General features: G+C 50.3%; 199 protein-coding genes, 16 tRNA genes, 5 rRNA genes and 1 pseudogene (2 of these 221 only partly in view). 54 read left to right on the forward strand and 167 right to left on the reverse strand.

All coding sequences use genetic code 11. The annotated features are described in order from the left end of the window. Positions 1-717 carry the 3' portion of a LacI family DNA-binding transcriptional regulator gene (locus NST26_RS27040; protein WP_340980876.1) on the forward strand. The gene continues 309 nt to the left of window position 1, outside the view, so the window shows 717 of its 1,026 coding nt (coding positions 310-1,026); its start codon lies off the left edge, out of view; it ends in the stop codon at positions 715-717. A 241-nt stretch (positions 718-958) separates the two neighbouring features. Here NST26_RS27040 and NST26_RS27045 read toward each other — a convergent pair whose 3' ends face one another. Continuing rightward, complete coding sequence (locus NST26_RS27045) at positions 959-1,969, reverse strand: ketoacyl-ACP synthase III (RefSeq protein WP_340980269.1); 1,011 nt, start codon at positions 1,967-1,969, stop codon at positions 959-961. Positions 1,970-2,173: 204 nt separating this feature from the next. Here NST26_RS27045 and NST26_RS27050 point away from each other — a divergent pair, with 204 nt between their 5' ends. From NST26_RS27050 to NST26_RS27065, 4 genes are all read left to right on the forward strand, one after another. Beyond that, positions 2,174-2,743 carry a TetR/AcrR family transcriptional regulator gene (locus NST26_RS27050; RefSeq protein WP_340980270.1) on the forward strand — a complete coding sequence of 190 codons (570 nt, stop codon included), beginning with the start codon at positions 2,174-2,176 and terminating at the stop codon, positions 2,741-2,743. Between the two features lie 12 nt (positions 2,744-2,755). Next, entirely contained in the window at positions 2,756-3,265 is a 510-nt protein-coding gene (locus NST26_RS27055; protein WP_340980271.1) for a flavodoxin family protein, read from the forward strand. Beyond that, complete coding sequence (locus NST26_RS27060; RefSeq protein ID WP_340958309.1) at positions 3,262-3,900, forward strand: hypothetical protein; 639 nt, start codon at positions 3,262-3,264, stop codon at positions 3,898-3,900. Before NST26_RS27055 ends, NST26_RS27060 begins: the two co-directional genes overlap by 4 nt. Positions 3,901-4,239: 339 nt before the next feature. Next, a complete protein-coding gene (locus NST26_RS27065) occupies positions 4,240-4,659 on the forward strand; it encodes a hypothetical protein (protein ID WP_340980272.1) in 420 nt (139 codons plus the stop codon). A gap of 339 nt (positions 4,660-4,998) precedes the next feature. Here the strand turns inward: NST26_RS27065 and NST26_RS27070 are convergent, their stop codons facing one another. From NST26_RS27070 to NST26_RS27100, 7 genes are all read right to left on the reverse strand, one after another. Then, a complete protein-coding gene (locus NST26_RS27070) occupies positions 4,999-6,342 on the reverse strand; it encodes a glycoside hydrolase family 28 protein (RefSeq protein WP_340980273.1) in 1,344 nt (447 codons plus the stop codon). Between the two features lie 101 nt (positions 6,343-6,443). Further along, positions 6,444-7,553 (reverse strand): glycoside hydrolase family 88/105 protein, encoded by a 1,110-nt coding sequence (locus NST26_RS27075; protein WP_340980274.1) that lies wholly within the window; start codon positions 7,551-7,553, stop codon positions 6,444-6,446. 103 nt (positions 7,554-7,656) lie between these two features. Further along, positions 7,657-8,532: a carbohydrate ABC transporter permease gene (locus NST26_RS27080; RefSeq protein ID WP_036732546.1), complete on the reverse strand. Its 876-nt coding sequence runs from the start codon at positions 8,530-8,532 to the stop codon at positions 7,657-7,659. 21 nt (positions 8,533-8,553) lie between these two features. Next, positions 8,554-9,522, reverse strand: coding sequence for an ABC transporter permease (locus tag NST26_RS27085; RefSeq protein ID WP_036732542.1), 969 nt, complete (start codon positions 9,520-9,522; stop codon positions 8,554-8,556). Between the two features lie 116 nt (positions 9,523-9,638). Continuing rightward, complete coding sequence (locus NST26_RS27090; protein WP_036732540.1) at positions 9,639-11,198, reverse strand: extracellular solute-binding protein; 1,560 nt, start codon at positions 11,196-11,198, stop codon at positions 9,639-9,641. A gap of 752 nt (positions 11,199-11,950) precedes the next feature. Beyond that, positions 11,951-12,955 carry an NADP-dependent oxidoreductase gene (locus NST26_RS27095; protein WP_340958306.1) on the reverse strand — a complete coding sequence of 335 codons (1,005 nt, stop codon included), beginning with the start codon at positions 12,953-12,955 and terminating at the stop codon, positions 11,951-11,953. A gap of 21 nt (positions 12,956-12,976) precedes the next feature. Beyond that, positions 12,977-13,312 (reverse strand): ArsR/SmtB family transcription factor, encoded by a 336-nt coding sequence (locus NST26_RS27100; protein ID WP_340958305.1) that lies wholly within the window; start codon positions 13,310-13,312, stop codon positions 12,977-12,979. 467 nt (positions 13,313-13,779) lie between these two features. Between NST26_RS27100 and NST26_RS27105 the strand changes: the two genes are divergently transcribed. Both NST26_RS27105 and NST26_RS27110 read left to right on the forward strand, forming a co-directional pair. Then, complete coding sequence (locus NST26_RS27105; protein ID WP_340958303.1) at positions 13,780-13,959, forward strand: CopG family transcriptional regulator; 180 nt, start codon at positions 13,780-13,782, stop codon at positions 13,957-13,959. Positions 13,960-14,100: 141 nt separating this feature from the next. Then, positions 14,101-14,373 carry a DUF6809 family protein gene (locus tag NST26_RS27110; protein ID WP_340958301.1) on the forward strand — a complete coding sequence of 91 codons (273 nt, stop codon included), beginning with the start codon at positions 14,101-14,103 and terminating at the stop codon, positions 14,371-14,373. 194 nt (positions 14,374-14,567) lie between these two features. Here the strand turns inward: NST26_RS27110 and NST26_RS27115 are convergent, their stop codons facing one another. The 6 genes from NST26_RS27115 to NST26_RS27140 all read right to left on the reverse strand — a co-directional run bounded on the left by NST26_RS27115 (position 14,568) and on the right by NST26_RS27140 (position 19,867). Next, on the reverse strand, positions 14,568-14,834 hold the full coding sequence (locus NST26_RS27115) for a Txe/YoeB family addiction module toxin (protein ID WP_340958299.1): 267 nt from the start codon (positions 14,832-14,834) through the stop codon (positions 14,568-14,570). Beyond that, complete coding sequence (locus NST26_RS27120) at positions 14,827-15,105, reverse strand: type II toxin-antitoxin system RelB/DinJ family antitoxin (RefSeq protein ID WP_340958298.1); 279 nt, start codon at positions 15,103-15,105, stop codon at positions 14,827-14,829. Before NST26_RS27120 ends, NST26_RS27115 begins: the two co-directional genes overlap by 8 nt. A gap of 470 nt (positions 15,106-15,575) precedes the next feature. Continuing rightward, entirely contained in the window at positions 15,576-16,895 is a 1,320-nt protein-coding gene (locus tag NST26_RS27125; RefSeq protein ID WP_340958297.1) for a helix-turn-helix domain-containing protein, read from the reverse strand. 435 nt (positions 16,896-17,330) lie between these two features. After that, positions 17,331-17,777 carry a GNAT family N-acetyltransferase gene (locus NST26_RS27130; RefSeq protein ID WP_340980275.1) on the reverse strand — a complete coding sequence of 149 codons (447 nt, stop codon included), beginning with the start codon at positions 17,775-17,777 and terminating at the stop codon, positions 17,331-17,333. 31 nt (positions 17,778-17,808) lie between these two features. Continuing rightward, the gene (locus tag NST26_RS27135) at positions 17,809-18,270 is read right to left on the reverse strand and encodes a GNAT family N-acetyltransferase (RefSeq protein ID WP_340980276.1); all 462 of its coding nucleotides are present in this window, start codon (positions 18,268-18,270) and stop codon (positions 17,809-17,811) included. A gap of 67 nt (positions 18,271-18,337) precedes the next feature. Continuing rightward, entirely contained in the window at positions 18,338-19,867 is a 1,530-nt protein-coding gene (locus tag NST26_RS27140) for an extracellular solute-binding protein (protein WP_340980277.1), read from the reverse strand. Between the two features lie 185 nt (positions 19,868-20,052). On the opposite strand from NST26_RS27140, the gene NST26_RS27145 reads away from it, so the two are divergent. Continuing rightward, positions 20,053-22,392, forward strand: coding sequence for an AraC family transcriptional regulator (locus tag NST26_RS27145; RefSeq protein WP_340980278.1), 2,340 nt, complete (start codon positions 20,053-20,055; stop codon positions 22,390-22,392). Here NST26_RS27145 and NST26_RS27150 read toward each other — a convergent pair. The 3 genes from NST26_RS27150 to NST26_RS27160 all read right to left on the reverse strand — a co-directional run bounded on the left by NST26_RS27150 (position 22,367) and on the right by NST26_RS27160 (position 25,818). Next, positions 22,367-23,131, reverse strand: coding sequence for a hypothetical protein (locus tag NST26_RS27150; RefSeq protein ID WP_340980279.1), 765 nt, complete (start codon positions 23,129-23,131; stop codon positions 22,367-22,369). The two genes, NST26_RS27145 and NST26_RS27150, sit on opposite strands and share 26 nt — an antisense overlap. Before the next feature lie 161 nt (positions 23,132-23,292). Beyond that, positions 23,293-25,122 carry an APC family permease gene (locus tag NST26_RS27155; RefSeq protein WP_036732625.1) on the reverse strand — a complete coding sequence of 610 codons (1,830 nt, stop codon included), beginning with the start codon at positions 25,120-25,122 and terminating at the stop codon, positions 23,293-23,295. Between the two features lie 279 nt (positions 25,123-25,401). Then, positions 25,402-25,818, reverse strand: a complete 417-nt coding sequence (locus tag NST26_RS27160) for a MarR family winged helix-turn-helix transcriptional regulator (RefSeq protein WP_340980280.1) — start codon at positions 25,816-25,818, stop codon at positions 25,402-25,404. Positions 25,819-25,962: 144 nt separating this feature from the next. On the opposite strand from NST26_RS27160, the gene NST26_RS27165 reads away from it, so the two are divergent. Beyond that, on the forward strand, positions 25,963-26,436 hold the full coding sequence (locus NST26_RS27165) for a DUF2798 domain-containing protein (protein ID WP_340980281.1): 474 nt from the start codon (positions 25,963-25,965) through the stop codon (positions 26,434-26,436). Positions 26,437-26,591: 155 nt separating this feature from the next. On the opposite strand, the gene NST26_RS27170 is transcribed toward NST26_RS27165, so the two are convergent. From NST26_RS27170 to NST26_RS27185, 4 genes are read right to left on the reverse strand one after another with little or no spacing between them, the layout of a single operon-like run. Next, the gene (locus tag NST26_RS27170; protein ID WP_340980282.1) at positions 26,592-28,046 is read right to left on the reverse strand and encodes a glycoside hydrolase family 32 protein; all 1,455 of its coding nucleotides are present in this window, start codon (positions 28,044-28,046) and stop codon (positions 26,592-26,594) included. Between the two features lie 56 nt (positions 28,047-28,102). Further along, entirely contained in the window at positions 28,103-29,722 is a 1,620-nt protein-coding gene (locus tag NST26_RS27175) for an extracellular solute-binding protein (RefSeq protein ID WP_036732511.1), read from the reverse strand. A gap of 18 nt (positions 29,723-29,740) precedes the next feature. Next, positions 29,741-30,622, reverse strand: a complete 882-nt coding sequence (locus tag NST26_RS27180; protein ID WP_036732509.1) for a carbohydrate ABC transporter permease — start codon at positions 30,620-30,622, stop codon at positions 29,741-29,743. Between the two features lie 12 nt (positions 30,623-30,634). Further along, entirely contained in the window at positions 30,635-31,573 is a 939-nt protein-coding gene (locus NST26_RS27185) for an ABC transporter permease (RefSeq protein ID WP_076085341.1), read from the reverse strand. Positions 31,574-32,027: 454 nt separating this feature from the next. On the opposite strand from NST26_RS27185, the gene NST26_RS27190 reads away from it, so the two are divergent. The 3 genes from NST26_RS27190 (at position 32,028) to NST26_RS27200 (ending at position 34,882) form a co-directional block, all read left to right on the forward strand. Further along, complete coding sequence (locus NST26_RS27190) at positions 32,028-33,068, forward strand: LacI family DNA-binding transcriptional regulator (RefSeq protein WP_340980283.1); 1,041 nt, start codon at positions 32,028-32,030, stop codon at positions 33,066-33,068. Between the two features lie 33 nt (positions 33,069-33,101). After that, complete coding sequence (locus tag NST26_RS27195) at positions 33,102-34,070, forward strand: carbohydrate kinase family protein (RefSeq protein ID WP_340980284.1); 969 nt, start codon at positions 33,102-33,104, stop codon at positions 34,068-34,070. Positions 34,071-34,183: 113 nt separating this feature from the next. Beyond that, positions 34,184-34,882 (forward strand): DUF6710 family protein, encoded by a 699-nt coding sequence (locus NST26_RS27200; protein WP_051478692.1) that lies wholly within the window; start codon positions 34,184-34,186, stop codon positions 34,880-34,882. A gap of 74 nt (positions 34,883-34,956) precedes the next feature. On the opposite strand, the gene NST26_RS27205 is transcribed toward NST26_RS27200, so the two are convergent. Beyond that, entirely contained in the window at positions 34,957-35,928 is a 972-nt protein-coding gene (locus NST26_RS27205) for a LacI family DNA-binding transcriptional regulator (RefSeq protein WP_340980286.1), read from the reverse strand. 139 nt (positions 35,929-36,067) lie between these two features. Between NST26_RS27205 and NST26_RS27210 the strand changes: the two genes are divergently transcribed. The 4 genes from NST26_RS27210 to NST26_RS27225 all read left to right on the forward strand — a co-directional run bounded on the left by NST26_RS27210 (position 36,068) and on the right by NST26_RS27225 (position 41,563). Next, positions 36,068-37,489 (forward strand): glycoside hydrolase family 1 protein, encoded by a 1,422-nt coding sequence (locus NST26_RS27210; RefSeq protein WP_339251059.1) that lies wholly within the window; start codon positions 36,068-36,070, stop codon positions 37,487-37,489. A 472-nt stretch (positions 37,490-37,961) separates the two neighbouring features. Continuing rightward, entirely contained in the window at positions 37,962-39,434 is a 1,473-nt protein-coding gene (locus NST26_RS27215; protein ID WP_340980287.1) for a hypothetical protein, read from the forward strand. 15 nt (positions 39,435-39,449) lie between these two features. Then, on the forward strand, positions 39,450-40,136 hold the full coding sequence (locus NST26_RS27220) for a response regulator transcription factor (RefSeq protein WP_340980288.1): 687 nt from the start codon (positions 39,450-39,452) through the stop codon (positions 40,134-40,136). A gap of 2 nt (positions 40,137-40,138) precedes the next feature. After that, complete coding sequence (locus NST26_RS27225; protein WP_340980289.1) at positions 40,139-41,563, forward strand: sensor histidine kinase; 1,425 nt, start codon at positions 40,139-40,141, stop codon at positions 41,561-41,563. A gap of 20 nt (positions 41,564-41,583) precedes the next feature. On the opposite strand, the gene NST26_RS27230 is transcribed toward NST26_RS27225, so the two are convergent. The 15 genes from NST26_RS27230 to NST26_RS27300 all read right to left on the reverse strand — a co-directional run bounded on the left by NST26_RS27230 (position 41,584) and on the right by NST26_RS27300 (position 58,336). Beyond that, positions 41,584-42,057, reverse strand: coding sequence for an OsmC family protein (locus NST26_RS27230; RefSeq protein WP_036732503.1), 474 nt, complete (start codon positions 42,055-42,057; stop codon positions 41,584-41,586). A gap of 54 nt (positions 42,058-42,111) precedes the next feature. After that, positions 42,112-42,696, reverse strand: coding sequence for a DUF421 domain-containing protein (locus NST26_RS27235; protein ID WP_036732502.1), 585 nt, complete (start codon positions 42,694-42,696; stop codon positions 42,112-42,114). A 64-nt stretch (positions 42,697-42,760) separates the two neighbouring features. Then, complete coding sequence (locus tag NST26_RS27240; RefSeq protein ID WP_036732501.1) at positions 42,761-43,558, reverse strand: dihydrodipicolinate synthase family protein; 798 nt, start codon at positions 43,556-43,558, stop codon at positions 42,761-42,763. Positions 43,559-43,666: 108 nt separating this feature from the next. Continuing rightward, entirely contained in the window at positions 43,667-44,758 is a 1,092-nt protein-coding gene (locus NST26_RS27245) for a hypothetical protein (protein WP_340958278.1), read from the reverse strand. Positions 44,759-44,861: 103 nt separating this feature from the next. Further along, on the reverse strand, positions 44,862-46,214 hold the full coding sequence (locus tag NST26_RS27250; protein ID WP_340958276.1) for a HAMP domain-containing sensor histidine kinase: 1,353 nt from the start codon (positions 46,212-46,214) through the stop codon (positions 44,862-44,864). 2 nt (positions 46,215-46,216) lie between these two features. After that, entirely contained in the window at positions 46,217-46,876 is a 660-nt protein-coding gene (locus NST26_RS27255) for a response regulator transcription factor (RefSeq protein WP_209879156.1), read from the reverse strand. A gap of 198 nt (positions 46,877-47,074) precedes the next feature. Beyond that, complete coding sequence (locus tag NST26_RS27260) at positions 47,075-48,172, reverse strand: hypothetical protein (protein WP_209879159.1); 1,098 nt, start codon at positions 48,170-48,172, stop codon at positions 47,075-47,077. 495 nt (positions 48,173-48,667) lie between these two features. Further along, positions 48,668-49,966: a group II intron reverse transcriptase/maturase gene (ltrA, locus tag NST26_RS27265; RefSeq protein ID WP_340950427.1), complete on the reverse strand. Its 1,299-nt coding sequence runs from the start codon at positions 49,964-49,966 to the stop codon at positions 48,668-48,670. A 665-nt stretch (positions 49,967-50,631) separates the two neighbouring features. Then, positions 50,632-50,748, reverse strand: a 5S ribosomal RNA gene (rrf, locus tag NST26_RS27270). 146 nt (positions 50,749-50,894) lie between these two features. Next, positions 50,895-53,818: ribosomal RNA gene (locus NST26_RS27275) — 23S ribosomal RNA — on the reverse strand. Positions 53,819-54,097: 279 nt separating this feature from the next. Next, positions 54,098-55,658 (reverse strand): 16S ribosomal RNA (locus NST26_RS27280). Together the 16S, 23S and 5S rRNA genes form the textbook arrangement of a ribosomal RNA operon. 195 nt (positions 55,659-55,853) lie before the next feature. Beyond that, positions 55,854-56,738 carry a hypothetical protein gene (locus tag NST26_RS27285; RefSeq protein ID WP_340980290.1) on the reverse strand — a complete coding sequence of 295 codons (885 nt, stop codon included), beginning with the start codon at positions 56,736-56,738 and terminating at the stop codon, positions 55,854-55,856. Between the two features lie 156 nt (positions 56,739-56,894). Further along, positions 56,895-57,446, reverse strand: coding sequence for a dioxygenase family protein (locus tag NST26_RS27290; protein WP_340980291.1), 552 nt, complete (start codon positions 57,444-57,446; stop codon positions 56,895-56,897). Continuing rightward, positions 57,443-57,670, reverse strand: coding sequence for a dioxygenase family protein (locus tag NST26_RS27295; RefSeq protein WP_340980292.1), 228 nt, complete (start codon positions 57,668-57,670; stop codon positions 57,443-57,445). The genes NST26_RS27290 and NST26_RS27295 overlap by 4 nt, the downstream gene beginning before the upstream one ends. Positions 57,671-57,676: 6 nt before the next feature. After that, positions 57,677-58,336, reverse strand: coding sequence for an alpha/beta hydrolase (locus NST26_RS27300; protein WP_340958352.1), 660 nt, complete (start codon positions 58,334-58,336; stop codon positions 57,677-57,679). A 159-nt stretch (positions 58,337-58,495) separates the two neighbouring features. Here NST26_RS27300 and NST26_RS27305 point away from each other — a divergent pair, with 159 nt between their 5' ends. Beyond that, on the forward strand, positions 58,496-59,047 hold the full coding sequence (locus NST26_RS27305) for a helix-turn-helix domain-containing protein (protein WP_340958351.1): 552 nt from the start codon (positions 58,496-58,498) through the stop codon (positions 59,045-59,047). A gap of 50 nt (positions 59,048-59,097) precedes the next feature. Here NST26_RS27305 and NST26_RS27310 read toward each other — a convergent pair whose 3' ends face one another. The 3 genes from NST26_RS27310 to NST26_RS27320 form a co-directional block, all read right to left on the reverse strand. Then, positions 59,098-59,826 carry a Type 1 glutamine amidotransferase-like domain-containing protein gene (locus tag NST26_RS27310; RefSeq protein ID WP_340980293.1) on the reverse strand — a complete coding sequence of 243 codons (729 nt, stop codon included), beginning with the start codon at positions 59,824-59,826 and terminating at the stop codon, positions 59,098-59,100. Between the two features lie 105 nt (positions 59,827-59,931). After that, a complete protein-coding gene (locus tag NST26_RS27315; protein ID WP_340980294.1) occupies positions 59,932-60,738 on the reverse strand; it encodes a TrmH family RNA methyltransferase in 807 nt (268 codons plus the stop codon). 31 nt (positions 60,739-60,769) lie between these two features. Next, positions 60,770-61,429, reverse strand: a complete 660-nt coding sequence (locus NST26_RS27320; protein WP_036700269.1) for a potassium channel family protein — start codon at positions 61,427-61,429, stop codon at positions 60,770-60,772. A 194-nt stretch (positions 61,430-61,623) separates the two neighbouring features. On the opposite strand from NST26_RS27320, the gene NST26_RS27325 reads away from it, so the two are divergent. Then, positions 61,624-61,860, forward strand: a complete 237-nt coding sequence (locus NST26_RS27325) for a small acid-soluble spore protein SspI (protein WP_036700271.1) — start codon at positions 61,624-61,626, stop codon at positions 61,858-61,860. 123 nt (positions 61,861-61,983) lie between these two features. Here the strand turns inward: NST26_RS27325 and NST26_RS27330 are convergent, their stop codons facing one another. The 10 genes from NST26_RS27330 to NST26_RS27375 form a co-directional block, all read right to left on the reverse strand. Continuing rightward, a complete protein-coding gene (locus NST26_RS27330; protein ID WP_340751756.1) occupies positions 61,984-63,570 on the reverse strand; it encodes a peptide chain release factor 3 in 1,587 nt (528 codons plus the stop codon). Between the two features lie 342 nt (positions 63,571-63,912). Beyond that, on the reverse strand, positions 63,913-65,463 hold the full coding sequence (zwf, locus tag NST26_RS27335; protein ID WP_340980295.1) for a glucose-6-phosphate dehydrogenase: 1,551 nt from the start codon (positions 65,461-65,463) through the stop codon (positions 63,913-63,915). 209 nt (positions 65,464-65,672) lie between these two features. Next, positions 65,673-66,476: a hypothetical protein gene (locus NST26_RS27340; protein WP_340980296.1), complete on the reverse strand. Its 804-nt coding sequence runs from the start codon at positions 66,474-66,476 to the stop codon at positions 65,673-65,675. Positions 66,477-66,622: 146 nt separating this feature from the next. Continuing rightward, positions 66,623-67,282, reverse strand: coding sequence for a response regulator (locus NST26_RS27345; RefSeq protein WP_036731152.1), 660 nt, complete (start codon positions 67,280-67,282; stop codon positions 66,623-66,625). A 15-nt stretch (positions 67,283-67,297) separates the two neighbouring features. Next, positions 67,298-68,332 carry a sensor histidine kinase gene (locus tag NST26_RS27350; RefSeq protein ID WP_036731150.1) on the reverse strand — a complete coding sequence of 345 codons (1,035 nt, stop codon included), beginning with the start codon at positions 68,330-68,332 and terminating at the stop codon, positions 67,298-67,300. Between the two features lie 39 nt (positions 68,333-68,371). Further along, positions 68,372-69,019 carry a cell wall-active antibiotics response protein LiaF gene (gene liaF / locus NST26_RS27355; RefSeq protein ID WP_209878920.1) on the reverse strand — a complete coding sequence of 216 codons (648 nt, stop codon included), beginning with the start codon at positions 69,017-69,019 and terminating at the stop codon, positions 68,372-68,374. A gap of 183 nt (positions 69,020-69,202) precedes the next feature. After that, positions 69,203-69,910 (reverse strand): PspA/IM30 family protein, encoded by a 708-nt coding sequence (locus NST26_RS27360; RefSeq protein WP_036731144.1) that lies wholly within the window; start codon positions 69,908-69,910, stop codon positions 69,203-69,205. A 3-nt stretch (positions 69,911-69,913) separates the two neighbouring features. Further along, a complete protein-coding gene (locus NST26_RS27365; protein WP_340980297.1) occupies positions 69,914-70,393 on the reverse strand; it encodes a PspC domain-containing protein in 480 nt (159 codons plus the stop codon). A gap of 4 nt (positions 70,394-70,397) precedes the next feature. Then, the gene (locus NST26_RS27370; protein ID WP_340938118.1) at positions 70,398-71,078 is read right to left on the reverse strand and encodes a PspA/IM30 family protein; all 681 of its coding nucleotides are present in this window, start codon (positions 71,076-71,078) and stop codon (positions 70,398-70,400) included. A gap of 47 nt (positions 71,079-71,125) precedes the next feature. After that, positions 71,126-71,428 carry a LiaF transmembrane domain-containing protein gene (locus NST26_RS27375; protein WP_036731138.1) on the reverse strand — a complete coding sequence of 101 codons (303 nt, stop codon included), beginning with the start codon at positions 71,426-71,428 and terminating at the stop codon, positions 71,126-71,128. Positions 71,429-71,617: 189 nt separating this feature from the next. Here NST26_RS27375 and NST26_RS27380 point away from each other — a divergent pair, with 189 nt between their 5' ends. From NST26_RS27380 to NST26_RS27400, 5 genes are all read left to right on the forward strand, one after another. Further along, complete coding sequence (locus tag NST26_RS27380; RefSeq protein WP_155991662.1) at positions 71,618-71,737, forward strand: S-layer homology domain-containing protein; 120 nt, start codon at positions 71,618-71,620, stop codon at positions 71,735-71,737. 144 nt (positions 71,738-71,881) lie between these two features. Then, the gene (locus NST26_RS27385) at positions 71,882-72,568 is read left to right on the forward strand and encodes a response regulator transcription factor (protein WP_340980299.1); all 687 of its coding nucleotides are present in this window, start codon (positions 71,882-71,884) and stop codon (positions 72,566-72,568) included. Next, positions 72,565-73,599, forward strand: coding sequence for a sensor histidine kinase (locus NST26_RS27390; RefSeq protein WP_340980300.1), 1,035 nt, complete (start codon positions 72,565-72,567; stop codon positions 73,597-73,599). The genes NST26_RS27385 and NST26_RS27390 overlap by 4 nt, the downstream gene beginning before the upstream one ends. A gap of 96 nt (positions 73,600-73,695) precedes the next feature. Next, entirely contained in the window at positions 73,696-74,394 is a 699-nt protein-coding gene (locus NST26_RS27395; protein WP_036731130.1) for an ABC transporter ATP-binding protein, read from the forward strand. Beyond that, positions 74,391-76,895 carry an ABC transporter permease gene (locus NST26_RS27400; RefSeq protein WP_340980301.1) on the forward strand — a complete coding sequence of 835 codons (2,505 nt, stop codon included), beginning with the start codon at positions 74,391-74,393 and terminating at the stop codon, positions 76,893-76,895. The genes NST26_RS27395 and NST26_RS27400 overlap by 4 nt, the downstream gene beginning before the upstream one ends. Positions 76,896-77,012: 117 nt before the next feature. On the opposite strand, the gene NST26_RS27405 is transcribed toward NST26_RS27400, so the two are convergent. From NST26_RS27405 to NST26_RS27435, 7 genes are all read right to left on the reverse strand, one after another. Then, entirely contained in the window at positions 77,013-77,966 is a 954-nt protein-coding gene (locus tag NST26_RS27405; protein ID WP_340958363.1) for an EamA family transporter, read from the reverse strand. A 129-nt stretch (positions 77,967-78,095) separates the two neighbouring features. Then, positions 78,096-78,551, reverse strand: coding sequence for a hypothetical protein (locus tag NST26_RS27410; RefSeq protein WP_340958337.1), 456 nt, complete (start codon positions 78,549-78,551; stop codon positions 78,096-78,098). Between the two features lie 48 nt (positions 78,552-78,599). Further along, positions 78,600-81,029, reverse strand: coding sequence for an ABC transporter permease (locus NST26_RS27415; RefSeq protein WP_340958335.1), 2,430 nt, complete (start codon positions 81,027-81,029; stop codon positions 78,600-78,602). Then, positions 81,026-81,700: an ABC transporter ATP-binding protein gene (locus NST26_RS27420; RefSeq protein ID WP_036731124.1), complete on the reverse strand. Its 675-nt coding sequence runs from the start codon at positions 81,698-81,700 to the stop codon at positions 81,026-81,028. Before NST26_RS27420 ends, NST26_RS27415 begins: the two co-directional genes overlap by 4 nt. Before the next feature lie 89 nt (positions 81,701-81,789). Beyond that, the gene (locus tag NST26_RS27425; RefSeq protein WP_340958333.1) at positions 81,790-82,926 is read right to left on the reverse strand and encodes a HAMP domain-containing sensor histidine kinase; all 1,137 of its coding nucleotides are present in this window, start codon (positions 82,924-82,926) and stop codon (positions 81,790-81,792) included. Positions 82,927-82,964: 38 nt separating this feature from the next. After that, entirely contained in the window at positions 82,965-83,639 is a 675-nt protein-coding gene (locus NST26_RS27430) for a response regulator transcription factor (protein WP_036731187.1), read from the reverse strand. Positions 83,640-83,642: 3 nt separating this feature from the next. Continuing rightward, the gene (locus NST26_RS27435) at positions 83,643-84,221 is read right to left on the reverse strand and encodes a GbsR/MarR family transcriptional regulator (RefSeq protein ID WP_340958330.1); all 579 of its coding nucleotides are present in this window, start codon (positions 84,219-84,221) and stop codon (positions 83,643-83,645) included. A gap of 223 nt (positions 84,222-84,444) precedes the next feature. Between NST26_RS27435 and NST26_RS27440 the strand changes: the two genes are divergently transcribed. The 6 genes from NST26_RS27440 to NST26_RS27465 are packed head-to-tail and all read left to right on the forward strand — an operon-like array spanning position 84,445 to position 89,808. Beyond that, a complete protein-coding gene (locus tag NST26_RS27440) occupies positions 84,445-85,326 on the forward strand; it encodes a carbohydrate ABC transporter permease (protein WP_076081990.1) in 882 nt (293 codons plus the stop codon). Positions 85,327-85,362: 36 nt separating this feature from the next. Next, positions 85,363-86,205, forward strand: coding sequence for a carbohydrate ABC transporter permease (locus NST26_RS27445; RefSeq protein WP_340958328.1), 843 nt, complete (start codon positions 85,363-85,365; stop codon positions 86,203-86,205). Between the two features lie 34 nt (positions 86,206-86,239). Next, positions 86,240-87,655 carry an ABC transporter substrate-binding protein gene (locus NST26_RS27450; RefSeq protein WP_340958327.1) on the forward strand — a complete coding sequence of 472 codons (1,416 nt, stop codon included), beginning with the start codon at positions 86,240-86,242 and terminating at the stop codon, positions 87,653-87,655. A gap of 40 nt (positions 87,656-87,695) precedes the next feature. After that, complete coding sequence (locus NST26_RS27455; RefSeq protein WP_340958324.1) at positions 87,696-88,502, forward strand: HAD family hydrolase; 807 nt, start codon at positions 87,696-87,698, stop codon at positions 88,500-88,502. Then, positions 88,499-88,840, forward strand: coding sequence for a DMT family transporter (locus tag NST26_RS27460; RefSeq protein ID WP_340980303.1), 342 nt, complete (start codon positions 88,499-88,501; stop codon positions 88,838-88,840). The genes NST26_RS27455 and NST26_RS27460 overlap by 4 nt, the downstream gene beginning before the upstream one ends. Before the next feature lie 41 nt (positions 88,841-88,881). After that, positions 88,882-89,808, forward strand: coding sequence for a metallophosphoesterase family protein (locus NST26_RS27465; protein WP_340980304.1), 927 nt, complete (start codon positions 88,882-88,884; stop codon positions 89,806-89,808). 135 nt (positions 89,809-89,943) lie between these two features. On the opposite strand, the gene NST26_RS27470 is transcribed toward NST26_RS27465, so the two are convergent. The 16 genes from NST26_RS27470 to NST26_RS27545 form a co-directional block, all read right to left on the reverse strand. After that, entirely contained in the window at positions 89,944-90,792 is an 849-nt protein-coding gene (locus NST26_RS27470) for a MetQ/NlpA family ABC transporter substrate-binding protein (RefSeq protein ID WP_051478475.1), read from the reverse strand. Positions 90,793-90,826: 34 nt separating this feature from the next. Beyond that, positions 90,827-91,489 (reverse strand): methionine ABC transporter permease, encoded by a 663-nt coding sequence (locus tag NST26_RS27475; protein WP_036731110.1) that lies wholly within the window; start codon positions 91,487-91,489, stop codon positions 90,827-90,829. Next, a complete protein-coding gene (locus tag NST26_RS27480) occupies positions 91,482-92,243 on the reverse strand; it encodes a methionine ABC transporter ATP-binding protein (RefSeq protein ID WP_081751369.1) in 762 nt (253 codons plus the stop codon). The genes NST26_RS27475 and NST26_RS27480 overlap by 8 nt, the downstream gene beginning before the upstream one ends. Before the next feature lie 305 nt (positions 92,244-92,548). After that, positions 92,549-93,511 carry a carbohydrate ABC transporter permease gene (locus NST26_RS27485; protein ID WP_036731108.1) on the reverse strand — a complete coding sequence of 321 codons (963 nt, stop codon included), beginning with the start codon at positions 93,509-93,511 and terminating at the stop codon, positions 92,549-92,551. After that, complete coding sequence (locus NST26_RS27490; protein ID WP_036731106.1) at positions 93,511-94,485, reverse strand: ABC transporter permease; 975 nt, start codon at positions 94,483-94,485, stop codon at positions 93,511-93,513. Before NST26_RS27490 ends, NST26_RS27485 begins: the two co-directional genes overlap by 1 nt. Before the next feature lie 90 nt (positions 94,486-94,575). Then, the gene (locus NST26_RS27495) at positions 94,576-96,276 is read right to left on the reverse strand and encodes a sugar ABC transporter substrate-binding protein (protein ID WP_340958319.1); all 1,701 of its coding nucleotides are present in this window, start codon (positions 96,274-96,276) and stop codon (positions 94,576-94,578) included. Positions 96,277-96,388: 112 nt separating this feature from the next. Then, positions 96,389-97,936 (reverse strand): response regulator, encoded by a 1,548-nt coding sequence (locus tag NST26_RS27500; RefSeq protein WP_340958317.1) that lies wholly within the window; start codon positions 97,934-97,936, stop codon positions 96,389-96,391. Between the two features lie 3 nt (positions 97,937-97,939). Continuing rightward, positions 97,940-99,763, reverse strand: coding sequence for a sensor histidine kinase (locus NST26_RS27505; protein WP_340958316.1), 1,824 nt, complete (start codon positions 99,761-99,763; stop codon positions 97,940-97,942). Positions 99,764-99,926: 163 nt separating this feature from the next. Next, positions 99,927-101,474: a response regulator transcription factor gene (locus NST26_RS27510; RefSeq protein WP_340958315.1), complete on the reverse strand. Its 1,548-nt coding sequence runs from the start codon at positions 101,472-101,474 to the stop codon at positions 99,927-99,929. Between the two features lie 206 nt (positions 101,475-101,680). Continuing rightward, on the reverse strand, positions 101,681-102,022 hold the full coding sequence (locus NST26_RS27515) for a hypothetical protein (RefSeq protein WP_340980306.1): 342 nt from the start codon (positions 102,020-102,022) through the stop codon (positions 101,681-101,683). A gap of 187 nt (positions 102,023-102,209) precedes the next feature. Further along, positions 102,210-103,607 carry an ADP-ribosylglycohydrolase family protein gene (locus tag NST26_RS27520; RefSeq protein WP_340950374.1) on the reverse strand — a complete coding sequence of 466 codons (1,398 nt, stop codon included), beginning with the start codon at positions 103,605-103,607 and terminating at the stop codon, positions 102,210-102,212. A gap of 3 nt (positions 103,608-103,610) precedes the next feature. Then, positions 103,611-104,567: a nucleoside hydrolase gene (locus tag NST26_RS27525; RefSeq protein WP_340950373.1), complete on the reverse strand. Its 957-nt coding sequence runs from the start codon at positions 104,565-104,567 to the stop codon at positions 103,611-103,613. 257 nt (positions 104,568-104,824) lie between these two features. Beyond that, a complete protein-coding gene (locus tag NST26_RS27530) occupies positions 104,825-105,763 on the reverse strand; it encodes an ABC transporter permease (protein ID WP_209878968.1) in 939 nt (312 codons plus the stop codon). Next, positions 105,760-106,806, reverse strand: a complete 1,047-nt coding sequence (locus NST26_RS27535; RefSeq protein ID WP_036731087.1) for an ABC transporter permease — start codon at positions 106,804-106,806, stop codon at positions 105,760-105,762. The genes NST26_RS27530 and NST26_RS27535 overlap by 4 nt, the downstream gene beginning before the upstream one ends. Further along, a complete protein-coding gene (locus NST26_RS27540) occupies positions 106,799-108,361 on the reverse strand; it encodes an ABC transporter ATP-binding protein (RefSeq protein WP_340950370.1) in 1,563 nt (520 codons plus the stop codon). Before NST26_RS27540 ends, NST26_RS27535 begins: the two co-directional genes overlap by 8 nt. Before the next feature lie 40 nt (positions 108,362-108,401). After that, a complete protein-coding gene (locus NST26_RS27545; RefSeq protein WP_340950369.1) occupies positions 108,402-109,541 on the reverse strand; it encodes a BMP family ABC transporter substrate-binding protein in 1,140 nt (379 codons plus the stop codon). A 326-nt stretch (positions 109,542-109,867) separates the two neighbouring features. Between NST26_RS27545 and NST26_RS27550 the strand changes: the two genes are divergently transcribed. From NST26_RS27550 to NST26_RS27560, 3 genes are all read left to right on the forward strand, one after another. Next, on the forward strand, positions 109,868-110,623 hold the full coding sequence (locus tag NST26_RS27550; protein WP_076085625.1) for an AraC family transcriptional regulator: 756 nt from the start codon (positions 109,868-109,870) through the stop codon (positions 110,621-110,623). Positions 110,624-110,823: 200 nt separating this feature from the next. Further along, complete coding sequence (locus NST26_RS27555) at positions 110,824-113,064, forward strand: helix-turn-helix domain-containing protein (protein ID WP_340950366.1); 2,241 nt, start codon at positions 110,824-110,826, stop codon at positions 113,062-113,064. 185 nt (positions 113,065-113,249) lie between these two features. Further along, a complete protein-coding gene (locus tag NST26_RS27560; RefSeq protein WP_076085619.1) occupies positions 113,250-113,639 on the forward strand; it encodes a hypothetical protein in 390 nt (129 codons plus the stop codon). Between the two features lie 510 nt (positions 113,640-114,149). Here NST26_RS27560 and NST26_RS27565 read toward each other — a convergent pair. From NST26_RS27565 to NST26_RS27575, 3 genes are all read right to left on the reverse strand, one after another. Beyond that, positions 114,150-115,745, reverse strand: coding sequence for an extracellular solute-binding protein (locus NST26_RS27565; RefSeq protein ID WP_340980307.1), 1,596 nt, complete (start codon positions 115,743-115,745; stop codon positions 114,150-114,152). A gap of 148 nt (positions 115,746-115,893) precedes the next feature. After that, positions 115,894-116,787 carry a carbohydrate ABC transporter permease gene (locus tag NST26_RS27570; RefSeq protein WP_036700398.1) on the reverse strand — a complete coding sequence of 298 codons (894 nt, stop codon included), beginning with the start codon at positions 116,785-116,787 and terminating at the stop codon, positions 115,894-115,896. 36 nt (positions 116,788-116,823) lie between these two features. After that, entirely contained in the window at positions 116,824-117,690 is an 867-nt protein-coding gene (locus NST26_RS27575; protein WP_235192047.1) for an ABC transporter permease, read from the reverse strand. Positions 117,691-118,259: 569 nt separating this feature from the next. Between NST26_RS27575 and NST26_RS27580 the strand changes: the two genes are divergently transcribed. Continuing rightward, complete coding sequence (locus tag NST26_RS27580; protein WP_340980308.1) at positions 118,260-119,141, forward strand: helix-turn-helix transcriptional regulator; 882 nt, start codon at positions 118,260-118,262, stop codon at positions 119,139-119,141. A 50-nt stretch (positions 119,142-119,191) separates the two neighbouring features. On the opposite strand, the gene NST26_RS27585 is transcribed toward NST26_RS27580, so the two are convergent. Together NST26_RS27585 and NST26_RS27590 are read right to left on the reverse strand one after the other, a co-directional pair. Beyond that, a complete protein-coding gene (locus tag NST26_RS27585; RefSeq protein ID WP_340980309.1) occupies positions 119,192-122,257 on the reverse strand; it encodes a glycoside hydrolase family 2 TIM barrel-domain containing protein in 3,066 nt (1,021 codons plus the stop codon). Between the two features lie 108 nt (positions 122,258-122,365). Continuing rightward, positions 122,366-122,761 (reverse strand): MerR family transcriptional regulator, encoded by a 396-nt coding sequence (locus NST26_RS27590; RefSeq protein ID WP_083685759.1) that lies wholly within the window; start codon positions 122,759-122,761, stop codon positions 122,366-122,368. A gap of 154 nt (positions 122,762-122,915) precedes the next feature. Here NST26_RS27590 and NST26_RS27595 point away from each other — a divergent pair, with 154 nt between their 5' ends. Continuing rightward, positions 122,916-123,836 carry an aldo/keto reductase gene (locus NST26_RS27595; RefSeq protein ID WP_340980310.1) on the forward strand — a complete coding sequence of 307 codons (921 nt, stop codon included), beginning with the start codon at positions 122,916-122,918 and terminating at the stop codon, positions 123,834-123,836. 286 nt (positions 123,837-124,122) lie between these two features. Here the strand turns inward: NST26_RS27595 and NST26_RS27600 are convergent, their stop codons facing one another. Then, positions 124,123-124,500 (reverse strand): hypothetical protein, encoded by a 378-nt coding sequence (locus NST26_RS27600; protein ID WP_340980311.1) that lies wholly within the window; start codon positions 124,498-124,500, stop codon positions 124,123-124,125. A gap of 664 nt (positions 124,501-125,164) precedes the next feature. Between NST26_RS27600 and NST26_RS27605 the strand changes: the two genes are divergently transcribed. The 5 genes from NST26_RS27605 (at position 125,165) to NST26_RS27625 (ending at position 128,585) form a co-directional block, all read left to right on the forward strand. Continuing rightward, the gene (locus NST26_RS27605; RefSeq protein ID WP_339251156.1) at positions 125,165-125,434 is read left to right on the forward strand and encodes a hypothetical protein; all 270 of its coding nucleotides are present in this window, start codon (positions 125,165-125,167) and stop codon (positions 125,432-125,434) included. A 116-nt stretch (positions 125,435-125,550) separates the two neighbouring features. After that, positions 125,551-125,811 carry a hypothetical protein gene (locus NST26_RS27610; RefSeq protein WP_339251158.1) on the forward strand — a complete coding sequence of 87 codons (261 nt, stop codon included), beginning with the start codon at positions 125,551-125,553 and terminating at the stop codon, positions 125,809-125,811. Positions 125,812-126,504: 693 nt separating this feature from the next. Continuing rightward, positions 126,505-127,050, forward strand: coding sequence for an RNA polymerase sigma factor (locus NST26_RS27615; RefSeq protein ID WP_339251160.1), 546 nt, complete (start codon positions 126,505-126,507; stop codon positions 127,048-127,050). 205 nt (positions 127,051-127,255) lie between these two features. After that, a complete protein-coding gene (locus NST26_RS27620; protein WP_340980313.1) occupies positions 127,256-127,636 on the forward strand; it encodes a hypothetical protein in 381 nt (126 codons plus the stop codon). A gap of 181 nt (positions 127,637-127,817) precedes the next feature. After that, complete coding sequence (locus tag NST26_RS27625) at positions 127,818-128,585, forward strand: sigma-70 family RNA polymerase sigma factor (RefSeq protein WP_340980315.1); 768 nt, start codon at positions 127,818-127,820, stop codon at positions 128,583-128,585. Between the two features lie 55 nt (positions 128,586-128,640). On the opposite strand, the gene NST26_RS27630 is transcribed toward NST26_RS27625, so the two are convergent. From NST26_RS27630 to NST26_RS27755, 26 genes are all read right to left on the reverse strand, one after another. Then, positions 128,641-128,916 (reverse strand): hypothetical protein, encoded by a 276-nt coding sequence (locus tag NST26_RS27630; protein ID WP_339251166.1) that lies wholly within the window; start codon positions 128,914-128,916, stop codon positions 128,641-128,643. Between the two features lie 13 nt (positions 128,917-128,929). After that, a complete protein-coding gene (locus NST26_RS27635; protein ID WP_340980316.1) occupies positions 128,930-129,709 on the reverse strand; it encodes a peptidoglycan recognition protein family protein in 780 nt (259 codons plus the stop codon). Next, positions 129,696-130,043 carry a hypothetical protein gene (locus tag NST26_RS27640; RefSeq protein ID WP_339251170.1) on the reverse strand — a complete coding sequence of 116 codons (348 nt, stop codon included), beginning with the start codon at positions 130,041-130,043 and terminating at the stop codon, positions 129,696-129,698. Before NST26_RS27640 ends, NST26_RS27635 begins: the two co-directional genes overlap by 14 nt. A 216-nt stretch (positions 130,044-130,259) precedes the next feature. Beyond that, a complete protein-coding gene (locus NST26_RS27645; RefSeq protein WP_339251172.1) occupies positions 130,260-130,685 on the reverse strand; it encodes a hypothetical protein in 426 nt (141 codons plus the stop codon). Positions 130,686-131,174: 489 nt separating this feature from the next. After that, positions 131,175-131,960 carry a hypothetical protein gene (locus NST26_RS27650; protein WP_339251174.1) on the reverse strand — a complete coding sequence of 262 codons (786 nt, stop codon included), beginning with the start codon at positions 131,958-131,960 and terminating at the stop codon, positions 131,175-131,177. A gap of 12 nt (positions 131,961-131,972) precedes the next feature. Further along, positions 131,973-133,007 (reverse strand): hypothetical protein, encoded by a 1,035-nt coding sequence (locus tag NST26_RS27655; RefSeq protein ID WP_340980317.1) that lies wholly within the window; start codon positions 133,005-133,007, stop codon positions 131,973-131,975. 13 nt (positions 133,008-133,020) lie between these two features. Continuing rightward, positions 133,021-134,013, reverse strand: a complete 993-nt coding sequence (locus tag NST26_RS27660) for a hypothetical protein (protein ID WP_340980319.1) — start codon at positions 134,011-134,013, stop codon at positions 133,021-133,023. Then, entirely contained in the window at positions 134,003-134,323 is a 321-nt protein-coding gene (locus NST26_RS27665; RefSeq protein ID WP_339251180.1) for a hypothetical protein, read from the reverse strand. The genes NST26_RS27660 and NST26_RS27665 overlap by 11 nt, the downstream gene beginning before the upstream one ends. A gap of 8 nt (positions 134,324-134,331) precedes the next feature. Next, on the reverse strand, positions 134,332-134,721 hold the full coding sequence (locus NST26_RS27670; protein WP_340980320.1) for a hypothetical protein: 390 nt from the start codon (positions 134,719-134,721) through the stop codon (positions 134,332-134,334). Positions 134,722-135,152: 431 nt separating this feature from the next. Further along, entirely contained in the window at positions 135,153-135,965 is an 813-nt protein-coding gene (locus NST26_RS27675) for a hypothetical protein (protein WP_340980321.1), read from the reverse strand. A gap of 16 nt (positions 135,966-135,981) precedes the next feature. Continuing rightward, entirely contained in the window at positions 135,982-136,953 is a 972-nt protein-coding gene (locus tag NST26_RS27680; RefSeq protein ID WP_340980322.1) for a hypothetical protein, read from the reverse strand. A gap of 12 nt (positions 136,954-136,965) precedes the next feature. Beyond that, a complete protein-coding gene (locus tag NST26_RS27685; RefSeq protein ID WP_340980323.1) occupies positions 136,966-137,661 on the reverse strand; it encodes a hypothetical protein in 696 nt (231 codons plus the stop codon). A 43-nt stretch (positions 137,662-137,704) separates the two neighbouring features. Beyond that, entirely contained in the window at positions 137,705-138,838 is a 1,134-nt protein-coding gene (locus NST26_RS27690; RefSeq protein ID WP_340980324.1) for a hypothetical protein, read from the reverse strand. A 13-nt stretch (positions 138,839-138,851) separates the two neighbouring features. Continuing rightward, a complete protein-coding gene (locus NST26_RS27695) occupies positions 138,852-143,390 on the reverse strand; it encodes a hypothetical protein (RefSeq protein ID WP_340980325.1) in 4,539 nt (1,512 codons plus the stop codon). A 12-nt stretch (positions 143,391-143,402) separates the two neighbouring features. Then, on the reverse strand, positions 143,403-147,590 hold the full coding sequence (locus tag NST26_RS27700; protein ID WP_340980326.1) for a hypothetical protein: 4,188 nt from the start codon (positions 147,588-147,590) through the stop codon (positions 143,403-143,405). 91 nt (positions 147,591-147,681) lie between these two features. After that, positions 147,682-148,761 carry a hypothetical protein gene (locus tag NST26_RS27705; RefSeq protein WP_339251196.1) on the reverse strand — a complete coding sequence of 360 codons (1,080 nt, stop codon included), beginning with the start codon at positions 148,759-148,761 and terminating at the stop codon, positions 147,682-147,684. A gap of 69 nt (positions 148,762-148,830) precedes the next feature. Beyond that, positions 148,831-150,681, reverse strand: coding sequence for a hypothetical protein (locus NST26_RS27710; protein WP_340980327.1), 1,851 nt, complete (start codon positions 150,679-150,681; stop codon positions 148,831-148,833). Positions 150,682-150,696: 15 nt separating this feature from the next. Then, positions 150,697-151,110, reverse strand: a complete 414-nt coding sequence (locus NST26_RS27715) for a hypothetical protein (protein ID WP_340980328.1) — start codon at positions 151,108-151,110, stop codon at positions 150,697-150,699. A gap of 16 nt (positions 151,111-151,126) precedes the next feature. After that, a complete protein-coding gene (locus NST26_RS27720) occupies positions 151,127-151,546 on the reverse strand; it encodes a hypothetical protein (RefSeq protein ID WP_339251202.1) in 420 nt (139 codons plus the stop codon). Continuing rightward, positions 151,546-154,644, reverse strand: a complete 3,099-nt coding sequence (locus NST26_RS27725) for a M23 family metallopeptidase (RefSeq protein ID WP_340980329.1) — start codon at positions 154,642-154,644, stop codon at positions 151,546-151,548. Before NST26_RS27725 ends, NST26_RS27720 begins: the two co-directional genes overlap by 1 nt. A 15-nt stretch (positions 154,645-154,659) precedes the next feature. Then, the gene (locus NST26_RS27730) at positions 154,660-156,072 is read right to left on the reverse strand and encodes a hypothetical protein (RefSeq protein WP_340980330.1); all 1,413 of its coding nucleotides are present in this window, start codon (positions 156,070-156,072) and stop codon (positions 154,660-154,662) included. Between the two features lie 52 nt (positions 156,073-156,124). Then, positions 156,125-156,766, reverse strand: a complete 642-nt coding sequence (locus NST26_RS27735; RefSeq protein WP_340980332.1) for an S-layer homology domain-containing protein — start codon at positions 156,764-156,766, stop codon at positions 156,125-156,127. An 11-nt stretch (positions 156,767-156,777) separates the two neighbouring features. Next, entirely contained in the window at positions 156,778-158,895 is a 2,118-nt protein-coding gene (locus NST26_RS27740) for a hypothetical protein (RefSeq protein WP_340980333.1), read from the reverse strand. An 86-nt stretch (positions 158,896-158,981) separates the two neighbouring features. Continuing rightward, entirely contained in the window at positions 158,982-161,183 is a 2,202-nt protein-coding gene (locus tag NST26_RS27745; protein WP_340980334.1) for a hypothetical protein, read from the reverse strand. Between the two features lie 403 nt (positions 161,184-161,586). Next, positions 161,587-162,048 carry a hypothetical protein gene (locus NST26_RS27750; protein ID WP_340980335.1) on the reverse strand — a complete coding sequence of 154 codons (462 nt, stop codon included), beginning with the start codon at positions 162,046-162,048 and terminating at the stop codon, positions 161,587-161,589. Between the two features lie 88 nt (positions 162,049-162,136). Then, the gene (locus tag NST26_RS27755; protein ID WP_339251213.1) at positions 162,137-162,973 is read right to left on the reverse strand and encodes a hypothetical protein; all 837 of its coding nucleotides are present in this window, start codon (positions 162,971-162,973) and stop codon (positions 162,137-162,139) included. 456 nt (positions 162,974-163,429) lie between these two features. Here NST26_RS27755 and NST26_RS27760 point away from each other — a divergent pair, with 456 nt between their 5' ends. The 4 genes from NST26_RS27760 (at position 163,430) to NST26_RS27775 (ending at position 166,636) form a co-directional block, all read left to right on the forward strand. Next, on the forward strand, positions 163,430-164,038 hold the full coding sequence (locus NST26_RS27760; protein ID WP_339251215.1) for a hypothetical protein: 609 nt from the start codon (positions 163,430-163,432) through the stop codon (positions 164,036-164,038). Further along, positions 164,031-164,279, forward strand: coding sequence for a hypothetical protein (locus tag NST26_RS27765; RefSeq protein ID WP_340980337.1), 249 nt, complete (start codon positions 164,031-164,033; stop codon positions 164,277-164,279). Before NST26_RS27760 ends, NST26_RS27765 begins: the two co-directional genes overlap by 8 nt. 280 nt (positions 164,280-164,559) lie before the next feature. After that, the gene (locus tag NST26_RS27770) at positions 164,560-165,480 is read left to right on the forward strand and encodes an aldo/keto reductase (protein ID WP_339251154.1); all 921 of its coding nucleotides are present in this window, start codon (positions 164,560-164,562) and stop codon (positions 165,478-165,480) included. Positions 165,481-165,655: 175 nt separating this feature from the next. Beyond that, a complete protein-coding gene (locus tag NST26_RS27775) occupies positions 165,656-166,636 on the forward strand; it encodes a serine hydrolase domain-containing protein (protein WP_036731063.1) in 981 nt (326 codons plus the stop codon). Between the two features lie 145 nt (positions 166,637-166,781). On the opposite strand, the gene NST26_RS27780 is transcribed toward NST26_RS27775, so the two are convergent. Further along, the gene (locus NST26_RS27780) at positions 166,782-167,741 is read right to left on the reverse strand and encodes a carotenoid biosynthesis protein (RefSeq protein ID WP_340980339.1); all 960 of its coding nucleotides are present in this window, start codon (positions 167,739-167,741) and stop codon (positions 166,782-166,784) included. 165 nt (positions 167,742-167,906) lie between these two features. On the opposite strand from NST26_RS27780, the gene NST26_RS27785 reads away from it, so the two are divergent. Continuing rightward, a complete protein-coding gene (locus tag NST26_RS27785; protein ID WP_340980340.1) occupies positions 167,907-168,308 on the forward strand; it encodes a TetR/AcrR family transcriptional regulator in 402 nt (133 codons plus the stop codon). 429 nt (positions 168,309-168,737) lie between these two features. Here the strand turns inward: NST26_RS27785 and NST26_RS27790 are convergent. Together NST26_RS27790 and NST26_RS27795 are read right to left on the reverse strand one after the other, a co-directional pair. Then, positions 168,738-168,932 (reverse strand): annotated as a pseudogene (locus NST26_RS27790) (thiamine pyrophosphate-binding protein); the annotation flags it as partial. A 237-nt stretch (positions 168,933-169,169) separates the two neighbouring features. Continuing rightward, on the reverse strand, positions 169,170-169,646 hold the full coding sequence (locus NST26_RS27795) for a MarR family transcriptional regulator (protein ID WP_076085593.1): 477 nt from the start codon (positions 169,644-169,646) through the stop codon (positions 169,170-169,172). Positions 169,647-169,881: 235 nt separating this feature from the next. Between NST26_RS27795 and NST26_RS27800 the strand changes: the two genes are divergently transcribed. Both NST26_RS27800 and NST26_RS27805 read left to right on the forward strand, forming a co-directional pair. After that, positions 169,882-170,337 carry a RidA family protein gene (locus NST26_RS27800; RefSeq protein WP_340980341.1) on the forward strand — a complete coding sequence of 152 codons (456 nt, stop codon included), beginning with the start codon at positions 169,882-169,884 and terminating at the stop codon, positions 170,335-170,337. 24 nt (positions 170,338-170,361) lie between these two features. Next, positions 170,362-171,858: a monooxygenase gene (locus tag NST26_RS27805; protein ID WP_340980342.1), complete on the forward strand. Its 1,497-nt coding sequence runs from the start codon at positions 170,362-170,364 to the stop codon at positions 171,856-171,858. A 195-nt stretch (positions 171,859-172,053) separates the two neighbouring features. Here NST26_RS27805 and NST26_RS27810 read toward each other — a convergent pair. From NST26_RS27810 to NST26_RS27900, 19 genes are all read right to left on the reverse strand, one after another. Beyond that, a tRNA-Leu gene (locus NST26_RS27810) sits at positions 172,054-172,132 on the reverse strand. A 31-nt stretch (positions 172,133-172,163) separates the two neighbouring features. Continuing rightward, positions 172,164-172,237: transfer RNA gene (locus tag NST26_RS27815), tRNA-Cys, on the reverse strand. Positions 172,238-172,245: 8 nt separating this feature from the next. Then, positions 172,246-172,320: transfer RNA gene (locus NST26_RS27820), tRNA-Gly, on the reverse strand. Positions 172,321-172,326: 6 nt separating this feature from the next. After that, positions 172,327-172,401 (reverse strand) — tRNA-Gln (locus NST26_RS27825). 20 nt (positions 172,402-172,421) lie between these two features. Beyond that, positions 172,422-172,497 (reverse strand) — tRNA-His (locus NST26_RS27830). A 48-nt stretch (positions 172,498-172,545) separates the two neighbouring features. Further along, positions 172,546-172,621, reverse strand: a tRNA-His gene (locus tag NST26_RS27835). Positions 172,622-172,648: 27 nt separating this feature from the next. Beyond that, positions 172,649-172,722: transfer RNA gene (locus NST26_RS27840), tRNA-Trp, on the reverse strand. Positions 172,723-172,728: 6 nt separating this feature from the next. Continuing rightward, positions 172,729-172,814, reverse strand: a tRNA-Tyr gene (locus NST26_RS27845). Between the two features lie 6 nt (positions 172,815-172,820). Then, positions 172,821-172,896: transfer RNA gene (locus NST26_RS27850), tRNA-Thr, on the reverse strand. Positions 172,897-172,911: 15 nt separating this feature from the next. Next, positions 172,912-172,987: transfer RNA gene (locus NST26_RS27855), tRNA-Phe, on the reverse strand. 21 nt (positions 172,988-173,008) lie between these two features. Further along, positions 173,009-173,086: transfer RNA gene (locus tag NST26_RS27860), tRNA-Asp, on the reverse strand. A gap of 4 nt (positions 173,087-173,090) precedes the next feature. Next, positions 173,091-173,167: transfer RNA gene (locus NST26_RS27865), tRNA-Met, on the reverse strand. A 32-nt stretch (positions 173,168-173,199) separates the two neighbouring features. Next, positions 173,200-173,275 (reverse strand) — tRNA-Val (locus tag NST26_RS27870). A gap of 20 nt (positions 173,276-173,295) precedes the next feature. Continuing rightward, positions 173,296-173,370, reverse strand: a tRNA-Glu gene (locus NST26_RS27875). 37 nt (positions 173,371-173,407) lie between these two features. Beyond that, positions 173,408-173,497 (reverse strand) — tRNA-Ser (locus NST26_RS27880). 3 nt (positions 173,498-173,500) lie between these two features. Continuing rightward, a tRNA-Asn gene (locus NST26_RS27885) sits at positions 173,501-173,576 on the reverse strand. Between the two features lie 62 nt (positions 173,577-173,638). Continuing rightward, positions 173,639-176,565 (reverse strand): 23S ribosomal RNA (locus tag NST26_RS27890). 278 nt (positions 176,566-176,843) lie between these two features. Then, positions 176,844-178,404: ribosomal RNA gene (locus NST26_RS27895) — 16S ribosomal RNA — on the reverse strand. A gap of 434 nt (positions 178,405-178,838) precedes the next feature. Next, positions 178,839-179,714 (reverse strand): nucleotidyltransferase-like protein, encoded by an 876-nt coding sequence (locus NST26_RS27900; protein ID WP_340980343.1) that lies wholly within the window; start codon positions 179,712-179,714, stop codon positions 178,839-178,841. Between the two features lie 128 nt (positions 179,715-179,842). Here NST26_RS27900 and NST26_RS27905 point away from each other — a divergent pair, with 128 nt between their 5' ends. Beyond that, positions 179,843-180,208, forward strand: coding sequence for a DUF2614 family zinc ribbon-containing protein (locus NST26_RS27905; protein ID WP_036726202.1), 366 nt, complete (start codon positions 179,843-179,845; stop codon positions 180,206-180,208). A 105-nt stretch (positions 180,209-180,313) separates the two neighbouring features. On the opposite strand, the gene NST26_RS27910 is transcribed toward NST26_RS27905, so the two are convergent. The 21 genes from NST26_RS27910 to NST26_RS28010 form a co-directional block, all read right to left on the reverse strand. Further along, complete coding sequence (locus NST26_RS27910; RefSeq protein WP_340980344.1) at positions 180,314-182,035, reverse strand: glycosyl hydrolase family 18 protein; 1,722 nt, start codon at positions 182,033-182,035, stop codon at positions 180,314-180,316. Positions 182,036-182,228: 193 nt separating this feature from the next. After that, positions 182,229-182,660, reverse strand: a complete 432-nt coding sequence (perR, locus tag NST26_RS27915; RefSeq protein WP_209880018.1) for a peroxide-responsive transcriptional repressor PerR — start codon at positions 182,658-182,660, stop codon at positions 182,229-182,231. Positions 182,661-182,784: 124 nt separating this feature from the next. Further along, a complete protein-coding gene (locus NST26_RS27920) occupies positions 182,785-184,713 on the reverse strand; it encodes a DUF4097 family beta strand repeat-containing protein (protein ID WP_340980346.1) in 1,929 nt (642 codons plus the stop codon). A 37-nt stretch (positions 184,714-184,750) separates the two neighbouring features. Beyond that, on the reverse strand, positions 184,751-185,224 hold the full coding sequence (locus tag NST26_RS27925) for a GNAT family N-acetyltransferase (RefSeq protein ID WP_036726204.1): 474 nt from the start codon (positions 185,222-185,224) through the stop codon (positions 184,751-184,753). An 84-nt stretch (positions 185,225-185,308) separates the two neighbouring features. Further along, on the reverse strand, positions 185,309-186,754 hold the full coding sequence (gene gatB, locus NST26_RS27930) for an Asp-tRNA(Asn)/Glu-tRNA(Gln) amidotransferase subunit GatB (protein WP_036726206.1): 1,446 nt from the start codon (positions 186,752-186,754) through the stop codon (positions 185,309-185,311). 39 nt (positions 186,755-186,793) lie between these two features. Further along, positions 186,794-188,251, reverse strand: coding sequence for an Asp-tRNA(Asn)/Glu-tRNA(Gln) amidotransferase subunit GatA (gene gatA, locus NST26_RS27935; RefSeq protein ID WP_340980348.1), 1,458 nt, complete (start codon positions 188,249-188,251; stop codon positions 186,794-186,796). Between the two features lie 25 nt (positions 188,252-188,276). After that, on the reverse strand, positions 188,277-188,564 hold the full coding sequence (gene gatC / locus NST26_RS27940) for an Asp-tRNA(Asn)/Glu-tRNA(Gln) amidotransferase subunit GatC (protein ID WP_076080520.1): 288 nt from the start codon (positions 188,562-188,564) through the stop codon (positions 188,277-188,279). 174 nt (positions 188,565-188,738) lie between these two features. Then, positions 188,739-190,232, reverse strand: a complete 1,494-nt coding sequence (gene araA / locus NST26_RS27945; protein WP_340980349.1) for an L-arabinose isomerase — start codon at positions 190,230-190,232, stop codon at positions 188,739-188,741. Between the two features lie 19 nt (positions 190,233-190,251). Further along, a complete protein-coding gene (locus NST26_RS27950) occupies positions 190,252-191,301 on the reverse strand; it encodes a DUF4432 family protein (protein ID WP_340980350.1) in 1,050 nt (349 codons plus the stop codon). 33 nt (positions 191,302-191,334) lie between these two features. Then, positions 191,335-192,213 (reverse strand): class II fructose-bisphosphate aldolase, encoded by an 879-nt coding sequence (locus tag NST26_RS27955; protein ID WP_339251247.1) that lies wholly within the window; start codon positions 192,211-192,213, stop codon positions 191,335-191,337. Positions 192,214-192,226: 13 nt separating this feature from the next. After that, positions 192,227-193,744, reverse strand: a complete 1,518-nt coding sequence (locus NST26_RS27960) for an FGGY-family carbohydrate kinase (RefSeq protein ID WP_340980351.1) — start codon at positions 193,742-193,744, stop codon at positions 192,227-192,229. Between the two features lie 9 nt (positions 193,745-193,753). Continuing rightward, a complete protein-coding gene (locus NST26_RS27965; RefSeq protein ID WP_340980353.1) occupies positions 193,754-195,823 on the reverse strand; it encodes a TIM-barrel domain-containing protein in 2,070 nt (689 codons plus the stop codon). Between the two features lie 39 nt (positions 195,824-195,862). Then, positions 195,863-196,744 (reverse strand): carbohydrate ABC transporter permease, encoded by an 882-nt coding sequence (locus tag NST26_RS27970; RefSeq protein WP_340957976.1) that lies wholly within the window; start codon positions 196,742-196,744, stop codon positions 195,863-195,865. 14 nt (positions 196,745-196,758) lie between these two features. Next, a complete protein-coding gene (locus NST26_RS27975; RefSeq protein WP_340980354.1) occupies positions 196,759-197,667 on the reverse strand; it encodes an ABC transporter permease in 909 nt (302 codons plus the stop codon). A gap of 18 nt (positions 197,668-197,685) precedes the next feature. After that, the gene (locus tag NST26_RS27980) at positions 197,686-199,308 is read right to left on the reverse strand and encodes an extracellular solute-binding protein (RefSeq protein WP_340980355.1); all 1,623 of its coding nucleotides are present in this window, start codon (positions 199,306-199,308) and stop codon (positions 197,686-197,688) included. Positions 199,309-199,349: 41 nt separating this feature from the next. Beyond that, positions 199,350-202,595 (reverse strand): DUF6259 domain-containing protein, encoded by a 3,246-nt coding sequence (locus NST26_RS27985; protein WP_340980356.1) that lies wholly within the window; start codon positions 202,593-202,595, stop codon positions 199,350-199,352. Positions 202,596-202,598: 3 nt separating this feature from the next. Then, positions 202,599-204,050: a family 43 glycosylhydrolase gene (locus NST26_RS27990; RefSeq protein ID WP_340980357.1), complete on the reverse strand. Its 1,452-nt coding sequence runs from the start codon at positions 204,048-204,050 to the stop codon at positions 202,599-202,601. A gap of 9 nt (positions 204,051-204,059) precedes the next feature. Continuing rightward, positions 204,060-205,703, reverse strand: a complete 1,644-nt coding sequence (locus NST26_RS27995) for an extracellular solute-binding protein (protein WP_340980358.1) — start codon at positions 205,701-205,703, stop codon at positions 204,060-204,062. Positions 205,704-205,801: 98 nt separating this feature from the next. Continuing rightward, positions 205,802-207,472 carry a response regulator gene (locus tag NST26_RS28000; RefSeq protein ID WP_340980359.1) on the reverse strand — a complete coding sequence of 557 codons (1,671 nt, stop codon included), beginning with the start codon at positions 207,470-207,472 and terminating at the stop codon, positions 205,802-205,804. Continuing rightward, positions 207,469-209,223: a sensor histidine kinase gene (locus NST26_RS28005; RefSeq protein WP_340980360.1), complete on the reverse strand. Its 1,755-nt coding sequence runs from the start codon at positions 209,221-209,223 to the stop codon at positions 207,469-207,471. Before NST26_RS28005 ends, NST26_RS28000 begins: the two co-directional genes overlap by 4 nt. A 93-nt stretch (positions 209,224-209,316) precedes the next feature. Then, positions 209,317-210,276, reverse strand: coding sequence for an acetylxylan esterase (locus NST26_RS28010; protein WP_340980361.1), 960 nt, complete (start codon positions 210,274-210,276; stop codon positions 209,317-209,319). A 103-nt stretch (positions 210,277-210,379) separates the two neighbouring features. Here NST26_RS28010 and NST26_RS28015 point away from each other — a divergent pair, with 103 nt between their 5' ends. Further along, positions 210,380-211,243 carry a PocR ligand-binding domain-containing protein gene (locus tag NST26_RS28015; protein WP_340980363.1) on the forward strand — a complete coding sequence of 288 codons (864 nt, stop codon included), beginning with the start codon at positions 210,380-210,382 and terminating at the stop codon, positions 211,241-211,243. Positions 211,244-211,482: 239 nt separating this feature from the next. Here the strand turns inward: NST26_RS28015 and NST26_RS28020 are convergent, their stop codons facing one another. The 11 genes from NST26_RS28020 to NST26_RS28070 form a co-directional block, all read right to left on the reverse strand. Then, positions 211,483-211,866, reverse strand: coding sequence for a hypothetical protein (locus NST26_RS28020; RefSeq protein ID WP_036726210.1), 384 nt, complete (start codon positions 211,864-211,866; stop codon positions 211,483-211,485). Positions 211,867-212,024: 158 nt separating this feature from the next. Further along, on the reverse strand, positions 212,025-212,798 hold the full coding sequence (locus NST26_RS28025; protein ID WP_209879996.1) for an ABC transporter permease subunit: 774 nt from the start codon (positions 212,796-212,798) through the stop codon (positions 212,025-212,027). Further along, a complete protein-coding gene (locus tag NST26_RS28030; protein WP_340957967.1) occupies positions 212,795-213,709 on the reverse strand; it encodes an ABC transporter ATP-binding protein in 915 nt (304 codons plus the stop codon). The genes NST26_RS28025 and NST26_RS28030 overlap by 4 nt, the downstream gene beginning before the upstream one ends. Continuing rightward, positions 213,709-213,900 (reverse strand): PLD nuclease N-terminal domain-containing protein, encoded by a 192-nt coding sequence (locus NST26_RS28035; RefSeq protein WP_036726214.1) that lies wholly within the window; start codon positions 213,898-213,900, stop codon positions 213,709-213,711. The genes NST26_RS28030 and NST26_RS28035 overlap by 1 nt, the downstream gene beginning before the upstream one ends. A gap of 40 nt (positions 213,901-213,940) precedes the next feature. Then, positions 213,941-214,168 carry a hypothetical protein gene (locus NST26_RS28040; protein ID WP_036726215.1) on the reverse strand — a complete coding sequence of 76 codons (228 nt, stop codon included), beginning with the start codon at positions 214,166-214,168 and terminating at the stop codon, positions 213,941-213,943. 2 nt (positions 214,169-214,170) lie between these two features. Further along, positions 214,171-214,491, reverse strand: coding sequence for a YxlC family protein (locus NST26_RS28045; RefSeq protein ID WP_036726216.1), 321 nt, complete (start codon positions 214,489-214,491; stop codon positions 214,171-214,173). Continuing rightward, positions 214,481-215,023, reverse strand: coding sequence for an RNA polymerase sigma factor SigY (gene sigY / locus NST26_RS28050; protein WP_036726217.1), 543 nt, complete (start codon positions 215,021-215,023; stop codon positions 214,481-214,483). Before sigY ends, NST26_RS28045 begins: the two co-directional genes overlap by 11 nt. A gap of 58 nt (positions 215,024-215,081) precedes the next feature. Further along, positions 215,082-215,288, reverse strand: a complete 207-nt coding sequence (locus NST26_RS28055) for a hypothetical protein (protein ID WP_036726218.1) — start codon at positions 215,286-215,288, stop codon at positions 215,082-215,084. A gap of 217 nt (positions 215,289-215,505) precedes the next feature. Then, positions 215,506-216,135 (reverse strand): MBL fold metallo-hydrolase, encoded by a 630-nt coding sequence (locus tag NST26_RS28060; protein ID WP_340957965.1) that lies wholly within the window; start codon positions 216,133-216,135, stop codon positions 215,506-215,508. Between the two features lie 5 nt (positions 216,136-216,140). Beyond that, positions 216,141-216,707: a thioredoxin family protein gene (locus NST26_RS28065; RefSeq protein ID WP_036726219.1), complete on the reverse strand. Its 567-nt coding sequence runs from the start codon at positions 216,705-216,707 to the stop codon at positions 216,141-216,143. Further along, the gene (locus NST26_RS28070; RefSeq protein ID WP_036726220.1) at positions 216,704-217,318 is read right to left on the reverse strand and encodes a DedA family protein; all 615 of its coding nucleotides are present in this window, start codon (positions 217,316-217,318) and stop codon (positions 216,704-216,706) included. The genes NST26_RS28065 and NST26_RS28070 overlap by 4 nt, the downstream gene beginning before the upstream one ends. A 175-nt stretch (positions 217,319-217,493) precedes the next feature. On the opposite strand from NST26_RS28070, the gene NST26_RS28075 reads away from it, so the two are divergent. Both NST26_RS28075 and NST26_RS28080 read left to right on the forward strand, forming a co-directional pair. Further along, positions 217,494-217,847 (forward strand): autorepressor SdpR family transcription factor, encoded by a 354-nt coding sequence (locus NST26_RS28075; RefSeq protein WP_340958229.1) that lies wholly within the window; start codon positions 217,494-217,496, stop codon positions 217,845-217,847. A 36-nt stretch (positions 217,848-217,883) separates the two neighbouring features. After that, the gene (locus NST26_RS28080; RefSeq protein ID WP_340957964.1) at positions 217,884-218,537 is read left to right on the forward strand and encodes an SdpI family protein; all 654 of its coding nucleotides are present in this window, start codon (positions 217,884-217,886) and stop codon (positions 218,535-218,537) included. Positions 218,538-218,666: 129 nt separating this feature from the next. Here the strand turns inward: NST26_RS28080 and NST26_RS28085 are convergent, their stop codons facing one another. From NST26_RS28085 to tnpA, 5 genes are all read right to left on the reverse strand, one after another. Continuing rightward, positions 218,667-221,174, reverse strand: coding sequence for an O-antigen ligase family protein (locus NST26_RS28085; protein ID WP_340957962.1), 2,508 nt, complete (start codon positions 221,172-221,174; stop codon positions 218,667-218,669). Positions 221,175-221,652: 478 nt separating this feature from the next. Next, positions 221,653-222,834, reverse strand: coding sequence for a class I SAM-dependent methyltransferase (locus tag NST26_RS28090; protein ID WP_340957961.1), 1,182 nt, complete (start codon positions 222,832-222,834; stop codon positions 221,653-221,655). Positions 222,835-222,891: 57 nt separating this feature from the next. Beyond that, the gene (locus NST26_RS28095) at positions 222,892-223,554 is read right to left on the reverse strand and encodes a DUF6483 family protein (protein ID WP_340957960.1); all 663 of its coding nucleotides are present in this window, start codon (positions 223,552-223,554) and stop codon (positions 222,892-222,894) included. Positions 223,555-223,723: 169 nt separating this feature from the next. Next, positions 223,724-224,797, reverse strand: coding sequence for an IS200/IS605 family element RNA-guided endonuclease TnpB (gene tnpB / locus NST26_RS28100; protein ID WP_340957959.1), 1,074 nt, complete (start codon positions 224,795-224,797; stop codon positions 223,724-223,726). A 6-nt stretch (positions 224,798-224,803) separates the two neighbouring features. Then, a complete protein-coding gene (gene tnpA, locus NST26_RS28105; RefSeq protein ID WP_339251289.1) occupies positions 224,804-225,205 on the reverse strand; it encodes an IS200/IS605 family transposase in 402 nt (133 codons plus the stop codon). A gap of 308 nt (positions 225,206-225,513) precedes the next feature. Between tnpA and NST26_RS28110 the strand changes: the two genes are divergently transcribed. Then, positions 225,514-226,071, forward strand: a complete 558-nt coding sequence (locus NST26_RS28110) for an ArsR/SmtB family transcription factor (RefSeq protein ID WP_209876830.1) — start codon at positions 225,514-225,516, stop codon at positions 226,069-226,071. A 3-nt stretch (positions 226,072-226,074) separates the two neighbouring features. After that, entirely contained in the window at positions 226,075-227,379 is a 1,305-nt protein-coding gene (locus NST26_RS28115) for an MFS transporter (RefSeq protein ID WP_339251293.1), read from the forward strand. 98 nt (positions 227,380-227,477) lie between these two features. On the opposite strand, the gene NST26_RS28120 is transcribed toward NST26_RS28115, so the two are convergent. Next, positions 227,478-228,263, reverse strand: a complete 786-nt coding sequence (locus NST26_RS28120) for an alpha/beta fold hydrolase (RefSeq protein WP_036730285.1) — start codon at positions 228,261-228,263, stop codon at positions 227,478-227,480. Positions 228,264-228,330: 67 nt separating this feature from the next. Further along, a complete protein-coding gene (gene yyaC / locus NST26_RS28125; RefSeq protein ID WP_036730287.1) occupies positions 228,331-228,858 on the reverse strand; it encodes a spore protease YyaC in 528 nt (175 codons plus the stop codon). A gap of 162 nt (positions 228,859-229,020) precedes the next feature. On the opposite strand from yyaC, the gene NST26_RS28130 reads away from it, so the two are divergent. Continuing rightward, the gene (locus NST26_RS28130) at positions 229,021-229,245 is read left to right on the forward strand and encodes a DUF1128 domain-containing protein (protein WP_036730289.1); all 225 of its coding nucleotides are present in this window, start codon (positions 229,021-229,023) and stop codon (positions 229,243-229,245) included. Positions 229,246-229,363: 118 nt separating this feature from the next. On the opposite strand, the gene NST26_RS28135 is transcribed toward NST26_RS28130, so the two are convergent. Continuing rightward, the gene (locus NST26_RS28135; RefSeq protein WP_209876824.1) at positions 229,364-230,083 is read right to left on the reverse strand and encodes a pirin family protein; all 720 of its coding nucleotides are present in this window, start codon (positions 230,081-230,083) and stop codon (positions 229,364-229,366) included. A gap of 323 nt (positions 230,084-230,406) precedes the next feature. Between NST26_RS28135 and NST26_RS28140 the strand changes: the two genes are divergently transcribed. Next, a protein-coding gene (locus NST26_RS28140) for a YtxH domain-containing protein (protein WP_209876822.1) crosses the window boundary here: on the forward strand, positions 230,407-230,686 show its 5' portion. 245 nt of this gene lie beyond the right edge of the window; 280 of the gene's 525 nt are visible here — the first part of the coding sequence; it begins with the start codon at positions 230,407-230,409; its stop codon lies beyond the right edge, outside the window.

Raw genomic sequence — 230,686 nt, forward strand, 5'->3', positions numbered from 1 at the left:
TTCATTAACAGCGGCGATTACTACTCGCGTTGCCTGCATTTCCATGTGGACGGCTGTGTCATTATCTCGGGAGAACAGATGGAGCCTGCGATACAGGAACTCGACCAGAGCCATATTCCCTGCATCGGCGTTGACCTGGAGCTGACCGGCAGGAAATCCGGCTATGTCATGTCAGACAATTACCAGATTGCTTCCAAAGTGGTGGAGCATTTCTACCTGCTCGGACACCGGGAGCTTGGTTTCATAGGCAGCAGAGCGGATTCGGATATCTCCAACCGGCGCGAAGCAGGGTATGTCAGAGCCATTGCCGGCTTCGGCCTGGTCATGAATCCTAAGTGGTTCGTGCATGGTGATGATTTCTTCGAGCCCAGCGGGTATGCAGCAATGAACTCGTTAATTGCATCAGGAGATTTGCCAAAAGCGGTCTTCGCCGCCTCCGATCTCCTCGCCCTCGGTGCAATCCGCGCCTTGAAGGAGCAGGGTCTGCGTGTTCCTGAGGATGTAGCCATCATCGGCTGTGACGATATCGAGGCCTGCCAGTATACCAGCCCTACGCTGACTACCATCCGCCAGAACAAAGAACGCCTGGGTGTGCTCGCCGCCCATATGCTGTTCGATCTCATCAATAACCAGTCTGAGGGTGGCTCGTTTGTGGTTGAACCGGCGCTGATCGTCCGTGAATCCTGCGGCAGCGGGCTGAAACACTTGAACCGCTGAACGCCTAAACCACCGGATCGCCGTAACGCTGAACTTCTGCCTCTCCCGGATTTGCCCTGCGATCCCTCCCCTCCAGCTCAGAACTTCGCTTGGCTGCATGATGCACCCACCCGAAAACGCTTTCGATACTATAATCGCTCATTTAACGGGCTGCTTCAAGGCACCGTTTTTCTGGTTTTGGGGACCATTTTTCGGCTTGGCCCCCACATTGGCCTGTCCTTGCTTCTTTAGCCTGAACCCATCACAGCGAGGTAGGCTCAGCTACCTGAGGGTCCAGCGACAGTCTGACCAATTGACCCGCATGACTAAGCCCCGCACCGAATCCGTACAACAGCACCTGGTGACCGCTGCGCACCTTCCCTTCGCGGATACCCAGATCCAGCGCAAGCGGAATACTGGCAGCCGAGGTATTACCGAAGGCTTCAAGACTGTACAGTGCCTGCTCCAGAGGATAGTTCAGCCGTTCACAGATGGGTTCAATCATCCGCAGATTAGCGCTGTGCGGGATGAACCAGTCTACTCCCGCAATATCTGCTCCGGCGTTCTTCAGCACCTGCTGTACTCCCTGCGGAACCGTACGGACCGCCCACTTGAATACTTCCCGGCCATTTTGCACCAGCAGCCCTGTCCCGGAGAGCTCCACTCCGTTCACCTTCTCCGACAGCCCTGTGCGATAGACATGCTGCGCTCCGCTTCCGTCACTGCCGAGATGGTATCCCATGAAGTCGTCCTGCGCCCCGCCGCTCTCGACCAGCACAGCCCCTGCACCATCCCCGAACAGAATACAGGTACTGCGGTCCGTATAATCTGTGATCTTGGACAGCGTATCGGCACCAATGACCAGCACCTTATGATGCAGTCCCGAGGACACCAGCGCGTGAGCCGTATGCAGAGCATATACGAATCCGGCGCAGGCGGTACTCAGATCCATCGCTCCCGCAGTCAGCGGAATGCCAAGGGTATTCTGGACAATGGACGCTACAGATGGAAAAGAGAAGTCAGGCGTGCTGGTCGCCACAAGCACCATATCGACATCCTGCATGCTTTTGCCATAACGCTTCATCATATCCCGGACGGCAGCAGCACACAGATCACTGGTATATTCATCCTCGCGGCTGATCCTGCGCTCCCGGATCCCCGTCCGCTGCACAATCCACTCATCATTGGTATCCACCATCTGCTCCAGGTCCTGATTCGTAAGTCTCCGGGCCGGCACGTAAGATCCGATCGCTGTTATTTTTGCACCTGTCATTAGATCCACCTCAGCTTTTGATTTTATTAGTATCTGATATTAGTACTTGGTACTAATTATAACCTGCTCCAAACTATTTTGCAAAATGTATACCCGGAAATGCCGAGCGGCAATCACATCTTAACATTGTAAAGATCACAAACACATGCTACAATCTTTACAATGTTAAGATGACAAGCAAGTATGAAAGGAAGAATGCATACCTTGAAAGATAAACCTTACCACCGCGGCAATTTACGCAACCAGCTGATCGAAGCCGGCATCAAGCTGATTAACTTGGACGGCATGAATAGCTTTTCCCTGCGCAAAGTAGCCGCCGAATGTGCAGTCAGCCATACCGCCCCCTACAGCCATTTTAAAAATATAGATGAACTGGTAGCCGCCATGGGGGAGCATGTCACGAGCCAGTTTATGGACACTCTGCATGCCTCGGTTCAAGGCCAGGAGGGGAACCCTGATACGATTATTCTGCTGGGGCAGGCCTATATTGATTTTTTCATAGAGCATCCACAGTATTTCCAGTTTCTGTTCTACCATTCAGGCATCGTCATTGATCTGGACAGCTACGATTCTGACAGCTACCCGCCATTTGCCCTGTTCCGGACAACGGTCTATGAAGTGTTCCGCAGCAGCGGGCTGCCGGAGCCGGAATTCACCAAGCACTTAGTTACACTCTGGTCCATGGTGCATGGAATTACAGCTTTGCTTACCAATAACGGAGTGCGGTATTCGGGCAACTGGCGCGATCTGCTGGAGCTTAAATCTATCTTTTAGGGAGATGAAGTCTTGAGAACGATCATACACGATCTGCAGGAGCAAGAATTCGCGGGCTGGCTGGGGGATACGGCGCAAGAGGAAGTAACAGTCATCTCGGATAGCGGTGCGATCCGTTCGTGCATGGGCTGCTTCGGCTGCTGGACCCGGACTCCCGGGACATGCGTCATTAAGAGAGATGGCTACGACAATCTGGGGGAGTTGTTCTCCCGCAGCGATGAGCTCATGATCATCAGTAAATGTATGTACGGCAGCTATAGCCCCTTTGTGCTGAATGTGCTGAACCGGAGCCTCTCCTACATGCTGCCCTATTTTGTCACCACACACGGGGAGACACATCACCGGCCCCGCTATAAGCACCAGTTCACATTATCCGTACATTTCTATGGCAATGACCTTACGGAGGGTGAGCAGCATACGGCCCGAATGCTGGTCGCGGCAAACGGCCTGAATCTGTATTCGTCAGAGAACAACGTCTATTTCCACACCAGCCCGCAGCACATTAAGGAGGCCCTCCAATGAACATCGCGCTGATTAACGGCAGCCCCAAGCCAAACGGCAGCAACTCGGGCATACTGCTGTCCATGCTCGAGCCGCTGATTGCGGACGGGAACGAACTGCACCCCTATACGCCGAATAAAAGACCGCTCACTCCTGAAGAGTACAGCGAGCTATGCCGCATGGATGTGCTGGTTCTGGCCTTCCCGTTGTATTATGACGGAATTCCGTCACACTTGTTCCAGCTGCTGGTTACCCTGGAAGGATATTTGAAGACCGAGCGCGAACGGGAGATTTACGTCTATGCGCTGATTAACAACGGCTTCTACGAGGGACAGCAGAACCACATTGCGGTGGAGATCCTTAAGAATTGGTGCGCGCGCGCCGGTGTTCACTTCGGGCAAGCCATAGGCCAAGGCGCCGGGGAAATGCTAGGCTCCCTGGATAAGGTGCCTCTGGGCCGGGGGCCGCTGAAGAATCTGGGCCGTGCCATGCATAGCCTGGCCGAGAGCATCCAGTCCAGAAGCGCCGGGGAATCCCTGCTCTTCAGCCCGAACTTCCCCCGCTTTGCCTGGAAATTCTATTCCACCCGTTCCTTCTGGCACCGCACAGCCAGGGAGAACGGACTGAAGCCGAAGGATCTGCGGCGGCGGATGTAACGAATACTGTAACTAATTGCATACTGGCGGTGGGGGCTGCCGTACCCGATTACGATACGAGTGGAGGACTTAATTTAGGACTTAATTGCACTCCGTACATCTAAATCACCTGATATTCCTCCGATGATATGTTTAGTTGTATTTCGTACACCTAAATTCCACCAATACCGGACTTATCCCTCATTCGGGCAGATTTAGTTGTACAAACTACTGTTAGAAGCGGATACACCTCCTTTTCACTGTTTTTAAATGTATGGAATACAGCTATCTCCTCTATTTTTTTAAATAAATCATAGTATAGAGTACCTGTTACATAGTCTGCTGAGAAAGGGGATGCCTATGCACAGGATAGGAAAGTTATTGTTAGCACTTGTTCTTATAGTGATGATCACCGGGTGTAGTAGGCTTAGCTCCATGCCTTTACCCGAAATGAGCGCTACTTTGGATACTGGTGAAGTTGTTCCTGTGGAGATTAGTACGTATAGTTGGGGTGCTAAAGAGTTATACGGAGGTCCATGGGAAGCTATGGAGGAGAAAGATCCCGAGATCATTCCTGGCGGATCTACAATTAATATACAATTTGACTCTACACCTGATTCCATACTAATAAGAGAACACTTTAGTAAATACAAGTTCAAAGATATAACCGATTCTAACCAATTTAATATCCCGGATGATAAAGGGACCTACATTTATGGAGTAATGGCTACTTGGAAGAAAGGTTCCGCGATTTATGCCTTAAAAATTCAAGTTGAATAAAAAGCACTTAAGTTTTGAACTTGAAGCTTCACCGTCACTGCGGTGAACATTTGGACTTCCGGCCGCTGTTGTCCCCAGATTTCTTGATTAATATCGCTGTTCGCGAGTGAAATCCGGTGACAAAGGCGGTCGCTACCGCTCCTACAGTTCCAAATTTCCCCTCCGCTTCTTTTGCTTTTTGTTTATTTCTTTAGTGCTTTTTAATATGAATAGTACAACTTTTATTATCCCCAAAGAGCCCGGACCCCCTAACAGGACCAGGCTCTTTGGCATACCGCTATCTTGCTGAATTTAGAGTATTTCATCTCCAGTAATTCGCGGCCCATTGGCGTTACATTCTCACTTCACCGGCAACTCCACACCAGCCTCCTCCACCAGCTTCTCCGGCTTGACCGTGTTCCTGGAGCGGCAGTTCAGAAATTCCACTTCTTCCCCATTCTCAACATAAAAGGCCGGGCCGTCATGGTTCTCAATTGTGACCTGCTGGAACTGCACCTCGCGGACATTGCCGAGGAAGAAGCCCCGGCGCTGCATGTCCTGAAGTCCTGCCATCATATCCGGCTGGCCGGGCACCGCGTGCTCCGCCATCGAGATATCGATGTTGGTGAAGGTGATTTCCGAGACGGCCTGCTCCGCCAGCCCGTACAGGAATCCCGCCGCCGCATGGACATTGCGGGCTGTAATATTGGCATAATGAATCCGCCGGAACTGCGGGGTCTCCTCCGTCACCGGATACGGGTTCTTGTCCCAGACGTATTTCTCCTTGCCCCGGGGTCCGCAGAAATAATAGAGATTCAGCGTGAAGGGACAGATCACATCCTCCATCACAATGTTGCTGATCCGGATATCCTCAATAATCCCGCCCCGTCCCCGCCGGGACTTCATGCGGATGCCGCGGTCCGTCTGCTTAAATACACAATTGCTGATCGTCACATTGCGGATATCGCCGCTCATCTCACTGCCCAGCACCACCGCGCCGTGGCCGTGGACCATCACGCAGTTCGTAATCGTGATATTCTCGCAGGGAATCCGCTCCCGGGTATCCTCGGTGCCTGCCTTAATGGCAATACAGTCATCGCCGACATCGATATGGCAGTTGCTGATACGCACATCGCGGCAGGATTCGGGATTGATTCCATCGGTATTCGGGGAATCTGCCGGATTCAGAATCGACAGATTATCGATCATCACATTGCTGCAATTAATCGGATTCACCGTCCAGCTTGGGGAATTTACCAGCGTCAGATCGCGGAGCGTCACCCGGTTGCAATCGTCGAAACCAATCAGTCTTGGACGGGGATACTCCAGCTCTTCCGGGCGGCTTCGGTGCTTCTCCCACCAAGGTTCTCCATTCCCGTCAATGGTTCCGCTCCCGGTAATAGAGACATTAGTCAGGCCCACTCCGTAGATGCAGGCTGCATGAACCTCCTGCTCCACCCCTTCCCACCGTGATTCCACGGCAGGATAATCCGCCGGATCGGTACTGAAGGACAATACCGCACCGGGGCTGACATGCAGCTCAATATTGCTGTATAGACGGATTGCGCCGGTCAGGAAGGTACCGGCCGGAATATATACCGTTCCGCCACCGGCACTGCGTGCTGCTGCAACCGCGTCCGCAATCGCTTGCGTTGCTGGTACTCCGCTGTCCCGCTGCGCTCCGTAGTCTATTATGTTATACACGGTCCGCCTCCATTCTTGTCATCCGCTGCCGGGCTGATCCAGGCAGCTTCCGGCTCTATTGTGCCTGTGTCTGAACCGGCAGCCCTCTAACTCCACTCCGCTTATGCCGGATACAAACCCTGCATCTCCACACAGGCCATCACCAGCGCTCCCACGCCGTGCAGATCATTGCTGACCTTCGGACGGGTTACATAGTTACGGTAATCTCCCGCCGAGGTCCCGATGCAGATATCCGGCAGCAGCAGCCGGCCCTGCTCATCCCACTGGAGCACCTGAATTAAGCCTTCGTAGCCTTTACGCGCGGCTTCCGCCGCTTCATCCGCAACTTCAGCCGGAAGGATACCCAGCTTCACTGCTCTGGCAATCGTGTAGACGAACAGACAGGAGCCGGAGGTCTCCAGCCAATTATCAGGTTCATGTCCCTTATCCACCACCTGATACCACAGGCCGCTCTGCGGGTCCTGATAACGGATCAACGCCTGTACGAATCCGCTTAGCTCGGCTGCAAGCTCGGCCCGTCCAGGATCAGTCTCCGGCAGTTCATCCATGAACTGTGAGACGGCAAGCCCGTACCAGCCAAGCGAGCGGCTCCAGAATTCCGGCGAGCAGCCGGTGGCGGGATTCGACCATGGCATGCGGCGGCTCTCATCCCAGGCATGGTAGAGCAGGCCGGTCTCCTCGTCCTTCATGTATTTGCGCATCAGGCGCTCCTGGTGCAGCACCTCGGCCCGCAAGGCATCGTCTCTATAAGTATTCGCGTATTTCAGCGAGAACACCCCGGCCATGTACAGCCCGTCCAGCCACATCTGGTGCGGATATTTGTCCTTATGCCAGTACCCGCCCTCGGAGGTCCGGTTCAGCGTCAGCAGCAGATGGCGGAGCTTGAACGCAGCCTCCCGGTATTTCCGCTTACTGGTCCGTTCATACAGTGTGAAGAGCAGCAGCCCCGCCTGCACGGCATCCAGCTCATCCCGGGCAAAGTCGAAATTCCCCTGTTCATCCACCAGATCATCCACATACTGCTGGATATAATGGATGTAGCGGTCCTCCCGGAGTGTCTTCCACAGCAGCTCCATTCCGCACAGGAAAACGCCCTGATGATAATGCCAGCGGTGCGCAGGCGGGAGTTCTCCCGCCTGATACGTATCCATTAATGAATCACAGGCCTTTTGTGCCCATTCAATCGGTGTTTGCGGCAGACTGCCTATCATCGTAATCCCCCTTCAATTGGTCAGAATATCCGGCGGCCCCTCTATCTCAACGACCCTCCTTCCATCCTTCATCCTTCAGCCGTCAGTCATCAGCCGTCAGTCATCAGCCCTTCATCGAGCCCAGCATCGCACCCTTGGCAAAATGCTTCTGCAGGAACGGATACACCATCAGAATCGGCAGCGTAGCGACCACGATAACCGCCATCTTGATCGTCTGATCCGGCGGCGGAACCGTGCCGTCCAGTGTCGCACTATGATCCATCCCGCTGGCCAGCACGACAATCTGCCGCAGCAGGACCTGAATCGGCCATTTGGCGCTGTTATCAAGATAGAGAATGGCGCTCATATAAGTGTTCCAGTACGTCACAGCGTAGAACAGAGAGATCGTGGCAATCGCTGGCAGCGACAGGGGCAGCACGATTTTGAACAGAATCCCGAAGTCATTGCAGCCGTCAATCTTGGCCGATTCCTCCAGCCCCTCCGGAATGTTCTGAAAAAAGTTCTTGAGTATAATCATATTGAACGCACTGATCGCGGAAGGAAGAATCAGCGCCGCATACGAGTCAATCAGCCCCAGCTCCTTCACCACGAGGAACGTAGGAATCATCCCCCCGTGGAACAGCATCGTGAACACCACCAGGAAGTTGAACACCCGGCGGCCGTCCAGATCCTTGCGGGAGAGACCGTAGGCCATCAGCGCCGTGATGAACATACTGAACAGCGTGCCTATCAGCGTGACTCCAATCGATACCCCTAGGGCTCTGAAGATCGTATTCGTGGAGAAAATAAATTTGTACGCCTCTAAGCTCCATACCTTCGGAATCAGTACAAACTTGTTGGCAGCCAGCTCAGCACTGGTTGTGAAGGAGCCTGCTACAACGTGGATGAACGGCAGCACCGTTACCAGCGCGATAAGGGCAAGCAGTATAAAGTTGACGGCAGAGAATAGTCTGCCGCTGAACGTGCGGTCTTCTACCATTTGAATTCCTCCTGCGGCATTTTAATATACGCCTTCTTCTCCTATTTTCTTGGACACCTTATTGACGGTCATGACCATGATCAGGCCCACAATCGACTTGAAGAAGCCGATGGCTGTACTGTAGCTGAACTGCCCTTGCCGCAGACCGGCGGTGTAGACATACGTATCGATAATTTCCGCAACCTCGCGGTTCATGGAGTTGAGCAGCAGGTAGACATGCTCGAAGCCCAGGTCGAGAACGGAACCGATTTTCAGAATAAACAGGGTGATAATCACTCCCCGGATGGCCGGAAGCGTAATATGCCAGACCTGTCTGAGCCGTCCGGCTCCGTCCATGCGCGAAGCTTCATAGAGCCCCGGATCAATAGCCGCAATGGAAGCCAGATAGATAATCGTGCCCCAGCCTGCTTCCCGCCAGATGACCTGAAGGATATACATCGGCCGGAACCAGCCTGGACTCAGCAGGAAATTGATCTTGGCGAATCCGAAGTAAGCGAGCAGCTCGTTGATAATCCCCCCGTCCATCGTCACCATGACGAAGGAGATTGAGACGACGATAACCCAAGACATGAAGTGCGGCAGATACACCAGGGTCTGGAAGAATCTTTTGAAGAAGGTGCCTCTGAGTTCATTAAGCATCAGGGCCAGAATAATCGGAATCGGAAAATAAATCAGAATATTCATCCCGAACAGAATCAGCGTATTGGCTAATATGTTCAAGAAATCAGGCTCGGTGAACAGCCGGCTGAAATGCTTCATGCCCACCCATTCGCTCCCGGTAATCCCTTGGTAAGGCTTGTAATCCTGGAAGGAAATAATCAGTCCGTACATCGGCAAGTATTTGAAGATAATGAAATACAGCACGCCGGGGATGAGCATGACATAGAGCAATTTGTTGCGCCACAGCCGCTTCTTCAGCTCACTGCTGCTCTTGTATTTCTTCGGCTGCGGTTCGGGAACTACGCGGGGCGGGGCGGTTACTTCCTGCATGATTCTCTTCCTTTCTCTGTAAATTATTCTATAGTAGAAAAAAAGGCTGCCGGAGCGCTAACCCGGGGCAGCCCTCTTCCTGTGTTCAGTCCGCTGTTATCGCGGCTGCGCTCTGTTTATTTTTTGTACGCGGCATTATATTCTTCGATGATCTTCGCCCCGCCCCGGCTCTTCCAGTTCTCGACTTCCTTCTCGAAGCCGGCCTTATCAAGCTGACCATACATGTACTTGTAAGTCGCATCCGCAATAATCTGCTGCAGCTCTACGCCCTTGGACGTATAGGTTGCCGAGTCGAGCGCCGCCGTAGGATCTGCGACCCCGTACTTCACGTTCTCCAGCACCAGCTCCTCTGCATGAATCCGGCCCGGCAGCACGTTTAAGCTCTGGTACATACCGTTCGTTTCGTATTCGCCGATGACGCTGTCCTTGAAGCCTTTGACCTCACGCTCGATCAGCTCTTTATTGTCGGTCGCTTTGGCTTTGCCGTCCACCACGGTATAGTGTGTGCCTTCAATGCCCCAGTACATCAGGTTCGATACTTCAGGAGTCATCATGTAGTCGAAGAACTTCAGAATCTTCTTCAGCTCCGCTTCATCCTTCACCGCCGATTTCGGGAACAGCACGACGTTGTTATAGCCGGGAATCATCCACTGGGCGAACTTGCCGTCAGGTCCAGCCACCATACTATGCGTATCCAGCACGGCATCCGGCACGTTCTTGATCAGGTCCTTGTTCAGGGAATCAATATCCTGCATCGAGCCGCCGATATAGAGCCCAGCTTTGCCGCTGGTGAACATATTGACCGCATCCGTCTTGCTGGTTGCTGCGAAGTCCTGATTCATGTAACCGCCTTCACGCAGCTTTTTGAAGAAATCCATAGTATCGATATATTGCGGAAAAGTGAACTCTGGCGCAAGCTGACCGTCCTTCTCCGCCCAGTTGTTCGGGGTGCCGAACCAGGAGGAGACGGTTTTGAACGCACCATACACTAGCTCGTTGCGGTCAACTACGCCGATGGTATCCTTTTTCCCGTTACCGTCCGGGTCCTGCTCGGTGAAGGCCTTGGCCATCGCGAACAATTCCTCTGTGTTGGCCGGCGCTTTCAGTCCCAGCTTATCCGCCCAGTCCTTGCGGTAGATGATGCCCTGGCGGGCCAGCGGGCGGCCGATATACAGGGTATACAGCTTACCGTCTACCTTGGTGTTATTCAGGATCTCCGGCTTCAGCTTGTTCAGGTTAGGGAATTCGCTGAGCAGCGGCCCGATCTCCCAGAACTGCCCGTCCTTGATCGCTTCCTTCATCTGCAGGAAGGTCGTCTGGTTCTTCAGGTACGTCACCTGCGGCAGGGAGCCGGTGGCGAACGAGGAGTTCAGCTTCTCCTCATACGTATCGGCCGGGAAGAACTGGTAGGTCAGCTTCGTATTCGTCAATTTCTCCACTTCATTCTTGATCGTATCCGGTGGAGTATCTGTCGTATTCAGCGGCAGCATAATCTTGATCTCTGTCGGCTTCTCCGGCTCTGCGGCCGGGTCCGTGGTTGCGGTTGTGTTGGTCCCGGTGCTGGCGCCCGGGTCTTTCGTGGCTGCCGCCTCTTTGTTGTTGTTACCGCCGCAAGCGGACAACATGCTGAGTGTCAGCAGCGAGCTCAGGAGCAGGGTGAAGGATTTTTTCGTCATTCCTCTTTGACCTCCGTTTAACTTGTATTGGTTACAAGCCTCACATTACGCTCTGCGCTGGATTACGAAAACAATCATTTGCTCATAAAGGTGCGCAGCGGCGGGAGGTGTGGGTTAATGATTATCGTGTGATGGGGGGATAGGCATTGTGGGAAACCAATTTGGGGCGGCGGGCGGGACTGAGGGGCGGCGGCGGGCGGTGAGACAAGAGGAGCGGCGGCGGGCGGGACTGCGTGAGCTTTGGACTTCCGGCCGCTGTTAGGTTTGGATTTCCTGATTCGGACCGCTAATTGCGGTAGAAATCCAAACCTAAAGGCGGACGCTACCGCTCCTACAGTTCCAAACCTCCCTCCGTCCCTTTCTGCCGCTCCAGTTAGGGGGCTTTCAAGGCCTATCCTTGAAAGGGGGGCAAAGGGAATAGCCCCGCCGCTTCGCGCGGCGGGGCCTTGGAAGGTTACCTACTCCTGCAGGTAGCAAGTGGAAAAATGCATCTTAATTAGGCTCATTTCCGAGAAAAGGCGGAAGCAGGTGGAAAAAAGGCATCTAATTTTGTTAGTTTTGCATACTGCGGCCGAATTGGGCGAATTTAAGTGTTGTTTTTCCAATTGTTATTTTAGCAGCGTTTATTTGTTCATCAACAAGTGGAACAATTCCAACTATCTCGGGCCGCATGATCCGAGTACGTACCGATCAAGAGATTTTGAACAAGCTTGATGCTTGCACCGAAAAGCTCCAAACGACCCGTTCCAATGTTATTCGCATTTTACTCTCAAAATAATCTTCCCCTTAGCCCGGCCGGATTCGGAATACTGCATCGCCTGCTGGGCTTCATCCAAAGGAAAAACCCGGTCAATAACAGGCTTGATTGCGCCCGATTCCAGATATGCAGTGATGATGTCCAGTTGCCTGCCGCTTGGCTTCATGAACAGGAAGCTGTATTTGACATTGTACTGTTTCTCCAGCTTGGTTAGCTTACGGGTAACAAGCCGGAGAGCCGTTGTTTTCAGAAAACCAGCACCATACTCTGCACCAAAACGGGCGTTGGGCAGACCCGATACGGATACGACCTGCCCTCCCGGTCTGACGATGCGGAATGCTCGCTCCAGCGCCTCACCACCGAGAGTATCGTATACTCCATCATAATTGTGCAGCACCTGATCGAACTGCTCTGTTTTATAGTTGATGACCTGATCGGCCCCAAGGGATTTAACGAGTTCAGTTCCAGCTTCACTGGCAGTGGTTGCAACGTAAATCCCCATCACTTTGGCAAGCTGGATGGCAAAGGTGCCTACTCCGCCCGCTCCTGCCTGAATCAATACCTTTTGCCCAGCCGTTAGCTGAAGAATATCATGTAGTGCCTGATAAGAGGTCAGCCCAACAAGCGGGATCGAAGCTGCTTCTTCAAAAGTAAGGTTGCGGGGCTTCAGCGCGATATCATCCTCATGAACGACAATATACTCCGCGAAGGTGCCAATTTTGCTTTTTCTGGGCCGGCCGTAGATTTCATCCCCTACCCTGAATTTCTTCACCTTGTCCCCCACCTGGGTAATGACACCTGAGAAATCATTGCCCAGAATAAGCGGCATCTCATATTTCAAAAGCATCCGTAATTTGCCATCCCGGATTTTAAAATCAATCGGATTAATACTGGCCGCACGGATTTCCGCAAGCACCTCATGCTCGCCGGCTTCAGGCATTGGGCGGTCCGCTAAACGAAGCGGGGTTTTTCCGTATTTTTCGATAACCATTGCTTTCATGATGGACCCTCCAGCTTTTGTCTAATAGAACCGTTCAATGAACTCATCGACATGAGTGACTACATTCCTCAGCGTCCCGAGGTTGGTTCTGACGTCCATGTAATAAAAGTTCTTGGCCCCTTCCTCCCTGACCCTAATAATCCCTGCCTCTCTGAGAATTCTAAGATGATGCGACACCGCCGGGCGCGACAGATGGGTTAGCTCCGTAATCTCGCCTACACGCAGGCCGTTTGTACATGTCGTCTCCATAAGTGCCGTAATAATCGACTGGCGTGTATCATTCCCAATGGCAGACAAGATCTGCTGGCATGTTTTAAAATCTTCTCTAATCCTTCGGACCGCTTGCTGCTTATCCATGTTACTCCCCCTCAATCCGCTTCCCCGTTCAAAAAAACGAACCTTTTGCTGATGAGTATGCCACACCCGGTTACACGCTGCAATATTGGGAAAGAAAATCGAGATCACAAGGATATATTTTACATTTCGCTTAATCTTTCAAGTGAAGAATTTTTGTAATGCAAAATAAAGGAAACCTCGAACATCTTTCGTCCAAGGTTCCCCGTTGTATCTCCTGTGCTTCTTACTATTCGCATTGAAATGATTTATAGATTTACAGACTGATGAAAAAATCGATTTTCAAGCAGCTGCATTCAAAAAAATCCAACTACTTCAGTCTCTAAAACACCTGTGCTTGTATAGTTCTATAGTTTCATCGTAGTTATCCGCATTCTTTGTATGAAAAAGCAAGGTAACCATGCAGGATCTCATTGACTTTTTGTCCAGGCAATAATATATTATTGTCAGGGCAAAAAAGGGGTGATGAAATGTCCGCTAAGAAGATGGGGCGTCCTCTATCTGACAATCCCAAAAGCAAAAAGATTGAGATACGTGTTGATCAAGAGATTCTGAGCAAGCTAGATGCTTGCACCGAAAAACTACAAACGACCCGTTCCGATGTGATTCGCAAGGGAATTGAAAAGGTGTTTGACGAGCTCCAAAAATAAAGAAGGAAGCAGCGTAAATCCCGCAAAGAACACCGCTACTTCCTACCCACACATCCGCTTGGATAAGCAGACTGCATAAATATCCTACCATGTGCAGGAATCTCATTCAAGCGATGCGATGAACATAATGGGAGGACGAACATGAAAACAATTTTGGAAGCCTTGTACCACGGGAAGCTTCAACCCGATATGAACATTGTGCCATCACATCCAGAGTATCGTTCTGCATGCAGACAGGTAACAGCAGAGACACAGCAATGGCCCGAACGGTTGGGCGAGGAAGTGTTTAGAGAGCTGGAGGAATATTTGGACTTGTGCGACAGCGTGAACAGTATACGTGTGGAAGCTGCCTTTATTGAAGGGTTCAAGTTAGGAGCAAACCTACTGATTGAAACGATGAGTAGTCTACCATAAGCTGTTGAGAATATATTCGGATTAGTCCCATATCTAAGCCCCACCGCTGAAGCGGCGGGGCCTCCTTATACATTAACAGCTCCATTCTGGAAATGAGGATATTTCTGCGAATCGTTCAGGGTGTGTGCTTGAAGTCTACTGGGAGTGGGCGACGACGGTGATTAGATGCTTAGATTCAAGCCACAGTACAACATTTACTTATCACCATAATGAGTTCGAAAAGCATAAAACTCAATCACTCCACTTTGGATACGATATACTAAGCGGTTGGTGTCATCAATGCGACGGCTCCAATAACCAGAGAAATCGCCACGCAGGGCCTCCGGCTTTCCGATCCCCTCGTAGCCGTTTCGTTCAATATCTTTTATGAGCTGATTGATCCTTCTCAGTGTTTTTCTATCCTTGGTTTGCCAATATAAATAATCTTCCCAGGCATTGTTTGTAAAAATAAGTCTACTCATCAGCCATATTCTCTAATTCGTTCATTGTTTGAGTCACAGTCTTTCCTTGCTCCATCTGTTGAATGGATTGCTTTAACCATTTGATGTTGGATGGATTATAGAAAGGATCAGTCTGAGTTGTGATTTCAAAAGGAATTCCACCTTGACGTAGTGACTGTCTAACAAAGATATTTATCGCCGTTGTCATGTTTAATCCCAAATCTGAAAAAAGCAATTCCGCTTCTTTTTTTAGGTCTTCATCAATCCGAATATTGATATTGGTTTGAGCCATTCTCAACACCTCTTTCATAAGTATTGTTTACATCGTATTATATTTTACTCACAAGGTAAATACAATGTGCGCATATTTAAATTTCGGGGAACAGAGACAACTCTCCGATTCCCCTTAAGGTGAATACTCCCTTATAATTAAATATGAAAACAAAGAAGGAGTCATTGTAGTGAAACAACGGCTCCTTCTTTATTAATTGCTATATATAGATAAACTTGATGGAACATCAGTATCAGCCGGGTTTTCATCTGTTTCATTTGAGAGTAACGCACTGAGATACAATTTATCTAATTTTGGTTCCTATGCTTTTTTAGAAAAACTAAAGGATATTTCTGCAAATCGTTCAGGTGTGTGCTTGAAGTCTACTGGGAGTGGGCAGCGACGGTGATTGGATGATTGAATGAAGCTCAGCGGGTACAGGGGGCAATAAGTTCGATGGAGGATTGTAGGAGAAATAGATTGTTCAACTGTTAACCTGTACTGCTTCTGGATTGCTTAAGGATGTTGGTGAGAACGCCCAGAATCTTATGCTTCTCATCATTGATCAACTGATACTGCTGAACCGACTTCGTTAGAAATTCTAGGCCGCTGTGATATTCTCCTCTGTCTAGTAGGTACTTAGCCAGTTCCAGCAGTAAATTAGCTTGACGGTCTAGAACTAATTTACGCGAATATCTCACCTGGACCAGATCAATAACACTCTTCTCTAGGTCCTGCTTAAATTGTTGTAAGATAGCGTTGATATTAAAGTTGTATTTATTAGCAGCCTTAAGCATATACAACAACCCAGTAATTCTCTCCTCTTGATGTGCGTTAAGGTAGGCAGAATACTGCTCAATTACAGTGGAATCTCCACTTACCAGCTTTGTCAAAAGAATATTATCTTTGGACCACTCCATGAACAAACTTTTCCAACGCTCGACCTCATCTCCTTGCTCTCTAACCCAGCTCAAATCAGCATAACTTCTTATAAAACCCAAAGCTCCCTCATAATCACCCAGCTCATCGCAGACATTTCCGCGCAGCAAATTACTGTACGCAATGTAAAAGAACAGCGGTCTGCCGGGAAGCATGACCGGTTCCGATGCTCTGTGTTCGTCCCGGACCTTCAGGTCATATTGAATTCTGGCCTTATGGCCCATCTTAGCGGCGTATTCCTCAACCTTGTCCCAGCGCTGTAGGGAGCGGTATGTATTGGCAAGCTCTTTGAGTGCATCAAGCTGATCAACTTCATCTAACCGTTCGACAAAAGGCTCGAACCGGTTCGCAGCCCACAGGTTCCGGTTCTGGTCATCGCTGAGCGCAATGGTAAACAGCCTGAACTGGCATAGGGCTAGCCGTTCCGAATGCTGATAACGTTCAGATTCGGCGACGATCTCATAGATTGCGGCGGCGGCATCCCTTTTCCCGGCCATGAAGAGTTCTTCTGCACTATCAAACAACAGGGGAGCGTACATCAGATTGTCCATAATATGGCGGGCCATTCGCTCAATACTCTCCAGCATGTTCAGTTCGGCACAGCGAAGCAGCAGCGGTCCAATCCTCCGCCAGTCGGAAGAGCCGCCAAAAATATAGTCATTGATGTACAAGTCGTAAAAATATCCTTCTTCCCGTCCCATGGCCTGAGTAATCCGATCCAGCTGCTGCATCGCAATAGGCCGGTGCCCGCGAAGAATATTGCTGAGTGTTCCGGAATGAAGCTGAGAACGCTTGGCAAATTGGGTAATCGTCAAACCAGTCCTCCGCAAATATTCCTCCAGTTCCGATAATACCGTAGTCGTTGCCTGCAAGTCCTAACCACCTTTCCTCTTCAATTTGTGATTTATAGAATAATATCCCTTTTATATTACACAAAATATATCAACGGAAGATTCATTAATCAAGTGTTTATTTATGTATTTTTCCTATATTTTAAAAATTTGGAATTTCGATTACCATTCAAATGTGGTACCACATTTTTCTCCTTCCACCTGCATGATGGCTGAGTCTGGACCAGCATTCGGCCTACATCCACCAGCCCATTGTGTTCGGTTTTCCGCATACATCAATGCTCCTCACCATTCTCCTTCAGCCACACTCATTCCAAGCTTATCATTGAAGCCGAGACAGCTTATTTGTCCTCAGTAAAATGCAAAATACCTGCGAGTTCCAATGAGGAACTGCAGGTATTTGCCTAATTCTTTTCTTATAGCGACTGGTACCCGGCTGAACAATTGTGGAGAACCTCACATCGTATAAGCCAATATAATATCCCCGTTGTCCTCTAACTCCCCAGTCTCGGTGAATCCCACATCCTTATAGAGCTTATTGGCCGTTAGATTATGCGGAATATGCGATACCCTAATCTGTGTGCAGTCCTCGCGGCTGCTCAGCATCTTAATGACCTCTTTAATTGCTGCTTTCCCGTATCCTTTACCCTGAAATCTCCCGTCAATCATAAATCTCAGAATCCAATAGTAACCGTCTGTATATCTTTCATTATCAAAAAGGATAAATCCAACCATCCTTCCTTCAGCAAAAATACCGTAGGGTACCGATGTAGGCTCATTTACCGCATGCACAAGTGAATCTGCATTACTTGCAACCAAGTCCAACTGCTCCGTGCTCACGCTCAATTGAGTACATTCGTGTTCCAGCTCGGGGGTAATCTTATGTAATTTAACAATAGTCAAAGTGTTCACAACCTTCATTATGAATTGATCTTCAGTCAAGCTGAATGGTATAGATGATCTCCCCATCCTGGTTCAAGCGCTGCTCGCTGGTGAATCCTAATTCTTCATACAACTTCATTGCAACTGAATTTCTTTGTTCCACCGTTAAGGATATTAAGCTGCACTTCGGATGGATTTCTTTAATGAATTTAATGATTTCTACCATAGCTTGTTGCCCATAGCCTTTTCGTTGGTGCTTGTGGTCAATCTGAAACCCGCCAATCCAGTAATTATCTGAGCTTCCGGGAGTAAATGAAAGATAGAAGAATCCGATAATTTTTCCATCGATGGATAGAATATACGGATCTAACGCTTCATCCCACGGCTTGATATAGGCATATGCTAGGGACTCCATCACAGAAGGAACGAAGTTGCGCTGCTCCTCACCAACAGATATCTCTAGAGCTTCTTCCCAATTCTGGGCGTTCACAGGTTGGATAACGATTGGTTTCATGTTTTCTCCTTATATCAACAGTTGAGGTATAAATATCATCCTATCATAATATTGGTAAATTATCCTCTCACTCCTCCCCCTCCCGCGCCTTCCCCTCCGCCTCCCCGTACTCCTGAATAATCAGGCTGCCGCCGCTGGCGTGCCATTTCTCGACCTCCCCGGCGAAGCCGGCGGCGTCGATGTTGCCGAGAATATAATTGTAGGTGGCATCCACGATGATCGCGGACAGCTCGGCGTTCTTCTCGTCATAGGTCGGCGAGGTTAGCGACACGGTAGGGTCATCGACCAGAAACTGCTCGTTATCCCGGCTGAGCTGGTCGGCCAGGGCGGTAAGCTGCTCTTTTTGTGCGACCTCCTTGATATGGGTATTGCCTACATCGGCGATCATCAGGGAATTGAGCGGATTGACCTCATACACCCGAAGCTGGGATGTCTCTTCCGGAAGAATCACTTTGCCTTCCCCGTCCAGCTTATAGTGGCGGCCCTCGAAGCCGTAGGCCATCAGGTTGGCTACATCCTCATCCATCGTGCGGTCGAAGAATCCCAGCACCTGCTTCAGCTCCTGCTCGGTAGCAATAGCTTTACGTGAAAAGAGGTACAAGCCGTTGTACTTCGGTATGGACCATACCTTATATCCATCCGGCCCCTTAATGCGGTTAATCAGCGTCAGCTCTGCTTTGGGGTTGATCGCCTTGGCCTCAATGGAGAGCCGCTGCACATCCGTCATGCTCCCGATGAAGATCCCGGCCGTTCCCCGGATGAATTTGTCCCGCTGCACTTCCTTGCTGGTCAGGGCGAAATCCTGGTTAATGATCCCTTCCTTGTATAATTTGCGCATGAAGTTCATCGTGTCCATATATTCGGGCGTGGCGAATTCCGGGATGAACTGTCCATCTTCAATTTTCCAGTTATTCGGCGTACCGAAATAAGAGCTTAACGTCTTGAATACCCCGTACACCAGATCGTTGCGGTCCACCAGTCCTAGGGTGTCTGCCTTGCCGTTGCCGTCCGGGTCCTTCATGGTGAACTGCCTCATCACCTCATACAGCTCCTCCAGCGTTCCGGGCGGACTGAGGTGCAGCTTCTCCAGCCAGTCCTTGCGGATAATAATGCCCTGCCGGGAGGCTGGCCTTTCTGTATAAAGGCCATAGATGCCCCCATCCACCGAAGTCTGCTTAAGAATCGCCGCATTCAGCTGACTGAGATTCGGAAATTCCGCCAGATAGGGACCAATCTCCCAAAAGGCGCCGGAGCGGATCATATTCTTGACCGGATTATAATCGGTGAATTTCACGAATGTCACTTTGCCGAGTGAGCCGGTGGTCAGTGCGGTATTCATTTTGTCCGTGTAGACGCCCTCAGGTACCCAAGTAATATTGAGCTGAGTCCCGGTCAGTCTCTCAATCTCGGCAATCAGCTCCGCCGAAGGCGTCTGCGGAAAATGCAGCGGTGCCAGAATCGAGATCGGCGCCGGGGCATCCGCTGAATCGGAACGCTCAGACTCCCCCCCGCTGCAAGCGCTTAACGTAATGAACGATAAGAATAGGATGAAGCACCCTGCAAGAGCTTTCTTCCTGCCCGTTAACCGGTTGAACATTCCATAACCCCCTGAAGCGTAATATTTATCTGCCTTAGAAGCCTATCTATTGAATAATGTAGCTTATGTATGAATGATTAGAGAAAATGATTATTGCGGTACCAGATGATTATTGTTATTATCCTTCGTGATGCATACACTTAAGACAGTGATTTCCATATTTCATGCAAAGGTGCTGAACGCTGTTGAAACAGCTTAGCTTTCTCAGTAAATTAACTATGTTCGCGTTCGCCATCAGCATCCTGCCGGTGCTGTTCATTGGCTCGTTCTCCTATTTCACATCCTCCAGCGAAATTCAAAAAAATGTTAACGAAAGCAAAAAGGAACTCATTTTACAAATCACCTCAAATGTAGAGCATAAGCTGAATACTGTCAACCACACCTTGAACCAGGTCGTGAACTCTTCGGTGCTGAAGAAGGCGCTGAACAATCCGCTGAATGAAAACGATTTCATTTTATATAACGACATCCGCAATGAGATCCGTAATATGCAGTCCTTCGATACGCGGCTGGAAGATGTCATCCTGCTCAATCAGCGCCAGAACTGGATGATCAAGAACTCCGGGCTCTACCGGCTAAATGAATACCGCAATTACGAGCAGCTCACGAATCTGCTGAATGTGGAAGGCTCCTCCTCATGGGTGCTGAACCCCTCCTCCCTGTTCTACAGCGAAGAGAGCATTAACGTGACCGGCTGCAAGTACAGCATCAGTCTGATTAAGAAGCTGCCCACGACCAAGCTGCAGAAATACGGACTGGCTCTGGCCAATATTCCCGCCTGCAGTCTTCAGGACTTCATTAATCCCGATATGCAGCCGCTGGACAGTATTATGGTGCTGGATAAAAGCGGACGGATTCTGCTGCATCCGGACCGCAATCTGATCGGAGAGCCTGCCGCAGCGGCTGGATTCACGGGCTTCGAGCAGATCGCCGCTGCCGCCGAGCCATCGGGACAATTCAAGACCAAGCTTAATGAAGCCGATTACTCGATCACCTATATGCGTTCCCAGTTGAACGGCTGGATCTATCTGTCGGCCACCTCCATCAAGAGTCTGACCCGCGAATCCGGCAAAATCGGCACCTACACGGTATTCGTCTGCACGTTCATGCTGCTGTTGTCTGTGCTGCTGGCGTGGCTGGGCTCCCGGCGCATGTACACGCCTATCGAACGGCTGCTCACTCAGATTGGACTGCGCCGTCCCGGTTTGCGGGCAGGGCGTACGGATGAATTCCAGCTCATCGGCGAGCAGGTGCATTCCCTGTTCCAATCGAAGTCACAACTGGAGAAGGAGGTTAGCCAGCATCTCGGGCAGGTGCGGACCTTCTTTCTGATTCAGGCGTTCGGAGGCAATCTGAGAAGACGCGAGCTGATGGAGGAGCTGGAGCAATACGGGTACGGCAAGCAAGTCGAGGAGTGGAAGACGATGGCTGTCATTACGCTGAGCATCGACTTCTCCGAGGAGAACAGCTATGAGAAAAAGGATCTCAATCTGCTGTTATTCGCAGCGCATAATATGACTCAGGAGCTGGTCTCTGCGCAGCACAGGCTAACCCCTGTGTTGATGGGTCATGCGCTGGCGGTTGTCATCGGCAGTGAGGATGAGGGCACGGAAGCTTTTCACCGGATGCTCTATGCGCTTACGGAGAAGCTCCAGCAGGAGATTAACGAGGTCCTGAAGCTGCAGGTCAGCATTGGGCTGAGCCTGCCGTTTCATTCGTTTGACAAAATGTCCATTGCCTACAGGGAAAGTCTGGAAGCCCTGAAGCACCGGATTACCCTGGGCAAAGGCATCATCATCCAGTACGAGAACCTTAACTCCGGCAAACATTATCTCAATTTGAACTACCCGACCCACACGGAAAATGACCTGATGGATGCCATCAAGCTGGCTGACAGCGATAAGGCGAAGGAGCTGCTGCATAAGCTGTTTAAGTGTATTTTTGCGCTGGGACTCTCGCCGCAGGAATATCAGATTCCGCTGACCCGGCTGCTGAACAATACGCTCATTATGATGCAGGAATCGGGAATTACGCTGAATCAGATCTACCACGCGAGCGGTTCCCTGTTCGAGGAGCTGACCGATCTGCATATCGTGGCTGAGATTGAGGACTGGTTCTGGACCATTGTGATCCAGCCGGTCATCGTCATCTTCCACAGCAGGCAGAACGCCCAGTATCATAATATCTCCGAGAAGCTGATCGACATCGTCCAGCATGAGTATGACCAGGATTTGACGCTGGAGGAGTGTGCTTCCCGGCTGCATTATAACGCGAACTACATCAGCAGTGTATTCCGCAAGGAAACGCAGTATTATTTCAGTGATTACCTGATCATGTACCGGTTCAAAATGGCCAAAAAATGGCTGGAGGAGACCGATATGCCCGTGAAGGATATCGCCTCCCGCCTGAGATACAACAATTCACAGAACTTCATCCGTTCCTTCCGTAAGCAGGAGGGGATGACCCCCGGCCAATACCGTGACAGCTTCCATACAAAGCTTAGAGCCGTCCCGGACGATGAGTAGGCGCCGTGGCTTCAGGCGGGGCCTTGGGCCTCTGCAGCTTTCTTTTTCTGATAAACCATGTAAGAAGTAAGGCCAGAATAAGCAAGATCCCGCCTACAGTAATCGCAATATTCCTGATATCCGGTACATAGACTACCAGCCGAATAGGCTCGGAATCCGCAAGGGACACATGCCAGGTTAACGTGTTGCCGTCTTGCTCAGCCGCATTATTAGCCCCGTATAGATCATAGGGAATCGTTAATTTGAAATCCACGGAGAAGCTGCCCATCAGGAGCCGCACCAGGGACTTAGGAACATTCAAGCTGCCGATGCCGTCAATAATCTCATCGGAGTAGGCGTTCAGCTTAGGCTGGGCCACCACATCGTATTTGGTATACAGCCACCTGTCCGTCTGTCCCACTTCAGCCTCCACAATATCTATGCCGCTGCTGCTGTTCTTCAGTTCCTCCATTGAAGCATACGATTTATGAAATTGATATTCCGTTGATTTGCCGCTTGCCGTCTTCTTCAGCTCTATGCCTGCGGCCGCCAGCCGGGTGGTCAGAAGCTCCTCCACTTTGCCGCTGACCAGCTTCTCTGCCCGGGCATCCAGCATAAGACTGAAGGCCAGATCCAGTGAGCCGTCCTTCTTCACAGTCACATGGGCCGTGCCTTGCGCGCAGCCTGTAAGCAGCAGGACAAGCATAAGCATCATCAGTATTGCCTTAATTCGAGTCCCGTTCAACCTGCGTTTCTTCAACCTCTGTCCCTCCATCCGCTGACTGTTGCTACTAGCTTAACCGTACCTTGAAGAAGCGAATCTTCTCTTATGGAGTCAAGCTTAACACATCCCGGGGAGGTACAGAAAGCCCCCAGCCTGCGGATATCCGTAAGCTGGAGGCTTCCATGTGCATAATCCTGTTATTTTTTCAAATGATAAGGGACGGTAGTGATAATTACATTGCGCCGGTACAGCAGATGCGCGCGGATCAGCAGGCTGGACTGGTTATGCAGAATGTTATGCCAGCCCTTCTTCGGTATGAATTGAGGGACAATGACGGTCACCTGATAATTCGACTCGCTGGCCTTGCGCTGAACCGTATCAATGAACTTGGTCAATGGATGAATGATGCTGCGGTAAGGTGAATACAGCGTTACCAGCCGTACTTCAGGATGGAATTTCTTCCACTTCTCTTCGAAAATAGCGTCATCCTCCCGCTCGAACGGGATGTGGACGGCGATAATCTGCTGCGCACTCAGCGACTTGGCATACCGCAAGGAATTCTCCACCACATGGGTAATCCCTGCTACCGGCAGGATGATGATATTCCCTTCAATCGCAAGCGGCGGCTCCCCGCAGGTGGCTACCCGCAATTGATCGGCGACCGATTCATAATGCTTGTAGATGCGGTAGAAGAAAAGGATAATCAGCGGCAGAAAGACCAGGACCGGCCAGACCTGCGTGAATTTGGTCAGGAAGAACATCATCGTGACAATGAAGCTGATCAGCGCCCCGATTGCATTGATGATCAGCTTAGGCAGCCAGCCCTCTGGCTTGTGCCGGAGCCATTTGACGATCATGCCTGTCTGCGACAGGGTGAACGGGATGAAGACCCCGACTGCATACAGCGGAATGAGATGCTCCGTCCGCCCCTTAAAGGCAATGATCAGGATAATCGACAAGATGCCCAGGCTGAGAATTCCGTTCGAGTACCCCAGACGGTCTCCGCGCACAGTGAACATCCGGGGAATGAATTTATCCTTCGCCAGATTCACAGCCAGCAGCGGAAATGCGGAATATCCGGTGTTCGCCGCCAGAACCAGAATTAAGGCTGTCGTTCCCTGCACGACATAATACATGAAGTTGCGGCCAAAGACATGCTCGGCAATATCGGACACCACCGTAACCTGTTCACGCGGAGCAATGCCGTAATAATACGCCAGGAACACGATGCCTGAGAATAACAGCGCGAGCAGAATTCCCATCGCCGCTAAGGTTTTAGCTGCATTATTCGGTGCCGGTGCCTTGAAATTGGGGATCGCATTTGATATGGCCTCCACCCCAGTCAGCGCCGAGCTGCCTGAGGAGAACGCCCGCAGCAGCAGGAACAGGCTGATTCCGGCCACCGGTGTTCCCAGTGAGGTGTGAAGCTCCGCCGGTACTCTTCCGGTCAGCACATTGAACAGGCCCAGCCCGATCATAATGAACATCGCCAGTACGAACAGATAGACCGGGTACGCCAGGAAAGAGGCCGACTCGGTGACCCCGCGCAGATTCAGTGTCGTGATCAGCAGGACGAAGATGATGGCAATTATCACATTATAAGGATGCAGGCTCGGAAAAGCTGAAGTGATCGCATCCGTTCCCGCAGAGACACTGACCGCTACGGTAAGTATATAATCGACGAGCAAGGAGCCCCCTGCAATCAGACCCGGATATTTACCCAGATTCTCCTTGGATACAACATAAGCTCCGCCGCCCTGGGGATAGGCGAAGATGATCTGCCTATAGGAGAGTATCAGGGCCAGCAGAAGCACCAGTACCCCGCCTGCAATCGGAATGGAATACCAGAATGCGGCTGTACTAACCGTGATCAGCACCAGCAGAATCTGCTCCGGGCCATAGGCCACAGAGGACAAAGCATCTGAGGACAGTATGGCTAGGGCCTTGGTTTTGTTAAGCTTCTGTTCTCCCAGCTGATCGGACTTCAGCGGCCGTCCGATCAGGAACCTTTTTACCGAAGACATCATCATCACTCACCGACTTTTTTATTGTTATATTACCCCTGGTGCACGAATAAAATCTGGACCTTTAATTGGATACAGACACTATTCTTGCTGCCGTTCGATACTACATTAATTCTTTTATCACCATCTGTATATATGCAGATATCCTAGACAAACCCCAAACCATGAATAACAAATGATATTCGCCGAAAGACACAGCAAAAGGGATCAAGCAGGCTTTCCGCTCCGTCCCGTTTGCTTATTTCAGCTTTTTTTGCTATATTCAGCCATTTTCAGGATGTCTCACAGCCAGTCCTGTGTAAGCAGCGTCCGCAGCAGCTCCACCTGCTCCCTGCCGATCCGTGCCGTGATTTCGGCTTCAATATTTTGCTTGATCTCCAGCATACTCCGGCAAGCCGCTGTCCCCTTCGCAGTGAGCACGATAGGCTTGTCCCGGCTATTCCCTTCCTTAGCAGCAGTATCCACGTAACCTTCATCCAGCAGATTGTTGATCGTCTTTTGCGTCCCCTGGCGGGAAATGCTGATCAGCCTGCTGATCTCCGAAATGGACAGAACGCCGTGCTGCTCCAGCATCGCCAGAATATGCGTCTCTGTCTTATTCAGCGGCTCGCCGCTCATCTGGTTTACCTTGTCACGCAGAACCTTGTGCTTCTCGCTGATCATATCGACCAGATTCAACCCGCTCATATATTCCTTCATTTACAAGACCTCCATAGATAGAAATGCAGTTCCGTCTAACCGAGAACTACTGTCGCTCCAATTGTCAACCAAGTTGACAATGATCCATCCCACTGCTACTATAAGTGAAGTTTGACAAACTTACATTTAAGGGAGTTCGGAAACATGGGCAGTAACAAAAAGGAAGCTTTAATTTTCACCAGTATGATGTGTTTTTGCATGGTCGTCTTTATGTCTTTTTACAATGTGATTATAGCGAACGGATTCAACAACAGACTGCTCACGGATGTGGCTGTGGGCTTGCTCCCGGCACTTGCCGTTGCCCTGTTCTGCGATATTGTGGTGGTTGGCAGAATTGCCAAAGGGCTGGCCTTCAAAATAGTGAAGCCGTCCGCACCCCAGATCCGCAAAGTGCTGACGATCTCGTGCTTCATGGTCTGCGGCATGGTCATTCTCATGTCTCTATACGGCACACTAGCACACTTCGGATTCGGGGACAACTTCTTCCGTCATTACTTCTCCATCCTGGGGCTTAATTTCATCTGCGCCCTGCCGCTCCAGCTGCTGGTGGCCGGTCCGCTGACCCGCTTCCTGTTCAGCCGGATGTTTCCGGTCCGTACGGCAGCACCAGGAATCTAAGGCTGGCTGAAACCAGTCCGCCGCTTTTACTCGAATACGGGCATGGCCCCCAGCCATGGCTGCGGTGTTCCCGCCACACCAAAAAGGGTGTTCAGCAAGCCATGACCTCATGGCTGTGCGGAACACCCTTGTCCGGGATTCATTCTATTGATTATTTATTCCATGAAAGACAGGCTCCCGCCCTGGAGCCGTACACTGCCGCCCTTAGCATAGAAGCTTAGGCCCGAGCAGATGCCTCCAGGGAAGACCAGGCTGGTGATGGCGGCAAGGCCGTCATTGGCGAATACCTCCACCGAACAGGCATCCAGCAGGATATGCAGGCTCTTCAGGCTGCCGATTCCCCCGGTGCTCTGGAGATCGGGAAATATTTCCGAGAAGCCGGTCTCGCCGGACTGATCTCTGTGCAGGGTTAGAGTGTCTTCAGCAGCAGAGTAAATGAGTTCAGTATACTCAGTAGCTGTATGATGAATAATAAGACCGAATTCTTCCGCTTCATTGTCCGCAAGCGTAAGCCGCAGCTCCAGGGCTGAATCCTTGCACTTGATATCCTGGCGCTCGCCCGGTATCAGCAGCATCTCCGGCAATGCCGCAGACTCTGCCGCGAAGTAACGATCCAGCTCTGCTACCGGCTGCTGGCGGATCAACATCCGGCCGTCTGCCGCATCATGCAGCGTCAGTACCCGCGGAATCGTCATCGCTCCGCGCCAGCCCTGGCTTGGAACCTGATTGGCATACCGCCAGTTGCTCATCCAGCCGATGAAGATCCTCCGCCCGTCCGCAGCCGGAATGTCGGAGAAGCTGACCCCTGCGTAATTGTCTTTGCCATAATCCAGCCAGCGGATGTCGCTGTGCTCCGGTGTGAAGACGGAGCCGTCGAAGCCACCGACGAAATATTGCGTCCGCGAGCCAAATCTCGCCCCGCTGTTATCACCGATGCTGACCAGCAGCACCCACTTGCTGTCTCCTGTTCCTTCCACCGGGAGCTCGAAGAGATCCGGGCATTCCCATACTGCATCATGAGAGCCTGCACCCTCGCCGAATTCACTCTCCAGGCTCCACTCCCGCAGATTCGGGGAGGAGTAGAACGTGATTGTCTGATCGGTCGCCAGCACCATCATCCATTTCCCGTGAGCTTCAGACCAGAACACCTTCGGATCACGGAAATCGGCCTTGGAAGGATGCGTCAGCACCGGGTTGCCTGCATACTTGATCCAGGTCCGGCCATTGTCATGGCTGTAGGCCAGGCTCTGTCTTTGCACGGCAGGCGACGATTCCGTCGGCTCCTGATGACTGGTATAGATGGCAACGATACCCGGCTTCTCCGGGAACAGCCCGCTGGTATTATTCCAGTCAACGACTGCGCTGCCGGAGAACGCATAGCCGTGATCATCCGGGTACAGCGCAATGTCCAGCTCCTCCCAGTTAATCAGATCCTTACTGACGGCATGACCCCAGTGCATCGGCCCCCAGATGGAGGAATGCGGATGATACTGATAGAACAAATGATATTCCCCTTCGTAATAAACCAATCCATTTGGATCATTCAGCCAATGCTGCTCCGGCGTAAAATGCAGCGCCGGCCTGTGTTTGGTTCTCCCGATAATTTCCACTCCATTACCACCTTTATCTATTTATAAGTTCATCATGTTCCGCAGCTAGTGCAGTCTCAGCCTTTGTTCTTGAGATAGCTGTCATATCCTCTTTGCTTGATCTCCAGCCATTTGTCCAGCCCGAGTCTGGACAGCTCTGCCTGGTAATCCTTCCATTCCTCTTCCACTTTACCGGTCTTGGTCCATTCCGCGCGCTTGCGGTTCACATAAGCGAACAGGTCCGTCTCAATGGCGGTCAATTCCTTCTGATCCTCCAGGGAGTAGAAGACACGCGGGAAGTTGTTATCGGCCTTCATATAAGGCACCAGCTTCTCCTTCATGAGGTCCAGCCGCCAAGCGGCATCATCCGGCTTGGTAGTCACCTTACCGTAGTATTCATCGAGGATCGCCAGCGGACCGCCGATACTGGTTTTCTGGCGCAATTCAACCGGAGCCGCGCCTTCCAGCGGCAGATGCTTCAGCATTTTGGCCGATTCATCGTATTCAAAAATATTCTGCTGCGTCTCATCCCCGTACGTTCCCCAGTTATCCTCAACCGACTGCTGCGGCTCATAGAGCTGGTCAATCCACTTGGCGGTAAGCTCCAGATTCTTGTTTGAACCGGTAATAACCATCCGTCCACGGTCAAAACCGAAGTTGTTCGTACGGGCTACATTGACCTCTCCGTCCGGTCCGGCAAGCGGCTGCATCAGATCATATTTATCGTTGAACCCGGTAATATTGGCTTTATCCCACTGGAAATAGAGACCGTAGCGCCCGCTCTGCCCTTTGGCCAGATAGGTGTTGTAATCCTGTTCAAACGCCTCTTCGTCGATCAGATCCAGCTGGTACAGCTCGTTCAGATACTTAATGCCCTCTTTATATCCGTCCTGGCCTGCGGTGAAGACCACTTTGCCGTCATTGGTAACCACCGTGTGATCGCCGTTATCCCCGAGACCGAACGAGCCGAACAGGAAGTTCATATCCTCATTGCCGTTATTCAGCACAAAAGACAGCGGAATCTCATCCTTCTGGCCGTTCCCGTTCGGATCATCATTCTTGAAGGCAACCAGCACCTTCTTCAGCTCCTCCGTCGTAGTTGGCATAGCGAGTCCCAGCTTCTTCAGCCATTCCACATTGATCCACGGCATCCCGTTGACCGAATGAATGCTCTCCTTACCGGAGCCCAGCTCTTCAATCCATGGAAAAGCATAGATATGCCCGTCCTGCGCAGTCATCATCGATTTGTACTCCGGCGCGGCGGCCAGCACCTTCTGCAGATTCGGCATGTATTTCTCGATCAGCTCCTCCAGCGGCACAATCGTTCCGTCCTTGCCCAGGGTCAGCAGATCATAATCCGAATACGCGGCATCGATGATTGCATCCGGCAGGTCGCCGCTGGCTACAGCCAGATTTCTTTTCTCAATAAAAGCGTCGTTCGTGTAGTTGGTGAAATCGATGTGGACCCCGGACTTCTCCTCCAGCCGCTTGTAGATCAGCTTCTCGTTCGGATCGGCAGGCGCCAGCGCTGAGCTCTGGGACATGAAGTGCAGCGATACCTTCTCTTTAAGAGGCAGCGTCACATTCTCCAGCTTGTAATCCTCCGAAGCCGAGGAATTGCCGCCCCCTCCGCCGCAGCCCGCAAGCACGGAAGCCGAGAGTGCCAGCACAGACAAGGTTTGCAATGTTTTTTTCATATGAGATTCCCCCTAATATTATTTAATGGAGCCGACCATGGCGCCCTTCTCGAAGTATTTCTGGAAGAACGGATACATCACGATAAGCGGCAGACTGGAGATAACAATGGCAGAATATTTGATCATTTCGGACAATTTCTTAAGCTCCGCCTGGGCCAGTGCATCGGCAATCATGCCGGGCTGCACCTGATTCTGAATCAGGATCGAACGCAGCACCAGCTGCAGCGGGAACAGCCGGGAATCGTCCAGATAAATCATGGCATCGAAATAAGAGTTCCACTGCCCCACGAAGGCATATAAAGCCAGCACGAAGATAATCGGTTTGGACAGCGGCAATACAATCCGGAAGAAAATGCCCAGATCAGACGCCCCGTCGATACTCGCCGCCTGAAACAGCTCCTTGGGCAGACCCTGGAAATAGGTCTTCGCCAGAATAATATTGAACACGCTGATCGCCCCCGGCAGGATCACCGCCCACACCGTATTCAGCATCCCCAGATCCTTCACGACCAGATAGGTCGGAATCAGACCGCCGCCGAAGAACATCGTAATCAGGAAGAAGATCATTACCGGCCGCTTCCCGGCCAGTCCCTCAATGGACAGCGGATACGCCGCGAAGACGGAGAAGAATACCGTAGCCAGCGCGAAGGCGGCAGAGTAGAACAAAGCGTTGAAGAAGCCGCGGATCATCGCGTCGTTGCTGAGAATTTTGACGTAGCCTGTAATGGTCCAGTCCGACGGCGCAATGGCCAGCCCCTTGGTAATGAGCACATTCGGTGTTAAGAAGGAGGCCAGCACGACATACACCAGCGGAAACAGAATGACCAGGATGAACAGACCAAGCAATATATACGTGATAACAACCAGAATCCGGTCCTTCCCGGAATATTGAATATCCATACTTACCTCCTTTTAATACAGCCCTTCCCCTTCGTTCAGCCGCTTGACGACCGTATTGACGAAGACCAGCAGGATTACGTTAATGACGGAATTGAATAATCCGATCGCGGTGGAATAGGCATAATCGCCGGCCTGCAGACCCACCTTGTAGACATAGGTCGCAATGATCTCCGAGGTCGGGGTATTGAGCGCCGTCTGCATCAGGAAGGCCTTCTCATAGCCGATGGACATGATGCCGCCTGCAGCAAGGATGAACAGCACGGCCATCACCGGCCTCAGCGCAGGCAGATCGATATGGCGGATGCGCTTCAGCAGGGAGGCGCCGTCAATCGTCGCCGCATCATGAAGCTGCGGATCTACACCGGCCAGCGTGGCTACATAGATAATCGAGGACCAGCCTGCCGTCTGCCAGATGCCTGACAGAATATATACGGTACGGAAGTAAGCGGGATCACTCATGAAGGACACCGGCTTACCTGTAAAAGTAGTAATGAGCGCGTTCACCACACCTGTCGGCGACAGAAAGACGAACAGCATCCCTGCGACAACCACAACCGAGATAAAGTTAGGTGCATACACAATCAGCTGGATGTTCTTCTTCAGCTTCGCGCTGCGGATCAGATTCAGCATAAGCGCCAGCACAATCGGCACCGGAAAACCCAGAATCAGCCCGTAGGCGCTTAATTTAAGCGTATTCATTAGAATATCGTAGAAATTCGGCGAGGAGAGGAACCGCTCGAAATGCTCGAAGCCCACCCATGCGCTGCCCAGGATGCCTCTGCGCGGGCTGAAATCCTTGAAGGCAATAATAGCGCCGTACATTGGAACGTATTTGAATATAACGGTAAGAATTACGGCCGGAGCCAAGAATAAATACAGGATATAATTCCGGCGCAGATAGCTTAGAATTGATTTACGTGATTTGAGTTCAGTACCCCTTTGTTGAACCATCGGATTTGCCAATTTTCCCCCTCCTTACAGTGCGGCTGTGCTAATGCTGCTGTGCAACAGGGCCGCTGCTAGCTTGCCATTCACATGGCATAGGTCCGCCCGGATCTGTCTATCCTCCTGACGGTTAGGTTACCCACCTCCGGTCTAACTATGTAATTTACATTTAACAAAATGAATAGGTTTTCAAATTTACATTTGAACATGTTTTGCCTTTACAATTTATCAGAGATTGTGATTATAAGTCAATACATTTTGCACAAAAAATAATTAAAACCGTGCATTATACAGTGCAAATGTAACATTAACATAGATATTAGTATTTATCGGTGCCTTTAATTTTTGAATTGTAAAATCAATTTGTGCATTTGTAAAATTACGTTGTCAATATTGAGTAAATGCTATATATTAGGTAGCAGAGGTTACTAATACGGGGAAACAAAGGTGGAACACAGTGATGAAGAAAGCAAAGGTCACCATTCAAGACATTGCAGATGCGCTAGGCATCTCCAGAAATACGGCCTCCAAAGCCCTGAACGGTGCAGAGAGCATTCCTCCCGAGACCCGGGAGAAGGTCATCAACAAGGCCATCGAGCTCAAATATAAACAATTCTCCTATCTGGAAGCAGCAGGCAGCGCCTCTGAGAATCAGGGCAATATCGCCCTTTTGACCAGCAATCTCCCCAACAGCTCCCACTTCGGTTCCCAGCTGCTCAGCGGACTGGAGAAGCGTATCAGTACCGAAGGCTATACCTTGTCCATTTATTTTGTCCGGGAGAACGATATTAACGGTATGACTCTGCCCGGCAATTTCGAGCCTGCGAATGTGGACGGCATCATTTGTATTGAAATGTTCAGTAAAGAATACAGCGGGCTGGTTACCGAGCTCGGCATACCAACAATCTTCATTGACTGCGCGTCCGATATTATTTATCCGGAGCTGAAGGCAGATCTGATGCTCATGGAGAATGAGCACAGTGTATGTTCCATGACCCGCAAGCTGATGGATCAGGGAGTGCAGAGCTTCGGTTTTGTAGGCGATTACAACCACTGCCGCAGCTTCAATGAACGCTGGATCGGCTTCAATCGGGCACTCTCTGCGGCCGGTATCCCGCTCAATCCCGAATTATGCATTGTGGGTCAGGACCGGGACTACATGCTGGAGGCGGACTGGATGGATCAGCAGCTGGACGCCCTTGACGAGTGGCCCTCCGCCTTCATCTGCGCCAATGACTTCATCGCAATCCGTGTCATGAAGTCACTTAAGAACAGAGGAATCAAGGTGCCGGAGCAGGTTGCGGTCTGCGGCTTCGACGATGCCTCGGAATCCCGGATCATCGAGCCCCATCTGACAACGGTACATATTTACAGCGGTCATATGGGGATTGTCTCTGCCGAAATGCTGCTCTCCCGGATCAAGGACCCTGCCAAGCCCTATCAGGTGACACATGTCGCTACAGACGTTGTATTCAGAGACTCTACCCCCGCTCTTAGCTAATACCAACCCATTCTGCCTGGAGGTTATTTCACAATGAAACTACATGGTTCAGTCCTTTGTGCGGGCGAGCTGCTCATTGATTTCTTTTGCACCGATGTTGACGTCAGCCTGACTGCAGGGCGGCATTTCTCCAAGCAGGCCGGCGGAGCGCCAGCGAACGTAAGTGCAGCCATTGCCCGGCTCGGCGGCCACTCCGCCTTCCTCGGCAAAGTCGGAGCCGATCCCTTCGGCTTCTTCCTGAAGCAGACGCTGGAAGAACAGAACGTGGATACCTCGATGCTGCTGCTTGATCCCGCAAGCCCGACCACACTGGCTTTCGTCTCGCGCTCAGCGAACGGGGAACGCGATTTCGTGTTCCACCGCGGGGCAGACCGGCTGCTCAGGCTGGAAGAGCTTGACCGGGCAGCCGTCCGTGAGGCGGCCATGCTTCATTTCGGCTCGGCGACAGCGCTGCTGGCTGATCCCTTCCGCGAGGTCTATATGACGCTCATGGATGAAGCGAAGGCGAACGGACAGTTCGTCTCCTTCGATCCCAACTACCGGGGCGACCTGTGGACCGGGCGGCAGGAGGAATTCATCACGCTGTCCAGAGCCGGTATCTCCAAGGCCGATCTGGTAAAGGTCAGCGACGAGGAGCTGCAGCTGATTACAAGCGAAGCGGACCGTAATGCCGCCCTTGATATGCTGCATGAGTGGGGAGCCGGAGCAGTAGCCGTTACTTTGGGCAAAGACGGCACCCTCATCTCCTCCCCGGACTCCCGGCTGCTGATTCCGAGCATCACCGTGAAGTCCATCGATTCCACCGGTGCCGGCGATGCCTTCATCGGAGCGCTGCTCTGCCGGATCAGCCAGCTGGCCCATCCGGCAGACTTCACCCGCAGCGCGGAGCTGCAGCAAGAATTCGTCACCTTCGCCAACCGGGTGGGGGCGATGGTCTGCACCAAGGTCGGGGCGATTGCCGCGCTGCCGACACTGGACGAGGTCCAGGAATTTGCCGAGTAAGCTGCGGAGCTGCTGTTAAACCAATCTTTACCTGCTGTTTTCATCACAGACAGGGGAGCATGGCACGTAATATGATAAGCACATTATCATATGGTTGAAGGAGCAGCTTTTGCATGACGATGAAACAAGAATTCGATAATCTGATGGCGTTTGCCAAGGATTTAATCAATGAGAATCTCGGCTTTTATTATGATATCAATTATGGTTATTTCCAGCCCGAGACCCATCCGATTGTGGACTTCATCCGGCTGATAGGCAGACGTATTCAGAGCCAGCTCATGCTGATGCCCGCGCTCTACGGGGAGGTCGACCAGATGGAGCGGATGTTCTCGGACAACCTGTTCTTTGATGAATGGGCCGAGGTGACGCTGGATGGACGGAGCTTCCACTTCCTGATGCGGCAGATTGACAACAGCAGCAGAATCATCAACCTGGCACGTGACCTGGTCTTCCCCTCCCCCTGGATTCCCCGCAAGCTGCGCGACAGTCTGATCCGCATCGGTGAAGGTACCCTGAACGGAAGCTGGCGGCAGGATAAGGATCATCAGGTTACCCTCTGGCTCCCTCTTGGCATCTCCTTCGTGGAAGGCTCAGGACATCATTCCATAACGGCGGGGATCGCCAAGGGTGAAGGGGAGCTCTACCCCACCTCGGTGTATGACATCAGCCTCATCTATGATCACGTGTATACCGACGGCAGGTATTACTATAGAACGCATGACCATTCGATTATCTCCGAGGTTCATTTCGTGGAATGCGCCGCTATCTTTGAGATCGGCCGGATCATGGCGGCGCAGAAGATTATTTTCTGAAGGACGACAAACCATAATTTCCCAAACAGCAAAGAAGCCGCGAACCCGCCCAAATCGGACGGTTCACGGCTTCTTTAAGTAGTCGCTCTCGGCACGAGCTGGAACCCCAGCGGCTCCTGCTCCGCCTCTTCCCCCTTCAGCTTGCCGAGAATCAGATGCAGCGCATTCTGCGCCTGTGCGCCAATCGGATTATTAATTGAGGTGATCCCCAGCGTATGGGCCAGCTCCGTGTTGTCGAAGCCGACAATCGCCAGTTCCTCCGGTACCTTCACCTTAAGTCTGCGGGCTTCGCTCAGCACCCCTGCCGCTACCATATCATTGGCGCAGAGGATGGCATTCGGAGGCCCGCCAGGAATCAGCAGCAGCCTGCGGATCAGCTCCTCACCCTGCCGGATGGAAAAGATCCCTGTCTGCGACCATTCCTGGTTCACCTCCAGATGATATTTGCGGGCAGCATCCTGGTACGCCTGTATCCGCCCGGAGGTATTCATACTAGCCGGCCTGCCCCAAGCATTGGCAATCCGCGTATAACCCCGTCCGATCACATGCTCAAGTCCCAGCATGTACCCGTCATATTGATTCATGGCGACACTCTGAATCTCGGGAAGCTCCATCCGCTGCCAGGAGACAATCGGCCCGTATTTGCAATAGGAGCCCAGGAGCGCTTGATCGTTAACGCAGGTGCTGATGACCAGCGCATCGACTCTTTTGCGCCGCATATCCTCGAAGGCTTGCAGCTCTTTGGCCGGATCACCCCCGGAGGTATAGATAATCGTCTGATATCCGTGCCGGCTCGCAGTCTCCACGAAGCTGTTCAGAAAAGGCAGCATTACCTCGTTAATCCCCTCCGTTACCATCCCGATCTGCATCGTCTCTCCTGTGGATAAGGAGATGGCATTGCCATTGGGCACATAGTCCAGCTCTTCCATGATCTTCAGGATGATCTCCCGCGTTGCCTGGCTCACATGGGGAGAACGATTCAGCACCCTCGATACTGTAGCTTTGGAGAATCCCGACAGTTTAGCGATTTGATCCAGATTCGACATGATGGCTCTCCTTACATAATTTTTCATCTTTATAATAATACTTGACATGTAACGCGTTACAACATTTAGCATTGAATTATAGGACCTATGAACAGCTTACCATATCTGAATCCATAACTAATAGAAGGCGGGATTATCTATGAACACTCCATTTCCTGAAGGCTTCCTGTGGGGCGGCGCAGTCGCTGCGAACCAATTGGAAGGCGCATACAACGAAGACGGCAAAGGCCTGTCCACTCAAGACGTAGCTCCGCAAGGAATCAGGGGCCCTATCACCGAGGTGCCTACCGAGGATAATATGAAGCTGGTCGGCATCGACTTTTACCACCGGTACAAAGAAGATGTTAAGCTTTTTGCCGAAATGGGCTTCAAGGTCTTCCGTACCTCCATCGCCTGGTCGCGAATCTTCCCGAACGGCGACGAGCTGGAGCCTAATGAGCAAGGTCTGCAATTCTATGATGACCTGTTCGATGAATGTCACAAATACGGCATTGAGCCGCTGGTGACCCTCTCCCACTACGAAACTCCGCTGCACTTGTCCAAGCAGTATGACGGCTGGGTGAACCGGCAACTAGTCGGCTTCTATGAACGGTATGCCAGAACGGTATTCACCCGCTACAAGGATAAAGTGAAGTACTGGCTGACCTTCAACGAGATCAACTCCATCCTGCACGAGCCATTCATGAGCGGCGGGATCTATACACCGAAGGACAAGCTGAGCAAGCAGGATCTGTACCAGGCCATTCATCACGAGCTGGTCGCAAGTGCTACAGCGGTCAAAATCGGACATGAGATCAATCCGCAGGCTCAGATCGGCTGTATGATCCTAAGCATGCCCACATATCCGCTCACGCCTAACCCGGACGATGTCATTGCGGCAATGAAGTCAGAGCATATGAATTACTTCTTCGGAGATGTGCATGCGAGAGGCGTGTACCCTGGCTATATGAAACGTTACTTCAGAGAGCACGGCATTGAGATTCACATGGAGCCTGGAGATGCGGACATTCTCAAGCATACCGTTGACTTTATCTCGTTCAGCTATTATGTGAGCATCTGTGAGACCGGAGACAGCAGCAAACGTACCCAGGAAGGCAACCTGATCGGGGGCGCACCTAATCCATATCTGAAGGCTTCCGAATGGGGCTGGCAGATTGACCCGCAGGGTCTGCGCTATGTGCTGAATATGTTCTATGACCGTTACCAGAAGCCGCTATTTATTGTGGAAAATGGACTCGGAGCCAAGGATGAGCTGATCACCGGCGAAGACGGCGTGCCAACCGTCAATGACGACTACCGGATTGAGTACCTGAATGACCATCTGGTGCAGGTGGGCGAAGCCATCGAGGACGGCGTTGAAGTCATGGGCTACACCTCTTGGGGCTGTATTGACCTGGTCAGTGCGTCAACCGCTGAACTAAGTAAACGCTACGGCTTCATCTATGTAGACCGCCACGACGACAATACCGGAACCCTGGAGCGCTACCGCAAGAAATCCTTCCACTGGTATAAGGATGTTATTGCTACCAATGGACAGAGCCTGCGGCGCTCAGGCCAATAGAATAGCCAGACAATACAGGTTGTCCCGAAAAGCCATAAAAGGCTGAATGGGACAGCCTTTTTATATTAAATTGTAGGAATGGTAGCGACAGCGGCCCATTCCGCCGTTCTTTGCCTGCCCTCCTCCCCCCAATAACTGAAGATATCAATTTCAGTTGAATAAGCCATTAACAAAAAGCTGGGAAGGAGCGGAGGGGAAATTTGGAACTGTAGGAGCGATAGCGACCGCCTTTGTATACGGATTTCAACCGCAAACAGCGGCTTGAATCAAGAAATCTGTATACAACAGCGGCCGAAAGTCCAAATGTTCACCGCAGCGACAAGTTTAAGCTTTGCGTTACCGTTACTGCCATTCCATCTCATATTCCATCTCATATTAATATCTTCAGTCAGCTCCTTTACCATTTTGAAACTAATTGCCCGAAAGGTTAGGATATACTAGCCACAGATGAATCCTAAGGAGCGTAACTGCAATGAACAAATATACCTTCGGCCTCAGCAGCCTCTTATTCTTAAGCCTGATCGCCTCCGGCTGTGGCACCATGAAGACACCGAGCGATCTGCTTCAAGCCCCGGCACAGGGGAATAGCGACGGCAATCTTACCGGAATCGTCAAATCCTTTCTACCGGCCAACGCGCATTTAACGGTTCCCATCCACTCGGAATCCGGCAGTGCGATTCAATTACAGGATCTGGACAAGGACGGGCAGGAGGAGCTTCTGGCCTTCTACAAGACAGACAAAACCGATTACGAGATCAATACTCTCCTCCTCTCACAGCAGAACGGCAAGTGGACCAAGCTGGCTAACCTTACCGGGGTAGGCAGCGAATTGAATGAAGTGTCCTTCACAGATGTTACCGGTGACGGAGCGGAGGAGCTGCTGCTCGGATACGGCGGCGGGGAGGGCTTAAGCAAAGAGCTGGCGGTCTACAGCCTAAGCGGCGGCAAGCTGACCGAGCTGCTTAAGCAGCCTTACGACCAGCTGGTCCTTGGCGACCTGACCGGAAGCGGGCATACCGATATTGCCTTGCTTCAGAGTACCTACACCACAGATAACATCCGTGAGACCCATCTCCTGTTGCTCCGGCTCAAGGACGGTACACTACAGACCTTATCCGACCAGAAGCTGGACGGTAATGTGATCGAAGCCCAGTTCGGCAAGGCGTCCCCTACCCGGAACGCAATTGTCATCGATGCCGCCATTGGCGCACATGCTTCCTATACTTCACTTCTAACTTGGGAAAAAGACAGGTTTACTGATATACTGGCAACAGATGATTATCAGCGTACTGCGCTCGCTGCAAGCAAGGATCTGGTGCTGTCTCCGCCAGCCGTCTCTCCTGACCTGCTTGGCAGCAGCAGTATTGCAATTAAGGACTACCCGCAGTCCAGCCTGGATGTGAATAATGACGGGATCTTGGAATTCGGCTTCCTGGTGCCGCCAGCCGGTACGGAGAGCATGGCTCCCTTGGCGACCCCATTCATCACCAAATATTATCAGTGGGACGGACAGACCGGCCTGACCTTCGTGCAGGAGCAGTTCGACCGCTGGGGCTTCAACTTCCATATTCCCAAGTCCTGGGCGGGCCAGACCCTGCTGGAGGTTCCGGAAGAATCACCCCAGCCCTGGGAGAAGCTCCAGTTCAGCTACAAGAATACCGGGTCTGCTGTGAAGGCTCCGCTGCTGGAGCTTCGCCTGCTGACGAAGAAGGCCTGGGCTGCCGCAGAGGTCCAGCTGAAGGCTGAGAATAGAGAGTATAAGCTGCTGTATGAGCAGGGGAACTCTAACAATGACACGGAGCCTACCCTATTCGTTGCCGTAATGCCCGCAGCGGATGCCGCCGGCAAGCTGCAGGGGGCCGATCTGCAAAATTATAATCAGCTGAAGCTGACACTGGATGAAGTCGTTCAGCTGGCCGGCACACCCCAGAAGCTCCGGCAATAAGAAGGAGAGCTGTTCATGAAAGTGCTGATACTGGAAGATGAGAAGCCTATCCGTGATCTGCTGTGTATCAACCTTAAGCGGGCAGGCTTCGAGATCGCGGAGGCTTCTACCGGTGAAGAGGCGCTGCACATTGCAAGAGAGCAGAGAGATTTTGACATCGCGATTCTCGACCTGATGCTGCCCGGACTCAGCGGGTTTGAGGTGTGCACCCTTCTGCGGACACACTTCCCCCGGCTGGGAATCATTATGCTCACCGCCAAAAGCCAGGAAATCGACAAGGTCATGGGCCTGGAATCCGGCGCAGATGACTATGTGGTCAAGCCCTTCAGTCCGGTAGAGCTGGTCGCCCGGGTGCGCTCTCTCTACCGCAGAATGTATCCGGGAGAAGCGCTGCCGCAGGAGAATCTCATCGAGCTTCCGCCTTTTACCCTAATGCTGGATGAACGGAAATTATTGAAGGACGGGCAGGATATCCCGCTGACCCCAACCGAGTTTATGATCGTTAAGCTGCTGATGGAACAGCCGAACAAGGCCATGAACCGGGATGATATTCTGACAGCCGTATGGGGGCAGTACTTCATGGGGGATCTTAAAATTGTAGATGTGAATATCAGCCGAATCCGCCAGAAGATCGGACAGGAGTCCTCCGGGCCGCAGTTCCTCGAGACCGTGTGGGGATTCGGATATATTTGGAGGGGCTAATTGTGCTGAAGGGAATCAGGTCCAGACTTATCGTCTATATTACCCTTGTGCTGCTCCTGATCGTGCTGCTGCTGGAGGGAGTGTTCATCGCTGCTGTCCACTATTATTATCTGGGCAGTGCGATGGAGACATTGAATACAAGGGCCACGACTTCAGCGACCTTTTTCAATAAGTATCTGGAGAGTTATAGCTTGAATGAGCGGGCGCGTTATATTCTGGAGAATCTCTCCCCTGAGGAGAGCAGTAAGGTGGAAGTGCTGAGTCCAGCTGGCCACGTGGTCATTAATTCCTTCGGCTTCTCCAGTACAGAGCAGGTGAGTACCCCTGATGTGAGAGCAGCTCTGACCAGCGGCAAAGGAAGCTTTCAGAGCATCAAGCCAGTGAACGGGGAACGAATTATGGCAGTCTCTATCGCGCTGAAGGAGTCGGGGAGCACAATCGGCTTGCTGCGGTACTCGGTCTCGGCAGAGCCTTTATATCATGTTATTATCCGGATCGCACTCAATGCAGCCGTCATCGGACTACTCGTCATTGGATTCGGCTTCATGCTCAGCCTGATTATCGCCAAACGGATCGTAGGGCCGATCCAGCAGCTGACCGGGGTCGCCAAGGAAATGGCCACCGGTAATTTTGCCGTCCGGGCAGCGAGGCGCTATGACGATGAAGTCGGCACCCTTGCGGTAACGCTGAATTATATGTCGGAGGAAATTCTCAAGAGCGAGAAGCTCAAATATGATTTCATCTCCTCCGTCACCCATGAACTGCGGACCCCGCTTACCTCCATCAAAGGCTGGGGGGAAACGCTGCTGGTCGGTGATTTATCAGATAGGCAGGAGATCCTGCAGGGGCTTGAGGTCATGACCGGGGAGACAGACCGGCTGATCGGCCTGGTGGAGGATCTGCTCGACTTCTCCAAATTTCAGGCCGGAGAGATCCGCATTGTGCGCCAGCCGTATGATCTCAGAGGCCTGCTGGAGGATCTGCTGCTGCAATTCAGATACCGGGGGCAGACGAAGCAGATCCGCCTCTATGCCGACCTTCCCGATCAGCCGCTGCCGGTGGACGGTGATTTTAACCGGTTGAAGCAGGTGTTTGTCAATTTGCTGGATAATGCGTTCAAGTTCACCCCTGCGGAGGGTGAGATCCGCCTTACCGCAGTGCTCGAAGGCGAACGGATAATCGTCACCGTGGCTGACAACGGCGAAGGCATCGAGGCCGCGGATCTGACGCAGCTTGGCACCAAATTCTTCAAAGGCCGCTCCCGTCAGTCCGGCAGCGGCCTGGGCCTTGCCATCTGCAAAGAAATTATCGAGCTGCATGACGGGCGTCTGCGGATCGAGAGTGAGTTCACCAAAGGAACCTCGGTAATTGTTGAGCTGCCGCGCTACGAGGTGGAGCAGCATTTTGCATCACCAGTGCAGCTCTAGCTCTGTATCCCCCTGTGCTTCTATAACTCTACCCGGGCTTGTCCGCTCCCGTGCGCGATTTCCACAACTGGCTTAGTCTCTATAGAGACGTTACCGGCCACGGCTCTGGAGATCATACAGGAGGCTTCAGCCTTATGTGCCAGCCGCTCTGCCATCTTCAGCTGCGCCGGTGTCGCACCAGCCTGGAGCACAATGCTAGGCTTGTGCACGATCTTTTCGTACGTGAACACATTATTCGTGACATCTACTGTCGCTTCAGACGCCAGGGTCAGCTCCTCTGGAACAATCTCCGAACGCTCCAGCATTGCGGCCAGAGTAATCAGGTAACAGGTCGCTGCTGCACCCAGCAGCATCTCATCCGGGTTCGTGCCGGTTCCCGGCCCGCCCATCTCCTGCGGAATCGATATAACCGTCCGCAGTCCGCCCGCATCAATATGCCCTTCGCTGTTCCGCCCTCCATTCCATACCGCCTTCAGGTGAAAAGGATGCTTCATCTCACTCCGTCCTTTCTTTTCTGCTTAGCTGATTTTACAGCCATCTCTACACTTCTACTGCAACTTAATCTCGTCAAAAAGCCCCGTCTGCCGATCAGGCTGATCCAGGTATTCAGTCTCATTCGCTGGACAGCTTCCGCCCAGGTACGTAGCAAAAAGCGCCTCTACCTGGGCCATAGTGACCGGCTTTGCGGAATCCTGTAATTCATATCCGAGCTGGCCGTTAGGCTCAATCGTCGCCGTTTTGACATCGCTAAGCCTGGAGATACCCTGTCCCCGCAGGCTCATCTCCAGCTCATCGACGGTTAATCTAAGCTTCCTCAGATTCTTAGGCTGAAGCTGTCCCTCCGCAATAACAATAACCGCAGGCCCCTTAATTAGCCGCTCAAAAGCATTCCACCGTACCTGCAGCCATTCCACTATAATTAACACTATGATGAATACGGCTGCTGCAACTATAGTAATCAGAATACTATGATCGGCGATCGGCTGCACAATAATCGTCCCAATTGAGATCATGGCGATCGTCGTAGGAATCGTCATCTGCGAGATCGATTTGCGGCCGGCTAGCCGCAGCACCAGCATCCCGACAATGATCAGCACCAGCGCCTTCCAGATTTCGCTCCAGATTTCATTCATCGCTCCGTCTCCTTTTGACAGTAGATAGGCTAGCTTTTGTCTTACAGGAGGCGAATATGCATATCTAGAGAATCGGAGCCCGGCACACACCCGCCGGAATCCCCAACCGGTTGTAATGCTGCTTGATGTTGACAAGCGCATGCCCGCTGAACACCTGCGCCACTATGTCCTCCAAAGGTCCAGCCTCCACCTGCTCCTTCCGCAGCAGACGCTCCACCGCGCTCTTGATCTCCAAGGGGTATAGATTCCCCGCCACACTGGAGAGGCCATTGCAAGGGCCTGAGGCGAAATTCTCCACAAGCCTCATATCCCCTGCTGCAAAAAGAATGAACCCCTCCGGATACTCCACTCCCATATGCCGCTGCAAATCGCCTGTTTCCTTGTAGCCGACAATATTCGGATGGCGCAGGATTAACGTGTACAGCGACTCCGGGGTCAGATCAAATCCGGTCCGGCCGGGATTATTATACAACGCTACGGGCTTGCTCGTATGACTAAGCAGTTCCTCCACATAAGCAACCGCCTGTTGCTGCGTAGGCCGGATATACGGGGGAAATCCGATCAGCAGCACATCCATCACTGATGTCTCCACCTCCTGCACCAGCCGGACAGCATCACGGGTTCTTATCGCGGACACGCCGAAGATCAGCTCCATCCCCGGAGAACGCTTTTGATTGAAATATTCAATAATTTCTAATCTTTCCTCAATACTCAGCGAATGCTGCTCGCCAGTACTTCCTGAGATCAGCAGGGATTCGATGCCGTTTTGCTGCTGGTAAGCCACGATAGGCGCAAATCCGTCTGTATTCAGACCCTCATCCCCATGAAAAGGCGTTGGAATCGCCACATTTAATCTTTTCATCCCCTCACCCCTTCCTTTCTTCTCTCTAATGTAACAAAAAATCCCGATGAATCAAGAGAGACTTGATCATCAGGATAAATTCAGTTCTATAGCAACACGGCTTCCCGCTTACTTAGCCTTACCGGCAGGCTCATAGATCAGACAACGCAGCTGTTTACCCGGATAGCGGAATTCCGCATTATATTTGCTGCCGTCTTCCAGCAACACATCCACGGCCACCATCCCGCGTTTATTGTTTACCTCAGTGCCTGTCAGATACGCCTTCACTATCTTTCTTTTCTCTCCCTGCTTGTCCTTTACAATCCGGGTAGCTTCCTTTACCCAGCTGTCATCCTTCTTCATGGCAGCCGCAGCTGCCGCGTCGATAGGGGTTCTTTTCATCACAGAGTTAAAAGCTGTCGTATCAACCACCACCCCGGTGTCAGGATCGATCTGCACACTATATTGCCAGTATTCCTGACCTTGTCCAAGCAGAGTAAGCGACTTATATGGTTCAGAGTGAACCGACCAAAATGAAGGTATGCCATAACCCGGTTCCACCAGCATAACATTTGTTTTCAGCTTGGAGACATCGGCATCGAACAGCTTGCGCACACTTTCAGCCGCCCGTGCCTGTACTTCAGCCTTGCTGAATTTCTGCGGTACGGCAACGGCCGGAGCAGTGATATTACGTTTGGATGCCACAAGATTAAGCCGGTAGGACCAGTCAATCATTTGCAACAGCTCTTCATCCGTCCAGGTGCGCTCCGGTTGATAATACGTATTGGTCTTTATATCGAAATACACTTCTCCCTGCCCCGCCTGTAGCGGCAATGGCTTCTGTGGCCGCACACCATCATAGACATATTGATCTTCCAGCACCCGCCTGCGGTTGATCTCCGCTTCGGTCATTTCCCGGCCTGAAGTGTTCGGATCGCCCGGTAGCTCCATATAGTCGTAGATTTGCTGGATCTGCTCCTCAGTCATCTGCTTCAGCAGCAGATCATCATTCACGGTAGATACCGGCACGGGTGCCTCCACCTTCAGCACAGGAACAACGCTTCCTGCCGGACTTGCCTTAGCACTGACCGGAGTTGCCGTACTGTACTTTGCGATGACTGCTGAGTTCGCCAGACTGGGGACAAGGAGTCCGCTGAATGCAAACATACCGCCTGAGCATAGGACAACTGCCATAGTAACAGACCACTTTTTCTTGTTCAATTGTATTACCTCCATCGGGATTCAGGATATTAACTCTATCCATAGCTTAATCCCGGGATATTATAGAGTAGAGGAGCAGTTGTTATGGAGTTGTAAAATAGCTTCACAAAGTGGATCTTAAAAAAAGCCGGATGCTCGTCCCCTCACCAGGAGCAGATAGCAGCTCAATTCTGGCCTGATGCGCTTCGGCAATCTGGCGGCATAGAGAGAGACCCAGACCTGCATGGCCATAGGCCCGCGAACGTGAAGAATCTGCACGGTAGAAAGGCTCAAATGCCCGCCTGCTCTGCTCTTCTGTCATTCCGCTCCCGCTGTCCTGTACTTCAAGCACCCCTTCTCCGTCCTGCTGATAGGCCAGCAAGCGGATTGTGCTGCCTGGCGGGGACGCAGGAATGGCATTCTCAATCAGATTCACCAGAAAAGCTGCCAGCAGATCCGCATCTCCCCATACGGCAGGAATGGTGCTATCCAGCTCCAGCCGTAATCCGTTATCTGTTACCCTCTGCTGCTCGGTCTGGGCCACTGTGTCGAACAGCGAAGCCACATCTACCTCTGCCAACACCAGCGGCTGATGCCGCAGAACGGACAGATCCAACAGCTTGAAGGCCAGATTCTTCAACCTCACCGTCTCGCTGAGAATATAGCGCCCCGCTTTGACCTGATCCTCCTGATCTATGTTAGCCGTGGTCAGCAGCTCCGCAAATCCCTGCATACTGGTTAGCGGTGTCCGCAGCTCATGAGCTAGATTATCGACCATCCGCTGTTTATCCTCAGCCATGCCTGCGAGATCGCTCATCCGCTGCTCTATCACAGTAGCCATCTTGTTAAAGTTGAAGGCCAGCTCTCCGAATTCATCCCTGCTGTTCAGCTCCACACGATTGGAATAGTCGCCTTCGGCAATCGTCTTTGTCGTCTCCGACAACAGCTTGAGTGGCTTAGTCAGATGCCGGATCAAAAGGTAGAGCAGTACCACAAGAAGCGGCCCTACAATCCAGTTAATCATCACAAAAAAACGGTTAAGCTCCTCCTGCTGAGCGTACAGCCCGCTGATATCGCGCTTGTATACCAGTTCCAAATGCTGATAGGGAGCCGGGAGCGACATCGCTAACGTCATGATATGCTCCTCCTGCACAGCGCGCTGCTCTTTCTCACCAGGATAGAGCAGCAGTCCATCATCCCGCAGCTCCAGCTCTATCCCCTGCTTACGGTAGTGTTCTCCATAGGACTTAGCCACACTGACCAGCAGTGCCGGGGTAAGAGAGACGCCTCTTGCCCGAATGGAATCCAGATTCTCATAGATATTATTCGTAATTAGCAGCTGTTCGCTGGCCGCACGTTTGCTCTCACTGGCCATGTTCAGCTGCCAGCTTTTTTTCATTACCATCACGACACTTACATCAAGTGCCGCTATAAACAGCACCAGGACAGCAAGGAGAATCTTATGCCAGAACCGCATGGCTAGACCTGAACTTCCAGCCGGTAGCCCAGCTTGAACACGGTTTTAATCCGTTCTTCCCAGCCCAGCTTTTTGCGCAGCTGCCTTATATGTACATCCACGGTACGGGTATCACCCGCATAATCATAACCCCATGCCAGTTCCAGCAGCTTCTCTCTGGAAAGAGCAATATTCCGGTTACGGATCAGCACTTCAAGCAGTTCGAATTCTCTGGCCGTCAGATCCACCAGCAGCTGATCCACCCACACCTGACGCTCCGTGAACCGGACTTCAACCCTATCGCATACAAAAGCAGAGGCGGCCTGTTCATTCCTCCGCAGCACGACATTAATCCGGGCCAGCAGCTCCAGAATCTCAAAAGGCTTAATAATATAATCATCCGCACCCAGCTCGAAGCCCCTGATCCGGTCAGAGAGTGCACCCCGGGCCGTAATCAGAATCACCGGAATCCGTAGTGGCGCAATCTGCTCCATCACCCCGAACCCGTCCAGTCCGGGAAGCATGACATCCAGCAAGATTAGATCCGCACGCTCCTTCTCCAGCATGTCCGCTACCTCCGAGCCGCTATAGGCTTTGGCATACGTATGTCCCACCAGCTTAAGATTCATCGTTATTAAATCATTAATCGCCTGTTCATCCTCAACAACAAGTATATGAGCCATCTGTCGAATATCCTCCTAACTCTGTAGCCACAGAATACCCTTTCATAGGTAACCTAATCTTAATCATACCAGATTCCAAAGCATCCATAACCTATAAGCCGAACCTGACCTTACACAACCGCCTGCCAAAAAATCCTGACAAATCAAGAACTGCTTGATCGTCAGGACTAGTTTGTTCATTGAACATAAGCTTCCCGCTTATTTCCCCTTATCGGCAGGCTCATAAATGAGGCAACGCAAAATCATACTCGGATAGCGAAATTCCGCATTATATTTGCTGCCGTCTTCTAATAACACATCTACCGCAACCATTCCGCGCTTATTGTTCACCACGGTATCAGTCAGATATGCCTTTGCGATTTTCCTTTGCTCACCTTGCTTATCCTTAACAATCCGTATAGCTTCCTTGATCCAGCTAGGATCCTTTTGGACTGATTTAGCCGCAGCCTCATCAATAGGCGTTCTTATCGCTGCCAAATTAACTGCTGTCGTATCCACTACCACTCCGGTTTCTGTATCGATAATCACATGGTAATTCCATACCTCCTGTCCTTGTCCCCGCATGGTCCGCTCCTTGTAGGGAGAAAAATACACCCACCATTGGGAAGGAAAGCCATATTCCGCTTTTCTCAGATTAGTTGCCATTTGCATCTTAGACACATCGGCATCGTAGAGCTTACGCACACTTTCAACCGCACGCATGATGAATTTAGATTCGCTGTACTTTTGAGGAAGAACAGGTTTTTCCGGAAAGCGTAGAGAGGCTGCAGACGCCTGGCGATAGTTCCAGTCTATAAGCTGCAGCAGTTCTTCATCGGTCCAAGTTCTATCTGGAACGTAGAGCGTATTGGTCTTTAGATCCAGATATAAATCTCCTTGTCCCGCCTCGAAGGGCAGGGGCTTCTGAGGCCGAAGGCCATCATACTCATACTGATCTTCCAGCACCCATTGACGCTTAGTTCGAAGGTTAAGCTCAGATTCGGTTTGATCCTGGCCGCCAACTACCGTGGGCTCAGGTGCTTTACTCAGAGAATCATAAATTTGCTCCATTAGCTCCTTGTTCATATTCTTCCGCAGGTAATCATCGACAGTAGATACTGGCACAGGTGCCGCTACTTTCAATACAGGAACTGTACTCTCCGGCAGTGTCAGTCTGAGATCATTCTGTGCTGCTGCGCTGCCTTTGGTGACAACAGCAGAGTTCACTAAGTTTGGGACGACAACAGCACTGATGGCGAATAACCCTCCTGCACATAACAGGACTGCTATAGAAGCAGACCACTTCTTCTTATTCAACGGGATAACCTCCACAGGAGTATAGTATTTTCTCTACCATTACCCTACTCTCAACATGTTATAAAGTAGAGTGACAGTTGTTATGGAGTTGTAAAAAGAGACCCTCGCCCGGAATAGAACAAACTCACCCTGCGGGTGAAAAATGCTGGTACCTCAACGCCTTCTGGTAGAATACATCCAGCCCATAGGCTATTTTCTCTCTCATCGGCCGCTTGTAAGGAGCAGCAATATTGCACTTTTTACAAGAATTCTTTAAAAAAGTTACGGGCTACGCTACATTGTTGCATTATTTGCACAAATTTCGGTGGTTAGAGCAAGTTAGCGCTGAATTTGTTGCATTTCGTGCAGGATTTCAGCATAGACCGCTTCTACGGGGCAGCATTGTTGGTCGAGTAGGCGGGGCCTTTCCTTCGTGGATTGTGCCCCTACCCCTCACAGATCCGTACGTGCGCAATTTACGCATACGGCTCTTCACCCCATCGTTCACAATTGGCCTTAATCGTAGATATTGACGTAGATCCGCGGCTTAGGTAGCCTGAATTCGTTTAGCACTTCGTAGAACCTCTCCCAGGTGAAACTCCTGCGCTGACTTCTGCGGTTTAGCCATGTATAGATCAAGTCGAGCGTTTGCATGTAATAGGTTTTTATTTTCTCCGAGTTATCCGTGATTCCATAGTATCGGTAGTGTCCCGACAGTTTGGACCGGATGACGCCTAGGAAATCCTCCTGCTTCATGTGGCGATTCCACCTGACCCAGCTCTTCATGGCTCTGACCTTCTGTCTGAATTTCTTCCCACTCGTTTTACGCTTTACCCGGAAGGTTCCTTTTCGGCTCTTGGCGCAGTAGTGCGTGAAGCCTAGGAAATCGAATGTTTTCGGTTTCCCTTCGCCCTTCCTCCGTGATTCTGCTTCCGCAAAACGACCGAACGCGATGATTTTCGTCTTCTCTTCCGCAATGCTTAACCCGAATTTCTCCAGCCGGAGCACAAGTGCGGTATAGAAGCGTTCTGCATCTTCTTTGTACTGGAAGCAGCATACAAAATCATCGGCGAAGCGCACCATTTCGGCTTGCCCCCCGCACTGCTTCCTCACCGTCACGGTAAACCATAGGTCAAGGACATAGTGCAGGTAGACGTTGGCTAGCAGGGGCGACACCACCGAACCTTGGGGAGTTCCTTCCTCCGTCGGTTCAAAGTGTCCATCCTCCTGAATACCTGCTTTCAGCATCCGTCTCACCAGCCGGTGGATGTTTGGATCTCCGATTCGCAGTTCGAGGAATTTCATCAGCCATTCGTGATTTACATGGTTGAAGAAGCCGGAGATGTCTGCATCGACGACATAGCTGGTTTTTCCCTGCTCGATGACCCGGTTTAGATGTTTCAGCGCACTGTGCATGTTTCGGTTCGGGCGAAATCCATACGAGAAATCCATGAAGTCTTGTTCATAAATGGCTTCCAGTACTCTTTTCAGCGCATGTTGCACCAGTTTGTCTTCATACGCAGGAATTCCTAGGGGCCGCATGTTTTTCCCGTCCTTTGGGATGTACACTCTTCTCGCGGGCTGAGGTCTGTAGCTTCTTCGCTTTAACCGGTCCACCAGGTGTGTTACATTCGCTTCCACGTTGGCTTCGTACGTCTCTTTGGTCGATCCATCGACTCCGGTTGCCTTTCCCGGTTTCATCTCTTTGTGACTTCTCTTTAATGCTTCTGTGTCAATGAGATGTCCGATGGAGTTGAACCGTAACTTCGGATCTGCTTTGGCCATTTCTGCTATTCTTGTTAATTTCGTTTCCATTTTTTTCCCACCTCTGTGTGTGGCCAATGTGTCCTTACCAAGATTGATGGGGTGTCGCCTGCCTTTCCTCCGCCCCCATTACAGGGGTTTCACAGGTTTATGCGGCAATCCGACTCCCTGAACGCCGTTTGACATTCTTACGTGTTACGGCTTGTTTGCCATACTCCTGCAAAGGTTCCTAAATAGTACTTCTCTCGCAGAAGAGCGTCAGGGTCTCCCGAGTTGCTGAGTAACCATGGGTATACATGCCTGGCTCTTCGACCCCGGGGAAGCTCCTCCATCCTCGCCTTTTTTTTTTTTTTTTTCGGCTGGAGTCATGTTGTCTTCCGGGAAAGTGAGCCCGTCGACCTTCCCGTTTGCTGCATTTCGAGGCTCCATCACTTTCAGGCCTGCATCCTAACTGTCTACGCTTAAACGGCAGGGTTACCCTTGCCGCTCCAAGACTCGCTATTGGTGGCGTGGCTTTCGCCTTTCCAAGCAGGGGTTCCACCTGCTAAGTTACTCAACCTAGGCTCGGTCGCTCCACTTCTTGCAGGATTTCTTTATAAATGTTACTGGCTGTGAAGCATGGGACCCATCCCTCGGCGCAGCAGCACCTATTGTGTTCAGATTTCCTAAAAAAAAACAAAAAGACCACTGTCGATTTCTCAACAGTGGTCATGTGTGCTTGGCAACGTCCTACTCTCCCAGGACCCTTCGGTCCAAGTACCATCGGCGCTGGAGGGCTTAACGGTCGTGTTCGGGATGGGTACGTGTGGAACCCCTCCGCTATCGCCACCAAACGGGCATTTGAATATCAAATGCTATTATTCAGGTCTCAGCATCGCCAAATGCTGAAAACAAATCTTCTTTACAGAGCTACTTGAGCTCCATAAATTACAATTTGATTCCTGAAAACTGAACCCGAAACGAATCTGCGAATTATTTTTTGGATAAGCCCTCGACCGATTAGTATTGGTCAGCTCCATGCATTGCTGCACTTCCACCTCCAACCTATCTACCTCGTCGTCTTCAAGGGGTCTTACTAATTGGGAAATCTCATCTTGAGGGGGCTTCACGCTTAGATGCTTTCAGCGCTTATCCCGTCCGTACGTAGCTACTCAGCCATGCTCCTGGCGGAACAACTGATGCACCAGCGGTACGTCCATCCCGGTCCTCTCGTACTAAGGACAGCTCCTCTCAAATTTCCTGCGCCCACGACAGATAGGGACCGAACTGTCTCACGACGTTCTGAACCCAGCTCGCGTACCGCTTTAATGGGCGAACAGCCCAACCCTTGGGACCTACTTCAGCCCCAGGATGCGATGAGCCGACATCGAGGTGCCAAACCTCCCCGTCGATGTGGACTCTTGGGGGAGATAAGCCTGTTATCCCCAGGGTAGCTTTTATCCGTTGAGCGATGGCCCTTCCATGCGGTACCACCGGATCACTAAGTCCGACTTTCGTCCCTGCTCGACTTGTAGGTCTCGCAGTCAAGCTCCCTTATGCCTTTGCACTCTGCGAATGATTTCCAACCATTCTGAGGGAACCTTTGAACGCCTCCGTTACTCTTTAGGAGGCGACCGCCCCAGTCAAACTGCCCGCCTGACACGGTCCCCGTACCCGATAAGGGCACTAGGTTAGAACCTAGATACGATCAGGGTGGTATCCCAACGGCGCCTCCGCAGAAGCTTGCGCTCCTGCCTCACCGGCTCCCACCTATCCTGTACAGATCGTACCCAAATTCAATATCAAGCTGCAGTAAAGCTCCATGGGGTCTTTCCGTCTTGTCGCGGGTAACCTGCATCTTCACAGGTATTAAAATTTCACCGGATCTCTCGTTGAGACAGCGCCCAAGTCGTTACGCCATTCGTGCGGGTCAGAATTTACCTGACAAGGAATTTCGCTACCTTAGGACCGTTATAGTTACGGCCGCCGTTTACTGGGGCTTCGGTTCACAGCTTCGGATTGCTCCTAACCGCTCCCCTTAACCTTCCAGCACCGGGCAGGCGTCAGCCCGTATACTTCGCCTTACGGCTTCGCACAGACCTGTGTTTTTGCTAAACAGTCGCTTGGGCCTTTTCACTGCGGCCCCCTCGGGCTATTCACCCTACCGAGGCACCCCTTCTCCCGAAGTTACGGGGTCATTTTGCCGAGTTCCTTAACGAGAGTTCTTCCGCGCGCCTTAGAATTCTCTTCTCGCCTACCTGTGTCGGTTTGCGGTACGGGCACCTTCTCCTGACTAGAGGCTTTTCTTGGCAGTGTGAGATCATGACCTTCGCTACTATAATTTTCGCTCCCCATCACAGCCCAGCCTTAATGATGTGCGGATTTGCCTGCACACCAGCCTCACTGCTTAGACGGACATCCATCAGTCCGCGTCACTACCCCTGCGTCACCCCATCGCTCATAGCGGATTACGGTGGTACAGTAATTTCAAACTGTTGTCCTTCGACTACGCCTGTCGGCCTCGCCTTAGGTCCCGACTTACCCTGAGCGGACGAGCCTTCCTCAGGAAACCTTGGGCTTTCGGCGGATCAGATTCTCACTGATCTTTTCGTTACTCATACCGGCATTCTCACTTGTATGCTGTCCAGCGCTCCTTACGGTACACCTTCAACCTACATACAACGCTCCCCTACCCCAGATGCAAAGCATCTAGCCATAGCTTCGGTGGTGTGTTTAGCCCCGTTACATTTTCGGCGCAGAGTCACTCGACCAGTGAGCTATTACGCACTCTTTCAATGGTGGCTGCTTCTAAGCCAACATCCTGGTTGTCTGTGCAACTCCACATCCTTTCCCACTTAACACACACTTGGGGACCTTAGCTGATGGTCTGGGCTGTTTCCCTTTTGACAATGGATCTTAGCACTCACTGTCTGACTCCCGGCAAGAAGTAAATGGCATTCGGAGTTTGACTGAGCTTGGTAACCCTTGCGGGCCCCGCACCCAATCAGTGCTCTACCTCCACCACTCCATTCACCGAGGCTAGCCCTAAAGCTATTTCGGGGAGAACCAGCTATCTCCGAGTTCGATTGGAATTTCTCCGCTACCCCCACCTCATCCCCGCATTTTTCAACATGCGTGGGTTCGGGCCTCCAGTGCGTGTTACCGCACCTTCACCCTGGACAGGGGTAGATCACACGGTTTCGGGTCTACGTCCACATACTAAATCGCCCTATTCAGACTCGCTTTCGCTGCGGCTCCGGCTTCTCACCTTAACCTTGCATGTTAAACGTAACTCGCCGGTTCATTCTACAAAAGGCACGCCATCACCCATAAAGAGGGCTCTGACTTTTTGTAAGCACACGGTTTCAGGTTCTATTTCACTCCCCTTCCGGGGTGCTTTTCACCTTTCCCTCACGGTACTGTTTCACTATCGGTCGCCAGGTAGTATTTAGCCTTAGCAGATGGTCCTGCTGGATTCATACGGGGTTTCACGTGCCCCGCACTACTCGGGATCCGTCTCGGAGAGAACACAGTTTGGGCTACAGGGCTTTTACCTCTATCGCGGGCCTTTCCAGACCTCTTCACCTACCATATTCCTTTGTAACTCCATGTGAGACGTCCCACAACCCCAAGAGGCAAGCCCCTTGGTTTAGGCTGTTCCGCGTTCGCTCGCCGCTACTGACGGAATCACTATTGTTTTCTCTTCCTCAGGGTACTTAGATGTTTCAGTTCCCCTGGTCTGCCTCTGCGTATCCTATGTATTCAGATACGAGTAACTGCGAATTACCACAGCTGGGTTTCCCCATTCGGACACCCCCGGATCAAAGCTTGCTTACAGCTCCCCGAGGCAGTTTCGTTGTTCGCCACGTCCTTCGTCGGCTCCTGGCGCCTAGGCATCCTCCGTGTGCTCTTAGTAGCTTAACCAATGTGTTTCCCCTAAGGAAAATCACGGTAGCAACTAATAACTATTTCCACTTGCTTACACAAGTTTCAGCTAAAAGATGTTCTAAAACGCAAATTCGTTTCGGTATCCAGTTTTCAAGGATCAAGTTGCTGTTATTACGGGACAATCACGACTGTGATGTTCGGAATAACACACAATTGAGAGCTTAAACTCTCAAAACTGACCAACGAGTGAGTAACTAGCCGACCGGCTAGATTTAAGATTTGAATGTTTCCGTTGCAGGAAACGATTCTCCATAGAAAGGAGGTGATCCAGCCGCACCTTCCGATACGGCTACCTTGTTACGACTTCACCCCAATCATCTACCCCACCTTCGGCGGCTGGCTCCCTTGCGGGTTACCCCACCGACTTCGGGTGTTGTAAACTCTCGTGGTGTGACGGGCGGTGTGTACAAGACCCGGGAACGTATTCACCGCGGCATGCTGATCCGCGATTACTAGCAATTCCGACTTCATGCAGGCGAGTTGCAGCCTGCAATCCGAACTGAGACCGGCTTTGCTGGGATTGGCTCCACCTCGCGGCTTCGCTTCCCGTTGTACCGGCCATTGTAGTACGTGTGTAGCCCAGGTCATAAGGGGCATGATGATTTGACGTCATCCCCACCTTCCTCCGGTTTGTCACCGGCAGTCACTCTAGAGTGCCCAGCTCGACCTGCTGGCAACTAAAGTCAAGGGTTGCGCTCGTTGCGGGACTTAACCCAACATCTCACGACACGAGCTGACGACAACCATGCACCACCTGTCTCAACTTTCCCCGAAGGGCACCTGATGCATCTCTGCTTCGTTAGTTGGATGTCAAGACCTGGTAAGGTTCTTCGCGTTGCTTCGAATTAAACCACATACTCCACTGCTTGTGCGGGTCCCCGTCAATTCCTTTGAGTTTCAGTCTTGCGACCGTACTCCCCAGGCGGAGTGCTTACTGTGTTAACTTCGGCACCAAGGGTATCGAAACCCCTAACACCTAGCACTCATCGTTTACGGCGTGGACTACCAGGGTATCTAATCCTGTTTGCTCCCCACGCTTTCGCGCCTCAGCGTCAGTTACAGCCCAGAAAGTCGCCTTCGCCACTGGTGTTCCTCCACATATCTACGCATTTCACCGCTACACGTGGAATTCCACTTTCCTCTTCTGTACTCAAGTCACCCAGTTTCCAGTGCGACCTCAGGTTGAGCCCAAGGTTTAAACACCAGACTTAAATAACCGCCTGCGCGCGCTTTACGCCCAATAATTCCGGACAACGCTTGCCCCCTACGTATTACCGCGGCTGCTGGCACGTAGTTAGCCGGGGCTTTCTTCTCAGGTACCGTCACTCCGGCAGCAGTTACTCTACCGGACGTTCTTCCCTGGCAACAGAGCTTTACGATCCGAAAACCTTCATCACTCACGCGGCATTGCTCCGTCAGGCTTGCGCCCATTGCGGAAGATTCCCTACTGCTGCCTCCCGTAGGAGTCTGGGCCGTGTCTCAGTCCCAGTGTGGCCGTTCACCCTCTCAGGTCGGCTACGCATCGTCGCCTTGGTGGGCCGTTACCCCACCAACTAGCTAATGCGCCGCAGGCCCATCCCCAAGCAGCAGATTGCTCCGCCTTTCATTCTTCTCTCAGGAGAAAAAAGAAATTATCCGGTATTAGCTACCGTTTCCGGTAGTTATCCCAGGCTTGAGGGCAGGTTGCCTACGTGTTACTCACCCGTCCGCCGCTAAGTCTGAAAGGAAGCAAGCTTCCTCTCAAACTCCGCTCGACTTGCATGTATTAGGCATGCCGCCAGCGTTCGTCCTGAGCCAGGATCAAACTCTCCAAATTGGTATTTAGAAAGAGCGATTGCTCATTTTGAAACATCTGACGAGAATTTACATTCTCATTTTTGGATCTCACCGAAGTGATCTCCAGATACTCACTCGTTGTTCAGTTTTCAAAGATCAAGCTCGTTGTCAGTGTCGATTAGCTCGTCACCAGCAACTTTTATAATATAACATGGATCAGACAACTATGCAACTATTATTTCAAAAGTTCTTGCTGAAGCAATACCATCAGCTCTTCCGCAGTATCCCAAACCAGAGGACGTATCTCCTGAAGATGGATCCTTAATGTATCTGCCTCATCGCTTCTGACTGTCCAGATTACCGGAATGTTCAGCCCAAGCGCATAGCCCGCTGCCAGATACACCTCAGATGACTGGCCTGTGAGGTCCGCAATAACCAGCTTGCTGTCCGCCACAGGCTCCAGCGAATTCGCAGCTTCGTTCTTGCTGGCAAGCAAACGGGGAAAATAGCCCAACTGCTCGATTTTGGCCCACAGCTTGTCCTGCCACTCCGCCTGCAGCTTCTCATCATCCGGCAGAAGAACGGTGCATTGCTGTAAGGTCCGGCCTCCTGAGGCAGCCACTGCTTCCTCCCACCCCAGGGAGGTCAATGTGAAGTTCATACCTTCCCGGACTAACAGATTCTCACCTTGCAGCCTGTCAATAATATAGACCAGCTCCTGCAGATTGGGAGAGTATGTCAGATTGTAGCTGCGGGACAGGGGATGAATCACTACGGGCTCCCCGGGGCCACTACAATGCCTATATAGATACTGCAACAGCCGGCCTCCTTTATCCTCAGCCGTTACCGGAATGCCCGGGGCATTCACAATATCCTCCAGATCGCCGAACGCAAGGATCACCTTCTCGCCACAATCCGTCTTTTCGCGGATATAACCTGAGATCAGATGCAGCATGTCCCGCTTCTGCTGGAACGAGAGCGCAAGAATTGATTCATAGCTGTCTCTAAGCAGGCCGTAGCTTCCGCCAGGAGAGCAGGAGCAGTCGATATACTGATCGTACTCACCGTCTGCTGTAATGCGGACAATCTGATCGCAGAATGCACAATGTTTCTTTTGCATAATTATCACCTCTTCAGAATAGCAGTCCCCCTACCTTACCAAGAATGTATTGAAAAGTGGACCGGAAATTCCTTCCTCCCCGACAGCTTGACATGCCCGATTTCGGAATTATGCCAAGGAGATTGCCGAAGCGGAGCATGCGGAGTTCACCACCTTTTAATTAAACTGCCAGCAGCTCAAGCTTAGATTGCCATACTGATAACTCCGGTGAAGCAGCTGCGCATTACGCCCCGGGTCTCCCGCTCCCATAGCGATGAGCAGCGGAATAAAGTGCTCACTCGTCGGGACCGCCATCTCCGCATAAGGAGCAAGCTCCTCGTATTGAAACAGCGCTTCTGTATCCCACGCTTCTACCTTCTCCTGAATCCAGCGATCGAACTGCTCGGCCCATCCGTTGATCTCATCCGAACTCCAGTTCAATCTCCGCAGATTATGAACGGTTCCCCCGCTGGCGATAATCAGCACATCCTGTTCACGCAGCTCCGCCAGCGCCTTGCCTATCTCATACTGCTGCGCATTAGGCAAGTCACGATTCACAGACATCGCCACAACCGGAATATCCGCTTCCGGGTAGAGGAGCTTCAGCACAGCCCATGCGCCGTGGTCGAGCCCTCTTTGTTCATCCCTGACATTCTTCACACCGCCCGCGGTCAAAAGCTTCTGAATCTGCTCCACGAGAGCCGGATCACCATGTGCGGGATACGTCATCTGGTACAGCTCATCCTGGAATCGAATCCGCCAAAGTCATAAATGGTATCATACGTTGCCGCCGCGCCCACTGACTGCACGGGTTCCTCCCAATGCGCTGAGAAGAGAACGATAGCTTTCGGTTTGGGCATATGGTCCTTGAACTCTTTTAACAGCTTGGTGTAGGCATTATCTTCAAGAACGATAGATGGAGCTCCGTGTGCAAAAAAATAGGAAGGCATCATAGTCAATCACTCCTTATTAGTGGTTAATGCGGCATCCTGCTTGAGCCATTGCAAGAAATCACGCTGGTTCTCTTCAGTTACGCCGTGGTCAGACGGATAGAGTCTGAAGTTCAACCGTTCGGTTTGCCCCTTCAGATAGGCGGCAGTCTCATGTCCAATGCTCACCGGGAACACCGAATCGTATTCACCATGTGAAGCGAAGACAGACACGTTCTTAAGGCTATGGAGCTTATACTCCATTTTCACAAATTCAGGAATATATCCATTCAGTGCTACAATCCCCTTCAGCTGATCCCCCATCGTAAGCGCAAGCGTCATAGACAGAATGGCCCCTTGGCTGAAGCCGAGCAAATAACGTTTGTCCGGATCGATCGGATACTGCTGCGCAGCATAGTGAATGAAGGTCTCAAGATCGCTGACAGCTTGGTCAAACATCTCGCGGATAGGGTTGCCCAGGCTTTTCAAATCATAATATTGATACCCCATACCCAGTGGCAGATTCCCGCGAACCCCGATAATAATGAACTCCTTAGCCAGCGGGGCCACCAGACCGAACATATTGCGCTCATCAGAGCCTTTGCCGTGAAAAGTAAAGATCACCGGGTATTTCCTGCCCTGCTCCAGCCCATCCGGTAAGTGAACATCATATGAATACTTAGGGTTCATCTTATTTCCCTCCATCCTGAAGATCACTTTTCAAATATTAGTTATAATAATATATTTTCTATATGAGTAATTTATCGCAATGCACATTGACTTGTCAACAATAAAATTGTTAATATGAAAATAAGTTTAGTATTACAAATATTATAGAGGTGTGAACCTATGGATATCGGCGCTACAATACGGGCAATTCGCAAGCGGAAAAATATCACCATCGCGCAAATCTGCGACACTACCGGCCTCTCCCAAGGCTTCATGAGCCAGGTCGAAACCAATAAGACCTCACCTTCCATCGCTACACTGGAGAATATCGCCCAGGCTCTGAAGGTTCCTCTTGCTTATTTGCTGCTAAAAAAAGAAGAACGCATGCAGATTGTCCGCAAGGATGAACGGAGAATCACCACCAGCGGCGCAGCTAAGCTAAAGGTTGAGCACCTCAGCTCCACCCAGAATGTACGCATGTCGATCGTCGAGTTCCCTCCCGGTGCCATGATTGGGGATGCCCCCCATGCGCATGAAGGGCAGGAGGTCCATGTCGTCATTAAAGGAACCATCTATGCGCAGCAAGGGGAAGATGGAGCTGAATTTACTGAGGGTGATTCCTTTAGCTGGAATGCCTGCACCCCCCATTCCGTCAAAAATACGGGAGAGGACACCGCGATTGTGCTAATCTCCATCTACACTGAAAGCGAAAACGGACAGGATGTCCTCTGAACAATCAAAAGCCCGTACTCTGGCCTGATAGGCGGAGTGCGGGCTTTTAATCACATATTCACTATCTCATTATATTCAGCATGCTTCTCAATCTCCGTCACGATCATCTGCTGATTGATCTCTTGTATCTTATAGGCCTTGGCCTGTTCTCTGGAGGAGATCACTTTATACCCATCATCTTTATAAATAATGGCGCAGTGATTCTCAATGGCTATGCCTGTTGTATCCATTCCCTTAACCATTTCCAAGAAATCTGCCTCGCGGTTGTCTTCATTATAATGAGGACAGTGAATCCCTGGTAAGATCCCCATCGCCTTCAATTTGATATAGATCCATTTCCCTTCATTATCGAACGCCTCTGAGTCACTATGACCGTATTCGTACCAGCAGATCGAACCCGCACTCATCCCTGACAACACAACCCCCGAGTCGTACGCTTGCTTCAGCAAAATATCCACACCATGCTCCAGCCAAATGTCCAGCATCTTCCGCGTATTGCCGCCCCCCACATAGATTAAATCGGCGGATAAGATCATGTCTTCTATCTCTTCTGGTGCATATGTATTCTTCGTCAGTAGTAAATGCTGGACCTCACACCCTAAGCGGTCACCGTACACTAATTGAAAAGAGTCACAATACCCTTCCGCATCCATGCTGGCTGTAGGAATGAACAGCGCTTTGGGATTCCTTTTGTTCGTTAGATCTACAATCGTTTGATCGATTGCCAAAGTCTCCAATTTGCTAATCTCTCCTCCGCCAATCGCCACAATAATCCCCATCTTCATCACTCCTATTTATAATATTGAAGCAAAAAAAGAATACAAAAAAGTCCCGGATGCATTACGTCTTATTCAGACATACCGGGACTGACTTTGTTGTGAAAGTTATACAGGTTGGTTAAGATAATTCCCCCGCTGCCGCATCCCCTCAAACAGCAGGATCGTTGCGGCCATCGCGGCGTTCAGTGATTCGGCGCGGCCGGCCATCGGGATGAGGATGCTTTTGTCGACTAGCCGGGCTGTCTCGGGTGAGATGCCTTGGCCTTCGCTGCCGATCAGCAGCCACTGGCTGCCGTGGAAATCATGGGTGTAGCAGGAATCCTCCGCCGTCAGCGAGGTGCTGACCAGCAGCGCACCACGCTCCCGTGCCTGTGGCAGAATCGTGCCGAGCTCGCCCTCCACTACCGGGAGATGGAACATCGAGCCCATCGTGGACCGGATGGTCTTGGGATTGAAGAGGTCGGCGCAGCCCTGGCCGAGGATCACGCCGTCCGCGCCCGCCGCATCCGCGCTGCGGATGATAGTGCCTACATTACCGGGGTCCTGGACCCCGTCCAGCACCATAACCAGGCTGTCCGGCTTCGCCAGAATGGCCTCTATCCCCTTCTGCTCCTTCCGCACAATGGCGAACACCGGCTGCGGGGTGCCCGTGCTGCTGCACTTGGCAACCACCGCCGCCGACACGCCGATGACCTCCATGCCCTGTACGGCCTGAAGCAGCGGCTTCAGCTCAGACGGCATCCCTTTATCGAGGTCGTACGCTAGGCATTCCACATCCACTTCCGCCTGCAGCGCTTCCTGCACCAGATGAATGCCTTCCACGATATATTTGCCGGACCGGTCACGGTGCTTCTTCTCCTGCAATCCGGCCCATTCCTTCACCCGCGTGTTCTGCGGCGACATAATTTCCATAGGGTCCTACCTTTCTGTTGCTTACAGATTCCTATTGATAAGCCATTTCCAGCTTCGTCAGATTATCCTTCCGTCCGACAATGACAAGAACATCACCATCGGTCAGGCGGTCCTCCGCTCTGGGGGAGATATTCATTTCCTCGCCCTGACGGATCGCCATAACATTGCACCCATATTTGGCGCGTATGTCAAGCTCCTGCAGGTTCTTGCCCAGCATCGGTCCTGAGACCTTCATGTCGAGAATGCTGTACTCCGGTGACAGCTCGATGTAATCGAGGATGTTCGGAGAAGCGAGATGATGCGCCACCCGCATCCCCATGTCCCGCTCCGGGTAGATCACCTTATCTGCTCCGATTTTCCCCAGCACCTTGCCGTGCAGCTCACTTTTGGCTTTGGCGATAATGGCAGGTACGCCCAGATCCTTCAAAATCAGCGTTGTCAGAATGCTGGCCTGAATATCCTCCCCGATGGCGACCACCACCACATCGAAGTTACGGATGCCAAGCGCACGCAGCGCCTCTTCATCCGTGGAGTCTGCAGATACGGCATGGGTCACAATGTTGGAGATTTCCTGGGTGCGCTGTTCATCCGCATCAATGGCCAGCACCTCATAGCCCATCCCGCTGAGCGCTTTGGCCACACTTGAGCCGAAGCGGCCCATACCGATGATCGCATACTGTTTTTTTGCCATTAAGCCTTGTCCCTCCCGCCCATATAATACATCTCACACAGTATAGCATAAGCCGTTATAAACTTGAATGTTCAGCGCTCCCGCAGGGCACCTTATAAGAAGGCTGCTTACCTGACTAAGCCCCTGCTTTCGAAGTCAGTTTTGCGATGCTGATTCAGGAAGCAGATGCTCACAAAACTTTAAGGAGGCCGATTATGCCAGTCACCCTTGATTTGCGCCAGGCCATCATTCACAAGGTGCACGGCCAGTCCGAAGAAGGTCTGCGGGAGGTTATTGAGAATTCCGTGGACGGGCCGGAAGCCGCGCTTCCCGGACTGGGTGTCGTCTTTGAGATGATCTGGAAGGACCTCGACCCTGCGAAGCAGGACCGGGTTCTCTCTATGCTGCACAGACATCTGGACAAGCTTACCCCAGGGTCCATCACCTCCTAGAGGAGGCCCATCCCGTCAAAAACCTCCGCACCCCACCGTGCTGCTGCACAGGTGGAGCCGGAGGTTTTTTTATAGCCTAATCGTACATATGCTTAACTGCTCATCTTACTTCTATTACACCCATCAAGGTGCAGTCTCCAGGAACTTCGCGGTCGGATTCTTCTCCATCGCGGTCCGCATAGCGTATTCGTTCTCGAACAGCACTACGTAATTGCCCTTCTTGTCCGTAACCAGAGTGGAGTTGATCCGGAACTTGCTGGCATCCGGCTTGTTCTCATCCACAATCCAGCGTGCGAACTGGTAGCTCATGCGCTGAAGCTGCACATCCACGCCATACTCACCCTTCATGCGGTATTCGAACACCTCGAACTGCAGTTGTCCGACTACACCCAGCAGAATATCATCGAAGTTGACGGTACGGAACACCTGGATCATACCCTCTTCGGTCAGCTGGTCGATCCCCTTCTGGAATTGCTTCGACTTCAGTGCATTCTTGATGGTGACTTTGGAGAAAATCTCCGGCGAGAAGGTCGGCAGCTCATCGAATTCGATATCTCCGGCCTGACTTAGCGTGTCGCCAATCCGGAAGATGCCCGGGTCGAACAGACCGATAATATCCCCCGGATACGCCTCTTCAACAATGTCCCGGTCCTGGGCAAGGAACTGCTGCGGCTGGGATAGCTTGATGTCTTTGCCGGCACGTACATGCTTCACACTCATCCCGCGCTCGAACTTGCCGGACACGATACGCAGGAAAGCGATACGGTCACGGTGTGCAGGATTCATGTTCGCCTGAATTTTGAATACATAGCCGGTGAATTTCTCATTCGTCGGTTCTACAGAGCCCGCTGTACTGCGGCGTGGTTCAGGCTTCGGCGCAAGCTCCAGGAAATTATCCAGGAACGTCTGCACACCGAAGTTGTTGATAGCACTGCCGAAGAATACCGGAGTAATCTCTCCGCGCAGCACCTTCTCATAGTCAAAAGGATCGCCCGCTACATCCAGCAGCTCCAGATCCGCGCATAGCTGATCATGCAGGTACTCCCCCGCCATCTCACGGATAATCGGGTCGCGGTAGCTCTCCACCTTCTGTACTTTAATTACGGAATGGTCATCGCCCTGGAACAGCTCAACCTGATTCTTCATCCGGTCATAGACGCCGCACAGCTCACGCCCCATCCCAATCGGCCAGTTCATCGGCACCGAGCGGATGCCCAGCACATTCTCCAGCTCCTCCATCAGATCAAACGGGCTGCGGCCTTCGCGGTCCAGCTTATTAATGAAGGTGAAGATCGGAATGCCGCGCTTCGCGCAGACCTGGAACAGCTTGATGGTCTGTGTCTCCACACCCTTGGCTACGTCGATCAGCATGACCGCGCTATCAGCCGCAGTGAGCGTACGATAGGTGTCTTCACTGAAATCCTGGTGACCCGGAGTATCCAGAATGTTCACCCGGTGGTCCAGGTAATCAAACTGCATCACAGAGGACGTAACCGAGATTCCGCGCTGCTTCTCAATTTCCATCCAGTCACTGGTGGCGTGCTTGCTTGCCTTACGGGCTTTGACTGTACCTGCCAGACGGATGGCACCTCCGAAGAGCAGCAGTTTCTCTGTCAGTGTAGTTTTACCCGCATCCGGGTGGGAAATAATCGCAAAGGTTCTGCGTTTGTCGACTTCACTCTGAAGCTTATGGTCCGTTGCTTTATTCATTGCACATATCCCTTCATCTATAAATTCATGCTTACTTCTGCCTCTATTACCGGATCAATCAAATCGGTCTATTCATGGATTCAGATCCTTTCCTTAGAGAATCAACAGAGAATCAACGTCTATTTCTTGAACGTAACGTTTACCATGTATAGGATCATCTATAGCGCTAGGCTTAGAAATCTTTATGTTGAAAGCATCCTTCTCAGTATAGCAAAATCCGGCAGAGATTATCTACAAAAAAGCGCCTGTAGTGAAATATCTTGTAATATAAATTCACGATTCAGCAAAAAGATCCCCCCGCAACGAGATGCAGGAGGATCTGTAACAATTCTTCTTCAGGGACTAGCGGTTAACCTGCCAGACCACATTGTCTTCATCCTGGCCGTTGACCGGCCACCAGTGGAAGCCTTCTCCGGCAAGCAATTGGTCGGCTTCAACCGGACCCCAGGAGCCCGCAGGATAGGAAGCCAAGTCGTTGCTCTCTTCCTTCCACGCCTTGGCAATCCGGTCCACGAAGGACCAGGCCGAGGACACTTCATCCCAGCGGGTGAAGTAGGTGGAATCGCCGCGTGCAGCATCATGCAACAGACGCTCATACGCCTCCGGCGAGTTGATGCCGATCATGCAGCTCTGGCAGAAATCCATGGCCAGCGGCTGAATCTCGGATTCCGAGCCCGGCTTCTTCGCATTGATCTTCACATAGATGCCTTCCATCGGATTGACGCGGATGACGAGCAGGTTCGGCTCGAGCTTGTGCTTCTGGCCCAAGTAGACGTTGGTCGGCATTCCTTTGAATTCTACAACCACTTCGGTGGTCTTCACAGGCAGGCGTTTGCCGGTACGGATATAGAAAGGAACTCCAGCCCAGCGGAAGTTATCCACGAACACACGGGCTGCGAAATACGTCTCTGTATTCGATTCCGGGTCCACTTTGTCTTCCTGGCGGTAAGCCGGAAGCGTCTTGCCCTTGTAGAGACCTTGAGTGTATTGGCCGCGGACTACGTTCTCGCGAACTTCATCAGCGGTCGCGTAAGGACGCAGCGAACGTAGAACCTTCACCTTCTCATCACGGATATCTTCAGCCAGCAGACGGCTAGGCGGTTCCATAGCGATCATCGTCAGCAGCTGCAAAATATGGTTCTGGCCCATATCGCGCAGCGCCCCCGCATGATCGTAATACCCGCCGCGTTCTTCCACGCCCACCGTCTCGCCGAGTGTAATCTGAATATTGGCGATATGCTTGTTGTTCCACAATGGCTCAAAGAAGGCATTGGCGAACCGGATCACTTCAATATTCTGAACCATTTCCTTACCCAGGTAGTGGTCAATCCGGTAGATCTCCTCTTCCTTGAAGACTTGGCGGATCTGTTCGTTCAGTTCCTCAGCGGATTCGAGATTGTAGCCGAACGGCTTCTCGATGACCAGACGGTTCCAGCCTCTGGCCTGCAGCATCCCGCCTGCCTTGAGGTTGAAGGATACGCTGCCGAACAGCTCAGGCGCAAGCGCCAGATAGAACATGCGGTTGCCCGGAATATGGAATTTCTCTTCCAGACGCTCCGTCTGCTCATTCAGCTCACGGAAGCCGTCAATATTATTGATGTCGAGTGACTTGTATTCAAAATGCTGTACGAACTCGTTCCATTCCGCAACATCTCCTGCCTGATAACGGCAGAACTCGCGAATGGATTCCTTCACATCTTCCCGGAACTCATCCTGGGTACGGGGACGCCGAGCCACGCCAATGACCGCAAAATCTTGGGTCAGCTTGCCTTCACGGTACAAACTGTAAATCGCCGGGAAAAGCTTACGCCGGGCCAGATCTCCGGTTGCCCCGAAGATAAAGAATACAGCACCGGGTGTATGCAGTGCATCAAGGGTTTGATTTTCAGCCATGGCTCCTCATCTCTCTGTATGTAATATAGTTGACATTCATTCTCATCGCCTGGTATGAAACAACATACGACTATAGGCGTGATGTCATTTTATCATAATTGCACGGAGGATGCCATCACATTCCTGACAGTTTTTCTCGGGATTTCGCACTTTTCCATTACTCTTTCTTATGCCTTCACCGGATTACGCTTATATTAAGTCATTTAACTTCAGTATTCGATTGTAATTAATGGCATTCCAAGGGTTATCCGGTTCACGTCTGCATTGACGTTCTTGTGAACTGCCAGCTGGAGGGCCAGGCTGTGGTTACCGCTGCTGACTGTGCGCTGAAGACCCGGGACACTATACGAATGACTGGATGTAGAGATATCGGTGTAGCTCTCCTCTGCCTGAATACCGGGAAGCTCCGCAGCCATTAACTGCTCCGTAGCAAGGAGTGCTGCCTGCGTTCCGCCCTGCTCCTTCGCTGGTGCCTGCAGCGAAGCATTCCACTCCGCAGCAATTCCCGCCTGCAGCATCGCCTCTCCGGCGTCCGCCGCTGCGGCCGGCAGCTCCGGGGAGCCCAGAAGATCAGCCGTCTCCAGCGTAACAATACAGTAGCTGCGGCCGCCGCCAAGCTCACTCCAGAACAGGGACAGCTGTGTACCGCCACTGAGCTGCGCGGCAGAACGCCAGACCCGGTGCCCATCATCATCTGCGCTGCTAATTCCATCCAGTCCAAGCCTAGTGGCAAGGTGCTGTACAGCAACCTCATCAGTCTCTTCGCCGCTGTATTCCCCCTGCCATTTCAATACGAGCCGGAGCGGCGCGCCGGGAGCGGAGGCCTGTCCGCCCAGTGTGGTCAGCAGGGCAAGGGATTCCTGAAGCTCTCCGGCAGCTGCAGAAGCATCAGCACTCTGTACACCGCTTCTTCCTGCGGGTTCCACGCTTCGGAATCCGCTCAGGAGCATCAGCGCACATATCCCTGCCAGCACCAACACCAGTATCCCCTTACTCTGCCCTTTATTCCCCACTTCGCATCTCCCTCTCAACCGATCTAGTAATCTACTAGACAGGTTATCCAATTTCAGAGAAAGATATACGAACGCATGCAAAAACACTTCCAAGATCGTCCGGGCGGACTCACTTGAAAGTGCTGTGTAGCTTCAATAGACCGGTCTTACTCCGCCAGTCCATTCTTATATGCATAAATAGCCGCCTGAGTCCGGTCTTCAACCCCCAGCTTGGCAAGAACATTCGTGACATGGAATTTCACCGTCTTGATTCCAATAATTAATTGATCAGCAATATCCTGGTTGGATTTACCCTGAGCTAACAGCTTCAGTACTTCCATCTCGCGTTCGGTAAGCTCTTTGTAAGCCGGTGCCTCTCCTCTTGCATTGGAACGGAACCGGTTCATCATCTTGGATGCCACCTGCGACTCCAGCACGGACTGGCCTCTTGCGGCTGCCCGGATCGCATCTGCAACTTCGCTGGCCCGTGAGGTCTTGAGCAGGTAACTGAAGGCTCCCGCTTCAATCACCGGATACATCTTCTCATCATCCAAATAACTGGTCAACACAATCACCTTGCAATCCGGGTACAGCTTCAGCAGCTGTCTAGTCGTCTCGATTCCGTCCATGCCGTCCATCACCAGATCCATCAGCACCACATCCGGCGTATACTCCTGGGCCAGACGGATGCCCTCCTCGCCGCTTCCCGCTTCGCCGACGACTTCAATGCCATCCTCGGTGCCAAGCACCGCAGCAAGTCCGATCCGGACCATCTCATGATCGTCTACAAGCAGGACCTTGATTGCATTATCTTCTTCTATCTCCATCGTTACACCTGCCCCCTATTCATTGACTACCGGTACGGTAATATCAATCCGCATGCCTTTGCCGGGAGCAGTGATGAACTGGATCGAGCCCCCGATCTCTGTAATCCGCTCCTGCATATTCGACAGACCGTAAGAGGTCTGCTTGCTGTCATCCATCTCGAACCCGATTCCATCATCGCGCAGCGTGAGCCGGACGGTATCACCCCGGCGGTGCAGGCGGATCTCCATCTTCTCCGCTTTGGCATGGCGGAGCGTATTGGAGATAGCCTCCTGCACAATACGGAACAAATGATTCTCCACGCCCTTCAGCAGCTCTACTCCCTGATCCATCTCGAACAGAATATCAATCGGCACCTTGATCTTCAGTTCTTTAATCAGCTCCTGCAGACCTTCTTCCAGCCCCTTACCTTCCAGGTACACCGGTCTCAGGTGCAGCAGCAGCGCCCTCATCTCGGACTGGGCTACTGCAGACATCTCCTCGATCAGCGCGATTTGCCGCTGTGCCTTGTCGAAGTCCTTCTCCAGCGTCCGGCCTACTGCCGTTGCCGTCATCGAGATGGCGAACAGCTGCTGCGATACCGCATCATGCAGCTCCCGTGCCAGCCGCTGCCGTTCCTCGATGATTGCCGTGACCCGGGCCTGCTCGGCAAGCTTCGCGTTATTGGTGGAGAGCCGTTGCAGCGTATTCACCTGATTCTCCCACTTGCCGCTGATCCGCCCGAGCTGTTCCCCGAGCCGCCCCAGCTCATCGTTGCCCAGGTCCGGCATAGCCGGGGTAAGATTGCCTTTCTCCCAGGCGACCAGGGTAGCCCGCAGTAATTCCAGCTTGCGCTTGCTGCGGAAGCCCTGATAGAAGCCGTAACCGATTCCGAAAGCCATCGGCAACAGAATCAGCGTCAATCCTGTCCTTATGCCAATCCGCCAATCCTCGAACGGCCGTAGTAGCCCATATGTATACATAATATATGTAATAACGAGCAGCATGAACAAAGAGAACAGAGCTCCCTCACCCATACTGCGCGTTACCATATTACTGCTTTTTTTGTCCATGCCGGGAGCTCTCCCTTCTCTCTTGGCCCTAACATACTCTTAGGGGAAGCGTATGTCCAGATCCCCCATCAGATAAGAAATGTTAAACTTCACTTTATGCTCGCAGCTGTCATAGTTAGGTGACTTCCAGTTCAGCCGGTTCAGCATCCCCGTATCGCGGTTACTGCCGGACTCAATCGAGCCGAACAGTACGAATGCCTCAATCTCCACTCCGTAATCCTCAGACAGCAGAATGTCCACATCGCCAAAAATCCCCTGATACAGCATAATCGTCTCCTGCTCTTCCGCCATGGCCAGTGAAAGATCCACATCCACCTCGCCCAGCACATGCCAGGCGCTCAGACTGCGCATCACCCACGGCGAGAGATCCCAGTCGAATCTGGAAGAAAAGCTTTGCTTCTGCACAAACCCCGCCTTGCGCTGCATTCTTTTCGATTTGACAAAGAACATCCCCAGCGAAAGCAGGCAGATGCCAAGCACCAGCAGCAAATGATCCAGCAACAGCAGGACTGCTCCGACTCCCATTAGCTTATAACCTTGCTTGACCTTGCCCGACGTCGTCTGGTAGATTCCCAGCAGCAGGAACAGGAGTGCGACAATGGAGAAGAAGCCGATCCATTTGCCAAATATCATCAAGCAGCCTACACCAATCAATCCGATGGCAATCAAACGGTTCCGTTTATCCATTTCCGCACCTCCTTAAAGTTTTGCAAAGCAAAACTTACTTCGTAAGCCTTAGCTGAAGTATTGCGAAGCTACATCTTCAACATACTGCATCCGCTACAAAAGCCATACCGGTATGGAGAATCCATACCGTATGGCTTTACCTTGATCAGCATATCATATCCGGCTGCTCTTTAGGAACAGGGATTATTGTTCTTTTTTATTCAAAGGAGGGGCTGCAGGAGTTGAGTTCAGCTTGTTCTTGAGTGCGGCAAGCTGCTCCTCCACTTTCAGTTCCTTCTCAGGATCTACCGGCTTAGCATATGCGGTTGCCGAAGGGCTATACGGAGCGCGCATCACATCTGCTTCCGCTTCGAGCTGCATGATCTTTTCTTCCATGCGGTGGAAGCCAAGGGAGGCACTTCCGCTTTCGATGGAATGTACGCTGCTGATCTGGGACATTTGCTTCTTGGCCTTAGCCATCTGAGCGCGGGATACCAGTTCATTGCGTTTGTTGCGCATTTTGTAGAACTCATCCTTCATATCATGAAGCTGCTGCACCAGTTCCTTGGCCTGTACTTCAGCCTGTGCGTGAAGCTCGCCATACTCGGTAAACTTCTGGTCGAAGTAGATTTTCTCTTCCAGCAGCTTGCGGGTAACTTCCTCCTGCCCGTTCTTGAGCGCAAGCTCAGCCTGTGCAGCACGTTGTCCGGCTACCTTGGCAGCTTCGTCCACACGCTGTTTCATACGGCGTTCATTAGCCATCTGCTTCGCTACCGTTACTTCAGCCTCATGAATCTCAGCCTCCATATCGCGCAGATACTGATTAAGCATCACAATCGGGTCCTCTACCTTATCCAACATATCATTTACCGACGCCTTAGTCATATCTTTAATCCGTTTGAATACTCCCATAATTTACACTTCTCCCTTCTCGTATTTAGCAAGTTTTTGTTTGAGCTCTTCCACTTCTTTTTGCAGTGCCTTCTTCTCGATATCCTTCATCATGGCATCCAGGCCGGAATCAGGAGCCGCATGAGCGCCTGCCTTCTCATAACCGGGATTGTAGCCCGGCTGTCCGCCATAGGGGCCATATCTCTGAGGTCCTTGGTGAGGAGCCTCTGGTCCGCGGCCATATTCAGGTCCGCCGGAGTAGGGTCCGCCGTACGGGCCGCCCGGCCCACCAGGTCCGGGACCGAAGGGATTGTACTGGTTAGGCTCCTTGGCAATCACCATTGCTGCGATAAAGTATACGAGGATTGTAGCTCCACCGCTAAATGGAATACTGATCACCAGCAGAATCCGGAACAGTGTAGAGTCAATGCCGAGAGTCTCGGACAATCCGCCTGCCAGCCCAGTCATTACTTTGTCTCTTGTTGAACGATACAATCGGGTCATACTACTACTCCTTTCTGCCATCATTGTTCAGCTTCTCCTTTAGACGGGCCATTTCTCTTTCCAGTACGGTTGCCACGGTCTCTCCGGCCTGCACCGCATATTCCTGTCCCATCCGGCGCAAGTCGCTCAGGCTTTTGGCTTCTAGCTCCCAGTCGTTCATCTTGTCTTCCAGACGGCCGAACATTTTGGGAACATCTCCGCCGCCGCCATAAGCACCGGCTCTTTGATTCATGCGCTGCTGCAGCCGCAACGACTCCATCCGTGCTGCATAGAACTGGCGTTTGCTGTATACCGTCTGATACTCCATTTTGAGCTCGTTCAGCTGGGATTCCAGTTCGAAAAGTGATTGCTGGCTCGTCTCCAGCAGCCCGCTGTATTGCTCCAGCTTTTCCTCGTGGATAATTTTCTCCTGCAATGCCAGCTTGGCCAGATGATCTTCGCCTGCCTTGAGTGCGAGGAGCGCCTGCTCTTCACGTTTGTTCCTCATGGCGGTGGCCTGATTCACCTGCTGCTGCAATTGCTTCGTATGAGAAGCGTACTGCTGGTACAGCCGTTCGGCCTCCCCGATCTCTTCACGGGTTGAATGTAGAAATTGATCAATCAGCTTCACCGGATCTTGGCTCTGCTCCAGTCGTTCATTCAAGTTGGCTACGGTGATGTCCCTCATTCTGCGAAAAACACTCATGATTTCCTGCTCCCTCCCTGCTTCTTAATAAGTATGGACAGTGTGTATTAGTATGTTCTGCTTTGTTTGCCCCTGAGTACCGAGATGCCCCACACTACCAGAGCAATACCCAGCAGCGGACCGATAATCCAGGAAAGCTTGGAGATCAGGGACATGACACCGATGAACAGCACCACCCAGCCGATAATCTTGCGGCCGCTCTTAATTCCGTAGTATCCGAGCACAACCAGCACTGCCGGGAACAGGATACCGAAGATTCCTGAAATCAAGTGAGGCAGAATGCCAAGCAGCATTACCGCTCCGATTACAATCAGCGCAATCGCAAGTCCGTTACCTTTGTTTCTTTGCATTTGTTATCACCGCCTTTCGCTGCTCTCTTTCTTATACCCTTATTCTAGGGCAATCCCGCATCTTTCAAAACAGACTGTGGACGGTTTTATGTACTGGACCTTAGTCGGGGATGGTTGCAGGACTGGAAGCGGCTATACATCCTGAAATATATTCTATTGCTGCTTCCTGCAGATGCGGAGAAGTTCAGCATGCTGAAGAGAAAAAAAGGCTTCAGCGATGTAAGCAACAGCTCATGGATGTACAAATATGTAATGAAGATCGCTGCACTGGGGTTTGCTGAGGGAGATACAAGTAGTCCAAGGCTTTGAGAACAAGAAGTTCAAGGTGGATTTCTACCATGGAGATGCCTTTTTATTGTCCGACGAATCAAGACTGCACCGCCCCACTTGCAGGATATTCCAGGGTTGGCCATAATATTGGGAGAATGCCTGATTACTAAAGGAGTCATGCCCATGAAGACACTACTCATCGTTGAAGACGATCAAAGCTTGAACAAGGGGATAGCCCTGTCACTTGCCCATAATGAATTGCATATTGAACAAGCCTATTCACTGGCAATGGCTGATCAGATTATCTCCTCAACCCCAATCGATCTCATTCTGCTGGATGTGAACCTTCCGGACGGAAGCGGACTGGATTACTGCGAAAGAATCCGCGGAACCTCGCAGGTGCCGATTATCTTCCTGACGGCCAACGACATGGAGCCGGATATTGTAACCGGGTTTGCTCTGGGGGCTGATGATTATATCACCAAACCGTTCAGTCTGATGATTCTGCGGGCCAGGGTAATGGCCGTCCTGAGAAGAAGTGATGCGCTTACCAGTGAGAGGATCGTTGTAGGCCTGCTTGAATTTGATTTTGGCAAAATGGAGTACTTCAAGAACGGCCGGCCGCTGCTGCTGAGCAAATCCGAACAGAAACTGCTGCGCATACTGGTAACGAATAGGGGAAACATTCTGACCCGTGAGCAGCTGATCGACAAAACGTGGAGCCAGGAGGCGGTATTCGTTGATGAGAATGCACTAACGGTAGCCATCAAAAGATTGCGGGCCAAGATCGAAGAGGATCCCTCTTTGCCTCAATATATCAAAACTGTATATGGTTTAGGGTATACATGGACAGAAGGTCCTGTTCTATGAAGAGACAAGAACGGCTGCCGCTTAACCAATTGGTGAATCTGGCATTTGCTGCAGCTTTTATCATTCTGGTGCTGGTATATGTGACTTGTATTATATTACTGGAGATCACTGGTTCATCGCTGCTTGGACTCTCTCTTCTATTCATAATCTGCATGCTGATCCTTGGAGGTGCCTGGTCCCGGTCGCTCCGGAATATGGTTACTTCTTTCATGGGAAAGGTAGAGACATTGGTAGACAATGCTACTCACGGGCGTGAGCCCACCTATAATTATGAAGAAACCCTGCTCTCCTCCATAGAACATAAATTAATGCGGTACATAGAGATTGCAAGAGTGAACGGACAGAATCTGAAAACGGAAAAGAACAAAATTAAAGAACTGATCTCCGACATCTCCCACCAGACCAAAACACCCTTATCTAATATTATGATCTATAGCCAGTTGCTTGAGGAAAGTCTGGTGAATGATGAACATGCGCTTCAGCTTGCTGTACAAGTTAAAAAACAGTCGGAAAAACTCGACTGGCTGATCCAATCCCTGATCAAACTGTCCAGGCTGGAGACGGGCATGATCTCTTTGCGCATGCAGCCTTGTCCTGTGATGCGTGCGGTTTCTGAAGCAGTCTCCCAGATCCTCATCCAGGCAGAGAACAGCCGCATCACTATCAGTATAAACTGTGAACCTCACATCACAGCGTGCTACGACCCCAAATGGACAACGGAAGTGTTATTCAATCTGCTGGAGAATGCTGTGAAATATTCAGAACCAGGGGGCAGTATCCATATCACTGCGGAAGCAAATGAGATGTTTATACGCCTGGATATCGCAGATACCGGCCGTGGAATCTCCCAGGAAGAGCTGCCCCAAATCTTCAAGAGGTTCTACCGGGGAAAAAATGTGCGCGATTCAGAAGGTGTGGGAATTGGGCTATTCCTGGCCCGGGAGATCATCACCGCTCAAGGCGGACATATGAAAGCTGCTTCTGTGCCCGGACAAGGCACTGTGTTCTCGATCTTCCTGCCGCTATTCTGAATATGTCCATTCCGTCAGATTTCAGACACTCTCCTGTTAGATTTGTCTGATACCTTGTAGAGGTGGATACGAACATACGCACAGGAGGAATATAACATGTCTATTCTACGAATAGAGAATCTCAAGAAATATTATGGAAAAGGAGAGCATACGGTCAAAGCCCTGGATGACGTGTCTATAAATGTAGAAAAAGGGGAGTTCGTGGCAATCGTCGGGACGAGCGGTAGCGGAAAAAGCACGCTGCTTCACATGCTTGGCGGTCTGGACCGGGCTACAGAGGGTAAGGTTTATGTCAACGGGCATGATATTTTTCAGATGAGTGATGAAAAGCTGACCATCTTCAGACGCCGTTCTGTAGGATTTGTCTTCCAGAGTTATAACCTGGTGCCGATCCTGAGTGTGCTGGCAAATATCGTCCTGCCCATTGAGCTTGACGGCGGCCAGATTGACCAGGAATATCTGAACCTGATCATCACAAGTCTGGGGCTTCAGGAGAAAGTTGGTAACCTGCCTTCTGCGCTCTCCGGAGGCCAGCAGCAGCGTGTAGCTATCGCAAGAGCGCTTGCCACCAAACCTTCCATTATTCTGGCCGATGAGCCCACCGGCAATCTGGACAGCAGGACCAGCCAGGAGGTACTTATCCTGCTGAAACAGCTCAGTGTCAAATTCGACCAGACCATTGTAATGATCACACATAACGAGAGCATTGCACAGATGGCGGACCGGATCATCCGCATTGAGGACGGCAGGCTTGCCGTGGGATCGGCGCAGGCCCACGGGGAGAGCCGGTTATGATCGCGACGAATAACCGGAAGACCATATTAAATCTGGCGATGACTAGCCTGAGAGCCAACCGGCTGCGGAATCTGGCTGCCATCTGCGCCATTATACTGACTACACTGCTCATCACCTCCATTTTCACCATGGCTCTAAGCATTAACCAATCCATGCAATACGCACAGATGAAGACAGTCGGAAGTGACTTTCACGGAGGGTTTAAATATCTTAGCCCGGAACAAGTGGAGACGCTGCTGAAGCACCCTTCCATTAAACAATCCTCTCTCTCCCTTAATTCCGGCATATTGCATAATAAAGTGTTCGACCAGGACCGGGTTGAGGTGCTGCAGGTTGACCAGAATTACGCTGATCACGGCTTCATAGAATTTGTTGAAGGGGGATTGCCTGCCGGAGAGAATGAGGTTGCCCTGAATACCTGGGTTCTGGGCAAGCTAGGGGTGCAGCCGGAGCTCGGGAAGGAAATCACACTGCAGATCGATACCGGAGAACGGATCATTAACCGCAAATTCACCTTGTCGGGCTATTATGAAGCGGACAAGCAATTGGCGATGGCGGGTCTGGCTTTTGTCTCCAAGGCCTTTACCGATAAAAACCTCTCAGACATTGATCCCGTACAATCGAAGGAAAGCGGATCCTACGTAAACACCTCAGAACTGAGTGTCATGTTCAACAATTCATTTCATATTGAGAAAAAAATGAACAGGATTCTGGCTGATACGAGAATTACGGCTCCTATCGGGATCAATTGGGCCTACTCCAGCGTATCTTTGGCGGAAAATGTTGAGAATATCCTTCCATATGCCGCAGTTATCTTTATCATTATGCTTAGCGGCTACCTGCTTATTTACAATATTTTTTATATTTCGGTGGTCCAGGATGTGAAGTTCTACGGCCTGCTGAAAATGATTGGCACCACCCCGAGACAACTGAGGAGAATCATCGCTATTCAAGCCAGGCTGCTGTACCTCATTGCCCTGCCGTTCGGCCTTGGCTCCGGCTATATGACCGGCAGATGGGCTACACCTCTGACTACTTCGCTATCAGGGGAGGTTAAAGGAAATTCTCTATCATCCAGTCCATGGATATTTGCAGGGGCAGCCCTCTTCTCCTTCCTGACCGTGTGGATCGCAGCGCATAAGCCGGGCCGGCTGGCAGCGGACATCGCTCCGGTGGAAGCCGTTAAATTCTCAGGCGTTCAGAATAGCGGAAAAAGAACCCTCAAGCCATCCAGGCATGGAGCCAGACTATACCGGATGTCGTTCTCCAACCTGTTCCGGAGCAAGAAGAAGCTGAGCCTGATGCTATCCTCGCTCTTCTTAAGCATTCTGCTATTTAACACGATATTTACGGTGATCTCCTCTATGGATGTCAATAAATATCTCAGTGCATATATTCATGGAGATTATATGATTCACAACAAGGGAATTGTCCAGCAGGAGGGGGAACGCTCAGTCAATGAAACCGAGCTGTCCGAGGAACTGTGTGCGAAGCTGAAGCATCTGGACGGTGTGGAAAGTATCGATAAAGTATATTATACCCTCTTCTCTTATCCTCCGGATGATTCTGTCCGTGCTTCAGCCGAGTCTTCAGCCACTCCTTCTGCCCTTCCCGCCAAAGTTCACACCCAACTCTACGGGCTTGATTCCGGCTGGTACGATCTCGCTGATCAGGATATACTTGAAGGTCACTTTAACAAGGAACAATTCGATTCCGGAGATTACATACTGGTGGCGGAGACTCTTACAGGGCCAGGTGCTTATACAAGCTACTATCATCCCGGGGATACAATCAGCTATTCCGGATTGAAGAGGAGATACGAAGTGATGGCCGTGTTGAAATATAATGCTTTCTATGCAGCAACCAGTCAAACGTATTTCGGTAACGGCTACAATGCCTTTTTGCCTGCAGCCGAACTCCGGCAAGCCACTTTGGAGAGCGGGACTCCAGCAGACATCCTCTCGCTTACCCTGAATGCAGCCCCAGGCAAGCTTGACGAAACGGGGCAATTGATCAGGGAGGCTATCCGCCCGCTGGATGCTCTGCAGCTGAAATCAAGAGAAGATTACAGGGAGGAGTTAAGTGATAATATCCATATTTTTCAGATTATAGGGTATGGACTGAGTCTCGTAATTGCACTTATTGGCCTGCTTAATTACATTAATTCTGTCCTGACCGGAGTGATCGCACGCAGGCATGAATTTGCCGTTCTAGAGAGCATTGGAATGACCAAACAGCAGCTCAAGCGTATGCTCGTCTACGAAGGCATGTACACCGTGCTTCTCACTGCGCTGCTTACCTCTACTATAGGTGTGCTGCTGACTTACTGGACGGCAAGGGGTATTACCGCAGGGATGGCCTACATGGAATTCCGGATGATGTGGCTGCCGTTTATTCTGATCATCCCGATCCTGGCAGTCCTCTCTTATCTCATCACCTTAAGCGCCTATAAGCCGCTCGCCCGCAGCCCAATCGTCGAAAGGCTCCGTGAAATGGAATAAAGGCATGCTGAAACAGCCGGATGCTCTAATAGAGTACCGGCTGTTGCTGTTATAAGATATGAAATACAGTTTAATAATAGCGTACCTGAACAGTCAGCAGAATGTGGTTATTCGCTCTCAGTGTACCGACTGCTGCGGCGGTTGTATATCAAGCGCTGCTTGAGTAGCCGCCGGCTGTGGCTTACTTCGGAAAAGAGTCACCAAAACCACAGCCCCGATAATGATCACGGCAGCGATCAGGGTGTTCAAGGTAAGCTGTTCGCCTACCAGCAGCCAGCCAAGCAGCACAGCGACTACCGGATTAACGAAGGCATACGTGGAGACGAGGGTAGCGTCAGCATTCTTAAGCAGCCAGATATAAGCTGTATAGCCGACAATGGAGCCGAAAGTGATCAGGTAGGCCAGAGCCAGGTACGAGCGCATAGAAATGCCGGAGAGTTCAATCCTGGACCAGTCGCCGGTAAAATAAGAGAATATCACCAGCAGCGCGCCTCCCGTTAGCATCTGCGCAGCTGTCGACATCAAGGGTGAACCTGGCATGGTTGCGCTTCGGGAGTACATAGACCCTGCCGCCCAGCTTATGGAAGCTGCCAGCAAGGTAATAATGCCAATCATATCGGTAGCGGTACCGCCCTCTCCCTTCCCCGGCTGGAAGACCAGCACGGCGATGCCGAGCAGTCCAAGAACAATTCCTGCGATGACTCCGGTATTCGGCCGTTTGCCGCCGCGTCCAAGCCAGCCCATCAGCATCATCCAGACAGGCACCGCCGCTACGATGAGCGAAGCGATGGAGGAAGAGACTCTTTGCTCTGACCAGGCTACTACCCCGTTGCCCCCAAGCAGCAGCAAGGCGCCTACAATCGCGGAGGATCGCCATTCACGCCCGGCGGGACGCTTCGCTCCGCTTACTCTGGCAATGAGGTACAGGACCACACCTGCCGTGAAAAAGCGGACCCCTGCCATCAGAAAGGGCGGCATCGTCTCGATGGCAATCTTCATGCCGACATAGGTGCCTCCCCAAAATAAATAAACAAATAAGAGTGCTATTCCCACCACATATAACTGATTCATTTTCCCCTTATGCTTCAAGCCGCGTCATCCCTTTTCCCTAAAAACAGGTTTATGAGGGGTCTCCCGTTCTATCATTTATAAGAACATCCCCTGGGCAATATTATAGCATGATCCCTCCCCGTACATTGACTAATCGTTAGAGTATCTCAATGTTAGCGGCTGGTTCTCGTCAAGCCCTACTTTCTCAATATCTCCCTCTTCAATAGTATTATTAACAAAAAGTTTCCAGTGCTTCTCTTTATCATTTTTTATATCACCTACCTTAATTATTTGTCCATTCTGATTTTTTTCGATTAGCATCCCCTGTTCAGCATTGTCTGAAATGGCCTGAAGTGCTTTCCAGACTGTGGGGTTATCATCAATAATCTTAACGGTCTGAAGAAACAAAATATCATCTTCATTATAAATAACTACATTAACTTTTGTTTCCACATCTCCTTGACCTGTGTATTTTACGCCATGATACTCAGGAGAAATCCCATCCCCCTTTTTACTTCCGCATGCTGTTAACGATAATGCAATAACCATTACCACAACTAATATACTGTAAACGGGTTGTGTAGAATTCACTTTAGGTTGAAACACTATTATTTCCCCCTCCAAGATTATATTAAACTATTTGCTGTCCCTCGCTCATTCACTAAACCGGATTCGTTCCATCAAGCTCTCCTTGCTTAAGCGCCACTGCATGTAGAAGGTAGTCCCTATTTGAACTGTGAAATAGGCGAATAATAGGGTTAGCATGGCTGTCATTGGCAGTTGATATTGGACATAGGCGGCGGATTGCTTGAAAATTTCAACACTATAATATCCTACTGGTATACCCAGTGAAAAAGTGAATAACAGACTAATTAGAATAACCATTAAGCCTTCGCTGCCTAATTGTAAAATCAGCTGACTCCGTGACAATCCGATAGCTTCAATTAAGCTAATTTCCCGCTTTCTAGAATTCATACTCGTTAAATTGGAATTTATTAAATTAAATATGCTAATAATCATCAATGCTGAAATAAGACCATTAGCCGCCAACTGAAGCACTTTCTTCATCCCATTGAACTCTTGATATATTTCTTGAAAAGAAGTGAATGTTATTCTTCGATCGGCATTTGCAATCCCTTTGAGGGTTTGCTCTACCTTCCCTTGTTGGCCTTGATCGACTAAAACACTAATCTGCTTAATACGTTGATCTAAGTCCAATCGCTTAAACAGGTTCTGATGCGCAATAAGAGCTCCACCCTCTGAAGTACTACCTTTATACGTAACATAATTGGGCAATACACCGACAATAGTGAATACATGTTCTTTCTTTCCTTCTCCATACTTTGCCAATCGTATTTTATCACCCACTTTGTACCTTCCATCTTCCGCGACCGCAATGAGATTATCACCATTTCTCAGTTCTGTAAGCATAGAATCATCTTTCCCGAGCATCTTGAGTGTATTTTTCATTAAGGCATCATCGTAAGCATAAATATCCGTTCGAATTTCCGGGTTTTTCATACTCGCCATGTCCTTGAGATGAAGGTTTGCATCTTGTTTGTTATAGATCAAGACATCATACATTTCTGTTAATACTGTCTTGACACCAGTAATAGCATCTACTTGGTTTATAACTTTGTTATTTAACAGATCTAGGTTTACATCAGTTCCACGGTAAGCAGCAGTACTTAATTTATAATCACCAGGCACCATACTTCCAGCCATATTATTAATATTAATACTACTAAGAATACTCCAAGTGACCACAAAAATAAGTCCTGTCAGGGTAATCGATGTTATGGTAACCCAAGTGCGTTTACGGTATCGGATCATTTGTGCCAATACCAGAGCAAAACCGCTAATTGAGTTTTTGAATTTTTTTTTGGTCTTATGACTTCTCTTTCCCAAGTCTTCAGCGGGATTATAACGAATAGCTGCAATCTCCGTAATTTTTCCTACTTTTTTAGCAGGAATATAAACAGAAAATACAACGAGAATCAGACCTGTAATTAAAGCAATACAAGCAATGTTAGGAGACAGTTGAACATATAATTCGGAGCTACCACTAGCCATATTTCCTAAGAAGGGAATAAATGCTGCACTTCCCCCTACCCCCAGCAAAAGCCCCATAAAACTCCCAACCAGCGAAATCATAAGTCCTTCCGTAAGAATCATCTTTCGCAGTTGATTAGGAGTCATTCCTATTGCTTTCATCATCCCAAATAAACGGATCTGTTCTGATATATATATATTGAATATGTTATAAATAACCATGGCTGCACTAATTATAATTACAAACACAACAATGGTTACTTTCAGAATAGATAACGGATTCTGCTCATATGCGCCATTGTAACGTTCATTTATTTGTATTTGATCATCTTTTAGCTGAGAGCCCTCACCAATTTTGTGAGCCGTAGATGAAGCATTAAAGTCTGAATTCAAAAGAGCAAATAGAACAACATCCGGGTTAGGACTATATTGCCTGGAAAGGTTTTGAGAAATAAACATTAGACCAGCTCTAACCGTTTTACGTACGGCGATATCATCAATAATGCCAACTAGCTTAAATTTTTTTGTTATATGTTCTGTTTCCCCTGCATTCATAACTTGCAAATTCAATGGAATTACTACTCCTATGTTAGGAGAAAAGCCAAGTTCCTCAATTACCCATTTATCCAATACAATTTCGTCGTCAGTGACCGGAGCCCTCCCTTGCATTAATTGAATCAGTCCTTCATTAATTCCCTCTATATAACTTATAGCCATATTAATATTCAATTTTTCAAACGTGTCCGACTTAACATTTTTACTGATATAGGAAACATAGTGCTTTTTTATCTTCGGATTATTCTCAAGAGCTTGTTGCTGCTCCGGCAACAAATGCTCATACTGCACATGATAGGCACCTAGCTCATTAATCGCTTCACGCTTGCTCCTCTGGTCGTCAGAGTAAAAATAAGTCAGCACCACAAAAATTAAGGCTACGGCTAAAGCAACTGTACCTACAGTCAATAAGGTCCGGCTTTTGTGATGACGTAGATTTTTCAGGGATACATTGTGGACAGTAATCGTATTTTTCATCCTTCTACCTCTACTGCTATGGAACCGTCCACCACTCGAACAGTCCGACCTGCAAGCTTAGCCACTTCGTCATTATGCGTTACAACAATCAAAGTCTGGTTATATTTCTCTACGGATAAACGCAGCAAATCCAAAACGTTGTTGCTAGAACGGCTATCGAGATTTCCTGTGGGTTCATCTGCGAGCACAATAGCCGGTCTAGCTGCCAATGCACGGGCAATTGCCACCCTTTGCTGCTGGCCGCCAGACAATACTGTGGGCAGACTGGCCCGCTTTTCATAGATCCCCAAAGTATTTAAAATATCTTCAATATAGCTAACATCTGCTTTCTTCCCATCCAGCCCAATGGGTAAAATGATGTTCTCCCACACATTAAGTGAGGGTACCAAATTAAAAGCCTGAAACACAAATCCGATTTGGCGGCGGCGAAACACTGCTAGTTGACTCATTGGCAATGTATAAATGGAAGTCCCATTTATGATGACCTCACCGCTTGTAGGAGCATCCAACCCCCCAATGATGTGCATTAATGTACTTTTGCCTGCACCAGACTGTCCAACAATAGAGATAAACTCACCTTTCGCCACTGAGAAATCAACATTGTGGATTGCCTTCACTTGACCTTCTCCACTTCCATAATATTTACATAATTTCTTTCCTTCCAGAATCATATCGGCGCCTCCCTTTATACGTGGATACAAAAATATCCTCCCCTAAGTGGTTCTCTAGGAAAGGATATCCAATAGTTATCTATTATTTATCAACTTTGGTGCAGCAAAATCGAAACTTTCACACAGGCGCCACCTGACTTATTGTTCGTTAGCTGAATACTGCCCCCTTGCTTCTCAGCCAGTACCTTGCAAATATTCAACCCCATGCCATAATGGCTCTCCTCAGCTTCCGCCTTGCTTGTATAAAATGGCGTGGTAGCAAGCTTCAGATCCTGACTTGAGAACCCTTTGCCATCATCACTGACTGTAATTGAAAAGAACCCCTCATCCATTTCAAATCGTACAGAAATCGTCAGACTCGCATAACGAAGGGAATTGGCAATTAAGTTTTCGTATATCCTGGTAACCATTCCTGTATCAATGTTCAACGATTGTTCAGCGATTTGATTTTCAAATGATAATTCCAATGAATGTTCCCGTGCCAGAAATTCAGCCAAACTGCTTAGTTGTTTCAAAAAAACGGAAACCTCTACTTGGGTCCATGCTACCGAGATATCTTCGAGTTTTTGGGCCTCGCCCATAATTTGCACATAATTCTCCAGCCGTAATATATGTATACTCATAGTTGTTATCGTATCCAGCAGCTTCTCCTTGCTTATTTTACCTTCTGGAAGATATCTATTTAAAAAGTCAGTGTATCCGCGCAATACGGTCAGTGGTGTCCGCAAATCATGTGAAAAAGCGGCATTTAACTGTTTTCTGTCCTCTATAGAACGCCACATCTGACGGTTGTTATCCTCCAAAGCAGCTCTCATGCTCTCAAAAGACCTGCACAACTGCCCCATTTCATCTTCGCTATATTGCAGAATATGAAAATCCAAGTCATTATTGGATATTTTAGCAGAAGCTTCGCGCAAAATCCCAATCGGTTGTTTGAGCTTATGGTGGTAAAACAACAAAGAAGCCGCCAGGGTAGCTAGCCCAAAAAATATCAAAATGGACCAGGAGTCCAGAAAACTGCATAACTTAATAATCTGTTCATCTGTATAAGAATAATCTGTATTAAAATCCTTCATGTTATAGATAATGGCTGGGTTCTCAATGTCCGCTGAGGTGTAAGAGTCGTTATACTTCAGAAACATATTATTACGTATCTGGCCTGCCCCAGTAATAGTAATCACACTAAGGAGTCCGGCAATAAGTACAAATACAAGCATATAGATCATAAATGTCACCCTAATGGATAAGTTACGCCAACCTTTTATTACCCTACCCATTTATAGCCCACACCCCATACTGTTGAAATGTATATGTGATCACTAACCTCATTAAATTTAGACCGAATTCTTCTGATATGCTCTGCAACAACGATGCTATCCCCTTCATGATCCAGGCCCCAGACTTTTTCATAGATATGTTCTTTATCAAAGACTTGACCGCTGTTCATGGACAACAACTCAATAATACCAAATTCTTTCTTGGCAAAAGAAAGTGCGCGTCCTTTGTAATACACCCCTCTGGCGGAGTAGTCGATCACTAAATCATCTGAAAATCTGGTTTGTGTCTTAACAGATTGTCTTCGTTCACGGCGCAGATGTGCCTCCACCCTGGCTCCAAGCTCATCAATGCTGAACGGCTTCACAATATAATCATCCCCACCCACTCGAAAGCCATTAATTTTATCTGACTCTTCCACTTGCGCAGTCAGGAATATAATAGGGCAGGATACGAAATCCCGTATACGAGTGCACACCTCAAGACCATCAATCTCCGGCATATTAATATCCAGTATAATAATGTCTGGATTATACACTACTTTGCGTAATGCCTCCCCGCCGCTCCGCGCGGTTAAGACCTTATAACCATTTATCTCAAAATAATCTTTCAGCAGATTAACTATATCCGCCTCATCATCAACAATAAGAATTTGATTATTCATAGCTCATACTCCGCCTTCCTCGCCGGTACTTCCCCGTTCCCCGCCGAATATCGCTCCTTCCGCAAGCCCCGACACGAACCGCTGCAGCCAGGCATAGTACTCGGCCGCGTGCTCCAGCTTCTCCAAATCTCTGAGGCAGGCCTGCCGCTCCTCTTCGGGTGTGTCTGGTGCATAGGCCAGTGCCTGGAGGCCCGGGACCCCGGCTCCCATGGCTTCCTGCATCACATCGATCTCCCGCTGAAGCTTCAGGGTGAAGAAGTTCCGGAAGGCCTCGAAGAAGTCTGTCTCCGCTGCGTACAGTTCCTTCCGCTCACGCTTCTCCGGAAGCTTCGTGACCATCCGGGAGGCGATCAGGGAGCGGACTCCGTAGCTCATATTGCTTTTACTCATATTCATGACCTGCTTCATTTCCTCCAGCGTCATCGGCTTGTCCTCGAAGAACATCACTCCGTACAGCTGGCCGAAGGAATAATTCGCTCCATATAAATCCATGGTCTGGGCTATGGCATCGATCACCGGGCCGAGCAGCTGCTCCCGGGGCGAACGGTGCGGATGTTCCTCGCCGAATGCGGCCTGCTTCATCAGGTGGCACCTCATTTTCACATAGAATCGTTCTCTCTACCTTACACAATACCGCAGCTTTACCGCAATCATCCTACAAATTTTACACAAAATCCGACCGGGTTTTACCCCCGCTTGACCACAAGCCTGCCTCATGAGTGTACAATTTTTTTTGAACAGAGGAGCTGTCCTCTGCATTATACCGCATCAACCAATATGAATGAAATGGAGAATATGGACGAAAATGACACGTTCAAAATTATTCAGCGGCTTGAAGCCCGTGCTGTTCACTCTGCCGGCCATGATTCCTTTCGCCGTATTCTGGCTCGCGCCGCTGCTGTATGTGCTGTATCTCAGCTTCACGGAATGGGATTTCATGAGCCCGGAGAAAACCTTTGTCGGCTGGCAGAATTATACCGATCTGCTCAGCAACCCCGCTTTTTACAAAGCGCTAAGGGTGACCGTTCTCTTCTGTCTCGGCAGTGTGCTGCCGGTGATCCTGCTGGGACTGGGTCTGGCCCTCCTCATGAACAGAAAGCTGAAGGGCTCAGCCCTCTATCAGATCCTGCTGTTCTCGCCTTGGGTGACGCCGACCGTCGCTGTGTCTATCGTCTGGTCCTGGATTTATCAGCCTGAAGCCGGGCTTGCCAATGCGGTGCTGAACTTCTTCGGCCTGGATTCCATCGGCTGGCTGCAGGACCCCAAATGGGCATTAACCGGCGTCCTGCTGGTCACGATCTGGAAGTCGGTCGGCTGGGCAATGATCTTCTATCTGGTGGCGCTGCGCAATGTACCTTCCGACCTGCTGGAAGCCGGGGAGCTGGACGGGGCAAGTCCGGTGCAGAAGTTCCTGCGGATTACATGGCCGCTGATCTCGCCGACTACTCTTTTCTTATTCGTGGTGCAGTTAGTCTCGGCACTTCAGGCCTATGACCAGATTAATGTCCTGACCCAGGGCGGCCCGTCCGGCTCCACCCGCACTCTGCTCTATCTGTATTATCAGTCCGCCTTCGAATCGTTCCAGATCGGAGAGGCTTCTTCCGTAGCTGTCGTTCTGGTCTTGATCTGCATGCTGCTGTCGGTCCTCTCTTTCGGAATCAGCAAGCGGACCACTCATTATCAATAGAAGCTTTACTATCAGCCCTTAAGGAGGTCTCACCGCTTGCCTATATTCACAACTATCAGCAGGCTGGTCCGCCAGATTTTTTTCGCCGCGCTTGCTCTTCTGATGGCCTTCCCGTTCTATTGGATGGTTACGAGTGCCCTCAAGACCAATGATGAGATCTGGCGCTCCCCGCCCACACTCTGGCCTGAGGTGCCGCTGTGGGGCAACTTCGCCGCTGCCTGGAACGAGGCGCCGTTTGCCAGATATATGGGTAACAGTATCTTCGTCGCTGTCTCCATTGTCCTCCTGCAGACAATCAATTCCGGGATGATGGCTTATGCGCTGACGCATATGAAATTCCGCCTGAAGGGCGTTTTTGCCGGAGTGATTCTGTTCGGTTATATGGTTCCTGCAACGGCAGTCTACCTGCCCGGATACCTGGTCCTCTCCGAGTTACACTTGCTGAACTCCTATGCGGGCCTGATTCTCTCCAACTGTGTGAGTATCTTCTCGATCTTTCTGATCAGGCAGGCCTTCCTTCAAGTCTCGCATGAGCTGGTGGAGGCCGGTGAAGTGGACGGTGCCTCGCATATGCGGATTCTATGGACGATCCTTGTGCCGGTCACAAGATCCTCATTCGCCGTACTGGCGCTGATTACCTTCATTGACCAGTACAACAATTACTTCTGGCCGATGCTCATTACGAAGGACCCCAGCCTGCAGCTGGTCTCGGCCGGTCTGCGCAGCTTCTTCGTGGAAGGAGGTGCTTACGGACTGAAATGGCCGCTCATCATGGCCGCCAGTGCCTTCACGATTGCTCCGCTGCTGCTAGTCTTCCTGCTGGCGCAGAAAACGATAATGCAAAGTGTCAACATGACCGCAGGCTCAAGCAAAGGCTAAACCCTAAACTTCAATACCCAAGAGGAGAATGATGATGAACGTATCAAGTGGAAACAGCTTCGCCGTCCTTTTAAAGGACCGTACCGTTCCAGCGAGAAATTCTTCTATTTTCAAAAGGTTGTCTGCAGTATCCCTGATCGCCGGACTCTCCGTGCTCACCGCTTGCGGCGGAAATGCCGCTCCCAACAATGCAGTCACAGCGGACGGAGCAGCTGCCGCAGTCCCTGCTGCCAATGCCGCTCCGGCTGGAGGCGCACCGGTCACGATTGAATTCTGGTATGGGCTCGGCGGCAAGCTGGGTGAAAATATGGAATCGCTCATTCAGAAATTCAACGCCTCCCAGCAGGAGGTCATCGTCAAGGGAATCGTGCAGGGGGATTATACAGAGACCGAACAGAAGCTTCAGGCAGCGATTGCTGCCGGGCAGGTCCCGGCGGCGGTCCTCTCCTCCAATATCGATTGGGCGCGCAAGGGTTATTACGCCGCGATGGATGAGCTGATTGCCGGGCAGCCGGACTTCAATAAAGAGGATTTCGTCCAGACCTTCCTGAACCAGGGCCAGGTTGACGGCAAGCAGTATTTCCTCCCGATGTATGGATCGACCCAGGTGATGTACTACCGTAAGGATGCTTTTGCGAAGAGCGGCATAGACGCCAGCCAGATTAAGACCTGGGAAGACCTCGCTGCGGCCGCAAAAAAGATGACTGTCTCTGCAGGCGGCAAAACCACCTTCTACGGCTGGGAACCGATGTGGGGCTCCGGCAATATGATTGATGCCGCTCTCAGCAAAGGAGGCAGTATTCTTAGTGAGGACGGCACCAAGGTCACGATTGATTCCCCGGAGTGGATCGACGCCTGGGAGTTCTTCCGCAAAGCAATTCATGAGGACAAGACGATGCGCATTCATTCGGGCGGGCAAGGCTGGGAGTACTGGTACAAGACGATTGACGATGTGATGAAAGGCCAGGCGGCCGGATACACCGGCTCCAGCGGCGACCAGGGCGACCTCGATTTCAGCGTCGTCTCCGCTATGGAGCAACCGGGCTGGGCTGGAGCCGGCGAAGGCAAACCTGTCGCGGGGGCGAGTATGGCCGGTATTCCTGCCAAAGCCGGAGACGCCGAGAAGCAGGCAGCGATGAAATGGCTAACCTACTTCACAAGCTCCGAGAATACCGCGTTCTGGTCCATCAACACCGGCTATATTAGCGTCCGCCAGTCTGCGCTGGAAGATCCGGCATTCGTCGCCTTCAGTGAGAGCAATCCGCAGATCAAAATCCCGCTACAGCAGGCGGCTCATGCTTCCCCTCCGTTCCAGGACCCGACAGGCGGCAAAATTAATGATGCCTTGACCATCGCTGCGGATAAGGTGCAGATTGAGAATATCCCTGCAGCCGAGGCGCTGAAGGAAGCGCAGCAGACGGCTCAGGCGGCACTGGATAAACTGAAATAGAACGGCTGAACAAATTTCTATAAATGAAGGGGGACGCTGCGTGATTGAGCTTAACACTCCGCAAGGAAACTATCCCATATCGGCCATCCTGTTCGACAAGGATGGAACCTTACTACAGTTCGTATCCCTCTGGGGAAGCTGGGGTGAGTGCTTCCTGGACCAGTTCACCTGGAAGCTTGAGCAGCGCGGACTAAGCTTCCCTGAGCAGCACCGGGCCTCCCTGCTGGGAACGGTTCATGATGCCGCAGGGAAGATCACCGATTACGACCGCAACGGTCCGCTCGCCATGGGCACGATGAGCGATCTGTACGCCATTGCGTCCTGGCAGGGTTATTCTCTCGGCCTATCCTGGGCCGAAGCGGTAGAACTGGTGGACTCCTGCCGGAATGCAGCGGATGCGATGCTGGAGCAGAGCCGTCCGGTCCGTCCGCTTCCCGGGCTGGTGCCCTTTCTGGACGCGTGCGCAGCCCAGGGTATGCCTATGGCCGTAGTGACTGCCGACGAAACGGCGGCAGCCGAGAGTCATCTGCGCTGGCTGGGCATCCACCAGTATTTCACCGCCGTGATCGGCACAGATCAGGTGGAGCGGGGCAAGCCCTTCCCCGACATGGCGCTGCTTGCCTGCGGGCGGCTGGGGGTATCTCCGGCTCAAGCCGCCGTGATCGGCGATACGAACGGAGATATGCGGATGGCGAAGGCAGCGGGCGCTGCGGCAGCCATTGGGATTGCTGGCGGAATTACCGCCGGGCTGGCGGCAGACACGCGGGCTGCCGGGACTCTTTTGCCGGATGCAGATTGTATCGTGTCCTCTTATGCGGAGCTTGGCGTACGAAGGATGGTACGATGAAGGCCGAAGGGGCCTTGGCCTGGGTATTTCTTGCCTTAGCTATTGTCTTCGAGCTGTCCGGAACGGTCTCCATGAAGCTGTCGCATGGCCTCACCCGGCCTTGGCCCTCTGTGCTGATGTTCGTATTCTACGGAGTCAGCTTCACCTCACTGAGTGTCGCCCTCACCTCCATCAAGGTTGGAGTCGCTTATGCCGTATGGTCCGGGGCGGGTATCCTCCTGATTTCTCTGGCGGGGGCATTGTTGTTCGAAGAGAGGCTGACGGGCTCCTCCCTCCTATGGGTGACTGTGATTGTAGCCGGAATTATTGGTTTGAACATTAGTACCAAGGGGCATTAGCCTAACGAATAAAAAATATTTCAAGGAGGCTTCGCTTGCCTATGAATACATTTGCCACACCCGGCGTTACTGAACCGCTGTTGACGTTCCAGATTATTACCGACACCCATGTCACGGCCGATCCCGAGCATGAGTACAATCAGAACTTCGGACGGGCGCTTGAGGATATAGCGGGACATGCTCAAGGCAGCAGCGGAATCATGCACATTGGAGATATAACAGACAATGGCTTCCCGGAGGAGTATGAGGAGGTCCAGCGTATTCTTGAGCTGCATCAGGCGTCCTTGCCGCAGCTTCATTACACCTTGGGCAACCATGATGTCGGCCTCGGGCATTGGGAATCCCGCCTTGCGATGTATACTTCCCGTATGGGGATGCCGGGCCCCTATCATGACCACTGGATCTCAGGGTATCATTTCATCTTTCTCGGCACAGAGGAAGGGCTGCCTACGTTCTGCAGTCTATCCGCTGAACAGCTGCAGTGGCTGGACCGCAAGCTTGGTGAACACGCACCGGACAAACCGAAGCCTAACGGGCAACTGCAGCCTGACCAGGAACAGATTTACCTGCCGGATCAGCCCGTCTTCCTCTTCCTGCACCAGCCGCTGAAGGATACGGTAGCCGGTTCACTGGAATCTCAGGAATGGTACGGGGTAACACAGGATCAGGAGCTGCGTACTATTCTGTCGCGGCACCCGCAGACCTTGCTGTTCACCGGACATACCCACTGGGAGCTGGAGGTCAGCAACACGATGTTTCCCGGCAACGGGCAGACGGCTACAATGTTCAATGCTGCTTCGGTGGCCTACCTCTGGACGGATGCAGATGAACACAAGAGCGGCAGCCAGGGTTATTATATAGAAGTCTATGCTGATAAAGTGCTTGTACGGGGACGGGACTTCACTACGGGAACCTGGATTGAAGCAGCGCAATATGAGGTGGCGTATCCCGTTAACGCTCTACGGTAATTCCGTTTGCGGAGCGTCCACCCAATTGCCCACGCTACTCCTACTTACAATAAAAAGCTGTCCCAATCAGCCAGTTCATGGCGTTTGGGACAGCTTATTCGTTTACTTCGGTATAGGATGTAACCCGTTTATCTTCTATTTAAAAGCAGGCAGCGCGATGTCCGCGTAATTATCCTCCAGGAACTTCTTCACTTCCGGGCCGCTGATCGCCTTCGCCAGCTTCTGGATGGCTTCGGAATCCTTGTTGTCCTCACGGGCAACAAGGGTGATGGTGAAGGCGGAATCTTCACGCTCGGTGATCAGCGCATCCTTCTTCGGAGTTAGCCCCAGCGGGCTCGCGTAGGCTGGCGTCATCGCTACCAGATCCGCATCATCCAGCATCCGGGCCAGCATCAGCAGATCGACCTCCTCGAACTTATAGTTCTTCGGATTGGCAGTAATGTCAGCTTGGGTAGCCTGAATTCCTACCCCATCCTTCAGCGTAATCAATCCGGCATCTGCGAACATTTGCAGGGAGCGTCCAATATTGGAAGGATCATTCGCCATCACGAGCGTTGCTCCCTCGGGCAGATCAGCAATATTCTTGAAGCGTTTGGAGTACCCGCCGTAGATGGCATCATATACAGGCTGAACCGGCACCAGCTTTGCCCCTTTGCTGGCATTGAACTGTTCCATGTACGGGACATGCTGGAAGAAGTTCGCATCCACCTCTTTATTCGCCAGTGCTTCGTTCGGCTGCACATTATCGGACAGCACGACAACCTCCATGTCCACGCCTTCTTCCTTCAGAATCGGCTTCACAATATCGAGGATATCCGTCATTGGCGGAATCAGCGAGGCTACTTTGATCTTCACAGGTCCGGTGCTGGTTGCCGCCGGTGTCTCTTCCGCTTCTTTGCTGTTGCCGCAGCCTGCAAGTGCAAGCGTCAATACAAGCAGTACCAGTGCAAACGTGGTGGTTATTCTTCTTCCTGTTCTCTTCATGATATCTCTCAAGCCCCCATTATTGTATAGTATTCTAGCGTTTGTCCAGCAGTCTGGCTATCGTGCTTCCCGTGAACTGGATGAGCTGCACCAGCACAATCATCACGAGAATGGCGTAGATCATCACCTCAGTCTCGAAGCGCTGATACCCGTAACGGATGGCGAAATCACCCACCCCGCCGCCGCCGACAACCCCCATTACGGTTGAAAAAGAAATGAAGCTGATCGTAGACGCCGTGAGTCCCAGCACAAGCCCTGAACGGGCCTCTACATACAGAAATTTGAAGATGATTCCCAGCTTGGATGCTCCCATCGACAATGCCGCTTCAATCGTTCCCCGCGGAACCTCCAGCAGTGATTGCTCTACCAGCCGTGAGTAATAAGCAATGGCAACGATCGACAGCGGCACCGTGGCCGCCAGTGTGCCAATCGACGTACCTACGACCAGCCGCGTGAACGGAATCAGCGCCACCACCAGCAGCAGGAACGGAAACGAACGGATGACATTGACGATGCTGTTCAGCACCAGGGACAGCCCTCTATTCTCATACAACTGGCCTTTGCGGCAAAAATACAGCAGTGTCCCCAGCGGAAGCCCCACCAGCAGCGCAGCGCCTATGGCAATGCCGACCATAACAAAGGTCTCGCCGATAGACTGCCACATCTGATCCTGGTATTTCAGCATACTCTCAAACATGGGATGCCCCCGTTCTGCCGGTGATTCTCTCCCGGAAGGAGCCTGAATGCGTTCCCGGCGGGAGGAAGCCGCCCTCGCCGCGGGAGAAGGAATCTACGATCCGTCCGCCCTCCATGACGGATACCTCGGAACAGATGCTCCGCACAACGTCCAGCTCATGGGTAACGATCACGATGGTTACGCCCAGGGAAGCATTGATATGGCGCAGCACCTCCAGAATATCCGCAGTGGTGCCCGGATCAAGCGCAGATGTCGGCTCATCGCACAGCAGCAGCTTCGGATTGTTCGCCAGCGCGCGGGCAATCGCTACCCGCTGGCGCTGTCCGCCGCTGAGCTGGGCCGGATATTGCCCGGCTTTGTCTGCAAGGCCTACGAATTGCAGACATTCCTCCACCCGCTTCATCCGCCCTGCACGCGGCACTCCGGCAAGCTCTAGAGAGATCGCCACATTCCGGCTGACAGTGGCATTGCCGATCAGGTTAAAATGCTGAAAGATCATACCGATTCTCTGCCGCTGCCGGCGCAGCTCCTTGTCCGGCAGCTCCGTAAGCCGCTGCCCGTCAACCGTAACCGTTCCTGCATCGGGCCGCTCCAGCAGATTGATCAGCCGCAGGAGCGTGGACTTCCCCGCCCCGCTGGCGCCAATAATACCGTGAATGGCACCCGCCTGTACTTCAAGTGATACCTGATCGACAGCCGTATAAGGGCCGTCCTTCAGAGTGAAGCTCTTGCTAACCTGACTCAGCGAAAGAATATGAAGCCCTCCCTTACAGACTGCCTGAACGTACTCTCTGAACCTCAGGACTTATTGTACTATAATTATTTAAAATCTGTTTCATTAAAAATCTCTTTAAATAATAAGGTATTTCTTCCGCTGTGTCATCATTTTTTTCAAAATGATTGCTAAGCCCTTGGAAGAGCAGAGCATTATAAGGATGCTCGCCGCTCTATGGGATTATTCAAGGGAAGCAGGATAGTAGCACAAAAACGGGTGCAGTCCCTGGTAGGACTGCACCCGTTTTGCTATTTTGCATACATCAGTCTATTCGCTCTGAACGCTTATTCTTTCACACTGCCGACATTAAGACCCACTACGAAATACTTCTGCATGAACGGATACACCAGCAGTATAGGTACGGAGGCGACCACTGTGATAGCTGCCCGGATCGAAATCGGCGTGACCATCGCCCGTGCTGAATTCTGATCCATCCCCACCCCGTTGGTTACGGTAGGGTTCCCGTTAGAGTTCATCGTTGAAGACAGCAGCTTCATCAGCTCATACTGCAGTGTACTCAGATGCTGCTTGGAGGAGGTGTAGATGAAAGCATCGAACCAGGCATTCCAGGCTCCGACCGCCACGAACAGCGCAATCGTCGCCAGCACCGGCTTACAGAGCGGGAAAACGACCCGCATGAAGATTTTGAAATCCCCGGCGCCGTCGATTCTGGCCGATTCCATCAGACTCTCCGGTATCGTACCGATGTAAGTGCGGATGACGATCATGTTGAACGCGCTGATCATCGATGGAATAACATAAACCCAGAAGCTGTTCAGCAGGCCCAGGTCCTTAATCAGGAAGTAGTTCGGGATCAGACCTGCGCTGAAATACATCGTCAGCACGAAGATTACAGTAATAAACTTACGGAAGACATACTCCCTGCGGCTTAAGGTATACGCCAGCATGGTGGTCAGAAAAATATTAAGCAATGTAGAAACCACTGTACGTGCCACTGAGATCAGGAAAGCATCAAAGATCGTTCCGGTAGCAAAAATCGCCTTGTAATTCTGAAAGGTCCACTGTCGTGGCCATAAGTAAATGCCGCCGCGGATCGTATCATTTCCTTCATTAAATGAAACAGCAATGGTATTGATGAATGGATATAAAGTCACAACCACCAGACAGACCATGAAGACCGTATTGAAGGAAGTGAACAAAAACGGTTCAAGTCTGCCGGTGCCTAGGTTTCTTTTCGCCGTAAAGCCTGCTTTATGCCCAGGGCTAATCTGCCGGTTATCCGCCATTATAACAACCTCTCTTCCCCAAGCCGCTTGGAAATCCCGTTAGCCATAAGCAGCAATGTCACGCTGACCACCGTTTTGAAAATCCCGCCAGCGGTTGCGAGTGAATAATTCCCTTGTGCAAGTCCATATTTAAGCACGAAAATATCTATCGTTTCGGCCCAGTCTACTACCAGTCCGTTGCCGAGCAGGTACTGCACTTCAAAGCCTGCTTCCAGCACATGTCCTATGGACATAATCATCAGAATAACAATGGTTGCCTTGATGCCAGGCAGGGTTACGTGCATCATTTTCTTGTAACGGTTCGCTCCGTCAATCTCGGCAGCCTCATACAGGGCAGGGTCAATGGAAGCGATGGCTGCCAGATAAATAATCGTATTCCAGCCTACTTCCTTCCACACATGTGAAGCCCCTACGATTCCCCAGAAATATTTGCCTTCACTGAGCCACAGAATCGGCTCTTTAATCAGATGCAGCTTCATCAGAACGATATTTACAATCCCGTCATTGATGGACAGCGAGGTGGCCACAATACCGGTAACGATAATCCATGACAGGAAATGGGGCAGATAGGAGATTGTCTGCACGGTTCTTTTCCAGAATACTTTCTTAATCTCGTTAAGCAGCAGCGCCAGCACGATGGCTGTAACGAAGCCGAGGATCAGATTGATAACCCCCATAGCCAGCGTATTGCGCAGGACACGAATGAAGTTATCATCGGTGAACAAAAACTTGAACTGCTTCAGTCCCACCCATTCCTGCTCACCGAAGGACTTGGCCGGTCTGTAGTTCTGGAAGGCCATGGTCCAGCCCCACACAGGAACGTAGGCAAAAAGGATAATGTAGAGCATTAAAGGCACAGACATCCAGATCAGCTGTTGTTGATTCTTAATTACGCGCCAGGTAATCGGCTGCTTTTTCCTCTTGTTCTTCTTCGGACGCCGGACGCCAGTATCTATTTCTAAGGTCTCATCCATATTCGTTGTCTCCTACTCCATCAAATTAATGTAAGGTGGAAGGCCGGTTGACGGCCTTCCACCTTCTAAAACCCGGTACCAGACCTTACATTATTTACTCCAGTTCTCAATTCTCCACTTAATTTGCTCATTGATCTTGTCTTCGTAAGCCTTCACATTGGCTTTCTCGATCTGTTCCGTATAATCGGTCCATACGGAATCGAATTCGGCCGGCTTGGCAAGAATGGCTTTCGGCAGGAACTTGGTCTGCAGCTCATTTAGCTTGGTACTGGCGATTTTGGCATCCGAGCCTTCAATCAGGTCGATGGACCAGGCAGGATAATACACAGGGTTTGGCGGCGGATCGCTGAAGAAGTCCACGTAGGAATTGAAGCCATAGGCATCCAGAACTTCCTTATCGTACGGCTTCAGGCCTGCTTTGTATTCTTCCGGCTGTGCAGCGGCATCCGTGGAGTTGCCGTCGCTGTAGCTTCCTTCGGTCTTAGGCAGATATTCGAACAATGATTTGGCCTTGTTGGCCAGCTGCCAGGTTGCATCGGCTGCATCATCACGCTGCTTCTGGGTTCTCATGAATCTGCCGTTCTCAACAATATAATCCTCGCCTTCTACACCCCAGGAGAACAGCTTCTGCCACTTCTCATCCATCAGGGTGTCGAGCAGCTTGATAATCTTCACCGGATCTTTGGCATTAATGCTGATGCCGAAGCCATTGTTAAGATTGAGCACCGCAAGATCGCGGTAGTGGTCTTTGGTCGACTCATCGTATACCAGCGGAAGACCTACATAAGTGCGTTCAATTTTATTCTGGGTCGTCAGTGAATCCTCAGCAGCGTTGAAGTTCCAGTGCTGGTCGAACATCCCCAGAACGGTTCCGCTGGATAGCTTTGCCATATACTGGTCGTAGTTCTGCACAAAGGTTTCTTTGTCGATAATGCCCTTCTCGTTCATCTCGTTCAGCTTCTGATAGTACTTCTTGGCATAATCCTTATTGGCAAATACCTCGGCCACGCCGTCCTTCACGACTACGCCGCCATCATTCGGATGTCCGATCAGATGTTGAGGTGCGTTGAACAAACCCCAGTTTTTCCAGTCATAGTTCAGAATTTCGAACCCGATGGTCGGGCTTCCGTCGATTTTGGGATACTTTGCTTTATATTGCTCAATCAGGTCAAAGTACTGATCCAGTGTCTTAACCTTCGGATAATTGAATTCCTTAAGCACTGCTTTTTGAATCCAGAAGGCCGGTCCTGAATACCATGAGCTGTTGACCTTACCGTTATATACACCGTAGTTAGGCAAAATATAAATATGTCCGTCATTCGGGTCCTTCATCATGTTCCAATATTCTGCATAATGCGCTTTCAAATTCGGCGCATGCTCTTCGATCAGGTCTTCAAGCGGGATATAAGCCCCTGCTGCTGTAAGCTTGGTGCTCCCGGTCATAAGGTCCGGATAATCCTGGCCTGCAATCATAACGCCCAGCTTCTGGTTAATATCGCCTGCCAGGAATTCCATATCGAAGCTGGCACCGGTCTCCTCTTTGATCTTCTTGTAGATCTTGTTGTCCGGTGTCGGCTGTTGCCCGGCTACCCCGATAAATGCGCTAACCTTGAACGGTTCAACCTTTCCTCCCGTGTTAGCTGAAGCAGAATCCGCTGTTGTTGTCGCCTTTGCTTTGTCAGTTGTAGCAGCATTCTTGTCGTTGCCCCCGCCGCAGCCTGACAGTGCGAAGCTTAGGGTTAATAGAGCAACCAGGGAATACTTAAACGTCACTTTCGACTTGCCCCCCATAAAGCACCTCCATAGTGTATTGTCTTTAATTTGTAAGCACTTACACAAGTAAATTATAGAGGTGAACTATCCGCTAAAATACGACCGAACTAAAGGTGTACCCCCGAAAATTTTAGAACTTGGCATGCCGGTACTCATTCGGGCCCATGTGCAGCTCCTTCTCGAACCGCTTCAGAAACTGTCCGTAATTGGCATAACCGACACGTTCGGCAATCTCTGAGAGCTTCAGCCTGCTCCCGCGCAGGAGCTCAGCCGCAGCCTGAATCCGCAGATGATGCAGCTGCTCATTGAAGGTCATCCCGTTCTTCTTAATCAATAATTGCCCCAGGTATACCGGATGCAGGAAGAAGATCTCGGCCAGCTTCTGAATGCTCAGGCTCTCCTGATAATGCTCCCCGATGTACTGGTTGATCTCCCGGACAATCCCATGCGACTTATAATTCTGCTCTTGCACCAGCAGATCTATGGCCTTCCCGCCGTAGGACAATAAGCGGCTGAGCAGCCCGCTCAGCGGGGTCATCGCCTGCTGAATCTCTGATACCTCAACACCCGAGGCCACTCCGCCCTCCTCGCCTGCGGCTTCTGCCCCGGGTGCGAGTGCGAATATCCGGTACATGAGGTGGATTACGAATTTGCGCACCACCTCCGGCGCCACCTGCTGTTCCCGGAAGCTGCGGGCCGCTGCCTCCAGTGCCTCGCGGTAGCCATCCGCGTCCAGGAGATTCACGCAGTCCAGCAGAGCATCCATCAGCCCGATATGGTCATAGTGATAACTGAAGGGCTGGTCCTGCACCGCGCTGTAAGCCAGCACCCCTGCCTGCTCCGGCTCGTAAAAGAAATGTAAAAGAGTCTCTTTGGCCCGGCCATAACTCCCCTCTATGGACACTAAGGAGTCTTCGGGGGTTCCCAGAGCGATGTGGATATTCTCTCCCCCGTACTCGCGCAGCAGGGTAACCAGCACTTCAGCTATTCCGGCAGCGTCCCCGCTGCCTTCCGTCATCCCGTACACGATCCCGAGCAATCCTGCTTCCAGATCGATCGTCACCACTGCCTGATATCCGGCCAGCAGGGAGACTGTGCGGCTCCGTACCTCTGTGTACAGCTCCGGGACCGTCCGGATCAGGCAGATGTTCCAGGAAGTGCTTTCCTTGAAGCCGGGCAGAGTCTCCAGCCATCCCATAAGCTCGGGTTCTCCCTTTTTGCCATATAACAGCCCCTTGATTAAGGTTGCCGCCTCTTCCCCGGAAGCGGTCTCATGGATTCTTCTGCGGTTCGCCTCCTGCTCCAACTCCAGGCGGATCTCCCGCAGCTCCTCGGTAGCCTCCTCCGGGAAAACCGGCTTCAGCAGATAATGATTGATTCCGTAGCTGATTGCCTTACGGGCATATTCAAACTCACTGTAGCCGCTCAGAATGACGAACTTCGTCGAATCCGTCCCCTCCTGCCGCCACTCCCCGATCATCTCCAGACCATTCATCAGCGGCATATGGATGTCGGTAATGACCAGATCCGGCTGAAGCTGCTTCATCATCTGCAGCCCCTCCCGGCCGTTGCCGCAGGTTCCGCACAGCTCGAAGCCCAGCTCCTGCCAATCGATCCACATCTCCATACCTTCCAGAGCGCTAGGCTCGTCATCAATTAATAGAACTTTGTATTTCATCGTCTATACCTCTCTTTCCAGGGAATAATTCTTCTCAAGCAGCTTCAGGGGAATGCCAAAGGTCACTACGGTTCCCTGATCCGGCGTACTGGATATCTCGAAGCGCACCTGATCTGCGTAATTCAGCTCCAGTCTGCGGTATACATTGCGAATCCCGATGTGGGTGCCCGAGTAATCCTCCTTGCGGACCGCGAACATCAGCTCCTTCAGCTTCTCCGGCTCCATGCCCTTACCATTGTCGGATACTGTAATCTGCAGCCTGTTATCCAGCACGAACGCAGCCACTTTGATTACGCCCAGCCCCTCAATCGTCTGCAGGCCATGCTTGCAGGAATTCTCGACCAGTGGCTGCATACTCAGCTTCGGTATTTTATAATCCAGGGACTGCTCATCGATCTCAAAGGTATAATCGAATTTATCCCTGAACCTGAATTTCTCAATCCTCAGATACATGTCGATAAATGCGATCTCCTCGCGCACCGGCACCAGATCCTCCTTCCAGCTCAATAGTCTGCGCAGCAGCTTCGACAAGCTTTTTATAATATCGGTGACATCGTTATATTTGTTCTTGGTGCAGACCACCAGTATCGCATTCAGCGTGTTGAACAGGAAGTGGGGGTTCATCTGGCTCTGCAGGAAATTCAGCTCCGCCCTGACGCGCTCCATCTCCAGGTTCTTGCTCTGGATCTCCAGCTTGTACACATCGTTGATCAGGGAGTGGATTCTGGAGGTCATCCGGTTAAAATTGTGGATTAGCCCGCCAATCTCATCCCGGCCCTCATCGATGGCGATCAGCTCGAACTTCTCGTTCGTCACCTTCTGCATATGCCGGGACAGGCGTTTCACCCGGTAGTTGTAGGAGCGCAGCATGATATATATGAATATGCTGGTCAAAAGAGTAAGCGTGGTGGCTAGGCCCGCTGCGTACAGCCGGATGTCGAGAACCGCCTGGGAGATCCGCTCCCCTTGCGTAATTCCGACAATCCGCCAGCCTTTGAGATAATTCGCCGTCCCTACAGCCATTACCCGCACCCCCTCGCTCTCGTCCTGGCTGTCCCCCCACTGATCGAATACCGGATAGGGATCATCCGTAATATGCTGATAGCCGCTGTCCGCTGACATCACGATCTTGTTCTCCCCATTGATCAGAAAGAGGCTCAGGTAATCCCGTTCCCGGACGATAATGTCATAGATCTCACTAAGGTCCAGATCGATCCGCAGCACCTTCTCATAGTTGTTCAGATTACGGTAATTGTCCATGGTCTCAATAATGCTGAGCGTCGGGGTGGATGAAGCCAGATTCTTGTTCTCCATGATCCGGTAAGCAGCAACATAGACCTGGGTAGTGGCCTTCTTGGCCTGCCGGTACCAGTCACTGAACCATACTTTATCGTTCATTACCTGATAATTCCCCCCGGATACAACCGTCTGGTTGTTCGTGAATATACTGATTCGTTCCAGCTGGTTATTGACAGGCATATAGCTGTTCATCCGGTCTCTCAATTGTTCGTTGAACATACTGTAGAATTCGATAGAGTCCGTATAGGTCCGGTCCAGCATCTCGTACAGATTCTTATCCGCAGCCAGCGTGTAGCCGACAGAGACTCCCCCTTCAATAAAATCATGAATGTCCTTCCGCGCCCGCTCCATGGAAATCTCCAGATTCTGCTGCTCCCGCGATTTGATGAGATCTGTAATCCGCTCCAGGAATACCAGATTCAGCACCATGATCGGCAGGAGCACACCCACAATGTAGATGAGATAGAACTTGTAGCTTAGCGGAATATCATTGACGATGGTGCCGAATTTAAACCGTTTTGTCGCCATCCCTCACACACACCCGGCTTTCTTAAGATTTCGGGGTCCCCGTAAAGTACCTGAGTAACCTTCGAAGCCAACGCCCCACTTTGTGGGGTTACTTTAGTTTTCGGGGTCCCCGCATAGTACCTGAGTAACCTTCGAAGCCAAAGCCCCACTTTGTGGGGTTGTATTAGAGCTGTTTATTGTTGTGGGCATTCTTGTACACTGATGGTGATGAACCCACCTTATTCTTGAACTTGTCGATGAAATAATCGGTATTGGAAAAGCCCACCTGCACCGCGATATCCGATATCTTGAGCTGGGTGCGCTTGAGCAGGCTTTTGGCCGCTTCGATCCGCTTCTCATTCAGATAATCGCTGAAGCTGCGCCCCGTCTCCTTGCGGAACAACTGGCCCAGATAGGCAGAATTCATGTGGAACTGCCTGGCGAGATCCTGGAGCTGCAGCTTGCTGCGGAATTCCAGATCTACATATTGAATAACATTATAGATGGTGTTCCCCTCGTTATGGGCCCGCAGCTCGGTGAGGTACGCTGCGGTCTCCAGGCAGAGCCGGTCCACATACAGGCTGAGCTTGTAATAGTCCCTGAGCCCGCCCATGTTGCCGTACTCCTTGTGCATCGCACACATGATCTGGTCGGGGTCTCCCTGCATCTCAGCAATACTCCGGCATAAGGTCATCTCCAGATGGGCTACCTCAGCCTGTGCAGCGTCAATACTCACCCTCTTAGCGGTCATGGCTGCGAAGGCTTCCCTGGCAGCAGCCCGGATTCTCTCAGGCACGCCTTCCTTCACCTCATCCAGCACACGCGTAAAGTGCCCGTCAGTGAAACCGGGAGACAAGCGGGCCGTACGCAGATCATTGTAGTAGAAAATTCCGCCCCGCTCCTTCCGGTATTTAAGCCCCCAGACCTCAAGCGTCTGGGTGTACAGCTCCTGGACCGCGCGCAGGCCTTGCCCCCGGCCGCTGATCATTACAGCCACCGGTACCCCCAGCTTCGCTGACTGCACCTTCTGCACCTGAGCAGCTGCTGCCTCCAGCGCTTCCGTGGACAGTCCGGCTGAGCGAATCAGAAGCCCGGCCCTTCCGGCCGGGTCCTGGAACACATAGCCCAGGTGATCCGGGAAGCCTTCGGTATCCCCTTCATTCAGGCTCACCGTACCTGAACCTGAAATGGCAGCAGCAAGAATGCATTGCAGCTCTGTATCAGGCTGAAGCCCCAGCAGACCGTAGGCGGCGTGTTCCAGCTCCTGACTCCAATCCCCCTGGACACAACGGCTGATCAGATTATGCACCAGAATATTATGCTTCTTCCGTTCCTCTAGTCTGGAAGCGGTTTCATAATGGATAATAGCTCGGATCTTCCCGAGCAGTTCCTCGATCTCCTCATCATCCACCGGCTTCAGCAGGTAGCCGTCCACCTTGTGGCGCAGCGCAGTCCGGGCATAGTTGAAATCGTCATATCCGCTCAGGATCACGAACCGGGGCGGCGGGTCTACCGTTTCCTTCACCGCCGCAATCAGCTCCAAGCCGCTCATCACCGGAAGATTGATATCCGTCAGCAGCAGATCCGGCCTGTGCTCCCGGATCAGCCGCAGGGCCTCCCCGGCACTAAGCGCTTCAGCGCATACCTCGAATCCGGCTTTCTCCCAGTTCACCATCGTCCGGAGTCCTTCCAGAACCCAGGGTTCATCGTCCACAATCATGACTTTCAGCATGAGCTCCGCTCCCCTCTCAATCATCTAAATTTGGTAAGTAATAGAATTACAAGTAATGCTAACATACAAGTTCAATCATGTGAATGTTAACTTAAGCGAGGCTTTCTTTAAACGAAACAGGGAAGTCCGCAGCCAGTATGATCTGGCTGTAGACTTCCCTGTTATCAACTTACCTTCTTAACGGCCTATTGTATTCGGTTTTTCACCTACATTCGGCAAACTTTCCTTCCCATACGAGAACAAAATGCCTGCGGCATCCCCATTGTGATCGGTTTTTCGACCACATTCGGCCCACACGCCTCTGCCGCACCGAATGTAGTCGGTTTTCCGACCATATCCAGCCCACACGCCTCTGCCGCACCGAATGTAGTCGGTTTTTCGACCATATCCGGCCCACACGCCTCTGCCGCACCGAATGTGGTCGGTTTTTCGACCATATCCGGCCCACACGCCTCTGCCGCACCGAATGTGGTCGGTTTTTCGACCATATCCGGCTGTTCGGTGAAATCAGAGAAGTCATTCCTATGACTGATCCAGAATATAGTCATCCTGCCGATGCTCCAAGACACTTACCCCCAACTTTATGCACAACTTATCCACATCGGACGCAAATCATAATTTCCTAATCAACAAAAAAAGCCGCCCAACCGCACCGGATGTTTTCACCTGAAAACATCCGGTGCGGGGCGACTTCATAAAAAGCGCTCAACTATAACTTTAGTATCTGTCTTAACCCTATTCCTCTTCTCCCAGCTCCGCCCGCAGCTTCAGGAACACCTGATAGCTCCGCTCCGCGACCTCAGAGATGGCGATCGGGTGGAAGCCCGGCAGATCCGCATACAGCAGATCGTTCAGCGGTGCGGTCCATTGGACCGGCAGCTTAGCAGCCCCCAGCTTCGCTCCCATAATGGAGCCGACGGTGGCCCCGTTGCAGTCGGTATCCATTCCGGCAGATACGGAGGTGACCACCGCTTTCTCGAAGTCATCGCCACCATAGATCAGCGATGCGGCCACAATGGCAGCGTTGTTGTTCGTATGCACCGGGTCGTAATGGCTGAACTCGTTCCAGAGGGTGCTGACCAGCTCACGCTCACTGCCTGCCTGCTGTGCAATTTCAACTCCCCGCAGCACATCCTTAGCCAGTCTGCTCGTCTGCGGAATCTCACTCAACCCGATCTGGACAATCTCCTGGTTGCTGAGGCCTGCGAACGCCGCTGAGATCATGGCTGCATTGAACATCTCGCCATAGATTCCGTTCTTCACATGCGAGAACGACGCATCCCGCCAGCCCAGCTCCGCTGCCAGCTCGGGATGTCCGGCCGCTCCATAAGCCAGGGCATCCGCGCGGATCGCCGCACCGATCCATTCCCGGTACGGATTCAGATGCATCCGTACCCGCTCCTGCCGCAGCGGCCAATCCGCCGGCTTCTCCCCGTGCAGATGGGAGGTCTCCTGAGCGAAGTTCATATAGGCCTGTGTCTCCGCCGTACAGACCTGACTGTAGGTCAGATGCCCGTGCCACAGCTTGCCGATATCCCAGGAATCCCAGTTCAACCCTTTTTGCTCCAGCAGCATCAGGCCAAGCACGGTATAACGAATATCGTCATCGCTCTCCATGTAGCTGATCTTCTCACGCGTGCTGGTGAATGACCAGTCGCTTAAGCCGAGGCCATATTCCTCGCGTGCCGTGGAGTGCTCAGGAGTATAACCTGTAATCGGCCAAGCATCCGCACCGCGGAACCACAGCTCGATATTCTCCCAGCCGGTCCGGCCATCCTTCCCGTACAGGTAATCCCAATATTCCAGCGGCTTGCCCAGTGCGCAGCCTACACTCCGACCGAGCCAGGCCCCGTAGAACCTGTCCCGCCACTGGTCCGGCGTCCAGTCCACCGCTAGCTTGCGCGGACCTTCCGGACGGAGCTGCCTGATCCCCGCCAGATCCGAAGGCTCCTTATAAGGAAAATCAGCGGATACAGGAAGTGCCATCAGCTCCCGGTATACCTCCATCAGCTTGTCCTCATCGCTCCCGGCCGCATCCAGCTTCTCCGCCAGACTGCCCGGCTGGCAGCCTTCCTCGATCCGCTGCTGCAGCTCGAACCTTACCGTCTCCTGCAGACGTTCCCAGCCCGCCATCCGTTAGGATTCTCCTGCCGGAGACCCCAGCTGCCGGTCTAACCGTTCCAACGAATCGAACAGCAGCTTGATGAAGGCTGCACGGTCCACACCAAGCAGTACCTCCGTATTCGCAGGCTGGTCCGGCTTCTTGCGGCGGTCGGCCACGGTCATGCCGCGGGTAAGCTTGCCTTCGGTCTCTACCGTTACATACAGGTGCTCGGATTCGAACAGCTCCGGGTGCAGCAGCCAGGCAATGGCGCAAGGGTCATGCAGCGCATTGCCGACAAAGCCCATTTTCTTCCCGTAGATCGAATAGAAATCCAGCAGCTCGCCGACCATGACGGACACGGGACCGCGCGTCTTCAGCTCCTGAATCTCCTCTTCGAAGATCGCCGCTTTATCTGTCACATCCAATCCGCTCATGACAATCGGAATGCCGGATTCGAAAACGATTCGCGCCGCCTCCGGGTCTACATAAATATTGAACTCCGCTGTCCGGGTCACGTTGCCGTAAGCAAGTCCGCCGCCCATTAGAGAGATCTTCTCGATCCGCTCCTTCACTTCCGGGTACGCCATAATCAGCAGGGCGATATTCGTCAGCGGGGCGGTAGGCACCAGAGTGATCTTCTCTTCCGAGGCGCGGATAATCTCCAGCATGAATTCTACTGCCCCCTGCTCTACGGGCTTGAACTTGCTCGCCGGCAGCGCCGGGCCATCCATGCCGGACTCCCCGTGGGCTTCCTCTCCGGTAACAAGCTTGCCCAGCAGCGGTGCCGCAGCGCCCTTGGCTACCGGAATATCTGCATTTACAAAGCTGAGAATCTTGAGCGCATTGTCGGTAATTTTATCCAGAATCTGGTTGCCGCCAACGGTCGTAATCCCCCGGATATCCAGCTCTCCCGGATGTGCCAGCGCAAGCAGAATGGCAATCGCGTCGTCATGCCCCGGATCGCAGTCAATAATGATAGGTGTTGGCATCGTTGTCGCTCCCTTGTATTAGTTGTGAGTGGCTAGATAAGACGCACTTAAGAGTTGAACTCCAAGCTTGGTCGTCACTGCGGTGAACATTTGGACTTCCGGCCGCTGTTGTCACCAGATTTCTTTGATTTTATCCCTCTTCGTCGAGGTTGAAATCCGGTGACAAAGGCGATCGCTAACGCTCCTACAGTTCCAAATTTCCCCTCCGCTTCTTTTTGCTTTTCGTTAATTTCTTTCGTGCGTCTTATCTACCTGGTTTATTTCGTAATAGTAGCCTTCAGCTTCTTATTCTTCTTCCGTGTCTCCGAGACCGCATAGATAATCAGACCGATCACCGTTGCCACATAAGGCAGCGTAGCGATCAGCTCCGCCGGAATCTTCAGCACCTGCAGGGCATTGGATAACGCGTCAGCTGCGCCGAAGAGCAGTGAGGTCAGCGCTGTGCCCACGGTGGTGCTCCGGCCCATGGATTCAGCAGCGATGGCAATCCAGCCCCGGCCGGCGATCATATCGCGGGTGAACAGCGACAGGTAGCCCATCGACATATAGGCTCCGCCCAGACTGGCGAAGAAGCCGCTGAGCAGCAGTGCGCTGTACTGAATGCGGACCACACTGACGCCCACTGACTGGGCCGCATGCGGATTCTCGCCTACAGAGCGGATACGCAGCCCCAGCGGTGTACGGTTGAGCAGATAATAGACTACGAGCACTGACAATATAGAGAAATACGTCAGAATGTGGTGCCCCGACAGAATCGGGCCCAGCACCGGAATATCCTGCAGGAGCGGAATATCTATACTAGGCAGCACTTTACTCGCCAGGGAGGTGGAAGAGCCTTTGTCACCGCTCAGCAGATACAGAATAAATACCGTACCGCCGGAAGCGAACATATTGATCGCCACCCCGCCGAGAATAATGTGGGTCTTGAACTTTAAGGTGAAAAAAGCCAGAATGCCCGCAATCAGCGTTCCCGACAGTACCGCCCCAAGCAATCCCACCCAGGCGCTCTGCGTATAGGCGCTCACAATAACCCCGGCCAGCGCCGAGACCAGCATGATCCCTTCCATCCCGATGTTGATGATTCCGGCACGGTTCGAGATCAGCGCCCCTAGTGCAGCGAACAGAATCGGCGTGGTTACACGCAGGACAGAGAAGGCAAAATCCGTCGTCAGAATGACATTCAGCAGACTGTTCATGCTTCCTTCGCCTCCTTCAGCAGCATGCGGTTCTTCCAGAACTTAAGGAACTGCTCAGCGGATATCAGCAGAATAATGACAGCCTGAATGATCGAGATCATCTCGGACGGAACATCGGAGAGGCGCGACATCATATCGGCGCCAATGCGGATATAGGCCAGGAAGAGCGCCGATACAATGACGGAGAACGGATTATTCTTGGCCAGCATGGCCACCAGAGCACCATCCATACCGTAGCCCGGCAAGGAGGTCCACTGGAACCGGCTGTACATCCCGAGCACTTCCACCGAGCCGCCCATACCGGCAATGAACCCGGCGATCAGATGGACCAGAATGATCACCTTTGCCGTCTTCATGCCTGAATAACGGGCGAAGTCCCGGTTGACCCCGGTCATCCGCAGCTCATAGCCCCATTTGGTCCGGTACAGGAACAGGTGAGCCAGCACAATAAGCACCAGCACAATAATAAGTCCGGTGTGAATCCGCGTCCCTGCAAACAGCTTGCTGAGCTGGGCCGTTTTCTCGAATTTAAAAGAAACGTTGGCAAAGGCCTTGGCATCCCGCAGATGATAGTTCAGCAGGTACAGCCCGACCCCAAACAGGATATTATTGAACATCAGCGAGGTTACCAGCTCATTGGCGTTCCACTTCGCTTTGAGAATACCGGGGATGGCTGAGAGCAGTGCCCCTACGATCGAGCCCGCAAGAATCGCCACTACCGGATGGAACCAGCTGTTCAGGCTGAGATGAATCGCCAGCGCAGTAGTCACGACACCGGAGAAATAGAAGATCCCCTCCGCTCCCAGGTTGAACATATTGGCCCGGAACAGCAGGGAGACCGCAAGGCCGGTGAACATCAGCGGAATCGCCATCTCAATGACATTGCCGATATGGCCCTTCGTGGACAATGGCTCCCAGAGGAAGATTCCGATCGTCTTCACCGGGTGATCACTGACCAGCGAGATAATCAGGAACGCGATAATAAGTGCAATGACGATGACCGCCGCTGTGCGGATCGCCTCGAAATATTTGACTTTAAACATGATATGCGGCCCTCCCGGTCTGCTCTTTGTCCTGCCGGTTAATTCCCAGCATGTAGAGCCCCAGCTCTTCCTCACCGACTGCTGACGGATTATCGAAATAGGCAACAATCTGGCCCTCATACATCACGAGAAGACTGTCGCTCAGCTCCAGAATTTCATTCAAATCCGCTGATACCAGCAGCGTGGCACAGTTCGCCGAGCGCAGCTCCAGCAGCTTCTGGTGAATGAACTGGGCAGCCCCGATATCAACGCCCCGGGTCGGCTGCTCGGCGATCAGCAGCTGCGGATTCGTGGAACATTCCCTGGCTACGACTACCTTCTGCATGTTACCGCCGGACAGCATGCCGATCGGCTGCTGCGGGCCGGAGCAGCGCACCTTGAATTCCTCCACCAGCGCAGAGGCCAGCGCAGCAATTCTTGACCCGTGCAGGAAAGGCCCTTTATTCATATCCTTCTGACGGTAGCGCGTGGAGATCAGATTGTCGGCAATGCTTGCATCTCCGGCAGAGCCCTGGCGCATCCGGTCCTCAGGGATATAGGATACCCCCAGGTTGCGGATGTCCAGAATATCCAGCTCACGAACATCCTTCCCCTTCACCTGTACCGACCCGCTGCCGCCAACCCCGCGCAGGCCGCCGGTCAGCGCCTCGATCAGCTGCGTCTGTCCGTTCCCTTCAACGCCGGCGATGCCGACAATCTGGCCTTCACGGACCGAGAAGCTGATCTCGGAGAGCAGCGCTTTGCCCTGGCTGTCTGAGACGCTCAGCCCTTCCACCGCAAGCACCGGCTTGCCGTAGGGAAGATCGCTTTTGTCATACTTCAGCACCACATCCCGCCCAACCATCAGCCGCGAGATCTCCTGCTCTGTTACTTCCTTAGTATCGAAGACGCCTTCACTCCGGCCGCCGCGCATGATGGTAATCCGGTCACAGATGGCTTTGACCTCCTTCAGCTTGTGCGAGATGAACACAATCGTGTGTCCCTGCTCCTTAAGCTGCTGCAGCTCATGGAACAGCTCCTCCGTCTCCTGCGGAGTCAGCACTGCCGTTGGCTCATCGAGAATGAGAATCTTGGCCCCGCGCACCAGCGCCTTCAGAATTTCCACCTTCTGCTTCATGCCGACACTTAGGTCCTCCACCTTCGCCTTGGCGTTCACTAATAGATTATATTTACGTGCAGTTGCTTCCGTCAGGCGCACGGCCTCTGCATAATTGAAGCCAACGCCCTTCTTCGGCTCCATACCGAGCACCATATTCTCCGCCACCGTAAAAGAAGGCACCAGCATGAAATGCTGATGCACCATACCAATGCCGCGGTCAATCGCGTCCTGCGGGGACTGCAGCTTCACTTGTTCTCCCCGGATATAGAGCCCGCCTTCGCTCGGGCTCTCCATTCCGAACATAATTTTCATCAGAGTCGATTTACCGGCTCCGTTCTCACCCGCAATCGCATGGATCTCGCCTTCGCGCAGAGAGAACTCAACGTCCTTGTTGGCAACCACACCGTTCGGATACACTTTGGTGATTCCCCGCATTTCCAGCAGAGCATTTGCCATGGGTCATCAACGCCTTTCAACCAAAGTTTTATTCATGTCCTTAAGGTTTAACGGCATTACGGATCGCTTCAACCTCAGAGGTCTCCATACCCATTGCGTTATCTACCTTAATTTCCTTATTGATCAGCTTCTGCTTCACTTCTTCAATCTTGGTCTGTAATTCCGCCGGGAATGCCGCCTTGTAGATCTCGTTCTCGGCAATGCCCACGCCGTCTTCAACGAAGCCAAGCACATCGCGTTTACCCATTTCAAGCGTGCCGTCCTGCAGTTTCTTCACTGCGCCAAGGATGGCCGAATCGATTTTTTTAATCGCAGAAGTAACGATCAGGTTGGCCTTCGCACTATCCGTATCCTTCAGCAGCATCGCCTGGTCAGAATCGACCCCGATGGCATATTTGTTCTTTTCCTTCGCTGCATCGAAAATGCCAAGGCCCGTACCGCCCGCCACGTTGAAGATAATATCCACGCCCGAGTTATACTGGATCAGCGACAATTCCTTGCCTTTGGCAGGGTTCACGAAATCTCCGGCATAAGAGACCGCTACCTTCACTTCCGGATCAACATACTGTGCTCCCTGAATGTAACCGACCAGGAAAGCATTGATGCCGGGAATGTCCATTCCGCCCAGGAATCCGATCACATTGTCCTTGTTGGCATTAGGCATATCAGACTGGGTAGCAAGCGCCGCAGCCGCTCCGGCCAGGAAGGAGACCTCATTGGTCGAGTAAGACATATTGTACATATTGGCAGGCGCTTCCTCGATGTCGGTGTCATAGTTGATGAATTTTTTATCGGGATTTGCTTCTGCCGTTGCATTGAACATTTCTGTAATTTCCGAGCCGCCGGAGATGACAACATCCCAATCCTCAGCAGCGATATCATTAAAAGTCGGCTCCCATTTCGTCTTGTCAGCGCCCATTTCCACGACCTTCGTTTCTGCGCCAAGCTCGCTTTTCACCTTCTGCAGACCATTGTTCGCCGCATCAAAAAACGACTTGTCTCCCAGCGTCCCCGGAATCAGCAGCACCACCTTGAGCTTGTCCCCCGCAGCCGCGCCGCCTTCCTCATTCGTTCCCGGAGTTGCTGTCGCACCATTCCCGTTCCCGGACTTGTTGTTTCCGCACGCAGCGACCAGTACCATAACTGCCAGCAACATTAAAGTGAGCATTTTCTTTTTCATGTTCTAAGTTCACACCCCTATTTGTAATAGATCCACCCTGCTGAATAGCATAAAATCCCAATTACACGTTTTGTTGGTCCCTTCGAATCGGGCAGCATGAATAAGCGACTGTTGAAATTCTGAAAATAAGCAATTTACTCTGAAAACCAAACATTTCATGTTACATTTCGCTAAAAAACCGTAAAATATCCGAACAAGATGGCCAGTCCAGTTGAGAATCTTCGGTTTTATTGATAAGATCATATCAAATGAAAACATAAATATTTATATATTTTCGGTCATGTTTTTGTACGATTCGGCTAAATGACGATCAAGGGAGGCTCATCATGGATCGTGTCCTATATATTGTAAATGCAGAACATGAAGCAGGTACCTATATCCCTCCGCACCAGCATGAGTGCTTCGAGCTTGTCTATTACATCCACGGTCAGGGCACCTGCAGCATCGGCCAGCGCAGCTATCACTTCCGGCCCTCTACCTTCGCCCTCATTCCGGCAGGCTTTAAGCATGATGAGAATCATCAGCCCAGCCCGGAGGTGCTGTTCGTCGGCTTCCACTGCGGCAACCCGGTGATTAATTCGCTGTCCGGTGTGTTTGACGACGATAAAGAGCACACAGTACTACAGACCCTGCAGCGGATGAGCGCTGAGTTCAAGCGCAAGCGCGACGGGTTCAGCGAGCTGCTGAATCTGCAGATGAGTGAAATTACCGTCTATCTCCAGCGGCTGCTCAGCGCCTCCGATTTCCATTCCCCGGCAGAGGATCAGATGCAGTATGTGCTCAATTATATGAACGAGCATTACCGCCACAAGCTCTCGGTGGCCTCGCTGGCAGAGATGTCCGGTTACAGCTATGACCGCTTCCGGCATCTGTTCAAGGAGCGGTTCATGCACTCTCCCCACCGTTATCTTTTACTAAAACGCCTGGATTATGCCAAGTCGCTTCTCCTGCACAGCCAAATGCATATTTCCGAGGTCTCGGCTGCAGCCGGATTCGTCAACGACGCCCAGTTCTGCAATATGTTCAAACGGGAGATCGGCCTCTCCCCGCGCACCTTCCGCATTCAGAGCAGAGTCATATAGGGAATAGTCCCCTCCCCTGTCACAAGTAGCTTTTGTACACGAATCTTGCATTTGTTCACTGCGCAGGGGTCCGGCCTGTTCACAGTTGTAAGCTTGTTCTACTGTCCTGTTCATAGGCTGGAGCTTATAATCGTACTATGAACATTTAAGACAAGGACGGTACCCGCAAGAATACACAGTGAGTCAGGGGGCTACTTTGGATGAGACTGAACAAGATCGGCAATCAACGGGCATTGTACAGCAGACTGCTAGTCAGCATTACGCTTTGCGTCTCCTTAACCTTTCTGGTCTCCACCATCATTTATTACAACTACTATATCGGCGTAGAAAAGAAACAGACCTTCCAGTCCGACCTAGGCAACCTCACACAGACCAGCCGCGAGGTCGTGAACATGACGGATGCTGCGCAATCGCTTTCTTTTCAAATCTACCGCAACAGCACCATCTCCAAAATCGTGTTCTACGATAAGCCGGACATCTACGATGTCACCGCCGCCATGTCCGAGCTGGGCAACTATCTAAGCTCCATGCCTTATATTGAATCCATCTATGTATATAATCCCAAGGGCGGACAGCTGTATGTTGCCTCCTCCCATGGTCAGAACGGTGTGTATAACGAGAAGGAGCTGGTCGATACCTCCATTCTGGATATCCTGAGCCACTATCAGAACTATAAGGCGTTCACTCCCATTCCCAGAGTCTATTCCAACGGCGCACAGGAGAACGATCAGGTCCGTGCCTACACCTTCCTGTGTCTGGATGCGATCGGCTGGGACCGGGCCATTAATTCGGCGGTGATTGTGAATATTTCGGCTCCGTGGATCAACAAAGAGATCGCCAGCCCGGCGGATTCCACCAGCGCGACCTATATTCTGGATGATCAGGGCGCCTTCCGCTCCAGCAACAGCCTGAAGCAGCAGGAGCTTACCCCGGAGGAAGCAGGATTCATCGAGCAGCGGATCAAGGGCCGGGAGGCCGGGTATTTCATCGCTCCCTTCGGGGGCGTGAACTCGCTGATCTCTTATACGGCACCGGATGATTTAAGCTGGCAGTATGTACGAATTACGCCGTATGAGATCATTACGAAGCAGACCAACAACATCCGCAACACCACCTTACTGATCGCAGGTCTGGTGCTGGTGGCCGGCATCGGCCTCTCCTGGATCATGTCCAGAAGCCTCTACCTGCCGATGAACCGGATTGTCAGCGAGATGCATATTCTGGAGACCGAGAAGCGCGACAGCATGTTCATGATCCGGCAAAATACACTGCGGGACCTGATCCTCGGCCTGAAGCCGTTGCAGTCCATGCAGCAGGTAGAGAAGCTGCGCCAGCTCGGCATTCATTTCACCTTCAATGATGATTACCGGCTGATCCTGCTGCGGATTGACCGTTACCGGGAGTTCCGGGAAGCCCGCTCCTCTTATCTGCTGGCCTCTAAATTCGCCATTATGAACATCGCCTCCGAAATCTGCGGCCAGACCTACCGCGTGGAGACTGTGGATATGAACGATGACGGGATTCTGGTGCTGCTGAACATTATCGATCCCGTCGAATATACGGATACCGGCCTAATCGAAGCCCTGCTCCGGCAGATTCAGCAGGCCTGCTCCGACTATCTGAAGATCAGTCTTACCCTGACCTACAGCCATATCGACCGTAATGCCAGCCATCTGCATCAGCTCTATCAGCAGGTCCGCGAGGCGTCGAATCACCGCCTGTTCTATGGGCATGGCAGTATCCTGAATGCCCGGGACATCTGTGCGCTGGAGTCCAGCACTTATCATTATCCGGCTGACAAGGAGAAGAGACTAGCGGATGCGCTGCTGAGCGGCAAGCTGACGGACGCCGCCGAGCAGTTCAGCGCGATGATCCGCGAGACCGGGGCCTTCCCTTACCAGACCGCGCAGCTAACCGTGTCCAGGCTCAGCGTCACCGTTAGAGAGATCGTGAACACTATCCAGAAGCGTAACCGCTTACAAATCGATGGAATGGCCGAGCTGCCGAGCCTGGACGCTATCGAGACGATAGAGGAGCTCGAGGAGGCTTTCACCGCCCTCTTCCATACCCTGCAGGAGCAGCTGGCCGGCAAAAAGAACACCAAGCAGCACGACCTCATCTGCCAGATCAACGCCAAGATCAATGAGGATTACATGAAGCCTCATCTGAGCCTGAACCAGATCGCCGATGAACTGGACATGTCACCCATCTATATCAGCCGCCTCTACAAGCAACAGACCATGAACAGCATCGTCGATGTCATCCTGGAGGTGCGGATGCGCGAAGTGTGCGCCCTGCTGGAGAACACCGACCTGCCCGTCACCGCGATCGCCGAGCGCTGCGGCTTCACCAGCAGCTCCTACCTGCACCGGATGTTCAAGCGCAGCTTCGGTACGACGCCTACCGACTACCGGCGTTTAAAGAGCGTGCGGACTATATAAATCGTATTTGTAAGTTTTCGATCTGGGGCCGTGGCCCCAGTTTAGATTCAACTTGTTAACATTTTCACAATTGAAAATGTTAAAAAACACGATATACTAAAATCACATAAGATTGTTTTGCTAACTGAGGAAATTGTACAGCAAGCAAAAATCATATCTTCTTATTTATCCGGGAGGTGTCTTTTTTGGAAGACGTTATTAATTTTGTCCAAGCTTTCAAAGGTCTGGAGGAGCGGATCGATGAATTTATTAATGAGGATTCATTCCTGGAATATTTAGAGGGATCAGAAGCAGTTGTTGAAGGAGGAGCTTATGTGTGGTCCAAATTAAAACCTGCTGAAATTAGTAAACAGGATCACATTAACTCAGATTATATGAATTTAGCAGAAGAGGTCAGAAATGTTTTGACAAATGAACACAGTCCGCATATTGAAAAGTTTGAACGGAGTTGTGCCATAGTATTAAACTATATTCGGCAGGACACTCTGCTGTGGGTCCCTGGACTAAAAAACGTAATTGAAAATATAAAATCAGAACTGGACTTACAGCAATTTTTCATAGAATTGACTAGATAGCACACTTTATCATCCATGGTAACGCTTTGGTGGAACACCAAGCCTTCTTTTGTTCGCTTTGGTGGGACACCAAGCCTTCTTTTGTTCGCTTTGGTGGAACACCAAGCCCTTCTCCGTGTGCACGGAGAAGCTAGGGTACGCTTCACCTCAAGCCCGTCTCCAGATTCGTGGAGACGGGCTCTTCTGCTCTCCCCACCTGCCCCGGAAGCCGGGGGCTGACGCGGCAAGAGGGCCGGGGTTGACGCAGGTGTGCCCAGCGCTTAAACAGCGGAGAAAACGGAATGAATGTGGAGAAGCGGAGCGTTCGCCTTTGTGTCCGGATTTTCACCGCTAAGGTAAAATCAAAAAATCCGGACACAACAGCGATCGGAACATCGTTCCGTTTTCGGAGCGTCCACCCAAGCGCCATCGCCACTCCAGCACCAGCACCAGCACCCACTCCAGCACCCACTCCAGCTCCCGCGCACACAAAAAGCCCCAAAAGCCATTCGGCTCCCGGGGCTCCCCTCATTATTTTAGACCTTTCTCAGCAACATAAGCCTCCCACTGCTTCGTCCACTCCGCCTGAATCTTCTCCAGTCCCGCCTGCTTGGCCTTCTGCATGAAGGTCTCCAGGCCCTTATCCACATCATCCACCAGTCCGGCCTCCAGCGGGAACAGGTACTGCTTCTCTACCTGCTCAAGCGCAGCCTTCTCTGCCTGATAAGAGGTGTAGTCCTCGGCGAAGCCCAGGAACAGGTCCGGCTTCTGGATTTTATCCAGCTCATCAAAGATCGCCTTGACCCCGTCGAAGCCTTTGTCAAACAGCATGAACTCCGGATTTCTCCACGCCCAGCCATTCATGCCCTCACGGGTGAAGCCATTGGAGGTACTGGTGCCGACCAGCTTGTAATAGCCGTCTTCTACCGTGTAGTTCTTGCCTTCAATGCCGTATTGCGTCAGCTGATTATACCGTTTGTCGAGCACCATCTTCTGATAGAAGGCAAGCGCCCGCTCCGGGTTCTTGCTGCTCTTCGGAATAGCGAACCCGTTGTGAATCGGATGTACAGGGGTCGCATAGCCGGTGGTTAAGCCGAAAGGAGAATACGCCAGCTCCCAATCCGGATGAGTTGTGCTGATCTTCATCTTCATATCATTGAACCGGTTAGGATTGTCCCCGAACATGCTGGCCGCTTTACCTGAAGTGACCGGGTCCTGCATCGTATCCTTAATATTCAGCACATTCTTTGGAATGAAGCCTTTATCGGCCCAGCGCTTCATCATCTTCAGCTCTTCTTTTTGCTCATCGGAGCCCCAGTAGGAGTAGACCGTGGACGGAGAATCATATTTCACACCCATGCCGTACGGCAGCGCGCCGACCATTTTATGCAGCTCCGTATAGATATAATGGAGATTGTTACCCACATCGCTATTGAGGGACATCGGCATCATATCCGGCTCGTTTTTGACAATGCCGTCCATGTAAGCCTCATAGCTGGCCAAGTCCTTGGGCTCCGGGAGATTGTATTTCTTGCGCAGATCCTCGCGGTAGACGAACCCGTTGGTTACATACTCCTTGAAGGTCGCCGGAACCGTGTAGATTTTACCGTCAACCTTAACTTCCTCCCACATTTTCTCAGGGACGAACTTCTGCAGCTCGGGTGCCGCCTTAGGCAGCAGATCATCCAGTGCCAGGAAGGCACCGCGCTTCGCATAGGATTGATATTGCGTCCAGTCCGCTGTAAAAATCAGATCTATCGCCTGCCCGGAGGACAGCAGCAGCTTATACTTCTGATCCCAGTCCGTCCAGCTGGTGAAGTTGAACTTCACCGTGGCGTTCAGGTCCGCTTCAGCCATTTTGTTGACCTCCGCCTGGATGGCCGGAAGATCCTTAGGAGCATCGCCGAGCATATAGAATTGCAGCTCCACCTTCTTCGAGGTGTCGATTCCGGTATCCGCTGCCTTCGCCGCTCCCTCTGATGCAGCCGGTGTGCTTGCGTTGCCGTCCTTCCCGGCGCTGCCGGTATTGCCATTGCTGTTCCCCCCGCCGCAGCCGGCCAGGAGTGATAGAGCGAGCAACCCCGTTGTAAGCGTAACCAAAGATCGTCTGCCTGCTTTCTTTCTCATGAATGAACCCTCCTAGAATTTGTTGTAAGCCCACGCTTCCCCGATGCCCTCGTGCAGTTCTCTACCCGGAAGCATACCATCCTTGTGTCTAACTCTATGTTAGCCGATATAGCAGATGTATGGTAAAGGTACAGTCTGCCAGCCGGTTCTAACCTTTGACCGCTCCGATCGTCAGACCCTTCACGAAATAACGCTGGATGAACGGATACAGGAACAGAATCGGTCCCGTGACCACAATCGCCATCGCCATCTTGGTGGATTCTGTCGGCAGGTCACTGCCTAAGCTGACCCCGGTACCCGCGCCCATATTGGCGATGAAGGAGGCTGAGTTGATGACATTGTACAAATGGAACTGCAGCTGATACTTATGCGGATCATTAATGAACAGCGATGAGGAGAACCAGTCGTTCCAGTAAGCCAGCGCAAGGAACAGGCCTACCGTAGCAATCCCGGGCATCGAGAGCTGCAGCACAATGCGCCAGTATATTTTGAAATCCCCCGCCCCGTCAATCTTGGCCGATTCGAACAGCTCCTCCGGCACCGCCGAGCGGATGAAATTCTTCATCAGAATAATCAGGAACGGCGTCATCAAGCCAGGGAAAATCAGCGCCCCGTAAGAGTCGGTCAGATGCAGATACTTGGTGATCATAATGTACCAGGGCACCAGCCCCCCGCCGAACAGGGTCGTGAAGTAAATATAGAACGAGAAGGTATTGCGGTATTTGAAATCCTTGCGGGCCAGCACATACCCGGCCATCGTCATGAAGAACAGTCCCAGCGTCGTCCCCGTCACCGTAGTAAACAGCGTCACCCCATACGCCCGCAGTACCTCATCAGGGAAGGTGAATACCGTCTTGTAGCCCTCCAGCGAGAACTGCGCCGGTATGAAATGATAACCATCCTTGATGATGGACTCATTAGCCGTCAGGGAAGCGGAAATAATCAGCAGGAACGGAATCAGACAGGCTAAGGAGCCCAGTATAATTACGGTGTAAGCCACTCCTTGGAGTAGCCTGGTGTACGAGTCGTCTTTGATTTGCATGCTCTTTCTCTCCTTCCGCAGCAGGTTCCGCACAACCTAGAACAAGGCGTAATCGTCATTTATTTTACGGATGATATAGTTGACCGTCATAATCAGGAAGAAGCCAAACAGTGATTGGTACAGGCCGGCCGCCGTGGCCATCCCGACATCGAAGGTCACCTTGAGCGAGCGGAACACGTACGTATCCAGAATATCCGTTGTATTGTACAGCACCCCGTTATTGCCAATCAGCTGGTAAAAGAGGTCAAACTGCCCCTTCATAATACTCCCCAGCGAGAACAGCAGCAGCATGACGAAGGTCGATTTCAGCATCGGCACCGTGATATACCAGATCCGCTGAAAAATGTGGGCACCGTCAATTTTGGCCGCTTCATAGTATTCCTCGCTGATGCCCGTGATGGAGGCCAGGTAGATGACCATGCTGTAGCCGAGATTTTTCCAGAGATAAAAGAGAATGATCAGGAAAATCCAGATGACCGGATTATTATAGACATCCACCGGATTCGCCCCGAACTGAGTCAGCAGCGTATTCAAGAAACCGTTATCATAATTGAACACATTGTAGACGATAACGCTCAGAATAACGAACGATACGAAGTACGGCAGGAACATGACCGACTGGGTCAGTTTCTTGAACCACTTCACCCGCAGCTCGCTGAGCAGAATCGCACAGATAATCGCCAGCACATTCCCGAGTAAAATAAAAGCCAGATTGTAGCCGATCGTATTGAGCGTCAGCTTCACCAGCGTGCCGGACTTCCAGAGGAATTCAAAGTTCTTGAGCCCCACGAAGGGAGCATCGAACAGCCCGGAATTGAAATCAAACTGCGTGAACGCATAATAGACCCCGACCATCGGAAAATACGAGTTAATTAGAAAGAACAACAGCGTAGGCAGCAGCATCAGGAACAGAATCCGGTTATGGACCAGCTCATGCACGAAGCCCTTCTTCCTTGTCTTCCGGGTGCCGGACTCAAGCTGCGGGGACAGCCCGCCTGTTCCCTTCAAGGGAAGCTGGGTGACGAGCGGTATACCGGTCTTGCGTTTGCGGTGTCTCAAAGCCTTCACTCTCCTATGCCTATAGATAAGTTGCCGCGTCACTGGGTTCGAAGCCTCTGCCCTTGGGCCTTGATGGCCCCTGTGGCTTCGTGAAATCCAATGTATGACCTGAGTATAGAAGAAGCCTCCTGCGGCTGAACAGTGAAGCTTCGGGATATTCCTGTACTTTACGGCTAACCGCACTGTGCACTTATCATACATTTGTGCAGTAATCGCAAGTTCAACGCAAATAAGCCCCCGGAGTACTCCTTAAGGAGAAGAATCCGGGGGAATTCGGGTGGTCGTGCTGGACCTATCCACAGCCTTACGATTTAAACTTGCCTGTAATAAATTATAGGTGATATACTCTGGGAAATGTACTAATTCTCCAACCTAAACTTTCAATATCCAAACTTTCTTCAGGAGGCCAGCCCATGAACCCGCTTCTGTTCCGCATCCCTCCCCTGCCGCATTATATAGCCAGCGGCCTCAATCACTGCCAGCCCGGCTATCAGCACCGGAGCCGCCAGCAGATCAAGGTATTTGACTTGCTCATTGTCCAGCAGGGATGCCTGTATATCGGCGAGGAGGAGCAGCGCTTCACCGTGAAGGCAGGCGATGCCTTGATCCTTCGCCCCGACTGCCACCACTTTGGAACCGAAGGCTGCAAGGAGGAGACGGCTTATCATTGGCTCCACTTTCAGACCTTCCATGACCTGCCCGCCTTATCGGTGACAGGGTCCGCTTCCGGCACTCTGACTGAGACTACAGGAGAGCATCCCGCTTCTCTATTCGATATCAGCTCCTTCAATCTGGTGTTATCGCAGTTTGTTAACTTACTTCTGCCGGACAGAGCTTACGAGGTATTGGAGCAGCTCACGCAATTGCAGGCCACCGCCCACCTCGAAGCCGTCCGCTTCCGGCAGCAGCTCCTCTTCCAGGATCTTCTGCAGCAGCTGGCCGCTTCTGTGAACCCGGAGCACCGCAGCTCCCAAACCACCCTATGTGCCGAGCAGGCCGCCTCCTATCTCCGCACCCACTACCGTGAAGAGATTACAACCGCCATGCTGGGAGACAGCCTCAACTTTCATCCGGTCTATATCGCCCGTTGCATGAACAAGGTATATGGCTGTTCACCCATGGAATATCTGCTCCGCTACCGTATCGGACAGAGCAAGCTGCTGCTGATGCAGACCAGCTTCCCGATCTCCCGGATTGCCGGAGAGGTCGGCTTCAACCAATCCTCCTACTTCAGCTCCAGCTTCATGAAGCTGGAGGGGTTGTCGCCGCGCGAATACCGGCAGCGCTTCTCATGAAACAGGCCATCAGCGAAGAATACGCTGATGGCCTGTTTACTTAGTGATGCTTACGCCTCCGGCAATGCCGCCGTCAGCGTGAACTCGAATTCCAGCTGCTGACCCGCTGCGATCCGGTATTCCGGATGCACCGGCGCTCCCCAGCTGTCATCCCCGCCCACACCCATCTGCTGTGCCGCGAGGGTGACAACCGTGTAGTGCACCTTAGGCAGCTCATAAGCATGTGCTGCCTGCTCCAGCTCGAACGCTGTATACGGTGACAGCGTACATTCCAGCGGCTGGCCCGCAGCCGCCTGAACTTGCAGCCCATACCCCCGGCTGTCCGTGATGCTCACCTCACGGACGCCCGTCCGGTTGCCGGATTCCTGCGGCACCAGATACGGCGACGGCAGCTCCGCCACCTTCCGCCGGAAGCGGGTGAGCCGCGCTCCGTACGCGCGGTCACTGTAGTTCTCTTCCGGTCCGCGGGCATACCACTCGGTGGCCTCGTAGTCTGCCGGCATCCGGAAGGATACCGCCACTACCGGCACATCCGGCAAGCCGTCTGCTCCGGTGTAGACCATCCGGACACGGACGCTGCCGTCGGCATGGACCGTGTATTCAATGCTTGCCTTCAGCTCACTGCTGATGCTGAAGGCGTAGTCGAAGCTGACCGTAGCCCGGTCTGCTTCGGTGTGCAGGCTGACCGCCGTACACTGGCGGGCCAGACTGGCCGCGAACCAGCCGCCGGCATGGTACCCCAGCGCAGTCCCTTTGTCATTGTCGGTGGTGGCCCGCCAGAACAATGGAGCCGGCGGAGTCGCAATCATCTCACGCCCACCGTAGCAGAGCGACACCAATGTGCCCGCCTGCTTGGAGAAAAGCGCGGAGAAGCCGCGCCCGGTGACCCCGATATTTACATCCCCTTCAATGACGCCGAACTCCCCGGACGCAGGCAGCAGTGCCTTTTTCCCGCCTGCTGTTGCCCCGGCTGCTTCTACGCGGAACACATGCTCTCCATAAGCGGTCTCGAACCCGGAATCCGCCCATAGTTCAGCTTCCTTCAGCGTAAGACTTACCGCCAGCGTGTACTCCCCTGGAGCTGTGGATATATCCGGCAGTTCCAGCGAGATTCTCGCCTCTTCCTGAGCCGCAACTGCAAGCTCCTGCTGCCCCTTGAAGATCTCCCGTCCTTCTCTGAACAACCTGAACTCCAGCAGCAGCCGCTCCGTTCCCTCGAACAGATTCCCGTTGATCACCGTCACAGCATCCCGTTCAGGAACAAGCCGGATGTTCTGGTAGAGGAACTTCACCTCTTGCATCTTCGGCGTGATCATCCGGTCAGCAAAAACAATCCCGTTGCCGCAGAAGCTGTAGTCCGTCGGCCGGTCAGCGAAATCCCCGCCATACGCCAGATACTCTTCACCGTACCGGTCCTTGGCTACCAGCGCCTGATCGATGTAATCCCAGATGAAGCCGCCCTGATAGAGCGGATAACGGCTCTCCAGCTCGATATATTTATGGAGTCCTCCAACCGAATTCCCCATAGCATGCATATACTCACAGCTGATATACGGCTTATCCGGCTGATTCTCCAGGTACTCCACAATGTCGGCGGGCTTGGCATACATCCGGCTCTCCATATCACTGCTGTCATTATATTTGCGGTTATGGAAGACTCCTTCATAATGCACAAGCCGTCCCGGATCAGCCTTGCGGAAGTAATGGGACACCTTCAGGATAACCTCACCCGCATACGATTCATTGCCGCAGGACCAGATCAGGATCGACGGATGATTTTTATCGCGCTCCAGCATCGAGACCGCCCGGTCCATGACAATCCCCTCCCACTCCGGCTTGTCACCTGGAATGTTCCAGGACGGCTCAACCGCGCCCATCTTCTGCCACGAGCCGTGGGATTCCAAGTTCATCTCATCAATAACATACACTCCGTATTCATCGCACAGCTCATACCAGAGCGTCTGATTCGGATAATGCGAGGTCCGCACCGCGTTGATATTGTTCTGCTTCAGGATGATGATATCCTTAATCATATCTTCCCTGGAGATGTTCCGTCCTGTGCGGGGGTTGAACTCATGGCGGTTGACGCCTTTGAACATGATCCGTTGGCCGTTCAGCAGCATCAGCTTGTCCTTCAGCTCGAACACGCGGAAGCCCGCCCGCTGCACAATCGCCTCCACCAGTTTCCCTTCGCTATTACATACAGAGATACAGAGGTTATACAGGTACGGATTCTCCGCGCTCCACAGGAACACCTTGCCTGCATCCATACTCAGAGCCGCCTTGCCCGCCACAGCCCGTCCTTCTGCTGTCGCCACCACAGCGCCGGCCGCATTCTTCAGCTCCATTCGGATTACAGCTTCGGCCTCTGACGCCATGCGAAGTTCAGCCGTTAACTTGCCTTCCTCATAGGAAGCATCCAGCCCCGCCTGAATCCGCAGATCCTGTACATGCAGCTCAGGAACCGTATACAAATACACCTCACGAAAAATCCCCGAGAACCGCCAGAAATCCTGATCCTCCAGCCAGCTCCCCGTGCAGCGCTGATAGACCTCAACCGCGAGCTTATTGGCTCCTTCCTGCAGATAGGGTGTCAATTCAAATTCCGCAGGGGTGAAGCTGTCTTCACTGTAGCCGACGAAGTGCCCGTTCAACCATACATAACAAGCCGCCTCTACCCCCTGAAAAGAAATAAAGACCGGTCCCTTCCCCATATTCTCCGGCACCTCCAAAAACTTCACATAGCTGCCCACCGTATTACTGCTCACCGGAATCTCCGGCGGTCTTACAGCATCCAGACCGTCCCAAGGGTACATCGTATTCGCATATTGCGGCCTGCCGTACCCCTGAAGCTGAATATGACCCGGCACCTGGATATCCCCCCAGCCTCTCGTATCATATTCCGTCTTATAGAAATCCTTAACACGGGCTGCCGCATTCACCGCATAGCTGAATTTCCAGTCTCCGTTCAGAGAGTGGCGCAGCGCCATGGGGGCTTGTCTCTCCGCTTCCTCCATCGTTCTATAATACCGGTGGTCCGAATGCGCTTCCAACCGGTTCACCTTAAATACAGATACATCGCTCAGCCAATCCAGACTAGGTTCATTGCCTGACATTATAGTGTCCTCCTTCATCTTCTTGAAGTGAATCTGTTCCTTATTCTACCCAAAGTTTGCCCCGGCTCCAAGAAGCGGATCACAACTTCGGTGCAGATAACTTACTTTTCAGGTGGTTTTATGATTTCCGGAGGCTTTCGCTTCATTCTCAAGGGAGGCAAAATAAGCGATCTTATGGTCAATCTTCCGGGCAAAGCTCTGAAAGAACTTAATCTTCTCATCGATATGCTGTTTATGCTCCTGCAGCAGCTTGCGCTGATCGGGCAGACGGTCCCTGCCTTCCTGCGAGAACGCAATGAATTGCTTAATGTCCGCTATAGCCATTCCGGTATCCTTCAGGCAGCAGATTAGCGAGATCAGCTCCAGATCCTCATCATTGAAGCAACGGTTACCGTTCACATCCCTTGCCACAACCGGCAATACACCCTCCCGTTCGTAGTAACGCAGCGTATATTGGCTCAGTCCGCTTTTTTGTGCTATGGTTTTGATGCTGTATCCCATCATGCAGCTCCTTTCTGCCAACCATGGCTGGCTTCACCTATATGTAAAGGTAACACCAATCCGTTTCTATGAACAGCCACTCTATGATTCTATTGACTTACACCTAACTCTAAGGTCTAAGCTTACACTATACCTTCATTTAAGGAGTGAATAATTAATGGTAAAAAGAATTAATGTGGCTAACGGTACACTTGAGGTGTCCGAGATTTCACTCGGCTGTATGCGAATCGCTGATTTGTCTCCCAAAGAGGCTGAAGTCCATATCCACAGCGCCCTTGAGGTGGGAATAGACTTTTTTGATCATGCGGATATTTATGCCGGCGGCAAAGCGGAGGAAGTATTCGGAGATGTACTGGCTGCAAATCCCGGCATGCGCGACCGGCTGATGATTCAGGCCAAATGCGGCATCCGCAATGGCTTCTTTGACTTCTCCAAGGAGCATATCGTGAGCTCAGTAGAGAACAGCTTGAAGCGGCTGCAGACCGATTATGTAGATGTCCTTCTCCTCCACCGCCCCGATACCCTGATGGAGCCTGAAGAAGTAGCCGAAGCCTTCGATGATCTGGAGCGCAGAGGGCTGGTCAAGCATTTCGGCGTCAGCAACCAGAACCCTCTACAGATTGAGCTGTTGAAAAAGAATGTCAAGCAGCCCCTCCTCTTCAACCAGCTTCAGCTCAGCATCATGGTTACCGGCATGATTGATGCCGGCTTCAATGTGAACATGACCAATGCGGGTTCCGTAGTTCATGATGGCGGAATCCTGGAGTACAGCCGCCTGCACGATATGACCATCCAGCCCTGGTCGCCGTTCCAATACGGATTCTTCGAGGGCGTATTCCTGGGCAACGAGAAGTTCCCTAAGGTGAATGAAGTGATTAACCGTCTTGCCGCAGAAAAAGAGGTAACCGATACCGCCATCGCGACCGCCTGGCTGCTTCGCCATCCGGCCAAAATGCAGCCGATTGTCGGCACCACCAACACCGCGCGCCTGCTCGACATCGCCAAGGCCTCAAGCATCACCCTCAGCCGCGAGGAATGGTACGAAATTTACCGCGCAGCGGGAAATGTGCTGCCTTAAACGAAGATAAGGGCGACGCATAGACTGCGCCGCCTTCTATTATTAATCTCCACAAGAATTGCTAGTTCAGTAGCAGCGTTTTAATAGTGATCTTTAACGCCTCGTCTTCAACCTCCGCCAATTCACATTAACTTCCTCCATTATAATCCTTTACCTTTTGTAAAACCGGATTGCCGTCGCGCGAATACCGGCAGTGCTTCTCATAAGTAGTTTTCATTCGTCTATACTTTACACCTTAGCAGGCTATTACTTGGTGCGTTCAACTATTAGCCTGCGATTTCTTCAATTATTCATGATGAGAAAGTCGTTGACGGAGTACTTTAAAACAATTCTTCCTGGCTAAGAGAAGCCGATCATCAATATCCCCTTGAGTCTCTACCAGCCTTGACCATTCTAAATATAAAAATTCTAAATAGTAAGCCTCTCGTATCAACTCCTCACTGGATAACTCATGAAAGTATTCTTCCGTCTGTTCTTTTACCGGACTATAAGAGAGCTGTTTCTCTGAACGATACTGAGCTTCAACTATTGAGATAGGATGACCGCAAACTGAACATAATGTCTGAATGAAATAGTTCTCATTTCCGTCCCTTTTAGACTTTTTTGCCACGTACTGATCGACTGATCCACATACATTGCATACTGGGATATAATCATAAGGCAAGATGCGCACCTCCAAGTGCTGTAATCATAAATTAATTGGTAATCATACTATAACATGCGAACGTATATTCGTAATACAGGGAATTTCCATACATTTTTTATCTAGATTTATATTAAGCCTATGTTTCGCTCCTCTATTTAAAATTACGACGGGGAGCATCCTTTAGTCATATATGGTCATAAAAAATGAGCTGTCTGCTCCAATCTCCATGACAAGCTCATTTTATTTAATATCCTAAACTGGTACGCAAACTTTTAGTGGAAGGTTAATTGCACTATATAATCTTTTTCTGTTTTTTCAGTAAATCACCTCTTTTTTAAACCTCCCCGTCATCTTATATAAATATACTATGGAAATTCCCTGAAATATGGGTGAATCTGCTAATTGGAATCTCAGAGTTAATATTTTCAATATTTAACCATTAATACAGGGTAAAATTAAGAGAAGATCTATGATAATATGTTGAAGGAGGGGATTCAAAGTATTTTCTGTGAAGGCCCTCATCTAATTTGATAGAATTCTAGTCGGAGGTGGATAATGGTGAGAGCATTTAGAGTTCCTGTTTCAAAAAGAACCCATGTCATTGTTAGTAACCTCCCTCATATAAATGTAATGAAAAAGTGGAACCTTAAGAAAGTTATAACTAGCGAGGGGATCTGTTAAAATGGACAATTTAATGAGTGAAGCCCAGGTAACTGCCATCGCTAATGAACTACAGCGCCGTGTTCATTCAGGTGAAGCTAAAGATAATATTGTTGTAGTCACTTTACTTTCTATGGCAAAAGCCGGTAGGTTAAGCTCTATGAATATTAATAAAATTTTGCATGATATCTATGATGACAAAGTAAAAATTTTGGCTGTGTTAATTGAAGCTCAGAAAGTAATAGACGAAGAAATGGTTAATTCTATCATAAAAGAAGTCAGGGCCACTTAACCGTGGCCTTTTAATTTGCATTGTTTTTTCGCTTGCAAATTATTACATCATGAAGTTATACTGAGATGCTTTCATATACCCCAATACAACTTGTTAATTTAAAGGAGGAGAATTAAATGAAACCAGCAAGACGAGCTCTTTTACTTATGTCCACAATTCAAGAAATGATTCAAACCGCACAGACTCTGACAAGTGAATCCGATCTTGATGAGATTATGGACGCGCTCCACATGGCCGGTTTAAATGCCGAAGAACTTGTAGAGAATTATACTTATTTCGAAGCAATTCAGATTGTCTGCAAGGTTTTTGCGGATATCCAAGTTACGCAAGCTGAGATAAATGAATTAATTGATGAGGAGAATGGAATTATCCGCTAAATCCCCCTAATCTTTCATTTCTATCGTTTTATTCTACGAATCTTCCCCTTAACTACTTCAATAAATACCTTTTTCCCAATCTTTCATCTGTGTTATCCCCTAACGAAATATAAAACCATTCTATCCTTAACTTCATTTGATATCTCTCGTATAAAACATCGACAGGAAAGAGTACCATCGATAATTCATTAATGGGAGGAATTATACATTGATTCAAGAAAAACAACTCTACTCCAATTTCTTGGTGGTAAATTATGAATCATAAAGCCTATAGGGTAACTTACACGATCAACGGATCAGAAATTATCGTTTTTGATTTCTCCAGTACTGCTGACACAATGGAATTCGTGATAGAAGAAGCAGTAAATAAAATCAGGATAGATCAGCCTGATTATCATAACCAAGTTGAGGATTTAATAGGATTCAGTATTTTATGTCTCCCATCATATCAATAAAATAATACGCATTTAGTTCTATTCGGCTAAGTATACAGCAATAAACGACAGCTATCGACATTTTGTTAATGTTATATTTATCTAAACATTGATAAAAAAGCACGACTTTAGATTTATATACGAACATAAGTTCGTATAATATAATAGGTATAGGAACAATTTAATTGATACAATATACCTAATATTTAATTGTTGTTGATGGGATATAGGGTCAACTCGGGAGGAATCAGACTACACAATGGGGACTGAAACACTGGATGAACTTTACGCTCTAGGGGAAATGGACGTATTTTTTCAGAAAAGCAAGGAAAAAGTGGAAAAACGAGTACATGGAATGCGTCTCGCAGGCACCGATGGTGAAGATGTTGTACAGGAAGCTCTAATAAAAGTTTACCGTTATCTTCCTAAATATGACAGCAGCAAGGCTAAAGTATCGACTTATTTGGACCGCATCGTAACAAGCGCCATCCGTGATTGTCTGAAAAAGGCTGGAGCGAGATCTAATTTGCAGGTTGTTAATGCTATCCCGTTAACTACTTTTGAGGGTGCTGACGATACACAAGTCACCTATGAGGCAGGGGCAGAGGATCTGGGCTATGAAAATGCTGAGCTCATGATGGATATCATGGAACATCTAGGGCTAACAGAACGCGAAAAAGAAATGTTTCAGCTGCGTGTGTCGGGATATGAATTCAAAGAAATCGCACAGGTGTTTAATATTAGTAGGGGACGAATGTCCCAAATTTGGAGTGATATTACAACAAAATGCGCTGTAGTCATTTGAATGAATTACTTTTAAACTCCACCTAAATTCACATCCCTTCCTCACGTATATAGTGATTGGAAGGGATTTTTATTTTTCAGGCGGCTAATGTTCGATAATTTGAAATACCCAAGAGAGATAATCCATGCTACCCCAGCCGGCTCCATCACCCGAAGATTACGGGAACTGCAGAAGAGCACAATCAAAATGAAAGGAATGAACATGTATGAACAGACGACAAATCTATACTCACAACATCACTGAAGAGGAGGTCCTCTCTCTTACCGGCAAATATATTTCCGCACCACAAAACACCCATACAGGTTCAGCTGGAGAATCCGTAAATGCTTGGTTTGCAGGCCAAGTTGCGGGTTATGAGAAAGCTGTCATTTCCTTCGACTATATGAATCAGGAGTTTTTAAGCACGCCACTTATATATATCAATTTGCTTATGACTGACGGCGCAGGATGGGTTCTCTCTAAAGAAGAGCTTGAAATTCAAATTATCACCAAAGAAGAGTTCGACAACATTCTTGCAGAACATCTGGCTAATCAAGTTGTTGACAACGAAATTAAGAGACAGATAGAAGATCCCGTCGGACTCTAGTAAAGGCAACCCATAATTTCCCCCTCAAAATACGCCTTCCATGAAAAATTCATATTATATGAGGTGTCCTCACTTGAGCAGTTACCCCGAACATATACGCAGTAACTTGGAACACGATAAGAACTTCTATTCTTTAACTATTATGTCTAATATTAATCTTGCTCAAAGAGATTCAGATTTCTTGGGTGATCTATTAATTTATCATGAGACCTTGATATGGCACAGCGTGCATAAATACATTGGCAAGCCCGAAAAGCTTGTTCAGAATTATTGTGTGGAAAAAGATGATATTGTTCAACTCGGCCGCTTGGGTTTCATTAAAGCAATTATGGCTTTTGATACCGGACGAGGAGTTAAATTTTCTTCTTACGCAGTACCCTCTATCGTTCGCGAAGTCCGTTGCTACCTTCGAGATAACGCCCCGATTATTCGGCCAACCCGAACTGCACACGAATTGATAAATCAAATCAACAACTTAACAGGTAACGGTTTCGAAGCTGATTCTGTGGAGCATCTGGCAAAAACGCTGAAGAAACCAGAGGACCAGGTTAGAAAAGCTTTGATTATTGGGCCAAGAGTGAAGTATTTACAGGAGAAAGTAATCGATCGCTCCAGCGTAGACTCAGACCCTACTTATATGGACTTTTTAACCAGCAACAACAACACAGAACAAGAAGCTACCGACAGAAGCTATGTCGAAGATGTAGTAGCTTCAATTCAAGAATATCTTTCTGAGCTAGAGCTGCGGGTTCTTCAGCATCGTATCTCCGGTTTAAACCAGACCCAGACCGCAGAAAAAGAAAACATTTCACAAATGCGTGCCGGGAGAATTATGAGAAAAATTGCAGAACTGCTGCTAGATTCAAAAACCAGCATGACTCTTCTAGATCTGGATTCTGCAGAAGTGATAAACCACTACATTGACCGGTACTCTTCTGGAAACAAATAAGAAAATAAAAAAACCGAGTATAAATACTCGGTTTTTTGCTTTTAATTGGGCAGCGCTATGACCTGCCTGTGATAATCCCTATTTGTTTTAATAATCCATTGATATAGTTAGAGCCACGTGAAGCGAGCACCCCGCACAGAATAATAGATGCATAGTGCCCGGGCCCAGTAAGGTTGAATAGATCCGTTTTGAAAGTAAAGGCCAGGGCCACACCGACTACTATAGATAAAAGATAAGTTTGCTTGTCTCGGATTGGGATGGCTTGTTTCAGGATCTCAGTTAAAGCTTCGGATAAAAAGGCCACTACGGCCATTAGTGTAATCACGTTCATCTCATTCCCCCCCTTACTTAATGCCCCTGTTTATAATTACAGTATTGATGAACAAAAGCTCGGAAGCCGTGAGTTTCTTTGCTACTGCCTTATCGATCCATGTATAGTCTGTGATGAGTTTTTTATTGTAAAGCTCTTTGAGCTGATTAATAAGTATCGTCCATTGATTAACTGACAAGTTCAAGTGTTCTTCCTCCTCAAATGTTATTGAATCTTGTAAATTATCCTGGCCTATAGAATCGCGAGTCTCCAGACGACTATGAACTCTCTGTTTAAAGCGTTCAAATTCGCTCGGGTTCTTGACCCAAGGGAGCGGGCAATCCTTCCAGCCTACAACCCCTTTATGTGTAAAGATTACTTCCGGGAATCCTTCATGCTGAATAAGATACACTACCAAATCTACAGCATTATTGAACGTATCCTCATGAATTGCCCCATCCGTCTCAATGCACATCTCGATGCCCACTGTAGAATTATTCGGGTACGAACCAAGCTTCGCTAGAGCTTCCGTAAGGTACGGCTGCTTACTGCCACAATGGTAGCCCATCTCATCAAATGGCAAGGACTGGACAATGGTTGTACGGTCGATCTGAATGTGAGCACTCGCGTAACGGTTGGTTGTCGAGTCACCAGACTTCTGATTCTTTAAACTGATAAAATAGTTGCCGATTGCCTGTGCAGAAGCTCCAGGATCAGCTGTGTAGTGCATTACAATACCCCGCTTGGCCACAAGCTTTTTCCCTGGACGTGAGAAACGGTTGACTGGTATTAGCTGCTGCTTAATCGTTAACAAAACACTCACCTCCGTCTCGTTGATTGAGGCGTTTCTCCAACTCTTCAATTCTGGCAGTCGCCTTTATATAATCCAGCTCCAGCGTTGTATACTTCTCTTTCCAATTCCGCAGCTCATCCTCAAGATGCAGGCTCCGTTCACGCCAAATTTTCATTTCATCACGCAGAGACTTAATCTCTTCTCTAAGCTCTTCCCGAATCTGTTTCTGTTCCTGGGAGAGCTGCTGGCGGTCGCTGAGCGTAAGATCCTTCCGGTTATTAAACTTAGTTACGGCTACACTCCCTAATGCTGTAACTAGCACGCCCGCCAGGGCTACTAACGCATTAACGTCCATGCCTTTGCTCCCCCACCTTCACATAGGCCCAAGAGGACAACAAGGCGTAATTGAGATAAGCGCCCCATCCAATCGAGGCCTGATTCCCAACGAATAGCAATGAGCTGATGAAAGGACAACGATGACTCAACAGGCTTACACCGGTTGACGAGTTTTCTAAGTTGCTTATGCAACGGCAACACTCCTTTGAGCTCATAGTTACAACTAGGGTAGATATTATTGCAGTTCTATAGCTTCGATGATGACACGGTAATCAGCGGCCGAACCTGAAGTATGCGTATTTTTTACAGCAATATGGATACTCTTGGTTATATCTTCATCCACGTATGGGATATCCACCAAGTCGTAAATCCCGTCTGTGGAATTGCTGGTGCTGTACTCGGTTGTGTTAACATACACTACTTGCGCCATATCATCTAATGCCGATGCCGCGCCGCGGACTAGAGTGACTTCACAGCTCGACATAGTCCCTACGGGGATTACCTTAATAGTCTTGATTAATAGCTTATCTTTTCCAGTCACAATGCTTTTCCTTTGAATGCTACCTGAAGGTATCGAATGTAATTGAAAGTCAAGAGTTACAAGCTTCATAACTTCACCTACTGTCTTCTGGTATTGCAGCATGAAAAAATTACCGTTCACATATTCAACTCCTTTTAGGCAAGTAAGCAACCGGATATTTTCGTGGCCTCTTCGTCTCCCCCCTGCCCAACCCGCTGATTGAAATACCGGTCAGTTCTCTGGAATCTTGGCGTTCTGTTTCCATAATGACGTACTGAGGTACAAACTGAGTGAAGGAACGGATACCATATCTATACCTTGTTGCTACTCCAGACCCGTGCGTCTCTGGCTGTGCTTTTGGATTGAAAATCAAACTCTGTGGAGGGATTACCTTCAATGGAATGGATCCGGTACGGCTTGGGGCACTAGAACCAGTAAGTTCAAGAGGAGGGCGGGGAATAGTGCATAGCACCTCATACTGAGGGATTGGTGCTTTATATTTCCTTTCAAGTTGTTTGGACACAACGTTCAGTCCTACAAGGTTGTGGCGCAGGTGGACTTGTCCGACTTTCTGAATTAAGGTGAAGGTTTCGATTTTAACCACCTCTTATCATAATTGCGATATAACGCCTACACGAGACGAACTGCTATCGTAGTACTTGGAAGGAAGCTGCTGCCATTCGTAGTTAGCTGGTACACCTTGTGTTCATCTCCGTTAACTGTAATCTTATCGCCTGCTGTAACCCCCGAGTAGTGTAAAGCCAGTATATCCATCAGTTCCCCTCGCGCTCCCTCATACATATTAGCGCAAATGACAGGATTACCATTATACAGAGCACCCCATCCCGGATTTAAGGGAACAATAACGCTTTGCCCCTGGTATACGTTATAGTACTGCTGAGAAGTGATGTCTCGCAGACAACGGATGCCGTTATCCCCCTGATATGAGACGCCTATTCCCTGCCCGGTTGAATTGACCTCAGCACTGTACCGTTTCATAAGTCCTGCGTAGGCAACCATGCTAACGTTATTGTTTGCGTAGGGATCTCCTTTTGTACAGAGAATTATTCGATCTTTTGTCACTGAAAGATCGTACTCACATAGCAAGGCAGTATCAACAGCAACCGAAAAGATAACAACGTTTCTCTCATATTTTACTGAACTAACCGTCCCATCTTCACCAATCAGTTCAGCTATGGTCAAGATGAGCTGATTGCCGGATGTTGCTTTAGAGTTTCCAGCATCTATTCTCACAAAGAGATTATCCGTTCCGTTAACTCCGGTAGAGGTCAATGCAAGTGTAGAGTCTGTTTCATTGACTACTGTCCACAGGGCAGCAACTTCTGCACTTTTCATGTGTGCCACGAGTGAATCATAGAGCTGATTAATTTTAACTTTCCCTGAAAAAGCAGACATGTTTAGACCTCCCTAATTGATTTTGAACAACAGCACACGTTGGCCGTTGTTTGGCAGTATGGCGGAGTCAAAAAAGCGGGGGGCGCTGTAGATCCCTTGACCAGAAGCGTTATACCAATTTACTCCGGAAGGTTTATTAATTGTCGGAGAGGAATTAACATGAACAACATAATATTCATCTTCGCCCGTAGTCATAATGGAGCCATCAGGGTATGCAGAGAGTGCCGATTGCTTTAATACAGCTGTCCGCATACCGTAGAACTCGCCACGGACGCCCTCTGTGGGGTTATATACATAAAAAGGGGAGACAAAGATTGCCCCGCCTACTCCTGGGGATGGCTGCTGAGATTGGGGCAGAAAATTATAGTAAGTGTACTTTTCTTTTGCTCTGGAGTACTTGACCAAACCACGCCCAAAATTTAGGTGGTATGAGGATACGCCTGCCATAATAACATTATGGTTGATACCTACAGGAACATGAGGAAAGTAACCGTAGAAGTCTTTAGATACTAAAGGGTCTTCTTCCTCAAATGGCTTACAGCGGCCCAGGTATAGGCGAATTGGGTAATGCCAATTGGGGTAAGTCAACGGCTCTGAAGTAATCATTACAAACTCCTTTTGAGAGATGACTACAAATTTCTGGGCACCTGCAGCACTGCTCTGATTTGCTCCAGTGTAACAGCCTAAGCCAACATCAAAGTATGCTCCGCCCCATCCTCCAAATGTAGGGGCTACTGCGGAAGCCGCTGATACCGAGTCGGTCATGCAATCTACTTTTGGTGTCGCATTTTTAAACAGACCAAACCGCATAGACGGAGGGAAGTTGTTATTGGCTGGCACGCTCAAACCTAATGTTATTACCATATCAGGATCTTTTTTGTTGGTAAGAACAATTCCACCATTAGTTATAGAATTCCCTAGTGATGTTGTAGGCAAATATTTTATGTTCCAAAAGGGATCATCTGCCATTTGGTTCGTCATTTCCTGCATGAAACTATGCAGCGCTATGGAGGGCATATCATAGCGCCGAATATTTGCCATTGGCAATTTCATCGCCTCCTCAGATTTTAAATAGCATTACACGGATTCCTGCTGGTAGTGTTACTGAATCAAAAAAATTATAGCCGTAGGTATAAATACTGCCGTTGTGCGTGGCTCCTGCAGAATAAGGGTACCAACTACCTGCCTCAATATGGCAATGAAGCACATAATACCGCGCACCGTCAATATCAATAACAGAGCCGTCAGGATAAAAATTTGTGTTTTTGAAAACAGCAGTGTTCACGTCCCAAAAGGTACCGCGTACCCCCTCTTCGGCATTCCCGATTAAGAATGGCGACATAATAACCCTTCCCCCAGGCCCTGGTGAGATAATTTGGGAGCTGCCTACAAACTCATATTCTCCGTATAACTGGTTGGAGCGATTTTTCTTAGTAACCCCACGGCTAAGCACGTAACCGTTTAGGTTGCCATACTCAACAGCCGAATTACCGGTTAAACCTAACGGAAGGTAACCAAAGATTCCAAAGAACTCCTTCCCATATACAGAGTCTTCTTCCTCAAACGCCTTACAACGGCCTAAATACAAACGCACAGGGTAATCAGTGTCAGTATAAGTAATTGGTGTAGTCATTATAAACACATACTCTTTATGCGTGATAACAGTCATCTGAGAAGCCGCATTTGCATTACTTGTTTTAGCGGGATATCCATTGTTATAACTTTGAAGCGGCAAATCGTAGGCCGTGGTTTTTGTGCTATCGGAGTAACAGTCTAATACAGGCGTGGTGCCTTGCTTCTTCAATCCAAAACGTAAAACAGCACCATAACTTGCGTTCCAATCTACCCCTACCATAAACTCCATGTAAGGGTCTTCCTTATTTGTTAGTTTAATAACACCGTTGGTTGCTCCATTAATTCCATTTGTGGGGGTTAATGTGACAACTGTCCAAAAAGGATCATTTACGAGCAGATTCCCCAGCTGAGTAACGAAGGATATGCGGGCATAGCTGGGAAGTGAATAACGCCGGATTGCTCCTAAATCATAGGCCATTTTGTCCCTCCTTATAGCTTTTAGTAATATCCACGGCAGTTAAGTTCCCTTCTGCATCATATTGAAATGTTTTCACCACAGTAATCCCTCCCTTAATTACTGTTTCGATCTGGAGTAGATTGTCCACATTATAGGTATATTCCGTCCTCTTCAGTGTGCTACGGGGGGTTAGCTTATCAAAGACAGTCTCCGTTGATATGTTTTTGCCTTCATACTCATACTCCACGCTTACATCTATCATTTCCGCCAGGTATGCCAGGCTTGCCTGAAGAGTGCTTAATGTCCCTCCGTTCAGTAATGAAATCATCATAGTGCCTCCTATCGGACCGTTAAGGCCATAATTTTCGCTTTGAACGTCGTAGTTAGCGCACCAGTATTTTTAATCCTGCAGTGCAGTTTGGAAGTCCCGTCACCATCAATGTATATCATATCGATATTGTCGTAGATCCCTTCCTCTGCACTACCAGTACTGAAGGTAGTATCATTTTTGTAGAGTTTCTCTGCAATACTGGTATCTGCATTGCTAAGAATGCTCAACTCCACATCACAAGCGTTTAGCTGAGGAACTACTCTTACTGTCTTAATATTCAAGTTTCGGGTATTAAACGGGGTGGATATTACTTGTTCCTCACCGCTCAGTAATCTTGCCTCAAACTCGACAGTGATGGGCTTGTTATCATACGTCAGCATCATCCACGCCTCATTCATTTATTCACCCCCTTTATGAGAGGAATATGTGGATTAGGGAAATCCCTGTATCTTTTTGGTTTAGAAGAACCTCCTTGGAGAATTCCTTGAAGATTAGGTCTTTGGATAGCACTGTACATTAAGGGAGGGGAATACAGAGGAATTACCGGTTGGATTATACTAGCGGCTCTTTCGGTCAGCCCCCTAGGGGTACCACTGGTGGTGAGCGAGACTGGATTCTGAATTAAAAGAGGATAATGTAGAGAAATTGATGTCTGAATTATATTAGATACTCGTCCGATCAGACTATGAGGAGTGCCCTTCGTGATAATTGGAATTGCAAATTGATTAATCGACGGGGATTGATGAGAGATTGCACGGGCATAGATGCGTATTCCAGAGAGAGGAGGAGTTACGCTGCCCTCTAATGAGGCCATAATTTCTCAGCTCCTTTATCCCATATATACGGCCACTTTCGTGCCTGTAAAATTATTAAACTGAGTTAATGAAGTTGTTTGAGGGCTGAGAGAATAGACGGTATATGCCTTTCCTCCCACATTTATAATGTCCCCTAGATTCACACCAACAGGAGGTACGTGATAAATATCAGGTAGTTCTCCGCGCGCGCCCTCTACTGCGTTTGCAAGTACCTGCGGGTAAACATTATAAGCACCGGCAGGACCGGGATTTGTGGGCACAAGAGTGGAATACGCTTTGTATAACGAACTCGCTGTGCCACCGGATACATCCTTAACTGCACGGAATCCATCTTCATTAGATCGGTAGCTTAGACCGATGGAGAACGCATTAGCTGCCGGGGTCCCTGTACTGTATTGATTAATAAGTCCAATAAAAGCCATATTAGATACTCCTGTTGTCGAATTAACATCACCGGATACCCAGAGAACAATCCGGTCTACAAGAACGGACATGTGATAATCTATGAGTCCATTTGTATCCACGTTATTGCTATGGAATGTAAAAACCCGGCTAATTGCAATCGAAGGGGGAGGAATACTACCGTCTGTTGTTGACATGTTGTCTGATATCGTGATTTTAATCGAATTTCCAGTAGCATTCTTGCTGGTATCAGGCTCCAGCTTCAGGAACATCTTCTCCGAGCCTGAAGAACCTGCTGACTTCACAACCAGCATGGACGTACTCTCAAACACCACGCTCCAGGAATCATCATTAATGCTCTTCAGGTTTGTCACCAAAAAACCAAATAGCTGATTAATTTTAATCTTATTACTGAAAAAAGCCATATCCTTCTGTCCTCCTTTATATTTTGAAAAGCAGCGCCCGCTGTGGCTTGTCCCCACCACCTGAGTTGCGTAAAACAGAAGTATCGAAAAAGTACCATCTTCCATATATCTGACTGTTGCCTCCTGGAGCAGTTATGTTATACGACTGTGGGGCTAATTGATCAACGACATGGAATACGTAATACTTATCATTCCCTACTGAAAGAACTGAGCCGTCAGGGTAAGCACTTCCATCCTTAAAGCATACAACGTATATATCCCAAAATTCTCCACGAACCCCTTCAGTGTTCTCATAGACATAAAATGGTGAGATGAAAAATTTCCCGCTTACAGCTGGGGATACTAACTGGCTGCTGGTGCAAAAATTATACACAACATTTTTAGTTCCATTTCTTGATTTTTTGACAAAGCCCTGCCCAACGTTTTTAGCACTAACCGAATAAGAATTTTGATCATACTCGTTATAGCCTGCAGGGAAATGAGTAAAGAGCCCTACAAAATCCTTTGCTATTAACGGGTCTTCATTTTCATATGCTATTAGCCTCCCCATATACAAACGCAAGGGGTAAACAATGGATATGCTTTCCGCCTCTCCGTTTATATACACAAAGTTACTCGTAGTAAATACAGTCAATTGTTTGTAGTAGAAATCACCGGTCCCTGACGTATTTAATGGCGTAACGGCGTTATTATAACCGTAAGAATAGTCCCTCCCAACGTCAGCAATGATATTCCCGGCATCTGTTTCGTAAAATCCCGCCTGTATGAAGTGATTATTCTGTGTGTTAATATTCAACATAAAATATAGTGTAGGGTCTGTCTTATTTTTAAAAATCATGCTCCCTCTGTTTATATTGTTAAAAGGTTTAGGTATCACGGTAGAGTATGCAACCACCCAGTTTGGATCATCTACCAGGGCAGTTGCAATGCTCGAGGCCAAAGAAAACACATTAACGCGACCTAAATCATACCTATTTGGTGCTGCCATCTACTTCACTCCCTATAGTTTCCTTGATGTTACCTTCACCACATTGAATTGATTATCATATTGGAAGGTCCTTTTTACAGTCCCCGTCCCCGTCGAAACCTTCTCAGTAGCTACGTAGCCATTAATGTATGTGTAAGCAACTTCCTTCAGTAGAACAGGTACTTCATCTGTGCTGTATGTTCGTTCTGCCTTTATGGAATTGTCAGAGTTGTACTCATACTCAATATTTGCGTCAGCCACTTCTGAAGGCGCATTTGTATCTTCACCGCTTACCCCTAAGCAGATAAAGGTTATCCTCTGATTAGCAGGAATGCTCTCGTTAAATCGGATCTTAGTACTGCTGATTTCTTGATAATCCTCTTTTGAGGACATTAAGATACCTTCTGCAAAAACAAGTAAAGAATTATTCCCAACAGTAAACTCCTGGATTGTGAAATCTGTTTGAGGGGAGCTTCGACTCCCAGGGGCTGATTCAAAACGGTACTTTAATCCGCCACTCCCCCCTTTTCCTCCATCCCCTCCGCCCCCGGTCGCGTTTTTTTGGATATACGACAGCCGGGCATCCAGATCAATAAAATCTTTACGGGCAGCGTCCAGTTCCAAAAGGGCAGAATCGATTTCCTCATGCGTGTAAATACCTTTATTCAGGAGCTCATTATGATCCGTAACTTTAATGTTTATTCCCGTACGTTTTAGCCGAACGGCCAACGAATTCACCCCCACTTGCCCGTTTCTATGAAATAGACTTAACTTATTTAATGTAGTTCGAGACCATATTTATCCCGAACTGAACATCCGATATCCCAGATGAGGCCATCGCGTCCGTGATACGATATATCCGTAGCCAGAAGGGGGTTGCAGTCCCGGCTGCAATTGTTGGGTAGTCAAGAACGGCGTACTTTACAGCCGGCTGGCCATTAATATCCCGATATAGATCCGCTAGTTTCAGATCAGCGGTGGTACCCTTGGACCAAGTTAGATTAATTTTTATATTTTTTATGGTTCCACTAGCCATATTGTTACGAATCAGAATTCGGAAATCCTTATAATCCTGCCCCATAGATTGCACGTAACCCAAAAACCTCTCCATATTCTCCATTAAGGGAACCTCTTCCCCCGCATCATCCACAAGGTATAAATCGGCGTTAGGTTCGAAATGATATTCATCTCCGCCCCATATCTCTAGGTTTTCCACGCTACTAAACACATTATTTTCTGGAAGCCTTACAACAAAGTTCCCTGTGAAGGGAAGGCTAATTCCTGACACATCCAGATCCAGTTCCGATAACCCCTTCCGGCATATACCAGAAGAGACAATGGAACTTCCTTGCCATAAATCCACCTGGCTTCCTTCTACTAAGCCGGTGATCTTCACCTTGGTGGAGCGAAAAATCCGCACCTCTTGCACAAGCATATCTACCATGCCAGTAAGAAACACTCCCACCTTCGGTGCTGTAATATCAAACTGCTCTGCCCCTTCAAAATTCCACAGCGTACCAGTGTCCGACCATAATGCGCTGTAGGCATTATAACTGCGGATCATACGTATCCATGGGTATGTTTTGGTCCCCCCTTCCGATTCGTCGCAATACTCTTCCATATCCAGACGATCCGCATCTCTGCCGAATATAGTAAGCCCTCCCCTGTCTCCTGAGATAGACGGGGTATACTCATTTTTCAGGTCGAATACGAATTCATTTTCCGCTGTAAGCTGGGGAAAGAACAAAAACAGCGGTGCTGCTTCTGACTTTAACCGTAGCCCCCCTCCTGTTAATTCATAGCTTGCCGGGTCGTGCGGTATCAGCTCCCAGCTACCATCCAGGGCTGTAGCATCAAACTTATCTTGATAGATCAGCCCGCTTTTCTTCAGCGTGACAACTCCCAAAGCAAGAACCCCCTTACGTGAACAGCCATATTTTCCTGCCTATTGAACAAGCTTTTGGTCTGTCCCGCCATAATTTCAGCAGACACTTTATGAGCTCTTCAACACATTTGTCCCCGCCGCCTTTTTCGCAGTAAGGCGTAACACGCACCTTGTCACAAATCCAGTTCTTCAATTGCAGGAGATCGATATCACAGTAGTCCCAGCTGTAACCGCTCCCGAGCTCTGTGAACACCCATTTAAATTCATGAGCTCCCTTGGGGACGGGGTATGAGACATCATAAAAGCCTCCCGGGTCTGTATATATGCCGACAAGTGTGTTGTCGATAAAGAACTCCAACTTAGCCTGGAACGGATCAGGAACAAAAACCCAATTCTCGTAGGCTGTAAAATCAACCAGCTTGAAGGTTGTCATATAGGGTTTCCCTGTTATAGCACTGATTTGACCGCCCTGCTCTGTCTCAACCTCAACCCTATACTTAGAGTAGGGAGAAAAGGGTAATTTACTAACAAGGAATGAGTTTAGCCCTCCACCAGCGTAAAGAGTACTATATACCATAGAACCTGCTTCGTTATATACTCTGACGTGCATCTTACTGGTATAGCAACCGCCCATCCAGATCGGTTTTTGGTTAGTGGCCCGGAAACCTGTAATTCGCGCATAAGATGGAATAATAATACTTTTATCAATCAGTTTATACTTCCCTTTGTATAGAGAAGCCCTATCTCCGCTGCATCCGGCCAAGAAACGCATCGTGACTCCATAAGTCCGGGCTGTTTCAGTATCATTATTTAAATTCACAGTCACTTTCTGCTGCCCTGGTGAACTGTAAACATGCTGGGAAATAAGATTCCCCCCACTTGTGACTACTACATCAAGCCCGGTACCTGGGCAAACAGTAAGGTTGGACTGATGGAGTTTGATAGCATCAATCCAGCAGTACGAATCATCTGTGGGGAGTGTATATGGCGGATTGGTTGTGGGCGATGGGTAAGGGCTGTTGCCTGGAATATAGTAATTCCCGTTCTTATCCCGGCAATACGGAGACCAGGTTTCGAAGAACTGCCCGGAACTAAGTTGCATGCTCCCCCCTTTGCCGTATAGACCTCCCTTTGTTCCATTCCCCTTTAGCAAAGTATATTTCACCTGGTAAGCATGCCCTGGCTGAAAATCATCAAAGAAAACTTGCACAGTTCGGCTTGTAGCACCTGCTGTTTCGTAAGTTTGTGATTTCACCAAAGACCCGTTTGAGATATCAATAAGTTCAACCTTCACCTTTGTATTATCCACACTATTTGGTATTGTTGTGGGAGCAGTTGAAACCTTAAGGTTAACATTTTTGAATGCAGCATAATATGGATAATTGTTAATATCCTTGTCATAGTCATGGATGGCATCAAACATTTTTAAATAGATATAGTAATTGCCCGGGGGAACGCTTTTCTTAATGGGTGGAATGGATAGTGCATCATTCCAGCTAGTAATATTCTGATAGTAATCAATTGCCCCTATATTCTCCAACTGCTGAAAAACCTGGTTTTCCTTTGTAGCAACTCCAGTAGCAGGAACAATGTGTACACTGAATTCTCCTCGATGATCTGTGTCACGCCCCGATTTGTTTCTGGTATCAGGTGTTAGTAGAACTCCTGTCGAATCGACCAGATATGACAATAAATCAAAAGTTATACTCACCCAACCATGGGTGTAGAAGGTGTCAGTTTTCCACCCTGAACCATTCCCTGGTTTAACCCCTGTAATATTTAAGCAGTAATATCCTTTACCTGCAAACAGGTCTTTGTTTTCAGTTGAAATCCCAATAGAAAGCTGCTTTGTCTGGCTTGGAATTGGGATATCTTTTCCAGACTGAATAATTAGTGTTTCAGAGAAGTCCATTTTCGCAAAGCTGTTAAAAGATAGATTTCGCGTAATAGTTGCTCCATCGTTGCCTGTTGCCTGCTGCATTGAAGAGGTATTGAAATTCGTTCCTCCGCTGCGCATCCGTGAGTGCCGGTCTGTCAATAAAGTCCAATCACTTTGGCCGTATACAACAGGCTGGCTAAAGGAGCCCGCAGGATAGCAAACCTCACCTGTATCAGGCGCCACCGCTCCTTCTCCAGGCTCGGTATATGTTGTACCACCAAGGTCTTTGTATATCCATTTGTACACATGTGTCCCTGCGTTGACGGGAACCTTCACAGTTGTTCCTGTAGCACTACTTGTAGTCTGAGCATCGGCCCAAACTACAGCTCCATTAATAGTAAGGGCTAGACTTTCTTTCGCCCCAAACTTCCCCCCGTACTCAAACTCAAGAAACCCATCATTTGATAGAGTGACCCCGGAAAGTGTAATAGTGTTAGTTGAGTTATCCTTCCCAATAACTGCGTATACTCCATCCCCGGTAGCAGGAGGAGAAAACCAGGTGAGAATATCTTTCCACACCCAATTTGAGGTCATATTTATATGAGGGTCATAACTGCCGTTAGTTTTGTTAAACACCTCTTCAAAAATAACTTTGCTGGTACTCTCGTTGACTGGGGCAGTTAGTTGAAGCATCTCTTCTAGATTTAAAGAAGCCCCTGGGTTCAGAGTAACCGTGTAGTTGATTGGGTTTCCGTTCTGACTTGTTGTAGTTCCTGCGTTGCTCATATCCCAGTCTCGCGTGACCGTAAATCCACTTCCAAAGGGTCCCGTTTTGGTAAAGGAATCCCCTTGTGTTGCTGATCCGTAGCTGAAGTCAGACTCTGTAACAGCTGTAATCCTTTCTTCTGTATAGGTGTCTGTAATTCGAAAAGAAATAAAATGCTGTCCTTGTTTTAGGGGAATGTAAATATTTTGTCCTGAGTTCATCTCCCCAGATTCAAACACAACCTCTTCATCAACAAGAACCTCAAACCGTTCTGAAGGCCGAAGCGAATGATCGAAACTGAATTCAAACCAGCCGTCATCTTGCAAGTACAGAACTGTCTGCAGTGAACCGCTTCCTTCAGTGGGGTTGTCCATAAGATATGTGCTGCCGTCTATTTTCTGCCAGTGAAGATTACCACTCTGACTCCAGTTTGCGTTTTCTATGGTCTGGATCATGGAGTCCTCATAATGGTCTATTTCTAGTGGAGGGCATATCATCTCGACTGTCCCACGTGCATCTACGGTGCAGTTCCCTCCAACCACTATGGAATAAGTGATTTTTGCTTTATTTCCTTGCGTGCTGGAGCTGTTCCCATTCAGTGCCCATGACTGGTCGTGGGTTGCTGAAACGGAACTTCCACGCTTCCCCTGGCCATATTGAGAATGGTCTGTGAGGTTGTCGGAAAACATCCAGTAATTCTCACTCTCTACAGCAGGCTGAGCGGTGCCCATCCTGTAAGCAAAGTGAACAGTCCCGTCACATTCATTGTCCAGGCGGTAAAGAAAGGTTCGTGCCCTGTTTTCATTAGTCACCACTCCGTTAAAGTGGGTCTTCACCACACTGCTCTTTGAGTGGGTAATCCATTCAAAACCAGGGACACCATACGCAGCGGAGCCCATAGTGTCATAATCAGGAGGGGTATCGCCGCCCAGGCTACGGATCACTTCGATACACTTAACATCTTTGATATAGACTGCATTCTGTCCAAACTGATCTCCTACTTGTTTTCGTATTAACCAGTCAAACTTATACGTTTGTCCAGGCGCCACATTAAATCTCACCTCCTTCCACCCGGCTTCCCCAGACCATTCTCCGCCTACCTGATTATTATTGATAAAGAAATTAAGACCGTTTCCGCTCGCTGCACTGGCCCAGTATTTAAAGGAGATGTACCCCATGCGCTTCCAGCGCCAGTTAAACGTAATCTTTGAAGAGTTGCCAGGGAGCAGCTGAGAAAGCGCTAGCTTCATAATATTTTCGTTCCCGCTGCTCTCACTATCCCCCACCGAATGAACGATCTCCCACTCCTGATCCTCTACGGATGAAACATACCGAAACAATCCATGAAAATCATCCGATTTTGGAAGTGCTGTCATATCAAACAGTGTACGTTTCACATCATTTCCATCAAAGTGATTATAATAGTCCGCATTGAATGGAAAATAAAAAGGGGCCGGACAAAGAGGAAGTGTCACATTATGAGCAAGTTCGGGGTCTTGCGCTTCTTCTAGAATATGTCGGATGCAATCCTTAATTAATAAGAGGGCCCGCTGGTAATCACTCCGGTTGGGGTCAACCTGCTGCTTTACCCACCACTCCAAACGTTTGTGCATATTCCAAAGCGCTTCACGGCAGCGAACGTTAGAGTACCAAGTCTTATCCCGAAGATATTGCTCAATAATCTGATCTATAACAGATTCAAGGGAATCCAGATTTATTGTTTGCCAGCGGCCTATTCGACCTTTTCCAGGATCACCAAGAGCCGGATTCACATCCCCCGGTTCACGCTGGCCTATCCTAGGTCTATTCGGACTAGCCGGATTCTCGGGATGATTGGGATCAGTGATATTGTTCACCAGCGATGCCTTCATTCGCCCGAAGACTACATTACCTTGAGCTTTTGTAAAAATACCAAATGTCGATTTCAAATACCCGCACCTCTAATCTGTAAAGTCATATTGGAGCCTTCCGCTCACGGACAGCTTGATACGTGATCCTTCAACGGAAACCTGAAGCTTGTACCACTTATTCCGTTCCCAGGCAAACGAGTTCATGGGTGCTCCTAGCTGTAGCTGTTGGCCGTCCACTACTTTATAGAGCTGCATAGGACGACTCATACCTAGCGTTCCTCCTACATCTCCCCCATGGATTACGAACATGTAATAATTCTGAGGGTTGGTGTACCGGAACAAAATTCCGGCTGCATTATCTCCTTCTTCTGAATCGACCCGAAAGTCTGCCTCAAACATATAATCTTCGTGAGAAAAATCATTCCGGTATAATCCTGTGATAGTATCTAGTCGCTGTTCGCATTTGAATAATCCTTGATTCGGTTCTCTGCTCCAAGCCGTTGTCGGCTGGTTATCAAATCGAATCCATTCATCCTGTCCGAGTTCCAGCGTGTCTAGATCCTTCACCCAAGGATAATAAGGATTGGCAGGATCATGAGGATCGTAATCTTCTGGCACTCCATAGCCGCCTGTCCAATCTTCAGGATCCATGCCGTTCTCTAATACGCCATTACTGTAGTCATATACAAGCCCTTGTCCTTCAGTCTGGATAGCCTCCATAAAGGCCTGCTTAATTCTCTCAGTAACTGTCAGGTCTTGATTAAAAGTGCTGTCTTTCAGTCTCTTCACTGCCGACAGGTACTCTTCAAGAACAGCCTCCGCAAGCTCCTTCGTTCCGGCAATTTCCACCAACAGTTCGGTATAATGTTCCCGCTTGTCCGCGATAACTACATCGTGATTAATGGCTGGAAAAGGTTCCATCCTACCGACAATATCCTCTAGCAATTCTGCAGCATCCGATGGCTTATTTGCAAACATATGCTCCTCCAGAAATGCCTGGTGAAACACTAGACGTGCATACCCCAACAGGCTGTCATTAAGGATGCTGTCATGCTTACTAAACCGAACTGCCTCGTAATACATCTCTGCTATAAATCCTGCCCGATCCTGGTGCTCCCCAAAGATGTAGCCTGATGCGAGATAGCTGAGACGCTCCTGAAGTTCAGCTAAGCTGGACTCTTCTGTATCAGCATCTCTTGAAACTTGACCTCCTGTCCCCCCCTCACCAGTGTGCATGGAAGAACGTTCTTTTTGCTTGCCTAGCTTTTCTTCCCCTAATTGTGTGACTTGGCGATTAACTTGCTGTCCGAGTTTTCCTTCTTCTAAGTGCAGCACAGGTCGCTCGTCTTGCTTAGCAAGGAGGGATTCAGGTGCACTTAGAGCAGAACGAATATCTGGTCTTATTCCCTCCAATTCCGCGCCTGTCACTGAGGGTTTAGTAAAACGATCCATCTCTGTATCATCCAATATATTACCTTGGCGATTAGGTTCAGTTCCCTGTACCCCTACCTCGTAGTGAGAAATTCGTTCGTCTACACTGCCCAGATTGAATTCACTTATTTCAGAAGGTTTCCGAGGTTTACCTGAGGTCTTCCCCTCTTCAACGTGAGTGAGACGTCCGGTCTGTCTCCCTTGGGTGTGGCTTCCTAAATAAGAAGGATCCGGTTCAAAATACCCAAAAGGATTTTCAACATGGATGACTGCTGGACGCAGCAGCATATCATTTGCTTCCAGTCCTTCTTCTAAATAGGAAGGAATTTGATTTTTGACTAATTGTCGGACTTCCTCCACATGACTGTATTTGGGAGCCTGGGATGCCCATTCTTCTTCTCTGAATTCTGCTGCCTCACGTAAGATCTCCCGATCAGCAAATTTCACATTAAAGACCAAAAGTCCGCTATATGCTTGGTCATTAGCAAATACAACTTTAGATTCAATGAGAGCTTCAATCCGCCCTCGGGCACCCACTAAGAAGTCAGAGGACATCAACTCAGCCGCTCTTTCCTTATTGGCCCATCGAATAGCATATTCAAGTAAGGAGTGACCATTATGCGATCGATCCGCAAAAATCATTGGGTCAAGAAAATCAGAGAAAAACCCTTTCCAAGCGTAAATAACATCCAGAATAGTACCCATAAGTTTCCGGTCTACAACACCTATGTCCAAATCCTCAGGCAGCATTCCCCATTTATTTTCTTGGGCGTTTTCACTGAAAAGGCGCTCCAGTTCCTCAACTATATTGGATGCCCGGGGTATTGTAATCCCGTTGGCATAGGTAGGTTCATCCGTTAACTCGGCAAGAGGAATTCCGCCTTGCCGTACCTTTGCTCCCTCTGCGCCGCTTGGAACATAGAGGTCCTTTGCTTTCTTGAAACTGCCTAACGCGTCTGATAAATGATAGACCGGAACAGTTGCATCTCGTGCTCCCAGTATAGTCTGAGACAGTAATGTATTTTTCTGCAGGTTCTTACTGCTGAAAATTGTTCTGAAGATCTCTGTATTTCGTTCTGTATTGTTTGAGGCTGATTTTATGTGTAGTAGCCGGGTGACCAGCCAATCCGGACGGTAGGCTGCTCCAATTTCCCGTGGGAGGTAGACCTGCAATGGATTTCGGTAAGCCCGTCCAAATTCCTGCATTACCTGAATTACCACTTTACGAGTAATTTCTGCTTTTTCGGAATGGGTTAAGTATGCCAAGAGATTGGCACTCCTAACTGCCATTCCCACTTCATGCCGGTGTAAGCGACCGTCCCAGCTACGGGCACCTGCAGATCTTTCTTCTAGAACACGGGCGGTTCGGTGAATCCCCCTAGATCCCAAGGTATCTATACCCAACTCCATGATTTTATCGATTTTCCGCTTTGCTGAAGACGGGATAAGCACACTGGAACTATTCAGAACGTCACGGGCTGCCTGTCGTATCCGATAGATATCAGTTAAAAAGTCCGTGAATCGCCAGGCTGCAGCCGTTTTATTTGTATCCATTTGGCGTTCCCCGTTACGGTACCCACTTAAATTGACAGCATCCCGGATGGTAAGAAAATCCTTCCTCCGCACGGACTGAATTTCCTTTGTCAGATGTGTTTTATACTGTCTAGTCTTTATCTCGGCCCACTTATACTCTAGAGGAACAATAGCCTCATTGATTGCGTCATCTCTTAGAGCAGAAACTAGATTCGGTACCTGAATAGTGGGATGGTTGTCTCCAACACGTGTAGCCCTAATTCTGTAATAGTCCACTTTGGTAGGTGAATTATCCTTACGCTGGCCTGCGGTGTGACTGGGGACTACTGAGACGGCATCCCAGGTAAGTAGACGCTTGGCTTCTTCTCGATCATTAAGTACATCGCCTAACCAATTAAAAATACGATGTCCTGTTGAGTAATTACTACTAACCTCGCCCTCCCAATTAAAAGTCCTGTGACCCAAGAGCCGCTCCGTGTTCACCCGCAGATCAAAAAGACTGAGACGGTGACCTGCTCCCCTCTTCTGCATAACCGTTCCTGCTGAGCTAAAGGGACGGAAACCTGCTTCATTCTGCAAATCAATTAATAGGTCCTGCTTATCTACACGAAAGCCCAGGTCCTTCATCTGCAATTTATGAACACCTGAGGCTGAAATCCGGTTCGAGATAAAAATATTTCGTAACACATTAAAATCCCAATCAATTGGGCGTTCTGCCTGGAACCCATCCGCTTCGGTTATACTTTCAGACTCTTTAGGTTTTATTGCAGCAGGCAGAACATCATCGAAAAAATTACTTTCTCTCTCTTTAATTTGGCCCAGGACATCGAGCAGCACGTAACCCTCCCGGCTACGCTCACTGATTCTGGCCTCCAGGGATTCACTATGGATGGACCGGCGGCTATTTTCATCCTGCTCTGCCATTGCTAAATCTGTAGGTACCCCTAGCCGCTCCCGGCTCTGAACTTGCATCGTTTGAAGGTTGGCAGAAAAACGCGGGTCTTGTTCAGCCAGAGCTATGCTAAATACCTCTGCTGAACGAATCGGCTCCTGTTCTAAAATAACGATGCCGCTCTCCATTGCAGCCATATCTTCCCGAATGGCTTGTGAAATCTGCTGATGCAGCGCTGCTGGGACCTCTTTTCGAGTCGTAACGAGGAAATCCAGCATAAGCACACTGCTATACCTTCCAAACGGAATGTAGACTAAAAAATAGGACTTGGCGGATGGCCGTAACGTAGTGACTTTTAAGAGATATCCTGTCTGAGACACTGCATAATCAGACACTTTGAAATTAAATTGTTGACCGGGCATAAGAGAATCCTCCGTCCTAAGAAAAAAGGGAATTTCAGAGGGCTGTCTGAAGTTCCCTTTAAGCTCTTATACGATTTATTGAGACAATTTTTTAGTATCGAACTTCCTTCAGGAAGGCAATCCCCATCTGGATGTTTGCCGACTTCTTCATGAAATGATTTTCGGTATTGTGGTCGAAGTACCTGTAAACTTCCTGCTTCCAAGTTTTCCCTTCGGTTCCATCAGGAATATCTACAATCAATTCATCCAAATGAAGGATATTATTTTTCGAAACAGCAATGCAATAATCAAGACTGCCCCGGTACCCATCGAATGGATGCACAATGTAGATTGGAGAAAGGTGGTACTTTTTCGTCCACGACGAAGCGTTGAAGCCTTGAGGTTCCAGCTTGATGCCTGTATCCCCTACCTGAGTGTCCACGAATGCCTTGCCAGGCGCAGGAGCCTGTGTAATGAAAGAAGCAAAGTGCTGCTGAAACTTGATTCCGGATTTTGTTTTGAACATTTGCAGTGTGTTGTTACCATAAGAGGTATAAGCTCCAAAGTTATAAGGTGCAGCAGGTACTGCAGACGGTTCCGGTGTGACTGAGCCACCGGTAACCATAATATTGCCGTCTACATCCTCCTCATTATATTTAAATGGCTTCAAGGCTCCAATATATACGAAGGATTTACGGTAGTCATCAAAGTTAACCGCCGGATCGCCGACAAGTACCATTGTTAAACGGTTATTCATTACGTTCATGTATAAGTACACTGGTTTATCATGAGTTCGGTCAGTAGTTGGTGTATAATCCTGTTTGGCCCACTCAATAGTGACCGGCTGGCCTGCCTCACCGAATGTGGCAGCACTACCAGTACCTGTTTTGTTAAATAGAGTCTGCACAACCATAGAGCTGTGCTTGGCCGATGTACCAAATCCGCTATTAGTGAATTTCACATAGAACTCCCGGGTTAGAGCATTGATCTTAGAAATTCCTTTTAAAGTAAGTTCTTTGATTTTTCCAGTAGCCACGTCCGAGGTTTCGGAATCAACCGTCCATGTGTTCGTAACTTCAGTCTCGCCAGAGGTTGCGTTGAAGGGGTATTTCACGCCAACTACCTGTGCTTTGATGGTATCGAGAAGCTCACGGGAAGTGGTGATCGTTTCAATATATCTAAAATTAGCCATGCGGGGGAGTCCTCCTTGTATGTGGGAAAATTAATTCGGGGTTGTACGAGTAAAAGGGGAGCCTTCCCCTTACTTTACCTCTTTTAAAATCGCAATAGAGCATTCATTAGGGTTTGCGGAAAATTTCAGAAAATTAATGGGTGAATTGACACTAAAGAATTTGTAGACCTCTGTCCATGTTCCTTTAGAGTGGTCTTTCGGGTCTTTCCATTCCTCTGTATCGACAATCAGCTCGTCCTTATTAATTAGGTTAAAATCATTAATTGCAACTACACCATCCATGTATCCGCGATACCCTTCGTACTGATGTACAAGGTACACAGGGCTGGCATGGTATCTTTTGGTCCAGACCGAAGCCTGAAAGAAGTTCTTAGTCTTATCAAGAATTAGCTTAGAGAGATCGGAAGGGATGCTGCCAACACCACTGTAGGAGGGCAGTTGTGTAATAAATGCGGGGTAATACGCTTGGTAGAGGACATTTGATTTGGTTCTAAACATGGACAAGGAATACATACCGTTAGAGGTGTTTCGGCCAAACTTGGCATACTCTGGATTCTGATCGACACGGATATCGGAGATTTGGAACCCTGTCTTCTCTTTTACCATATCCCCCATACCCACAGTTACACCAAAGTTCCCACCGTAATCCGTTTCATTAAATGGAATGATCCTTCCAATATAGCCAAAACTGCGGTAATATCCTTCAATATCCGGTGCAGGATCACCTTCAAGAACTAAGGTAACTCGGTTATTGTTCACAGAAACCCAGTAGTTTACATCATAGTCGGGACGCCTTTTCTTGTTAGCAAGCCATGTTACCGTACTGTCCGCCCCGAAGAAGAAATGCGCGGCGGGACTTGTAATTTGCGAAGTCCCATCGTAGTCATACAGCCAGGCGATATCCGCTGGAGTGAATTTACCTTCAGAAGAGTTGGGATCATTCCATCGTTGGTAGGCCAGGTGGGCCTCCACTTGGTTTTTTATGACTGGAACCTGATTGATTTTAACAGATGCGATGTCACAAGCCAGCTTATAAGTATCCGATGAACTGCCTGACGAAGGAATGACTTTAAACTCCTCGCCGTAGTACACATCGAAGTAATTAAATTGCTGTGCAGGCATTTTTAGCATTACATAATACGCTTTTGCAGTTTGCCCTTCAGGTGGCGCCTTTTCTGACTTCAGTACCACTGTTGTGTCTGAATAGTGGGTCTGATTTGCTTTATACGATAATTGGGTATAACTGAAGGATATACTAAACTGTGGAGATACACTTCCATAAACACTGTTGTAATAAGCTAGAATATATGTTGTTCCTCTTCCTAAGAAGTAATCGTAGTCTGATGGCATCTCACTAACAACGCGGAAGTTTGGCCATCTCTCATTTGCTACAAATTCAGAACCTACCATGTAACCTTGCTTTACAATGTAACACTTTTTCTTGGATTCTGTAGTTTCATCATCTACTGCCACTACTAAGGTACCTGCTACATCTTGAATAACTGGGAGGTGAGTGTCAGGGTCTGTATATGCCACTTTAGTTACAAGAATTCTTTTACCTGTTGCAATAGTTCCCGTAATGTTTCCAGAATTGTTCAAAACATATTTAATCTCCTTGACGTATCCGTCCGCATCCACCAATGAATTATTAGCAGGGGTGGTATCTTTTAAATTACTTAAATCACTCAGCTTATAGACGGGATAGATCTTTCCATTAGTATGTGTATATTGCCCTACTGTCTTGGTGGTAGTCACTGGTGTGTACGTAACCCACTTATCCTGAATAGAGCGGTGGGCCTCCGTCCACCCGTTTACTTCCCCATCAGGGAGTTCAGCCTGTACAATTTTACTAGAAAGCTCGAATACAATTTTGTCTGCATATGCGCTCCCTTCAATCCAGGCCACTTTGTTACTTGGCATTATTACGCTCCCTCCTTATTTTCGTAGGAACTTGATGTTGTACCACACCTGCTTGGCTGATCCGCTTAGATTGTGGTATTCAAATTTGATTTCAGCGTTTTCCGGGAGTGGATATACGATCCCGAAAGAATTGCCCATCGATACGCTTTCCGGAAGTTCCTTGGTGTAAACCGTTTCGCATATCTTGTCTCCATTTACAGTTAACTCCCAGAAATCTCCGATGCAATATTCACTAGCTGCAAAAGCTACGGACAGAAACTCCGTCGCATAAGGTAGTTTATAAGAATCCTCATAAACTTTAGCCACACTCGTCACATCCACCATTCTTCCGCGTACAAAGGGCCGGGTGAATTTACTGAAATGTGGATATGGAAGTTCACGGACTTTATCGATCATACCTCCTGCCGCGTGTGTAATCTGAAAAGACATTTTGCTTCACCCCCTCTTATATACGAGTTAAAGTTGTCCCAGTTAAGAGTCCGCTTTCCTCATCATAGTTTAGGCTAATGATCAGATTTTCTAGCGTTGCACCCGACGGGGTCTTACGGATCACGTTCACTGCGCCCAACCGCCAGACCGTGTAGTATTCCCAGTCAGGATGTTCCGAATCCACGTTAACGGGAACCCCAGTCATATCATCTCCACATCCAAAAGTCATATAAACATCAGTAATGTATCCTGATTCATAAAGCATGTGCGCACCAGTTACCTTCTCCACATCGAGAGGATGCTCTCTGCTCAAAAGAACTGAGGGTGTTCCTGCAAAGGGATCGATATCTGTTCTTTTTGTTGAAGCCTTTTTTGTTTCGGCCTTGATCAGATCCATAATAGGGTAAATCAAATAGTCATTTGCTACTCCGGCCACTACAGAATTGCCCCCTCTCCGCTTGACCAGGTTAAGTCGATGATTTGCAGGTAGCCATTCTCAACAGAGAACGACGATTTGATCCCTTTAATAGTATAGACACTTCTTGTGGTTGTATTGCGGTCAGAGATATATACTCTATCCAATACTTCGAGCGCAGGATTACCCGGAACAGAGATTTGAAGAGTCCGGCAAAGACATTTGATATCGAAGAAGAATCTTTCGGCTATCTTACGCTTCTCTGCCTCACTTTTAGCATATGGAACGTTAAGCACTGCAGTCCGAACCTCGCCTTTAAGCTCCATCAGAATTTCCGTATCCACAAAATGCATATACTTCCCTTCATCATCAAAAACTGCAAGATGACTCCGGCCCCGGCTCCAGTCAGTACTCTTTTCCAAAGACACCAGGTTTTCATATTCGGTAAACTGTCCTGCTATGGGCTTATTCATGTTAATCATTTCCAAGTGGTATGTGCCATATCGATCACAATAAGACCGGTAGTTAGTATCTTTGGTGATTTCCGAGATGGCCTCCCCTGCTTTACTCTGTAGGGCTTCAAATTCCTTACCGTACTCTTCTATATAAGGGTTAAGCCAGCCATTCGGGGTTAGAACAGCATCAATATCGACCTGTTCAAACTCACCTTCCTTATTAGGAATAGCACGAATAACTTTGCCAGAAGCTTGGCTGGTACTGATGAAATACGATTCTTCAATGACATAATCAGGATAATGTATATCATTAGGAGCTTGACGCCAGCCGGTCATTCCTGCTGAAACAATCAGATCTGTTACAACAGCAGATTTCAGCCACGCAGCCTTCAGATCGTCTGGTCCGGTACCTGTTGCTGCAGCAGTTGCAGATGTTGCCTGAGAATATGCAGGAATATCAGCAAATGGCGACGGATCTGCCACATAACTTTGATAAATCTTCCATACTGGATTTGGCCAATTGGTATCTTGCGACCATTGATAACTTCCTTTGTCCCCTCCCTGCCAGAAGTATTTCACGTCCTCTAGCGAATTAATCCGCCATCCCCGACTCTTAAGTGCCTCTGCGTATCGTTTAGCTCCGAAATAGAGTTGTTTGTTAATTCCTGCATATTGTGGTTGTTTAGCGGAACCACTGGGCACACCATAGCCCAATATATAACCTCCGCTGGTTTCTCTTCCCGCTCCTGACGTCCCCATATTTGTTTCATGCTTAGCAATAGCTAGCAAGAAGAGGTAATCTACAGAAGCCCCCTTGAAGTCTGGGTGCTTGGCATTAGACTTGGCTCTGGCTACAATCTCTTCAAACCTAGAACCTTTATATCCATCGCTTACACTACCTGCATCGACCACCTTCGTTTCTGTTTTTCCAGTGTTCAGTACACTCACCTTAGGATAGGCTTTATCCTCCAACAGTACATGATTCAACACTTTCTTATACATATCTCTGCATGTAATGGTCAACTGGTGGTCTTCACCCATGCCATCCACCTTATCAATAAGTCCTGTAAACACACGCATTAAGTTGTGGCCATATCCATAATAAATTCGCACCGGTGTATTCTCGGAAAGAACACCTACATGATAACCATTAATAAAATAGCTCCATGGAGATTGCTGATACATCTCGGGGAAGTGGAAGGGGTTATAGTCAGGGGAGTAGTATCCATCAGGGTTAGATATGATAATTCGAGCTTCATGAGACTCCATCCCAAGCTGATCATCGATATCAACAGAAATAATATTATCCAGAACCAAAGTATCCATATATACGAACTGCCCAACCTGCAAAGCATTCTGTTTTGTAACTTCATTGAATACAAGAGATTCAATTTCAGCGGTTTCATAATAACCTTTTTTCTGTGTAGGATCAGCTTCAGATAGCATATTAGTACCTTCCGCAGCATTCAATTCATGTATTTTTACATAATCAAGACCAAGTTTACAACTCTCCCCCCCATACCACAGAACCTCGATTTTTATCTTGTATGCTCCTACGGGAAAAGGAACATCTTCAATAGATTCTATTGCATTCCCATTATCGAACTTCTTAACCCTTACTTGTAACTGATCGTTAAAATAAATATTAAGTTCTAATCCTTCTGTAACATTGCAGAAATATCCCGCTTTGAGAAGGCAGTCCTTGGCAGATTGAAATTCGATATCAAATGAACATGAACGAGGTGCATTCACCTTCTTTGCTACAAAATTATAAATTAAAAAACTGTCATAGCTTGGCTTTTGCAACATCTGTATAGAGCCTAGGTTCAGAGCATCAGGACTAACATTCTTAATACCTGGTCCATTTATCCATTGCTTGTCCTTAAATTGTTGATTGAATACCTGCGCGCCTACAGCCCCTGTAACCTTTGCTCCATCTGTAATACCTCCACCTGTATTTGTCGAGGAGGTAAACATTTTGGCGTTACCTTCTAGATAAGGCTGTGGATCTTTATGATCATTATTCACTCTGATTTCAAAATGTAAATGAGCCCCCTTTCCTTTGGAGCGCTCTGAATTAGGATCTTCGAAATTCCCTGTTACATCCTTACCTCCAGACATAACATGTCCCGTGTTTCCAGCTAGTCCAATGATATCCCCTTGTTTGACTTCGTCCCCCACCTTGACCAAAATCTTACTGAGATGGGCGTAACGGGACATTACACCGTTGGTGTGCTGAACATCAATGTAATAACCATATCCTGTATAAGGTTTAGAATGGCTTGTTGCTGAGATGCGTCCAGACCAAACTGCAGCCACATTTTCCCCAACTGATGCTTTTATATCGATACCGGTATGCATCTTCCCCCCTCGTAAACCATATCTACTGGTAATATCATCTGGAGTAAATGTTCCCCTCGCTGGAATTGGAGGCACAATAGTTTGATAATTGACAAGTGTCTGCCCCTCAGACCCATTTTGAATAAACGTCTGCTGAACAGTAACATATTTTTGAGCCTCGCCAGTTACAAAGGATATTTCCTCCATTCTTCCAGGAATGAAGGCCATTCGGTCCACTTCTACCCTGCAAACGGGTTTAGCATATTCCCCTAACTTTAATCGATCAGCTAGAACCTTTTGCAATTCATGTGTCATATACTGCATCCTTATCCTCCATTCTCATTTGAATCGTTCAACACACCATTTCCTGAACCGATTGAGGAACGTTACAGCCTGGGCACGGTTTAGAAGTGTGGATGGCAGAAAATATGGAAGTTTGTGTCCTTCAGAAACTGCATCTATCGGAGTGTACATATTATCCACTACTGGATTCCCATCCATAAACCGGGAGAGTTCATATCCTTCTATCAGATAACTGCCATTCTGAAAGGTTTCCCCTTCCATTGATAGAACCGGTTCTGCCCACCAGGAGCCATTAGGTATTCGACCATCTACACTGATGGTCTCTTTGGTTTCATTGTTATATAAGGCAGTAAGTGTACCCACATCCAGAAATCTTGTAGATACCTTCTTTTCATAATAAAAATATAAGGTAGTGCCTGCTGACTGCGGATTCACAAAAGTAACGGTATGGTTGTCCGTCTCCAGATAGTTGACATCTTTTGTGAGCAGCACACCATTGCGTTTGACCTTCAGCACCCCCTGACCTGCCGGATACGTGCCATTCAGCCGGAAGCGTCGCTGCCCTTCCTCCGCATACATGTATTGATCCAGCCTGGCGGTTGGGGCATCAATATCACTAAATCGGCTATACAACGTCTTGCGCACTCTATCAATTAAAGTGAAAGCCTCTCCACGGGTGATGTATGCATTGGGGAAAAAGCGGTCATTACGCCAGGTCATCCCTGCTGTCGCCTTGAACTCACCGCCCTTTAACTGATGGTACCCATCTTTAAATACGACATAGTTAAATTTGCAGGTTACACCGTTCAGATTATAGGGAAGATAGATGCAGGCATTAGGAGCGGGCGATACCATATAAGAATCTGTTTTGTTTCCAAGATATTTCGCAACAAGCGCACTGGGTACACTTACTCCCCACAACTCCTCATCAATTATAATTCGCTTCAGGGGTCTTCCGAACGCATAGCAATATTCCTGATAACTTCTGTTGAATGGGTCCCATACGTAATCATCTCCATTATCTAGCACATGCTTCGGATGTCCAAATCCAGACCAACTTATAGGCTCCTCCGGACGGCCGAATCGATCTGTAAGAACTTTTCCCTGGCTTATAAATGATACAATTGCCCCTTTGCGCGGGGCACTGTAGAATTCAACCAGAGTCGTTGTAACGGAAGGATTACTAACTTTCTTATACACAGTCTGTACTCCATCTACATATATAAATAATGGATTCGCCGGTGTAGGTATGATTTTCTTTAAAAGAGTAAATTCCTTTTTTCCCTCCGAACCGCTCTGTTCTTCATACAGATAGGGAGCGTCAGACATAAACCTTCCATACGCAATCCCGGAAATCATAGGATCACCATCTTCTAAATAAATTCCCGACGCTTCCATAATCTCGTTATAAAACCAATCATTAGGGTTAACATCTACCCAAGCCCCCATCTTTGATCACCTCATATATAGTATAGAATGGGAAAGAGAATAGCCTTGCGGGCTACTCCCTCAATACCCGTTCAACGAAACGCCGGGTTCGATTTAAAAAGGAAACAAACTCTGCCCGAGTGATATAACCGTTCGGCCTGAAGTAAAGAACCGGAGTGCCGTCTGCATAGACTACCGTAACCAAACCTGCGTCAGCCATCTCCTCGATATCCGTTTCGGCCCAGTGACCTGCAGTATCCTGATATTCAAAACGGTGTTTCTGGTCATACTTATCTTTCTTAATCAGCACTAGCTCTACAACACACTTATATCCGCGGTTCTGGTCTAAATTACTGTCCAGCTCATTGTTTAACCATACAATTGTAGGGGTGATACTCTCCAGTGATCCTAAGTATAGAACCCCACGTTCATCATAGAATTTATGGGTCCATCCGCAGTAGGTAAGATAATTATTATAGGCCTCTTTATCCTTAAAAAGCAGATTGAGATGAACCTTATAGCTTGAAATACCCATCTGGTGAAAATGGCTAGGTGCATTTAAAATCTTTATTTCTTTAAGAGATAATTGCGGGCTTGGCGGAGCATAGGGTTCAATGATTTTAGCATCTACTTCTGTGAAACTTAGTCCTGATTCTACGAATAAACGCTTCTTATAGCGATCATTTACTGTTCCAAAAGGATACTGAGCAGGCATTGCCTCTCCTCCTATCTATGATTGTATTGCATCCCCGTCTTTACCTGCTGCGAGAGCTCTCGGGAGACATTGACGTTGGCATTTTTAACAATGCCTGCGACCTGATTGCCTACAGCCGCCCAATCCTGCTGCCCTTTAACATTCGCTTGAATAGTGATATTAACATCCCCAGAACCAAAGGATATCTGCTTGGCTGTCCCTTCACTGACCTTCGTTTCGTAATAACTCATGGCCTGTACACCTTCCGGAAGATTGAATGTAGATTTTCCTTGTAACAGGCTATTTTTAATGTCTACCAGATTATTCTTCTGCTGTACTTCCAGTTCCTTAATCTGCTCAAGTATCTTATTACGCTGAGTTTCATTATCTTTGTTTTGAACAAGCAACGCCTGTAGATTGCTAAGTGTAATGCCAATCCTTGAGTTTACATTGCTAGCCATCGCAGACTGAATTTGCTTGACACTATTCGAATCTTCTTTTGCACCTGACAGAATAGCATCACTTCTCTTCATACTCCAGTCTGCATTAGAAATCTTCAGGTCATGATTAAGCTGCTCCATAATGTCATTAAACTCACCGTCAGTGTCCATCTGATAGCTTTGAAGATTCAACGAAGATATCTGTCCTTTTATCTTTGCAATCTGAGCATCTATTTCGTTGTAAGAATCTGAACCTACAGTCAGCCTGTCACGTTTGGCGATTAAGCCCTCATCAATAATTTTTCCGTTCGCATTTTTTGTTCCATTTAAGATACCATCTAGCATTTCAATATTCTTCTTAAAATAAGTTTCGAATAAAGCCCTCATCTCAGCAGAATCTTCACGCACACCGGACATAACAAGTTTGGCGTAATTTTCATCATGAGCAGCCTGAATTTTAGTAGCTTCGTTTTGTTGGAGGTTCAGATTTCTGGACATTATAGTCTGAGCATCCTTGTATTCGATAAGCTGATTCTGATTTAAATTGCCTAAACTGTTCTGCTCGCTGTCTTCATTTGAATCAATTGCCTTTCCTGAATCCTTTGGTTTTTCCTCAAGCTTATCGGATTCCTTCTTAGAGTCTGCATTACCTTTAAGCTTTTGCTCCAGCGCTTTAGCAAGATCTCCGCCTTTTTTTCCACTAAAAGCTATTTTTAAAGCATCTGCATATTCTGTCCACTTTACCCCGGCGCCACCAAATATTTGATTAATGCCACCTCGAATACCACCATCTAGAACCATTTCACCTATACCAAACGCTTTTTGCAGAAAATTACCATCGCCTATAGCCTGAGCCTTTTTTTGGAGATCAACACGTCCACTCGCGTCCAGTTCTTTTCTTTCTTCGGGGCTCATACTGAGAGGGGCAACAACATCACTATAGAAGTCCATAGCGGTTTCAACAGTCGAAATCAAAGGGATTTTTTTAAGTCCGATCTTTAACCCTTTGCCCGTTGCTGAAGCAAGTTTCCCAAGCTTACCGGCTTTAGAAAATAGTTTCCCGGCTCCTTTGGTCAGACCTGCTAGCTTTGATGTAATTCCCCTCCTGCCGCCTCCAGCCCTCCTTCTTCTGCTTCTTCTACTACTTCTATCCGAGCCGCCGGAGCCTCTTCTTCTACCTCCATCATCACCCTCATCCGAGCCGCCGGAGCCTCTTCTTCTACCTCCATCATCACCCTCATCCGAGCCGCCGGAGCCTCTTCTGCCTCCGTCATCATCCTCATCCGAACCGCCGGAGCCTCTTCTTCTACCTCCATCATCATCCTCATCCGAACCGCCAGAGCCTCTTCTTCTACCTCCATCATCACCCTCATCCGAGCCGCCGGAGCCTCTTCTTCTTCCCCCGTCATCATCGTCCTTGTCATCATCCTCATCCTCGTACCAATCATCAGTGAAAAACTCTTGAATTTCCTTTGCAGTTTCATAGGCAGAATTCTCATCCTCGTCGTCGTCCTTGTCTTCCTCCTTATCTCCCTCTTTGCCCTTGTCCTTGTCTTTGTCCTCAGATGTTTGCTTGCTTTTGGTTTCAGCGCTCTTCTCATTGGCTATCTCTAAATTATTTAGTTGAGCCGCATTCTCTAACTGGACTAAAGCATCTATATATTTTTGAATATCACTTGTATCCTGGAATTCTTTATTAAGATTTACCATGTCATTAATGAACTGCTTAATACGTAGATCTGAATACCCTGTACTCGAACCAATACGTCTCAGTTCTTCCTCAAATTTCTGGGCACTTATAGTCCCGCTGAGAAATCCCCGGATATCTTTGCTATTGTTTCAACCAGCATATCTCCGTCCAGCCTATTATCCCTAATGGCTAGATCCAATAGCTCCATTCGGTTATTCGCAGATTCGGTTTGACGGCCTAACTCTTTCATTTGACGTATAAGAAATGTCAGTTTACGCTCCAAGTGCTGCGCTTCTAAGTCTAGCCTAGGATCAACCGACTGTGCCCAAACTAGACTCCGCCGTGTCTGATTGATATCCCATTGCTTCTTATTCATCTGGCGGTTAATATTCATATGGACTTCAGAACCATATTCGCCGCTTCGTTCGATTTCTGCACGTCGCTGCTTAAGCTGTTCATACTCCTCGTGTTGTTTACCAAGCGTATCGTTCAAATTACCGACACGGAGAACGCCGCACTTACTATTCACGAGATCGAGACGTTTTTGGACAGCCATTATCTGATTATGCAAATCCTCCTTGGGAACCTTCTGGGCAGTATAGCCCTGCCCAACCTTCCCCATGCTTTCAATCCCCGATGTAAATAATCCTGCGTTAGCACGGATCACATTTAAAAAAGTGATAATCCTCAAGCTTACGGTTTGAAACTCCTTCTTAAGACGATCAAAAATCCCTTTTGTTGAAACCTCCCACATCGTCTTCAACTTTTGCTCCTGAAATTCAGGGGTAAGCATATTTTCTGCAAGTAACTGGTTTGATTGATTTGCCGTCCAGTCCTTGTCTTGCAGCTTCTCTACAAATCTTACTGCGCCACCCTGTGCCATAATACTCGGGATTCTATGGATCCTATCCATGTCCTCGAATAAAGCCGCAGTTATACCCGAGTCATTCCCTAATTTGCTTGTATAGGTGCCTCTAACAAAGCCATGGTCCTCTGGAGTTAATCTATCAATGACATCCGTAATCGCAAACAGCATATCAATTCCTGATTTTTGCTGCTTAATTGTCCTCCCATTCTCATCTTTCTCTTCATTCCAAGGATTGAGGGTCTTAAGTCCAGTCCGCTGAGAGATCACTTCAAAATTCTTGGCTGAAGGCTCGTCTAGTGGAATCGCCATATTTTTAAAGAACATCTCACCATGATCGCCTGTCCTGGCCAGGGCAGAAGTGTACATGGAAGACATTGCAATAGAATAAGCCATCGCCTTGTGCTTATCTTCATCATTGGATGATACAGGGGAAAAACTTGATGATTGTTTCAAAAAATCCATAATATCGCTTATTTTAGAATCAGTTAATATTGAACTAGTAGTTATCATATTAGCGGCATCTTCAACGCCTGCAGCGTTTAGCCCCCAATTGACGGCTAAAGCCGCAAGACTGCTTGCGGATTGGCGAATATCCATGTCTCCAACATTTTTCTGCTTGGCAGCCGAGGTAGCAATGCGCTGTGCTTCAAGAGGATCGGTTGATGCCGTTGCTGCATGCTGGTAGGCTGTAGCAGCGTCTTCCAGAGGTAGTCCATAAGCAAGGGCAATGTTTTGGACTGGACTATCTGGTGAATTATGAGTTCCCGCATCCTTATTCCTAAAATTTAAGGCCGCCCTTGCCATTGTATATTCAAACTCTTTATTGACCTCATACCCCATAGAGAGCAGTAAAGATGCACCACTGTCAAACGAATCTCCCAGGACATTTTTCATGGCGTTTAAAACAATAGACATTTGCTTTTGGCTTTGAACAGTCAACAACTTTATTGCAGTACTCATCTCAGCGTTCTGATACTTGGGCTTCTTCTGTTGATCAGCAGTATTTATCACGTGCTGGGAGTACCCGCCTGACTGAATGGCTGCGTCATTGTTACCAATACTCACCGGTACTGCTTGAAGCTCATTTAATGCTTTGACAAGCTCTGTAAACTGTTGCTCCAGCAAAGATCTGACCTTATTTGTAAGTTTTTGCTGAAGAGACTCCATCTTTTGTGCCAAAAGAACAGCCTCTGAAAAATCTGTTGTACTTTCAATATCGTTAATATTATTGCTGATACTCCTTATCTTTTGCACTATAGCCTGCAGTTTGCGTCCCACAATGTCAATTGCCCCAGTTCCCTCAGCCATGTCGTCAAAAGAAGCAATTAACACCTCCGCTTGCTCAGCAAATGAGGAAGTCTGGCTTGTAAGAGATCCCATTGTGAGCGAAATTTCCGCTTCTAGCAAATTACTTTGCTCCTGATTATGATCAGATGCCATAGTTCCACGTCTCCTCTCTTCAAATAAAAAAGCCCTTCCTACATAGAATAGGCCGGACTTCACTTTCACCCTCCTCCAAACATACGTGCAAGCTCCAAAACACCGTCTTCATCTATTTCACGGTAGTCTGCATCATCGTAACCTTCAGAATGTGTCTCCGCTCCGTTACCTCCGCCAAATATTGCACGTATAGGAGCGGTTGAAACCTCCACCTCAAAGCGAATATATTTATGCACTTGTTTCAGGAGTTCCTGAATCTGCGGGTAAGTGTATCTCCTGATTGCCCACTTATCGAGGTTGCAGTGCTTATGAAGATAGAAAAACACCTCGTTCCAAGTAACAGGCTCTCCTGTCTCGGCGTCGCGGACTTCTACCCCTGTCTGCTCTTCTCCCTCAACCCGTTCTACTTTTTTAATCCGTTAAGATCCATCATGATCTCTAGAATATGCTTAGCCATACGAAGATCCACATTACGGTCAATAAATGAATGATCCACAACTAGATTTCCATCTTTATTTCGGAAAGCAATTTCTGGATAGACTTGAAAAGCTAATCCCAAAATATCATGAAGTTTCTTTTCCTTGGCTTCCTGACCTGGAGCAAAATTGAGAATAATCTCTCCCACATTTACAGTTTTTAAATACTGCATGAACTCCCTAGTATCTCCAAAGGTCATTGGTGGAATTCGATACAACTTTCCATTGCGCAGCATAATCTCTTCATCTTCCTCAAACCACACACGCTCAGATATACGAACGTCCTTGTCTTTTGGCAACTCTTCTTCTGCGCTTTCAGCTTTAATTCGCTGCAGCGCTGCCTCATTCATCTCTTTTGAGTGCATTGCTTCCTGGACTGTCTTACTCATACACTCTCTCCTTTATACTTCTATTGAAATAACAAAGACCCGGGTGGGAGGACCCGGGCCCCTTTCTTGTTGCTAACTTCAAAGGTTGTTACACGCTGGAGGCAGCCGAATATCGTTTGATACTTCCTAGCTTACGGTCCGCACGTTCTGGATCAAGCACTTGCAGAGTAACCTGCGAAGTAGATGCAGTAGCCCGGGCAGCGTCAATGGAGAACGTCCCCTTTGCCCGACATTGATATAGTTCTGTTTCGATACCTTGGAATGTACCATCCTTTTGCAGAAAAGATCCATGATGAATGATGTGAACCGGGAATGGAACCTCATCTACCAGAATATCCACTACATCAATGGTTTCTGTGCGCTGGTAGCTCAGTACAATATCCTTATTGGTATGCGATGCATTTAGAATCACATAAGTTTTTCCTTCATCGGAAGTGATCATGAACTGTTTGTCTGTTGGTCCTACTGTTGAACTATAGGCTACTTTCTCAAGGAGCGAGTTGCTGTCCTTCAGCCTCACTGTGAAATTACCGTCGCCGTAAAGAGTGTTGCCAAATATAACTTCTGCTACAGCAACTTCAGGTCCGGTATTGTGGTCAAGTCCTCCTTTAATTAGCTCATGTTGTTCATTTAGCACCCAGAGAGAACCACTTACATCTTCTTTGACAGTTGAACCCATCATTAAGGATAGCTGAGCCAAGTCGAATTTTGCGTCTGTAGCTGTAATCTCAATCGATTTGGACTTTACAAGATTATCAATTGCAAATAGGCCATCCGAACCGAATACATCTTCCAGTTCTACATTAAGATCAATTTTAAGATTTTGAAGTGTACCTAGTGAAACCACCTCAACACCTTTACCATCAGATGCATATTTCTTTGCAAGAAATTGTCCTACTCCCTTAATAATCATCTTTTTAGCCATCGAGCACTCCACTCCTTTAATTGATGCATCAGGCTTATCCATATCATAATGATCTCAATAAACCTGAAGCTCTTATTTGTTCTTCCTGCATAGAGTAGGCAATCTGAATTAATTCCTAACACATCATTTTTGTCCAAAAGCAAGAACTGCAGCATTATATTGAAATGAAAAATTATAGGATATTTTTCCGTTTTACTAAACATAAAAAAAAACAGCACTATAACAGCACTGGGTTCATATCTAAACCTAAAGCAAAATGAACTATAAAATATAATCCACCTTTTTTCTAAACAATCTGAGAATAGTCGCGTATGTAACAATGAGGCAGTAAAAGCCTCATCCTCTGTTCACAGTCCTCCCAGGACTGTTTCATTATAAGCGGCCTCCCGGTCGCCTCATTAGGCGGGACCTCCTCCCGCCTTCTTTACTAAACAATTTTTATTAAGGAGTTACAGGATGGAATTGATTTTTAAAACAGCAGACGGACATGGACTAGGTGTTAATAACACTGTAATCTTGGATACATCTCCGTTCTTTGTTAACGCTTTAAATCACAGTCATATTATTGATGTTTATATCGAGTCCAATAGTTATCAGCTACAAAGCTCACAATCACAATATCTTAAGAATTTTTCTCAAGTCGCACGTAGCCTAAATTATGCACCCTACATATATGTGCGTAAATCGGATTGGGCTAATCCATTACGTCTTTGGCTCTTAGAAGAACTTGTACATTCGGTTATTCAGTTTAACCTTAAGCATAGTGATACCGACTTTGACGGGATTCTCCTTGACATCCAGCCCTGTGAACTTCCAGCAAGTAATGAGGATCTGTACTTTAAAAATTGCTTAATTCAGTATATTAATACCTTGGAGCAAGAGAAGATTAGGATTAATACCTATAACAAAAACTATAATAAGAATTTCAAACTCAAAATTGTGATGCCTCGACAACTCACTCGTTTTTTTGTGGAGGAAGCTGCCTTGATATATGAGCGCCTTACAAATTCTGTTGATCAAGTTATAGTAGTAGAGTATCTTCAAGGGAAGTGCAAAAATGAATAGACCATTAATGGGTGATTCTTCATATGCTGTGTATTACGCTCTAAAAGCAGGTTTGTCACATGGTACTGGCAACTTCGATCAAATTATTGCTGCTCTTAAGTGCAATAATATGGGAATAAAAATAATAGAAACTAACAATAATCTTCAAAATCTTATTTCATGTGGATTTGTAACAGAATACATTGGTAAAAATCCTCACAACGGGAAAGAAAACGATACGCTATATCGTATTGCTGAGTAAGCAAATATTATTCTCTACCTTGAGTCTCCTCCAAATGATGCAAAATAAGCGATCTTATTATCAACCTTCCGGGCAAAGCTCTGAAAAAACTTGATCTTCTCATCGATATGCTGTTTATGCTCCTGCAGTAGTCTGCGCTAGTCGGGCAAGGCTTCTCAGCCTTCCTGCGAGAGCACGATGGATTACTTAATATCCGCTATAGCCATTCCGGTATCCTTACTTACACCTAACTCTAAGATCTAAGCTTACACTATACCTTCATTTAAGGAGTGAATAATTAATGGTAAAAAGAATTAATGTGGCTAACGGTACACTTGAGGTGTCCGAGATTTCACTCGGCTGTATGCGGATCGCTGATTTGTCTCCCAAAGAGGCTGAAGTCCATATCCACAGCGCCCTTGAGGTCGGCATAGACTTTTTTGATCATGCGGATATTTATGCCGGCGGCAAAGCGGAGGAAGTATTCGGGGATGTACTGGCTGCAAATCCCGGCATGCGCGACCGGCTGATGATTCAGGCCAAATGCGGCATCCGCAATGGCTTCTTCGACTTCTCCAAGGAGCATATCGTGAGCTCAGTAGAGAACAGCTTGAAGCGGCTGCAGACCGATTATGTAGATGTCCTGCTCCTCCACCGCCCCGACACCCTGATGGAGCCCGAGGAAGTAGCCGAAGCCTTCGATGATCTGGAGCGCAGAGGGCTGGTCAAGCATTTCGGCGTCAGCAACCAGAACCCTCTACAGATTGAGCTGTTGAAAAAGAATGTCAAGCAGCCCCTCCTCTTCAACCAGCTTCAGCTCAGCATCATGGTTACCGGCATGATAGATTCCGGCTTCAATGTCAACATGACCAATGCGGGTTCCGTAGTCCACGATGGCGGAATCCTGGAATACAGCCGCCTGCACGATATGACCATCCAGCCCTGGTCGCCGTTCCAATACGGATTCTTCGAGGGCGTATTCCTGGGCAACGAGAAGTTCCCTAAGGTAAATGAAGTGATTAACCGTCTTGCCGCAGAAAAAGAGGTAACCGATACCGCCATCGCGACCGCCTGGCTGCTTCGCCATCCGGCCAAAATGCAGCCGATTGTCGGCACCACCAACACCGCGCGCCTGCTCGACATCGCCAAGGCCTCAAGCATCACCCTCAGCCGCGAGGAATGGTACGAGATTTACCGTGCAGCGGGAAATGTGCTGCCTTAAACCAGACCATCTGTATGAAAGACCTGCAAATCCTCTTTAGAAAGGGGTTTGCGGGTCTTTTTGTATTGCACCCATGACTTCAAGCAAGTTTTATAATAGGCTCTTGCAAAAAATTTTATATCATAATACGCTTTTCACAGACATCGATGTACTTATATTTAGAAGGAGAACAACTATGAATAACAGAATTCTAGATTTCGAGAATCTGATTAAAACAGAGTATGGCAATATTGCAGGTATTGTAGTACTGCTCGGCAGCGAAAAGGTATATGAAGGCTATTTTGACGGCTACACCGCTAACGATCCGATCCATATTGCATCGGTGACGAAGAGCGTTGTGTCTGCACTGATCGGCATTGCCATAGACAAAGGCTATATTAAAAGCATTGACCAGAAAGTATTGGAATTTTTTCCTGATTACACGGTCAAACGCGGTGAAAAAACGATACAGAATATCACAATTAAAAATATACTGACAATGACCGCACCGTATAAATACAAGTCGGAGCCATATACAAAGGTCTATACCAGCGAGGATTGGACCAAAGCTGCGCTGGACTTGTTGGGTGGCAAGGACGATCCTGGAGGATTCAAGTATTCCACAATCGGCCTACAGGTCCTGTCGGGAATCCTCACCAATGCAACCGGCCAATCTGTGCTTGATTTTGCCACAGAACATCTGTTTGAACCGTTGGGAATCAAAGTGCCCCCTAATGCGAATATACATTGTAAAGAAGAGTATTTGGCGTTCCTCAAAGATAAATTTGTTAATGGTTGGATCATAGATCCCAAAGGAACGAGCACCGCCGGTTGGGGACTTACCTTAACCCCCTTGGATATGGCAAAGATCGGTCAGCTATACCTAAATGAAGGTTTGTGGAACGGCAAGCGAATGCTATCCGCAAAATGGATCAAGGACAGTACCCAAGAAAACAGCCGATGGGGAGAGTTACCTTACGGGTATTTATGGTGGATTGTTAACAATGAGGGACAAGGTTGTTATGCGGCTTTGGGCGACGGCGGAAATGCGATTTACGTAAATCCCGACAAGAAAATTGTAGTTACGATTGCTTCCCGTTTCATGCCGCGTGCGAAGGACAGAATTCAATTGATTACAAAGTATATCCTACCGTTGTTTGAGCCGACAAAGGAGTAACCGACATCACCCTCAGCTGCGAGGAATGGTATGAGATTTACCGCGCAGCCGGGAATGTTCTGCCTTAAACGAAGAAGGCAAAAACACACCGCCAGCTTTAGACCAAAAGAGGTCTAAAGCTGGCGGTGTTTTCTGTTTTCTTTAACTACCTCCCGATCGGACTTGCTTTTTTACCCATCTTATAGATTCCGATCCAGGCTAACATTAATATGATCTGAGCCAGAACGACCAGCCACAAGACTTCCGTGAAACCTCCTATCAGGCAAAATATAGTATTAACCAGTGGGAACCCCAAGAAAGTAAACATGATCGGAAAATCTTTTTTGGGAGTGATTGAATAATTAACCTTCCGGTCCCAGAACTTTGTGAAAGCTAATGCTAAAACTCCGATTGTAATTACAGAAAGTGCAATCAACATCACCCATTGCATATTAGAGGTTCTTTCGAAGAACGGCCCCATATAATTAAAGAAGTTAGATAACGGTGAGAACATACAAGCCAATGACGCAAGGGCCGCCAGAAACGGATAGATGTAACCAACGGTTTTACTGTAGCCTTTCTTTTTATGCCACCATTCCCCTATCAGAATAAAGACTGTCCAATACCCTGCGATATAAATCCATCCTGTAAAATTCATCACGGGTTCCCCATAGATCTGAGGTTCCCCGGCCAGCGGATAATACGTCCATCTTGCAATGGTTCCATCCATGGTCTCAAAAATCTGTTTAACGGCCACCGGGTCGAGTGAAAAGTCAAACACCATAGCGCTCAATCCCGTAATAAAGGGTTTCGTCCAGGAAGGTATATTTACAGACTTCAGAACACGCAAAGTGGAATAAATAATCAGAAACTCAATAATAGGAACAGTAATCGGTATATTAAATAACATCAAAATACTCCGCCCGTAGGCGTAGAACCCTTCCCCAAGCGATGAAGCAGTAATTTCAAAAACGGCGGCGTAAAAAAACACAAAACCTATAAATTGCAGCAGAACCGTTTTGGGATGTGTTTCCTTATCAAGGATATAAAAAACCATAAGAACAGCAACAATTAAGACTATAATATCTTGAATAATCCATACAGGGACTACAGTTATATCTCCCATATTATTCCTCCATTTAATTTAATTTGAATCGAACGTTCAAATAAATTATAATATCACCATGTTAGTAAAACAACAGGCTGTTCGTTTAGCTTATGTTACTTATCATACAAATCATATTAGATTTGTTCATTTAACTATTTTATTATTTAAAATCAGGAGGATACGATGTCAGACAAAAAAACAGATCACAGAGTGAGATATACAAAAATGGTGATCAAAGAAAGCTTGTTGAAGCTGCTGACAGAACGGTCAATCAATAAAGTTACCGTGACCGACATTTGCAGTGAAGCAAATATTAATCGCAACACCTTTTATTCGCACTATGCTAATCAGTTTGAGCTGCTTTCAACGATCGAAAATGATCTTTACGAAGAAATTAAGCAACTTGGGATTAATTCTTCCAACCCTCAGAAGCTATCTTATGAATTATGTAAGTATATAAAAGCGAATAAAACAATATGTGAGGTTCTGTTCTCCGAGCATGGCGATAAAGAATTATTAGAAAGGATCCTTTATATCAGTCACGATTTAACGATTGAGCGATGGAAGCGAATTAAAATATTTTGATCCACAATTATTTGAGTCCTGGTATACGTTTACCGCTCATGGCAGTATAGCCATTATTAAAAAGTGGGTGAGCAGTGGCCTGAAGGAAAGCCCCAGTAAAGTTGCAGCTTTTATTGATAAAGCCACAGAGGCAGTATCCAAGGCTTTTTATTCCGAAAAATCATAAACCATTAAAAATGAAGCGGTCCCTCTTTTTTGCGGGCCGCTTCTGCTCTTTTGCCAACATTCATTTTCATTCTGACTGATCCGGTTGATCTTTTGCTGCTTGTATAAGTGCGGCCTCTTTCGCTGAAAGCTCATTTATCTATTAGGCTGGAAGGGCCATTCATGGCTGTAGACATCGGATATCTTTTCCAGCACTTGCTTATCATATTATGTGAATTTCAATTCACGACTGAGGTTGTCCGCCGCATGGACTGCGCCTTGTTAGTGCCGGGTCAAGATATGCTTGAAATCCGGCTGATGTACCATCGCATCATAAATATAGAGCACATTTCCGCCAGGATAACCGAGTACGCACTCTACGCCTTCCTGCAGCAAGCCGCGCAAAAGCACCTCCGAACCGGTGATATATTCCCCTGCTGGCATGGTTGTTTCATTCGTCATTCCTAACTGCTGTTCCATGGGGCAGCCTCCTTTGCAAAATAAAACCCCTTTCCTCCTGATCAAACTGACAGCGGTCAGCTCGTACAGGGACGGAAGGGGATTGTTTCGCGGTACCACCCAGGTTTACTGCAATCTCGCTTTCTGATAGTAGCATAGACTCGTTTTTTTCAAATCGAATGAATACTAAGCTGCTTTATGATTATTGAGCTCTTGTACCCGGTAAGTTAACCCCTTTATGCTCAGATGAGAGGTAAGTTAGCGATAGAAGTCAACCATATCTCCAAACAACTGTTTAATAAATTCAAGCTCGCTTTCGTTATATTTCCCCAAAAATTCGTACATTCTTTGCTTTTCCTTCGCATGAAGCTCATCATGAGCAGCAAATAGCTTTTTGCCGACAGACGTTAGCCGAAAATACACTTCCTTTTTGTTGTCGTTGAGCTGGGCTTTTCGAACCCAACCTGCCTTTAGTAATTTATTTGCGATCTTGGAGGTATTTCCTTTGCTTAAATTGATTCTCTCCGCGATGGAAGTGAGATTGATCGGCTCCTGCTCACCGATGCACGCAATGATGTGCAGTTCCGTCATATTCAAGCTGAATTCCGATTCAATATATTTCCGGATATCCTCCAGGTATGTGGCAGTTATTCGGGTTTCATATTGCTCTTTTTGCTCAAGAAACTGAACGAAAAATTCATGAATGGCGGTTTTATTCTTATTGGCAGTATCCATGATTATACTGGCTCCTCAACTTGTTTTTATTATTATATCATATATTGTTCTCTGTGAAACAAATGTTCATACACTTATTTATATTAGGGTTGACAGAACGAATAGCAACAAAGTAAACTGATATTGTTTCATATGAAACAAAAGAAGAATATAATTTTCATCACACTTGTTTTAACAGGCAGTAAAAAAGGTTCCAACGAAACAATAATTGATGAAGGAGGTTTACTGGAAATACTTGACCACTTTTCAAGAGAAGATTTATAAATATGGGAATGGAGCCTACCTGCCTATGGAAATTGTGAATCCGAAGATAGTGACGGACAAGGTTACATCTGTAATTTCTCATGTCGTGGTAACTACTGCCTCAAAACTGGCTTTCATCTCAGGTCAGGTTTCTGTAGATGAATCAGGAGCATTGATCGGTTCAGGGGACTATTACGCGCAAGCGATTCAAGTGTTCACCAATCTTAAGTATGCATTGGAAGCCGTGCAAGCGGATCCCTTGTGCATTGCAAAAATGAATATTTTTGTCGTTAACCACAGCCCGGATTTGATTTCGATTATTTTTGACGCCGGATTTCATGTGTTTGGCCCTAACTGGCCGAAGACAGCAAGTACCTATATAGGCGTTCAAGCACTAGCCGATCCTGAATGGCTTATCGAAATAGACGCTATCGTGATCTTCCCATAATGTATAAGAAAAGAGGCTATTGATATGAAATATGAAGTTATCCTGATCGGTGGCGGTCCTGTCGGCATGATGTTGGCTGGAGAATTGGCCTTAGCCGGTGTAAAGGTATGCGTCATTGAGCGACTAAAGGAGACAACCCCATATTCACGTGCGCTTACCGTACATCCACGCACGCTTGAAATATTAGATATGCGTGGAGTGAAATCACAATTAATCAAGCAAGGCCGCTTACTTTCGAGAGGACATTTCGCCGGATTAGATACTCCTTTGGATTTCTCGGTGTTGGATTCTTCTTCCAATCATACCCTCTTTTTACCGCAGAGTGAGACGGAGAAGGTCCTGGAGGACTGGACTGTTAGTCTTGGCGCGGAGGTCTTGAGAGAGGTTGAGGCTCTGTCTGTGCATCAGGATGAGAATGGGGTCAACGTTAAGATCGCGGGACCGCATGGAGAAACAACGTTAAGATCAGCTTATGTGGTAGGTACGGATGGAGCCAGAAGCTTGGTTCGCAAACACGCAAATATATCCTTTGAAGGTACAGATGCGACCTTCACGGCTATTCTGGGGGATGCCGTTCTATCTGATTTGGCTCCTATGAGTGTCATATCCCGAATTACAGAACAAGGATTGGTCAGCATCATTCCAATACATGATCATATCTATCGAGTCTTGATGATCGATATGGAGAGACGTAACGTCTCCAAGGATGAGAGCGTTACATTGGAAGAGTTTCGTTCATCGCTCATCCGTACGACCGGAAGCGACCTGGGATTGAACGATGTGAAATGGATGTCCCGATTTGGAAATGCTACACGGCAAGCGGGACGCTATCGGAATGGTCGATTGTTCTTGGCGGGAGATTCGGCGCACATTCATTTTCCCGCTGGTGGACAGGGAATGAACGTCGGCTTACAAGAAGCGATGAACCTAGGCTGGAAGCTTGCAGGAGCAATCAAAGGCTGGGCTCCAGACTGGCTATTAGACAGTTATCATGCCGAACGTTTTCCATGGAATACGGCCTTGCTCCGGAATACCGAGGTCCAAACCCTGCTTCTGGACGTGACGCCTCTCATCACGGAACTGCGAAGCATGCTGGCTAATCTGATTCAAATACCGGAGGCTAATTATCAAATCGCTGCACAAATTTCCGCCCTGGACGTACATTATGCACCCGACGCCGAAGCGCGTTCCCATCCTTTAAACGGGAAACGTTTCAAAGATCTAAGCTTAAAGCTGAAAGACGGGCAATTAATTAACTCCTATCCACTCCTGCACAAAGGTACTTTTCTTCTGTTGCATTTCCATTCTAATGAACAGAATAGCGGTCAATGGGAAACGTATAGCAACCTTCAAGTTGTACATGCCTCTTTAGCTGAGGCTGAGGCGGATTGGAACGACGTCCACACGGCGCTTATTCGGCCGGATGGACATATTGCCTGGGCGATTTCTCTATCCGATCCAAATCCAATTCAAACCATAAAAGAAGGAATCATTCGCTGGTGCGGAGACATTACCGTGTAGTAATTCGGGATAAACTAAAATCACGCAGTGTTGTCTTGCTAGGATCGAAGCCAAGGAACTCCGGTGGCGCTGGTTATCCTTGACCGGCCGGCGGAGCTGGCGACTGGAGGAACTTTTGCGGTAGGGAAATGATCCAGAAAAATAAGAACAGCCCATTAGATGAAAAATCTAATGGGCTGTTCTTACTAAAAATAATACCGGCGAGAGGACTCGAACCTCCACGGTTTCCCACTCGATTTTGAGTCGAGCGCGTCTGCCATTCCGCCACGCCGGCGTACACATATATAAATTCCAGAAAAAAATAATGGAGGTGCCACCCAGATTTGAACTGGGGATAAAGCTTTTGCAGAGCTTTGCCTTACCACTTGGCTATGGCACCACATGAAATGGAGCGGACGACGGGAATCGAACCCGCGACCCTCGCCTTGGCAAGGCGATGCTCTACCGCTGAGCCACGTCCGCATATAATGGCTGGGGATATAGGAATCGAACCTATGAATGACGGAGTCAAAGTCCGTTGCCTTACCGCTTGGCTAATCCCCAATATATTTTTTAAAAGAAAATGGGGCGACCGATGGGTCTCGAACCCACGAATGCCGGAACCACAATCCGGTGCGTTAACCCCTTCGCCACGGTCGCCATGTGAAGCTTTTAAGTTGTATTGCTATGTAATTCTTATAAAAGAAATGGGGCGACCGATGGGTCTCGAACCCACGAATGCCGGAACCACAATCCGGTGCGTTAACCCCTTCGCCACGGTCGCCATATGATTCTTTTATATGAAATTACTTGGCAGGGGCAGCAGGAATTGAACCCACACCAACGGTTTTGGAGACCGTTGTTCTACCTTTAAACTATGCCCCTAAAAAATGGTGGAGGCTGATGGATTCGAACCACCGAACACGTACGTGAGCAGATTTACAGTCTGATGCGTTTGGCCACTTCGCTAAGCCTCCACGGTATGGTGCCGGCGAGAGGACTTGAACCCCCAACCTACTGATTACAAGTCAGTTGCTCTACCAATTGAGCTACACCGGCATATTAAGTTGTGTATGGTGGCGCGGGAGGGAATCGAACCCCCGACACAAGGATTTTCAGTCCTTTGCTCTACCGACTGAGCTACCGAGCCATAAAAGTAATTTTGTAAAGATGGCGGAACCGACGGGATTCGAACCCGCGATCTCCTGCGTGACAGGCAGGCATGTTAGGCCAACTACACCACGGTTCCAAATTGGTTGCGGGGGCAGGATTTGAACCTGCGGCCTTCGGGTTATGAGCCCGACGAGCTACCGGGCTGCTCCACCCCGCGTCATTGAACAAAATCTATTCGGTTAAGATAGATGGTGGAGGCTGAGGGGTTCGAACCCCCGACCCTCTGCTTGTAAGGCAGATGCTCTCCCAGCTGAGCTAAGCCTCCATGTATCAGTTCCAAAAAAATGGTGACTCGTATGGGATTCGAACCCATGTTACCTCCGTGAAAGGGAGGTGTCTTAACCCCTTGACCAACGAGCCATGCTGTGTAAAAAGTATTCAATGAAAAGTAACGCTACGGAGAGAGAGGGATTCGAACCCTCGAGACGCTTGTGGCGCCTACACGATTTCCAATCGTGCTCCTTCGGCCAAACTCGGACACCTCTCCATATGGCTCCCCGAACAGGACTCGAACCTGTGACAACTCGATTAACAGTCGAGTGCTCTACCAACTGAGCTATCAGGGAATATACATATCAGGCTTGATCGCCTGAAAACTGAATCCGAAACGAATCTGCGTGTTAGAAATTTGGATAAGCCCTCGACCGATTAGTATTGGTCAGCTCCATGCATTGCTGCACTTCCACCTCCAACCTATCTACCTCGTCGTCTTCAAGGGGTCTTACATACTGGGAAATCTCATCTTGAGGGGGCTTCACGCTTAGATGCTTTCAGCGCTTATCCCGTCCGTACGTAGCTACTCAGCCATGCTCCTGGCGGAACAACTGATGCACCAGCGGTACGTCCATCCCGGTCCTCTCGTACTAAGGACAGCTCCTCTCAAATTTCCTGCGCCCACGACAGATAGGGACCGAACTGTCTCACGACGTTCTGAACCCAGCTCGCGTACCGCTTTAATGGGCGAACAGCCCAACCCTTGGGACCTACTTCAGCCCCAGGATGCGATGAGCCGACATCGAGGTGCCAAACCTCCCCGTCGATGTGGACTCTTGGGGGAGATAAGCCTGTTATCCCCAGGGTAGCTTTTATCCGTTGAGCGATGGCCCTTCCATGCGGTACCACCGGATCACTAAGTCCGACTTTCGTCCCTGCTCGACTTGTAGGTCTCGCAGTCAAGCTCCCTTATGCCTTTGCACTCTGCGAATGATTTCCAACCATTCTGAGGGAACCTTTGAACGCCTCCGTTACTCTTTAGGAGGCGACCGCCCCAGTCAAACTGCCCGCCTGACACGGTCCCCGTACCCGATGAGGGCACTAGGTTAGAACCTAGATACGATCAGGGTGGTATCCCAACGGCGCCTCCGCAGAAGCTTGCGCTCCTGCCTCACCGGCTCCCACCTATCCTGTACAGATCGTACCCAAATTCAATATCAAGCTGCAGTAAAGCTCCATGGGGTCTTTCCGTCTTGTCGCGGGTAACCTGCATCTTCACAGGTATTAAAATTTCACCGGATCTCTCGTTGAGACAGCGCCCAAGTCGTTACGCCATTCGTGCGGGTCAGAATTTACCTGACAAGGAATTTCGCTACCTTAGGACCGTTATAGTTACGGCCGCCGTTTACTGGGGCTTCGGTTCACAGCTTCGGGTTTAACCCCTAACCGCTCCCCTTAACCTTCCAGCACCGGGCAGGCGTCAGCCCGTATACTTCGCCTTGCGGCTTCGCACAGACCTGTGTTTTTGCTAAACAGTCGCTTGGGCCTTTTCACTGCGGCCCCCTCGGGCTATTCACCCTACCGAGGCACCCCTTCTCCCGAAGTTACGGGGTCATTTTGCCGAGTTCCTTAACGAGAGTTCTTCCGCGCGCCTTAGAATTCTCTTCTCGCCTACCTGTGTCGGTTTGCGGTACGGGCACCTTCTCCTGGCTAGAGGCTTTTCTTGGCAGTGTGAGATCATGACCTTCGCTACTATAATTTTCGCTCCCCATCACAGCCCAGCCTTACGATGTGCGGATTTGCCTGCACACCAGCCTCACTGCTTAGACGGACATCCATCAGTCCGCGTCACTACCCTCCTGCGTCACCCCATCGCTCATAGCGGATTACGGTGGTACAGTAATTTCAAACTGTTGTCCTTCGACTACGCCTGTCGGCCTCGCCTTAGGTCCCGACTTACCCTGAGCGGACGAGCCTTCCTCAGGAAACCTTGGGCTTTCGGCGGATCAGATTCTCACTGATCTTTTCGTTACTCATACCGGCATTCTCACTTGTATACTCTCCAGCGCTCCTTACGGTACACCTTCAACGTATATACAACGCTCCCCTACCCCAGATGCAAAGCATCTAGCCATAGCTTCGGTGGTGTGTTTAGCCCCGTTACATTTTCGGCGCAGAGTCACTCGACCAGTGAGCTATTACGCACTCTTTCAATGGTGGCTGCTTCTAAGCCAACATCCTGGTTGTCTGTGCAACTCCACATCCTTTCCCACTTAACACACACTTGGGGACCTTAGCTGATGGTCTGGGCTGTTTCCCTTTTGACAATGGATCTTAGCACTCACTGTCTGACTCCCGGCAAGAAGTAAATGGCATTCGGAGTTTGACTGAGCTTGGTAACCCTTGCGGGCCCCGCACCCAATCAGTGCTCTACCTCCACCACTCCATTCACCGAGGCTAGCCCTAAAGCTATTTCGGGGAGAACCAGCTATCTCCGAGTTCGATTGGAATTTCTCCGCTACCCCCACCTCATCCCCGCATTTTTCAACATGCGTGGGTTCGGGCCTCCAGTGCGTGTTACCGCACCTTCACCCTGGACAGGGGTAGATCACACGGTTTCGGGTCTACGTCCACATACTGAGTCGCCCTATTCAGACTCGCTTTCGCTGCGGCTCCGGCTTCTCACCTTAACCTTGCATGTTAAACGTAACTCGCCGGTTCATTCTACAAAAGGCACGCCATCACCCATAGATCGGGCTCTGACTTTTTGTAAGCACACGGTTTCAGGTTCTATTTCACTCCCCTTCCGGGGTGCTTTTCACCTTTCCCTCACGGTACTGTTTCACTATCGGTCGCCAGGTAGTATTTAGCCTTAGCAGATGGTCCTGCTGGATTCATACGGGGTTTCACGTGCCCCGCACTACTCGGGATCCGTCTCGGAGAGAACACAGTTTAGGCTACAGGGCTTTTACCTCTATCGCGGGCCTTTCCAGACCTCTTCACCTACCCTATTCCTTTGTAACTCCATGTGAGACGTCCCACAACCCCAAGAGGCAAGCCCCTTGGTTTAGGCTGTTCCGCGTTCGCTCGCCGCTACTGACGGAATCACTATTGTTTTCTCTTCCTCAGGGTACTTAGATGTTTCAGTTCCCCTGGTCTGCCTCTGCGTATCCTATGTATTCAGATACGAGTAACTGCGAATTACCACAGCTGGGTTTCCCCATTCGGACACCCCCGGATCAAAGCTTGCTTACAGCTCCCCGAGGCAGTTTCGTTGTTCGCCACGTCCTTCGTCGGCTCCTGGCGCCTAGGCATCCTCCGTGTGCTCTTAGTAGCTTAACCAATGCGTTTTCCCTAAGGAAAATCGCTAGTATCGCCATTAATATGAAACTTGTTTACACAAGTTCAGCTTAAAGGAATGTTCTAAAACGCAAATTCGTTTCGGTATCCAGTTTTCAAGGATCAAGTTGCTGTTATTATGAAACAATCACAACTGTGATGTTCGGAATAACAGACAATTGAGAGCTTAAACTCTCAAAACTGACCAACGAGTGAGTCACTAGCCGACCGGCTAGATTTAAGATTTGAATGTCTTCATTGCAGAAGACGATTCTCCATAGAAAGGAGGTGATCCAGCCGCACCTTCCGATACGGCTACCTTGTTACGACTTCACCCCAATCATCTACCCCACCTTCGGCGGCTGGCTCCCTTGCGGGTTACCCCACCGACTTCGGGTGTTGTAAACTCTCGTGGTGTGACGGGCGGTGTGTACAAGACCCGGGAACGTATTCACCGCGGCATGCTGATCCGCGATTACTAGCAATTCCGACTTCATGCAGGCGAGTTGCAGCCTGCAATCCGAACTGAGACCGGCTTTGCTGGGATTGGCTCCACCTCGCGGCTTCGCTTCCCGTTGTACCGGCCATTGTAGTACGTGTGTAGCCCAGGTCATAAGGGGCATGATGATTTGACGTCATCCCCACCTTCCTCCGGTTTGTCACCGGCAGTCACTCTAGAGTGCCCAGCTTCACCTGCTGGCAACTAAAGTCAAGGGTTGCGCTCGTTGCGGGACTTAACCCAACATCTCACGACACGAGCTGACGACAACCATGCACCACCTGTCTCAACTTTCCCCGAAGGGCACCTGATGCATCTCTGCTTCGTTAGTTGGATGTCAAGACCTGGTAAGGTTCTTCGCGTTGCTTCGAATTAAACCACATACTCCACTGCTTGTGCGGGTCCCCGTCAATTCCTTTGAGTTTCAGTCTTGCGACCGTACTCCCCAGGCGGAGTGCTTACTGTGTTAACTTCGGCACCAAGGGTATCGAAACCCCTAACACCTAGCACTCATCGTTTACGGCGTGGACTACCAGGGTATCTAATCCTGTTTGCTCCCCACGCTTTCGCGCCTCAGCGTCAGTTACAGCCCAGAAAGTCGCCTTCGCCACTGGTGTTCCTCCACATATCTACGCATTTCACCGCTACACGTGGAATTCCACTTTCCTCTTCTGTACTCAAGTCACCCAGTTTCCAGTGCGACCTCAGGTTGAGCCCAAGGTTTAAACACCAGACTTAAATAACCGCCTGCGCGCGCTTTACGCCCAATAATTCCGGACAACGCTTGCCCCCTACGTATTACCGCGGCTGCTGGCACGTAGTTAGCCGGGGCTTTCTTCTCAGGTACCGTCACTCCGGTAGCAGTTACTCTACCGGACGTTCTTCCCTGGCAACAGAGCTTTACGATCCGAAAACCTTCATCACTCACGCGGCATTGCTCCGTCAGGCTTGCGCCCATTGCGGAAGATTCCCTACTGCTGCCTCCCGTAGGAGTCTGGGCCGTGTCTCAGTCCCAGTGTGGCCGTTCACCCTCTCAGGTCGGCTACGCATCGTCGCCTTGGTGGGCCGTTACCCCACCAACTAGCTAATGCGCCGCAGGCCCATCCCCAAGCAGCAGATTGCTCCGCCTTTCATTCTTCTCTCAGGAGAAAAAAGAAATTATCCGGTATTAGCTACCGTTTCCGGTAGTTATCCCAGGCTTGAGGGCAGGTTGCCTACGTGTTACTCACCCGTCCGCCGCTAAGTCTGAAAGGAAGCAAGCTTCCTCTCAAACTCCGCTCGACTTGCATGTATTAGGCATGCCGCCAGCGTTCGTCCTGAGCCAGGATCAAACTCTCCAAATTGGTATTTAGAAAGAGCGATTGCTCATTTTGAAACATCTGACGAGAATTTACATTCTCATTTTTGGATCTCACCGAAGTGATCTCCAGATACTCACTCGTTGTTCAGTTTTCAAAGATCAAGTTCATCTTCCGTCGCCGTTTTTTATCTCAGCAGCGACCTTTATAATATATCACAGCGCCCTCGTTTTAGTCAACCTTTTTTTTAATTTCTTTTTTCGGCTGATTTACGACTGCATTGCTGCGCATCGTTATGTCAGAGGGACGAGTTATAATTTATCATAAGAACTGCACCCTAGTCAACCCTAAATATTCTATTCCCTTTCAGCTCTTCTGCAAACCTGGACAAATAAAAAAAGAGAGTATATTCACCCTCTCCATTCTCCCGCTAATGCTATCTATATAGAGCTGTTACCGCCAGTAGGCGATTTGTTAACTTAAAGGGTATAACGAATGGCATGACCATCCCCGGCATCCACTGCCCACGAGGCGATCTCCCGAATTAATGAACGGGATACCAGCTTGCGGAGCACAAGCGGCAACTCTGCCTGGAGCGGGCTGAGCCCCGAATGCTGCAGAAGCTCCTTAATGCTCCACGCCTCCTTACGGCTGCCCAGGATATGAAGCAGCATGATACAGCAATCCTCCATTTTTGACATGAGGGCAAATTCACAGGCAAGCAGGATCAGTTCGATTCTCTGGTCCAGTGTCTCTGTGCTGATAGTCAATTCTTCATATAGCTTATGGACCGGGGAGTTCAGGCTTTTCACCTGTCCCCATACTGCCGGTTCGGGGAAATATCCCGCTTCACTCACTTCAATGCGCGCCCAATGATACAAGGCAATGAGTACGCAATTATAGGCATCCATGGTACAGCCTGCTTCAATATAACGCTTGGACTTAATATACATATGTAAAAAACGGGAGAATTCCATGAACAGCACCCGTTCTTTGAGCGGGCCCTCAAACTGGGTGAGCTGCTTACGCATCTCCGCCAAGATCCCCTTCGGGTCCCAGAGTACCTCTCCGGATATCAGGCTGGTAAGAAGCTCGTTGTTATCTCCGGCCATAACAGCACGTTCCAATGCAGATAGACCTACATGCACCGATTGTGTCCGCTTATCACCAGCAATGCTATGGGTTATGATGCGTTCCGTCTCCTGTTCCTCATGCAGCAGAAGGACCACCATATCAAAATCGTGCAGCAGTGCACTTTGAAACGTGGCGTCTCCTCTTTGCCGCCAAGCAACGGCTCCAAGAACATTCTCTTCAAAAGTCTCCCCGCTTAATAGGGTCAAATTGGACAGTTCCATGCTTCCCTCCATCAAATTTGGCGATTTTGCGTCCGTCAGTTATAATCTCTATACATAAGCTTATTCTACATATTCATGCCAGTTCCTCCTGAACAACCGAACTATATTTCAGTTAGGAGATCGTACTCATGAAATTTAAATCGGCTAAAATCAATGCTTTTCGCACCTGGGGACTGCTTCTGACCATGCTTGGCATGGGTCTCATGATCATGGGAACCGCAGGTATTGTATTCTGGGGCTCTGCCGGCAAAGTCGTTGCTGCTGTCGGTCTTGTCATTGGACTCGTCTCCATGATGGCCAGTCTGGCTATTTATTTCTGGGCGGGCATGCTCTCAACCAGTGCGGTTCAGGTGGAATGTCCGGAGTGCCATAAGCTGACCAAAATGCTGGGCAAAACCGACCGCTGCATGTTCTGCCACACCATCCTTACCATGGACCCTGCACAAGCTACCATTACTGCCGAAGAGCTTGAACTCCAGCAGCTTAAACATTGATCGTGTTCATGCAGCGTTAACTGCAATTATTAGTTATTATGCAGCATTCAGATTTTCTTGCAAAAAAGGTGGTGTCCTGTAGAGGACATCACCTTTTTTATATGATTATTTTATAATTCCCTTCAATGCTTCCCATGCCTCCGGACTGGCAAAGCTACGGTTCCAGGCTGCCACACCGCCCAGCTTCAAGGACTGGGCCAGTTCTACCCGGGCTGTGAGCGAGGTGCTGTCCTCGATCCAGATTTTGCGGAGAACATCATCTTCCTTATACTCCACGTAGTTCTGTCCGGCTTCCTTATCGAATACGGGTGTCAGCTTCTTCTCAGCGATGATCTCCTTGACTGCATTCATGCTGACGGCCTTGGAGCTTACCTTGGTCTTCCCCTTCTCGGTGGCTTCCGTCCAGATCCGCGTATAGAGTGGCACTCCCAGAATTAACTTCTCTGCCGGCACCTTATCCTCCTCGATAATCCGGTTCATAGAGGTCTTAACCCACGGTAAAGAGGCTACTGATCCTGCAACCGGACTGGCTGCCCAGTGCTCGTCGTAGGCCATTACAATCAGGAAGTCGGACACGGCGGCAAGCGCCGGACGGTCGAGAAACAGGGACCACATCTCGCTCTTGGACTTCGGCGTAACATCAATAGAAACAATCAGATTACGGCTCTGGGCCATCGGCTTCAGTTCCCGCATGAACTGCGTTACGTTCGGTCCATCCTTGGTGTACACATTCTCGAAGTCGATATTAATCCCGTCTAAGTTATACAGGTCTGCATACTTAAGCATCTGGACAATGGCATTCATCCGATTGTCATACGTGGATAAGGCTTCAGTGGTCAAATCGGGTTCAAAGCTGTTGCTCAGCAGCCCCCATACCTCCATCCCCTGATTATGCGCCCAATCTACATAAGAGCGGTCCGCCTGGCTGCGCACATTCCCCTTCACATCAATAATGCTGAACCAGGTGGGGCTAACCACATTAATTCCAGGCAAGGCTGCGAATTTGGCGGGATTCGGCTTGCGTTCGTACACAGCTTCCCAGAACATGTTAACCGGCTTATCCTTCCAGCTGCGCTGCGCACGTGTAGGTGTTTCGGGCTTTTTCTCTACAGTTCGGGTACCGTCTTCGGTAATATCATCCGCCTGAGCGTAACCCGAATAACCATTATCAAGCTGAGCGAATACCCAGTCCTTGGTGTCCGTGTTCCAGATCCGTACGACATCCCCGGGGTTCATATCAGCAAAAATCGGTGCATGCACCGAGGGTTCACTGCGCAGGGCTTTCGTTTTCCCGCCTTCTTTACCCTTCACCTTGCCAAGCGGCACCGATTCACCTGCAGTCATTAGCAGCACTGCACCGGTATTCGTATCCTCTTCGATCTCGAAGCCGTACAGATTCTCCAGTGTGTCTGCCGGAAGATAGGTCACTTTATCTTTAACCTCGGGAGCAAGGCGAAGCTGCAGAGGTTCATTGTTCAGAGCTGCGGCCGTGGATTCCTCCTGCATGTATAGCAGGCTGCTGTCCGTTGAGAGGATGACTGATTTGCTCTCTTGTTCATACCGGATAGAAGGATCTACATATTCCTGCAAAAAAGGCAGCGGTAAAAGCAGTCCGTCCCCCGTACCCGATGCTGAATAGCCGGTAAGCTGTCCCTTCACAAAAATCGGCTTGTCCAGCCCCTTCCAGTCCGGGTCCAGATGCTGGCGGTTCGGCAGTACATAATAAACAACCCAAAAGGCTGCGGCGGCTATGATGACAAGTCCCAATAAGCGGCGAGTAAGACTTCCACGCTTTGTGACGCGTCTTTGTCTCTGTCTTCTGTCCAAAATAGGTCCTCCAAACCATTCATTGAATTTTAAAAGCAGGCAACACTTCTGTTAAGTATACGCCATGCAGGCGAGCTTGGTTGCGCGAATCTCTTGGAAGGTTTGTATTTTTGTAACAGCTTGATACTCTCTTTATACAAAAAAGCGTGCAGAATCCGCATTCGGACTCTACACGTTATAGGTATTATTCCATTCAGTGCTGCTTCTCTCCGCAGCCTTTGCACACACCGTACAGCTCCATACGCAATCCATGAATCTTGAAGCCTGTGGCCCGTTCGGCCTGCTGCTCTACCTCATGAAGAGTAGAATAGCTGAAATCCTCAATCTTGCCGCATTCCTGGCAGATAACATGATAATGATCAGATACATTGGCGTCGAAACGGCTGGAATTATCACCGTAGGTCAGCTCACGGACCATACCTGCTTCCATGAACATCTTAAGATTGTTATACACAGTTGCCACACTCATGCTCGGAAACTGAGGCTCAAGTGCCCGGTAGATATCGTCTGCCGTAGGATGATTCATAGCTTCCATCAGATACGTTAGAATCGCATGACGCTGAGGCGTAATACGGACACCGGTTGTCTTGAGTTGCTCCAATGCATGCTGTACGCCACTACCCATCCATGCCACCGCCTTTGATTATACACTTAATAATAATTCTAATGTAATTGTATGACTCTGCTTTCAACGTTGTCAATGAAGTCATTACATTATATTCATTATTATATAATAAAAATTCCTTATTTCAATATTTGCTCACATTTAAATTGCTGTTTCCGTCTACACGCAGCTTGAATTCACCGGTTCCAATCTGGCCGGAAAGCACTTTTTTGTCAATCACGAGCCCTGGCAGGTCTGTTACGATATCTCCATATCCGCTGGAGCCCTCCACCGTATAATTACCTGTTAGCGGCAGGAACAGTTCAATATCCCCCACTGCACTGTAAACATCCCAGTCTCCCCCGAAATCCCCGGAGCGGATGCTGATCCGGCCGTTCAGGGATTCGGCATGCAGCTTGGATCTTGCTCCGGATATCTCCACATTGCCATTCTTCGTGGACAGATCCAGCACATCCCCGCTGTCATATGCCGTGATGTTGCCGACCGCCGTTGACAGCTTCAGGGCGCCTCTAACGTCCCAAGCCCCCATATCGCCTCCGCTTGTCCCCAGTTCCACATTGCCCAGGACATCTCTGGCGCGCACCGCGCCGTTTAAGGTTTTACCTTTTACATTGCCGTAAATGCGGTGCAGAATCAACTCCCCGTTCCCGGTCTCCAGCGAGATGTCGGCAATGGCTTCCACATTCTGCAGGGTAATTCCGCCATTCATCGTACGGACGTTCAGGTCGAACCGCCGGTCTTCCGGCAGGGAGATATCCAGGTTGATCCGCGGCTGGCGTTTGCCGGATTCACCGTACGCCTTACTCTGGGGTGTGATTTTGATTGTCGTACCTTCCGTCACCTCGACAAAGGACTGGTCCGCTATGGCTTCCGCCTGCACCCCGTCCAGCTGGTCCACCCATACGGTTGCCGTAATCTCGATATCCTCCACAGCAGCCCGGTGAATGAGAATGTCTCCATTAATAGCGTCAATATTGACCTTGGAGGTGTTCAGTTCGACCGGAACCATCAGCGGAGCCTTCTGATAAGAGCTTCCTTCCGCTTCCCCGTAATCAACTGCCGCCACGGTCAGGTTAAGACTCACCTTGTTCCACAAATGCAGATAGTGCTCCTGCTCGGTTACGATAAACACACATGCAGCCAGTATTACCGCAGAGAACAATCCCCGCAGATCCATCCGCGCTCTTCCGGCAGTACCGTTCTGCTTCAGCCGGCGGAAAAGAATATAGATCAGCAGATACTCTACTCCCCATAATACCGGAATGATAGGCCACCATTTGAGCAGCAGCATCATATAATCTGTTCCATCGCGCCAATCCAGGAGAAGCAGAATTCCGACAGCAGCCAGCGTTACTGAGGCCGTATATCTGCCGATCCGCCGCTTCTTCCGCTCCTTGTCCTGACGCGCTATGGAGTCCCTGGCCATCTCTCTGATTCCCATAAGCAGGCCAAGGCCTATCAGCACCACTGCAACAGCAGCACCGGCAGAGGTCTCAATGAATACGCGAAGCCAGGGCGGCTTTTGCTGGAAAAGAAAGAGCATCGCCCCGCCGATAAGCAGCAGGAGGCCAAAGGAAATCCCCGGCTCGCTGATCCTTACCCGGCGTCTTGAGGTTGTTGTACCGGACTGGATGGTCTCCAGCTCTTCAAGATCATGCTCATCAGGAAACCGCAGAATCCGGTCTGCGTTCTGAAGCGCGTCAAACACATTATAGAAATATAACACCGGAATCAGCAGCCCCAGTAAAATCAGCAGCGGTACATTAATTTGCATCCCGATAGATGAGAAATACAGCAGTGCCACAATATCCAGCACAATAAGGAAAATGACAGAAACCCCTTTGCGGAGCAGCCCGAGATAGAGATGTCCCGTGCCGGGAAGCACTGCAGCAAGCAGGCCGGCTATAAATTTACGTTTACGCGGACGGCGTTTGGGACGGGGAGGGATGTAGGGATGGTTCAATTCTACGTCAGCTTCAGACAGCGGCAAGCCTGCCTCATTCTCTTCTTCCCGCACGGAAAGCTCCTCATGATTCTGATGGCCGGAACTCATTCTCGGTACTCCTCCTTTCTAAATTGGGATGTACTTGTCATTTCAGCCTGCCTGTCCGGTGGAATTCCAGCAGCTCTACTCCAGGAACCACCTCTTCGGACCCGACAGGAATGAACCCGTGCTTGGTATAGAGCGTCACTGCCGGAAGGTTCAGCTTCCCCGTAGATACGATAAACTGCTCCATCTCCGCGTAACGGGCAAAGATAAATTCTAACAGTCTTCCGGCCACGCCTTGGCGGAAATGGTCCGGGCTGACCATCATCCGGGTAACGGTTAGCTTGCCGGGAGACTCCTGGGTGACTGCAACAGCGCCGAGCAGCTCCTCCGTCTCATCGAAGCAGCCGTAGAACTCCTCTGTAACCCGGCTGAGCATGTCCCTCGTCTCCAGCAGCGGCGGTATGTCACGAAACCCGATGATCTCCGCCTCCAGGCGGTATGCCTTATGCTGAAGGCTCCATAGCTCATCCAGCGTGATCTCATCCTGCAGATTCAGCTTCACTATTGTATCCATCCGTACAATCCCCTTATATACTGCACAGGGGCCTGCCGTTGCCGACAAGCCCTGTGCCCAAGATTCTATAATCTATTACCCAATCTAGCTGTTCAGCACTTCTGCAAGCAGTGTGTTCACAAGACCCGGGTTAGCCTTCCCTTTGCTCGCCTTCATGACCTGTCCTACAAGGAAGCCGATCGCTTGTTTCTTGCCGGCCTTGTAGTCTTCGACAGATTGCGGATTAGCAGCGACCACTTCCTGTACGATTTTCTTGATCGCACCTTCATCACTGATCTGCACCAGACCCTTTTCTTCAACGATAACTGCCGGCAGCTTGCCGCTCTCCAGCATTTCTTTGAACACGGTCTTGGCAATTTTGCTGCTGATGGTTCCGCCTGCGATCAGGCCGATCATCTCGCCCAGCCCCTGCGGCGTAATCTTCACCTGGGATAACTCCAGATTATTGCTGTTCAAATACCCCAGCAGATCGCCCATCATCCAGTTGGCGACAGCCTTAGCATCCTGCGTGAAGGCAAGACTGCCCTCGAAGAAGTCCGCAAGCGGCTTGGAGGAGGTGAGCACTCCGGCATCATAGGCAGTCAGACCAAACTCCTCACTGTACCGGGCCTGCCGGGCATCCGGCAGCTCAGGGATCGTGGAGCGGATCGCTTCCTTCCAGTCCTCGCCAATATGCAGCACAATCAGATCCGGGTCCGGGAAATAACGGTAATCATGGGCTTCCTCCTTGCCGCGCATGGACAAGGTCTTGCCTCCCGCTTCATCCCAGCGGCGGGTCTCCTGTACAACGATTCCACCGTCATCCAGAATCTCCCCCTGACGGAACTGCTCATACTCCAGCCCGCGCAGAACCCCGCGGAAGGAGTTCATATTCTTCAGCTCCGCACGGATACCGAATTCTTCCTGCCCTTCCGGCCGCAGGCTGATATTGGCATCACAACGCATCGAGCCTTCTTCCATCTTCACATCCGACACATCGCAGTATTGCATAATGGCGCGGATCTTCTCCAGGTAAGCACGTGCTTCCTCCGGTGAACGCAGATCAGGCTCCGAGACAATCTCAATAAGCGGAGTGCCTACCCGGTTGAAGTCAACCAGTGAAGCAAATCCTCCATCCACGTGAGTCAGCTTGCCCGCATCCTCCTCCAGATGAAGACGGGTGATCCCGATCCGTTTGGTCTCTCCATTCACTTCAATATCAATCCAGCCGTTCAGGCCGATAGGCTGATCAAATTGCGAAATCTGGTAGGCCTTCGGGGAATCGGGGTAAAAATAGTTTTTGCGGTCAAATTTGCTGACATCGCCGATCGTACAGTTCAGAGCCATTGCCGCTTTCATGGCATACTCCACCGCCTGGCGGTTAAGCACCGGCAGTACACCGGGGTGGCCGAGACAGACCGGACAGGTATGGGTATTAGGCGGAGCGCCGAATTCTGTGGAGCAGCCGCAGAAGATTTTGGACTTGGTATGAAGCTCCACATGAACTTCAAGCCCGATGACCGTTTCATATTTAGACATAGATAATCTCATCCCTTAAAAGTTTTGTGGGCAACTACTTCAAACTGGCAGCTACATTTGCGGGCGGGCCTTGTGATGCTCTGTATGTTGTTCAAAGGCATGCGCAACGCGCAGTACCGTACTCTCATCAAACTCCTTGCCGATAATCTGCAAGCCGACAGGCAGACCTTCCGCGAACCCGCAAGGGATGCTGATGGCAGGAATACCGGCCAGACTGACAGGAATGGTAAGGATATCATTCAGATACATGGTCAGCGGATCTTCGGTCTGCGAGCCCAGCTTGAAGGCTGTGGTTGGCGCAGTCGGGCCGATCACGACATCATATTTCTTGAACACTTCATCAAAATCCTGCTTAATCAAGGTGCGCACCTTCTGCGCCTTCAAATAATAAGCATCGTAATATCCGGAGCTTAGCGCATAGGTGCCGAGCATGATCCGGCGTTTGACTTCAGGGCCGAAGCCCTGGCTGCGGGAGTTATGGTACAGATCCAGCAATCCACCCCCATCATCCACACGCACTCCGTAACGGACACCGTCAAAACGGGCCAGGTTGGAGGAAGCCTCGGAAGAGGAAAGGAGATAATAAGCGGCTACGGCATATTCTGTATGCGGAAGCGAAACCTCTTCCCACACGGCGCCGAGGCCCTCCAGCACTTTAAGCGCTGACAGCACGGATTCACGGACCGAAGCATCTACGCCTTCGCCGATGTATTCCTTAGGCACAGCTATACGCAGACCGGAAATATCACCGGTAAGTGAACTCAGATAATCAGGTATGCTGACCTTGGCCGAGGTGGAATCCTGGGCATCATAACCGGCAATCGCCTGCAGTACATATGCAGAATCCTCAACGCTGCGGGTAATTGGACCAATCTGGTCCAGGGAGGAGGCAAAAGCTACCAGACCGTAACGGGAGACCAGGCCATAGGTAGGCTTAAGGCCGACCACTCCGCAGTAGGAAGCCGGCTGGCGGATCGAACCGCCGGTGTCGGAACCAAGTGTAAAGAATACCTCTCCGGCCGCAACCGCTGCTGCCGAACCGCCGCTCGAACCGCCTGGAACACGCTCCAGATCCCATGGATTGCGCACAGCGCCGAAGCTTGAATTCTCATTGGACCCGCCCATGGCGAACTCGTCCATGTTCAGCTTACCTATAGTTACGGCATCGGCCTGACGCAGCTTGGAGACTACGGTCGCATCATAAATCGGCTGGAAGTTATTAAGGAACTGGCTGGCACAGGTGGTGCGCAGACCTTGGGTCACAATATTATCCTTGATTCCGGCGGGCAATCCGAATAACAGACCACGTGCAGCTCCGGTTGCCAGCTTGTCATCAAGCGCACGTGCCTGATCGCGGGCCCCCTCTTCATTCAGTGTCAAAAAAGCATGAACCTTGCTGTCACGTTCCGCAATGACGGACAGGGATTCTTCAGTCAGTTCACGGACCGAGACCTCTTTACTGTGCAGCATGTTATGTACTTCAGGTAGTCGATATTGAAACAGGCTCAACTTGCTTCCTCCTCTCAGGGTATGGTTATTCCAGAACAGCGGGAACCTTGAAGTGTCCCTCTTCATGTTCCGGTGCGTTAAGCAGCGCTTCCTCTTGGGTCAGGCTCTCCTTTACCACATCGTCACGCATCACATTGCTGACTTGCAGCACATGGGTGGTCGGTTCTACATTCTCAGTATCCAGCTCATTCAATTTCTCGGCATATTGTAAAATAGCATTCATTTGTTCGGTGAAGGTAGCCTCTTCTTCCGGGCTTAATTGCAGCCTAGCCAGCTTGGCCACATGCTGCACATCTTTGACGGTGATGCTCATAATGGATATCCCTCCTGTTTAAAGGGCTAAAGCGCCCGGATAACGTTTTTAATTATAGGGTAGACGGCCTTACAATTCAATGCGCTTGTCGATTAAGGGGGATATATACAGCAAAAGACCCGCACCTGCTGATTGTGGCAGGAAGCGGGTCTTGAGTGCTTAAGCTTAATCCGGCTAATGATTCAACCGGTAATACAGGTCATTCCAGCGCAGCTCATTTTCGAGTGAGGTAAAGGTACTGGAGGCGTCGATGACGAGACACTCGATTCCTGCCATGCGCGCCCAATCCCGGAGCTGTTCACTTGTGGTGTGGAAGGAAAAGGCGAAGTGATGTGCACCGCCGGCCAGAATCCATGCTTCCGAAGCCCCGGTCAAGGAGGGTTCCGGTTGCCAGAGCAGGCGTGCTACCGGCAGACGGGGCATGCTGTGTTCATTCTGTACGGCATTCACTTCATTGACGATCAGACGGAACCGGTCGCCCATATCCACCAGTGTGGCATTGATTCCTTTGCCGCTGGCTCCGTTAAAAATCAGTCTCGCCGGAGCTTCCTTGCCGCCGACAAACAAGGGATGCACTTCAATTCTTGGTCTGTCCGCAGCCAGGGACGGGCAGATCTCCAGCATATGGGAACCCAGCACCATTTCATTGCCCTTTTGCAGATGATACGTATAATCCTCCATGAAAGAGGTCCCTTGATTACCGGCCATAATCTTCATCATCCGTACCAGCGCGGCCGTCTTCCAGTCGCCTTCACCGCCGAAGCCGTAGCCTGCCGCCATCAGCCGCTGAGCCGCCAGCCCCGGTAATTGCTTCAGTCCATGCAGATCCTGGAAGCTGGTCACGAACGCTGTATATCCGCCCTCCTCCAAAAATTCGCTCAGCGCAATCTCCATCCGCGCCTGTTCACGAATGGCTTCCCGTTCAGCGCCATCGGCACGTCCCTGATCCGTAAAATCGTACAATTCGGCGTATTCATCCATCAGCGTACGCAGCTTGGCATCACTTACACTCCGAACCAGTTCAGCCAGATCACCGGCCGGATAACCGTTGACCGTCAACCCCAGCTTGATTTGCGCCTCCACCTTATCCCCTTCCGTCACCGCAACATCACGCATATTATCGCCGAATCTGGCGATTCTCATCGTCTGGCTCCCGGTATAGCCCGCCGCCGTCTTCATCCACCCTCCGATTCTTGCACGCACCTCTTCATCCTTCCAGTGGCCGGCAATAATCTTTCGGGCCATGCGCAGGCGGGCGCCGATGAACCCGAACTCACGGTCGCCGTGCGCCGCCTGGTTCAAGTTCATAAATTCCATATCAATACTGTCCCAGGGAATCTCGATATTGTATTGGGTATGCAGATGGAGCAGCGGCTTGCGCAGCTGGGTCAGCCCGGAGATCCACATTTTGGCCGGAGAGAAGGTGTGCATCCATGTGATCACCCCCGCGCAGGTTCCGCTGGAATTGGCTTCAAGACAAACTCGCAGAATCGCTTCCGGAGCCGTGACCGTTTCGCGGAATTGGATCGGATACGGAAGGCCCCCTTCGCGGTTTAGCTCCTCCACCATTTTCCTGGAGTTCTCCTCCACTTGCTCAAGTACTTCCTCTCCGTACAAACCTTGGCTCCCTGTTACGAACCAGAATACATAAGGCTTAGCCTGCAGCATATCAAATTCCTCCGTTTGTTCAGTTCGTTTTGAATTTCAATTCAATCTCATAATGAACGGCTGCTCCAGGCTCCAGCAGCTTCAAAGCATGCGCTCCGCGCTCTCCCGCTCTCCCCCGGGTCCAGCAATTGGAAGGCTCGAGTCCCAGCACATGTTCGCCTGCTCCGGGCATTCTCCACTGCACCAGTCTGGGCAGCGTCCGCTGATCCCACCGCAGCTCTGCCGTCAGGCCGCCCGCAGAAGAGGATAAGCCGGGGATAGGAAAAGAAGGGCTGCAGATTTGTGCGCAGATGTACGTTTGCTGTTCCAATGGCTCATGGTAATACACTTGTTCCTTAAAACGCTGATCCGGCGCCTGCCATTCATGTATCCGTGATATCTCCATATCATCATCACGCGGAGCACAGCTGCTCTCCGGCAAGATGATCCTGGTATCCTCCGCAAGCAGCGGAAAGCCAAAGTTGAAATGATAGAGCATCAGATGCGGGGCCGGTGTAAAGCCTACATTCTCCACGCAATCGTTAAGCTGCAAACTGTTCTCTCCAAGCCTGCTTGTAATCGTGCGGGTCAAACGCAGCTTTTGTCCAAAGATGGACGTCTCCTCTACGACTCCCCGCAGGCGTATCTCATATTCATTACCTTGCCATTCCGCCTGATAGGAAGCCTGGCGTGCAGGCGTATGATGAATCTGTCCATGCAATCCATAAGCTCCGTAATCGTCCCGGCCGGCCGCACCTGCCTGCGACAATCCGCAAGTCATCAGCAACCCGCCGGAAGCTGTCTGCAGCCAGTGATTCCCCTCTTCCCGGAAATAAGCGGGATGGGGATCTCCGTTGGCGGCAGACCAGCTAACCGGAATGCCGCAAAATTCAGCCAAAGAGATATCCATTCCCTTGCCGGGATGCACCCAATAGGAGAGGCCGGAGCCGGTCCGCACACGGAACACTTCCTGACCGGCCTCCGGCCCCTCTCTCATTACAAAGGGCTGCACTCCCGCAAGCTGCTCTATCCGGCCAACTCTGGCCTCCAGCTCACGCCGGGTCCATTCTCTGCCATAAAGTCTTGCCATACCGCCATTCCTCCTGTAACGGGCAGGAAAGCCTCAGGCTTGTCCGGCACTCCCGAAAATTCTCATCGTTCTCACAATATCCTGCTGTACAGCTTCCATAGCCCATGCGGAAATGTCATGATAATAGCTTTTGCGCTGCTGCGCGCTGTTGGCCGCCAATTTCGCCTGGAGCGTATTGGCCACTTCATGCGCCATATTGGAATAATAGTTAAGCTTGCGAATGCCACACTGTATGGAGGTGATATAGGCGGCTTCATCCAGTCCGGACCCGCCATGCATCACCAGCGGCAGGCCGGTAAGCTCCTTGATGAGCTTCAGACGCTCAAAATCCAGAACCGGTTCTGTCAGATAAACACCGTGCGCAGTCCCGTAAGCAACGGCGAGCGCATCAACATCGGTATGTGCAATAAAAGTTTGGGCTTCTTGGGGATTGGTGTAGACATCGTCCGGATCATATTCTTCTATTTCTTCCTCCGCTCCTCCGCCCTCCGGACGCAGAATCTTGCCAAGCTCGGCTTCTACGGAAACTCCGAGCGCCTTGGCGATTCTGCTGATCTCATTGGTCTGGCGGATATTCTCCTCCAGCGGCAGATGCGCGCCGTCGAACATCACCGACGAGAAGCCGAGCTGCATCGCCCGGATCAGAATTTCGTGATCCTGGCCGTGGTCCAGGTGTACGGCAACGGGAACCCGCGCTTGCCTCGCAGCCGCCAGTATAATGGGAGCGATCACCTCCAGCGGAACAAGCGGAATATGCACTTCCGCAAAGGACAGAATGACCGGTGAGCGCGCCTCCTCGGCCCCGGCAATGATTCCCCGGATCATCTCCAAATTAATCACATTGTACGCGCCGACGGCATAACGTTTGGCTTCGGCATCCTTCATTAATTCTTTCAGGGTCACTAATGGCATTCTTCAGCATCTCCTATGGATTTGACATAACGTTGTTCACCGCTTGATACAGCCGTTTATATTTGGCGTAATTCTTATCATAGTGCCTGCGGTTCTCCGGGCGGGGATAGAAGGTAGTGCCCACCTTCACCAAAATGCGGGCAGCTTCTGCATAGGAAGGGAATACTCCCAGCGCCACCCCGGCCAGAATAACCGCTCCGAGAATACCTGCCTCTTCGATATCAAGGGCGATGACGGCCCTGTTCATGATGTCCGCCTTGATTTGCAGCCACAGGGAGGACTTGGCACCGCCGCCGCAGGCTTTTAGTTCCCTGATACTCATACCTGCTTGCTCCAGGCAATCCAGATTGAGCCTCATCTCATAGGTGACGCCTTCCATTAAAGCTCTGTACAGCTCACCCTTTGTGGTATTAAAATTCAAGCCCGCGATGACCCCAACCGCAGCCGGGTTCATGTATGGAGTGCCTGAGCCGGCAAAATGCGGCAGTACCAAGATGTCCGTGGGACCTTCTCCGGCGCTCTCGCCCATAATCTCATAGACACTCCGCCCGGACTCATCTGCCGCACATTTCTCTTCATAGCCGAACTGGTCCCTGTACCACTTCAGCAGGGAGCCGCCGGTGAAATTAAACGCATAGGTGGTATAACTCCCCTGGATATAAGGAACCAGCGCCAGCTTGCTGAGCGCAAGCGCCTTATCATCGACCTGCATGGTATGGAAGACCGGCGTGATGCACTCTACAGTGCCAATACCGTCTACAGCCGAGCCTTCTTCCGTGACTCCCGCGCCGATGGCGGCGCATACCTGGTCATGTCCGCCGAGCACCAGCTGAAGGTGGGCAGGCAGCCCCAGCGCCTCAGCCGCTGCGGGTGAAATCCGGCCGAGCTGTGATCCAAGCTCCAGCGCCTGGGGAAATATCCCGCTCCTTAAGCCTGTCGCCCGGATAATCTCCTCATCCCACTTAAGCCGGTGAACATCAAAGGCCATCGTTCTGGACGCCAGCGAGTAGTCGATCACGGGTCCTGCACCCAGCTTGTAGAGAATAAATGATCCAAACGGCAGAAAGGTATGAAGACGCTCATAAATGTCCGGCTGCTCTTCCCGGTACCACATCAATTTGGAGAGGGTGTACATCGGATGGGGGTGAAGGCCCGTCTTGCCAATGATCTTCTCTTCTCCGATATGCTCCACCAAAACCTCCAGTTGCCCGCTTCCCCGCTTGTCGATATACAGCAGGCTGTTTCCAAGCACGCAGCCCCCGCTGTCGAGCAGAACGGCAGCCTCCCCAAAGGAAGAAACGGACAGTCCGGCAAGCATGGCAGGCGGTCTGTCATACTTAATCATTGCGGAACTGATAACAGCTTGAACCGCTTCCCACACCCGCTGCGGACTCAGCTCATAACAGCCGCTTTCCGGCGATTCCATGGAGTATTCCCTGTATGCCTGGGCCAGCACTTCACCCGTTGAAGCCATGATCAGACATTTCGTGCCTGTTGAACCGATATCTAAGCCTATGAGATCGACGGCCATGTCCCCGATTCAGCCCCTCTCCCCATCCGGGACGTATTTCACACCGGCTATACTATAGCGCTCAGAGATTATGTCTTGTTCCTCTATGCTCAGACCGCCTTCTTGGGTCACCTTAATTGTGGCAAAAGGCAGGCTCTCAGAAATCTTGGAATAGCTTACTGCATCATCACATAAAAGCGAGCATTCCCCTGCTTCCGCACCGTACAGAACAGGCTCTATATTAAAAACGGTGTCGTCCCGGACACATAGAACGGGCTCTGCCCAAGGAATTAGCGCGCCCTGTTTGATATACAGAGGAACTTCATCCTCAGCAACTTGGCGGGTGATCCATTGTCCGCCGTTCAGCCACTCTCCGGTCAATCGTTCGTACCAGCGGCCTTGAGGCAGGTAGAGCTTACGTGTGTCACCGTTACCATAGACAACAGGAGCAGCCATAAGATCCTCTCCAACCATGAACTGGTCGAAGCAATCCAGCACCTCAGAGTCACCCGGGTAATCCATCACTAAGGGACGTATAGGCGGTACCCCCTGCTGACGGTATCTGCCAAATGCGGCATACAGGTAAGGAATCAGACTCATTCGGATTTGCAGAAGCTTCCTGCATTGCTGCGCCAGTTGCGGCCAATCCTCCAGCCATTCACCGGCATGGTTCTTGTCATGATCGAATTGCTTCCACGGCGGCGAAGGAATCATATAACAGTTAAGCACCGCCAGAGGCGAGAAAATCACAGCGCCAATCCGGCGCAGCAGCTCTTCCCTCGTTGCTGTCTGGCGGACCTCCGGCGACCAGAGTAGACCTGAGAAGGACGCTGTGGCCAGCCCCCGTACGAAGTCTTCATGGTCGTAGAGGTCGCTGTACAGTACATAGGGATAGGGCGCCGCGAGCGCATGGGAAGCGCGAACCTGTCCATAGGTCCGGCGATCCGCTGCCTTGAACGGGGCGAGCATCGTTTGCTGATAGAGCTGGCCGAACAAGCTGTGCATCTGCTCCCCGTCCGCCCCTCCCGGAAAACGGGCGAAATCGGGAAAACCCCAGTTGCCGATATAATCGCCGTTATCACATTCATCCAGCTTGAAGCCTGACAACCCCGCCTCAATAAAGGGCTGGTGGATGTCCGTGAAGGCTTTCCGGGCCTCAGCTTGCGTGAAATCCGGCACCAGACCGTCCCATACATAGCTGTCGGCCGAATAAGGCTTCAGCTCCGGGAAGACAGGACTATCTGGATGCACATAAGCATGTTCCCACAGATTAAGCCGGTACCCCAGATCCTTCAGATCCTGGATCAGCCTTGTTTCATCCGGAAATCTGTTGCTATCCCACACATAAGTACAGGAGTAGGCGTTCGTCTGCCAGCCGGGCTCCAGACCAAACATGTCGCAGGGCATCTCATCTTCCCTGATTTGCCGGGCTAACTGCAGGACATCTTCCTGATCCGCATGCCAGTCGGCGCGGTACATCACACCCAATCCCCACATCGGAGGTAACGCCCCGCCGCCGCTGAACAGATTATAACGGCTGACCGCGTCCTTCATATCCCCGCCGCAAAACACATAAATATCTACTCCTTGCGCCGCAGGGATATCTACCAGCATATTGCCGCTTCCCTTTTTCACTTCCCAGTGCCCCTTCTCGGTGCCTGCCGATTCGAAGCCTTCCAGATCCTGCTTGCTGCCAACTCTCTTGCACCCTCCGCTGAAAAAAGTCGCGTACCGTGCCGTATCCACCAGAATGGCATAACCGGCGGTGCTCACATAAAAGGGAACCGGCGCATGAGAGTCGCCCAGATCTGCGGACGGGTCGGAGTTCGTGCGCAGCTTCTTCTTGCTGCCGCTCTGTCTGAACGATTTAAGCTGTAAGCCCAAACCGTATACTTCCTCTTCCGGCTCCAAGGGAATCTCCAGCAATACGGAGCCTTGGCGCGGTTGAAATTGAATGTCCTCCCTTAGAAAGGGAAGCGGATGATCTTCAAGCGCATTCAGCGCTTCGAGGCATGTGACGGGCTTCAATACTGATACCGGTGTAAATTCTTCGGGTGTTCCGAAGGTCAGCTTAAAGATTCCACTGGCAATTTTCTGCATAATCCATTTCTCCTACTCTACTGTAAATAGTTTTTGGAACTATCCCTTCACGCTTCCCAGGACGAGACCAGACACGAAATAACGCTGTAAAAAAGGGTAGACGCACAAGATGGGCAACGTGGCCAGAATGATCTGCGCGCTCTTGGTCGTGCGCGGTGAGATGCTGGCTAGGAGTGCGGCATCCTCAGACCTCACATTGCTGAAATCGAAGCTGACAATAATGGAGCGTAAATAGGTGGCGAGCGGATAGTTCTCGGTCTGGTTCATGAAGATCATTCCGTCAAACCAGCTATTCCAATGCCCTACCATAGCCAGCAGCAGGATGGTTGCAAAGGCAGGCAACGACAGCGGGAAATATAACCGCCACAGGATGGTCCAGTGTCCGGCTCCATCTATGCGGAAGGACTCATCCAGTTCCCGGGGCAGTCCTCTGAAGAAATTGATCATCAGAACGATGTTGAAGACCGCCAGGGCTGTCGGCAGGACCAGTACCATCATGCTATCCAGCATGTGTAGGGATTTCACTTGCATGTACAGGGGAACAATGCCTCCGCTGAAGAGGATGGTGAACATGAAAAACCAAACATAAAACGTCCGCATGCTGAAATCCCTGTTCTCCCTGGAAAGGGGATAAGCCGAAATAAAGGTAACCAGCATTTGCAGGGCGCTGCCCACAAGCACCCGGATCACAGCCACGCCCAAGGATCTTAGGAATTCCGGACGGGTAGCGATAAATTTATAAGCGTCCAGTGAAAAGTCCGACGGAAAAAACCGCACCTTCCCCATCGCCACCGCCGAGGCGGAGCTGAAGGAAATGGCTAACGTATTGACAATCGGCGCAATGCAGAGGATTCCCAAGAGAATGAGAAACACTTTGTTGAATACTGCGAACACGGTGCTGCCGTTCAAACGGTATTTCACCCTTGCTCCCCCTTTCAAAAAATGCGGTAATCGGCAAACTTATAAGCCATATAATAGGAAACTGAAATAAGTACTCCGGATACCAGCGATTTAAACAGTCCTACGGCTGTCGCTACGCTGTACTGCGCCTGATTGAACGCCAGCCGGTAGACCAGCGTATCCAGGATATCGCCGGAATCGACTACCAGCGGATTGAGCAGCATGAATACCTGTTCGAACCCGGCGTTCAGCACATTGCCCAGACTGAGAGTAGCCAGAAGAATGATTGTGGGACGAATGCCGGGCAGCGTAACATGCCAGATCTGCCGCCAGCGGCTGGCTCCGTCAATCATGGCTGCTTCATATAAATCCGGATTGATGGAGGTTAGCGCAGCCATATAGATAATCGTATTGAAGCCAAAGTTCTTCCACACTTCAGTAGTGACCAGTACACCGGGGAACAGCCGGTTGCTGGACAGGAAGCCCACCAGCTCTCCGCCAAAGGCCTGGATGAGGCTGTTAATCACCCCCTCCAGACTGAGGACATCCAGAATGATGCCGCCGAGCACCACCCAGGACAGGAAATACGGCAGGTACATCGCAGTTTGCAGCACCCGTTTCAGCTTCTGGCCGCGCATTTCGTTCAGCAGCAGCGCAACAACGATCGGCACAATCAATGAAAATACAATTTTCAAAATCGAGATATAGATCGTGTTATACATGACTTGCCCGAATCGGGGCATTGAAATAATATATTTGAAATTGTCCATCCCGACCCACGGACCCGCAAGCCAGCCCTTGAACACGCTAAAGTTCTGGAAGGCCATGACAATCCCCATCATCGGGATATAGCAGAATAGAACAGCCAGTATAATTCCCGGTATCAAAAACAAATGGTACGGTAATTCATGTCTGAAGCGGCTCTTCAGGTGCAATGCTCTCACAATAGGCTACCCCTTTCATCACAAGCTGGCGTTGATCTCGTCCAGAATCTGCTGGCCGCCCAGCTTGTGCCACTCGGATACGAAGGTATCGAAGGCGTCAATAGGCTCCGCACCCATGATGATCTTCGTGAAAATTTCACGTTCATAATCGCCCAGAATGCCCATTTTGTTCAGCATCGTTTCCGTGGTGCCTCCATAAGCCTGGGGAATCAGATGATCCGTGCCATAGCCCTCCACAATCGTTTTGAAGGCCTTGACTTGGTGATACTCCATATAGCCGGTCCCCTTGCCGTCCAGATAAGCTACGCTCGGTTCGTATTTCCCCGTCTCGGTCAGAGCCTGATCCAGCTTGCTGGGATCGCGCTTCTCGATGGCTTCGATCAGGTATTCCAAAGATTTCACGGTGGCATCATCGGTCGTAAGGGTCCGGGCCAGGGACAAGTGCCCCTGTTCTACAATGGTCTGCCCTTTTTCGAAAGCAAAGAATTTCTTGACTTCGGGATCATTCCGGTTCGGACCGTAGGCCATCTCGTTGTAATCATTCAATAATTGGACGAGAATTTCGGGATGCTTATAGTCTTTGTTCACCGCATAATAGCTCACCACGGTTGTGCCTACATTGGCAAATACATCCTCGCCGTCGGCGCTTGGGGCCGCCAGTGGAGTCCAGACCATATCCGGCTGGCCCTCCAGGCCCGTACCGTACATGTATACGTTCCAGCAGCGTCCATAGCTGATGCCGTATTTGCCGCCGCTTACCTCCTCCGTTACCTTGGTCGTATCCTTCATGCCAAACTCAGGATCAATCAGGCCGGCCTGATACATTTCTCTGAGCTTAGCCAAGGCATTCTTCATTTCAGGCTGCACGCTGCCGTAGGTGATCTTGCCGTCATCTCCCTTCAGCCAGCTCTGCGGATAGGCATGGTAGCCGTTGAAGAATCCGGTGGTGGAGGTAATCCCGTCGAATAGCCAGTTGCTGAACGCCAGCCCGCTGGTGTCGTCGATACCGTTGCCGTCCGGGTCCTGTTCCTTGAAGGCCTTGGCCACCGCAATCACATCGTCAATGGTCTTCGGCACTGGTAATTTCAGCTTATCCAGCCAGTCCTGCCGCACCCATAGCAGACTGGGTTCATAGATGACCGAGGTCGTGTAAGGCAAAGCCATGAGCTTGCCGTCAAAGGTCGCCGAATCCATCGCAAGGCCGCCGTCACCGGTGAGAATCTCCTTCGTCAAATCAGAAGCATGCTCCTCGAAAACATCGGTCAGATCTGCTGTCATACCGGCCTTCACCATGGTCTCCAGCTGGTTGGTGGAGGCTTCGATGACGATATCCGGAATTGATCCCGAGGCAATGACGATGTTCAGCTTCTCATTGTATTCATTCTGCAGAGCTGTCCATTCGTGTATGACGTTCAGATTGAACTTGTCAGCATAATGCCGGTACCAGATGTTGTTCGCAAAATCATCCCCTGCGGGATACCCCCAGGTGGGCAGGGAATAACGGCCTACCCGCAGGTCAATGGGTTGCTTCGGATCGGCACTGGAGCTGGCAGTGTCTTTGGTATTGGTATTGGATGGTGAGCTGCAGGCTGTCAGGGCCAAAAGAACGGTACTAATAGATAAAGCGGCAATTTTCCTCATGATTTTGCTTCCCCCTCATATTCGGTTTCTGCATGATCTCTTTACTGCACAATCAGAGCCGGCTGGCCCCAGAAGGCCCTGTCATATCCGTAGTCGCCCAACGAATCAGTGATCAGGGTGATGATGACCGAAGTTCCGGCATATTCGGCCAGCGGGATACTGAACGGCGTCCAGGCCCCGCCTGGCATGATATCCTGCGACCACTTTACCGTTCCGTTCACCGCTATGCGGAAGCCGGCGCCCTGGGAGTCCTCCGATCCGTCCTTAATGCCGGCGAATCCCTGCAGTACAGCCTGCGTGTCTGCGGGCAAATTCAAGGCATATTCAATATGCGTCTGCCCGTGCTGCGGCGGGTGGGCATCCAGCCCCTGCTTCTCAACGCCGAGTACAGAGCCGCTTCCCGGGAATCCGCCGAACGGAGACTGGGCTTGCCCTTCGCTTCCGTCCTCGAACACCAGGCTCGAATGATATGGAGCTCCGGGTAACGATAACGGCAGCTGCACAGGAGCAGACACGTTGTGAATCAGATACACCGTACCCGAGGCAGGTGCTGTAATTTCGTAGTGATTGTTACCTAGACTTACAGACGAGGCTGCTCCATAGCTGGATTGCACCACAGTTAAGGGCAGCGGGCTGTTCACCTTGAAGTTTACGCTGCGATTGCCGCCGTAAGTTGCGACGGCTACCGTAGGTGCCACCCATACGGCAGAATCATTGTCCACCGTCACACCGGGATGCGTCTCCAGCCGGAGGGTCACTTCTTTGCCTGCTAATTCCGACAAATCCAGCTCCATGGCTGTGGGTGAGGCACTTCTGCTGAACTGCTCTTCACTCAGCACCGTACGGTCTTCAGGCGCTTCTGCCTTATCCCAAGCGGATACCTTGAAGGTGACACCGTCACTGCTCGCAACGTTCTGCTCGGAGCCCAATTGCACACCGGCTTGAAAGCTCGCTGCCGCTGCCGCTGGCAGACTGATATCAAATTCCAGCCAGGTATGCCCGCCCTGCCACTGTCCTGCGTAAGGCGGATGGGCCAGGATCCGGTCGCCCCAGTGCTGCACAGTTCCTCCTCCGGGGAAGGAGTAGGAGAATCCGCCCGTGGTAGGGAACGGGGCAGCGGTAGTATGGACGGTACCGTCTCCAAGAACCTCTCCTGCTCTAACCGGTCCCTCGTAATTCAGCAGATCTATATCACCGGACAGAAGCTTGTCGTCCATAACGATGGTGGTGTGGGTGGACCGGCTGGACAGCCGTTTTAACGCCACATCCTCCGGCCACTCATAGACATGGAATCCCTCGGGATCGCGGACCTGGTTCAAATACAGATACGTTTTGTCCGGGTCCAGCCCGAACAGCTTCTGTTCGTCATAGAGTAGCCACCCCGGAATGCTTCCCGGCAACGGATAGGTCTCTGCCCCGTACAAATAACGCATGATGTCGGTGCCCCCGCCGGAAGGGTTCACTTCGTAGGCGGTCAGCTTCTCTCCGTAGGAATCGCGCACATATTTGGCACTGCCGCCATTAGCTGTCCTGAAAGCAAACAGAGTGGGATCTGACATATTGCTGAAATCAGCTGTAGGCTGTGCGCTCTGGTACCAATTCGCTTCATCCAGCAATTGCTCCATCAGCGGGGTGGCATTGGCGATCTGACCCAGATTGGGTCTGGTGAGCATCGGAATTGCCCCGAGCCTATTCTGAACGACCTTATGCCAGGCCATGTAATAGTCCTCCGTCATCGGGTTGGCATGATCGGGATGACCGTAAATGGTCGTATAGAGTGCAAAAATCGCAGAGCTGGCCGGAACCACCTGGTCGATTTTGCTCTCATCCCAGGTGCCGCTCGCGGCGAAGATGCCATATGCATGACGCTGTGCAAAGGACTCGTACCGGGTCGTGATTTCATTCAGGCTTTCTCCGCCCAAGGCGATATTCTCCGGCAGCGCTTCTCTAAGCTCGCGGTGCAGGGCGATATTGCCTTGCATCATGTTGTTGCCGTCAATCAGGCCGTTGGCATCGTTATACATGAGCAGCGACTGGTCCAAGTGCAGCGCGTCCGGTCCGACCTCATTCACCAGGGCAGTCATCTTGTTAACGAAGAGTTCCCGCCACGCCTCCGCCGCCGGATTAATAACGGCAAATGAAATCTGTTCCGATCCTGCTGTATACTCCCAGCGCTTCCGCTCCAGCGTGAACGGATCCTTCACCTGATAGGGCTGCATCTGTGTGTAATTCTCGTTGTTAAACGATGTTCCAAAGATGTTAACATACAGCATTACGCGGAACCCCAGCGCCTGAGCGGCGTCGATCTTGGCGGCGATATCCGGCTTAGGCTCATAATTGGGAAAATTCACGTCATAGGGGTCCGCTCTCCAGCCAGGAACGACCAGCAGCGTCCGCCCGGGATCTACCCGCTCTGCAAGCTCCTCCAGCATCGGCTGGTCTTCCAGATCCGTCAGCACCGTGAATCCGATATCCTTGGCCCAATCCGGTGCCTTCGCGGCAGATTCAGACAACCCGAAAGCACCATCTGCCCACTCCCGGTACATCGCAGATCCTTTTGCCCAGTCACCGGCGTAGGCTTTAAGCCGCCAATCCGTGGAGACCGACTTGGTCGTTTGCTGAAATGGAGCGGGTGATTGCGTCTCTATTCCAACATAGAAGCTGCCATTCTCATGCTTCACATGCAATGTTTTGAAGAAATCAGCATTGTCATCCGCATGAACCAGCAATCCGCCCTCTGCCCCCTGCACAAGAAACATCTGCGCCTCCCAGACATCGGGATAGGTGAACTGGGAGAAGCCATAGGCGGCGTCCGGTGATTCGGCAGTGAGCCGGATCCCGCCCAGTGCAGGAATAATCAGATCATACGTATCGGGGATAATGAATCCCCATTGCATGCCCGATATGCCTGGCTGCTCTGTCTGCGCATGTTGGCTGACGGTCAAGGTACCGTCATATTTACGGGCAACCGTCGTCTCCAGCTCAGCCAGCGAAGTGCCCGACCCCCAGGTGTGTTCATAGGTGACATGCCCTCTCTTCGCTGAAACGATGGAAGCTGCCGTATCATTCCACAGATTGTTCTGCGCCAGATGGCGGATACCAGTCAGCTTGCCTTCGTTGCCGCGGGCCAGATTTATCGTTCCATAGGTGAAGTCGATGGCGGCTGTGCCGGAATCAATCGTTACCTTCCCATTGACTGGATCTGCAGCACTGAAGCCCGGCAGAAGGCTATACAACAGCATACACGCCACACACACCATCACTGTTCTTCTGACAATATTGATCATTACCTATCCCCTCTCTTGATCCGGATTGGAATGAATCTGCATTTCAAACTGGCTGAACCTGAATTCCGCACTCCCCTCACTAACGAACAATCCCTTCCCTCCTTGCTGGAAATCATACAGCCGCGTGCTTAACGCAATCTCCCCGTTCACATAGACTACGCAAACCTGATCTTCCAGATAGACGCTTAACGAGCACGGGGTTCCGGGCAGCAATTGCAGCGGCCGCTCCATGCCGACGGCGTAAGGGACATCCCCCTTCCTCGGCCACTGGTCAACAACAATCCGGTTACGGCCCGGCTCCAGCCGGATCATATACCCCTGCCCGAACTCCTGATCGGTCCGCAGAACAATGCCGCAGCCCCGGGTGCCGGCAGCGAACGTTATCGTCGCCTCCAGCTTGCAGGCGCCGTCCGGTAATGGCCCCGCATAGGCACCGGCGAAGGAATCGGTTGCCGTAACCGCAGCCGTGCTGCCGCTGAACTTCCAGCGTCCGAGCACTTCGGTGAAGGATAAAGCGCTTTCCTGATTAAACGCAGCATTCAGGGTATCCGGCACTTTTACAAGCAGCGCACCATCCGTGCCCTGTACGACTTCATGCACAACCAGATGTCCGCCCCATTGCCAGGTGCCCCCGTCATGCTCGCCTTCCCGCGTCGGGTTCCATCCGAATGCATAACGCCGCTCACCGTCGGTCCAGGTCTTGGCGGCATAGAATGCCCGGGTATCAAGTGCATCGTTCTCGGGCGCCAGCCAAGGCCCCTGCAGCGAGCGGCTCATCCGGTAATGCGTGACCGTGCGGTCCGAGAATGTCGAGTACAGAAGGTACCACCAGTCCCCCATCCGGAACAGGTCGGGGCATTCGTGAGTCGTATACAAGTAGGGAGCCCAGAACGGATCGCGTACCTCCCAGCTGGTCAAATCCTTGGAGGCGCATAGGGCAACGCAGCCGCGGCGACCCGCGGGGCCCTTCTTCAACCGGGCGGCAAGGAGCATCCAATATTCCCCCGCCTCCTCGTTCCAGAACACAAACGGATCACGCCAGTCATGCTCCTCGTAGGCGTCCGTTGGTGCATAGAAGGCATCCTCCGGCCGTTTTTCCCAATGTACAAAATCGCTGCTGACCGCATGCATCACTGCCTGCTGCGCCTTGCCCTCTGCCGGATAATGAAAATTGTTGCCGGTATAGAAAATATGATACAGTCCGTCTTTCTTCAGCACGCATCCCGTATAGATATACAGGTCCTGCTCAGATATCCCGCCCCTCGGCAGAACCTCTCCGTATTCCTTGTAGTGAATGAAATCCCGGGTCCCCAGCAGAAACCAGGGCGTGCCTTCACCGTGTCCTTCCCTGTCGCGCCAATCTTTCAGATACAGCAGCTTGAACTCGCCGTCTTCATAGAACGGGATAACGTCGGCCAGCCAGCCGTCTTCAGGCTTGTAGAATAATTTGCTCATGCTGCTCGTTCACTCTCCTCCATACGGTTCATTAATTTCTTCCAGGATCGCCTTACCGCCAAGCCGGTTCCAATCCTTTACGAATCTATCGAATTCATCAATGGAAACCGCCCCCATAATAATTTTGGTGAAGGTTTCTTTCTCGAGTCTGTCCAGCATGGCCCACTTCTCTGTCATCGTAGGGGTCTGTCCGCCGAAGGCAGTCATCAGCAGCCGGTCGCCGCTATAGTGGTCCATGGTCGTCTCGAACCCGAAGTATTGATGGGCAACGGCCCAATTGTCCATATTCCCGGTTGTCAGGTAATCAAGAGTCGGCCCGTATTTGTCGGTTTCGGTGAGCGCATCCTTCAGCAGGCTTCCATCCTTGTTCCTGATGGCCTCGCGCAGTAACGACAACGACTCTGCCACATCTTCGTTGGATACGCCAGATTGGACAAAGGACAGCCTGGAGGTATTGATCCGTCCGCCGGCTTCTTCCACGGTAATGAATTCGCCTTCGCCGCGTCTTGCGCCGTGAACCACCTCTTCATGCAGGTTCAGCATTTTCACTACAGCCTCCGGGTGCTGATAGCCTTTGCGCACTACGACATATCCGCTGGCCGAGAAGCCTACGCTGGCCTTGGCCGGCACGCCATCCACCGAAGGTACTGCATACGGCTTCCACTCCATTCCGGGGTTTTGCCGTACCGCATCCAGGAATACATAGGGATTCCAGTTAGCGCCGAACGTCATGCCGAGCTTGTTCGCGGAGATATCCTCCACCACCTGGTCGCTGTCCTTGACACCGAATTCCCGGTCCAGCTGCCCGCTCCTGTACATCTCCTGAAGCTTGCCCAGCGCACGCTTCATCTCCGGCTGAATGGAACCGTACATCACTTGACCGTTCCCGTCCTTGATCCAGGTCTGCGGATAGGCGTGATACGCATTGAAGAATCCGGTAACCGAAGCAATGCCGCCATACAGGTAATTATTAATGGCCAGGCCAAAGGTATCCTGCCGGTTGTTGCCGTCGGGATCTTGCCCCGTAAATGCATCAGCAATCGCAAACACCTCCTCCAGCGTTTTGGGCTCAGGCAGACCCAATTTGTCCAGCCAGTCCGTACGCACCCACAGCAGATTGGCTTCGTAGATCGGAGCATTGACGATGGGAATGGCCAGCAGTTTGCCGTTGAACGTGGCGGAAGCCAAGGCCGCACCGCCGTCTCCCAGCTGCAGTTTTTTGGTGCGGCCGGAAGCGAAGCGCTCATATACCGCCGTCAGATCTTCCAATTGATCCGCATCCGCCAGCTGTTTGAGCTGGCCTGCCGAGACGGAGAACATCTCCGGCAGACTGCCCAATGCGATCAGGACATTCAGCTTACGGCTGTACTCGCCCGGCAGGGCGGTCCAATCGTGTTCAATTTCGATGCCCAGCAGGCTGCGGTACTCCCGGTACCAGATATTATCTTCAATGCTGTCACCGCCGGGATACGTCCAGGTCTGATCGACCGGACGAGCGATATGAAGCTGAATCGGCGGATCGTATTTTCCAAACGGGTAGACTTCATGTTCCGCAGAGTTCAGAATTATGCCCGTTCCGGGACTGCTCGCGCTCAGCAGCAGCGACAGAACGATTCCGTAAGACGTCAAGACTGCCAATCTCTTTCCCTTCACTTCTTATCCCCCTTCAATCTTGGAGGAGCTTCGTGAAAGTTCGCCTTATTTAGCATTATTATAGGCTCGCTTCCCCTGGCCCCTCTACTCGCCGATTTTCACTTTTGATTATCCGATTTGGATAAGGTATGCCGCTCTCTGTATTCCTGGGGAGTAATGCCGCTCTCCTTCTTGAAAAAGCGGTAGAACGATTGCTCCGTCATAAAGCCGACCGCTTTCGAAATGTCCTGCACAATCAGACTGCCGCCCTCCAGCAGCTTCCGGGCTTCAGCCAACCGGGAGGAAGCCACGTAATCCGGCAACGACTGGCCCGTTAAACGCTTATACAACCGGGTCAAGTAATACGGATTGTAGCCGACGACATCACCGATCCGGGTCAGTGACAGATCGCCGGCCAAATGATGCTCCACGTACAACCGGACGCGGGTAATCAAATCATGCTCGCGGTAAACCTGGTCATCCTGCTTTTGTTCAAACAGCTGCATGGCCAGCGCCGACAAATAATCTTCCGCGCTCTCCCAGGAAGGGTGGGCCTCATATCTTGTAAGCTTGTCCAAATCCATGGACTCTCCGATGACCTCATGCAGTTCCCAGCGGTTCATATAAGACAGCAACAAACACATGAGCGAATAGTAGATCTCCAGCTTCAGCCGGCTGTCGGTGCCGCGCGCAGGGGAGGCCAACGCTGCCAGCTTGCCGAATTCGAGAAAAAAATGCTCCTGCTGTCCGTTGTCCAAATAAGCCGCCATGGCTCCCAGCTTCCCCAATTGGCTGCTAACTTCATGATTGTGCAGCTCTGCCTGCTGCGCCTCTTCTCCGGCTTCCTTGCGCTGTTCGATCAGGACAAGCTCCTTGCCCATGCCAAGTCCCCGTCCCAGCAGCGCCTTCAGGGTGCTGAACTGCCGGGGCGCCTCCTCCCAGGGGCGAAACGCTGCACCGGCCGAGAACGACAGCCGCAGCTTCAGCAGCCGCTTGCAGCTCATGGCGATCGTCTCAAGCGTCCCATGGATGAACCGGAGCGCCCGCGCCCTGTCCTCCGGAGCGTCTGCCATAGGCTGCAGCAGCCATAGCAGCTTGTTCTTCTCATAACGCAGACTGAGGCAGCGCACGGAGGGGAGCCAATATTCTTCGGCAATATTCCGGATAGCGTACAGCATCAGCTCCCTGTCTGCTACACTAAGCTCGTCCCGCCAATCGTCCACACGCCCGATGGTGAGCAGTACGCCGCGGGCAGCATCCAGTGGGCATTCCAGCTCCTGGAATTTATGTGCAAGCTGGCTTACGCCCGTGCTATCCCCCTGCATCAGCTCCAGCAAATAATCACCCAGCAGCAGCGGACGGACAAGCTGTAGCTGCCGGTGCGCGCGCTCAATCAGCTCCTCTGCTTCCACCGCCGCATCCAATTGCGCAGCGGCCTGCTCCACAGCGTGAAGAATCGCTTCCTCGCCTTCTGTCTTTAACAGGTAGTCCACCCCGCCGCCGCGCATGACTTGCTGTATATAATCAAATTCGTTATATCCGCTCAAAAAAATAATTTTGCACCACGGCCAGTGACGTCTGATTTCCTGCTGCAGCTCAAGCCCGTCCATTCCCGGCATACGGATATCGGACAATACAATATCGAACTTCATCTTTCCGAGCTGCTCCAGTGCCTCCGCAGCGGAATACGCACCGTATACCTCCAGCTCCAGCTTGTCCCAATGCCCGAACAGATCAAGCAGGTTCCGTACAATCCACCGTTCATTATCGACAATCAGCAGTCTGATCATGGCTGTCTCCCTTCTTCCCGTCTTATCATCAGCAGCACCTTCAATCCGCCTAGCCCGCTGCGTGACACCTCAATTCCGAACGCCGGACCATAGTTCAACTGAAGCCGGCGGTGCACGTTCAGGATTCCTGTCGTCTCCATAGCTTCTTCAGCAAGATCCAGCGTTCTGCGCAGCGCATTCAGCTGTTCATCGTCCAGCGATTCGCCGTTGTCTTCCACCCCGATGACAAGCCGATCCGCCCCTTCCTCCCGGAAGGTTACCCGCAGCATCCCTTCTGCCAGCTTGTTCTCCAGCCCGTGGGCATACGCATTCTCAATTAATGGCTGGACAATGAGCCGAGGCACCATGGAAGCCTCCCACCCCTGCGGTATGGGCTCCAGTTCGGCTGTGACCGTACCGGCGAAACGTATATTCTGAATCTCCACATAAGACCATGCGTGCTTCATCTCTGCAAGCAGACTGACCTGCTCTGCTCCACTACGTGTAATAAACTGAAAATAGCCGCTGAGGTGGTGAAGCATCCGCTCGGCTACTTCATGTTCCCTCATACGAACGAGACCCTGCAGAATGAAGAAGGTGTTGTAGAAAAAATGGGGGTTAATCTGCGATTGCAATTGCTTAAGCTCAGATTGCTGGGATCTGATCTGCTGCTCATACACCTCATGAATCAACTCCTGAATCCGCTCCAGCATATGATTGAAGTGGTTATATACATAATTGAATTCATCCTGATTGCCGTGATAGAGCCTGACACTCAGATCACCCATCTCCACTCTCCGGAAGGAAGTAATCAGCCGCCTCATCGGCTTATGAATAAACCTGTATATCCAGTAAGAGAACACTACGGCGAGCAGCAAAGCGACCAGCGACTCTCCCCAAATCCAGTTGCGATGCTTGTTCAGCGGCTCCAGCACCGTCTCCGCAGGGACAAACACGGCCAAAGTCGTCCCCAGCAGCGGTGAAAATTCACTGGCTCCAAAATAGTCAATGCCTGCCGACTCCAGCCGGTATTGGCCGGACTCGCCGCTGTCGTTGAGCAACTCCCCGCGGAGAGCTTCCCCGAACGCAGCCAGCAGCGAGTCCTCCACACCGGAGGCAATCTGCCACTGGCCGCCGGTGTCCATCCATAGAGCTCCGCCGCCCTCCCCCTCGGCCATGCTGGAGAGTGAGCGGAGAATCTCCGGGCGTGACAGCTGAATTTCGATGGCCAGCACAGGCGGCCGGCCGGCGTACACCGCATCGGGATAGACGCCACTCATTAGCAGCTTCTCACCCATGCCGAAGATCGGTGATTTCATGTGGGCCGGGTTCAGAATGCCCTCCAGTTCTTCAGGCGGCATCGCACTGTCGAAATTGTTGGCATTGATGCTTCGGTCCAGGGAAGGAATATACAGCTTAACGTTCTCCACGAACGGGCTGGAGCTTTTGAGCAAATACAATTTACTCTTGGCGGATAATAAGGCGCGGGTCCGTTCATAGTCGTTCAACTGGTTAGGAACCGTCGCCAGCAAGAGCAAATCATCGTCATTGACATACTCCAGCTTCAGCCGCGTCAGCCGTGTCAGCTCTGTCTCCAGCGAAGTCAGATAGAAGTGGACACGGCTGGCCATGGATTCCGAGATTTGCTTCTGGACAACCTCCTGTCCGGATTGATTCATGACCAGGCCCCACAGGTAGAGCGGAATAATGACAAGCAAGAAAGCCATAACAAGTTTGGGATAAATTGAAAGCGTTCTCATAAATCTGATCAACAGCATCTCTCTCCTTCCAAAAGCCTCCCCTGTAGTCCCATCATACCTCTGCAGCAGGCCCTTAAACAATAATAAAGAGAGGCGGTTAGCCTCTCACATTTCAAGCAGAAATTGTATGGTTTTGTCCTCAAAGCCCGGCAGCCGTTCATGAATGAAATCGGGATAGATCTCCAGTTTTTTGTCGCAGCGGAGTCGGTTATAGGCGGCAAATTGCGTCGAAGGCGGACACACCGTATCCAGCAATCCTACCCCCATCATCACCTTCCCGCTGATCCGGTCCGCCAGGTGTTGAACATCAATATAGCCGAGCCGTTCAAAAATCTCATTCTCCCGCAGGTGCTGGGGATCGCGGTGACGGAAAAACGTCCGCAGTTCCTCGTAGGCATCTCGGGCCAGGTCCATTTCCCATACCCGTTTATAATCACACAGGAACGGAACACTGGGTGCAGCCCGGTTGATCCGCGGCTCAAGCGCCGCACAGACCAGCGCCAGCCCCCCTCCCTGCGATCCGCCGATTGCACCGACGCGGGCGGTATCCACTTCCGGCATGTCCATTACAATTCCGGCGAGCTGTGCCGCATCAAGATAGATCTGCCGGAACAGCAGCCGTTCGGGCGCATCATCCAGTCCGCGAATCAGATGCCCTTTATGTGTGGTTCCTTTGACCCCGCCAACATCTTCGGACAGTCCTCCCTGGCCTCTGCAATCCAATGTGGCTATAGTAAAGCCCAAGGAAGCATAGATCAGCTTGTCGGCCCAGTCATCCGAATGGTGGGCGTACCCATGGAACTGCACGACCGCGGGGTGCGGACCGGCAACATGCTTCGGCTTGATCAGCTTCGCATGGATACGCGCTCCGCCTGTCCCCGTGAAATACAAATGGAAGCATTCGGCGAATGGAACCTGAAATTCGCTCCTCACCAGTTCAACGCAGGCATCCGTATTTCTCATCTCTTGCAGTGCCTGATCCCAATAAGCCTCGAAGTTGGCCGGACGGGGATTCCGTCCCTCATACGTTAATAATTGCTCTAGCGGCATATCAATTAGCGGCATTAAAAAGCACCTCCGTCACTCTTTGTTTGTGTGTCCTATATCAAATACAGTACAATGTTGCCAGCAACGAAAGAAACAACCCGGAAGAAGAGGAGGCCGCACCATGAGCTTGTTGTTCAACCTGCCCGAAGTCAAGGAATTGCTGCGCAATTTCTATACATTGACCGGTATCCGCACCGTGATTTTCGACAATTCCTTCACTGAGCTGGCCGCATACCCTACCCGTCATTCGACATATTGTCATATCATCCGCAGTGATCCGCGCGCGGAGGCCCAGTGCATCCTCTGTGACCAGGCAGCCTGCACCCAAGTGAAAAAGGAGAAAACCCTTTACACCTATCAGTGTCATGCCGGACTTACCGAAACGGTGGTTCCTATTCAAACGGACAATCAGGTCATCGGATATATTATGTTCGGCCAATTGCTGCAGACCGGGTCCCGCGATGAGTTATGGGAGAAGGTCTGCGAGAATATAAGGCCCTATAATGTGGATATGAATAAACTATACAGCGCCTTCCAGCGCAAAAAATACATCTCCAAGGAAGTCATTGATGCTTACGCCAAAACCATGGAGATGAGCGCCAGCTACCTGTATCTATCCCGGATGCTGGTGCTGAAGGAGGATACGCTGGCACAAAAGATCGACGGTTATATTACAGAGCATATCCAGGAACCGCTGTCCGTTCCCGTTCTGTGCAAAGCATTCAGCATCAGCAAATCCCATCTCTACAAGCTCTCGGAGCAGAACTTTGGCATGGGCATTGCGGAATATATCCGTAGCCTCCGTATCCAAATGGCCAAAAGGCTGCTGGGTGACACCGATAGTCCGATTTACGAAATTGCGGAGCAAGTCGGCATTCCCGATTATAATTACTTTACCAAAGCCTTCAAAAGGGTCACCGGCACATTGCCCAGCGTCTACCGCAAAGAAAACACTTTACAAGGACGCACTCTGGACCGGTTCTGATCGCACCCGAATTGGAAGCGTATACATCAGAGGTGGCAGCTACCGTCACTAGCCTCTGTTATCACCCCCGGCTTCTAGCAATTCTGCCCTGCTCTGTGCTGATCTTATCATCCGGTCCCTGGACCAAAATAGTAATAATCGTTTGAATTAATAGTCATTTTGTTTCAAGGGTGTGGATTATAGGCGGCGTGCCTATCTTATCACAAGACAAAAAAAAGCCGGCATTCGCCGGCCCTTACTTAAATCCAAGCGCGAAGATTCACCTGCTTGATGAAATCCGCCTGGGACAAACTTTCTTGGGATGTTGTCTCTATCTCTTCCACTTCAACTTCTTCGCCGTTCATCAGGTGATGGAACAGCTTCTCATTGTACGTTGACAATGCATAATCTATCAGCGCTTCGTGCGTGGCTCGCTCGGCTTCTGCTACCAGCAATTGCTCCTCGGCCTCAATATCCTCTGCCGTAACATAGAAATTCCGGTTAGCTTCGGGAACACGAATGACATAATCAAACGCATTATCAGGATTGCGGTCGTAAGCAATCAGGTAGCCATAGTCTCCGATAGGAAGACTCTGCTCAAAAGCGTCTGCGACAATGACAATCTTCTCTCCTAAACGCAGCATCATCCTACCTCCTGACCAAAATCTATCATGGATCTGCTTGTTTCAACAGTCTACTAAAAAAAGATAGAGCTGTCCAGCAGCAGGATGATGGTAGGATGAATTTCCGCAGAAAACACTCTGAAAATTCATGAAAGATCGCTTACTTATTGCAAAGCTTGCTAAACTGGCAATTTATTTCTTCCAGCCATCAGTGAGGCACCGGCAATACAAATAATAATCAGGAGCACTGCGGAGACAATCGGTGCCAAGCTCACTCCGGTGCCTCCATCTGCAAGCACACCGGCAGACATTCCCGGCAGAGAAGCAGGCATCCAGTTCAGCTTAACCGGCAACAGGCCATGGACGAGGCTCATGACCGCTGCCAGCAGGAGAGATAGACCGGCAGCAGCAGGCCCGCGCAGCCATGCACTGAAGAGCAGCGTAAGCGACACCGCACAGAGCAGCCACAGCGCATACAGTCCGGACGCTGCAATCACATCCCGCCAGGATAAAGCCCCCATAAGCTGTACTGTATAATAAGCCGCTCCCGCTGCCCCCAGCCCAATGGCAATAACCAGCACTGTGAAGTTCGCGGTCCATTTGGCTGCAACAACGGATATAGAGGAGACCGGCTTCGCCATTAACAGTTCAGAGGTACCGCTGCTGCGCTCACCTGCCAGGCTGTTCATCGTTCCCAGCACCAGAATCAGCATCCCAATTGTTCCATACTGGCCCAGGGCCTGAGCCATTACAGAAGACGCGGCCGGTCTCTCCATATTCTCCATCAATCCAGCCGGGACATTGGAAGAGAACGCCAGGATATCCGCCATATAAAAGCTGACCAGCGGCTGCATAATTCCCAGAACAATAAACACCACCGGAATCCAAATCAGCTTATAGCTGCGCACACTCTCCAGCATCTCCTTCAAATATAGAGCCCAAAGTCTCCTCATGTTCCCACCACCTTCATGAACAGGTCCTCCAGTGTCGATGAGCCTGCTTCAAATTGCAGCAGCGAAATATTCAGCTCCACAGCTTCCTGCAAGAGCGTCCGGCGGGCGAGTGCTACATCTGTGACGTTGAACACGGCCTTGCCATCCGAAATTAGCGCTTCTTCAATAAAATCCTTGTGTCTAAGCGCTTCAAGCCAGCGGATAGCCGAATCTTCTTTCCCTGTAGTGAGCCGGATTACCGGCAGACTGTACTCTGCGCGGAGACTGGACAAGGTTCCTTGAACGGCTATAGTCCCCTTGTTCATCAATACGACATCATCGCATATCTCTTCCGCATCATGCAGCACATGCGTGGAGAAAATAACAGTTGTCTCCTCCCGGATGTCCCTGAGCAGCTCCATGACTTCCCGGCGTCCGATAGGATCAAGCGCGGAGACAGGCTCATCCAGCAAAAGCAGGCGCGGTCGGTGTACCAGGGCCTGGCCCAGCCCGAGGCGCTGCTTCATTCCCCCGGAATAACCGCCAATCCGTCGCCGTGCCGCAGAGCCTAGTCCCACACGCTCCAGCACAGCGCCCGATGCCGCCGCAGCCTCCCGTGCATTCATGCCGCTCATCCTGGCGGCAAATAAGATGTATTCGTGACCGCTCATCCAGTTGTAAAAAGCCGGGGCTTGGGGGAGATAACCCAAATACTGACGGTAATCCGTCCCCGGAGAGCTCCCGCCAAAAGTGATCGATCCGGCAGACTGCGTCAGAAGACCGGCAAGCATACGCAGCGTTGTAGTCTTCCCGGCTCCATTGGGTCCGAGCAGCGCGACACAGCGTCCTGCTTCAATTCCAAAGCTGATGCCGTTCACCGAGGGATGCCCCTTAAAGCTCTTGTGAAGATCCTTGACCTCAAGCAGCGGCATCAGAATTCTTTCCTTCCCAGAGTGAAGTAAGCCACGCTGCCCAGCAGGTTGCCAAAAATCAAGAACAGAACCCACATCCATTTCGGTCCGCGTACTTGCTCTGTCTTGCTCAATGAAATCAGACCGATTATTGCCAGCACTACCTGCAGTGCAAGCAGCGGCCCAATCAATCCCCAATTCAAATCCTTCATAAAGGTATCCCCCTTATCTCCCAAACAATGGACTATTGTCTCAGCGGTTCCTTCCGGCCTTCCGTTTGCGCCTATCTGGAAGAACTACAAACAGCAGGTAACACACTGCCGGTGTCGGCACCCAGGTAAGCCCCCAGATCCCCCAGAACCAGGCCTTCCTCCCCTGACCTCTGTCCCTGGCATCGCGGAACAGCCAGGTTCCCTGCAGCAGCAGTACGGCTGCAATAAGCATCCAAAGCCAAATAGGTATCTCCTGCAGTTCCTTCACGCTTATGATTCCTCCCGCCCGTGTCTGATCCGCACTGCTCCCAAGCTGCCAAGTGCGCTCAGGATGAACACTGCCTGCAGACTCCAATACAGCACCGGCGCCGTACTTAGAATAGAAATCACTATGGTAACCAGCACAAGAGCCACTAGAATGAATAGCAGCAGTTCCTTACGGCGCCGCTTCCTCCGTCGGACAGCTTCCCCGGCAATTAGATGCTCCAGCTCCGGCAAGGAGGGTGGAGTAACATCGGCATACAGCATATCCAGGTGATCCAGCTCTGCGGACAGCTTACCCAGCAGCTCCTCGTCACTCTTAAACCTCATCCTCATTCAGCTCCTTTCGCAGTTGAACCAGTCCGGCAGCTACCCGTGATTTGACCGTTCCGGAAGGGATCTCCAGCATCTCCCCGATCTCATCGTAGCTGTATCCGTAATAATGCTTCAGCAGCACAGCCATTCTGTGCGCAGAGGATAGACGCGACAAGGCGTCGAGCACTTCACTCCACTCCATATTCCGGCTCTCAAAGCTCCAGCGTAAACTGCGGTTCCCCTGCTCTTGCATCTGCCCTTCCCGCCACTGTGCCTCCCGGCTCCAGCGCCGCTTACGGTCAATGTACAACCGGCTGCCAATGGTAATCAGCCAAGAAGAGAATGCCGAGGTCCCATTATAAGTCCCGATCTTCTCCATGCATCTGACCATTGTGTCCTGAGCAATCTCTTCCGCAAGCAAAGGGTCAAGTGTCGCTTTGATCAGATACTTGTACAGGAAGGGATAATGCTCCCGCAGCAGCACGGCCAGTGCAGCAGCGTCACCCTGCTGTGCCTGACTGATGATCTCCAGCGTCCTGTCGCCCATAGCCCCTCCCCTTATCTCTTCTGTCACACCTGTAATACGTCTATGTAATAGTTATCGTTCATTCCGAGTCAGAATTATTCTGCAGCTCCCACAGTCTGCGTCTCCATGGCTGAATAGCCCCCTTGCCTCCGGGAAAGCTCCAGAACAGCGTATACTTAGTATCACTCTTCCCGGCCAGATCATTCACTTCATTCCGCTCCGCTATCAATGAATCTTTCGCTTCTAATTCCCCGTAATCCAACTGGCAATGCATATTATCCTTCATTCTGCTTCCCCCAATAAAATTCATCTCTATAGGCAAAAAAAAGAACGCAAACCGGGATTATTCCACAGTCTGCGTGCTTCGCGAGGTAAATGTTACATTTAATTAACCATATTGTAACAATCTGGCCCCGGCTTGTCTACCTCTAATTTCCCGGTTTGTGTCAAATCCGGCCAAAAGATGTCGTTACACGGCAAACGGAAACGGCTTTGGCGTCCTCTTACATCGGGACATAAGGGTTGTGAAGCTTTTCATAGCCGATTGAGGTTCGCGGACCATGTCCGGGAAACACTCTCACTTCCTCATCCAGCCGGTAGAGCTTGCCGCGGATCGAGTCAATCAGATCCCGTTCTCTGCCGCCCGGAAGATCGGTACGTCCCACTCCCATTTTGAACAAGACATCACCGGCGAACAAATCATTCCCGCACAGGAAGCTGACGCTTCCCGGTGAATGTCCCGGCGTATGCAGCACCCGGAAAGAAAGGCCTAGCAGCTTCAGAATCTGGCCTCCCGCCAGATCGTATTCTGCCGGATCTGTGCTGACGGGAGGTGTGGTATCAGGCCACATCAAGGAGCCGTTCAGCTTCGGGCTGCCCAGCCACTCACTCTCCAGCGGATGGATATAGACCGGGCACTTCTTCGCTTTGCGGACCTCGTCCAGCCCGGCAATATGGTCGAAATGGGCATGCGTCAGCAGAATCGCTTCAATCTCCATTCCCTCAGCGCCGCGGAGCAGACCCGCAGGATTAGCACCCGGATCAATGATGACACCGCGCTTAGGGTCTGCCCCCGTCAGAAGGTAGGCATTGGTCTGGAGTGCCCCCAGATTATAAGAACGAATATTAAGCATCGGCATTAGAATCCGGAGATCAGACTGCGCAGCTCTTTGGCGATAACTGCGTGTGATTCCGTTCCTTCTCCGTAGGCTTGCCCCATTGCTTTGCGCACTTCGGTAATTTTGCTGTCATAGTCCGCTGCTTCGCGGTCCGGGTTCTCCCGTTTGAATTCTCTCATCAGGGTCTGGACATGCTCCGGACGCGGTCCCCACTGCCCCAGTACATAACCTCCGGTGTCCGCAAAAATCACGATGGGAACGGAACGGCCGCCCATGGTCAGGAAGTTGTCCATCAGGTCCTGGTTCTCTTCGAGAATCAGCACTTCCGTCTTGATACCCGCAGTCTCCAGAATTCGGAAGACCACCGGGACATTGCGGACCACATCTCCGCACCAGTCCGCAGCCAGAATCAGCACACGCAGATCATCACGGTGATTCAGGCTCTCAAAATATTCGCGGTCACTCTCGTCTTCCCAGGTGAACTTCTCGTACCAGGATTCAAAAGCCTGCTGGTTCTTCGTCATGGCTTCCACGAACTGGCGCGGAGTCAGGCCTTGGCCAAATTTGGATGCAACATTCTGCTTCATACTGCACTACCCTTCTTTTTGGATTTGTACCACTTGAACAGGAAATACAGAATAATTACCGCAATAGCGCCAAGAAGAATCTCATGAGTGTACTTGGCTGCGACCTCATCAATGGTCTCCCACTTGTCTCCAAGCGTATACCCCAGATAGACAAACAACGCGCTCCATGGAATGACTGCAAGGGTTGTCAGCAAAGTGAATTTGCCCAGCGGCATGCGGGAAATACCGGCCGGGACCGATATGGCATGGCGGACAACCGGGATAAAGCGGGCGGTGAAAATCACACCGGTTCCATACTTTTGAAACCATTCTTCAGAGTGGTCAATATGCTTTTTGGAGATGAAAATGTACTTGCCGTACTTCTCCAGCACAGGCCTGCCGCCATAACGGCCAATCCAATAAACAAAGATCTGGGCGATCACTCCCCCGACGGTACCGAACAGCACGGCGCCAAAAAAGTTAATATCGCCTTGTGAGACCAAATAGCCGCCAAAAGCCAGGACAATCTCACTTGGAATGACTTCAATCATGAGCCCGATCATAATTCCAAAGTAGCCCAGAGACTGAATCCATTCAAACAAATGTGAAATGACATCAGATATAAAGTGCACTGCAGGTCTCCTCCCGTATGGCGTAATAGCCTGGTATTCTGCTGGCAGAACCCATCTGCTTAACCGCTCTATGTATCCAGCTTCTCCTAGCCTATTCTAGCATATGCAGGCTTACGACTTCTAGTTGAGGGAAATGAAGCGGAAGGATTCCTATGATTCAAGAGTGAAATCTGCAATTGACAAAGGCTGGAAACGGAACGAATCGTTCAAAGCGCTCGCAGACCCGACCCGAAGGCAAATTCTCCGGCTGCTGCGTGAAAAGGACCGGACGGCCGGGGAAATCGCCGATTTTTTTAATATGACGAAGCCCAGCATCTCTCACCACCTCAATGCGCTGAAGCACGCGGGGCTGGTGCAGGACGAACGTAACGGGCAATTTATCGTCTATTCGCTGGACTCCACGGTACTTGAAGAGGTGCTTGGCTGGTTTCTCGAATTGACGGGTACAGGCAAGGGCAGTACGGACAGCCAACCCGAAGAACATGCGGATGTTGGCTCAAAGGGTTCAGGACCCAAAAGGAAAAAGTAACCCGCACGCTATTAAACATACGGAGGATGAACATTGATGAAGAATTTCACATGGAAGTGGCAGGATACGCTTATTGTCATTCTCGGGTTCCTCTCACTGGGCTATGCGCTGGTGAATTACGGCAGGCTGCCGGATCTGCTTCCCGCCCAATTCAGTCTTACCGGCAAGGTCAACACTTACTGGAGCAAGGGTTCGGTTATTGCTTTGTTCTCTTTTATGGGATTGATTTTTCCTTTGGCGATACAGTTTATACGTAATATTGATCCCAAGGGAGAGAATTATATTAAGTTCCAGGGGGCTTACAAAATGGGCCGTCTCACCATTGCCGTCATATGTGATGCCGCCCTTGTGCTGTCGGTGAGCTACGGGCTGGATGAGCATTTCGCCGCCGCGAAGTGGGCTACTGTAAGTGTGGGACTGCTGCTGGCTGTAATCGGGAATTTTCTGCCGCAGATCAGGGATAATTATTTCACGGGAATCCGCACGCCCTGGACGCTGCATGACCCTGCCGTATGGCGGAGAACCCACCGCTTCTCCGGGAGGATGTGGGTGAGCGGCGGTCTGCTAATTGCGCTTGCGGCCTTCATGCCCGTTACGCTGTCGATCAGCATGATCATCACTGCTCTGGTAATCATGATTATTCTCCCTATTGTGTACTCATGGCTGATCTCACGGAGTGTTAAAGCCTGAGATTAGTCGGGAGGCAGGCTAATAAAAGAGATTCCAGTGATGGACAGTCTTAGGGTAAAGCTGCGGTCATTATGCTGATATGTTCACCCCAGCGGCTACCAAGCCCCGAATTCCACTCTGAGGTGCGTCTTATCTGTCGTTGGAGCTAAGCAGCGCCTGGGACTGTAAATGTGTTAACTGAAAGTAGATCCCTTCGCTCTGCGGAAGCAGGATGAAGTTGCGGTCATTGTGCTGCGGTCCTCTGTCCTGCTCCTTGGCGGTCAGCAGGCTGTACTGCCGCAGCAGCTCTAGTCCCGCCGCCGCGCTGTCCGCCGCTATACGTCTGTCTCCCTCTGCCAAGCTGCGTTCCCCCATCTCAAGCATTCCTTTTAAAGCAGCAAGCCTTCTGGCAGCATTAAAGTGATCCTTCTGTTGACTGCGGCGGACCCAGTATAGCGCTTCTCCAGGATCACTGCCCCGCAGAGAACTTGCCGCAAGCTCCCCGTGCAGGGCAACGTCCCCCGGAGAGAATGACAGGCTTCGCAGGAGCAGATCAACCCCCTGCTTCTGTGGAACCAGCCGCGATAATGCAACCGCAGTCTGCGGCTCTCTCGGGTTCCAGCTCAGTGATTGCTGCAGCAGCGTAATTCTTACGGCAGGATCACTCTCCCTGACCGCCTGCTTGAATAGGGCGGCCCCCTTCATGGCCTGGAAGGAAAGACTGCTGCATAGAAGGGTCAGCCCGCAGAGAACGGTTATGCCTGCGTATCTCCATAATCGGCGAAGCCGGTTCTTTCGCTGGTCAGCCGGCTTGCTGCGCCGCCAACGGGAGTCATGCAGAACTGTAGGGACAGCCGTCCTAGCGGTCCGGCTGTTTGCTTCGGCAATTGCCCAGGCGGGCAGCAGGAGCAGCAGCAACCAGACCAGTCCATAGCTCCAGTCGAAATCGGCTGCGCTATGCAGAATAATCACCAGCAGAGGCGGAAGCAGCCTTGGTGACGCCTTGAATACCAGCCATCCTGCGGCCAGAAGCAGCAGGATGACCGCAGCCAGACCCGCCATCCCGAGGTTCAGCAGGATGTCGAGGTAACCGCTGTGCACCTGGCTGCCCACGTAAGGGCGGGACTGGGCGGCCAGGTACGTATGCCGCCAGGTCTCGCCCCCGCGCCCCAGCCAGGGCGCCTCTATCGCGAGCCTCCAGGCGTCGCGGTAGAACAGTCCGCGCGCGGCGGCCGTCGGTGACGGCCCGGTGATCCGCGCGCGTACCAGCAGCAGGACGGCGCTGGCCGCCGCCGTCCAGCCCGCCGCCGCCAGCGCCAGCAGGGCGGCGCGGTGCCCGCCCGCCGCACGGCAGCTGCGGCGGTGCAGCCATAGGCCGGCTAGCCACGCGCCGGCCCAAAGCCCGGCCAGCAGCAGCAGGCCGGGCAGGGGCTCTGCCGCCAGCCCGGAGCGGGCCAGCTGGCGGTAGAGCAGCGCCGCCGCGGCAACGGGGGCGGCGCCGGTGATTAGAAGCGGCACGAACAGTTGCCGCTTCAGGAGAAGGGCTGCGACACCGGCGGCAGCCGCAGCCAGCCATGCGCCGCGCGACTCGCTGAGCAGCAGCGCGGCGGCGTACGGGAAGAGCGGCAGCAGGCGCGCCGCTCTTAGCCAGTGCAAAGCGGACCAGGTTCCGGTCCGCTCCCAATTGATGCCTGCATCTCCTGTACCTACCTCACACGCTCCACTGTCACCCATACGCACCGCATTATTTCCCGCACCCGCGCCTTCTGTACCTACCTCACACGCTCCCCTGATAGCCGAACGCACCGCACTACTACCTGCATCTCCCTTATCTACTCCGGCTACAGCCGCGCCTCCAAACGCACCGTTCTTCTCCCCATCCGCTGCTTTCCCAGAATCTCCAGACCCGAAGCTATAAGCGGCAGCAAACAGCCGTTCCAGCAGATACACCGCCATCACCGCACCAAAGGCATTCGGATACTGAAGCAGCCCGGCCAGCCTGGCACCAGTGGCACTGACTCCCGGCGATTGGGTATACGCCACCGCATAAGGAATCGGCAGACCTCCGCAGACCGCCAAAAGGGCCGACAAACTAATAGTGATTCCAAGCAGATGCCACACTGCTGCAAGAAGAGTTACTCCCCGGCGGGTTCGCGCCGCCAGCAAAGCGAATGTCACAAAGCTAGTGTAGAAGCCTGAGCGCAGCATTTCATTCAGCGTTCCTTGCGCGGATACGGGACTGCCCAGTGCATGGATAGCATACAAGAAACAGAGGAGCACACAACTGCTAAGCAACCCCCATACAACCAGCCTGCTCCCGCTCTCGTTCCCTCTCCTCCTACTGCCCGCCAACTCCCGTGTATTCTCTCTGTGTTCAGACTGCTCCTCTACTTCCGCCCTAATCAAGGAACTGCCAGACCACTTCCGATCTTCCCAACGCAGCTTAAGCCTGGCCCCTCTACCAGTAGCCATATAGATAAGTGCCGATCCCAGCAACACTCCGCACATGCCAAACCACACCGTCAGGAACCCATACATCTCCCCGGTGAAAAAGAACCCTCTCAGCACACAGGCCGCCAACCCCGCTGCTATTAACGCCAGTCCGCAAACCAAAGTAACCAACCAATCACTTTGCCGTCCATACCTGTTCACCAGCATCCTAAATCTCCTATTGCTCATGATGCTTAACAGTCTGCCCATATTTACCGGAAAACAGAAGAGGCCACCGCTCCCCTCTAAGTAAGCTCGAACACGCAAATGAAGAGCACTTATGCACCTGATCTCACCAAACGCATCTCACACGCTCAAATGAGGAGCACTTATGCACCTGATTTCACTAAACGCTGCTCACACGCTCAAATAAAGAGCACTTATGCACCTGATCACACTCAAACGCAGCTTACACGCTCAATTGAAGAGCACTTGTGCACCTCATTCCACCCAAAGTGGCCCTCCGCCAATTCAGGAACACTATTGTCTCTCAAAAGCTCTCTATAGCCATCATCCTGCCTACTCACCTTCGCGTCAGCACAAATTGTGTTCGGTTTTTCACATACAGCCCCGAACCCGCAAAAAAACAGCCGCCCCCATCAGGAAGCGGCCGGTCTGTCATACCCTAAACTATTCAACACATGAATTAAACTTCCGTACTGCCGGTGGGCAGCAGGTCGGAGCAGACGCGTTCCAGGTAAGGCTTGGCACCGAGGAAATCGCGGAATGCGGTGTATTCACGCCATTTGGCAGCCCGGTCACCGCTGTCGCTGCGGACGGCGCGGATCAGGATGTTCTTCGGGGTGTGCTCCATATCGATGAATTCCAGCAGTTGGCTGCGGTAGCCCATCAGGTCCAGCAGCTTCGCCCGGATTGCATCGGTGGCGAGCGCCGAGAACCGCTCCTTCAGGATGCCGTGTGACAGCAGCGGATTCAGCACCTCGCTCTCGACCTGCGCGAACAGCTCATGCTGGCAGCAGGGCACCGAGAGGATCACCGATGCGCCCCAGCGTACAGCCTTCTCCAGTGCAGCATCGGTGGCGGTGTCACAAGCATGCAGCGTGACCACCATGTCCACCTGATCCAGCTCATTATAGTCCGCGATATCGCCCACCAGGAACTTCAGCCGGTCATAACCCAGCCTGGCAGCCAGCGCACCGCAATGCGCAATGACATCCGCCTTAAGGTCAAGACCGACAATATTCAGCTCCCGCTGCTCGCGGACGGCGAGGTAATGATACAGCGCGAAGGTCAAATAAGACTTGCCGCAGCCAAAATCCACAATCGTCAGCGGCCGGCCTGCCGGCAGATCGCCCAGCACATCCTGAACCATCTCCAGGAACCGGTTGATCTGGCGGAACTTATCATATTTCTTGGCCAGCACCTTGCCTTCGCTGTTCATAATGCCAAGCTCGACCAGGAACGGCACCGGCTCCCCCTCATCCAGCACATACTGCTTCCGGCGGTTATGGGCCAGATCCGGCGCTTCCTGCTTGCTGGCTGATTTGGTCAGAATCGATACCTTGTATTTCTTGCTGATCAGCACCTGATAGTCGGCACCGGCCGTACACAGCAGACCTTGGCGGAAGGTGTCCCTCAGCAAAGAGAGCATCTCTTCAGCGGCATCCTCTGCCGGAATGTTACGGTGCTCCACCTTAGGGCCGATATAATAGGCAAACTGATAATGCAGCTTCCCTTTTAGCTCAACAGGCTTAACCTGTACTTTATTGTAGGCGGCATCGCCCTTGCTGCGCAGCTGGCTTAGTGTAGCCGTAATCAGAGTGCGGCCGGTTATCACTTGCTCGATCAATTCCTTCAACGCTTCCAAATGGGTACATCTCACTTTCGGGTATATAAAATAGAGCACGTTGTCTCCTGAATATCGTTATATTATAGCATTAACCGTGAGCTTGCTCCATTCTTCCCTGCCCTGCTGCACTTCCTCCAGAGGAAGACTGCCCTGGGCTAACTGCTCCGGACTCAAGAGCAGCAGCCGTCCGTACAACTCCCTGCCTTCCTCGGCTACATTCTCCCCCTGCTCCCAGAGCCGGTAGAGACTGTTCTCCGCCTTGGCGTAGTGCCCCTGAGATTCGTGGTACGCCATCAAGAGGCGTTCAGTCTTGGCGGGAAGGCGGTACGGCTCCACTTCTTCCAGCAGCTCATTTATCTCTTCCGTCATGTTCAGCAGTTCCCGGTCCGCGCCATGAAGATCGGCATAGATGAATAAATGCAGGGAACGCATCGCCCTGAACAGGGCCGCATCCCGGTCTCCTTTGGCCGCGTAAATCCCGCCTTCCTCCTTCAGCAGCCGGGCTACTCCTTGCAGCTTGTCGGCCTCAAGCACCCCTCCAAGACGAAACATATCAATAATATCCTCTACGGACAACGAATTAAGCAGACGCGAATTCAGGCGAAAATGCCGCATCAGCAGCTCATCCACTTCCCACAGGGCTTCCGTTGTTTTTTTATCCTGCTTCAGGGTCATTACTTTGGCGACCATAGCTGTCATATCCTCAATCATCCGTACAATATAATCCCTCCGGAACATACCGAGCTCCTTTCGTTACGCAGTTGCTTCTCTTCTGTATCCTCTGCTTGCTGTTGGACTCATCGTGAACTACCATCCACCTAAGAGGTGGCGGCTTCTTGGTCAATGAAGCTACTGCTCCAAGTTTACCCAAGCTCAAAGGCTAGTCCCTAGCCCAATCATTGCCATATCACATGGCTAGTTTCAGTAGGTTTTGAGCAGCGTTTACATCGCGATCATGATGCACGTTACATTCTGGACAAGTCCACTCTCGCAAGGCGAGATTCTTCACCTCTGCGTTCTTATAACCGCAACAGGAGCAAAGCTGACTGCTTGCATAGTGCTTTGGGGCAATAATAAGTTCTCTGCCATACCATTGAGCCTTATATTCAAGCATCGAACGGAACATACTCCAAGATACCTCGCTAATCGCTTTTGCAAGTTTGTGATTCTGCATCATATTCTTTACACGTAAGTCTTCCATCACGATAACTTGGTTTTCGTTTATCATTTTGGCAGACGTTTTATGCAAGAAGTCTTTACGCTGATTCGCTATTTTTTCATGTAGCTTGGCAGCTTTCAGCCTAGCCTTATGACGGTTATGGCTTCCCTTCTTCTTCCGCGATACATCCTTTTGCAGCTTCGCTAATCGCTTTTCAGACGTACGCAAGTATTTAGGATTGGATATGATTTCGCCATTTGAAGTCATAGCAAAGTCTTTCAGCCCAAGATCAACGCCAATCTTCGTATGCATTTTGGGCAACTGGACGATATCCGTTTCAACCAATACGGAAGCATAATACTTTCCCGTTGGTGTTTTTGAAATCGTGCATGATTTGATCAGCCCCACGAATGGGCGGTGCAGCTTGATTTTGATGCTAGTTTTTAGCTTTGGAATCTTGAGATATCCATCCTTTATAGCCACTGTTCCATTTTGGTTATTCGTTGTGAAGCTATGATTATTCGTCTTCTTGCTCTTGAATTTAGGAAATCCCGTTTTCTTATCCCGAAAAAAATTCTTATAAGCCTTGTCTAAATTCAGTTGTGCATTCGCTAAGGCAAGGCTATCGACTTCTTTCAGCCAGTCGAATTCCTTTTTGTATTGTGCGGGTGTATTCCTCAGCATCGTTTCCGTTTGCTTGTAATGTTCAATTTTATCTGCAAGCATTCTGTTGTAGATGAAGCGAACGCATCCGAACACTTTAGCGAAGTAGTGTTGTTGCCCATGGCTTGGATAGATACGGTATTTGTAGGCTTTCAGCAATGGCGATCACCCTTTCCCCCCTTGGGTTTCGATGTATTTTTGAATGACGTCTATTGGCGCTTCACCCGTGGTAAGCAAGCAATAAGAGCGTGACCAAAAGGCCTCTTTCCAAAGTGATGTTCGGAGGGTAGGAAACTCCTTCTTGATCAGCCTAGATGATGCACTTTTATAAGCGTTGAGAAATTTAGAAATGTCGGTATTAGGATGAGCTTTCATTAGGATATGAACGTGATCCCTGTCATGATTCCATTCCTGCAAAGTCACATTGTAAGTAGGCTGAATGGATGCAAATATCTCTTTCAGACGTTCGGATATGGGATCTGTAATGACTTTCCTACGATACTTGATGACTAGAATAAGGTGAAAGTGAAGGGAGAACACTGAATGGTTATTCGAGTCTAATTTCATTAACTTCACTGACCTTTCCAAGATACGACTGAATACTTTAATTATAGCATCTTAGGCGGTTAGAATCCATGTAGATTAGACCGTTTCCATTCATCCCCCACTTAAAGAAGATGGGAGAATTCTGTCAACTGAGGGTTAAACCATTCGTCTCTCCGGCGCCACTGTGCGGAGTTAAGTCTTGACCATACTATAATGATCAACTATAATTCAGTTAATCGATCTGTATTCCAGATTGAACTATTTAGCAGATTGGAATTGGATACAGACTGTATACATGTTAAAACGGACCCTACATAGGAGGTTTATTAATGACCAAGCCAACCGGCAACACGCAAGACTCCATCACAGCAGCCGTTTCAGGTCAACCGGATCTGCAGTCAAGCAACCGGATTTTAAACGTTACGCCGGAACAGGATAAGCTGCTGGAGAGCGCCTTACGGATTAAGATTATGCACACGCTGTCGGCAGAGCCGCTTACATCCAAGCAGGTTGCGGAGAAGCTGAACAAGACTCCGGGTAATATTCACTACCATATCGTCAAGCTCTATGAGGGCGGTCTGCTGGAGCTTGTCCGTACAGAAGCCGCAGGAGGAATCATCCAGAAATTTTACCGTTCCAAAGGTACGGTGTTCCACTCGGAGGCGCTTCGCAGCCTTCACTTCCGCGAAGAAGACCAGACCCGGCATTTCAATACCAGACTTACTCTCTCTCCTCAGGAGCTTGCGGAATTCCACCAGGAGCTGCTGGAGCTGATTACCGCCTGGGAGTCCAAGGTAACGGAAGGTGACGAATACGGTGTGGAAGTGATGCTGGGCCGTCTGCAGTCTTCCGATGCTGCTGCGCAGCCGGAAGAGGAGGCACATTAATAGATGAGCACCGCTGGCCCTTCCGGACAACCGAAGCATCATCCGCTTGAGGGCTTCGCCGCCCCTTTCCGGCAATCCCGCGCCTTTCCTTACCTGTGGCTGGGACATTTAGTTTCTTTTTTGGGCAGCTCGGTAACCATGGTTATCCTGCCTGTCCTGGTCTATTCCCTGACCGGCTCCACCACCATTATGGGGATGGTCATGGCCGCCTACATGCTGCCTAATGTAATCATGCTTCCGGTATCCGGACATATTGTCGACCGCTACGACCGTGTACGGATTATGATGCTGGCCGATATTGCCCGGTTCATCGTTATGATTACGACTGCTGTGCTGTCCTTGACCGGAGTGCTGAGCATTCCGTTGCTCTATGGACTAGTTGCCTGTTACGGCCTGCTGGACGGCTTATTCCAGCCTGCCTACGCTGCCGTCCGCGCTACCGTATTCACTCCGGATATCCGCGTAGCAGCGAATTCTTTAACTCAGATCACAACCCAGTCCGTGCGGCTGATCGGTCCCGCGTTAGGGGGACTGCTGATTACCCACCTGTCCGCGGGCATCGGCTTCGGAATTGATGCCTTCACCTATCTTATCTCCCTCATCTGCCTGGTCTATCTGCGCAGAGTGATGATGACCCGGCTGCAGTCTGCTGCCACTGAGACTGACATCCCGGCTAAGCCTGCTGCCGGGACCTCTCCCGCTCCGCACTGGAGGCAGGATTTCGCCGAAGGAATACATGTTCTGCGCAGCCAGCCCTGGCTCTGGATTACAATTCTCGCCTTCTGCTTCGTCAATATATGTTATACGGGCGTAATCAGCGTCCTTCTTCCCTGGCTGTTCAAGGTCCATCACGGCTGGCCTCCTTATCTCTATGGCCTGGCCGTTACGTTCTCCGGTGTCGGGGCCATAGCGGCCGGCCTGCTGTACGGCCTGCGGCCGAAATGGAATCACCGCGGCATCCTGGCTTACGGCGGCGCACTGATCAGCGGGGCTGCTCTGCTGCTGCTCCCGTTCGCAGGCACTCCGGCAGCAGCTGTCACCTTATTTGCCGTAGAAGGCTTCGGACTAATGATCTTCGGGCTGATCTGGGAGATCAGCCTGCAGGAGCTTGTTCCGAAGGAAGCCTTCGGACGGGTAGCCAGTCTGGATATGTTTGGGTCCTTCGCCCTGCTGCCGGTCGGATATATCTTAGTCGGCTGGCTGGCCGACCAGATCGGAGGAGTATCGACCATTATTATTTTTTCCGGCCTGGGCCTCTCCTGTGTTGCCCTGGTGCTGTGCGTTCCGGCTATCCGTAAGTTTCAATAAAATCCAGCCAATAAATTCTTATATTTGCACAGCAAACAGAAGGCAGCACCCGCCGGAGAGCGGAAGTGCTGCCTTCTGTCCCTATTGCCTGATGTAATTTACTTCTGCACAGGGGCCTGAACGAAATCCTTAATAATCTTCGCCAGCTGCTCCGGTGCTTCAAACATACCCATGTGGCCTACACCCGGCAACGTCACCTTGGTGATATTCCGGTTGTCTGAGGTGAATGTCCGCTCCGGCGTCACCTTCGAATCCTCTGCTCCGGCAACAAGAAGCACCGGCAGCGCCGTTGCCGAGATCACATCTCGGCGGTCCGGGCGCTCACGCATCGCCAAGGACGCGCCAACCGCGCCTTGCGGCGGAGTCTTGTAGCCGATCTCCTTGGCCCGTTCCAGCAGCCGGGGCTCCGCTCCAGGAGCAAACAGTCCAGGCACCAGCTGATCCACAAAAGCAAAGATGCCTTCGCTCTGGATCATGGTGACGCTCTTCAGCCGGTTCTCCTTGGCTTCTTCACTGTCAGGATACCCGGAGGAATGAATCAGCCCGAAGCCCTTCAACCGGGAAGCATGGCGCTGGGCAAACGACAGGGTAATATAGCCTCCGAGCGAATGTCCCAGCAGATAACATTCCTGAATCTCCAAGGCATTCAGCAGCGACAGCACATCATCAGCCATCTGCTCGATGGTATAGGCTCCAAGCGGAGCATCGGAAGCCCCGTGCCCGCGCAGATCCGGGGCGATGACCCGGTAATGGGCTGTAAGTCCGGGAATCACCTTTTCCCAGTATTCGGCACTCCCGCAGAATCCGTGCAGCAGCACGATTACATCCCCTTTGCCTTGATCACTATAGCAAATGTTGCTTCCCTCGCATCGAACATTTTCCATGGCTGCTTACCCTCTTTCTATGTAGTGGTCTATATTAATAAGCTAGAACAGCTGATTTGAAACGCTCTCAATCCGTAAGTCCGAATCCCAGGGCGGCTGCCCTGGCAATCTGGTCGGCCATAACCATTACCCGGTAGAGCGGGGTAGTCTGGATGGTCCGGTAAGGACGCGGACTGTTCACATCAACGATCGCCGCCAGACTGTAATTTCCTACAGCAGGCAAGAGTCCCCCTACCGATTCTGCCGGACGCAGCGGCTGCGCGGCCGCAAAGTAACAGCCCAGTGCGGCCGGCGGTCCCAGGCAGGCATCAACAGCGATTATAATCTGCCCTTCCGGAATCTCTGTTATCCGCTGAATCAGATTATCCGCATCACAGGGCGCCGGAAGCGTACCCGTTACATTCGGAAATCCGTACTCCAGCAGGCGGCTTCCCGTCAGCGGCCCCAGTGCATCTCCGGTGGAGCGGTCTGTTCCGATACAGAGGAAGGTCAGCTGCTCAGCGGAATACTCGTCTGCGATCCCGCGGAAGAAAGCCGCCAGTCCCCCGGCATCCATTTTACGCCGTTTTCTGCTCTCTTCTTCTCTGATGGCCAAAGACTCTCTCCCCCTTGCTAAGCAGCCAGTTATATTTACCTTTAATTTAACATGTTTGCGTGATCTGGACAAAAAAATGGTCATCCCTTGCCCAAACATGATAAGATATTTGAACTATACCAGTTCACATTCTATATTACTCAGGGAGGATGGTTATACTCAATGGATTTGTCAAAACCAAGCCAGGAGAACGTTGAATATATGATTGAAGGCATCAAAAGCAAGCTGAAAATGGCCAGTGCCGCTGCAATGCAGGCGTCCGCCTTTTCGGTGGAGCAGTATGAGGATATCCAGGATATTTATGAGGTTGCGATGGGCAGTGACCGGCTCAGTATCTCCCAGGTGGAGGCGCTCGTCTCAGAGCTTGGCCGCCTGCGCAAGAAATAGCACCAGCAGTTCGTATACAATATAAAGCCCTTCAGCTTCATTGTCCGTAAGACGGGACGTTGAAGCTGAAGGGCTTTTGTATACTCCAATAATAATCTTACTGTCATGCTCCGGCCTGCTACGGGAGATCAATCAGAATGAATTCTGCATCTCCTGAGCTGCTTATGCCTTTGAGCGTAAGCTCACAGCTCTTGCGGATACGCGCCGCATCCCCCTGCTGGAGCTGGAATACACCGTCCGCGCATGATATCTCCAGGTTCCCGGAAATGACATACAGATGAGTTCGCCGCTCCTCCTGCTGGGGATAGCGCAGCTCCCGGTTCGTCTGCAGAACGGACAAGTAGATGTTAACATCATTGTCCAGCTGCAGCGAGCCCTGAGTCCCTTCCCCTGAAGCAATAGGCAGCAGGTGGTTGAGCTTAAGCTCAGCCGGATAGAACCGGGCATCCCATTTCGGGGTCTTACCAGGCCGGTCGGGCAACAGCCAGATCTGCAGGAATCGGACATCCACATGGTCTGACGGATTCGTCTCCGAATGGTTAATGCCTGTTCCTGCGCTCATCAGCTGCACACTGCCTGCCTGCAGATCTGCATGATTCCCCAGATCATCCTGATGCTTCAGTACACCGGATACCACATAAGTGATAATCTCCAGATCATGATGCGGGTGCTCATGCATGCCTTGCTCCGGCTTCAATTCATTGTCGTTATGTGCCAGCAGTGCGCCGAAATGGGCGTTGCTGGGATCATCATAATCGGCAAACGAGAAGCTGAATTCACTGTGTATCCATTCTCTATTCGAAGTATGACGCTCGGCTGCTGTAACTACTTTTATCATAATGTTGCACCTCCATAGATGTTGGAATCTTATCAATATCCTAAACAGGGGAATGAATGCTCTTCAATATGGGATGTATAGATGCGCTATGATTAACTATTTCTTACCCCCTTCCCTTCGAGATCAATCAATCTTGTAAAGCCGCATATTCATCCAATTAGGTATGAAAAAACACCTTTTCGGCTGGGATGCTCCCTTATGCTCCGGCAATCTTTGCCAAGCTATTCCGCTGTTTCAGCACATAGCCCAAAGTGTATATACGAAGTAAGAACATTCAGGCTCACCTGAATTTGAATAACAATTCTGACAAGGAGTGATTGATAATGAATAAAGCAGAGAAGGAATATCCGGTAGAAAGCGGCGGCACATTCTTAAAAGGGATCTTCATCGGCGGACTCTTGGGAGCGGCGGCAGCATTGCTATTCGCACCAAAGCCTGGACGCGAGATGCGCAGTGACCTGTCCGATAAGCTCACAGTAGCTACGGATAAGACAAAAGAGGTTGCGGGAGCCGTAACTGACAAGACCAAGACGATTGCTACGACCGTAGGTGAAAAAGCTACTGATCTGGCCGGCACAGTATCAGCCAAGGCCTCCGATATCT

It is taken from the genome of Paenibacillus sp. FSL R7-0128 (assembly GCF_038002245.1).
Classification (GTDB): Bacteria; Bacillota; Bacilli; order Paenibacillales; family Paenibacillaceae; genus Paenibacillus_AQ; species Paenibacillus_AQ silagei.

Coding starts and splice junctions, on each gene's coding strand:
- NST26_RS27565 (WP_340980307.1), bottom strand. CDS start 115,745: ATGAGAAAGAAAGCAGGCAGACGATCTTTGGTTACGCTTACAACGGGG.
- NST26_RS27230 (WP_036732503.1), bottom strand. CDS start 42,057: ATGAAGCATCCTTTTCACCTGAAGGCGGTATGGAATGGAGGGCGGAAC.
- NST26_RS27905 (WP_036726202.1), top strand. CDS start 179,843: ATGAAATTTAAATCGGCTAAAATCAATGCTTTTCGCACCTGGGGACTG.
- NST26_RS27240 (WP_036732501.1), bottom strand. CDS start 43,558: ATGAAAAGATTAAATGTGGCGATTCCAACGCCTTTTCATGGGGATGAG.
- NST26_RS28135 (WP_209876824.1), bottom strand. CDS start 230,083: ATGATAAAAGTAGTTACAGCAGCCGAGCGTCATACTTCGAATAGAGAA.
- NST26_RS27375 (WP_036731138.1), bottom strand. CDS start 71,428: ATGCAAAGAAACAAAGGTAACGGACTTGCGATTGCGCTGATTGTAATC.
- NST26_RS27525 (WP_340950373.1), bottom strand. CDS start 104,567: ATGCCAACACCTATCATTATTGACTGCGATCCGGGGCATGACGACGCG.
- NST26_RS27785 (WP_340980340.1), top strand. CDS start 167,907: ATGTCAGACAAAAAAACAGATCACAGAGTGAGATATACAAAAATGGTG.
- NST26_RS27440 (WP_076081990.1), top strand. CDS start 84,445: ATGACACGTTCAAAATTATTCAGCGGCTTGAAGCCCGTGCTGTTCACT.
- NST26_RS27190 (WP_340980283.1), top strand. CDS start 32,028: ATGAAGAAAGCAAAGGTCACCATTCAAGACATTGCAGATGCGCTAGGC.
- zwf (WP_340980295.1), bottom strand. CDS start 65,463: ATGGCTGAAAATCAAACCCTTGATGCACTGCATACACCCGGTGCTGTA.
- liaF (WP_209878920.1), bottom strand. CDS start 69,019: ATGGATAAACGGAACCGTTTGATTGCCATCGGATTGATTGGTGTAGGC.
- NST26_RS27960 (WP_340980351.1), bottom strand. CDS start 193,744: ATGGCCGTCGATCTCATAGGCTTAGATATCGGTTCAACAGGCACGAAA.
- NST26_RS27530 (WP_209878968.1), bottom strand. CDS start 105,763: ATGAACAGTCTGCTGAATGTCATTCTGACGACGGATTTTGCCTTCTCT.
- NST26_RS27515 (WP_340980306.1), bottom strand. CDS start 102,022: ATGACTATATTCTGGATCAGTCATAGGAATGACTTCTCTGATTTCACC.
- NST26_RS27755 (WP_339251213.1), bottom strand. CDS start 162,973: ATGGCTAAAAAGATGATTATTAAGGGAGTAGGACAATTTCTTGCAAAG.
- NST26_RS27330 (WP_340751756.1), bottom strand. CDS start 63,570: ATGAATAAAGCAACGGACCATAAGCTTCAGAGTGAAGTCGACAAACGC.
- NST26_RS28035 (WP_036726214.1), bottom strand. CDS start 213,900: ATGAAGGATTTGAATTGGGGATTGATTGGGCCGCTGCTTGCACTGCAG.
- NST26_RS27740 (WP_340980333.1), bottom strand. CDS start 158,895: ATGGTAAATCTTAATAAAGAATTCCAGGATACAAGTGATATTCAAAAA.
- NST26_RS28080 (WP_340957964.1), top strand. CDS start 217,884: ATGAAGAATTTCACATGGAAGTGGCAGGATACGCTTATTGTCATTCTC.
- NST26_RS27155 (WP_036732625.1), bottom strand. CDS start 25,122: ATGATGTCTTCGGTAAAAAGGTTCCTGATCGGACGGCCGCTGAAGTCC.
- NST26_RS27465 (WP_340980304.1), top strand. CDS start 88,882: ATGAATACATTTGCCACACCCGGCGTTACTGAACCGCTGTTGACGTTC.
- gatC (WP_076080520.1), bottom strand. CDS start 188,564: ATGAGCATCACCGTCAAAGATGTGCAGCATGTGGCCAAGCTGGCTAGG.
- NST26_RS27105 (WP_340958303.1), top strand. CDS start 13,780: ATGTCCGCTAAGAAGATGGGGCGTCCTCTATCTGACAATCCCAAAAGC.
- NST26_RS27065 (WP_340980272.1), top strand. CDS start 4,240: ATGCACAGGATAGGAAAGTTATTGTTAGCACTTGTTCTTATAGTGATG.
- NST26_RS27650 (WP_339251174.1), bottom strand. CDS start 131,960: ATGTCTGCTTTTTCAGGGAAAGTTAAAATTAATCAGCTCTATGATTCA.
- NST26_RS28130 (WP_036730289.1), top strand. CDS start 229,021: ATGGATTTGTCAAAACCAAGCCAGGAGAACGTTGAATATATGATTGAA.
- NST26_RS28010 (WP_340980361.1), bottom strand. CDS start 210,276: ATGCCGCTAATTGATATGCCGCTAGAGCAATTATTAACGTATGAGGGA.
- NST26_RS27920 (WP_340980346.1), bottom strand. CDS start 184,713: ATGAGTTCCGGCCATCAGAATCATGAGGAGCTTTCCGTGCGGGAAGAA.
- NST26_RS27115 (WP_340958299.1), bottom strand. CDS start 14,834: ATGAGTAGACTTATTTTTACAAACAATGCCTGGGAAGATTATTTATAT.
- NST26_RS27385 (WP_340980299.1), top strand. CDS start 71,882: ATGAAGACACTACTCATCGTTGAAGACGATCAAAGCTTGAACAAGGGG.
- NST26_RS28015 (WP_340980363.1), top strand. CDS start 210,380: ATGAGCTTGTTGTTCAACCTGCCCGAAGTCAAGGAATTGCTGCGCAAT.
- NST26_RS27630 (WP_339251166.1), bottom strand. CDS start 128,916: ATGAACGTGATTACACTAATGGCCGTAGTGGCCTTTTTATCCGAAGCT.
- NST26_RS27715 (WP_340980328.1), bottom strand. CDS start 151,110: ATGTCTTTTCAGATTACACACGCGGCAGGAGGTATGATCGATAAAGTC.
- NST26_RS27405 (WP_340958363.1), bottom strand. CDS start 77,966: ATGAATCAGTTATATGTGGTGGGAATAGCACTCTTATTTGTTTATTTA.
- NST26_RS27590 (WP_083685759.1), bottom strand. CDS start 122,761: ATGATGGGATACAGCATCAAAACCATAGCACAAAAAAGCGGACTGAGC.
- NST26_RS28110 (WP_209876830.1), top strand. CDS start 225,514: ATGACCAAGCCAACCGGCAACACGCAAGACTCCATCACAGCAGCCGTT.
- NST26_RS27290 (WP_340980291.1), bottom strand. CDS start 57,446: ATGACGTATCCCGCACATGGTGATCCGGCTCTCGTGGAGCAGATTCAG.
- NST26_RS27620 (WP_340980313.1), top strand. CDS start 127,256: ATGAACAGACGACAAATCTATACTCACAACATCACTGAAGAGGAGGTC.
- NST26_RS27210 (WP_339251059.1), top strand. CDS start 36,068: ATGAACACTCCATTTCCTGAAGGCTTCCTGTGGGGCGGCGCAGTCGCT.
- NST26_RS27325 (WP_036700271.1), top strand. CDS start 61,624: ATGCCAGTCACCCTTGATTTGCGCCAGGCCATCATTCACAAGGTGCAC.
- NST26_RS27900 (WP_340980343.1), bottom strand. CDS start 179,714: ATGGAACTGTCCAATTTGACCCTATTAAGCGGGGAGACTTTTGAAGAG.
- NST26_RS27460 (WP_340980303.1), top strand. CDS start 88,499: ATGAAGGCCGAAGGGGCCTTGGCCTGGGTATTTCTTGCCTTAGCTATT.
- NST26_RS27360 (WP_036731144.1), bottom strand. CDS start 69,910: ATGGGAGTATTCAAACGGATTAAAGATATGACTAAGGCGTCGGTAAAT.
- araA (WP_340980349.1), bottom strand. CDS start 190,232: ATGCTGCAGGCTAAGCCTTATGTATTCTGGTTCGTAACAGGGAGCCAA.
- NST26_RS27780 (WP_340980339.1), bottom strand. CDS start 167,741: ATGGGAGATATAACTGTAGTCCCTGTATGGATTATTCAAGATATTATA.
- NST26_RS27555 (WP_340950366.1), top strand. CDS start 110,824: ATGAGACTGAACAAGATCGGCAATCAACGGGCATTGTACAGCAGACTG.
- NST26_RS27980 (WP_340980355.1), bottom strand. CDS start 199,308: ATGAGGAAAATTGCCGCTTTATCTATTAGTACCGTTCTTTTGGCCCTG.
- NST26_RS27200 (WP_051478692.1), top strand. CDS start 34,184: ATGACGATGAAACAAGAATTCGATAATCTGATGGCGTTTGCCAAGGAT.
- NST26_RS27060 (WP_340958309.1), top strand. CDS start 3,262: ATGAACATCGCGCTGATTAACGGCAGCCCCAAGCCAAACGGCAGCAAC.
- NST26_RS27345 (WP_036731152.1), bottom strand. CDS start 67,282: ATGGAGATAGAAGAAGATAATGCAATCAAGGTCCTGCTTGTAGACGAT.
- NST26_RS27765 (WP_340980337.1), top strand. CDS start 164,031: ATGAATAGACCATTAATGGGTGATTCTTCATATGCTGTGTATTACGCT.
- NST26_RS27085 (WP_036732542.1), bottom strand. CDS start 9,522: ATGCAGGAAGTAACCGCCCCGCCCCGCGTAGTTCCCGAACCGCAGCCG.
- NST26_RS27570 (WP_036700398.1), bottom strand. CDS start 116,787: ATGCAAATCAAAGACGACTCGTACACCAGGCTACTCCAAGGAGTGGCT.
- NST26_RS27680 (WP_340980322.1), bottom strand. CDS start 136,953: ATGGCAGCACCAAATAGGTATGATTTAGGTCGCGTTAATGTGTTTTCT.
- NST26_RS27075 (WP_340980274.1), bottom strand. CDS start 7,553: ATGATAGGCAGTCTGCCGCAAACACCGATTGAATGGGCACAAAAGGCC.
- NST26_RS27485 (WP_036731108.1), bottom strand. CDS start 93,511: ATGGCGGATAACCGGCAGATTAGCCCTGGGCATAAAGCAGGCTTTACG.
- NST26_RS27520 (WP_340950374.1), bottom strand. CDS start 103,607: ATGGCGGGCTGGGAACGTCTGCAGGAGACGGTAAGGTTCGAGCTGCAG.
- NST26_RS27925 (WP_036726204.1), bottom strand. CDS start 185,224: ATGGATACAATAGTGAAGCTGAATCTGCAGGATGAGATCACGCTGGAT.
- NST26_RS27580 (WP_340980308.1), top strand. CDS start 118,260: ATGAACCCGCTTCTGTTCCGCATCCCTCCCCTGCCGCATTATATAGCC.
- NST26_RS28065 (WP_036726219.1), bottom strand. CDS start 216,707: ATGAAGCAGAATGTTGCATCCAAATTTGGCCAAGGCCTGACTCCGCGC.
- NST26_RS27380 (WP_155991662.1), top strand. CDS start 71,618: ATGCTGAAGAGAAAAAAAGGCTTCAGCGATGTAAGCAACAGCTCATGG.
- NST26_RS28115 (WP_339251293.1), top strand. CDS start 226,075: ATGAGCACCGCTGGCCCTTCCGGACAACCGAAGCATCATCCGCTTGAG.
- NST26_RS27400 (WP_340980301.1), top strand. CDS start 74,391: ATGATCGCGACGAATAACCGGAAGACCATATTAAATCTGGCGATGACT.
- NST26_RS27120 (WP_340958298.1), bottom strand. CDS start 15,105: ATGGCTCAAACCAATATCAATATTCGGATTGATGAAGACCTAAAAAAA.
- NST26_RS28025 (WP_209879996.1), bottom strand. CDS start 212,798: ATGAGGAGACTTTGGGCTCTATATTTGAAGGAGATGCTGGAGAGTGTG.
- NST26_RS27950 (WP_340980350.1), bottom strand. CDS start 191,301: ATGGCAAGACTTTATGGCAGAGAATGGACCCGGCGTGAGCTGGAGGCC.
- NST26_RS27295 (WP_340980292.1), bottom strand. CDS start 57,670: ATGATGCCTTCCTATTTTTTTGCACACGGAGCTCCATCTATCGTTCTT.
- NST26_RS27505 (WP_340958316.1), bottom strand. CDS start 99,763: ATGGCGACAAAACGGTTTAAATTCGGCACCATCGTCAATGATATTCCG.
- NST26_RS27670 (WP_340980320.1), bottom strand. CDS start 134,721: ATGAATGAGGCGTGGATGATGCTGACGTATGATAACAAGCCCATCACT.
- NST26_RS27370 (WP_340938118.1), bottom strand. CDS start 71,078: ATGAGTGTTTTTCGCAGAATGAGGGACATCACCGTAGCCAACTTGAAT.
- NST26_RS27205 (WP_340980286.1), bottom strand. CDS start 35,928: ATGTCGAATCTGGATCAAATCGCTAAACTGTCGGGATTCTCCAAAGCT.
- NST26_RS27710 (WP_340980327.1), bottom strand. CDS start 150,681: ATGCCAAGTAACAAAGTGGCCTGGATTGAAGGGAGCGCATATGCAGAC.
- gatB (WP_036726206.1), bottom strand. CDS start 186,754: ATGAGATTATCTATGTCTAAATATGAAACGGTCATCGGGCTTGAAGTT.
- NST26_RS27235 (WP_036732502.1), bottom strand. CDS start 42,696: ATGAATGAAATCTGGAGCGAAATCTGGAAGGCGCTGGTGCTGATCATT.
- NST26_RS27745 (WP_340980334.1), bottom strand. CDS start 161,183: ATGGCATCTGATCATAATCAGGAGCAAAGTAATTTGCTAGAAGCGGAA.
- NST26_RS27495 (WP_340958319.1), bottom strand. CDS start 96,276: ATGGGGGGCAAGTCGAAAGTGACGTTTAAGTATTCCCTGGTTGCTCTA.
- NST26_RS27595 (WP_340980310.1), top strand. CDS start 122,916: ATGGTAAAAAGAATTAATGTGGCTAACGGTACACTTGAGGTGTCCGAG.
- NST26_RS27415 (WP_340958335.1), bottom strand. CDS start 81,029: ATGAAAAATACGATTACTGTCCACAATGTATCCCTGAAAAATCTACGT.
- NST26_RS27605 (WP_339251156.1), top strand. CDS start 125,165: ATGGACAATTTAATGAGTGAAGCCCAGGTAACTGCCATCGCTAATGAA.
- NST26_RS27760 (WP_339251215.1), top strand. CDS start 163,430: ATGGAATTGATTTTTAAAACAGCAGACGGACATGGACTAGGTGTTAAT.
- NST26_RS27285 (WP_340980290.1), bottom strand. CDS start 56,738: ATGCAAAAGAAACATTGTGCATTCTGCGATCAGATTGTCCGCATTACA.
- NST26_RS27255 (WP_209879156.1), bottom strand. CDS start 46,876: ATGGCTCATATACTTGTTGTTGAGGATGAACAGGCGATTAATGATTTA.
- NST26_RS27550 (WP_076085625.1), top strand. CDS start 109,868: ATGGATCGTGTCCTATATATTGTAAATGCAGAACATGAAGCAGGTACC.
- NST26_RS28020 (WP_036726210.1), bottom strand. CDS start 211,866: ATGCTGCGTTTAGGAGAGAAGATTGTCATTGTCGCAGACGCTTTTGAG.
- NST26_RS27985 (WP_340980356.1), bottom strand. CDS start 202,595: ATGATCAATATTGTCAGAAGAACAGTGATGGTGTGTGTGGCGTGTATG.
- sigY (WP_036726217.1), bottom strand. CDS start 215,023: ATGGGCGACAGGACGCTGGAGATCATCAGTCAGGCACAGCAGGGTGAC.
- NST26_RS27700 (WP_340980326.1), bottom strand. CDS start 147,590: ATGCCCGGTCAACAATTTAATTTCAAAGTGTCTGATTATGCAGTGTCT.
- NST26_RS27220 (WP_340980288.1), top strand. CDS start 39,450: ATGAAAGTGCTGATACTGGAAGATGAGAAGCCTATCCGTGATCTGCTG.
- NST26_RS27990 (WP_340980357.1), bottom strand. CDS start 204,050: ATGAGCAAATTATTCTACAAGCCTGAAGACGGCTGGCTGGCCGACGTT.
- NST26_RS27315 (WP_340980294.1), bottom strand. CDS start 60,738: ATGGAAATTATGTCGCCGCAGAACACGCGGGTGAAGGAATGGGCCGGA.
- NST26_RS27310 (WP_340980293.1), bottom strand. CDS start 59,826: ATGGGGATTATTGTGGCGATTGGCGGAGGAGAGATTAGCAAATTGGAG.
- perR (WP_209880018.1), bottom strand. CDS start 182,660: ATGGGTAGTGGCGTACAGCATGCATTGGAGCAACTCAAGACAACCGGT.
- NST26_RS27665 (WP_339251180.1), bottom strand. CDS start 134,323: ATGATGATTTCATTACTGAACGGAGGGACATTAAGCACTCTTCAGGCA.
- NST26_RS27610 (WP_339251158.1), top strand. CDS start 125,551: ATGAAACCAGCAAGACGAGCTCTTTTACTTATGTCCACAATTCAAGAA.
- NST26_RS27180 (WP_036732509.1), bottom strand. CDS start 30,622: ATGGATATTCAATATTCCGGGAAGGACCGGATTCTGGTTGTTATCACG.
- NST26_RS27390 (WP_340980300.1), top strand. CDS start 72,565: ATGAAGAGACAAGAACGGCTGCCGCTTAACCAATTGGTGAATCTGGCA.
- NST26_RS27110 (WP_340958301.1), top strand. CDS start 14,101: ATGAAAACAATTTTGGAAGCCTTGTACCACGGGAAGCTTCAACCCGAT.
- NST26_RS27660 (WP_340980319.1), bottom strand. CDS start 134,013: ATGGCCTATGATTTAGGAGCAATCCGGCGTTATTCACTTCCCAGCTAT.
- NST26_RS27250 (WP_340958276.1), bottom strand. CDS start 46,214: ATGCGGTTCTGGCATAAGATTCTCCTTGCTGTCCTGGTGCTGTTTATA.
- NST26_RS27305 (WP_340958351.1), top strand. CDS start 58,496: ATGGATATCGGCGCTACAATACGGGCAATTCGCAAGCGGAAAAATATC.
- NST26_RS27770 (WP_339251154.1), top strand. CDS start 164,560: ATGGTAAAAAGAATTAATGTGGCTAACGGTACACTTGAGGTGTCCGAG.
- NST26_RS27160 (WP_340980280.1), bottom strand. CDS start 25,818: ATGAAGGAATATATGAGCGGGTTGAATCTGGTCGATATGATCAGCGAG.
- NST26_RS28060 (WP_340957965.1), bottom strand. CDS start 216,135: ATGCTTAATATTCGTTCTTATAATCTGGGGGCACTCCAGACCAATGCC.
- NST26_RS27395 (WP_036731130.1), top strand. CDS start 73,696: ATGTCTATTCTACGAATAGAGAATCTCAAGAAATATTATGGAAAAGGA.
- NST26_RS27750 (WP_340980335.1), bottom strand. CDS start 162,048: ATGAGTAAGACAGTCCAGGAAGCAATGCACTCAAAAGAGATGAATGAG.
- NST26_RS27195 (WP_340980284.1), top strand. CDS start 33,102: ATGAAACTACATGGTTCAGTCCTTTGTGCGGGCGAGCTGCTCATTGAT.
- NST26_RS27365 (WP_340980297.1), bottom strand. CDS start 70,393: ATGACCCGATTGTATCGTTCAACAAGAGACAAAGTAATGACTGGGCTG.
- tnpA (WP_339251289.1), bottom strand. CDS start 225,205: ATGAAATTAGACTCGAATAACCATTCAGTGTTCTCCCTTCACTTTCAC.
- NST26_RS27100 (WP_340958305.1), bottom strand. CDS start 13,312: ATGGATAAGCAGCAAGCGGTCCGAAGGATTAGAGAAGATTTTAAAACA.
- NST26_RS27135 (WP_340980276.1), bottom strand. CDS start 18,270: ATGAAACCAATCGTTATCCAACCTGTGAACGCCCAGAATTGGGAAGAA.
- NST26_RS27965 (WP_340980353.1), bottom strand. CDS start 195,823: ATGCAGAAAATTGCCAGTGGAATCTTTAAGCTGACCTTCGGAACACCC.
- NST26_RS27425 (WP_340958333.1), bottom strand. CDS start 82,926: ATGATCTATATGCTTGTATTTGTACTTATTGCCGGACTCCTTAGTGTG.
- NST26_RS27510 (WP_340958315.1), bottom strand. CDS start 101,474: ATGCTGAAAGTCATGATTGTGGACGATGAACCCTGGGTTCTGGAAGGA.
- NST26_RS27300 (WP_340958352.1), bottom strand. CDS start 58,336: ATGAACCCTAAGTATTCATATGATGTTCACTTACCGGATGGGCTGGAG.
- NST26_RS27490 (WP_036731106.1), bottom strand. CDS start 94,485: ATGGATGAGACCTTAGAAATAGATACTGGCGTCCGGCGTCCGAAGAAG.
- NST26_RS27450 (WP_340958327.1), top strand. CDS start 86,240: ATGAACGTATCAAGTGGAAACAGCTTCGCCGTCCTTTTAAAGGACCGT.
- NST26_RS28120 (WP_036730285.1), bottom strand. CDS start 228,263: ATGGAAAATGTTCGATGCGAGGGAAGCAACATTTGCTATAGTGATCAA.
- NST26_RS27735 (WP_340980332.1), bottom strand. CDS start 156,766: ATGCCTGCTCAGTATCCTTTTGGAACAGTAAATGATCGCTATAAGAAG.
- NST26_RS27795 (WP_076085593.1), bottom strand. CDS start 169,646: ATGGATACTGCCAATAAGAATAAAACCGCCATTCATGAATTTTTCGTT.
- NST26_RS27705 (WP_339251196.1), bottom strand. CDS start 148,761: ATGGCTAATTTTAGATATATTGAAACGATCACCACTTCCCGTGAGCTT.
- NST26_RS27540 (WP_340950370.1), bottom strand. CDS start 108,361: ATGGCAAATGCTCTGCTGGAAATGCGGGGAATCACCAAAGTGTATCCG.
- NST26_RS27080 (WP_036732546.1), bottom strand. CDS start 8,532: ATGGTAGAAGACCGCACGTTCAGCGGCAGACTATTCTCTGCCGTCAAC.
- NST26_RS27585 (WP_340980309.1), bottom strand. CDS start 122,257: ATGTCAGGCAATGAACCTAGTCTGGATTGGCTGAGCGATGTATCTGTA.
- NST26_RS27545 (WP_340950369.1), bottom strand. CDS start 109,541: ATGAAAAAGAAAATGCTCACTTTAATGTTGCTGGCAGTTATGGTACTG.
- NST26_RS27320 (WP_036700269.1), bottom strand. CDS start 61,429: ATGGCAAAAAAACAGTATGCGATCATCGGTATGGGCCGCTTCGGCTCA.
- NST26_RS27775 (WP_036731063.1), top strand. CDS start 165,656: ATGAATAACAGAATTCTAGATTTCGAGAATCTGATTAAAACAGAGTAT.
- NST26_RS28085 (WP_340957962.1), bottom strand. CDS start 221,174: ATGCTGGTGAACAGGTATGGACGGCAAAGTGATTGGTTGGTTACTTTG.
- NST26_RS27535 (WP_036731087.1), bottom strand. CDS start 106,806: ATGTTTAAAGTCAAATATTTCGAGGCGATCCGCACAGCGGCGGTCATC.
- NST26_RS27500 (WP_340958317.1), bottom strand. CDS start 97,936: ATGAAATACAAAGTTCTATTAATTGATGACGAGCCTAGCGCTCTGGAA.
- NST26_RS27430 (WP_036731187.1), bottom strand. CDS start 83,639: ATGAATAATCAAATTCTTATTGTTGATGATGAGGCGGATATAGTTAAT.
- NST26_RS27215 (WP_340980287.1), top strand. CDS start 37,962: ATGAACAAATATACCTTCGGCCTCAGCAGCCTCTTATTCTTAAGCCTG.
- NST26_RS28095 (WP_340957960.1), bottom strand. CDS start 223,554: ATGTTCCGGAGGGATTATATTGTACGGATGATTGAGGATATGACAGCT.
- NST26_RS28045 (WP_036726216.1), bottom strand. CDS start 214,491: ATGAGGTTTAAGAGTGACGAGGAGCTGCTGGGTAAGCTGTCCGCAGAG.
- NST26_RS27350 (WP_036731150.1), bottom strand. CDS start 68,332: ATGGACAAAAAAAGCAGTAATATGGTAACGCGCAGTATGGGTGAGGGA.
- NST26_RS27730 (WP_340980330.1), bottom strand. CDS start 156,072: ATGGGGGCTTGGGTAGATGTTAACCCTAATGATTGGTTTTATAACGAG.
- NST26_RS27615 (WP_339251160.1), top strand. CDS start 126,505: ATGGGGACTGAAACACTGGATGAACTTTACGCTCTAGGGGAAATGGAC.
- NST26_RS27045 (WP_340980269.1), bottom strand. CDS start 1,969: ATGACAGGTGCAAAAATAACAGCGATCGGATCTTACGTGCCGGCCCGG.
- ltrA (WP_340950427.1), bottom strand. CDS start 49,966: ATGGAAACGAAATTAACAAGAATAGCAGAAATGGCCAAAGCAGATCCG.
- NST26_RS27420 (WP_036731124.1), bottom strand. CDS start 81,700: ATGATTCTGGAAGGAAAGAAATTATGTAAATATTATGGAAGTGGAGAA.
- NST26_RS27640 (WP_339251170.1), bottom strand. CDS start 130,043: ATGGACGTTAATGCGTTAGTAGCCCTGGCGGGCGTGCTAGTTACAGCA.
- NST26_RS27955 (WP_339251247.1), bottom strand. CDS start 192,213: ATGCCATTAGTGACCCTGAAAGAATTAATGAAGGATGCCGAAGCCAAA.
- NST26_RS28030 (WP_340957967.1), bottom strand. CDS start 213,709: ATGCCGCTGCTTGAGGTCAAGGATCTTCACAAGAGCTTTAAGGGGCAT.
- NST26_RS27675 (WP_340980321.1), bottom strand. CDS start 135,965: ATGGCTTTTTTCAGTAATAAGATTAAAATTAATCAGCTATTTGGTTTT.
- NST26_RS27475 (WP_036731110.1), bottom strand. CDS start 91,489: ATGTTTGAGAGTATGCTGAAATACCAGGATCAGATGTGGCAGTCTATC.
- NST26_RS28055 (WP_036726218.1), bottom strand. CDS start 215,288: ATGAAGGATAATATGCATTGCCAGTTGGATTACGGGGAATTAGAAGCG.
- NST26_RS27435 (WP_340958330.1), bottom strand. CDS start 84,221: ATGAAGCAGGCCGCATTCGGCGAGGAACATCCGCACCGTTCGCCCCGG.
- NST26_RS27175 (WP_036732511.1), bottom strand. CDS start 29,722: ATGAAAAAAACATTGCAAACCTTGTCTGTGCTGGCACTCTCGGCTTCC.
- NST26_RS27095 (WP_340958306.1), bottom strand. CDS start 12,955: ATGAAAGCAATGGTTATCGAAAAATACGGAAAAACCCCGCTTCGTTTA.
- NST26_RS27140 (WP_340980277.1), bottom strand. CDS start 19,867: ATGTTCAACCGGTTAACGGGCAGGAAGAAAGCTCTTGCAGGGTGCTTC.
- NST26_RS27185 (WP_076085341.1), bottom strand. CDS start 31,573: ATGGTTCAACAAAGGGGTACTGAACTCAAATCACGTAAATCAATTCTA.
- NST26_RS27165 (WP_340980281.1), top strand. CDS start 25,963: ATGGGCAGTAACAAAAAGGAAGCTTTAATTTTCACCAGTATGATGTGT.
- NST26_RS27090 (WP_036732540.1), bottom strand. CDS start 11,198: ATGACGAAAAAATCCTTCACCCTGCTCCTGAGCTCGCTGCTGACACTC.
- NST26_RS27805 (WP_340980342.1), top strand. CDS start 170,362: ATGAAATATGAAGTTATCCTGATCGGTGGCGGTCCTGTCGGCATGATG.
- NST26_RS27725 (WP_340980329.1), bottom strand. CDS start 154,644: ATGCAGTATATGACACATGAATTGCAAAAGGTTCTAGCTGATCGATTA.
- NST26_RS27470 (WP_051478475.1), bottom strand. CDS start 90,792: ATGAAGAGAACAGGAAGAAGAATAACCACCACGTTTGCACTGGTACTG.
- NST26_RS28000 (WP_340980359.1), bottom strand. CDS start 207,472: ATGATCAGACTGCTGATTGTCGATAATGAACGGTGGATTGTACGGAAC.
- NST26_RS27575 (WP_235192047.1), bottom strand. CDS start 117,690: ATGCTGCTGCCTACGCTGTTGTTCTTTCTAATTAACTCGTATTTTCCG.